This window comes from Nocardia sp. FBN12 (assembly GCF_050320175.1).
Taxonomy (GTDB): domain Bacteria; phylum Actinomycetota; class Actinomycetes; order Mycobacteriales; family Mycobacteriaceae; genus Nocardia.
This window is the reverse complement of sequence record NZ_CP190048.1, coordinates 3,464,769-3,695,454: the sequence shown is the minus strand read 5'-3', so window position 1 is coordinate 3,695,454 and position 230,686 is coordinate 3,464,769. Positions and strand designations below refer to the sequence as shown.

Below are 230,686 nucleotides of genomic sequence, written 5' to 3'. Positions count from 1 at the left end.
ACTGCATCTTCAACGCCACAGCGGTTTCATCGAACGCACGCTTTACCCAAGCGCCGCTGTCGTCCATGATTTCTTGCGCGGCCGCACCGAGGAACGCGTCCGTGGAGTAGTAGCGACAACGATTCTCGCCGATGTGCTCGATGATCTGATCACGTCGGGCAGCGTGCGGCGAGACCTCCGTGGGTCGCAGTTCCCACGACAGCAGACGCTCCGGCACGACGGCGCAGACGAACTCGGTGTACGCGAAGGTCTCCGTAGCACCTGAGTAGTCCGCCAGCGTCATCTCGACGGGCGCTCCGATTTCCAGTGTTGACCTCGCCGAAATGCAAAAGGGGTTCCAGTTCGGGTAATTGTCGAGGTCCGTGAGAACCTGCCACACAACACTCGCAGGTGCCTCGATCTCGACTGCTATGGATCGAACGAGTGTGGCCGGGTCATAACTCGGTATTTGCAATTCGGACATTCAACCTCCATGAGATGCGGGACGGAACCCGGGTAGGGTGCAGGAATCAAGCGAAAACGGCTCGGCCCCCGGACAACACAGCGCCGCCGCCTGTGGTGACGTCGAAGCGGCAATTCGATGCCTGGCCCCATGCTCGAATATGCGCTGAGTCGCCCGGGAACACAGGAGCAGCGAATCGGCCGAACAGCGACGTCACATCGGCCGGATGGGCGCCGAGCATGTCCGCGAGAGGCAACGTCGCGGCGGCCAGTGTGCACAGCCCGTGCAGGATGGGGCGGGGTTGCCCGATCCGTTCCGCGGCAGCGGGATCGATGTGGATATGGTGCCGGTCACCGGTGAGCCGATAGAGTGCAGCTTGATCGCCACCAGTGGTGAGTGTTCCGACCATGGCGGGTTCCTGTTCCGTCGCCGACGGTGCCGATGGTCCGCGGTCGCCGCCGAAGCCGCCGGCACCGGGTGCGAACAACGACCAGGTCGCCACGAAATAGTCGCTCTCGACGACGACTTCGAACACCGCCGCACGCCCCTTGTCCCAGACCTCGCCGACGCGCGCCGACATCGCGATCTCGCCGGACCGAGGCAACGCAGACACAGCATCGAGGCTCTGAGATCCGTGGAGGGTAGTCTGTGTGTCGAAGGCACCGAGTGCGCCCAAGGCATCCGGTGCCCACTGGGCCAACGTCAGCGCGAAGGTCGGCAACACACGGAGTCGATCCTCGAACACCAGGTCGAGGTCGGCGGCTCGAGCACCGACCGCAAGTGCGTACAAGATGGCGTCACGCTCGTCGTAACCGATCACACGGGTACCCAAGTTCCGGCCACGCCACTGGTCGGGAGACAGCGCCGTTACGATCATCGATGAAAGTCCTTCTCGCTCCGCGTCGTTGGACGACGCCATCGGAATTGCAGTGGAGGATTCGTAGGTGGATTCCCTATCGGCCGTGCGTTGGAACCGGCCGCGGGTCACACGCTCGCCGGGTCGAACCTCGGGTAGTCGAGGTAGCCTTCTGCGCCACCGCCGTAGTACGAGTCCCGGTCGGGTGTTGTCAGCGGCCACCCGTTCTGCAGGCGCTCGACAAGGTCGGGGTTGGCGATGAACGGCTGTCCGAATGCGGCGAGGTCGATCACGTTCCTCGCCATCAGATCCTCAGCCAGCTCTCGGGTCATGCCTCCTGCGAGGATGATCGCTCCCCGGTACGCGGCTCGGAACGCGGTGAGAAAATCGACATCGATGACGCGATCTCCTGCGGGAAGCTGATCGGCGAGATGCACGTAGGCAAGGTCTCGGCGAGACAGCTCGGAGGCCAGATACAGGTAGGTAGAGGCGGTTTCAGCGTAGGCGGGCATGTCGAACAGCTCGCTGAAGGGCGAAAGCCGAATCCCGACACGGGTGGAACCGATCGCCTCACTCACCCGATCGACCGTCTCGAGGAGGAAGCGGGCACGATGTCGTATCGACCCTCCATAGTGATCAGTTCTCGTGTTGGTCGAGGGGTTGAGAAACTGTTCGAACAGGTAGCCGTTTGCGCCGTGCAACTCGACGCCGTCGAAGCCGGCGTCGCTGGCATTGGTTGCACCGCAGACGAAGTCGCGAATCACCCGACCGACTTCCTGCGTGGACAACGGCCGGGGCGTGCTCACGTCGACCAAGCCGGCAGTGCCGTCGTCGGCGAAGGCGAAAGTCTTGCCCCCGTGGGCCGGTGCCGCGCCGGCACCGACGGGCCGCTGCCGTCCAGGCTGGAGCGACGTGTGCGACAGTCGGCCGACGTGCCAGAGCTGGGCAAAAATGCGGCCGTCCTCATCGTGGACGGCATCGGTTACTCTTCGCCATCCGGCAACCTGCTTGCTGGACCAGATACCGGGAACGTACGCATACCCTTGACCTTCCGGGGAGATCGGCGTTCCTTCGGTGACGATCAGTCCCGCGGTCGCGCGCTGACGGTAATACTGCGCCGTCACTGCGCCGGCGATGGTGTCGACGCTGCGGGCCCGGGTCATGGGGGCCATCACAACGCGGTTTCTGAGAACGATGCCGCCAAGTCGGCAATTGTCGAACAACCGAGTCATTCGATGTCACTTTCCGAAGGTGGTGTCACAGTCGAGTCGGGTTCTCAGAACTCGATTTCGATCGGTCCGGTATCAGGACGCGACTGGCACCCGAGTACGAGTCCGTCGGCGATATCGGCGGGATCCAAGATGTCCGAATTCTCCATCGCGACCGTGCCGGATATGACAGTGCATGCGCAGGACCCGCACTCGCCCGATCTGCAGGAGAACGGAACATCGACCCCGCGATCCAGCAGCGTATCGACGAGATTCCGGCCCGTCGGCCAGCCGAATTGGTGAGATTCGCCAGCCAAGTGAACGATCGTATCCACCACTGAGACCGAATGACCGCCCGAGATCGGCCCGGGCGCTGCGAAGGGGTCGCCCGAAATCGACACGAAGAGTTCCTGATGATGTCGTTCCTGCGCCACGCCCGACGTGCGAAGACCCGCACCCACCGTATTCATGAATGGTGCAGGGCCACATACGAAGACTTCGCATGATGAATCCTCCGCCACCAACTCGGCGATCGTGTCCTGCGTAGGAAAGCCATGGAGATCGTCGAGCCAGTAGTGCACTGCCAGTCGGTCTCCGAACTTGACGGCATAATCATCGAGCTCCTGGCGAAAGATTACCGAGTCGCTGTCGCGATTTGCGTAGAACAGCACCACCGAACAGTCAGATCGGAAGAGGGCGGTCTTCAGGATCGAGATGATCGGAGTGATGCCACTACCTGCCGCGAACAGGCATAGTTTCTCCTCGTAGCCCTCGGGAGTGAACCGGCCCGACGGGGGCAGGACAGTGATCGAGCTCCCGGGTGTCACGTTGTCACACAACCAGTTCGATCCGTATCCACCCGCTGTGCGCTTGACGGTTACCTTCAGATCGTCATCGACGTCGGGGGCGCTCGACAACGAATACGATCGAGCGATGTGTCCAGTGCGGTCACTCGGTATACGGACGGTCAGGAACTGCCCGGGCAGGTAGGTGAAGAGTTCACGAAATCTCTCCGGCTTCCGCAGCACGATCGACTTCGAATCCGAGGTTTCCTCGATAACATCGACAACGGTCAGTTCGTGCCCGATGATTCGCGATGTAATCACTGTCAGTCGCCTACCTGTGGCAGAGACACCCGCTGCTTCTTCTCGAATTCCGCGTACTCCTGATCGATGGCCTGGGTGCACCAGTTGGAGTACCGCTCGAATCCGCCGACATACATCAGCAGCGCTCGCGGCTTGCCGGGTATGTTCGCGCCTGTGTACCAGGAGTCGGTCTTCGCGTGCATTGTGCGTGCGGCGACAGCGTCCATTTCGGTGGCCCACTGATCTTCCTGCGCGGAGGTGGCATTGAAGCGGGAGATCTGATGATCCTCGAGGTAATCGATGGTCCGCAGGACCCAGTCGACCTGCCACTCGCCCGTGGTGATCATCTGTGCGAGGACCGACGGGCTACCGGGACCGTGCACCATGAACAGATTCGGGAAGTCGGCGGTCATCAGACCGAAGACAGTCTTCGGACCGTCGGCCCACCTGTCGGCGAGTCGTACTCCGTCGAGCCCGGTCGCGTTCAGCTTCAGCATCGAACCGGTCATCGCGTCGAAGCCGGTGGCAAAGATGATCACATCGAGCTCGTATTCGGAACCGGTTGTGCGAAGCCCTGATTCGGTAATCTCCTCGATAGGATTCGACCGAAGGTCGACCAGTTGCACGTTGGCCCGATTGAATGTCGTGTAGTAACCGGAATCCACGCAGATCCGCTTGCCGCCGATCGGATAGGTCTTCGGGCACAGAAGTTCGGCGGTCTCCGCGTCATCGACGACAGCCCGGATCTTGTTCCGCACGAACTCCGCGAGAATCGCATTCGCCTCCGGATCGGAGGAGGTGTCGGTGAACGTACGGATGAACTCGAGTCCGTTCCGGGCGTTCCACGCGCGCTCCATCACTTCTTCGCGCTCTTCTTCGGTGTAGCTGAAGATGGAGCGCTGCTCGGCGACATTGCTCATCAGAACGGCGCCGTGGGTGTTCAGCATTTCCTGGCGCCGCTGGGGGTAGTTGGTCTTCCAGTCGCGCTCGTACTCCGGATCCAGTTCCCGGTTGAACGAGGGGAGGCTGAAGTTCGGCGTCCGCTGGAAGACCGTGAGATGGTCGGCGGCCGCGGCCACCTCCGGGGTGAGCTGGATACCGGTGGAACCGGTGCCTATCAGGCCCACCCGCTTACCGGCCAACTCGACGCCGGCCTTGGGCCACCGCGAGGTGTGGTACGCCTCGCCGTGGAAGTTGTCCAGTCCGGGCCAGGCCGGGACGTTGGAGACGTCCAGGCTGCCGGTGGCCGCGATCACGTACTTGGCGACGAAGCGCTCGCCCGATGCGGTGCCGACGTGCCATTCGTCCGCGGCATCGTCGAATGTCAGCTCATCGACACGAGTTTCGAACCGGATGGCCTCGCGCAGGTCGAAGCGGTCGGCGACGTGGTTGGCGTAGGCCTCCAGGTCCGGCTGCGGGGAGAAGTGCTCCGACCACGACCACTCCTGCTGGAGGATCTCGTCGAAGGAGTACGAATACTGCATGCTCTCGATGTCGACGCGGGCGCCGGGGTAGCGGTTCCAGAACCAGGTGCCGCCGACGCCGTCGCCGGCCTCCAGGCAGACGACCCGTCGGCCCTGTTGGCGGAGACGGTGCAGCGCATACATTCCGCTGAATCCCGCGCCGATGACGACGACATCGAAGTGCTGGGCGGTGGGGTCGGCTGCCGGGGTAGAGGCGGACATGTTCCTCCAAAGATCGGATCTGCGTCAACCGCGTCTGGTGCGGTCGGCTGACGGGGGTCGGGTCGGGGAAGTGTGACCGCTACTCGAGCAGGGAGCCGCCGTCAGCGATGACATCGGTGCCGTTGACGAACGACGCGTCGTCCGAGGCGAGAAAGACCACGACGTTCGCGGTCTCGTCCGGGTCGGCCTGACGTTTCAGGCCGGTCGGGGCATCGGCGGCGGTCGTCGGCGACATGCCGGTCCGGATGTTGCCGGGGAGAACGGCATTCACCCGGATGTTGGACGGCGCGAGCTCGATCGCGGCGGTCCTCGTCAGTCCGCGCAGGGCCCACTTGGACATGCTGTACGCACCATGCGCCGGGTACGACGTGGTTCCGGCAAGCGACGAGACGTTCACGATCGCCCCGCCGCACCGGGCGCGCATGGCAGGAATGACGGCCTGGATGCCGAGAAACGGTCCGCGCAGGTTGACGTCGAGGACCTTGTCGAGATCGGCGACGGTCTCGTCCTCCAGCAGCTGCCTGCGATAGATCGCCGCATTGTTGACGAGGACGTCGAGCCCGCCGAACGTCGACGTCGCCACAGCAACGGCCTGCGCCCAGTCGGCTGGGGTCGTCACATCGAGGCGGGAGTAGACGACGGACGCACCGAGGTCGTCGGCGACGGCCTTTCCCTGATCGTCGAGGACGTCGCCGATCACGACCGAGCAGCCCTCGCGTGCCAGCGTCCGAACGATCTGCTCACCCTGCCCACGTGCGCCCCCGGTGACGATCGCGACCTTTCCTTCAAAGCGATTCGGCATGATTCTCCGATGTCAGTGTTGTGCTCGTGGCCGAGCTGTTCAGCGCTCGCCGGATGGCGGCTGTGTATTCGGCGTTGATCCGCCGGGAGATCGCCGCCTGGGGGAACACTCCCGACGATCCATGGAAGGTCCCGGGGAAGAGTTGCAGTTCGGTGGGCACACCGGCGCGCGTCAGTCGTTGTGCGTAGTCGATCCCCTCGTCGCGGAGGGGGTCGAACGAGGACACCGCGATGTAGGTCGGCGGCAACCCCGCGAGATCGCGTGCGCGCGCGGGGGCGGCATAGTGCGACGTCCGATGTCGGTCGGCGTCGACCCCGAGGTAGTGGCACCAACTGTCGATCGAATTCTGGCGGTTCCACAGCGGGGAGTCGGTGTACTCGGTCGCCGAGGCGGTGAGCAGGCGGTCGTCGAGAACGGGCGAGTCCAGCGCCTGGAAACACAGGGCGGGACCGCCGATTTCGCGTGCCGCGAGCGCGACCGCCGCAGCGAGTCCGGCACCGGCGCTGATCCCGGCGACGACGATTCTGGCCGGGTCGATCCCGAGGTCGTTGTCGCCGGCGAGCCAGGTCAGAGCAGCGAAGCAGTCGTTGAACGCTGTCGGGAACGGGTACTCGGGAGCGAGGCGATAGTTGACCGACACCACCACCGCGCCGAGGTCTGCAGCGAGCGCGGAGGGAACCCGGACATCGGTGCCTGCGTCGCCGAAGACGAACCCTCCGCCGTGGAAGTAGGCGATACCGGGGAGGGGCTGCTCGATCCGGCGTTCCGGCCGGAACACCACGACCTCGATGTCCGATCCGTCGGCTGCCGGTGCCGTCCGGCGTTCCACCGAGATATCCGCGGGCACGGCCGCCATCGGATCTTCCGCGCTCATCGAGCGAACGAGCGCGCGAGCCGCTTCGGCGTCGGAGACGTCGAGGCGCGGGAGGAATCCCAACATCGGCAGGTACTCGGGATCGACGGGGTACGACATCGATTCCTCCTTGTGCGATAGGCGTGAATGCCACCTGGTCGACCCTGACCGATCCGGCGTGGCGTGACCGCGGTCACTGTGACTGAGTCAACTGTAGCCATTGGCTACTTTTTCGTCAACCGCGAGAGGTGGGTCGACTCTCCGACCGGATCCGTGTTGGCGGACTCGATATCGCCTGTCATGAGTGTTGCCTCGGGCGCAGCGTTGCTGTTGCTGTTCGGCATGGTGGCGATCACCACGATGCCCAATAGGGCTGCGACGCCGACGACGCCGGAGGTGGCGTAGGAGTTCCCTGTCGTCTCCGTGAGTTTTCCCGCGAGGTAGGGCCCGGCCCCGCCGCCGATCGCCGAACCGAGACCGAATCCGATCGCCGCGCCGGTGTAGCGAACGGCGGCCGGGAAGGCCGAGGTGAGTGTCGCGTAGACAGGGACAGCGGAGGCGCCGGCCATGCCGACAAGGAGCATCTGGCCCAGCCCGGTGACGATCAGATTCCCGCCGGTCGCCTTCATGAGGTACATGATCGGAAACATCGCCACCAAGATGATGCCCAGCCCCAGGATCATGGTGTTCCGACGGCCGCTCCGGTCGATCATGAATCCGGCCGCGAATCCGATGGCGATGGCGAAGGTCGATGCAGCGGTGGCCAGCCAGGCGGTGGCGCCCGGGGTCATACCGACCTCCTGCTGGAGGAACAGCGGCATGTACGTCGGAACCACGTAACCGATCGCGAGAACCGATGTGCTGAGTGCGATCACGCGCAGCAATGTCACGGGGTACCGCGTGATGACCGAACGCAGCGGGGAGGACTGGACTTCGTGTTTGCCGGCGAGTTCCTTGAAATCGGGTGATTCCTCCAGTCGCGTACGCAGATACAGCACGTACAGCATCAGCGGTAGCGACATGAGGAGGGGAATGCGCCAACCCCAGTCGGCCATCGTCTCCTCCGACGACAGGGAGGTCGTGACGGCGACGACCAGTGGAGCGAGTGTGCCACCGAATGCGAACCCCACCGGGGTCATCGCGCTCAGGATGCCGTAGTTCCTGACAGATGCGTGCTCGGTGACGAACGTGGCCGAACCCATCTGCTCCCCGCCTGCGAAGAATCCCTGCAACAGGCGTGTGAGAACAAGAAGCGCAGGGGCCAGGATTCCGGCGACCGAGTGCGTCGGTAGCAGCCCCATCAGGATGGTGGCGCCACCCATGCCGGAGATGGTGAGGATCAGTGCGAATCGACGACCGTGACGGTCACCGATTCGCCCGAAGACGATGCCTCCTACCGGGCGGGCAAGGAATCCGGTGCCGAGGACCGCGAGCGAGCTCAGAATTCCAGCCGCCGGGTTGTCGCTGGGAAAGAACTCGGGGGACAGATAGGCGATGAGAAAAGTGAAAACCATAAAGTCATAGGCTTCGACGGCAGTTCCGAAGAAGCCGGTCATCGACGCCCTGCGCACCAGGTTCGGTGAAGGTGCGATCTCGGGTGAGCTCATATTTATCCTGTTCGATGTGATGACCGAGGGAATGCAGTGCTGAGGTCGAGTACTGGGTTCCGTTCATGAATCGATCCGACCCGCACGTAGCGGCAATGGCTTTCACGGACGCGACCGACAGGCGGTAGGCGTCAACACGGAGGCGCAGAAGTCGAGCGAAGGGACCCGCAGTCGGGTTGACGGATCACTCATCGGCTCGCAGTGACTGTTGTCACAGTAGCCAATGGCTACGCGTGCGTCAATAGGCGCGGCCGGTTCGCCTCGCGACCACGGGCGGAACGGGTGCGAACCGCAGCAGTCTCGGCCTCTCACTGTCGATTTCGGCTCCGGTGATCGTGATAGTGTTCGCGCGATATGGCAGCCCCTCGTGACCTCACCGAACGCCCTGACGACGTCTGGACCACGCCACAGGCGGCCGAGTTTCTCGGCATCAGCCGTCAGGCGATCAACAAGCGCGTCCAGAATCGGAAGATGCTCGGTTATCCGGGCGGCGGATCGACGTTGTTTCCGGTATGGCAGTTCGATGTGGAGAATCGCGGAATCCGTCCGGAGGTCCCCGAGTTTCTCGCGATGTTCGACGCGGATGTCGCACCGCACGCCATCGCCCGGTGGTCGATCACGAGAATCGACGAGTTCGCTCGCACGCCTGCTGAACTGTTGCTGTGTCCGGATACCACGGGGGATGCGCTTCGGTTGGCCGGTGACTACGTGGCCGACCCGGTCGAAGAGCACTCCGTACCGGATGCCGAGTCGAGTGTGCAGCGCGCGGACAAGGAGGTCGTCGAGTGGACACCGACTCGTGCGGGCTCGACCGGCGCGCAACAGGCCATTCTTCTCGCTGCCGCGGATCTCTTCTCGCGCAAAGGTCCGGCGAAGGTGACGTTACGGGAGATCGCCGCCGCGGCGGACGTGTCTTACGGCCTGATCTATCGGTTCTATCGAACGAAAGAGAACCTGTTGGTGGCGGTGATGGAGTTGCTCGTCACCTACGGCGGCGAGCGTCTGTCCGGTGAGGAAGACGCCTACGCCGCGATCGAGAACTCGTTCGGCGCCGATGTCGACGCGGGGCAGTTCGGCCGGATGCTGACGTGGTCGGTCTTTGAGGGAACTCGACCGGATCGCCTGCTCGGCGGAGTCCGTTCACGCGGCTATCGTTCGCAAATCGATGCATTGTGGGAGAACCCGGTCGAGCCGCAAGTGCGGGCAGAGTTCGATTCGAATGTGCTGGCGTCGCTGGTCGCCCTCGTCGGCTCGGTGTGGGATCTCTACGAGCCGTATCTCACCGAGCTCGCCGACAATCCAGATCGCAGTCGAGAAGACGTCCGGCAGGAAGTCACCGACATGCTCAAAGTCCTCGTTTACGCGACCCGGCCGAACAGGTAGGCGGCTCGGCACACCGGAGAAGCCGAAACACGCGGAAGGCCCGGGAGGGCTCTTATCCGCGTGTTGACCGGCGAACCGGGGCGTCGACGTCAGGAAGGCATCAGCAAGACTCCGCGGTCGAGCTTTCCGTTCTTCGCGTCGTCGATGAGGGACTCGAAGTCCTCCAGCTCATAGGTCTTGGTGACGAGTTCGTCGAGCAGGAGTCGGCCGGACCGGTACAGGTCGAGGTACTTGGGGATATCCGCGCCCGGTCGCGACGAACCGTAGCGGCAGCCCAGCACCGAGCGATCCATGTAGAAGGTGGTGGCCGGGACCGACAGCTTGGCCTCCGGTCCGGCGACACCGAGCATGATCAACTGCCCGCCCCAGTCGAGCATTTCCATCGCCTGGCTGGTGATCGCCTGGCCGCCGACGCAGTCGAAGACGTGATCGGCGCCGCCGTCGGTGAGTTCACGGACGGCGATGACGGTGTCGCCCGCGGTCGCATCGATGAAGTCGGTCGCGCCGAAGAGGCGCGTCTTCGACTCCTTGTCGGGGTTCGTGTCGATGGCGACGATCGTCGCCGCACCCGCGACTCGAGCGGCCTGAATGACGTTGAGTCCGATGCCGCCGGCGCCGATGACGACGACCGAGTCGCCAGGATCGACGCGGGCCCGGTTCAGCACTGCCCCGGCGCCGGTCAGCACCGCGCAGCCGATCAGGCACGCGGTCGACAGCGGAATATCCTTCGGGATCGACACCGCCTGCCCGGCCTGGACGACGATCCGTTCGCTGAAGGTCGAGAGCGCCGCGAAGTTGTGGATCGGGGTGCCGTCGAGGTCGAACGGGGTTGCCGTCTTCCCGAACGACGCACGGCACATCGTGGGATGTCCGGAGGTGCATGCGGCGCACTGGCCGCACGTCGCCAGTGTTGACAGCACCACGTGGTCGCCGACCGCGGGCATGGTGACGCCCGGCCCGACGGCCTCGACGATGCCCGCACCCTCGTGGCCGAGGATTACCGGGGACGGGAACGGGATCTTTCCGTTGACCACGCTCAGGTCGCTCTGGCACAGGCCGCTCGCGACGATACGGACCTGGACTTCGCCAGGGCCGGGGTCGCGGACGGAGACGCCGTCAACCAGCCTGTTGGCGGTGCCGTCGAAGACAATTGCTTTCACCCTTTGACCTCGCTGTTCTCAGAGAATCCGCCTCGCACAATGCGCGAAAGCGCAGCAAGTTGCGGTGGTAAATGAAGGGGGTTGATGAGGAAAAATCAGGCCGGCACTGTGGCCACCGTCTCAACGCTGGTGATGGTAGGGCCGGGGAGTGCCACCGTCAAGCTCCCCGGAGGTCGGCCGGCGTTCCACGCCGTGCAGGTTGCCGTAACGGCGCGGCCGTTCCGAAAAGTGGCTTCGACTCCGTCGAAATCCTTGTGACCTGTGGCGATGGTCGAACGCTCGCCCCGTTTGTTGACGCCTACGTAGCCACTGGCTACAGTGATGGCAGTCACGGTGTGCTGCCGCGCTGATCGGTGGACGTGGTCGAGGATCGCTTCGCCGAACTCGGGTGGAGCGTCGTGTCGGCGCACACCTGCCGGTTGCGATCCGTGAAAGCCCTTGTCGTAGAGCAGCTTCTGCGCAGTTTCCGAAAGTGCTGCTGTTGCAACAGTTCAGGAGGATGAAGTGTCACCAATGGCATTATCGATGAGGCCGACGGGGTGGTTCCAGCTCGGTTGGTCTGCCGACCTCGAAGCCGGCGACGTCAAACCGCTGCGCTACTTCGGTCATGACCTGGTCGCCTACCGCACCCAGAGCGGCCGCTTGGTGGTTCTGAACGCGTACTGCGAGCACCTCGGCGCCCACCTGGGGCACGGCGGCACCGTGTGCGGCGACGACATCCAGTGCCCGTTCCACGGCTGGCAGTGGAGTCCGGAAGGCCGCAATACCTGCATTCCGTACCAGAAGGCCACCAATCGGGTACGCAAGATCGGTACCTGGACCACCGCCGAGCGTGACGGAATCATGTACATCTGGCACGACGTCGAAGGCGGCGAGCCGCAGTACGACGTTCCCAGTATCTTCGAGCTCTTCCCCGACTCGGGCCCGGCGAGCGGTTACCACAACCTCGGTGAGGCCGGGCGCTTCGAGACCGCCGAGCTGGCGATCCACCCGCAGTACGCAGCCGAGAACGGCGTCGACTTCGCGCACTTCAAGTACGTGCACCGCGCCGACGAAATTCCGACCGTCGTCGCCCGGGAGTTCGGCGAGTACGACTTCCGGACGCAGCTGTCGCTGAACTTCAAGCGGCGCGGCGCCGACGGCGAGCTCGAGACCGTCGAAGGACGCACCTTCGCCTCGCTCCTCGGCCTCGGTCTGGGCTTCTCGTACGCCGACGGTGTCGGCGGCATCTGCTCGCTCACCGCGGTGACGCCCGTCGACGACGAGCACTCGATCCTGCGGTTCTCCGCGTGGGCCAGCAAGGAAGACGGGGAGGACGACTCGCGCGTGGCCAAGCGGCAGCGCAGTGCAATCGGACAAGTCAGGGCCGACATCGAGATCTGGGAGCATCAGCGCTACACCGAGCCGCCGGGCCTGGCGACCGCCGAAGCCGCAGGCTTCCGCGAAATCCGCAAGTGGGCTCGTCGCTTCTACCCCGAGGGTCACCTCGGCCACGGTGCCGCCGAGCAGACCGCAGGCACCGATGAACTACAGGCGGAATTCGCGTAATGAGACTGGCACTGACACCAGAGCACGAGGCGTGGCGCGCTGAGATCCGGGAGTTTCTCGACGCCGAGCTGCCCGAGGAGAACGCCTTCAATCCCGAGTTCGACGACGCCCCCGACCAGTGGACGATCGCCGTCGAGTTCAGCAAGAAGGTCGCAGCCAAGGGCTGGATCGGCCTCACCTGGCCGAAGGAGTACGGCGGCAAGGGACTGACGCCGATCCACAACCAGATCTTCCTCGAGGAGCTGTACGCCGCCGACGCACCGATGATCAACTCGGTCGGCATCTTCCTCGCTGCGGGCACCATCCTGGTCGGCGGCACCGAAGAGCAGAAGCAGCGTCTGCTGCCCGAGATCTCCAACATGGAGGTGCTGTGGGCCGAGGGCCTCACCGAGCCGAGTGCCGGTTCGGACCTCGGCTCCCTGCGGACCAAGGCGGTCCGCGAGGGCGATGAGTGGGTCATCACCGGCGAGAAGGCGTTCACCTCGTGGGGCCCGATGTCCGATGTCCTGTACGTCGCCGCGCGCACGGCAGCCGACGACACCGCTCGCGACGCCATCAGCATCTTCGTCGTCGATCTGAAGAACCCCGGCGTCACCCTGCACCCGATGCGCAATTACGGCGGCGGCGTCCAGTCGACCACCTTCCTCGACCATGTCCGCGTCCCGACGAAGAACCTCATCGGCGAAGAGGGCAAGGGCTGGTCGTACATCATGAAGGCCTTCTACGCATCGGGCACCGTCGAGCCGATCTACGCGATGCAGGAGTCGCGGTTGCGCGATCTGATCGCGCACTGCAAGGCGATCCCGGGCAAGCTCGACGACCCGCATGTGCAGGCCGACCTGGCCGTGCTCGCCGAGATCATCCAGACGCAGCGGCTACTGGCGTACGAGATCATCGGCGACAACGCGAACGGCAGGCGGACCCCGTGGGGCGGCGGCGTCCAGCAGGTCGCCGCCAAGGAGTACGAGCCGCTGTTCGCGCAGATCTACGACCGCGTCCTCGGTCCGACCAGCCAGTTGCGGTCGGAGTCGTCATTCGCGCCCCTCAACGGAAAGCCCGAGGCCTGGTATCGGCAGTCGTTCGCCAACCACGCCGGAGGAACGTCCCAACTCAAGCGGATGGTACTCGCGACGCGAGGCCTCGGCCTGCCGCGATAGGAGCAGATGATGGATTTGGCATGGGGAGAGGACTTCACCGTCCTCTCAGATGTGAGCAAGTCGGTCTTCGTGCGCTACTCGCCGCTCGAAGACCGGTCGAACAATGTTCCGTTCGCGGATCAGATTGCGCAGTTCGCCGAGCTCGGCTGGCTGCAACTCGGTGACCCAACCGGCGTCGACGCCGACAGTCCGTTGCTCGGGACGATCGCCGGCGTTTTCGTCGAGATGGGCCGTGCGCTGGCGGGCACACCGCTGCTCGACCTGATGACGGCGCGTGATGCCGCGCTGCTGAGCGGCACCGAGAAGGCCGCCGCGATCGCCGAGCGCATCGGTTGCGGCGAAGCCGTGGTGATCCCGGCCTTCCCGGCTGCCGATTGGGGATCGGTGGTGTCGTACGAGAACGGCGTCCTGCGCGGAACCGCACTCGCCGTCGGATACGCCGATCGCGCCGACAGCTTCCTCGTTCACGCAACCGGCAGTGAAAGCGTTGTGGCAGTGGTCGATTCGGCGGCCGCGAGAATCGAAGCGATGCCGAACATGGGGGAGTACCCGATGTTCGCGGTGACCTTCGACGACATACCCGTGGTCGACGACGCCGTGCTGGCACGCGGTGCCGACGCCGATCGCGCCGCCCTGGTCGCCGAGCAGCGGGCTGACGTCCTGCGCGCGGCGCAGGTCTACGGCGCCGGCCTGCGGCTGCTCGACATCACGGTCCTGTACGCGCAGCAGCGCCACCAGTTCGACGGGGCGATCGGCCGCTTCCAGGCGGTGCAGTACCTGTGCACCGACATCGCGATCGCCGCGCATCTGACCTCGGCGCACGCCCGGTCCGCGGCCGGCGCGATCGACGCCGGAATCGACCCGCAACCGTACCTCGGCCTGATGCGCAGGCAGGCGGCCAAAGCAGCACTGCAGATCGTCCACTCGGCACACGAGGTCCATGCCGGCATCGGGTACATGGTCGAGTCGAACGTGCACCTGTTCACCGACGCCGCGAAGCGCTGGCAATACGACTTCGGCTCGGCGGCGCGCAACGACGCCGAGATCGTGTCGGCCCTCGACCGGATCTACACGGGAGCATGACGATGAGCTACATCGACTACGAGGTGGACGGCGCCGTCGCCGTGATCATCCTCAACCGTCCGGACAAGCGCAACGCTCAGGACGAGTCCCTGCTGCGCGACCTCGACGCCCGCTGGCAGCAGGCCGCCGCCGACGACGCAGTCAAGGTGATCGTCGTGCGCGCCAACGGCGACCACTTCTCGTCGGGCCACGACCTCGAGACTCCAGCTCCGGGCTACTTCAGAGAGGGGAGGACAACCCTGGAGAGCGCCTACGGGTGGGAGAACGAGTACTACCTCGGCTTCTCCCGCAAGTGGCGCGACGTACCGAAGCCATCGATCGCGGCGGTCCAGGGCGCCTGCGTGGCCGGTGCGCTCAACGTGATCTGGCCCTGTGACCTGATCATCGCGGCCGACAACGCCTACTTCAGCGACCCGGTCGTGAAGTTCGGTGTCGGCGGCGTCGAGTACCACGCGCATACGTGGGAGCTCGGTGCCCGACGGGCCAAGGAGATGCTGTTCACGGCCCGAAAGTTCACCGCGGCAGAGGCATTCGACGCCGGCATGGTGAACCGGGTGGTCCCGCTCGGCGAGCTCGAAGCGCGGACGATGGAACTGGCGCACGAGATCTCGGAGATGGACGCGTGGGGACTGGCCACGGCCAAGCGCGCCGTCAACCAGACCCTCGACGTCATGGGCCAGCATGCTGCGATGCAGTCGGCATTCGACATCCACTGGCACGGACACGCGAACGCGCTGCTTCGCACCGGTTACCCACTCTTGACACCAGGCCCGCTTCCGTCGGAGGCAAGTAGGAAGGCGGAGAACTCGTGAACTCGGATATCGCGCCGAACGACGCGAGGTCCCTGTGGGATCTGCTGGCGTTGCGCGCCAACGCCACCGGCGACGCCGTCGCCGTCATCGACGAGTTCGACCGGCGTCTGACCTTCACTGAGGTCGTCTCCGCTGCTGAACGTGCCGCGGCAGGGCTGCTGACTCGCGGCATCGAGCCCGGTTCCACGGTGAGCTGGCAGCTGCCCACCCGAATCGAAACCATCGTGCTCAGCCTGGCGCTGTCGCGTCTCGGCGTGACCCAGAATCCCATCATTCCGCTCTACCGGGCACGCGAGGTCAAGGCCATGACCGAGCAGTGCGCATCGGAATGGCTGATCACCCTGCCCGAGTTCCGCGGGTTCGACCATGAGGCGATGGCCGATGATCTGCGTGCGGCGAGCGGTGAACGCCTCGAACTGCTGATCGTCTCCGATGAGCTGCCCGACGGTGACCCGGCCACGCTTCCCGCCGCGCCGCTCGGCCTCGACGAGGTGCGCTGGATCTACACCACCTCCGGCACAACCTCGGCACCCAAGGGCGTCTGCCACACCGACGGCACGCTCATCGCCGGCGGCATCGCGCTCGCGGATGCGATCGGCGCCACCGCCGACGACGTCGGAACCATCCTGTCCCCGTACGCCCACATCGCCGGCCCCGACCTGCTGATCGCATCGCTCACCAGCGGCATGTCGCTGGTGGTCATGGAGATCTACGAGCCGGTCGCCGCCGTGGAGCTGATGCGCCGGACGGGGGTGACCATCACCGGCGGATCTACCCCGCATTACGCCCTTCTGCTCGGGGAACAGCGGAAGAATCCGAGCACCCCCGTGGTTCCGACTCTGCGCATGGTGACCGGCGGCGGAGCGCCGATGCCGGAGAAGCTGTTCCGGGACGTGCGCGCCGAGGTCGGCATTCCGATTCTGCACGCCTACGGCATGACCGAGTGCCCGATGATCACCTCGGCGCGGATGAGCGACAGTGTCGAACAGCTGGCCACTACCTCGGGACGTCCCGTCCTGGGATGCGAGGTGCAGATCCGCTCCGAGGAAGACGATGTGCTGTCGTCCGGCGAGGTCGGCCGAGTATGGCTGCGCGGCCCGATGCTGTTCAAGCACTACCGCGCCGACGGCGAGATCGTGCGCCCCTTCGACGCCGACGGCTGGATGTTCACCGGTGACACCGGAAAGCTCGAGGCGGATGGGCACCTGGTCCTGGTCGGCCGGGAGAAGGACCTGATCATCCGCAAGGGCGAGTCGATCAGTCCAGTCGAGATCGAAGAGGTGCTGGCGAAGCACTCCGCGGTCGCCGACGTCGCCGTCATCGGTTTGCCCGACGACCGGTCGGGCGAGCGCATCTGTGCAGTGCTTCAGCTGCGCGACGGCGCGGCCGACGTCGACGTCGACGAGATCCGGGCCTATTGCCGCAATGCCGGTATCTCGCCGGCGAAGTTTCCCGAAGAAGTCGTGATCGTCTCGGAGATGCCGAAGACGCCGACGATGAAGATCCGCAAGCAGAACCTTCGGCAGTCCGTCATCGACCAGCGGGTTGGGTCCGGTGCTGCCGCTGAGTGACACGTGCCCGAATTCCGCCGTTAGATTCGAGAATTGGAAGTTTCGATGCCAGGACGTAGCTACATAGAGCGCGCCGTCGAGTGCGCCGATACGAACGCGTTGCGGATGGCGCTGTATCAGGCGACCCGTGACGCGGACATCGCCGCGATCACCCCCCAACGCGTCTTCGGCCCGGTCGCGGACACCGTCGAGTTCTCTGCCGACGATATCGCGCTCATCCGGGCGAAAGCCGTCGAATACTTGCTCACCGAACCCGACGAGGCCGAGCTGCCGATCCCGTCACGTGACGAGATCGTCGAACTGCTCCAGATGGCCGAAGCCCGCAAGTTGGGGCCCGACGACCTGATCATGCGCCACCACATCCCGGCCTTCGCCGACATGCCCTTCCAGGCGCACTGGACCGGCGAGAAGGCGATCCCGGAGGGTTACCACGTCGCGATCGTCGGTGCGGGATTCGCCGGCGTCGCCATGGGTGTGCAGCTGGCTCAGCTCGGCATCCCGTTCACGGTGTACGAGCGTCGTGCCGAGGTCGGCGGGGTGTGGAGTATCAACACCTACCCCGACGTCCGCGTCGACACGCTGAGCTTTACCTACGAGTACGCGTTCGAGAAGAAGTATCCGTGGACCGAATACTTCGCCCGTCAGTCGGATGTCCGTGCCTACATCGATCACGTGGCACACAAGTACGGCGTCTACGAGAACATTCAGTTCGGCTCCGATGTCCAGGCGGCCCGCTTCGACGAAACGACACACCGCTGGACTCTGACCGTGTGCGGCGAGGACTCCGTCGCCGACGTCGAGGCGAATGTGGTGGTCGCCGCCAGCGGTGTGTTCGCGACTCCGCGGGACCTGCCGGTGGAGGGCGTCTCCGGATTCACCGGACAGACCGTGCACACCACCGAGTGGAGCGACGACGTCGAGTACGCGGGAAAGAAGGTCGCCATTATCGGCAACGGATCGACCGGAGTCCAGCTCCTGTCGAAGGTGGCCGAAAAGGCGGAGTCGGTGGTGGTGTATCAGCGCACGCCGCAGTGGATCTCGCCGCGCGCCAACTACGGTATGCCGATCGCCGACGAGCTCCAGTGGCTGATTCAGGAGATGCCCTTCTACTGGAACTGGAACAAGTACGTCGCCGGACTGAGCACGATCGATCTGCGGAACGCGCTCATGCCGGATGCGGAGTGGATCGCGAAGGGCGGCGACGTCAGCGAGCGCAACGACATGCTGCGCGAGATCTTGGTCGGCTACATCTCCAGCCAGGTCGACGGTCGACACGACCTCATCGAACAGCTCGTCCCGGACTACCCGCCGATGACTCGGCGTCCGGTGGTCGACAACAACTGGTATGCCTCGTTGACCAGGAACAACGTCGAGCTCGTCACGACTCCGATCGACCGGATGACCGACACCGCGATCGTCACTGCCGACGGCGAAGCCCGCGACGCGGACCTGGTCATCGCCGCGGTCGGCTTCCAGACGGAGAAGTACATCTGGCCGACGCAGTACTTCGGCATCGGCGGTGTGACTCTGGAGGATGTCTGGACCGTCCAGGGCGCGCAGGCGCATCTAGGCATGACCGTTCCGGGATTCCCGAACATGTTCATGCTCTACGGCCCCAACTCGCAGCCGGTGGCAAGCGGATCGGGACTGCCCACGTGGTTCGAGATCTGGACCCGCTACATCGCCGAAGGCATCGCCGGCATGCTCGAAAACGGTCGTTCGTCGATGGTCATTCGCCAGGACGCGTTCGACGACTACAACGACCAGCTGCACGAGGAAGCCAAGAAGCTCATCTACCTGTCGCCGAGCACCGCGACAGGGAAGAACTACTATGTCAACGAGTTCGGTCGGCTGCAGATGAACGCACCGTGGAGCGGCGAGAAGTTCTACGAATTGTGCGCGAGCCCCGATGAGTCGCACTTCGAGTTCACACACGCACACTAATACGTCCTCTCCGATGAGCGGAGCGAGCCGAAACGGTCAGTGCCGGTGCTGGATCTGAGATCAGCATCAACGGTCCAGCGTTCGGCTCGCTCCGCTCACGCGGTGACAGGGGTGCAGACCCGCCCTCCGATTCGATAGACGAAGGACGACCGACGTGAAGTTCACGCTGGAGTATCCAGGCGATGTCGCCCAAGCGGATGCCCGATTCCTGGAGGGCGTCGTACTCGCCCGCATCAGTCGCGAGGCGCAGGATCATGGCTTCGAAACGCTGTGTCTGGCCGACCATCCGGCACCGTCCGCCAAGTGGTTCGCTGCCGGCGGGCACGATAGCCTCGAACCGGCGGTCGCGCTGGCGTACGCGGCGGCGGCCACCACGTCGCTGACCCTGATGACCAACCTGTACGTGCTGCCGTTCCGCAACCCATATCTCGCCGCCAAAGCGTTGACCACGCTGGACATCCTCTCGGACGGCCGTCTCGTCGTGGGTGTCGGGGCGGGATACCTGCGGTCGGAGTTCGCCGCGCTGGGCGTGAACTTCGACGACCGCGCCAAGCTGCTCGACGAGGGCATCGACGCCTTGCGCCGCATCTGGCTCTCGCCCACGGCACCGGTAGTGGGGGAGGGGTTCGGCGGAACCGGTGAGATGCGGCTGCACGCTCCCGTGCAGAAGCCTCATCCGCCGCTGTGGATCGGCGGCAACAGCCGTGCGGCGATCCGGCGGGTGGTGGTCTCAGGTCAGGGCTGGTGTCCGGTCATCGGACCCGCGCAGATGGCATCGTCCATTCGGACGACGTCGATCGAGGATCTCGACGATCTGCGTCGCGCGGTGGGGCGTCTGCGGACCGAACTGCTTCGCGTCGAACGCGACCCGGCGCAGATCTCGATTCAGGTGGCGGCGCCGCCGGTCGATATTGCAGATCCCCGCTCAGTGCGACGGTTCGCCGAGCACGCCGATGAGCTCAGCGAGATCGGCGTTACACATCTGTGTGTGCACGCCGACGCCCGGTCGGTAGACGCGGTGTCGGACTACCTCTGCGGCTTCGGGGAACTGATCATCGGAACCTGGCCGAGCTGACGCCCGAGACGATTGCGCCGACCGGTCGGCGGCTTCGACGAGACGATCGTCTTCCACTACGTCGGCGGCATGACCGTGCGCGTCATCGCATTACACCTCGAAAGACCCTGGCACCGAGCGTTCGCACGAGCCGATCTGAATGATCACCGCCGTTCCGCCCCGCCGGGCCCAGGGTGCCTCGCGCCTCCGACCGATCGGTCGATCAGATGTGGCAGCTGGCCGAATGGCCCACCAGCACAACCGAACCCACCGACCACTGGCTGGTCCACACTGCCCGCCGACACCACGATCGATGATCTCGTCTGCCTCGCGAAACGTCGCTGGCGGACCCAGAACGCCGGTGGGCAGGGCCGACCGTCGACGGCATCGTCCGCGACATCCAACGCGCACTCGCCATCTGGATCGGCACCTGCCCACTGTGCCATCACAGCTATCCGACCGAACAAAGTCCGGCTAGAGGGCCTTGAGCTCCGCGGTGACCTCGGAGACCATCTTCTTGGCGTCACCGAACAACATCGAGGTGGTGTCCGCGAAGAACAGGGGGTTGTCGATGCCGGCGTAGCCCGAGGACATCGACCGTTTGAGGACGATGACGGAGCGGGCCTCGTCGACGTTGAGGATCGGCATGCCGTGGATCGGGCTGCTGGGATCGTTGCGCGCGGCGGGGTTGGTCACGTCGTTGGCGCCGATGACGATGGCGACGTCGGTGCGGGAGAACTCACCGTTGATGTCATCCATCTCCTTCATGGCGTCGTACTCGACATCCGCCTCGGCGAGCAGCACATTCATGTGCCCGGGCATCCGGCCGGCCACCGGGTGGATCGCGTACTTGACCTCGACGCCCCTCGCCTCGAGCAGCGATGCCATCTCCTTGACCGCGTGCTGCGCCTGAGCGACGGCGAGACCGTAGCCGGGGACAACGATGACCTGGTTGGCGTACGCCATCTGGATCGCCGTGTCCGAGGCGGAGGCCGCCTTGACTGTGCCGCCCGCGTCTCCGCCGGGACCGCCGTCACCGGAGTCACCGGCACCGAAGGAGCCGAAGGAGCCGAAGACGATCGCGGGGATGGACCGGTTCATGGCTTTGGCCATCAGATTGGTCAGGATGGTGCCCGACGCGCCGACGATCATGCCCGCGACGATCATCGCCTGGTTGTTCAGCGCCAGGCCCGCGGCCGCGGCGGACAGACCGGTGAGCGCGTTGAGCAGCGAGATGACGACGGGCATGTCGGCGCCACCGATCGGTAGCACGACGAACAGACCCATCAGCCCCGCCACGACGAGCAGCCCGATGATCCACAGCGACGAGGTCGGGTCGTTGGCGGGATCCGCCTTGACACCGATGTACACCGCGATGACGATCGCGAGGACCGCCAGGGCGATGTTCGCGAGCTGGAACGCCTTGGCACCGGAGACGAACTTGCGCTCGAGGTTCTTGTTCAGCAGCTCCTGGAGCTTCGAGAACGCGACCAGCGATCCCCAGAACGAGACCGAGCCGACGATCGCGGCGAACAGCGAGCCGACGACGACGGGCGCGGTCGGCACGTCGGCAAGGGTCGTGAAACCGTCGGAGTCGAGGAACTCGGCCCACGCGATGAGCGCGACGGTGCCGCCGCCCACGCCGTTGAACAGCGCGACGAGCTGCGGCATCGCCGTCATCTTCGTCTTCAGCGCAGGCGGGACGCCGAGGACCACACCGACCAGCAGACCGCCTGCGATGAGGGCCCAGTTGTCGGTGTCGCGGATGTCGATCAGGACGGCGACGATCGCGATCAGCATGCCGACAGCGGCGATGTAGTTGCCACGGACCGCGGTCCTCGGGCCGGTCAGGCCGGACAGGCCGTAGATGAACATCGCGAATGCGACGATGTACAGGATCGAGACGAGATAGCCCATCAGGCGTCAGCCCCCTTCTTCTCGGCCGCCTTCTGAGCGCCCTTCTTGGATTTGAACATCGACAGCATGCGGTCGGTGACGACGAAGCCGCCGACGACGTTCAGGGTGCCGAACACCAGCGCGACGAACAGGATGATCTCGACGCTCCACGGCGCGTCGCCGGGCAGGTGGCCGAGCACCACCAGCGCGCCGAGCACGACGATGCCGTGGATGGCGTTGGTGCCCGACATCAGCGGCGTGTGCAGGGTGTTGGGCACCTTGGAGATGACGGCGAAGCCCACGAATCCGGCCAGGACCAGGATCGCGATGTTGGCCAACAGTTCGGTGTACATCAGGCAACCTCGGCAGTAGTCGGATCGGAGGCGTTGAGCTGCGAGAACTCGGGAATCTCGGTTCCGTGCGACATCACACCACCACCGGCTGTCGGGTGACGCACGCGGCGGCGAGCACCTCATCGTCGAAGTCCGGTGCGAGCGCGCCGCTTTCGTCGAGCATCAACTCGATGAGGGCGTACAGGTTCTTGGAGTACAGCTCGCTCGAGTGCTCCGGCATGGTGGCCGGGAGGTTCAGCGGGGAGCAGATCGTCACGCCGTGCGCGACGACGGTCTGACCCGGTTCGGTGAGCTCGCAGTTGCCGCCGGTCTCACCGGCCATGTCGACGATCACGCTGCCGGGCTTCATGCCCTCGACCGCGGCGGCGGTGACCAGGCGCGGTGCGGGGCGACCCGGCACGAGCGCGGTGGTGATCACGACGTCGAAGCCCTTGATGGCGTCTTCGAGGGCCTTCTGCTGCTGGGCTTTCTCCTCGTCGGTGAGTTCGCGGGCGTACCCACCCTCACCGGCGGCGTCGATACCCAGGTCGAGCCACTGCGCACCGACCGAGCGCACCTGATCGGCGACCTCGGGACGCACGTCGTAACCGGTGGTCCGCCCACCGAGGCGCTTGGCCGTGGCGAGGGCCTGCAGACCGGCGACACCGACACCGAGCACCAGCACGGTGGCCGGCTTCACGGTGCCCGCGGCGGTGGTGAGCATCGGGAAGAACCGGGTCGACTCCGACGCGGCGAGCAGCACGGCCTTATAACCGGCCACGTTCGCCTGCGAGGACAGCGCGTCCATCACCTGCGCGCGCGAGATACGCGGAATCGCCTCGACGGCGAAAGCCTGCACACCGGCCGACTTCAGCGCGCCGATCTGATTCTCGGCATTGCGCGGCGCCAGGAAACCGATCATGGTCTGCCCGGAGGACAGCTTGGCCACCTCGGCATCGCTGGGCGGGGCGACCTTGACGACAACGTCGGCGGACCACGCGTCACCGATCGCCGCGCCGGCTTCCTTGTACGACTCGTCCGGGATGCGGGAACCGAGCCCGGCACCAGTCTCGACGATCACGTCGACGCCCTTGCCGATCAACGACGCGACCATCTTGGGAACCAGCGCGACCCGTCGTTCAGCGTCGTTCGTCTCCCGAACGACGCCGACACGACAGGTCGACTGATGTGGACTAGTGCTCAACCTGTTCTGCCTTTCTACATGGAGTGCCTGGTGCTGGGCAGAAACCTCCGCCTCCGCACCAGGCCTATTCGAAAACTTTGTCGGCTTCGATCGACCGGACGAACCGGACACACGACTCGATGGAAGCGATGGAGACGGCGTGATCGGGGTAGATCAGCGGCCACGTGTGCCCTTGATCCGCAATCACTTCCAGCGTGCAGGTGACATTCGCGGTCGCGAGCGCCCGAGTCAGGTCGAGAGCGTCGCCGACCAGTGCCTCGGTGCCGCCGACCTGGATCAAGGTGGGCGGGAAGCCGGTGTGGTCGGCGAGCAACGGTGAGACCAACGGGTCGTCCGCGGTGGCGCCCTGCAAATAGTCGTCCCGCGCCGACTCCGCGGTCGCCAGCGGGAAGAAGGCATCGGTCGCGGTCTCATAGAACGGCGACGAGCAGTGCAGGTCGAGCCACGGCGACAACAGCATCAGCCCGTCAGGAGTGCGAACGTCGCTGGTGTCCACAGCGACGACAACCGCGGCGGCGAGACCGGCGCCCGCTGAATCGCCGGCGATGACGATCGGCCCGTCCGTCGCGGTCGCGAGATCCTCGTAGACCGCGAGGGCATCGCGCAGTCCGGCGGGGAACGGGTTCTCCGGCGCGAGCCGATACCGCGGTACGATGACCGCCGCCTCGGCGCCCGCCGCCAGCCCCGCGGCATATGCGTGGTAAGCCTCCGGATTACCCATCCGGTATCCGCCCCCGTGCAGGTAGAGGACGGTGGCCCGGTCTCCAACGCGGACGGTCCGGCACGGTACGCCGGCGAAGTCCGCATCGCCCGCCGTGACTCCCAGTGCGGGGTTGATCTCGGTCGCGGCGAACTTCGCACGGCGTTCGAGTAGCTCTGGGCTGGCCGGTGCACCGGCCCGCTCGGCGGGCAGCGACTCGTGCAGTCTCGTCGGCATGTCTTCTCCCGAATGTGTTCTACAAGAATGTGTTCTACGAGACGATGTTCACGAGTGCGCGGTCTCGACGAGCATGTCCGGATGGCGGAGTGCAACTGTCCGGCGGATGCCTTCGCGCCAACCCACCGTGCACGGTCCGGTGATGGATGCGCGCCGACTCGTGTCCGCGATCGACCCGCGCAGCGTCCCCTCGATCGGGGCCACGTCGACGGTCGCGTCGACGCCCATCAGCTCGCCGGCGTATGCCGCCCACTCCTGGACGCTGACCGCTTCGTCACCACCCCAGTTGACGATGGTCGCCGGTGTGGACGCTGCGTCGAGCAACGCGCCGACCTGCACGGTGATGTCGTCTTCATAGATCGGGCTGTACATGCACGGGTCCCAGCGGGTGGTGATCGGCCGACCTTCGGCGAGGGCGTCGATGTGCATGGCGGGCAGTCCGCCGCCCGGCCCGTACGAGGCGTTCATCCGCGCGATCGTGACCGGGACGCCGAAGGCGCGCGCGGCGAGCCGTGCGGTGGCCTCCTGGCTGATCTTCGACATCGAGTAGGTCGGTGTGTGGGTGCTGTTGCACTCCCCGAGCGGCGACTCCTCGGTGAACACGTACCTCGGATCGTCCTGCGGCCGATAGACCGAGTGGGTCGACATCACGAGTGCGCCCTTCGCCGACCGGCAGTGCTGGAGGAGCAGTCCGGTGCCCTCCGCATTGGCGCGGATCGCAGCGTCGTAGTCCCATCCCGGTGCCAGACTCGCCGCCAGATGCACGACGTACGTGAAGTCGCTCGGGACACCCGCGAAGTCGCCGTCACCGAGGTCGCAGGCGACCGGGGTGATCCCCGCGTCGCACACCCGCTGCCGGTCGTCGGCTCGACTGAATCGTGCCAGCCCCCACACCTCGTTCTCGGCCGCGAGCATGCGCGCGATAGGGAAGGCGATCTGGCCGGCGACGCCGGTGACCAGGATCTTCTCGCCGTTCAGCATCGCGCAGTCACCACAACTCGTCGGTGTACTTGTCAGTTCCGACCACGGTCGGGATGAACGGCGACGCGAAGGTCACGGTGCCGGCGCCCGACGCCGCGATGTCGGCCGCGTAGTCGATGATCTGCTGCCAGCAGTCGACCGGGCTCTCCTCGAGGAACAGCATCTGCAGGATGCGGTCCGAGGTTCCGCCGTCGTTGCCCATCTTCATCGGGACACTGTGGTCGGAGGGCCAGGGCTTCATCCGCCAGCTGCTGATCAGGTCAACGGCGCCCTTGCCGACCAGCTTCTCGGCCGGGCCATTGTCGATGGCCTCGAGGGCGGCTGCGCGATCGACGCCCTCGGCCGGCTCGATCATCACGGTGACCAGGCCGCCGTAGTGATGGTCGTGCGCCAGCTCCAGCGGCACGCCGTGATCTTGGGCGGAGACCGTCGAGTCGGGCAGGTACTGCGCTGTGTGCACGTGCTCCCGCTCGGCGAAGCCGCGGCCGGCCGCGTACAGCTCGCCGACCTGCTTCTGGGCCCACGCGTCGGCGATCTCCGCGTCGGGCTCGTGCACCCAGTAAGTCGCCAGGTACGAGCCGTTCTCGGTCTTGGTCGCGACCGGCCCGGTCTCCGGGAAGCGCAGGTCCTTGAGCGCCTTCGTGGCGACCCAGCGACTGCCGGTGAACCAGCCCGGGCCGACCATGCAGCCGGAGTACCGGTGGTCGCGCTCGTACCAGCGGTTGTAGTCCACCTCGTGACCGCGCGCCGGATCCACGAGGGTGAACAGCGAATACCCGAGCTTGACGGGAGTCAATGCCATTTCTATCTCCTTGGTCAATCTGTGCAGGCCGACGGACGACCACGAATGAGGCCGTCCGCCGGTCCATGGAAATCTGCTCGACCACTCAGCGAGTGACCGCGATGCCGTGGAACTGGTCGTCCTCACGCCACTTGTGGAGCAGATCGAAGTACTCGTACCCGGGTCCGTACAGACCACCAACGAGGTTGCTGCGCTTGTCGTCGATGCGGCCCTCGTTGTTGTACTGCCCCGGGGTACAGGTCATGTTCCAGTCGCGGCGCAGCTCGGCCATCGTGTCGATGGTCTCGTTCCAGCCGGCCTCGGCCTCGGGGGTCGGCTCGATTGCGCGCATGCCCTCACTGATGGCCTTGTTGATCATGTAGCTCATGTGGACGGACTGGTGATCGATCAGGTTGGCGATATTCGAGACCTGGGTCGACTGGATGAAGCCCAAGAAGAACAGGTTCGGGAATTCCTCGCTGAGGAAGCCGTGGTAGGTGCTGACACCGTCGGCGAACTTCTTCGACAGCCGATTCCCGTCGCGGCCGAGAACGTCGTAGCCCGCTTTGTCGGTCCAGGTACGTCCCTGCTGGAACCCGGTCGCGTAGACGATGAGGTCGACCTCGTACTCGTGGTCGCCGACGATGATGCTGGTCTCGGTGATCCGGTCGATCGGGGTCTCGGAAGTGTCGACGATGTCGACCGAATCCTTGTTGAACACCGGCAGGAAATCGTCGCTGAAGCCCGGCCGCTTGCACATGGTGCGGTAGTACGTCTTGAGCTTCGCGGCCTTGGCCGAGTCGTTCACGATGGAGTCGACGCGATCGCGCAGCATCTCGTTCCACTCGTAGTCCGAACGCTCCATCGCGTTCATGTACTGCTCGGGCGTCGGCTCCGCGCCGCCGGCCTCGTAGATCGCGTTCATCTGGAACTTCGCGAACTTGATCCAGCCGTCGTCGACCTCGCAGTCGATCGTGGCGCGGTCCATCGCGCACTTGTCGAAGGTCGCGCGGCGCGTGGCGTGCCAGCCCTCGGGCAGATTCTTGAACCAGTCGACGTCGGTCGGCGCGTTCTCGCGCGGGGCGATCTGCGACGGCGTGCGCTGGAAAACGACGACCGACTCAGCGTATTCGGCGAGCTGCGGGATGGCTTGCACGCCGGTGGCACCGGTACCGATCACCGCGACGCGCTTGTCGTGCAGCTTGTCCAGACCACCCGTGATGTCGCCACCGGTGTAGTCGTAATCCCAGCGGCTGGTGTGGAAGCTGGCGCCGGCGAACTTCTCGATTCCCGGAATTCCGGGCAGCTGCGGGCGGCTGAACTGACCGCTCTGCGTCGACACGAAACGGGCGCGGAAGGTGTCGCCTGCGTCGGTGCTGACGGTCCAGCGAGCTGCGTCATCGTCCCACTCCATACCGGTGACACGCGTCTGGAACAGGGCTCTGTCGTAGAGGTCGAACTGCTTGGCGAGCGATTTGCAGTACTCGAAGATCTCGCTGCCGCGCACGTAGCGTTCGGTCGGCATGTAGCCGGTCGCCTCCAGGTAGGGGAGGTAGACATACGCCTCGACGTCGCACCGTACGCCCGGGTATCGGTTCCAGTACCAGGTGCCGCCGAAGTCGGAGGCGACGTCGAGGATCCTGTAGTCCGAGACTCCGAGCTTGTCGAGCTCGATGCCCGCGCTCATCCCCATGAAGCCCGCGCCGATGATCAGCACGTCGACGTCTTCCTGAACGGGGGGCAGGGTGCGCGGGCCGTCAGCGTGCGGATCGATATCGAACGCGGCGAACTTGCCGTCGAAATCGATCGCCTGGAAGGTGTCGGCGCCGGTGTTCGGCAGACGCTTGTCGCGTTCGGCCGCGTACTTCTCCCGGAACCATTCCAGGTCTTCCACCTTGCGCTGCGGTACCCAGAGGTGCGGATCGCGTGCAGTCTTTTCTGGGGCGGTCATAACTGTCCTTTTGCTTGTTGCTCGATCACCACGGGGTGCCGGCAGGGATGTGCATGAGCTCGATGCGGTTGCCGTCGGGGTCGGCCACGAACACGAACTGCGGTGCGGTCGGGTCGTCGGCACCTGCGCGGGTGTCGGGCACCAGCACTCCGCCGTACTCGCACAGCGCATTCGCCGCGCCGTCGATGTCTTCGGCGAAGAACGACAGGTGGGTCATTCCCAGATGGTTGCGCCGGGTGGGCGGGGTACCGATCACGCCGGGCTGACGGTAGGTGAGCAACTCGACGCGCAGACCGTCCTTCTCCAGGAAGGTCGAGGTGAGGCTGCACGGCGCATCGACTTCGGGAATTTGCTCGTCGATGTCGTATTCCATGATTTTGACGAAACCCAGTCCGTCACAGTAGAAGCGAATGCTTTTCGCGAGATCGGAGACGCACAGCCCGACGTGGGAGGTGCGGTACTCGTGCGCGGCCGCTTCGGCGTTCTCGTTCATCCGGAGTCCTTGTCGTGTGAAATGGGTACGGTCAACCGATGGCGACGGGAGTGACAGGGCTCGCTGTGGCGCCGGTGATCTTCAGTGCGCCGATGGTGAGCAGGAATTCGTAGCACTTGTCGGCCGCCAGCTCTGCCAGGTTCATGTTCTCGACAAGGTGGATGCCGTTCTCGACGAGCAGGATGATGTGTCCGCCGAGATACACGTTCTGGTCGAACGGGATCGGCTCGATGGCCGTGTTGTCCGAGCCGACCAACGCCACGTCTTTTGCGGCGAGGAAGGCGGCCGCTTCGAGGCCGATGCCCGGCTGCGGCATCATCGCGCCCTGGTCGGCGAGGTAGTCCTCGAGCCACCCCGTGCGGATCACCACCAGGTCACCTGTCTGCAGTTCGACGCCCTGATCGTCCAGCGCGTTCTGCAGATCGGCCGCGGTGATGACGTAGCCCGGGGCAAGGAGGGCGACTCCCTTCGACGCGGCGACGTCGATGAGGACGCCGCGCCCGACGACGCCGCCGACCTTGTCGATGCTGCACTTGGCCGCGCCCGAGTATGGCGTGACCTGATCGGCCGGGTACCCGTTGTAGATCTTGTTGTCGGCGTACACGTGGCACAGCGCGTCCATATGCGTCGAGGTGTGCGACGGCATGATGAGCTGATCCTCGTTGGCGCCGACACCGGGAGCGCCGCCGTTGGCGCGGGCCATCGCCTCGTCCTCCTGATTGATCATGGTCAGCCGCTGCGGAGTACCGCGATAGTCGAGGTTCGGCACGCCCGACCGCTGGATCGGAATGCTGAGGCTGTAGGTCTTGCCGGTCTTCGGCAGGCGCAGGGCTGCGAGCACTCGCTCCGGCGTGAGGAGATTGAGCGCCCCCAACTCATCCGACTCGCCCCAGCGGCCCCAGTTCGACTTACGTGTGCTCAACAGTGACTCCTAAAAACGTGATGTCCTCGCCAGCGAGGTTCGGGGTGGCTGCCGGACGGCTCTGAAGGTGCCGATGACCGAGTGCGAACGAAATCGCAAGTGATGCCACGACCCATTCGATTTGTGACTGGACTCACTGTAGCCATTGGCTACGGGTGCGTCAACAATCAGAGAGACTCAGCTGAACTGCCCGGAAGCGAGCCGGCCGTGCACTCCTGCGCATTGGTCGAAATATGGACCGATGCGGTAAGGTGATGGGCGTCACTGTAGGCGACTGTGGAAGGAATGGTCAATGGTTGATTCCCGGGAGGCGGTGGGATCGGTGGAGCGCGAGGTAGCTTCGCCCCCGACTGCGCGCGTGGTTCAGGTCCTCGATTTTCTGGTGCGCCACCAGGGGGAACGCTTCGGTCTCTCGGAGTTGGCGCGGCGTTGCCGGATCACGAAGCCGACCTGCCTGGGCATCGTCACGGAGTTGACCGCAAGCGGGTATCTCATCCGCGACTCCCGGACGAAGTCCTACGGGCTCGGCCCCGCGCTGGTGGCCGCGGGCCGGGCGGCTCAACGCGACTTCGCGCTCGGCTCGCTGGTCCGCGACCGCCTCGACGGGCTCAGTGAGCAGTTCGGCGCCATCTGCACCGCGGCGGCCGTGGTCCGCGACGAGGTCATGGTGCTCGAGATGGTCACGCCGCCCGGCGTTTCCCCGCCGGCCTCCGTGGGTCAGGTGTATCCGTTCGCGCCGCCGGTCGGGCTGATGTTCGTGCTCTGGGAGCCGGACGAGGAGCTGAACAGTTGGCTGCGCCGCGAGCCGGTGCTGTCGGCGGGATTGGATGTCGAGCACGTCCACCGAATGGCCGCGGAGTGCCGGGAGTCCGGCTACCTGATCGAGAGCCTCACGCCGACGGTGCGGCGGTTGCACCGGCTCATGGCCGGGGTTGCCGCGCACGACATGTCGCCGGAGCTGCGGGAGCTGGTCTCCGAGCTGGTGTCGGGCGTCGGCGAGCCGATGTTCGTTCGGGGGGCGCTCGGTGATTCCGCGGAGACGCACGAGGTCAGCCTCCTTGCCGCCCCGGTATTCGACTCGGACGGCCGGCAGTCGATGGTGCTGTCCGTCTATGTCGGCGGCGCGATCTCGAACCTCGAGATCGCGAAGCGCGCATCCGCATTGAAGGCGGTGGCGGCTGCGGTGACCGCCGACGTCGGGGGGCGTAATCCCTTCGCTCGGCAGGAAACCGGCCGTTGACCGCTGAGTGAACGGATTGTAACCTCAGAAGAATCCCATATTTAGACCGTAACGGTCGATATTTCGACCACTTGTGGTCGGCAGATCTTGAGAAGGGAAGCACGTGGCTGGAACCATGCAGGCATACCGAATCCTCGAGTGGGGCCGACCTCCCGAGGTCGTCGACGTCCCCATCCCCGAGCCGGGGCCGGGTGAGGTCGTGGTGCGGGTTGCGGGGTGCGGGTTGTGCCATTCGGATCTGGGCATGATGCAGATGCCCAGGGAGGTGTGCGAGTCGCTGGGCTGGCAGGTGCCGTTCACGCTCGGCCACGAAACTGCGGGGTGGGTAGCGGCGCTGGGCGCCGGTGTGACCAGCTGTGCCGAGGGCGACCCGGTCGCGGTGGTCTCCCCGTCATCGTGTGGCGAGTGCTCGTATTGCATTCGGGGACAGGACAATTGCTGCCCGAAAGGATTGGCCGGTCGCGGATACGGACGTGACGGCGGGTTGGCCGAGTTCGTCCGGGTGTCCAGTCCGCGGGGTCTTATCAGGCTGTCCGGCCTCGATCCGCGAACGGCGGGAACGCTCACCGATGCCGGAGCGACCGCGTTCCACGGTGTTCGCCGAGTGGTGCCGCGCATCACCCCCGGTGGCGTCGTGGTGGTGATCGGGGCAGGCGGGCTCGGCTCGTTCGCGCTCCAATATCTGAGACACCTCACCACCGCGCAGGTCGTGGTCATCGACACCGACGCCACTCGACGAGCGGTCGCGATGGAACTCGGCGCGCACAACGCGATCGCGCAGATCGGGGCGAGCACTGCCGAGACGATCAGGGCGATGAGCGCTGGAGGGCTGGGAGCGGACGCAGTCCTCGACTTCGTCGGCACCGATTCCACCATCGCGGCGGGGATCGCCGCCACCCGCGCCGGTGGCGCGTTCGCACTGATCGGTGCGGCAGGCGGAAAGCTCGACGCGGCGTGGTTCGATGCACTGCCCAAGGACGGCGAGATCTTCACGTTCCAGGGATCGACCATTTCGGACGCGCACGACGTGATCCGGCTGGCCGAGGCCGGCGCGATTCGCAACGACGTGGAGACGTACACCTTCGACCAGGTCGGACAGGCATATCGCGATCTCGAAGCCGGCGGCCTGCGCGGGCGTGCCGTGGTCGTTCTCGACGACCGATAAGCCGAACCTGCTTCATTTCCGCAGCAGACACTGGATACCTCGTAAGGAGAAAAACATGGACGACTTCACGGACCGGGTGGCACTCGTCACCGGTGCGGCCCGGGGACAGGGGCGCTCGCACGCCGTCGCACTGGCCGAGCGCGGCGCCGACCTGGTGATCTGCGACCGCTGCGAGGACAGCGCGGCGGTCGCCTACCCGCTCGGCACCGAAGCCGAACTCGCCGAGACCGCGAAACTGGTCGAGGCGACCGGGCGCCGTTGCCTCGCAGTCCGCGCCGACACCGCTGATCGTGCCGCCATGGACGCGCTGGTCGCCCGCGCCGAATCGGAGTTCGGCAGGATCGACATCGCCGTCGCCAACGCCGGCGTCGCGGCAGGCGCCCCCATCCACGAAGTGCCCGGCGGCCAGTGGGACGAGGTCATCGGGACCAATCTGACCGGTGTCTTCAACACGATCGCCGCGGTCGCGGCGGGAATGGCCGAACGCGGGTACGGCCGGATCGTGACGATCAGCTCCATGCTCGGGCGCGGTGCGGCCCCCGGCCAAGCCGCCTACTGCGCTTCGAAATGGGGCGTCATCGGGATGACGAAGAGCGTGGCGCTCGAGCTGGCAGGTCGGGGTGTCACCGCGAATGTCGTTGCTCCGGGCAATATTTCGACTCCGATGGTGCATAACGACGCCCTCTATCGGATGGTGCGTCCTGATCTCGATGCGCCGACGCGCGAAGACGTCGAACCGGTCCTCATGAGCCTCCACGCCCAGCCGGTGCCGTTCCTCGAACCTGTGGAGGTGACCCGCGCCGTCCTGTTCCTGGCGGCCGAGGCGAGCGCTCATATCACCGGAACCGTGATGCCGGTCGACGCCGGTGCCGCCGCCCGGGTCACCGCTTGAGGTATTCGACCCGCTTCGCCGGTGGGTAATCACCTGGTAGGCGTTGTTGTCGAATCCGCGGCGTGGCGACGACACGGCTCGAGATTTCACTTGATTCGGACTTGACAGGCGCTCTGGAAACGCCACCGCCGCTATTTCACCGACGGCACCTGGGATCGGTGCTGGTCGCATTGACCGCGTTGACGGAAGCGACCGGCAACTCGATTCGGTGGTCTCGTTCGATTCGACGACCGTGCGGGTTCATCAATATGGCGCCAATATCCGCCGCAGTGGCGGCGCGGTTTCCGGCCCGGATGGTGAGTTATGTGCCGGCAGATCACGGGATCGGCAGGGTTTGCTGCTGATGGGCCGGTGCGCCCGGGCCGGGCATCGAACCAGACAAGCTCGTCCGGGATGGCGATTATGTGGGCGATGTTCGCGAGTGCATCGTCGTCGACCTGGGCGCGGTGGTTTTCCAATCGACACAGCCGCGCTTGCGAAATGCCCAACCACCGCGCCAACTCGGTCTGGGGCAACGGCCGGTGCACGTGCGCGGAGTGGTGCCGGTAGGCGGCCAGTACCGACCCGATGCTCCTGCTGCCCAACGCATCTCGAAGCTCGCCAGCCCCCTACTGCGCTTCGTCGACCCGCGTGGCGTACTCGGCGCGTGCACACTCGGCACACAGCGACCGCGGACTGACTGCGGCCGCCGGTCGCTGGCACCGAGGGCAAAACTGCATCGTGGTCGATGACCCCATGGGTTCACCCTAACTCCGAGTTTCAGTGGAGGCGTGAATCAAAGCTATTCACCTACGCCCTTCAATCATCGAAAACTACCGCCCACCATAGGAATCAGCATCCGCTCGTCTGGTCGGTCATCGAGGGCGACTGCCAGGAGGGGACTCGATGAAAGGCGATATCAAATTGTCCATTACTGGAACTGATGGCCGTGCAATACCGTTTCGGTGTTCGGGCTTGATCGCGATTCTGCACGTATTGCGGCTTGCAGGTCGGCGAGGCGCCGCAGGTCGAGCTACTCATGCGGGTCAGCGAAGGTCTCGAGCGGTAGAGAGCAACCGAGGTGTTGCAGCCTACGTATCGGAAATCGCGAGTAGCTCCTCGCCGATTGCCACCGCAGCCGATTCGATTCCTGGATGCGGTCGGCATCGCGGGGTCAGCGCCAGCTCATTGACTATGCTTTGAGCGGCCCGGATCCGGATCCGGGCTCTGCTCGGATCCCAAGTCGGGTGCACTTGGCGGGCGAGGTGTACCCATTCCGCGAGGTAGGAGTGCTGGGCGGTCCGTCCTCGTTCCCGGTCCGGTGCCGCCAAGTGCACCGATTCGCAGATGATCAACTGGACCAGGTCGGGATTCTCGAAAACGAACGCGCCGTAGCCTCGTAGCAGTCGGCGCAGGCCGTCGGGCGGATCGATCGCCTGCTCGAACGCACGATTCAAGCAAATCCTCAACCGCTCGTCGCCCCGGAAGATCGCCGCCATCAGGATGTCGGTCTTGGCTGGGAAGTGGTTGTAGATACTCGTACCGGAAATTCCGGCGGCCATCCCGATATCGTCCATCCTCACGCCCGCGAAACCGTTGTGAGCGAACAGTTTTGTCGCCTCGATGAGAATGGTCTCGCGTCGGGAACTGCACCTTCGAATCCCTGCGGATCTGCTGTGATCCGCAGTTGGAGCGGACGGTGTGATCGGAGCGTCGATGGTGGCCGAGACCAGCTCCCCGAGCTCAGTCCGCAACCCGGCTCCGCGCAGGGAAAGCCCGTGGAACGAGACGCTGATGACGACCGCGAGCGCACTCCGCGCCAGCAGGTCGGACTCGGCAGCTCCGAGCTCGGGCCGACGGGCGCGGACGAGTGCGGTGAGCCGGGTGACAATACTGCCGGTGATGGCCCGTAGCTCGGTGCGATTGTCCGTTGACAGATGGCGTAATTCCCGGCGCCACAGCACCCCGATACCGCGGTGTTCGATCGCTACTGAAGCCAGTCGTGCGCCGACGTCACCGGCTGATGCTGCTGCCAGTGCGGCGTCGACGGTGTGGAGGGCATCGCCGACTACCGTTGCGAGCAGGTCCTGTTTGCCACGAAAGTGCCGATACAGAGCGGACGGGCCGATGTCGACCGCCTTGGCTACCTCACTCATCCCCGCGGCGGCATATCCCTTGCGGTAGAACAGCTCCGCCGCGGCCCGCACGATCAGCGCACGTCGATTCGCCGGCCGGGCCCCGCGTACGGGACCGGCGGGTGTGCGCGCTTGCCATCCGCCTGTCACGTTTGTCTGTATCTCCTAGTCGAATCCGCCGCCAGTACGCCTGGCACGCCCCACCGAGGATCTGTCTCTCGATGGGGCGGCCGACTTACAACGAACGTGCGATGAGTTCTTTCATCACTTCGTTCGCGCCTGCGTAGATGCGCTGAACTCGCGCATCCGCGTACATGCGGGCAATCGGATACTCGAGCATGTACCCGTAGCCGCCGAACAGCTGCACACAGCGGTCGACGACCTGGCCCTGGATGTCGGTGGAGTACGCCTTGGCCATCGACGCGGTCGCACCGTCGAGGGCGCCGCGCAGGTGCTGTTCGATGCAGTTGTCGACGAATACCCGGCAGACCCGCGCGAGGGTGGCGCACTGGGCGAGTTCGAAGCGGGTGTTCTGCATATCGAACAAGGTCGCGCCGAAGGCCTTGCGCTCCTTGGTGTATTGCACCGTCCAGGCCACGGCCGCTTCGGTTGCCGCTGCCGCGCAGACGGCGATGACGAGTCGTTCGTGGGCGAGCTGCTTCATCAGATAGCCGAAGCCCGCGTTCTCCTCGCCCAACCGGTTGCCGACCGGTACCCGAACATCGGTGAAGGACAGTTCGGCGGTGTCCTGGCCCTTCATGCCGACCTTGTCCAGCAGCCTGCCGACCTGGTAGCCGTCGGCATCGGCGGTCTCCACCACGATGAGCGAGATGCCCTTGGCCCCGGCCGCAGCGTCGGTCTTTGCCACCACAATCACCAGGTCGGCGTGCTTGCCATTGGAGATGAACGTCTTCGAACCATTGATGACATAGCTGTCGCGATGGCGAACAGCCATGGTGCGCAATGCCTTCAGGTCCGATCCCGCACCGGGCTCGGTCATGGCGATGGCCCCGACGATCGCGCCGCTGGCCATGCCGGGCAGCCAGCGCCGCTTCTGCTCCTCGTTGCCGTAGGCGAGGATGTAGTGCGCGACCAACCCGCTGTGCACCATATTGCCGAAGCTGGTGTCGCCCAGTCGATATTGCGCATCGAACACCGCGAAATCGTGAGCGAGGGTGCCGCCTCCGCCACCGTATTCCTCAGGTATCGAGGCGCACAGCAGCCCGAGCTCGCCTGCCTGGTTCCAGAATTGGCGATCGACATGCTTCTGCGCCGCGAAGCGCTCCTCGTGCGGCAGCAATTCGGCCTCGAAGAACTTCGTAGCCATATCGTGCAGGGCGAGGACTTCGTCGTCGGCCCAGGGGGATCGGTACACAGGAGTGGTCACGTCGGTCCTTACATGTTGAAGCCACCGCCACAGACCAGGGTCTGGGCGCTGACGTAGTCGGACTCCGGGGTGCAGAACAGATAGACCGATCCGGCGGCCTCCTGCGGGGTTCCCGCGCGGCCCAACGGGATCGAGCGCTCGAGCGCGGCGAACAGGTCGGGGTTCACGCCTACCTTGAGCGTCTTGCCCTGCACGTCGATGGTGCTGTCACCGTCGGCCGCCGCCTCGGTGAGGCGGGTCTTGATGAAGCCGAACGCCACGGTGTTGACGGTGACGTTGTAGCGACCCCATTCTTTGGCCAGGGTCTTGGTCAGGCCGGTGATGCCTGCCTTGGCCGAGGAGTAATTGGACTGTCCCGCATTGCCTCCGGTGCCCGCGACGGAGGAGATGTTGACGACCTTGCGGCACGGGATCGGCTCGCCCGCTTCTTTGGCCTTCTTCACCTGTGCGGCGATCACCGGCTGGGCGGCGCGCAGAATCCGGAACGGTGCCTTGAGGTGTACGTCGATGATGGCGTCCCACTGCTCGTCGGTCATCTTCTGGATCACCGAATCCCAGGTGTAGCCGGCGTTGTTGATGATGATGTCGAGCCCGCCGAAGGAGTCGACCGCGGTTTGCACGAAACGCTCGGCGAAGCCTTCCTCGGTGACGCTGCCCGCGCATTCGACGGCCTTGCCACCCGCGGCCTCGATCGCGGCGACGGTTTCCTTGGCGGGCTCGGCATCGAGGTCGTTGACCACGACCGACGCGCCTTCGGCGGCGAGCTTGAGCGCGATCTCACGGCCGATGCCGCGACCCGAGCCGGAGACAATGGCTACCTTGCCATCGAGAGTTCCCATGGTGGGCGATACCTTTCAGAGTGCGACGACAGCGTCGCCGGTGAGTGTGACGGTGCCGTCGGCCACAGCGACGACGAGTTCGAGTGTGGCGAGGCGTTCCCCGCCCACCTCCTCGATGGATACGACCTTGCCGGTGGCGATCGGCTGACCGAGCACCGGTGTGATGGCGGCGAATCGCACCCGGTAAGACCGAAGCTGTTGCTGTGGTACCCAATTGGTGATCAGTCGGCCGAGGTAGGCCATCGACAGCATGCCGTGCGCGAACACGTCATCGAGCCCGGCGGAGCGGGCCACGTCGATGTCGACATGAATCGGGTTGTGATCACCCGACGCACCGGCGAACAGTGCCAGCGTGGTTCGCGAGATGGGTTGAATCTGCACGGACGGCAGCTCGGTTCCCACCTGGATGGATGGAGTCGTGGTCATTTTCCTGCCTCCGTACTCTCCGTCGCCGAGCGAGACTCGATCGGATTGCGCACGACGAGTACAGTTTTCAGCTCGGCGATGAGCTCACCGTCTCCCCGTGTGATGGTCGAGGTCTTCTCGATGAAATCGAGCGCACCGCCCTTCTTGCTGTACACCTCGCCGATCCGCGGCGTAGCGGTCAGTACGTCACCGGCCACCGCCGTCGTGTGATAGGTGAACGACTGTTCACCGTGCAGTGCCCGACGCAGGTCGATCCCGAGGGTCGCCAGCCATTCGAACGGGTCAGGCTGCTCGAGCTCGATGCCGAACAGGAATGTCGGAGGGACCGGAAGATTCGCGTAACCCGCCGCGTGTGCGGCGTCGAGATCGGTGAAGACGGGATCGGTTTCCCCGATCGCCTTGGCGAAGAAGCGCAGCCGCCCCGCATCCACGCGCAACGTCGTCGGGGGCAGTTCCATCCCGATTGCCGAGGAGTCCACGGCCATGTTCAGCTCACTTTCTCGTACAGGGTGACGACGGCCGCGCCGCCGAGCCCGATATTGTGCTGCAGCGCGAGGTTCACGCCTTCCACCTGGCGGGCCTGTGCCTGCCCACGCAGCTGCCACACCAGTTCCGCGCATTGGGCCAGTCCGGTCGCGCCGAGCGGGTGTCCCTTGGACAACAGTCCGCCGGACGGGTTGGTGACCACCCGGCCGCCGTAGGTGTTGTCGCCGTCATTGATGAACTGCTCTGCGGTCCCCTCAGGGGTCAGACCGATGGCCTCGTAGGTGAGTAGTTCGTTGGCGGTGAAACAGTCGTGCAGCTCGACGACCCGAATGTCGGTGGGAGAGACGCCCGATGCCTCGTACACCTGCTGTGCGGCAGCCTTGGACATGTCGTAACCGACGATCTTCGCCATGTCCTTCTCGGTAAAAGTGGAGGCGAAATCGCTGGTCATCGCCTGCGCCTTGATCACGACGGACGCGTCGATGCCGTTGGCCTTCGCGAACTTCTCGCTGACGAGCACCGCCGCGGCCGCGCCGCAGGTGGGCGGGCAACACTGCAATCGCGTCAAGCTGCCGTAGATGTGCGGGGAGGCGAGTACTTCCTCCACGGTTACCGGGTCTTTGAACACCGCGTACGGGTTGTTGGCGGCGTGCTTGCGCGATTTCACCGAGATCTTGGCGAAGGTCTCCGGCGAGGTGCCGTACTTCTCCGCGTACTGCCGCCCGGCACCGCCGAACATCTGTGCGGCGAACGGAGCGTCGGTACGCTCCTGGATCTGGTCCATCACGGCGTTGAACCGATCGAACGGAGTAGGCCGATCGGTGTAGCCCATCGCCAGTGCGCCGCGCTGCATCTGCTCGAAGCCGACCGCGAGGACCACGTCCATGGCGCCGGATTCGATCGCCTGACGGGCCAGAAACAGCGCCGACGATCCGGTCGAGCAGTTGTTGTTGACATTGATGACCGGAATTCCGGTCTGGCCGAGGCCGTAGACCACGGCTTGGCCACAGGTCGAGTCGCCGTAGACATAGCCGGCGTAGGCCTGCTGGATCTTCTCGTACCCGATGCCCGCGTCTGCGAGCGCCGCGCGCGCCGCGGTTGTGCCCATCACGTCATAGGTTTCGGTCCGGCTCGGCGTCGTGAAGGGAATCATCCCGACACCGGCGACCACCACGCGTTGACTCACATCGACTCCTCAGTCTAGATAACTATCTCGAATTCACTTAGTGAATACGATCGCTGGCGCCGACGCAAGTGAGGTCACTCGTACTGCACCGTATACCCTCGAAGATCGGATTGGGCTGCCTCTTGTGCGACGGTTTGTGACTGCTGTTACACTACTGACAATTCACATAAAGCAGCCCTGGAGGATTCATGGTGACCATCGGTGCCACGTTGCGCTCGACGGCGAGGCGCGTCCCGGACCGGGAGGCGCTCGTATTCGGCGGCAGCCGCTACACCTACGCCGAACTGGATGCGGAAGTCGACCGCGTAGCCGGTGCTCTTGCCGTGCAGGGGATCGCCAAGGGTGATCGGCTGGCTCTGATGGCCACCAACTCCGACCGATTCGTGATCGTCTTCTACGCCGCGCACCGTCTGGGTGCGATCTTCGTCCCTGTCAATCCAGCGTCCGCCGCCCCCGAGCTCGACTACCTGGTTCGTGACTGCGGTGCGTCCGCCCTGGTCTTCGATGCGGCCGTCGCGCCGGTGGTGCGAACAGCGGTGGGCAACGGCCTGCCCGAGTCGCTGCGTGCCCTCGCGATGTCAGAGGTCGAAGATTTCCCGGACCTGTTCGCGCTCGCGGACACCGCCGAATGTCGTGTGGCCGACATTGCCGTCCACGACTCCGACGACGCGCAGATCCTCTACACCTCCGGCACCACTGGTTCGCCCAAGGGAGCGTTGTTCGACCACTATCGTGCGATGTGGGTCGCCGCGGCGACGACAGGAACGTGCGGTATGCGCGACGGCGACCGCTTCCTGCATGTGGCCCCGCTCTACCATGCCGCCGAACTGTGCATCATGCTGATCCCGGGCACCCTCATCGGCGCTACCCACGTCGTGCAGAGCGGATTCGACCCCGCCGGCGTGCTGGAAGCCCTGGAGCGCGAACGCATCACGATGTTCTTCGGGGTGCCGACGATGTATCAGTTCCTGCTGCGGGTTCCCGGCGCCGCCGAGCGCGACTTGTCGGCCTGGCGTACCGCGATGTTCGGTGCGGCGCCCATGCCCGCAACCGTGGTTCAGCAGTTGGTCGCCCTGTGGCCAGGGGTGAACTTCATGCAGCTGTGCGGTCAGACGGAGGGCGGCCCCGGCGGCATCTTCTCCCATCGCGAGCAGGTCCTCGAACGCCCCGACGCCAGTGGCCGCCAGGCGCTAATGCTGTCGGAATGCCGAATCGTCGACGTGAACGGCACCGAAGTGGCTCCGGGTGAGGTCGGTGAACTCGTCCTGCGCGGCGAGACCGTCATGAAGGGCTACTGGAACAAGCCCGAGGCCACCGCCACCACCATCGTGGACGGCTGGCTGCACACCGGCGACCTGGCCAGGCTCGATCCCGATGGCTACATGACGCTGGTCGACCGGCTCAAGGACCTGATCATCACCGGCGGCCGCAATGTGTACTCGATCGAGGTGGAGAACGCTATCGCCGCCCACCCCGGCATTCTCGATGCCGCCGTGATCGCCCGCCCGCATGCCGAATACGGCGAGAGCATCGTCGCCGTCGCGGTAGTGCGGGAAGCCGTCGAACTGACGTTGGATGGGCTGCGGGAATTCTGCCGCGAACGAATCTCGTCCTACAAACTTCCCCACGAGCTGATCGTCATCACCGAGATGCCGCGTAACCCCTCCGGGAAGATCCTGAAAAAGGTGCTCCGCGAACGTCTGACGACCACAACATGAACGCCACGCCGACAATGCTCCGTCGCGAGGCCCGCAGGCGACACGTCATCCTCACCGCGAGCGAAGTCTTCGGGAATCGCGGCTATCACGGCACCAGCATGGACGAGGTCTCGCTGCGGGCCGGGTTCACCAAACCCGTGCTGTACGAACAATTTTCGGGAAAACTTGAGCTGTACTTGGCGGTCTTGCAATCGCATATCGACGCGCTGGTACGCAGCGTGCGGCACGCGTTGGCCTCGGGCGACAATCACCAGCGGGTACACGCCGCGGTGCAGTCCCTCTTCGACTTCGCCGACGATTACCCGGCTGGCCTTCGGCTGATTTTCGAATCGGGTGTCAGCACCGAACCATCTGTCGAATGGCGGATCAGAAACGCGATCGACGAGTGCGTGGAATGCATTTCGGATGTCGTCGTCGATGATTCCGGGCTCGATCCGCACCGAGCGCGCCTACTGGCTGTCGGGCTGGTCGGTGCCAGTCAGATGGCCGCGCGCCAATGGCTGGACTCAGGTCGGCCGATCACGAAGACAGCGGCGGTCGAGATCACGGTCGGGTTGTGCTGGGACGGACTGTCGAGGGTGCCGCTGCAACCGGATGCCTGACGTACCGCGGCACCGGCGGCGCTCAGTTCGAGTCGCCGATCGCCAGGAGTCGCGCGCCGATGGTGAGCAGTGCCGTGTCGACACCGGGGCGTGCGCGCAATGGTGGCATGAGCGCGATGTCGTTCATCATCGTCTGTGCCGCTTGAACCCGGATGCGGGCGCTGACCGCATCCCAGTCCGGATGCACCGTGGTGACCAGATGCACCCATTCCGCGACGTATTCGTGCTGGGCCGCCCGCGCTCGATGTCGGTCCGCATCCGGAAGATACATGGACTCCGAGACGAGCAATTGGACCAGACCGGCGTTCTCGAAGACGAACTCCTGGTAGCTGCCGAGCAACCTGTGCAGACACTCACGCGGATCGGTGGACCGAGCGAATGCCCGATTCATGTCGATCCGTAGCCATGCGTCGCCACGGAACATCGCCGCCGACAGCACGTCCGACTTCACCGAGAAGTGGTTGTAGACACTCGGGCCCGCGATGCCGACGCCGCTGCCGATCTCTTCCATACTCACGTTCGCGAACCCGTTCCTGGCGAACAGGCGCGTCGCTTCGGTCAGGATGGCTTCGCGCCGGGAGCGGGGGACCATCGAACCGCGGTCCGCGGTCGCTTCCGGGTTTCGTTCGGTCAGCGCGATCGGTGACTCGACCACCGTCGTGATGAGTTCCGCGAGCAAGGTGGCGAACTCGGGCTCGGGCAGCGACAGGCTGTGGAACGAAACACTGCTTGTCGCCGCGAGCGTGCACCAGGCCAGCAGGTCGGCTTCCGCCGTACCGAGATCGGGCCTGCGCTCGCTGATCAATTCGGCGGTGCGCGAACCGATTCCGTTGATCGACGCGTTGATCAGGCGGCGATGGTCGACGGACAGGTGCCGGGATTCCCTGCGCACCAGCACACCGATGTCGCGATCCGCGAGGGCCGCCGCCGCGAGCCGTGTCGCGAGATCATCGGCGGTGGCCGCGGCCAGGGCTTCGTTCAACGTGTTCAGCGCGTCGCTGACGACAGCGGCCAGCAGATCCTGCTTGCCTTGGAAGTGCCGGTACAACGCGGACGGGCCGATCGCTACCGCGTCCGCCACTTCACCGACGCCGACATTGGCGTAGCCATTCCGGCAGAACAGTGTCGCTGCCGCACGCAAGATCAGTTGACGCCGGTTCGCCGGACGCTTACCGCGCGGGGGATGGCCGTGTGTGCGCAGGTCGGTCCCGTTGCCCATCTTCGCCTCCGATCTTGTTCAGGTGGCGAGCATCGATCGCCGACGCGCCACGGTCTTCATGCCGCACCGAATTCCTACGCTACCGGCCGCATTCGTCATGGTGGCGCCGAGATGCCCTGCTGCGAAGTGCTTGCTTCCGGCAACACTTTCGCGCTGATGACTCGTCACTATGTAATATTCACTTAAATCTTCACGATGGTGTGCTCGTCTGTCAATCTAGTCCTGAAATAGCAGATCAGAGGCGCATTTTGGTGGCTCAAATATCGCTCTTGCCAAACCATGTGTGATTGCTGTTACACTACGCCGACTTCACGTAGAACCTGGGAGGAACCATGGCGACGATCGTCGCAACGCCGCAGACCGCGCCTGCAGACCGGGTGGGCTCCGAGGCCGATGCCGGTCATCGGCCGCCGATCACGAGGGCGTGACACAGGTGCGATCAACGAAGGATCCGGGTGCCCCGACCTCGACCGCGTTGGAGTGGAGCCGGGACTATTTCCGTGACCATCCGGTCAAGTCGATCGAGACCTTCGGCAGGCAGGTCACACTGGGCCGCCAGGCGATATCGCAACTCGTCGTCGACCTGTTCCGGGGCAAGTTTCATTTCGGCGAGTTCGTCCGCCAGTGCGCCTTCATGACCAATGCCTCGGCCGCCCCGACCCTGTTGATCGCGATACCGATCGGAGTGATCCTTTCCATTCAGGTCGGTTCACTGGTCGTCCAGGTGGGCGCCACGTCGTTCATGGGCGCGGCGAGCGGTCTCGGGATCATCAAACAGGGTGCGCCGCTGGTGACTTCGCTCATGATCGCGGGCGCGGTGGGTTCGGCTATCTGCGCGGATCTGGGGTCGCGGACGGTCCGCGAGGAGATCGACGCCATGCGCGTGATGGGCGTCGACCCGCTGACGAGACTGGTCGCCCCGCGCCTGCTCGCGGCAATGCTGGTGAGTGTGCTGCTGTGTGGATTCGTCGTCTTCATCGGCTTCATCACCGGCTACATGTTCAATGTGTACGTCCAGGGCGGCACGGCAGGCTCGTTCGTGAGCACTTTCGCCGCCTTCGCCGCGCCCTCCGATCTTGTCGCGGCGGTGCTGAAGTCGCTCATCTTCGGGCTGCTGACCGCGATCATCGCCTGCGACACGGGCCTGAATACCCGCGGTGGTCCCGGCGGGGTGGCGAATGCGGTGAACTCGGCGGTGGTCAACTCCGCGCTATTGCTGTTCGCCACCAATGTGATTCTCACGCAGGTGTTCAACGCGCTGTTCCCGCACCAGGTGGTGTGAGATGTCCGCGACCTATGTGCCACCCCTGCTGCGACCCCTTCGCGCCCTGCGCCGCGCCGCTGGGCAGCCGGCGAACGCGGTGCGCAAAGCCGGCCATCAAGCCTTCTTCTTCGTGCGTTGCCTCGCCGATATCCCGCTGGCGTTCAAGCACTATCGCAAAGACGTGTGGCGCCTGCTCTCCGATGTGACGTGGGGCAATGGCTCACTCGTTGTCGGCGGTGGGGTGATGGGCGTGATCATCGCGATGAACATCTTCGTCGGCGTCACCATCGGTCTCGAGGCGTTTTCGCAGCTGGATCTGCTCGGCATGGGCCCGGTGACGGGTGCGATCACGGCGTTCGCGGTCACCAGGGAGATCGGCCCGATGATCGCGGTCGTCGCGTTCGTGGTGCAGGGTGGCTGCCGGATCACCGCGCAGTTGGGCACCATGCGGATCTCCGAGGAGATCGACGCCCTGGACTCGCTGGCCATCCGGCCGCTGCCCTACCTGGTGAGCACCAGGATTCTGGCGGCGTGGATCGCCATCGTCCCGATGTACCTGGTCGGCCTGAGCGCCGCGTACATCTCGGCCCGGATCACCGTGGTGATGATGGGCGGCACCTCCAGCGGCACCTACTTCCACTACTTCCACCAGTTCTTCGTCAGTACCGACCTGCTGTTCTCGATCCTCAAGGCGATCGTGTTCGTGACGCTGACCGTGTTCATCCAGTCCTACTACGGATTCTTCGCGCAGGGCGGTCCGGAGGGCGTCGGCATCGCGGCGGGCTCGGCGATCAAGGTCTGCTTCGTCGTCGTGGTGATCGCTGATCTGCTTCTGACACTGGGTATCTGGGGCATTGATCCGGGAATTCGGTTCTCGGGATAGGTGGGAAAATGATCAACGATCCCAGTGGGCGTGGACCGAGCGGCCGGCAATTGCTGGTCGCCGGGGTCGCGCTCGGCACGGTGGTGGCCACTGTCGCCACGCTGCTACTGCTTCGCTATGGGGGCAAGTTCACCGATACCGTGCCTGTCGTCGCGGAGCTCACCTCCACCGGCGACGGACTGCCCGCCGGTTCGGACGTGAAGTTCCGCGGGCTCACCGTGGGTAGGGTGCGCGGTTCCGAGGTCGCGGCGGCCGGAGATGTCCAGCGGGTGCGGATCGAACTGGAACCGGGTTTCGCCACGGGCGTTCCGTCGACCGTGACCGCCCGTGTGGTGCCCGCCAACATCTTCGCCGTCACCTCCATCGAGCTGCTCGACAACGGTCCGGGGACAGGATTGACCTCGGGCGCGGTGGTTCTGCAGGACCGGACGGAGGAAACCGTCGCGCTGCAAACGGCTTTGACGACTTTCCGGAACGTTTTGACCAAACTGGAGCCGGACAAGCTCGGGCGAATCCTGGCCACGCTCTCGGAAGCGCTCAACGGCAGCGCCCGCATGCCGGGCTCGACCTTGGAGCGGCTGGATCGCTGGCTCACCGGTGTCAACCAGGTCGGGATCGCCTCGGACCTGGAGAACTTCACCACCGCCGCCGCCGGCCTCAACCAGTCGGCGCCGGCACTGCTCGACGTGCTGAGTCAGTCGGTGACCACGGCCCGGACGGTCGCCGAACGGCGAGATCGTCTGACGGCGCTGCTCACCGGTGCGGGCGACACCGTCGATGTGGTGAACGGACTCTTCGCCCGCAATCCCGATACCGGCAAGGAACTCGTCGGTGGGCTCGCTGAGACCTTCGGGGCATTGGCGGCCGATCCGGAGGCGTTGCCGCAGGCGATGGTCAACTTCACCAACACATTGCGGGCATTCTCCACCACCTACCGCGGCGGTCCGGACGGGAAACTCATGTGGCAGTGGAAGATCGACGTATCGCTGACACCGTTCCGGCCCAACACCCGGGCCGACTGCCCGCGCTACGGCGAGCTGGCCGGACCGAGCTGCGGCACTGCTCCCGAGGTCGCCGACCCGGGGGAGCTCCCTGCGGCACTACGCCCAGCCGAATCCCCCGTCGCACCAGCGGATCCCGCACCAGGTCCGCTGCCGAGTCTGCCAGGCATTCCCGGTCTGCCCACACTGCCGGGCCTGCCTGTTCTACCCGGGCTACCCGGAGCAAGCGGTCCCGTTCGCCCGGCAGCGTTGCGGGGGCCGGCGGCGGTCACCGCTCTGCTCGGCCGGACCCCGAACGCGACACAGCTGATATTGCTCGGCGCTGCGCTGACCGGCGGATCGCTGACTCAGGACACCTCGGAAGGAGGTCGCCACCAATGAGCTACCGAAAACCACTGATCGGATTCAGCCTGTTCGCCATCGTGTCCGTGCTGGTCACCTGGGTGGTCTGGTCGACGCTCCAACGCGCCATCCCCGGCGAGACCAACCACTACTCGGCGACATTCTCCGACGCCTACGGACTGCATCCCGGCGACGATGTACGGATGGCGGGTGTCCGGGTCGGCCGGGTCCAGTCCGTCGCGCTCGACGAGGATCACCATGCCCGCGTGACGTTCCAGGTCGAGCGGAATCAGGCGTTGTTCACCAATACCCGGGCCATGATTCGCTACCAGAATCTGATCGGGCAACGCTACGTGGCGCTCGCACCGGGCAAAGGTGAGGGCACCACGCTGGCAGCCGACGGAGCCATCCCGCTGCGCGCCGCGGACGGGACCTTCCAGACGGAGCCATCCTTCGATGTGACGGCCCTGCTCGGAGGGTTCGAGCCGCTGTTCAGCGCACTGAAGCCGGAACAGATCAACTCGCTGTCGAACACCCTGATCCTCGCGCTGCAGGGTGACAACGTGTCGCTGAGCGCCTTCATCACCCAGGCCGCGGCGGTCGCCGCCGAATTCGAGCAGCGCGACCAGATCCTCGGCGACGTGATCGACAACCTGACCGGCGTTGTCACCGGATTGGCCGCGCGCGGTGGCGAATTGGACACTCTCGTCAACCGGACCGCCGACCTCGTCGCCGGACTGTACGAACAAGGCCAGACCCTGCTGCACTCGACCGAGCAGGTCGCCGGCGCCACCGGGTCGGTAGCGAACATGATGGGGCAGGTGCAGTCCCAGCTGCGCCTGGCGCAGAACTCGACGACCGCGGCCTTCGACCTACTGGTCGGCAACGGCGCGAAACTCGACCAGGCGGCGATCGACCTGCCGAAGATCCTGCTCGGCGTGGCACACCTCACCGAGAACGGGGCCTACGCGAACGCTTATGCCTGCGAACTCGACATCGCGCTCTACGGCGTGCTGCTCCCACCAGGCGTCCTCCCCGAGATCATGAACGCGTTGATCGGCAACCATCACTCGGAGGTGTGCCGATGATCGCGGCGACTCGTATTCGGTTCGCGGGGGTGATGGCGAGACTGCGTACCCGGCTCGGAGATGACACTCCCCGCCGCCGCGACATCCGCTCCGGTCTCATCGGTGCGGTTGTCATCGCGGCACTGCTGGTCGGGTCGAGTGTCTACAACTCGCTCGGTATCGGGGACAAGACCGTGGTCGCCGAGTTCGTCCAAGCGGCCGGGTTGACGTCCGGCGACAAGGTGCGGGTGGCTGGTATCCAGGTCGGCCGGGTGGTGACGGCTGAGGTCGAGGCCGGCCACGTGGCGGTGAGGATGCATATCGACGGCGACCTGGCGATCGGGCGGGATGCCCGGGCCGAGATCAAGACCTCGACGATCCTCGGCGGCACCTATGTAGCGCTGGACACCGGACACGGCGATGAGTTGCGTAGCAGCCGAATAACGCTGTCGCACACCACCGTTCCCTTCAATCTCGCCAAGATCGTGCAGGACCCCGACTATGCGTCGCAGTTCGAACGAATCGAACGCATCGATACCACCAAAGTCTCTGAGGCGATCGACGTGCTCGGCGACCAGCTCGGTGATTCACCCCAGCTCGCCGCCACTGCACTCGACAGCGTCGGCGCACTGGCGAAAACAATCGACGCCCGGCGCGGACAGGTCGACGCCCTGGTGAAGAGCCTGGACCAGGTCGCCGGAATCCTCGATGGCAACCGCAACAACATCCTGCTGATCATGGTGCAGGCCGGTGCCATCGGCGACCGCGTCAACGAGCGAAAGCAGATGGTGCAGAGCTTGCTCGACAATATGGCGGCACTCTCGCGCCAGTTCCAGCAGATCGGCGCGGAGAACGACGAACAACTGGGCCCGATGATCGAGCAGCTGGCAGTCATGGGCGCGGGGCTGGAGAAGAATCGTCAGCAGCTCGACCAGCTGCTCCAGGTAATGCCGATCGCCGTGCGACAGATGAACAACGCCTTCGGAAACGGCAACTACGGCGATGTCTGGGCACCGTGGGGACCCATTACCGACCAGATGCTCTGCGGAGTTCCCGGAGTACCGATCATCGAGGGGTGCCGGTGATGACACTGCGCCGAATTATGACATCCGTGGCAGCCATGTGCACCGCGGCGCTGGCGATCAGTGGCTGCGAACTGCGCGGTCCGTTCGTCGACAAGATCCAGGTGACGGCCGATTTCGCGAATATCGCCGGGGTATACGAGGGCAACGACGTCTCGCTGCTCGGAGTGAAGATCGGCCAGATCGACAAGATCGCCCCACACGGTGCCTACGTCACCGTGTGGATGACGATCAGCGCCGACACCCCCGTGCCCGCCGATGCCATCGCGGCGACGCTGTCGCCCTCGCTGGTGACCAACCGGCACATCGAGCTGGCACCCGCCTACTCGGGCACCGGGCCGAAACTGGCTGACGGCGACCACATCCCGTGCGGCAGCCCGTGCGGGATGGACGGTCCGGCACGCACCAGGACCCCCGTCGATCTGGACCGGGTACTCGCTACCGTCGACAGTATCGCCACCTCGCTGAAGGGCACCGAGGGCGGCGAAGGCCCGCTCTCGGGCGAGGACCTCGCGCAGGTGTTGCGCGGTAACGGCGACAAGATCCGGGAGACCATCACCGCGCTGTCGAACTCTGTGCAGCTCGGACTTGACAATGGTGATGCCATCTCCCGAATCATCGTGCGGCTCAACGACATCACTCAGATGATCGCGGGCAATGACCAGGCGGTGCGGGAATTCAGCGGTCAGACGACCCAGCTGAGCGAGCTGCTCGCCGATCAGTCACCCGGCCTGCAAGCTGTCCTCGCCCAGCTCAACGACTTCCTCGCCAACACCAGCGCGGTGCTGGACCAACGTGGCACCCAGCTGGGCGATGCCTTGACCGGGCTGACCGGCACCACCGGTCAGCTACAACGCAACGCGCGCAATCTGATCGAGATCGTCGACGTCACGCCGCTGCTGTTCCGCAACGTCGACAACGCCGTGATGCGTGATGAGGGACAGATTCGCCTGCATTTCCTGGTGGACAAGTCGTTGCTCGACGGTGAGGCACTGAGCCTGTTCTGTTCCCGCATCCAGATGCGCTCTGACGGCTGCCGTACCGGCAAAATCGAGGATTTCGGTCCCGACTTCGGCCTCACCGCCGCCCTGCTCGGATTGAGTGGTACCTGATGAGATCCACCGCTACCCGCCTGGCCACGACACTGCTACTGGCCACCGCCCTTGGCACCGCGACAGGCTGCGGCGTCACCGTCGGGGATCTGCCACTGCCTCGTCCGAGCATCGGTGCGGACAGCTACCGGGTCCACGCGATCTTCACCAACGCGCTGAATCTGCCCGCGTCCGCGCATGTGAAGATCGGTGGATCCGATGTCGGTGAGGTGACCGAGATCTCGACCCGGAACTACCTCGCCGATGTCGAGATGAGCATTCGCGGTGATGTGCGCCTGCCGGCGAACGCGACGGCCGAACTGCGCCAGGCCACCCCACTCGGCGATGTGTACGTAGCGATCTCGCTGCCCCCGCGTACCGCCGATCAGCAACTACTCCGCCCCGGAGACACCATCACCCAGCAGAACACGTCCGCGGGCGCGTCGGTGGAGGATCTGCTGTTGTCGGTCGCCACCCTGGTCAATGGCGGCGCGCTGAACCGGGTCGCGAACATCGCCACCGAGCTGGACTCCATGGTCGCTGGTCGCGGGCCGATGCTGGCCCACCTGATCACCGAAATGACATCGGCGACAACGGCATTGAATGACCGGTCCGATCAATTCGACGGCATGCTCGTCCAGGTGGACGGCCTGCTCACGCAATTCGACCAGCGCCGGGCCGAACTGAGCGCCGTCGCCGACACCGTCCCGGGAATGATCGGCGCGATCGCTGACGACAACCGCAAGATCGGTGACCTGCTCGGCAAGATCGCGGTCACCAGCGCGGCGCTGCACGACTTCGCCGACACCTCGACCACCGATCTGGCCGCGTTGCTCGACAGCACCGAGAAACTGACCTCCAGCCTGGCCCGGATGGGCGACAACTTCGCCGGAACCCTCGACGCGCTCCATGAGGTCACGCCGAAGCTGCTGAGCACTCTGCGCGGCAATGCGATGGCCTTCTACGGGACGGCGAACTATCTCGGCCTCGGCGCGCTCTACGACCCGGGCAGCAAGCTACCCGACGCCACCGACGTCGACGCCTTCGGAGGCAGCCTGCTCGATGTGTTGCGACGGGTCTACGCCAGAGTGCACGGAGGACAGCGATGACGTTCGTTTCGCGACTACTGCGTCGCAAGGTATTGCTCACCAACCTCGGGCTGGTGTTCGCGCTGATCCTCGGCGGCACCTACCTTTTCGTGGGACTGGCCGATATCAATCCGCTGCGCGCCGCCTACACGGTCAGGGTCGAGCTGGTTCGTTCCGGCGGTCTGATGAACAACAGCGATGTCACCTTCCGTGGCTATCGGGTCGGCCGGATCACCGCGATTCGGTTGACCGGCACGGGGATCGAGGCGCTCGCGCGCATCGATTCCTCGGCTCGGATCCCGTCGGGTGGAATCGTTGCCGTGCAGTCTCTTTCGGCAGTGGGGGAGCAGTACCTCGACTTCCGGCCGACTTCCGGCGACGGTCCCTACTTGGCGGACGGATCGGTGATCAAGTCGAAAGATGTCACGACCCCGGTGCCGCTGGCCGACGTGCTGGAAAACGCGAACGCGTTGATCGCGCAACTCGATCCGGTCGGCGATCCCGCGCGGTTCCAGACGATCATCACCGAACTGGACAAGGCACTCGGCGGTGGCCCGGACCAATTGCGCAACCTCGTTTCCGGAATCAGCGCCATTACTGTGGGGATGGACAACCTCCTGCCGCAGACCGTCGCGCTGCTGACGAACCTGCGGACAATCGCGGCCACCACCGCGCTCGTTCAACCGGATCTGACCACGCTCACCCGCAATTCGAGCACGCTGTTCGGGCAACTGACCGCCGCCGACGCCGAATTGCGCCGGATGCTCGATCTGGCGCCGGGTCAGCTCGCGACCGTCGGCGGCGTACTGGCCGAAACCTCCGACCCTGTCACGAATCTCGCGACGAACTTCCTGGCCATCGCCCGCTCGGCGCGCTTGCGCACACCGGCCATGCGCGAACTCTTCCCGGCATTGCGCGATGGTGCGGGCGCGCTCGGTGTCCCCATCCACGACGGTGCCTTCAACACACTCGTCGACATCTGGCCGCGCCCGACCTGCGAATACGAGACCGTGCCGGTCTCGCCGACCCAACTCAACGGACCCACTGTGCGGCGCTGGAACTTCTGCGTCACCAACAATCCCGCACTTCAGATCCGTGGGTCGGCCAACGCACCCCGACCCGATCAGCCGGACAACGGCGCCGCCCGGCCGCCGGGGGTGAACCCGGACGAGCAGTCGATCCCGATCGACACCGAGATCCCGCGGCGCTGACCCGAGCGCCCTGAACCCACAGTGAGAAGCATTCAGATGACACCCACCGAACGCGAAAAGCCCTCAGCCTCCGACGACGTCGAAGCATCGGAAACCCTGGCGCCGAAAGTTGATGCCTCCGCCGATCCGAAGGAAGAGTCGACGGCGCCCACCGGTCCGGCCGTAGGAACTCGATGGTCGCGCCCGGTTCGCGCGGCCGCTATGGCGGCGGCCGTCTTGGTCCCCATCGCCGCCGCCGCCTTCTTCTACATGCGATACACCGCCGATCACTCGACACTCGAAGTGCAGAACTCGGCGCGGGCCGCGGCGTGCGAATACGCGAAGACGATGACGAATTACAACGCCCAGAATATCGACGAGTACATCGGGAATGTACTGGACGGTGCCACCGGCGAATTCAAGACCGAGTTCTCCAAGACCAGCAGTGAACTCAAAGACGTGATCACGAGCGCCCAGATCAAGTCCGAGGCCCGCGACACCAGCTGCGGTGTGGCCAATGCCGACGACGAGCACGCCGAGGTGGTCGTCGCCATGAGCGTCTCCATCAGCAGTCTCGGCACCCAGGGCAGGCAGGTGCCCAGCCAGATCTCCCTGGTGGCCACGATGGACCGAATCGACGGTCACTGGCTGGTCAGCAAGCTCGATGCGCCGGCACTGGAACCCGCCTCGCCTGCCCAGGCCCCGGCAGCCGAACAACCCGTGCCACGATAGCCGGCCGGCGCACAGCCGGAGCGAACAGCGAAAACGCACTGGGACCCGGAATCGATTCCGGGTCCCAGTGCGTTTCGAGGCTGCGCTCAGTTGTGTCGGGCCCGCTGTTCGTATGCCGCACGCTTGTCGGCGTCGACGTCGTCGAGGAAGACGGACTCCCCGCCGAATGCCCTCGTCATCGCTTCCGCGAGGCCGCGCGGAATGAACTTCTGCGTCGCCGCCAGTGCCCCGGCCAGTCTGGTTACCCGGACGCGTGCGGTGGGCTTGCCGATCAGCCGGATGATGCCCGCGGCGATATCTTCGGGCTGGGCGCTCTTGATGCCACGGATACCGTGGGTGCCCGCGGTCAGTTCGGTGTTCACGAACGACGGCATCATCAGCGAGAAATCGACTCCCGTGCCACGGTGTTCGACCCGAGCCGAGTCGGTGAAGCCGACGACGGCGTACTTGCTGGCGCAATAACTGGCCAGTCCAGGTGTATAGATCTCGCCGGCCAACGAGGCGACGTTGATGACGTGGCCGCTGCCCCGGGGCACCATGCGCTGGGCCGCCAACTTGGATCCGATGATCACACCGAATGTATTGATATCGATAATGCGCCGGGTGACGTGCTCGGGTTCGTCGATGAGCCGGCCAACCGGCATGATTCCCGCGTTGTTGACCAGAACGTCGATCGGGCCCAGCGTCTGTTCCACAGTGTTCAGGAAAGCCTCGAACGACGCCGTGTCGGTGACATCGAGTTTGCTGTAGGCAGTCAGCCCGAGGACAGCAGCCGATTCTTTGAGCGTTGTTTCGTCGATGTCTCCGATGGCGACCTTGGCACCGTGCTCGGTGAGCGCTTTCGCAGTCGCGAATCCGATGCCACGGGCACCACCGGTAATCGCCACAACCTTATCCCGCACAGACTTCGGTGTCATTGTGGGTTCTCCGCCCTTTCGGCTGGCCATAATTGCCTTGACGGTACGGGCCGGCACGGACCGATGACAGGGCCGGACCGCGCACAATGTGTGACCGAACCGCGCACTACGCGGTCGGGGGACTCCCGGTCTGATACGAGCCCGGCGCGATACCGGTCCACCGGCGGAAGGCGCGGCGAAACGCACTCGGCTCGGAGTAGCCGAGCCGCTCGGAGAGTTCCTCGATGGTCTCCTCGCCGCGGACGAGGCTGTCGATGGCGCGGTCACGCAGGATGTCCTCCTGGATCACGCGGAACGAGGTGCCCTCTTCCCGGAGTAGTCGCCGGACATGCTGAGCACTCACCGACAAGCGTTTGGCGACGTCCTCGGTGTCCGGCCAGTCGGCGGAGTCCGTGCGCTCCAGTATGTTTCGTACTCGGTCCGCGGTGGTCACGTCATAACGAGTGCGGAAGAGCAGGTCAGCTGGTGCCGTACGCAGGAACGCGCTGAGTTCCGGTTCGGTGCGCACGACCGGAACCGCCAGAAACATCGAATCGAAGCTGAAGGCCGCGCACTCGGCATCGAAAGTCGGCACCGCACCGTAGATCAGTCGGTACTCGGCCGCGTACGGCGGTGCGGGAAACGGCAGGTCCACCGAAGTCAGCCGGATTTGTTTGCGGATCAGCCACGATGCGAGGCGATGGATGACCGCGACGCCCACATCGACGACCAGCGGGTCGAGCGCAACGTCGGAACCGCTGTTGATCACCACCTGAGCACGGCGGCCCGACACGATCAACTCCGACCGCATCCCGGTGGTGAGTGTCGCGAATTCGGTGAACCGCGTCAGCGCGGTGTGTAGATCGGGCGCATGGATGAGGCCGAGGGTGATCATCTGGAAAACGCCACGGGGAACAGGGCGCGGTCCGAGTCCGGCGAGTTCGTCGTCGGTCTGCTTCCACAACGCCGTCACGACCTGAATCGCCTGCGCACGAGTTACCCGGACCCGATCGTGTCCGAGCATTTCGGTAGTGATGCGTGCGCTGCTCAAAGCGCCGCGGATATCGATGCCGCGAGCCGCCGCGGTGGACATCGCCGCTCGGACGAACTGAATCGCCACCGTGCGACCCGCCGTCACCGATTCATTTCCGCCCTGTGCTGCCACACAGGAAATCTAGCAGCGCGAGCGGAATGCGCGTTTCGGTCACGAACTACGCGAGGTCGAGTCATTTCGAACGGCCCGTGCCGTCCGTAGCGTCGAGTTACGAGCGATGCGGCCGTGTTCGCGGCCACGCTGAGTCGAGGAGGATGGTGAATGTCCGAGCACGTGTTCAACGTCGACGGCATCGGTACGTGGAGTTCCGAAATCGAATTCCCGGTCGAGAAGCAACGCGCTATCGCGTATGCCGAGGCGACCAATGACCCGATCGCGCAGCACCTCGACGGTACCTACGCGCCCCCGGTGTTCGCCGTCGTGCCCGCATTGTCGGACCTGGCCGACACCACGATGGGTGTCGTTCCCGACGAACTGATGATGCGAATTCTGCACGGCGAGCAGGACTTCCGATTCCACCGCCCGATCGTGCCCGGTGAGACGCTGACGGTCCGGTCGAAGGTCGTCGGCATCCACGGCAAGTCCACCGGCGTGGTGGTGACGACCATCGGCGAGACCAGGGACGCCGCGGGTGCGCTCGTCAACGAGCAGTACTTCTCCGGCTTCTTCAAGGGCGGCGTCTGGCCCCATGAGGCCGGAACACCCGCGCCGGCACACTCTTTCGACGAGTCGCTGCGTGAGCGTGCAGCCGACTTCGTTGTCGAGCAGCAGTTCGACAAGGACCAGACCTTCCGCTACGCCGAACCTGCCGGTGACCCGATGCCGATCCACCTGGACGACGACTTCGCCAAGCAGATGGGCCTGCCGGGAATCATCATCCACGGGCTGTGCACGATGGCGTTCACTTCGCATGCGGTGCTGTCTCAGGTCGCCATCGATGATCCGGCGCGCCTGCGGCGCCTGGCGGTCCGTTTCAGCAAGCCCGCGCGGCCCGAGCAGCTGATGACCACGTCGATCTGGCGTACCGGCGAGACCGAGGGACGCCAGGTCTACGCGTTCGAGAGTGCCAGCGGCGACGGCGACGCTCTCATCAAGGACGGCATCGCGGAGATCGCGTAGCCCGTCCCAGCACACTCACGTCAAGGAGTCAGATCAATGAGCAATCGTGTATTCGTCGTCGGTGTCGGCATGACGAAGTTCGAAAAGCCCGGCCGTCGTGAAGGCTGGGACTACCCGGCCATGGCCAAGGAGTCCGGTACCAAAGCTCTGCAGGACGCCGGTATCGCCTACGACAAGGTGCAGCAGGCCTACGCCGGTTACTGTTACGGCGAATCCACCTCGGGTCACCGCGCCGTCTACGAGCTCGGCCTGACGGGCATCCCCGTCTTCAACGTGAACAGCAACTGCTCGACCGGTTCGAGCGCGCTGTTCCTCGCTGCCCAGGCGATTCGTGGCGGCCTGGCCGACTGCACCCTGGCCATCGGTTTCGAGAAGATGCAGCCCGGCTCGCTCGGTTCCACCTACGAGGACCGCGAACAGCCGATGCAGCGGCATCTGCTGGCCATGGCGGAGCTGCGTGAGATCTCGTTCCCGCCCGCGCCCTGGATGTTCGGCGCGGCCGGTCTCGAGCACAACGAGAAGTACGGCTCCACCCCGGAGCATATGGTGCAGATCGCGGTCAAGAACCACCTGCACTCGGTGAACAACCCGTATGCCCAGTTCCAGGACAGCTACACCGCCGACGAGATCAAGTCCGCCAAGATGATCTACGCCGCGGGCCAGGTGACTCGTCCCATGTGCTCGCCGACCTCGGACGGTTCCGCCGCCGCGATCGTGGTCAGCGAACGCTTCGTCGAGGAGAACGACCTCGCGGGTCAGGCCATCGAAATCGTCGGCCAGTCATTGGTGACCGATGTTCCGGGCACCTTCGACAGCGGCAGCCTGATCACCCTGGTCGGTGGCGATATGAGCCGCCGCGCCGCTCTCGAGGTGTACGAGCAGGCGCAGATCGGTCCCGATGACATCGACGTGATCGAGCTGCACGACTGCTTCGCCGCCAACGAGTTGCTCACCTACGAGGCACTCGGACTGGCCGCCGAAGGCGAAGCGCACAAGCTTGTCGACGCCGGCGACACCACCTACGGCGGTCGCTGGGTCGTCAACCCGACCGGCGGTTTGATCTCCAAGGGTCATCCGCTCGGCGCGACCGGCCTGGCCCAGTGCGCCGAATTGAACTGGCAGCTACGCGGTATGGCGGACAAGCGCCAGGTCTCCGGCGCGAAGATCGCGCTCGCGCACAATATCGGGCTCGGCGGATCGGCTGTGGTGACCGCCTACCGCCCGGCCGCGCGCTGACCCACCACGACATATACCGGCAAGACCACTCTCCAGCAACGCTATTCGAGTAAAGGAAAAGACACATGGCACAGGCATCGGCGTCGAAGGAAATCGCGGTTTCGCAGGACAAGGTGTGGGCGATCATCGCCGACCCCAGCCGCAACGCGGAATGGAACACCATGCACGACAAGTGGAAGTCCCAGCCGCCGACCTCGGTCGCGCAGGGCGACAAGATGAGTGAAGTCCTCTCGATCATGGGAATGCCGAACACCATCGAGTGGGATGTCACCAACTACGACGCGCCCAACACCTTCACGATCTCCGGCGTCGGCATGGCCAACGCCAAGGTCAGTTTCACGATGTCCGTCGAGGCAGCGGGGGCCGGGTCGGTCGCCAAGATCGAGGCCGAGTTCATCAGCCAGATGATGGTCGGCGCGATCGGCAAGGCCATCGAGCGCACCGCGTTCAAGGAACTGGAGGCTTCGCTCGAGAAGCTGTCCGATCTGCTCGCCTGACCATTACCTCACTCACGCAAGGGAATTCACATGGGTTCAACGGAGAATCGCGTCGCCATCGTCACCGGTGCAGGTCGTGGCATCGGGCGTGAACACGCACTGCTGCTGGCCGCGCAGGGCGTGAGCGTCGTCGTCAACGACCTCGGCGGCAGCAACGACGGCAGCGGCACCGACGCCGGTCCGGCGCAGCAGGTGGTCGAGGAGATTATCGCCGCCGGCGGCAAGGCCGTGGCCAACACCGACAGTGTCGCTGACTGGGATGGTGCGCAGAGTCTCGTCGACCAGGCCATCTCGGAGTTCGGCGGCCTCGACATCGTCGTGAACAACGCGGGCATCCTGCGCGACGCGTTCATCGCCGGCATCGAGAAGTCGCAGTGGGACTCTGTGCTCGGAGTGCATCTCCACGGCCACTTCAACCTGATGCGTCATGCCGCGGTGTACTGGAAAGCGCAGTCCAAGGCGGGAACCCCGCGCAACGCCTCGGTGATCAACACCGCCTCCGCGTCGGGCACCTTCTCGGTACTTCCCGGCCAGGTCAACTACGCCGCCGCCAAGGCCGCTATCGCGGCGATGACGCTCGTTGCCGCCGAGGAACTGTCCCGATATGGGGTGCGCGTCAACGCGATCGCCCCGGTGGCCCGCACTCGGCTCACCCTCGCCACCCCGGGGATGAGCGCGATCTTCGCGGCCGAGGTGCCCGAAGGCGAGTTCGATGCCTTCAGCCCGGCGAACATCGCTCCTATCGTCGCCTACTTGGCCAGTGAGAAGTGCCCGCTGAACGGCAAGGTGCTCGCCGTGCAGGGCGGCGCGGTCTCGCTGCTGGAAGGCTGGACCTTCCAGGAGACCGTCGAGGTCGACGGACCGTGGGTGCTCGACGAACTTCCCGCGCAGTTCGATCGCTGGTCGTAATGAGCACGTCGTTCAGTGTGGAGCGACGCGCCAGTTACGCCGGGTACGAGACGCGTGAACTGGTAGTGGCCGGCAACGGCCCCACCATTCTGTTGGTGCACGGTTTCGCGCACGCCTCGGAGGCCTGGCGTCACACCATGGATCACCTGCGCGCGGCCGGGCGGGCGGCGGTCGCCGTCGACCTGCCCGGCTTCGGTCGCGCCGATCCGTTGCGGCCGGGAGCGTTGGTGCCGCAGCTGGATATGTTCCTCACCGAGGCAATTCGGCAGCATGCGGGGCCCGAAGGCGTTGTGCTGATGGGCAACTCGCTCGGCGCTGCCCTGGCCTTACGGGCGAGCCGAAGCAGCGACCTTCCGGTTGCGGGGGTCGTCGCACTCGATACCGCGGGGATCGCCTGGAAGCCACTCGTCTCGATCGGGCTCGGCCCTATCATCGCGGTCAATCATCTTTCTGCCGCCCTCGGCTTTTCCGCCAGACTTCATCGAGCCCTTGTCGCCAGGATCGGCCCGCGCTTGCTGTACGGCCGCAAGTCGGCGGTCGACCCCGAGACGGTGGCAGAACTTGTCGCGGTCGCCACCGACCCCGCCGAAACCCATCGGCTGTTGAGCTTGGGCGCCCGGCTCAAGGCCGAGCTCGACGAGAACGATGACCATGGCGGCGTGCGGGTGCCGATGGTCGTCGTGCAGGGTGCTCGCGACCTTCTGGTTCCGGTCTCCGCCGGCCGGATCCTGCAGGCGGCCAACGCCGGTAGTCGTCTGGTCGTGTTGCCGCACGCGGGACATTGTCCCCAGCTCGATGCCACCGCCGTAATCGCCCAGCTCGCACGCGAATTGGCGGGCATCTCTACCGAAACAAGGGATATCTCGTGACTACGCACCGATCCAGTTGGATGAACAAAGACCTCGATCAGGTCGCCGAACTGGCCCGCAATTTCTTCACCAAATACTGTGCCCCGCACGAAGAACGGTGGGGCAAGCAGCAACATGTCGACCGCGAGGTCTGGCACCGAGCCGGTGAACTCGGTCTGTTGTGCGCCAGCATCCCCGAGGAATACGGCGGCGGCGGTGGCGATTTCGCCCATGAGGCGATCATCGCGATCGAACAGGTTCGGGCGCTCGCGCCGAGTTTCGGTGGGGTGCTGCACAGCGGCATCATCGCGCACTACATCAATGCCTACGGCACCGAGGAACAAAAGCTCGCGTGGTTGCCGAAGATGGCCAGCGGCGAGCTGGTGGCGGCTATCGCCATGACCGAGCCGGGTACCGGTTCGGACCTGCAGAACATCAAGACCCGTGCGGTCAAAGACGGCGACGACTACGTCATCAACGGCGCCAAGACCTTCATCTCGAACGGATTCCTGTGCGACCTCGTCATCGTGGTTGCCAAAACCGCCGATGACGGTGGAATCGGCGATGTCTCGCTGATCGGCGTGGAAACCGCTGACCTGCCGGGGTTCTCGCGCGGCCGGAACCTGGAGAAGGTCGGCCAGCACGGCCAGGACACCTGCGAACTGAACTTCGTGGACGTCCGCGTGCCCCAAAGCAATGTCGTCGGCGGTGTCGAGGGGCAAGGCTTCATCCAGCTCATGCAGCAACTGCCTCAGGAGCGGCTCATTCTGGCCGTCTCGGCGGCGGCGACCGTCGAGAAGGCGGTACAGGTCACCGTCGAGTACGCCAAGGAGCGCACGGCATTCAACAAGCCGATCTTCAGCTTCCAGAACACCAAATTCGTGCTCGCCGAATGCGACACGCTCGCCTCGGTGTGCTGGACGTATCTGGACGACTGTATCGAGAAGCATCTGCGCAGTGAGCTCGACATCACCACCGCGGCCAAGGCGAAGTGGTGGCTCACCGAGCAGCAGTGCATTGTCGTCGACCGCTGCGTTCAGGTCTTCGGCGGCTACGGCTACATGGTCGAGTATCCGATCGCCCGCATGTACGCCGACTCGCGTATCCAGAAGATCTACGGCGGCACCAGCGAGATCATGAAGGAACTCATCGCGCGAAGCCTGTAGTGCCACAACCCGTTTCGATAGAGAGTGAACAGACGATGGGTCCATTGACCGGAGTCAAGGTAGTCGAAATAGCAAGTCTCGCACCGGCCCCGTTCGGCTGCATGATTCTGGCCGATATGGGCGCGGAGGTGCTGCGGGTGGACCGGGCGAGCGGTCAGGCCGGCGTCGTCGCGCCTGCCGGTCCGCTCGATCGTGGTCGCCGCAGTATCGCGGTGAACCTCAAGGATCCCGCCGGCGTCGCGGTCGTCCATGAGCTCATCGCCAACGCGGATGTGTTCGTCGAAGGGTTCCGTCCCGGCGTCGCCGAGCGACTCGGGATCGGGCCGGACAAGCTGCTCGAACTCAACCCGAAACTGGTGTACGGCCGGATGACGGGGTGGGGTCAGGACGGACCGCTCGCGCCCCGCGCAGGCCACGACATCAACTACATCGCCGTTGCCGGTGCGCTCGAGCCGATCGGTCGCGCCGGAGAACGTCCGCACGCACCGCTGAACCTGCTCGGTGACTTCGCCGGCGGCGGCCTGTTCCTCGCACTGGGTGTGCTCGCGGCCCTCTACGAACGAGAGCGGTCGGGCAAGGGCCAGGTCATCGACGCGGCGATGGTCGATGGTGCGAACACCCTGATGTCGTTCCTGCACGGCATGCGCGCGGGCGGCATGTGGCCGAACCCGCGCGGCGAGAACATGCTCGACGGCGCGGCCCCCTTCTACGACACCTACGAAACCGCCGACGGCAAGTTCATGGCTGTCGGCTGTGTCGAGCCGCAGTTCTACGCCGAGCTCCTGGACAAGCTCGAGATCGACGCCTCGGGTCTGCCGTTCCAGATCGATCCGGCCGGGTTCGATCAGCTGAAAAAGCTCATCGGCGATGCCTTCCGGACCAAGACTCGCGCGCACTGGGCTGATCTTTTCGCCGACTCCGATGCCTGTGTGTCCCCGGTTCTTTCACCGTGGGAAGCCCACGAGCACCCACACAACCGGGCCCGTGACGCCTTCGTCGAGGTCGGCGGCGTCGTCCAGCCGGCCCCCGCCCCGCGATTCAGCCGTACCGCGAGCGCGCACCCGGTGCCGATGGATGCCGACGGGCGCGACCTGCTCAACACCCTCGCGGCCTGGGGGATCACCGCAACCGACGCTGCCGGGCTGGTCCAGTCCGGGACCGTCGTCTGAGCCGGTCGAGGCAAACGCCATGCCGCTGTACGAGTTCGAGGGCAAGGGCTGCCTCCAGTGGGACGGCGGCGCCGCGGTGAAAGGACCAATGAAATGCTCGACGTAATTCCTGAGTCTCTGGATCGGCTGCGCGCCGTCGCCGATCTCGCGCGTGGCGTCAATGTCTTGCGCAAGCGCGGGTTGATGAATCCCTTGCGTCCGGACCAGCTGGTGCGGTTGTCGCGGCGTGCGGACCGGTTCGGGCCGTTCGCGGCCACCGTCATGCACGGCGCGGATCTGCATGCGGGAGCGCCCGCGATCGTCGACGAGCGTGGCACTCTCAGCTTCGGTGACATCGACCGGCAATCGAACGCACTGGCCCGTGGACTGGCGACCACCGGAATCGCACCCGGTGACGTCGTCGCGGTGCTGAGCCGTGACCACCGGGGAATGGTGCTCGCCATGCTGGCCCTCGGCAAGCTCGGCGCGCGGATGGTGTTGATGAACACCGGATTCGCGAAACCACAGTTCGCCGATGTCGCTGCCCGCGAACGCGTCAGCGCCGTGTTGCACGACAGTGAATTCACCGGTGTGCTCGACGCTGTTCCCGGCGACATCCCCCGCGTGCTCACGTGGGTCGATGACGCCGACGACGTCGCGCCGAATGCGGTGACCATCGACGACCTGCTGGCCGGACGGGCGAGCGATCCCGTGCCGGCCCCGGCCAAGCCCGGCGGAATGGTGATCCTGACCAGCGGAACCACCGGGACGCCGAAGGGCGCACCCCGAGATACCGCCTCCCCGTTGGTATCCGCGCAATTCCTGGACCGGGTGCCGCTACCACGTGACAACACCATCGTGATGGCCGCTCCCATTTTCCATGGCACCGGCTTGTCGCAGTTCCTGTTGGGTCTGGGGCTCGGTAACAAGATCGTCTTCCAGCAGCGCAAGTTCAACGCTGAGCAGACGTTGCGCAATGTCGCCGAACATCGGGCGGCGACGCTGGTCGTCGTTCCGACCATGCTGCAGCGGATCCTCGACGTCGGCCCCGAGATTCTCGCCGCATACGACACCTCGAGTCTGCGAGTGATCTTCTGTGCGGGCTCATCGGTGTCGCCCGACCTCAGCAGACGCGCGGCGGAAATCTTCGGCGAGGTCCTGTACAACCTGTACGGATCCACCGAAGTCGCGGTGGCGGCCGTCGCGACACCGGCCGACATGCGCACGGCGCCGGGCACTGTCGGCAAGCCCCCTGTCGGCTGCCGGGTCGCGGTCTACGACGCCGACCGCAACCTGATCACCGAACCGGGAGTGGTCGGCACCATCTTCGTCTCCAGCGGCCTGAGCTTCGCGGGGTACACCGACGGCGCCAACAAGGAGATCGTCGACGGCAAACTCTCCAGTGGCGACGTCGGCCACTTCGACAGCAACGGACTGCTTTTCGTCGATGGCCGCGACGACGACATGATCGTCTCCGGCGGCGAGAACGTCTTCCCGCTCGAAGTGGAAAACCTGCTCGTCCAGCGCCCGGACGTGCACGACGCGGCGGTGGTCGGCGTCGAGGACCAGGATTTCGGAAAACGGTTGCGCGCCTTCATTGTTCCCGGACCGGATTCGCGCCGTGATCCCCAAGAGATCAGAGACTTCGTCAAGGCGAACCTCGCTCGGCACAAAGTGCCACGCGATGTCGTCTTCATGGATGAGCTGCCCCGTAACGCCACCGGCAAGCTGCTGCGCAACAAACTCACCGCGATCCAATTCTGAGGAGTCACAGATGACATCCGTGGACCCCACGGTGAATCGCGCCGACATCGAGGTGCGTAATCCTGCCGACGGGCGCGTCGTCGGTACGGTGCCCAACGACTCACCCGACATCGTCGCCGCCAAGGTGCGAGCGCTGCGAGCAGCCCAACCCGAATGGGAAGCTCTCGGCCCGAAAGGCCGAAAGGTCTGGATGCTGCGGTATCAGGATTGGCTGATCGACAACGCCGGCCGGATCGCCGATGTGGTCCAAGCGGAGACCTCGAAGCCCAGGATGGATGCGTCGATCGAGGGCCCCGCCGCCGCTGACATCTTCGGCTTCTATGCCCGCCGGGCCGAGCGGTTTATGGCCGATCGGCACCCGACCCCGCACAGCCCGGCGGTCTTCCCGAAACGGCTGGCCGTGGTGTATCGGCCGTATCCGGTGGTCGGGGTCATCACGCCGTGGAACTTCCCTTTCGGCATGCCTGCTCTCGATATTCCGCCCGCCCTCGCGGCGGGTGCCGCGGTACTGCTCAAACCGTCGGAAGTGACGCCGCTGTCCGGAGTACTTCTGGTGCAGGGCTGGAAAGAGATCGGCGCGCCACCGGTCCTGGAGGTGACGACCGGTGCCGGGGGCACCGGGGCGGCCGTAGTCGACAGCGTCGATTACGTCCAGTTCACCGGCTCCACGCACACGGGCCGGATCATCGCCCAGCGAGCGGGTGAGCTGCTGAAACCGTGCAGTCTGGAGCTCGGGGGCAAGGATGCCGCGATCGTACTGGCCGATGCCGACCTCGACCGGGCGGCCCACGGCATCGCTTGGGGTGGCATGTTCAATTCCGGCCAGGTGTGCATTTCGGTGGAGCGCGTCTACGTCGAGGCGCCGGTGTACGACGATTTCCTCGCCAAGCTGACCAGGAATGTCGAGGAACTTCGTCAGGGCCAGGACGGTGACAGCTTCCGGTTCGACGTCGGTGCGCTGGCGACTCCCGCCCAGCTCGCTGTCGTGAAGCGCCACGTCGACGAGGCTGTCGCCGCAGGCGCCACGGTAGTCACCGGAGGCCGTCCGACCGGGGTCGGGAACTTCTTCGCGCCTACCGTTCTCGTCGATGTCGACCATTCGATGTCGTGTATCCGGGAAGAGACCTTCGGACCTACCCTTCCGGTCATCAAGGTCGCTGACGAGGCAGAGGCGATCCGTCTGGCCAACGATTCCGAGTTCGGACTCTCAGCCACCGTGTGGTCGGGCAACAAGACTCGCGCCGCCCGCGTCGCGCGCCAGCTCGAGGTGGGCGCGGTCAACATCAACGACGCATTCTCCAATTTGTTCAACTTCACGCTGCCCATGGGCGGCTGGAAAACATCCGGAATCGGCACACGATTCGGCGGTGCGGCCGCCGTGCACAAGTACTGCAGATCGCAAGCGATCACGACACCTCGGATACCCACGACACAGAAGGAACTGCTGTGGTACCCGTACTCGCGGCGAAAGGCACTGTTCACGCTCGGAATCCTGCGCTCGGTCACCAGCCGAGGTCTCCGGAAGTTCGGCGTCAGCCCGCGGGGACGGCAATGACACGCGTTGTCGCGGTCTGTCCTGCGTTTCGCCGTCGTCGCCGCTGTGGGGCAGCTTTGTCATGACGACTATCGCCGCAGGCGGGCTCATCGACTGGGAGATGAGCGCGCATTCGAGGTTTCTCTTCGACCTCGTGAGCTTTTCGGTTTTCAGTGCGATCGCCGGCTGGCTCACCAACTGGACCGGTGTTCTGATGCTGTTCTGGCCGGTCCACTTCCGCGGAATCCGAATACCCGGCCTCGACGTCCTGTATCCGTACTTCCCGCGCCGGGTGCAGGTGCTGCCGGTCTTCTCCGGCGACGGAAGGCGATTCGGATTCCAGGGCTTCACCCCGGCCCGAGCGGAGAAGATGGCCAGTATCTGTGTCGACAAGGCACTCATGCGGATCGGCAGCCCGCGTGACTTCATCGACGAACTCGACCTGGACGGCATCGCCGACTACATCGCCGAGCTCGTACGCGCACAGGTTGGGCCACTTGTCGACGACGTGGTGGCGCGGGAGAACGAGGTCTTGTGGCGCACAGTGCCGAGGCCGGTGAAGCAGATTGTCTACCAGCAGGTGGACCGAGAGCTCCCGGCCTTGTGTCGCCGAGCCTTCGATACCTTGGGCGGCAGCGTCGACCAACTGATCGACGTCAAGAGCTTCGTGATCCGCTACCTGCAGGAAAATCCGTACATACTCAAGGATCTCACCACGACTGTCGCGGCCCCGGAGTTGCGGTTCATGGTCCGGATCGGTTTGCTCGGCGCGCCCTTCGGTCTGCTATTAGCTCTGTACCTGCAAGTGCACCACAGCATTCCGGTGCTCGGCGGGATTCCCGGCTGGCTGGTCATCGTGGTCGCCGCGGCGATGATCGGCGTCGCCGTCAATGTCATCGCGGTCAAGATGGTGTTCGAACCCGGTGATCCGCAGCCGCGGTACAAGTACCTGTGGCGGCAGGCGCTGCTGGCCAAACGGCAGCCGCAGGCGGCAAAGGATCTCGCCCAGGTCTTGGCCTACCAGGTGCTGACGCTGCCGAATCTGTCGAAGGAGCTGCTCGACGGTCCCAATGGGGACAAGACCCGCCGACTCATCGAGCACGTCATCTCCGCCGAGATCCACCACCAGCTCGGCCCCACCCGATCGATGGTGCGCATGGCGTTCGGCGAAAGCCGTTTCGACAGTCTCGAGGTCGGCGCGGTCGACGCCGCGGTGGGCTTGGCGCCGAGCCTGGTCGAGGACAGGGAGTTCGCGCAGGAACAAGCGACGAAGATCAACGAATTCGCCGCTCGCAAATTGCAGTTGCTGACCCCGGGCGAATTCATGGAAATGTTCTACGCCTCGGTCGAGCAGGACGCCTGGCTGTTGTATCTGCACGGCGCGCTGCTCGGCTTGGTGGTAGGCGCGACCCATGTGGCGTTGTTCGGCGGGTGAGCCAGCTCCTGACCGTCGAAACACTGTGAAGCTCAACACAATCAGCGATGTCACAACATATGACCGCTGTGCATACCGCCGATCGGCGCTCGTGCCGTCGCATTCCCGTTGGAGGACCAGAATTGAAGACCTATCCAGTACGCACTCATCGTTCCGCCGAGCACTTCCCCAAGGGGGAGCACCTAGCCTGGCGGATAGCTGAGGTCGCCACCGATCCGGTCGGCGTGCCCGCGGAAACAGCCGAGATGATCATCAATCGGATCATCGACAATGCCGCCGTCGCGGCCGCCTCGCTGACCCGGCGCCCGGTGTCCAACGCCCGAGCTCAGGCCCAGGCGCACCCGTACGGTCCCGGATCGACGGTATTCGGCATCGATAGGACGTTTTCGCCGGAGTGGGCGGCATGGGCGAACGGCGTAGCTGTGCGTGAACTCGACTTCCACGACACGTTCCTCGCGGCGGAGTACTCCCATCCCGGCGACAACATTCCGCCGATCCTGGCCGTCGCGCAGCATGCGGGCCGCAGCGGCGCGGATCTGATCCGGGGCCTGGCCACCGGATACGAGATCCAGATCGACCTGGTGCGTTCGATCTGCCTGCACGAACACAAGATCGACCACGTCGCCCACCTCGGGCCCTCGGCCGCGGCAGGCATCGGCACCCTGCTGGGACTGGACACCGACACCGTCTTCCAGGCCATCGGTCAGGCGTTGCACACCACCACCGCGACCCGCCAGTCACGCAAGGGCGAGATCTCCAGCTGGAAGGCCTACGCTCCCGCGTTCGCCGGGAAGATGGCCGTCGAGGCCGTCGATCGCGCGATGCGCGGTGAGGGCGCGCCGTCGCCGATCTGGGAGGGCGAGGACGGAGTCATCGCGTGGCTGCTCGGCGGGCCGGAAGCCGAGTACAACGTTGCGTTGCCGGGACCCGGAGAAGCCAAGCGCGCGATCCTCGACTCGTATACCAAGGAACACTCGGCCGAGTATCAGAGCCAGGCGCCGATCGATCTGGCTCGCCGGATGCGTGAGCGGGTCGGCGACCTCGAGCAGATCGAATCCATTGTGCTGCATACCAGTCACCACACGCACGTCGTCATCGGTACCGGCTCGGGCGACCCGCAGAAATTCGACCCCACCGCCTCCCGTGAGACGTTGGACCATTCGGTGATGTACATCTTCGCCGTCGCCCTGCAGGACGGAACCTGGCATCACGAGCGGTCCTACGCGCCCGAGCGGGCGCAGCGCCCGGAAACCGTCGCGCTGTGGAACAAGATCTCCACCGCCGAGGACCCGGAGTGGACACGCCGCTATCACTCACCCGACCCCACCGAGAAGGCGTTCGGCGCCCGCGCCGAGATCAGGTTGCGCAACGGCGACGTGATCGTCGACGAGCTGGCGGTGGCCGACGCGCACCCGCTCGGCGCCCGGCCCTTCGCCCGCGATCAGTACATCGAGAAGTTCTGCACCCTCGCCGAGGGCGTCATCGACCCGGCCGAACAGGACCGATTCCTCGACGCCGTCCAGCGCACCGCCGACCTGAAGTCCGGTGAACTCGGCCAGCTCACGTTCACCGTTCCCGAGGACGTGCTCGCCCGCGCGCCCAAACTCGCGAAGGGACTGTTCTGATGACCGGACTCATCGCCGCCGCCACCGCCGCGACCGACAAACGCATCGCGTTCCGCTCGGGCCTGGTCTCCGGAACCATCCAACGGCTGCCCGGCGCCTTCAATCCCCTGGTGGCCAAGCTGATCCAGGAGATCGGCTTCGAAGGCGTCTACGTCTCCGGCGCCGTCGTCTCCGCGGACCTCGCACTGCCCGACATCGGTCTGACCACCCTGACCGAAGTTGCCGGTCGCGGGCAGCAGATCGCCCGGGTCACCGACCTGCCGACCCTGATAGATGCCGACACCGGGTTCGGTGAGCCGATGAGCGCCGCCCGCACGATCACCGTCCTCGAGGACGCGGGCATCGCGGGCTGTCACCTCGAAGACCAGGTCAACCCGAAGCGGTGTGGGCACCTCGACGGCAAAGCCGTCGTGCCGACCGACGAGATGGTCCGGCGGCTGCGGGCAGCGGTGTCAGCGCGCCGGGACCCGAACTTCGTCATCTGTGCCCGCACCGATGCCGCGGGCATCGACGGCATCGACGCCGCGATCGACCGGGCCAAGGCCTACGCCGACGCGGGGGCCGATCTGATCTTCACCGAGGCGCTCGCGGACGAGTCCGAATTCGAGAAGTTCCGCGCTGCCGTGGATATCCCGCTGCTGGCGAACATGACCGAGTTCGGCAAGTCCGAGCTGCTCTCCGCGGCGCAGCTACAAGATCTCGGTTACAACGCGGTCATCTACCCGGTCACCACGCTGCGGCTGGCCATGTTCGCCGCCGAACACGGACTTCGCGAAATAGCCGCAACGGGAACGCAATCCGGACTGCTCGACCAGATGCAACACCGCAGCCGCCTATACGAACTGCTCGAGTACCAGCGCTACAACGAATTCGATTCCGGCATCTTCAATTTCACCGTCGAGGGAGGTCGGCGATGACCGGCACCATATCGCCCACAATCTGCAAAGGTTTGGCCGGTGTCGTTGTCGACACGACGGCGATCTCCAAGGTGGTGCCCGAGACAAACTCGCTGACCTACCGAGGCTATCCGGTGCAGGACTTGGCCGCGCACTGCAGCTTCGAGCAGGTCGCCTACCTGTTGTGGCACGGTGAGCTGCCGACGGATTCTCAGCTCTCGCTGTTCCTCGAGCGTGAGCGCGCGTTCCGGCGCGCCGATCGGTCAATGCTCTCGCTGCTGTCCAAGATGCCCGAGAACTGCCATCCGATGGATGTCGTGCGTACCGCGATCAGCTATCTGGGAGCTGAAGATCCCACCGAGGATGACAATTCGGCCCAGGAGAACCTGGAGAAGGCGCTGCGGATGACCGCGGTGCTCCCCACGATCGTCGCGGCCGACTTCCGGCGGCGCCGTGCGCTCGACCCGATTGCGCCACGTACCGACCTGGGGTTCGCGGAGAACTTCCTGAACATGTGTTTCGGTGCGGTGCCGGATCCGGCGATCGTCAAGGCGTTCGAGGTTTCGCTGATCCTGTACGCCGAGCACAGTTTCAACGCCTCCACGTTCGCCGCGCGCGTGGTGACCTCCACACAGTCCGACATCTACAGTGCGGTCACCGCGGCGATCGGCGCGCTCAAGGGGTCACTGCACGGTGGTGCCAACGAGGCCGTCATGCACGACATGCTCGCGATCGACGATCCCGCCCGTGCCGAGGACTGGCTGGTGGCCAAGCTCGCCGCCAAGGACAAGGTGATGGGGTTCGGCCACCGTGTCTACAAGAACGGTGATTCGCGTGTGCCGACCATGAAGTCGGCGTTTCACGATGTCGCAGAACACACGGGCGGAGAAAAGTGGGTGCGCATGTACGACGCACTCGAGAAGACGATGGTGAACGCGACCGGCATCAAGCCGAACCTCGACTTCCCGACCGGCCCCGCCTACTACCTGATGGGTTTCGACGTCGAGATGTTCACCCCGATCTTCGTGATGAGCCGCATTACCGGCTGGTCGGCCCATATCATCGAGCAGGGCGCGTCCAACGCGCTCATCCGCCCGTTGAGCGAATACTCCGGGGTACCGCAACGCGCGGTACTTCCGAAACTGACGTAAGGACGTCAGCGGACCCGAATGGCAGTGCGCATCACAACGTGAACGGCGATTTCGAGCTCGAATCGCAGGCCGGCAGTTCGCTGAGCCGGTCGTGCGCGGGTGAAGATACGAATCACCGGAGCCGAAGTGCAATTCGATGCTGTGGTCGCTGGGAATTTGTTCCAGAGGATGGCCGACCCCCGCTGGAGGAGTGGGAGATAATGTCGGTGTGAGTACCGAGAGCATGCCGACCGACGCTCGCCCGAAGCGCCGCAACGGGCCCCGCCTTCCGCCGGATGAGCGTAGAACGCAGCTGCTCGACGCCGCGCTTCGTGTCGTCGGTGAGGCCGGGCTCGCGAATTTGACGATGCAGGCAGTTGCCAAGGAAGCCGGCGTAGCCAAGCCGGTGCTGTATGCGATGTATCCCACCGCGCCGGAGTTGATGGCGCACCTGCTGCACCGGGAACACTCACGTGGCATGGGGCAGGTTTCCGCGGCTATGCCACGTGACCTGCAAGAATCCGATCCTGATCAGGAATACGTCGCGGCGGTGATGGCTTTTCTCGAATCCGTCGCCGCGGCGCCGACGCGCTGGCGCCTGATCCTGCTGCACAGTGACGGTGCGCCGACCGACTATCGCGAGCTGCTCGGCGCCGCGCGCGACAAGCTCCTCGATCAGTGCGTCGAGCTGTTGACCGCGGGTTTCGCGGTGCGCGGTGGCCCGCGAGAGGTCGATGTGGAACTGATCGCCCATGTCATGCTCGGTTTCACCGAAGTGCTGGGGCGGATGGTGTTGTCGGATCCGCAACGCTTTCCGCCCGAAAGGTTGCGCGCCACCGTCCGGTCGATGATCCGAACGTTGCCCACCGAGTCCGGCGCCGCACCTGCGAACGGTGTCGACAGCGGCGACCGTTCCGGCTGAGATCGCCGCGAGCAGAATCCGCTCACCGTGACGCGGTGAGCGGATTCGTGCCGATGGACTACCGCAATTGGATATCGGCGATGATCAGCACGGGCCAGGCGATCACCTCGCCGATCGAGGAGAACAGTCGATCGAGCCCGGCCACGTCACCCAGATGGCTGTCGTGGGTGATCAACCAGATCACACCGATCGCGAAATAGGGGACGCCGCCCGCGATTGCCAGGTACATCATCTGGCGGATACTGATCCGGCGTTCCAGTAGCTTTGTCAACACTGTCGCTCTCTGTTTCTTTTCAGGCGATGTCGCCGAGGATCGGCTGCGATTCGATGATTCCCTCATCGGAGGGAGCGATGCCGTCCATCAATACGCGCTGACGTTGTTTCTCACGTAATGCGTGGTGGGCTTGCGCCGGGATGTCGTACCCGTATTTCTTCTGAGCCTGCCGAGGTGTCGTCGTCACCGGATCGGTCGGCGTTATTCCGAGCAGCATCGGTGCCGCCACCGGCACTGTTGTCGGGGAGATCAACTGCAGCAGGAGCAATTGCAGCCGAGTGTTCAAGCTGACCACTGTCATCGCCGCGCTCAGCCAGGGCAGGACAAGGAGGTCGAGAACCCGTCCGGTCGGCAGTCCGGCCATCTCCCGCATCCATCGCGGCATCGTGGCCAGTGTTCCACGTCGCAGAAATGCCGCGACGATGGTGAACAGTGGTCGCAGCAAACGCGGCATCGGCGGCAGCATCACCTCGGCGTCGAGGAGATGATTCATCGCCTTCTTCGCGATATCGGAGCCGATGAGTTGGGGCCGCATCCGTTCGAAGTACTGCGCGACACCTTCGCGAGTGCGGGGAACGTCCGCCGGATCGCAGGTTTGGAGTTCGGCGGCCCTGGCGCATTCGTGCCAATAGCGCGATTCGTCGTCTGCGCTGAGCCGCCCCGGTCCGTACTTCTCGTAGGCGATCAGCAGGGAGTGCCACGCGGTGAGGTGAATCCACAACTGCGACTGCGGATCATTCGCGTCGTAGTACTTCCCGGTGACCGGATCGATTCCCACGGCCTTGGAATGGATCTTGACCAAGACGTCGGCCGCGCTGGTCGTGGATCGACTGTCGGCGAACATCACCATGGCGAAATAGCGCAACGTGCGGTCGTAGCGGGTGCGCGGGCGGCTGTAGATCGCGCTGGTCGTGTCCACCGCGGCGATGAGCGCGGGGTCGAGTTCCTCGATGACGACCGCTCGCTGGAAGCCGATGGTCAATCCGGTCGGGTAACTCCAGACCCGCCACGCGACCGAATCGGGTCCGAAGAATCCGTAATCCTCGGCCGGCGCCACCTCCGGTAGCGACAACCATTCGCGTATTGCTGCCATGTGGTTCTCCCCAAATTTCTTGCTGTCGGTCGCGGACTGGCCGAACCAATTACTACTCGAGTGTAGTTATCAAGTAGGATACTAACAGCGCACACCACGGAATCGCTATGGTCCGCGGCATTTTCGATCAGCGGGAAAGCGTCGGGGTGCTTACTTCGCTGACCAGCCAGCGGTCGAGGTCCTTACGGAGCGACATGCTCACCGAGAGCTGTCCGGGAGCGGGCGCGCCTTTGGTGCCGAGGCTGGTGATGGTCTGATTGATGACCGCCACCGCTGTCGCGGACGTCTCGTCGGCGGACTCGATCGCGCAGGTGACCTTGCCGACCGTCGAGACCACCTGCCCCTGGGTGAGTACGTCACGCAGATCTTTACTGGTGGCGTCGAATTCGGTCTTCCAGCTGCCGGTGGCGCCCGCCAGCACCGCGGCGAAATACGTGTCGAGGTCTTTGGCGTCGTAGCGAGCCAGCGTCGGCGCGTAGGTGCAGGCCGCCTGGAGCGCGGAGTCGCGTGCCTGTTCGCGGGCGCGGATCCGATGGTTGTCCACGGCGAGGAAGGCGGCGATGGCGACGGCGGCGGTCGTGACCACCGCCGCTCCCGGAATCATGATGCGGCGCAGGGTAATTCGCCGAGGTTCCGCAGTCGTTTCGGAATCGTCGATCGGTGGCTGGAGTTCGGCGGTCATGGGTAAGTCCTCGGTGGGTAGGAGTCAGTTGGCGGGCAGGGGGACGGTGAGTTCGTCGCCGGTGACGCCGGGCGGTGGGCCCGATCCGTTGTCGGGTCCGGCGGGGCGCGGCGCGTTGGCCGATCCGCGGACCTGCAGCTCGGGATGGCTGGTGACGCAGTAGTTGTAGAGCCGCCCGCGGCCGTCGGAGACCTCGGCGGGGGAGACCGGGATGGTTTCGTACTCGCAGGTGGGGCGCGGCCAGATGTCTGCCATGGTGTGGAAGGCGTTGTCGTGGGCGGGAACTCCGAGGGCGACCACACCGGCACGCAGGGCGGGAAACAGAGCCGACATCGCGGGGGTTCGCAAGCGGGCCGCCCGGGTGATGGCGACAAAATTGGTCACCAGGCTGGTCAGCGGATCGCTGGTCTCGGTGAGCACGCCGCCGAGGGTGGTGAGCCTGCCTGGACCCTCGTCGAGGAGTTCGCGCACTTCGTTGTCGGCGGCGTTCATCTGGTCGAACAGCGCGCCCGACCCGCGGACCAGGGTGGCGAGGTCGGGCTGGGCGTGGGCGGTGGTGTCGGCGATGACCCGTAGATTGCTGATCAACTGGGTGGTCTGCGGGAGCAGTCCGGTGAGGCCGGTCATCGCCTGGCTGAGACCGCTGATCACATTGCGCAGCACATCGGGCCCACCACGCAGCGCGCGATCGAGTTCGTCGACGATCACGGTGAGCCGGTCCGGGTTCATCCCGGCGATGAGGGCTCCGGTGTTGTCCAGGAACGAGTCGATCGTGACCGGGGTGCTCACCTGATCGGCGGTCACCGTCGCACCGTCGGCGAGGTATGGGCCCTCGCCGCTGGTCGGCCGGAAGTCGAGATACTGTTCGCCTGCCGCCGACAGCCGCCCGATCGCGACCGGTGTGCCGACGGGAATGGTGGTGGCGCTGTCGATCTCGGCCTCGGCGAGGATCCCCGCATCGTCGAGTGCGATGGCGCGGACCGCGCCGACCCGCACCCCGCGCACGGTGACGTTGCTGTGCGGGAGCAGGCCGCCGGAGCTGTCGAGCTGGACCCGCACCGTATAGGTCGTGTGCAGTGGCCGCACGCCGACGACGTCGATGGCGATGTAGCCGGATCCGAGGACGAGCATCCCGACCATGCCGAGCATCGCCCCGGCGGTCTGGTGGCGCTCGGCCCAGCGGGCCAGCCGGACGACGAGGGTCGCGGCGCGCGCGATCATCGATGACCTCCCTGCAGCCGGCCGAGCACCCGGGCCAGCACCTGGGCGAGGCTGCCGATGAACGCGGTGACGTCGGTGCCGTCGGGCAACCTGCTGCCCTCGGTATCGGTGAGCGCGCCGATGTCGAGGTATGAGATCCGCGCCGCGACAGCCAGACTCGACCCTTGCATCGACGTGCGCGCCACCGGGGCCAGTGTGTTGAGCCGGTCCAGTGTGGTGCCCAAGTTGTCCCCCATCTGGGTGAATCCGTTCATCAACCGCTGCACGCTGTCGAACAGGCTGAGGAATTCAGGGCCGGTGGTCGAGGTGAAATCGCCGAGCGCGGCGGTCACCGTGGAGACCTTCGTCGTGAGATCGGAGATGGCGCGGTTGTTCTCGGCGATCACGGCGATCAGCGTGGGGAAGGTATCGGCCGCCTGGCCGAGTTCGGCTTTGCGGGCGCGCAGGGTGGCGGTGAGCCCGTCGAGTCCGTGCAGGACCGAATCGATCTGCCCGGTGCGCTGATTCAACGCGCTCAGCGTCGCGGTGAGTTCGGTGAGCAGGTGCGACAGTTGGGGGCCGCGCCCGCCGATAATGGCGTTCAGTTCCGAGGTGATGCGGGCGACCTGGTTCATCGCACCGCCGTCGAGCAGCATCGACATCGCCATCATCAACTCCTCGACCGAGGCGCCGGCCGAGGTGTGTTCGCGGTCGATGACATCGCCGTCGGCGAGCAACGGGGTGCCGGGGCGGTGTTGCGGCAGCACGATGGCGATGTGGATGTCGCCCAAAGGGGTCGGCTGTCGCAGTTCGGTCCGGGTGCCCTGCGGAAGCGCGATGTCGCGGCGCACCTCGAGCTCGACGTCGGCGAGGAAGTTCGTCGTATCGATCTTGGTGACGACTCCGACATCGGTGCCACCGATCTTCACCCTGGCCCGTTCCGGCAGGTTGAGTGCGTTGTCGAACACCGCGTGCAAGCGGTAGGAGGGCCCTTCGACACCGGGGCGCGGCAGCGGGACGTTGTCGACGGTGACCGTGCACGAGCTGACGCTGATCGCGGCCAGCGCGGTGACGGTGAGGCGGGTGACTCTGCTCATTCGGACAGTCCCAGCAGTGCGGCGGTCAGACCGAAGTCCGGACCGAAATCCATGAGCTTTCCCGTCCGGCAGCCGTCGGCACGCAACGCGAGCCGCGTGCACAGCAGCGACAGGGTTTCGTTGTCCAGCAACGATTTATCGGTGAGCAGATGCAGCCGCATCGCCCGCTGGTCGGTGCTGACCGTGCGGGCGAAGTTGTCGGCCATCAGCGGCGTCACATCGACGATCTCGGTGAGGCCGCGTGCGTTGTCACGCATCTGGCCGGTAATCGTGACCAGGCGGTTCACCGCGTCGGTGAGCGGTGCGCGGTTCTCGGCCAGCACCGTCGAGGTATTGGCGATGAAGTCGTTCACCTGGGTGAGCACCGCGGCCAGGCCCGGCGCCTGTTCGGCCAGCAGCGCGACCAGTTCGGTCAGCCGACCGCTGAAGTCCCGGACGGTCTGGTCGTTTCCGGCGATCATCGTGGTGAGCTCGTTGAGTTCGACGATGGTGCGCGAGATCTGGTCCTTGTTGGCCAGCGACACCTCGAATGTCGTGGAGAGGGCGTCGAGGGTCTCGCGGATGCGATCACCGTTGCCGTCGAGCATCGGGAACAGCACCCGGCTGGCCATCGGCCCGGTCGCGTTGTCGCCCTTCAGCGCTTCGCCGAGTTGTTCGAAGTTGCGCAGGATGCGGTCGAGTTCGACCGGAGTCCTGGTGCGCGCCAGCGGGATATGGGCACCGTCGGCGAGAGTGGGCCCCTCGCCGGTATAGGCGGGCGTCAATTCGACGTGCCGGTTGGTGATGAGCTGGGGGGAGACCAGGGCGGCCATGGCGTCAGCGGGCAGCTCGACGCCTGGCTCGATCGTCATCCGCACCTCGACGAAGGCACCCTTGGGTTCGATCGCGTCGACCCGCCCGATCGGGACACCGAGGACCGAAACGTCGTTGCCGACGAACAGGCCGGCGGCGCCTTCGAAGTCGGCGGTGAGGTGGACGGCCTCGGGGCGCAGCGACACCGGGATCGAGGAACAGCCCGTGCCGATGCCGGTGATGATCGCCAGTGCGAGGCATTGGAGCACTCTGCGCATCACTTGCACCCTTCTACCGCGTCGGCCAGGCACAGCCAGTTGTCCGGGAACAGCCACGGCATGTAGATGTCGCCGTAGGGGCCCTGCGCGAACGCGTTGTTGAATTGGCGGACCGCCACCGGCATCACCTGATACAGCGCGTCTAGGTGCTCGCGGTTCTTTTCCAGACCTTGCGACATCGTGTTCAGGTTGTGGATGAGCGGGCCGAGCCTGCCGCCGTCGTCGACGCCCATGTCCTGCAGGATCTTCGAGGCCGCCGCGATGTTGTCGAGCAGTTCTCTGATCAGATCACGGCGCGCGACGACGGCCTCGCCGATTGCCTGGCCGTTGGTCAGCAGCACCAGCACGCTGTTCTGGTTGTCGGCGATCAGTCCGGAGACCTGATCCATGCTGCCGAGCAGCTGGTCCACCTCGTCGCGCCGGGAGGCGATCACCTTGGCCAGTGCGCCGACGCTGTCGAGCGCCTGAGCGGTGAGCTGCGGTGAATCGCCCAGCTGCGTGCTCACCGCGTCCAGGCCGGCGCGCAGCGCGTTCGGGTCCAGTCGTTCGAGGTGCTCGAAGGAGTTGCGATACTTCGGATCGTTCACGACTTTGGCCAGGTTGTAGGGAACGGTGGTGGCCGACAACGGGATACGGGAGCCGGGTAGTTGCCCCTCGGTGCCCGGATCGAGTTCCACGTGCATCTTGCCGAGAATGGTCGACATCTTGATCGCCGCTTTCGCGTCGTGACCCACGCCGAGATCGGGCCGCACACTCATCGAGACCAGGACCCGATCGCGTTCGAGCCGCACGGCGGTGACCGTGCCGACTTCGATGCCGGCCACGTCGACGCTGTTGCCGGTCCGTAGGCCCGCGGCCTGCGCGAATTCCGCGTGGACGGTGTCCTCGCCCAGGTGCGCGCGCGAGAGAATCCCGGATCCGAGGACGAGCACGATCACCGTGACCCCCGCCGCGATGCCGAGGGCGAAGTTCCGGTTGCCGAACGCATCGCGCAGGGTCGTGCGGACAAGGAAGAACAGATACTTGATCATCGGCAAACCTCCGAGTGCTCGTTGCCGCCGACCTGGGAGAACATTCCGCGGGGAAACAGCACGCCCCACAGCGAAACGTCCAGGCTGCAGACATAGGTATTGACGTAGGTGCCGTTGCCGCTGATCCGGGCGAGTCCGGCAAGGATCAGCGGTAGTTCGATCGCCGATCGGTCGAGGCGCGCGCCATTGGACAGCAGCAGGTCCACACCCTCGCTCGCCTGTTGCTGCGCCTGCGCCATCCCCGGTGCGACCCTGGTGATGAGGTCGGTCAGTTTCGTTGTCGACTCGGCGATCCCGGTGACCGAGCCTTTGAGTACCTCGCCCTGTTCGTACAGCCCGCTCACCAGGGCACGGGACTGGGTGATCAGGGTCTCCAGCTCGCCGCTGCGGTTGGCCAGGCTGGTGATGACATCGCTGAGATTGGTGATCACCGCGCCGAGGATCTCGTCGCGTTCGGAGAAGGTCGTAGCCAGTGCGGCGGCCTGAGTGATCAAGGCCGACAACGACACTCCGTCACCTTGCAGCGCCTGGACCAGGGTTTCCGACAGCGAGTTCACGTCGTCGGGTTGCAGCAGGCTGAACAGTGGTTCGAAGCCCGACAGCATGGCGGAGACATCGAACGAGGATTCCGTGCGCTCCAGGGGAATCGTGCCGCCTGCGGGTAGTGGCTCACCCGCCGATTCCCCCACGGCCAGCGCGACATAGCGCTGGCCGATGAGATTCTGATAGCGGATCAGCGCTTTCGTGGTGGTACTCAGGTGCTGGCGCGACTGCACCGACAGCGTCACCTGGGCACGGCGCCGGTCGACCAGGTCGATCGCGTCGACCCGGCCGACGCGCACGCCGGCGATCCGCACGTCGTCGCCGGTGCGCAGGCCGAGCACGTCGGTGAAGACGGCGCTGTAGCGATGGGTGTCACCCGGCACCGAACGTCGCAAGGTCGACCAGATCGTGTAGGTCGCGATCATCGACAGGGCGACGAAGACGGCGAGCCCGAAATAGATGGTGCGGGTGCGCATCTCAGTGACCTCCGGAGGACGGTGGTGCGAGCGTCACGGTCGCACCGGTGAGGACGGAGCCGAGCAGCAGCTGTTGCGTGGTGTTCGGTCGCTCGCCCAGGAACGCGGCCACCGCGGCGGGGCCGGTCAGCGCCACCGGTCCGGCGCGGTGGCCGGGCTGTCGCGGGGTGGAACTCGCCGGGGCGGTGATGCCGGGGATCACGAGGCCGGGTAGGGAGAGTCCGGGGATATTCGGCAGGGCCGGGAAATTCGGCAGCGTGGGCAGGGCGGGCATGGTGGGAATCGGCGCGGGGCCGGCCGAGGCCAGCCAGCCGGGGATCAACTGCGTCGGATAAGACTGTGGCGCTGGGGAATCCGGGATGCTGCCGGTATCGCAGCGCGGTCCGGCCTGGCTGCCGTAGCGCGGGCAGTCGGCGGCGGTGTACTGGCGAAACGGTGTGAACGAGACCGTGACGTCCCACTGCATCTGCTTACTCGGCCCCCAATTGAATACGGTGGCAAGGCGACTCAGGGAATCGCCGAGTGCGATGACGGTCTCGGTCAACGCGGACGGATCCGCCGCGAGCGCACCGAATGTCTCGTCCAGTCCGACGACGAGCTCCTTGCCCGCGTCCGGGTTCCGGGCGAACAGCGCCTGGGTCGCGTCGGTGGCCGTGCCCGCCGAGGTGAGCAGTGCGATCACCTGGTTGCGGCGGACGGTGATCGTGTGTGCCGTCTGCACCGATTTGCCGAGCGCGTCAGCGAGTTCGGGTGCCGACTGGTTCACCGCCGCGGTGGCCGCCCCGAGATCTCCGAGCAGCTCGCCGATGCCGGGCATGGCGCGGACCTCGGTGATCCACTGGTCGAGCCGTTCGATCGTGGAGCCGGGCAGCCGGGCGTCACCGTCGAGTGCCTCGGCCAGGGTGGCCAGCACCCGGGCGAGTTTGGCGGGCTGGATGCGGTTCAGGACGTCGCGCAAGGTGGTCAGCGTGGTCTGCAGGGCCACCGTGGCGCGGCTGGTGTCCTGCTCGACGACGGCACCCGCGCGCAGCGGCGTCGCGGCCGGGCCGTTGTCGACGAGTTCGACCGAGGTGACTCCGAAGATGTTGGCCGGCACGACACGAGCCGTCACCGAGGCCGGGATGGCCGCGGCGGCAGCAGGCTCCAGGTCGAGGTCTACCCGCTGGCTCAGGCCCTTCTCGGCGATTTCCACCGCCGACACCGTGCCGACCAGCAGCCCGCGGAAGCGCACGTCGGCGCGCGCGGGCAGCCCGTCGCCGGTGCTGGTCATCCGTGCCGTCACCGCGACGGTTTCCTCGAAATGGCCCGCGTAGCGCAGCCCGAGCAACGCGACGACACCGGTCAGGCTCAGAGCCATCGCGGCACCCGCCAGGCTGAGCCGCCCGCGCGACCACCCGCGTCCGCTGGGATCCGGATACATAGCAGTCCCCCTATCCGGAGATCCGGATACCGGAGTCGACGCCCCAGATCGCGAGTGTGAGAAGCAGATTGAGGAAAACGACCACGATGATCGTCATCTTGATCGCGCGCCCGGCCGCGACCCCGACGCCTTCCGGCCCACCCGCGGCGATATAGCCGAAGTGGCATTGGATGAAGGTGGCGACAAGCACGAACGCGACCGCCTTGAGGACCGAGTAGACGATGTCGCCCGGGTCGAGGAACTGGTGGAAGTAGTGGTCATAGGTGCCGATCCCGTTGCCACCCAGGAAGAACGCGGTGACCTTGGTGGCGAGGTAGGCGGTGGCCATACCGACGCTGTAGAGCGGCAGGATCGCGACCGCGGCGGCCAGCATGCGGGTGGTGATCAGGTAGGGCAGCGGGCGGATCGCCATCGACTCGAGCGCGTCGATCTCCTCGGCGATCCGCATCGAGCCGATCTGGGCGGTGAACCGGCAACCCGCCTGCGCGGCGAAGGCGATGGTGGCCAGCAGCGGAGCCAGCTCTCTGGTGGTGGCGAAACCGGAGATCGCGCCGGTGAGCGGGCTCATCGTCAGCAGATCCAAGGCGGTATGCGATTCCATTCCCACAGTGATGCCGCCGAAGCCACACAGAATCAGGATCACGCCGACCGTGCCGCCACCGACCACCAGCGCGCCGTTGCCCCAGGTGACGTCGATGATCAGCCGCACGACCTCTTTGCGGTAGTGCCGAAGGACGAACGGAATCGCCAGCAATGCCTCCACGAAGACGACGCCCTGGTGTCCCAACCTGGCGTTCGCCTCGGTGAGCGGGGTCGTCGCGGCCTTGGCGGCCCGGAGTGGACGCAGCAGGGGCGGTAGGTAGCTCGCCATCTCAGAGCACCTTGGACGGGAACAGGGTGTTGTAGATCTGGGTGAGCGCGATATTGGCCGCGAACAACACGATCGCCGAACTGACCACCGCGGAGTTCACCGCGTTCGCGACACCGCCCGGGCCGCCCTTCGTGTTCAGGCCGCAATCACAGGCGATGATCGCGGTGAGCGCGCCGAACATGGCCGCCTTCACCAGCGCGACCAGTAGGTCGCTCGCGACGGCGAACGAGGCGAATGTGCTGATGTAGGAACCGGGTGTGCCGTCCTGAATGAAGATGTTGAACAGGTAGCCGGTGGCGAACCCGACGAACACCACGAACCCGCACAGCAGAATGCTCACCAGCACCGCGGCGAGCAGTCGCGGCGCGACCAGCCGCGCGATCGGATCGACGCCCATCACCCGCATGGCATCGATCTCCTCGCGGATGGTGCGGGAACCGAGATCGGCGCAGATCGACGAGCCGACCGCGCCTGCGATCATCAGGCAGGTGACCAGCGGCGCGCCTTGACGGATGATGCCGAGGCCGTTGACCGCCCCGATGAAGGTCGTCGCGCCGACCTGGCTGACCAGCGAACCGATCTGGATCGACACGATAGCCGCGATCGGGATGGCGACCAGCAGGGTAGGGGTGGCTGAGACACCTGCCATGAACGAGCTCTGACGGAGGAATTCGGCCAGCGGAAAGCGTCGATGCACCACGGCTCGGACCAGCTCGGCGGTGGCCTGCCATGCCATGGTGACCTGACGGCCGGCGGTCTCCACCGACTGTCGTGGATGGTCGCGCCACCAGTCGAGGCAGAATCGCACCACAAGGTCGAAATCGGTTGGTGAGCTTGCCTTATCGCCTATCGTTGCCATGTTGACCGCCCCGTGTTCAATGCGGTCGCCGAGCTGTACGACCGAATCTGACCACTGATCTACACGGATGTTTACAACATTTCTACGCACCCGTAGTCAGCTGTCTGGGACTGTAGCAAGTGGAGGTGGCGGCCGTCCTCGATTTGGGCATGGCGGATGGCGATGATCGTCCTCGGCCAGGCGTGGCCGGGCGTCAGGGGATGTCAGGGGATAGGGACGTCGAGTTCGATGGGAAGGAGCGGGGCCATGTCTGACCACGGTGTGCCGAAGGTGTCCTTGCCGCCGTACCAGACCAGCAGACCGGCGTCGGTGATGGACACGATGTCGACGATCTCGGGTTTGCGGCTCACCGCGACCGGGTCGCTCGGACGGAAGTAGCGGGTGGTCGCGGCGAACCGGTCATTCGCCAAGCAGGTCACCGCCGGTTCCGGCGATGACCTGCTATTTTCGGCTCAGGCGACAGGCGGGTGTTTACGGGCGCCCATCGACTCGGCCGCGAACAGCAGCACCACCGCGGCGATGACCGCGAGGACGAAGCCCCAGAAGTTGAGTTCGGTGATGGAGCCGACGCCGATGAGGCTGGCGATCACCCCGGCGATGAGCGCCGCGGCCATCCCGAGCACCAGGGTCATGCCCATGCTCATGTTCTCCTTGCCCGGCTTGAGCATCCTGGCCAGCACGCCGACCACCGCACCGATGATCAAGAATCCACAGATCTGAACAATCGCGTTCCACATCGTCGAACCTCCACGTTGTGCCGATGGCCGGGGAGTGCCGGTTATGTTCGATCATTTCTCCGATTCGCCCGCAGAGCCAGAGCCGTGTCCTCGGCGTTGCCGAAGCGTGTCCGCGCCGACGCCGGATCCGACCTGGTTCGATGACCGCGTCGTCGCCGCGGGTGAGCCGGGCTCAGTACTGAGGATCTGCCCGGCACTCGCTCGCGGACCGTGCGGTCGGCGCAGTACCGTCGCCCTGATCGAAACGCCACTGTGCGATCGGGCCCGCTGGCCGCCAGCGCAGACCGTGGCCGTCCGGCACGGCTTCGTAGACCGCTTCGCGACCGCTGACGAGCTGGTCGCCTACGCAGTAGTCGGTGTAGCTGGTGCCCGGCTGGACGGCTCCCGCGCTGAAACGGCCGGTGGGATCGCCTGCGGCGCCGGGATTGGCGACTGTGCTCGCGCGCTGCGTCGACGACCCGCGATCCCAGCGCGCGTCCCCGGTCCGCGATCGGCCGCAGGTGAAGGTCCAGCCGCCTGCGATGACGGTGACTCCCTGCGAAGACGGGCTGTCCGCCCACAAGCAGCTGCCTGCGGTGTTCGCGGACGCGGTTCCCGTCGAGAGCCCGAGCAGGCTCGCTGCCGTGACGGCCGATGCGAGCACGGCGATACCGCGCCGCCGTCGAACGCTGCCTGAAATATCCTGATTGCCAACGCTTTCCATCCTGCAATGGTCCCGTCGGAGGGGGCCGGGCACATCAGGTCTCGACCCGGAGCTTCAGCTCAGGGATATCCCTCGGGTTGCCTGTCGGCGGTACGCGGCGGTGCGGCTCACAGGAGGCGACGCACGGCCTCGACGATCGCGCGTCGGCGTTCGTCGGCGCTCTCGGCCGCTACGGCGGGCAGGTTCGTGACGTTGCCGGGGCTCCACGCCAGCGCAATGCTCAAGACGATGGTCAGCAGTGCGGTGGGGGAGAAGTCGGAGCCGATGCGGTCCTTGCGCTGTGTCGCGGCGAGTGCGTCCAGTTTGGCGTCCCGCGCGGGCGTGCCGGCCAGGTCTCGGTCGCCGCGTTCCAGGCGGTGCCAGGTGGCCAGCCGGATGACATCGGGGTGTCGGCGGCAGTAGTCGAACAGCCGTCCGGCGTACTCGGGGAGGTCCTCGGGGGTGAAGGGGACCGAATTCAGGCCGTGGGTGACGTGGGCGTCGAAGACCGCGTCGAAGAGTTGGTCCTTGCTGCAGAAGTAGACGTAGATGAGGTTCTTGTTGGCCGCCGCCGTCTTGGCGATCCGGTCCACCCGGGCTCCGGCGATGCCGTACGTGGCGAACTCGTCGGTGGCGGCCTGGAGAATGCGGGCCTTGGTGGCGTCGGCTCGGGACATGGGGGTCATCGTAGGACGGCCAAGACCGCGTCCGATGCGACGAGCAGCACCGTGCACCACAGGGTGATCCCGATCATCAGCCAGCAGATCAGCGGCCAGCGGGGGATGCCGAGTGCCGCACCGAGTAGGGCCGAGCCCCAGGTGCCGAAAAGCGCGGGTCCGACGATGCCGAAGCCCGCGACGCCATAGCGGTCGAGGACTCGCGGGGCCCGCAGGCCCGTCGCGCCGGAGAGCCGGGCGTGCACGGGGGGCGTCTGCCCGACGGTCGCGTCGCAGGGGGCCGCACCGTTGGCGGTATTCACCGAAACAGCCTGTGCGGCAACCGACTTGCGGCGTCCGCGCCACGACTGCCAGCGCGCCCTGGCGCGTTCCATGGCGAACACCGCGAAGACCACACAGCAGGCCGCGCCGAGCAACACCGCGATCAACGCGACCGGGCCGGGCAGTGACAGGGAGAGGCCGACCGGGATCGCGGGGGTGCCCACCGCGAAGCCCGCGAGCAGAGTCCCGACGAATCGCCCCATGCGGATTCCTTTCGAACGCGTCGTGCGCTTCCTCGGACACAATAGTTAACTAACTAGTTAGTATGGTGCCATGAAACACCCCGACACGGTGCTCGGCGAGCTCGCCGCCGGCAAGTACCTGCTACTCACCACGTTCCGCCGAGACGGCAGGGCGGTCCCCACGCCGGTCTGGGTGATGCGCGACGGCCGAACGCTGGCCGTGTGGAGCGCGGCGGACGCGGGGAAGGTGAAGCGGATCCGCAATGGGGGCCGCGTGACGGTCGCGCCCTGCGACTGGCGTGGCAAGCCGTTCGGTCCCGCGGTTCCCGGCATCGCCGAGGTGCTCGCGCCGGACGCGAGCGCGCACTTCACCGGGCTGATGAAGCGCAAGTACGGGCTGGTCGCCCGGATAGGACTGCTGGGCAGCAGGCTGCGCGGAGGCTCCGAGCGCATGGTGGGCATCCGGATCCGCCTGGATATCTAGCGGGTCGGCAGTCCGAGCACGCTGGGTGTGCCGAATGATCGCCACGACAAGTGTTGTGGAGCAGATCTGGTCCGCTGCGCGGCAGTCCGTTCGGTCAGCGGGTGCGGGATACGATGATCGGACTCGACGTCAGCGAGAAAGCCGGACAGATGACGACTGATTCTGGTAGCCGGGGGCGGCGAACTGCCGTCGCATTGCTGGTGTGCGTCATGGGGATCTTCACATTCGCCGCCGTTATCGCAGGATTTCTGCGGGCGCAGGTCCTCGATACCGACCACTATGTCGACACCGTGGCCCCGCTCGCCGCCGACCCTGCGATTCAGACGGCTGTCGTGGACGCGCTCACCCGGTCTGTCATGTCCCGGGTCGACGTCGAGCGGTTGGCATCCGATCTGCTCGACACGGTCGGCGACGCCGAGAACCGCGGTCCGCGCGTGACCGCCGCGCTGCGGAGCGTGCCCGCGCTGCTGGCGGCGCAGTCCGAAGGGCTGGTCCGGAACGCGGTGAGCGCCCTTGTGCACAGCGATGCCTTCCCCGAACTGTGGAACGCGGCGAACCGGCAGGCGCATCGCGGGCTGGTCGCGGCGGTCACCGGAATCGACGAGGGCGCCTTGCGGGTGCAGGCCGGCGTGGTGTCGATCTCGCTCACTCCGATGGTGGCCGAGCTCGTCGACGAACTGGACAGCCGCGGTTTCGTCCTCGCTGACCGCGCCATCGACCTACCGACCGAATTCGTGCTCGCCGAATCGGACGACCTGGCACAGGCGCAGCGGGCGGTGCGGCTGCTGGACCGGGCGGCGATCGTGCTGGCGGCCGTCGCGGTGGGTTGTGCGCTGAGCGCGGTTCTGGTGGCGGGCAACGGTTTCCGTCGGCGCGCGATCCTCGCCGTCGCGGCGGGTGTGCTGGTGTCGATGGTCGTGCTCGCGGTGGCGTTGCTGATCGCGCGTCGCGTGTATCTCGAACATGTTCCGGCGCAGTCGATCTCACCGGAGGTCGCCCGGATCGTCTTCGACACCCTGGTGGGTCCGTTGCGGATGAGTATGCGGGTGCTCGCGGTGTCGGCCGCCGCGGTGGGGCTGGGTGCCTTCCTCGCCGGCCCGTCGGCGCCGGCGTCCTGGGTACGCGCGACCGCCGGTCGGGTAGGGGATCGGCTCCGGCGCGGCGAGGGCGGTCCGGTATCGGGGTTCGTCGCGGCGAATCTGGGGTGGGTGCGTGGGGCCGTGCTGCTCGTCGCCGCCGCGGTACTGCTGTTCTGGGACTATCCGACCGTACGGGTGGCGGTGCTGATCGCGGTGGTCACCGGCGTCGTCTTGCTCGCGCTGGAGCTTGTCGCCCGGCCGCGACGGGCTGGCGAGGACGTCACCGGGCCGGGGTAGCGGCGGTGTGTCGTCGGGCTGAAATGCTGTGGCGGACATAGGAAGGGCATCGAAGAAAACTGCCGGACAGATAATTGGACAAGTGTCTGTACAACCGTCGATCCTGTGCGTAACGTACCTGCTACCAAGAGTGCGTTGCACAGATCGGAGCAGATCTCGATGTCATTTCCCCGCGCCGAACTCGACGAGATGATCGAACGCTGGTTGCAGGCGAACGTCGACTGCGAACGCGCAGGCGACTGGCGCCCGCTGGCCGAGTTCTACACCGAGGACGCCACCTACGGCTGGAACTACGGCCCGAAACACGACTTCATGGCGGTCGGGCGCACCGAGATCCGGGACTGGGCCATCGGTTCGGAGATGGACGGTCTGGACGGCTGGACCTACCCGTATCAGTCCTGGGTGGTCGACGAGCAGACCGGCGGCATGCTCGGATTGTGGAAACAGGTCTGCGATGTCACACGGACCGACGGAACGAACTACGCGCTCACCGGTATCCAGGGCAGTTGGTTCAAATACGGCGGCGACTTCCAGTGGAAGTGGCAGCGCGACTTCTTCGACTACGGCAACCTGACCGCGCTGTTCACCGAGATGATCACCAACGGCGACATGACCGCGGGCATCAGCAAGCGCATCGACCGCGTAGTGAACGCCAAGGGAAATCTGCCCGGCTGGTACAAGATGGGCGCCACCCCGGTTCCGCTGTGGTGATGTTACTACTCGGCGGCCTGCCCCGGCTCCGGTAACTCGGCGTAGAACTCGCGCAGCGCGGCGGTGACGCCGACGAGGACACGGTGGGCGGCGGTCAGATCGGCGTCGGGCAGGCAGGCCAGCGCGGCGCGGGTGCGTGTGCTGAGTGGGCCGAAGAAGCCGGATGCGACGGACATGCCCTGGTCGGTATAGCTCAGGTGGACCCGTCGCCGGTCGGTCGGATCGGCGACGCGTTCGAGGTGTCCGGCTTCGATCATGCGCTCGACCAGGTAGGTGACGGCGGGTGCGGAGACGCCCATCGATCTGCTCAACTGGCCCGCGCTGAGCGGTGCGCCCTCTGCGTCGGCGGTCGCGATATGCATCAGGGCGCGGAAATCATTGGGGCGCAGGTCGTTCGAGCGAGCGAAGACGTGGCCGATCTGTTCGGAGATCGCGGTCAGGGCACGGAGGTCCCTGGCTATGTCGGTCTCCAACCCTGTCCGGTCGGTGGCCGGGTCGGTGTCGTCACCCATGCGCGGCCTCCTCTCTGTCCGACAGGGAGCTTAGCTGTCGGACGCGCCGCGATTGCCAACTATTTAAGTTTCTGAAATAGTTTTGGCGTGATGCGAATGAGCGACGGGAACGGCTGGGACCGGTTCGCTGGGCTGGTGACGGGTCGGCGATCGTGGGCGGTGCTGCTGGTGGTCGTCGCGGCCGCCATGGCCGTGATGGCGCTGGCGGGGAGCAACGACAGCGCGGGCCAGGCCCCGGTGTCGTTGCCGCGATCGGCGGAATCGGCCGAGGCCGCCGAGGCCGCCGCACGGTTTCCCGATGCCGGAACGGCGGCCGCGATCATGGTGGCGACGCGCGCCGACGGCGGCGTACTGACCCCGGGCGATCTCGCGGCAACGGATGCGGCGCTCACCCGCGCGGGGGATCACACCCCGGTGATCATCGCTCCCGACGGGCGCGCCGCGCTCGCCCAGATCCCGGTGTCCGCCCAGCTCAACGGCTTCGCGCTCACCGACCGGATCGGCGAACTGCGGGTCGCCGTCACCACCGACCTGCCCGATACGGTGCGCGTGCAGATCACCGGCGGACCGGCTTTCGGCGCCGACATCGCCGATTCCTTCTCCGGCGCGAACGCGCTCCTGCTGATCGTCACCGCGATCGTGGTGATGGTCTTGCTCATCCTCACCTATCGCTCGCCGGTGTTGTGGCTGGTGCCGTTGACGGTGGTCGGCCTCGCCGATCGCGTCGCCACCAGCGTCGGCACGCTGCTGGCCGAGCTCACCGGGCTGGCTTTCGACGGTTCGACCTCGGGTATCACCAGCGTGCTCGTCTTCGGAGCGGGGACGAACTACGCGCTGCTGCTGGTGTCGCGGTACCGCGACGAACTGCATCGCCACACCGACCATCGAGTGGCGTTGCGCGCCGCGGTGCGCCATGCCGCGCCCGCCATCGTCGCCAGCAATGTCACCGTCGTCCTCGCCCTGCTGACGCTGTTGCTCGCCCTGCTACCCAATACCCGCAGCCTCGGCGCGTTCGCCGCGGCCGGGCTCGTGGTGGCGCTGGTCTTCGTCCTCGCCGCGTTGCCGCCCGCGCTGGCACTGTGCGGGCGGCGGATCTTCTGGCCGTTCGTGCCGCGCCCGGACGGTCGCGACGCGGCCGAGCAGGGCGCGTGGGCGGTGGTCGCGAGGCGCGTGGTGCGACGTCCGGCCGTGGTCGCCGGGGCGGCTTCGGCGGTTCTGATCGTCTTCGCCACCGGGCTCGCGACCACCGACATCGGCCTCTCGCAGACCGAACAGTTCCGTGTCGAGGCCGAATCGGTCGACGGGCTGGAGGCCATGGCCGAACACTTCCCGTCCGGCTCGTCGGATCCAGCCGTGGTGATCGCGCGGAGTACGACCACCGCCCAGATCCAGACGGCACTCGACGGCGTGCAGGGTGTCTCGCGCGCCACGGCCACCGGCACCGCCGAGAACGGTTCGACACGCTGGTCCGTCGTGCTCGACGCCGCACCGGGCTCAGCGGAGGCGTTCACCACCATCGCGGCGATCAGGACGGCGGTCGGCGCGGTCCCCGGCGCCGAGGCGCTCGTCGGTGGGTCGGACGCCGAAGCGCTCGACATCCGCGACGCCGCCCGCCGCGACCAGGCGCTGGTCATTCCGCTGATCCTCGCGGTCGTGCTGCTGGTGTTGCTGGCGCTACTGCGCGCGGTGCCCGCCGCCGTGCTGCTCGTCGGCGTCACGGTTCTCAGTGCGCTCGCCGCGCTCGGTGCGGGCAGCTGGATCAGCGGCACGGTCTTCGGCTTCCCCGCGCTGGACACGAACGTGCCGCTGTTCGGCTTCCTGTTCCTGGTAGCGCTCGGCGTGGATTACACGATCTTCCTGGTCACCAGGGCGCGCGAGGAAGCGGGTGCGCACGGCACCACGCAGGGGATGGTGCGCGCCGTCGCCTCGACCGGTGCCGTGATCACCAGCGCCGGTGTCGTCCTCGCCGCGGTGTTCTGTGTGCTCGGTGTGCTGCCGTTGATCACCCTGACCCAGCTGGGCATCGTGGTCGGGATCGGCATCCTGCTCGACACGTTCGTGGTTCGCACGCTGGTCGTCCCCGCGTTGTTCGCGCTCCTGGGCGACAGGGTGTGGTGGCCGGCAACGCCCACGAAAGACCAAGCAGCGCAGTCTCCTACGGACGAGTCGGCGACGGTGGGCTGATCGTCGGGCACGAGCGAGCGAGAATCGGCGTGTGCGCGACAATGGCCGCATGCTCATCCGAATCGTGGGGACGCAGCTGCCCGGGTCGTCCTGCCGGCCGGCGGGGAACGAGGCCACGTACTCGAACATCCACGTCGGCGTGCAGCGGAAGAACCGGCCACAGGAACTGCTCGACCCGCAACGCGGTGACGCGGACACTGTCGCGTGGACGGTGGAGTGCACTGTGGTCGACGCCGATATTCGCGGGGCCTACATCCAGGGTCGACCAGGGGAGCGGTTCGTCTACCTCAGTTGGGTCACCGTCGATGACGGCGGCACGCTCACCATGTTCCGCCGGGCCAAACTGATGCTCGCCGACGTCCCCGCTGAGACCCTCGCCGCCGCGACGGAATCGGGAGTACTGGAGGCGCGTCTCGGCCTCACCGACGCGACCGGAAACCCGCTGTGCGCCAGGGTGAAACCCGCCATGATCAGCTGGACTGCCGCGACCTGAGTGCGGTGTCCACCGGCCCGCGGCGGGTGTCGGTCCCCGGTGGCAGGATGCAGGGGTGGGTGATTACTTCGAACGGATTGTCGATCTCGACGTAGCTGCGGCGGACGCGGAGGTGGTGGCGGAGCGGATGGTCGACTGGATGGTGTCGAGGGGGTGGCTGCTCCGGGAGAAATCGGGTTACGCGATGTACAGCCTCCACGCCGACGAAGGGTACGTCGCGGGGCGTGCCTGGGCCGAGATCGCCGACAATTCGGACGCCGATTGGATTCCCGCACCGGTAGCGGTCATCGTCGGCCGCCACGCTCACTACGGCGGTCAGGGCGAGATCGAACCGGCCGACGCGACCTGCCCGAGCTGCCAGGCGAAGACGGTGATCATCGACTACCCACAGGCCTGGGAAGCGGATCCCGCGGTATGGCAACCCTTTTCGGCCGCGATCGAGGCCTGGGAGCAGACAGGCGCCGGCGCGGTGTCGTGCCCCGCGTGCCAGACGACCAGCCCGATCATCGACTGGCAGTGGCCGTGGGGTTTCGCCCTCGGCACCCTCGCCTTCGACTTCTGGGGCTGGCCATCCCTGACCGAGGAGTTCATCGCCGAGTTCACTACCCGGCTGGGCCACCGAGTCGACCATCACACAGGAAAGTTCTGATCGCTCGCCGATACACACAGTGCGCATGATCTCACCGGTGGGGAGTGGCCCTCGGTGAAAATTCCGCCCTCACTAGCATCGATACAACGCAAACATCGTTGAAAACTAGAGGACGTGTGTTGACTACCGAACAACTTGATCGCTGGAACGCCCAGGAAGCCGCGGCGGAGGCGATGATTCCGATCATCGGAACGCTGTATCGCAGCAAGGGTGTGACGATTCTGCTGCACAGCCGGTCGCTGGTGAACAAGTCGGTGATCAGCATTCTGCGGACGCATCGGTTCGCGCGCCAGATCGGCGGCGAAGAGCTGTCGGTGGACGAGACTCTGCCGTTTCTGCAGGTCATCAGCCAGTTGGATCTGGGGCCGTGCAAGATCGATCTGGGTCAGCTCGTGATGGCATTTCACGCGGATGAGCGTGGGCTGTCGGTCGAGGAGTACACCACCGCGGTGCTGGCCGAGGTGAGCGACGGCAACAAGGCCGTGTCGCAGGGGCCGCGTGATGTGGTGCTCTACGGGTTCGGGCGGATCGGGCGGCTGGTCACCCGGCTGCTGATCGAGAAGGCCGGGTCGGGCAACGGGCTGAGCCTGCGCGCGGTGGTGGTGCGCAAGGGTGGCGACGACGACCTTGCCAAGCGCGCGTCGCTGCTGCGCCGTGACTCGGTGCACGGGCACTTCAACGGCACGATCAAGGTCGATACCGACAACGACACGATCACCGCGAACGGCAACGTCATCAAGTTCATCTACAGCGATGACCCGACGACGATCGACTACACCGCCTACGGCATCGACAACGCGATCCTGATCGACAACACCGGTCGCTGGCGTGACCGCGAGGGCCTGGCGCAGCACCTGCGCCCCGGCATCGCGAAGGTGGTGCTCACCGCGCCGGGCAAGGGTGACGTGCCCAACATCGTGCACGGGGTCAACCACCGCGACCTCGACCTGTCGCAGGAGATCTTCTCCTGCGCCTCCTGCACGACCAACGCGATCGTGCCGCCGCTCAAGGCCATGGACGACGAGTTCGGCATCGTGCGCGGTCACGTGGAGACGGTGCACTCGTTCACCAACGACCAGAACCTCCTCGACAACTACCACAAGGCCGATCGTCGCGGCCGGTCCGCGCCGTTCAACCTGGTGCTCACCGAGACCGGCGCCGCCTCCGCGGTGGCCAAGGCGATGCCGGACTTCAAGGCCAAGATCACCGGCAACTCGATCCGCGTGCCCACCCCGGACGTCTCCGTCGCGATCCTGAACTTGCAGCTGAAGCAGGACACGACCAAGGAAGACGTGCTCGCGTACCTGCGTCAGGTATCGCTCGCGGGCCCGTTGAGCCGTAACCTCGACTACACCGCCGCCACCGACGCGGTCTCGAGCGACTTCATCGGCTCGCGCGCGGCCTCGATCATCGACGCCAACGCCACCATCGTCGAGGGCGACACCGCGATTCTCTACGTCTGGTACGACAACGAGTTCGGCTACTCGTGCCAGGTGGTGCGGACCGTGCAGTACATCTCGGGCATCGAATACCCGACCTATCCCCAGCTGGGCGACCGGTCCGACGCGCGCGAGCTGACCGACGCGCGATAGCGAGTTATCGCTGAGGCGGGTCCGGGTCGCTGACCTGGGCCCGCCTTGTTCGTCGACCCGGTCGCGGGCCGGGCGATCGAACGTCACCGCTTGTCGGGGTGCGCGATGTTGTGCATACTGGCCACATGACATCCAGTCGAAAGGGCGTCCTGCGCCCGGGCCGTTGAGCCCCACGCCGGTCATCGAACCGGCTTCTCTCCCGCTCGATCGCGGGGAATTCACGAAAATTCCGCAGAGCACTCGTTCGTCATATGACGATGCGCGCCAAGCCCTTTGGTTACGGGTGCGCGAGCTCGCTGTGCCGCCCGGGATGATCGAAGTAGCTACCGCACGGCGTCTCGTCGGTGACTGGTCCGGTGCGTGCGCCGCGGCTCACGTCGACGTCGATGTGGACTTGCGGGCATTGGCGCGGACGCACGGGCGGGGACTCGCCGCCCACGTGCGGGCCGACCTGCGACACCTGGCGCCGGATCTGCTGCGCTGGCATCTCCCCAGAATCGCGCCGGACGGATTGTTGCGGCCCGGGTTGACGATGGTGCTGGCTCGCTACGACGCCGATGACATCGGCGACCTCGATATCGGAATGTCCACGCCCAGTGCCGGTTCCGTGTACCTGGTGGTCCGCACGCCACCGGCTTGGGCGGCGGCCGGCCAGCGGATCGGCCTCACGCTGTGGGACATGGCGAGCCCCGCGACCAGTGCGCGCATGCACCCCCACCCTCGGCCCAACAGTCGCTACCGTCTCGACCTGCACCGGCACCTGTGGGATTCGCGCAGAGCGCAGGAGTTGCGAACCCGTTCTGGAGCAGCGCAATTCGCCGCCACGGCGATTGCGTCAGGCATCGAACCCGCCTCCGGGGAACCCGTGTCGCTGCCACCGGGTGACGATCCCGGCTCCGGTCTGCCCGCAACGATTCCGCCGGGATGTGCCGTCGATCGCTGGGCGGACGAAGCGGGAATTCTGCTGCGGGCGCAGGGGCGCCGGTCCGGGCTCGTCCTGGTGCGGTGTGGTGCGCGGAAACGGGTTGTGCTGGATGTGCGCGCGGATGATCCACCCGCGGTGCGGATTTCGAGGGAACATCCGCGTGGCGGCATCTCGGCCCTTCCGGTCCTGCCCGACGCGGCGACCTGGGTTCTCCCCGACCTGGAATTGCTGCGCGCGGACGCGATCACCGCCGATCGCCTGCATCCGCTGGTCGCTTCCGCGCTCGGCCGCGACGGAGCGCCGATCGAGAGATCCGCGATCGCCGCCGGTTATCGGCTCGTGGAATGCCGGGGCGAACGCCACCGGATCGGCCTGGTGAACGGGGTGCTCGCCGCCCTGGACCACGACCCTGCCGAAATCCGGCGCGAAGAACTCCTGGCAGCCCTGACCGGCACGCCGATGCCCTGCCTGCAAGCCATCGACCGATCACTGCGCCAGCCGGATTGGCTGGTCGGCGTCTGCGACCGTCTGGACCACGGCGATATCGACGGCGCGCTCACCATCGTCGAAACAAAGCTCGGCGCCGACGCGGTGCTGCGCGACGGACCCCTGCGTGACGCGCTCGAAGCCGCTGTACGACAACGGATTACCTACGGCCTCTTCCGGGCGGGCCTGCCCGCGCCGGGTCGCGGCCATACCCCTCCTGACCGGTACGACCGTAAAGGCCGTCGCGCCCGTCCGAGACACGCGGTCTTGCGCTGAGTTGCCGTCCGGGCCATCGGGATCACGCGGTGTCGCACTGACAGGCGAAGTCGTGCCGACCTGCGATGACCAGCTGATCCGCCTCGACGGGCTGACTCGCGCGTTCGGCTCGTGCGGCTTTCGCAGTGCCGACCATGCTGGCGTCGCTGCTGAATTCCGAGCAGGTCATCCGGTGCCTTCGTCGGCCGAGGCCGAGCTTCGCTCCACCTGCCATCATCCATCGAATTCTTCTGAACCCAAAGGTGATTCACACATGACTGTTCACACCCTCTGCCCGCCGCTCCCGATTCGCGCCGCCCACTCCCAGCTCGATATCGCGGGCGAACTCCTCGCCATGCTGGGTGAAGTGACGACAGAGCCGCGTCGCAACACCCAACTGGAAGCTCTCACCTTGGCAGTGGCCGCCGACCTACCGGTCCTGCTGTGGGGCGAGCCGGGCATCGGCAAGACCGCGGCCCTCACCCAGCTCGCGGAGTCCCTTGACCTGCCGCTGACCACGGTCATCGCGAGTGTGCACGAGCCGTCGGACTTTTCGGGCCTGCCGATCATCGGCGACGACCCCGCCAACCAGGGTGTGCCGATGGCGCCGCCGGACTGGGCGGTGCGACTCGTGCGGGCCGGGCGCGGCTTGCTGTTCCTCGACGAGCTGTCCACCGCACCGCCCGCCGTGCAGGCCGCACTGTTGCGCGTCGTTCTCGAAAGGCGGGTCGGCGCACTGGAACTGCCGCCGGGTGTGCGCATCGTCGCGGCCGCCAACCCGCGCTCCTCGGCCGCTGACGGCTGGGAGCTGAGCCCACCGCTGGCGAACCGCTTCGTGCACCTGCAGTGGACCCATGAGCACGACGTCGTCGTCCGGGGCCTCGGCGGAACCTGGCCGCGCGCGACCTTGCCGCAGCTGGCCTCCGAAAGCTTTTCGGAGGCAGTCGCTTTCGCTCGGCGGGCGGTCTGCACGCTGCTCGCGGCGCGACCGAAACTCGTGCATCAGATTCCCACCACCGAAACCCGGCGGGGCGGGCCGTGGCCGTCGCCGCGCAGCTGGGAGATGACCCTGCGCCTGATCTCCTTCGCCACCGCGGCCGACGCGAGTCGCGATGTGCTGTCGCAGTTGATCCGCGGCACGGTCGGCGACGGCGCCGGGTTCGAACTGCTGACCAGCATCGATCGGATGGACCTGCCCGACCCGGAAGCGCTGCTGGCCGATCCGGCCGCCGCCGAACTGCCGACGCGGGGCGACCTGCGCCAGGCGGCCCTCGACGGTGTGGTGGCCGCGGTCCGCAAACGACCGGAGAAGGCACGGTGGGACGCGGCCTGGTCGCTGCTGGTCAAAGCCCTGGAAACCGGGGCACCCGACCTGGTGGTCGTTCCCGCGACCACCCTGGCCACGCTGCGCCGCGACAACTGGGAGGTGCCCGCGTCGATCGAACAACTCGCCGCGGTGGTGTCGGTATCCCAGAGCGCTGATCGCGCCGCGGCCCGCGTTGCGGTCAAGGCGGGCCGATGACGGCGGATACCACCGGGCTGGATTTCGACAAGCTGTATGCCGCACGGCTGCAAGCGGTCTCGGCCCGTCCTTATCTGGCGACTGCCCTGTACGCGCTGCACATCGTCGAGTCGCGAGGGGTGCCGACGATGGGGGTGGACAAACACTGGCGGTGCTACGTGTCGCCCCGGTTCGTCGACAGCACGCCGGTGGAAGATCTGGCTTCGATTCTGGTGCACGAGGTTTCGCACCTGCTGCGAGACCATCACGCGCGCAGCGACCGCTACGCCCACGCCCACGAGCTGACCGGCCCGGGGGAGCGCCTGCGCATGAATATCGCCGCGGATGCCGAGATCAACGACGACGCGTTCGGCGACGGATTGGTCTGGCCCGAGGGCGCGGTCCTGCCCAGCACCTTGGGGCTGGATCCAGGTCAACTCATGGAGGACTACCTGGGTCAGTTCCGCCTCGGGCATCTGACGGAAGGCATGGCGTGGCTCGACTGCGGTAGCGGCGCGGACGGATCGGACCGTGAGTGGGAACTGGGACCCGACGGCGCCGACGGTCTCAGCGAACAGCAGCGCGAAGGCGTCCGATTCCTCGTGGCGCAGGGCATCGTCGGCCGTCCAGGAGACGCGCCCCAGGGGTGGCGACGCTGGGCGAACGAGGCCCTGCACCCCTCACAACCGTGGCGGGATCTGCTCGGAGCCGCCCTCCGCGCGGCCGCCTCGGCCCCCGGCGTCGGCGAGGATTACACCTACCGCCGCCCCGCCCGGCGCTCGACCGCACTCCCCGGCATCGTGCTGCCGAGCCTGCGCCGCACCCCACCCAAGGTCAGCGTGGTGATCGACACCTCGGGATCGGTCAGCGACGACGAACTGGGCAGCGCCCTACTCGAAGTGGCCGCCATCATCCGCGCCGTCGGCGGCCGCCGCGACCTGGTCACCGTGTTTTCCTGCGACGCGGCGGCCAGAATCGCCCACCCACTGTGCCAGGCCGAGGGCATGACGCTGATCGGCGGTGGCGGCACCGACCTGCGCACCGGTTTCACCCTTGCCCTGCGCACCCGCCCGGACGTCCTCGTCGCCCTGACCGACGGCCAAACTCCCTGGCCCACACACCAACCGGCCTGTCGAACCGTGGTCGGCCTGTTCCGCCGCCCGCGCGCATGGCAGGAGGGCGATCCGGACTACGTTCCGGACCGACCACCTGCGTGGGCACGGGTGGTCGACATCGGGTGAGGCCGAGATGACGGTGTTATAGGACGGACCGTCAGGCGTGCACCCAGGGGTTGAGGACAGGCACGCCCATCGGCTCGAAGTCCGCGAGATTGCGAGTCACTACAATCATGCCGTGCTCACTCGCGGTTGCCGCGATCATCGCATCGCGCTCGGGGCGTGGGTCCGGAACGTGCAACCGTGCGGCGCGTCGGCCGACGGCGAGGTCAAATGCCAGAATCCGGTTCGCGAAGACATCCAACAGATCGTCTTCGAGCCACGTGCGCAATCGATTGCCCTGCGCGGCGTCGCGTCGTTCAATTCGGCCGATACCGATTTCGACCTCCATGATCGTAATGACGCTCAGGAACAAGTCGGACGGTCGTCGTTGCGCCACCCATGAGCGCACCTGCGGGTTCGCCGACTGCCGCGACTTGCGCAACTCACTGATGACGTTGGTGTCGAGGAGGAAAGTCACAGGTCTGCGACCCGCAGATTCACCTGCAGCGGTGCCGGTTCGAACTCGATTTCGTCGTCCATGCTCAGGCGGGAGACGAGGTCCTGACTGTCGGCCTTCAGTCGCCGGTACTCGTCGATAGACAAGAGCACAAAAGCGTCCTCACCGCGATCTGTGATCACGACCGGCTCCACGGTCGCAGCCCGTTTCGCAGCGCTGACGTCCTGGTTGAACTCCCGAGCGCTCATCGAAGTCATCGCAATCTCCCATTGTAGGTACGTACCTACAATACCGTACGGCGTGCCCATGTCGCCAGCATGAACGAGCCGGACAGGAAGAGCCCGGCGAGCGGAATCAACGGCAGATAGGAGACCCATACGATCGGTTCCGGTTGCGCCAGCGCGATCACGGTGGCGACAACGGTGACGACGAACACCACCGCCGACCAACGGTGTATCAGGCCGACGAGTCCGGTACTGCCACGGGAAACCAGCACTGCTCGCGAGCCGCGCAAGAGCACCACGAACATCGACGCACCGGACAGGAAGAGCGCCGCGAGCGGAATCAGGGGCAGGTAGACCACCCACTCCGGTCCGCTGAGCGACAACCCGATCACCGTGATGACCACTGCCGCCAAGAAGCCGACGGCAAGCCAGCGGTGAGCTCGTCGAACCCAGGTGATGTTCATCGAAAACCCTTTCCTCGGTCGGTAGAAAACAATGCTGACACGGCGCCGACCTCGACACTTCTCGATTCCTGATCGTTTCGCACGCCGACGACCGATAGTCGATCGAGCCGTTTTCAATCCGGCAATTCGTTGAAAGTATCAATCCCCGCGGGCCGCCGAACCCCTGCGAGACTCGTCGTGTGATCAGCGCGATTGTGCGAATTCGGTCCATCACCTACGAATCAGAGGGCGTGCTGTCCTTTGTGCTCACCGACCCCGGCGGCGCGCCACTGCCGCCGTGGGAACCGGGTGCGCACGTGGATGTCGTGCTGCCCGACGGCGTCGTTCGCCAGTACTCGCTGTGTGGCGACCCCGCGAATCGGGACAGTTATCGCATCGCGGTGCTGCTCGAGGAGCAGGGCCGGGGCGGGTCGGCGTGGATGCACGAGAAAGTGCGGCCGGGCACGCTGCTGGAGATCCGGGAACCACGCAACAATTTCCCGCTCACGCAGGCGGCGAGCTACCTCCTGATCGCCGGCGGCATCGGGATCACCCCGCTGCTGCCGATGATCGGCGCACTCGAACAACACGGCGCCGACTGGCAACTGCATTACGGCGGCCGCACCGGCGCGCGGATGGCGTTCGCCGACGAGCTGTCCGCCTATGGCGCGCGGGTTCGTCGCTACGCGCAGGACGAAGTCGGGCTGATGCCACTGGCCGAGATTCTCGCGCCGGTGACCTCGGGCACCCTCGTGTACTGCTGTGGTCCCGAGCCGCTGCTGGCCGCGGTCGAGCAGCACTGTGCGGCGGATGCCCTGCGGGTCGAGCGTTTTCATCCGAAAGAGCTCGCGGCGACCGGACCCGACCGGCCGACCACTGTCGTGCTCAACCGTTCCGGCCGGAACATCGAAGTACCGGCGGGATCGTCGGTCCTGGACGCACTCGAACGGGCAGGCGCCGATGTGCTGTGGTCGTGCCGCGAAGGAACGTGCGCGACCTGCGAGACCACCGTGCTCGAAGGCGAAGTCGAGCACCGTGATTCGGTGCTCACCCCGGCTGAGCAGGAGTCGGGCAAAACCATGATGATCTGCGTTTCCCGAGCGCGCACGGACCGTCTCGTGCTCGATGCCTGAAAGGTCGAAGACTGTGCACGATGTCATTGTTGTCGGCGCCCGCTGTGCCGGTGCCACGGTCGCGATGCTGCTCGCGCGGCGTGGTTACCGGGTGCTCTGCGTCGACCAGGCGCTGTTTCCCAAGGATGCCGTGTCGACCCACATGCTGCGGCAGAGTGGACTAGCGCGACTGCGGGATTGGGGACTGCTCGATCGGCTGGAAGCCACCGGCTGCACGCCCATCCACTCGATCACCATGTCGTACGCCGACGCCCACTTCGAGGGTTTCTCCGACCCGATCGACGGCATCGCCGAGACCTACGCGCCGCGGCGCATCGTGCTCGACAAGCTGTTGCAGGATGCCGCCCGCGAGGCCGGGGTCGATCTGCGCGAAGGCGTCACCGTGACAGATCTGGTGCGCGACGGTGAGATCGTCACCGGCATCGTCGGCCGCGACCGCGACGGCGAACCGGTCACCGAACACGCCCGCCTCGTCATCGGCGCCGACGGATACGCGTCCACTATCGCCCAGCTCACCGGTGCCCAGAAGTACGACGTGATCCCGGGGGAGACCTTCACCGCCTACTCGTACTGGTCCGGCCTGAACATGCAGAGCCAGTTGCGGATCGGCGACAAGCAGGCGGTCGGCGGCTGGCCGACCAACGACGGCAAGACGCTGATCTGGTGTGTGCAATACGTCGACCGGTTCGCGCCGTTCCGCACCGATGTCGAGCGCAACTTCTCGTTGGCGTTCAAGGAAACCGCGCCCGACCTCGCCGAACTGCTCGACACCGGCGAACGCGACGAACGGTTCTACATCGCCCGCTACCCGGAGAATTTCTACCGCGAATCCCACGGCCCCGGTTGGGCATTGGTCGGCGACGCCGGATATCACAAGGACCCCTTCACCGGTCTCGGGATCAGCGACGCGTTCACCTACGCCGACCTGCTCGCCGAGCGGGTGCACGAGGGGCTGTCGGCGGCGCGGCCGATCGACGAAGCGCTCGCCGACTATCAGGCGCAGCGGGATCGGTCGAGCAAGCCGATGTACCGATTCACCTGTGAATCCTCGCGACTTGTCCTGCCGGACAAACATGTCGAGGTGATGCGGGCACTGCCGAGCAGCCCGAAACACACCCAGCAGTGGTTCCGGATGATGGCAGGCGGGCTGAGCGGCCGGGAGTTCTTCGCCGAGGACAACCTCGCCCCGCTGCTGAACCCGCAGGGCTCATGATGATCGTGCGACCGTTCGACACCGCGGGGATCTTCCGCGACGAGCACGGTGTCGCCCACTACGCCGACCTGCCCGATTCTCTGGTGGACATGCTCCGCCACACGGTGCACACCTCGCCCGACCAGGAAGCCGTCGTCGAGATCGGTGGTGAGCGACTCTCCTACCGGCAACTGTGGGATCGCGCGGCACACACAGCGGGTGGATTGCGGGACAAGGGAATCCAGCCGGGTGACCGCGTCGCCAGCCTGCTCGACGCCGGAACCGATTGGGTGGTCGGCTTTCTCGGTATCGTGCTCGCCGGTGCGGTGGCGGTCCCGGTCAACACCCGGTTCGCCGCCCCGGAGATCGACTATGTCCTGACCGACTCCGATGCCGCCTACAGTCTGCGGCCGAACGAGTCGCTGCCGCAGGGCGATCCCTACGTCTACGACGGCGCGGGCCCCACCGACCTGGCCGCGATTTTCTACACCAGCGGCACCACCGGCCGCCCTAAGGGCGCGATGACCACACATCGCAACCTGCTCGCCACCGTGGAGAACGTCCGCCGGCTCGCCCGGATCGCCGTTGACGAAGGCCCGACCCTGCGCAATCTGGTCTCGGTGCCGCTGTTCCACGTCACCGCCTGCAACAGTCAGCTGATCCCCCAGCTCGCCATCGGCGGCACCACGATCATCCTGCCGCGGTTCAAGATCCAGGACTTCCTCCGCGCGATCGTCGACGAGCGAGTCACCTCGCTCACCAACCCTCCCGCCATCTACTACCTCGCCTTCCGGCAACCCGACTTCGCCGAGTTCGACCTGAGCGCGGTGAACCGGGTCGCCTACGGTGGCGCGCCGGTGGCGCCCGCGCTGGTCGCCGAGATCGCCGCGCATTTCCCGAACGCGCGCCTGGCCAACGGTTTCGGCCTCACCGAGACCGCGTCCATCTCGACCTACCTGCCCCACGAATGGGCCACCGACCACGCGGACTCGGTGGGGTTCGCCGCGCCGATCGTCGACCTGGCCATCGACGCGCCGGACCCCGTCAGCGGCGTCGGCGAACTACTCATCCGTGGCGCCAATGTCGTTGCCGGATACTGGAACAACCCCGAAGCCACCGCCGCGACCTTCGTCGATGGCTGGCTGCGCACCGGTGACCTCGCCCGGATCGACGAGCGGGGGCTGGTGTCGATCGCGGACCGAGCCAAGGACATGATCAACCGCGGTGGCGAGAACGTGTACTGCGTCGAGGTGGAGAACGCCCTCGCCGGCGCCCCCGGCATCGGTGAATCCGCGGTGGTCGGGGTCCCCGACGACATGATGGGCGAGAAGGTCGGCGCCGTGGTGGTGCCGGTGCCTGGCACCGAGTTCGACGAGGCCGCCGTGCTCGGCTACCTGCGTGAGCGGCTCGCCGATTTCAAAGTCCCCCAGTATTTCTCGGTGCGGACCGAACCGCTGCCGCGCAACCCGGGCGGCAAGATCGTGAAGACCGTGCTGCGGTCCGAGCCGTTCAAGCCCGCGGCACGAGGGTGATGCTGGTCCGCTTCTGCTCGGCGAAGGCGTAGATGTCGTCGCCGGGGTCGAGGTCCTCGGCACGGTAGCCGATCGTGCTGAGGATGGCGGAGCGATCGAGGTCGAAGATGTCGGTGTAGTACCGCGCGCGACTGACCCTGGTGTAGGCCGGATCGGCGCCGCGATCGGTGCCGGAGAGATTGACGTTCGCGGCGAACCAGCTTGCCCGCTCCGCCAAGAGGGTGCTGAGTACGCCAGTGGTCGCCGCGGGCACCCAGCTCCAGTCCCAGTTACCCGGCTCGGCCCACGGCCCACCGAACTCCCGCGAGAACGCGATCCCGGGCACCCCACGCGCGCCCGCCTCCTGGACCGCGCCGAAGGTACCGCTGACATTCAGTGTGGCCCCGATGTTCTCGCCCGCGTTCACCCCGCTCAGACACAAGTCGACCGGCGCGACGATCCCGGACGTCAGCGCGAACACCACACACGCCGCCGGCGTGGACCCCACGTGCAGCGTGGGAATACCGGCGGTCGGTGCGGCCCACTCCCAGTTCATCGCGACGCCACTGCGCCGGGACTGGCTCGCGCCCGACATCGGCCCGCTCGGTGCTACCACCGTCGCGTCGATGCCGAGCGCGCGCACGGCTTCCGCCAACGCCAGGAGACCCGGCGCGCGGTAGCCGTCATCGTTGGTGATCAGCAGGTGCATCGAAAGCCGTTACGCGGGCGCCGGTTTCGGGGTCGAAAAGGTGCAGTCGATCAGCCGGGACGGACACCCGGATCCGCGAGCCGATCGCGGGCGCCTGATCGTTCGCGGGCAGTGTCACTGCCCACCGACCCGATTCGCCGGTGCACTGCGCGATCTTGGTGTCACCGGTGAACTCGACCAGCTCCACCACGCCGTGCACGAGCAATCCCGCGTCGTCACGATCGCGCAGTGTGCCGTCGCCCGGCCGCCAGCCCAGCTTCAGTTCCGCCGGAACACCCGGAACCGACTGTGGCAGAAGCACATCCAACCCCGGGCCGGTTATCCCGTCCGAATTCATGGTCACCGTCGCCAGGTTCATCGGCGGGCTACCGAGGAACGTCGCGACGAACAGGTCGACCGGCCGCTGGTACACCTGCGCCGGACTGCCGACCTGCAACACCCGCGAATCATTCATCACCACCAGATGCGTGGCCATCGACAACGCCTCGAGCTGGTCGTGCGTGACGAGCACGACGGTATTGCCGAGCTCGCGATGCAACCGCACCAGCTCCACCCGCGCGAGCTGGCGCAACTGCGCGTCGAGCGCCGACAACGGCTCGTCGAGCAGCAGCACCTTCGGCTGCCGAACGATCGCCCTGGCCAGCCCGACCCGCTGCCGCTGACCACCCGACAACTGCGCGGGCCTGCGATGACGCAGCTCACTGAGCCCGAGGCTGTCACACGCACCCGCCACCCGCCGCTCGATCTCGGTGCGGTCCAGCCCCGAGTTGCGGTTGTGCTTGCCTTCCAGCCGCAGGCCGAAGGAGATATTGCGCTCGACGGTCATGTGCGGGTACAGCGCGAAGTCCTGGAACACCATCGAGACACCGCGTCGCCCCGGCGCCACGTCGGTGACGTCGGTGCCGTCGATGAGCACCCGTCCGGCGGTGGGCGGGATCAACCCCGACACCACGCCGAGCGCGGTCGATTTCCCGCAGCCCGACGGCCCGACCAGCACGGTCAGCGACTGTCCCGGCACGTGCAGGAGGTCGACGTCGAGAGCCGGACGGTCCTCACCGTATTGCTTGATGACCCCGTCGAGCACCACGCCGGCCGAAAGGTCGAGCTCGGTGGTCAGCACCGGGGGCTCGCTCACACTGAGACTTGTCATGTCGATCACCGAACCCCTGAATGAAGGAAGGCGTCCGCGATCCGTCGCGACGCCAGGACATAGATCACGACGACCGGCAGCGACGCCAGCATCGCCGCGGCGAGCATCGGGCCGTACTCCGCGCTCTCCGGACCGAGGAACAGGGCCAGACCCGGCTGGATGGTCGTGTCCTCCGGATCGGGCATCACCAGCAGCGGCCACAGGAATTCGTTCCACGTACTGATGAACAGCAGAATCGCCACCGCGCCCAAGGCTGGGCCCAGCACCCCGAGCACCACGTGGCGCAGGATCTCCCACGACGTGGCGCCTTCGAGCACCGCCGCACCGATCAGCGACTGCGGCACCGAGCGAATGTGGTCGCGCAGCAACAACACCGCGAGCGCGCTGACACCCAGCTGCGGGATGATCACGCCGATCGTGTGTCCCTGCCAACCCAGCTTCGCGGTCATCAGGAACTGCGGGATGATCAGTGCCTGCGGCGGGATCAGCAGCGAAATACCCACGGCCGCAAGGACGAAGCCACGACCTCGGGCCTTGTCGAAGCGCACGAGCGCGTAGGCGGCGGGCAGTGCGACCAGCATCGTCGCGATGGTGACGCCCGCGGCCATGATGAAAGTGTTGAGCAGCAGCCGCCCGATCGGGAACCGGCCCACCGCCATCTCGTAGTTCTCCAGGCTCGCCGGATACGGGATCGGGTTCAGATCGAAGATCGTCGACACCGGTTTGAACGAAGTGGTCAATGCCAAGACCACCGGGAACAACATCAGCACCACCGCCGTGATCAGTAGCAGGTGCCTGCCGATCGCGTCACCGCGTCGCACTGGATCTCCTCGAGAGCAGGGTGTAGAAGGTCAGGAGCAGGCCGAACACGACGGCGATGACGATGGCCGCCGCCGACGCGGTGCCCGCGTCGAAGAAGGTGAAACCGTAGGTGTAGAGCCGGTAGTAGACGTTGTCGGTGGCATTACTCGGCCCACCTCGGGTGAGCACCCCGATATTGGTGAACAGCCACGGCCACACCACCACCATCGACAGCAGCCCGAGCAGGATGATCGGGCGGCGCAGCTGCGGCAGAATGATCGACCGGGTGATCTCACCTTCGGTGGCGTCGTCCATGCGCGCGGCGTCGACGGTGCGCCGGTCCAGATTCGCCAGCGCCGCCCCGAAGAGCAAAGTGTTGAGCGCCACCACCTTCGGTGCCGTCACCATGACGATGGTCGGCAGCGCGGTGGCCGGGTCGCCGAGCCAGTTGACCGGCTCCACCCCGGCGAATCCGAGCGTCTGATTCACGATTCCGTACAGCGGATCCAGAATGAACTGCCACGACAGCGCATTGGCCACCGGTGCGAGCACCACCGGCAGGAACAGCAACATCCGGTAGAACTCGCTGGTCCGGCCCGGCCGCTTCCACAGGGCGATGGCCAGCGCGCACGGGACGACCGTCGCGAAGGGCAGCACCAACAGCGCGTACTTCAGCGTGTTCCAGGCCGCATTGCCGAATTCCGGTTCGGTGAGCAGGGTTTCGTAGTTCTCCAGGCCGATGAACTCGATGTCGGGGGAGACCAGGTTCCAATCGAGGAAGCTGAGCACCGCCGTGAACACGAGCGGGCCGTAGACCCACGCCACGATCGCGAGCATGGTCGGCGAGAAGTACAGCCAGGCCACCCCGGTCGCGGCGGGGCGTTCGACCGCACGGACCTCGCGGTCCTTGGTGAGCGTCATGAACGCGCCCGCGCATCGAGCATGCGCACGGTGGTGTCCAGCGCCTCGGCGTAGTGGCGGGCGTGCCGCATTTCGATGATGATCGCCGGGTCGCGGACGAAGGTCGTTTCCAGTACGTCGCCGAGCGGGATCGTGCCCCAGCCGGGCGGCAGATGCAGGTCACCTTCGCCGAGCAGTTCCAGTTCGTACGGGCTGGCGTCGGGCTGACGCGCCATCCGGCCGAAATTGTCGTGCAGGTGGATGTGGCCGACGATCGGGGCGACCTCGCGAATCGCGCCGAGGAAGTCGTAGTCCAGATAGCCGGCCGACAGATAGGCGTGGCCGACATCGAGGCACATCGACACCGCCGGATGATCGATCCGCTGCACCTGCTCGGCGACCAGATCCAGGCGCATCCCGTAGGAACGGCGGGCGAGCACCGCGGGCCCGGGCGCCCGATTCTCGACCGCGATCATCACCCCGCGCGCACCGGATTCGTCGGCGAGATCGCGCAGCATCGCGCGTTCGGTTGCCATGCCCGCGGTCAACTCGTCACCGTCGCTGTACAGGTTCGGCAGCACCCCGGCGTGGTAGACCAGCACCTCGGCGCCGATCGCGGCGGCTACTTCCAGATCCGCCAACAGCCCGAGTTGCTGGGCTGGAGCACTGCCGGTGTCGAGCAGATTGCCGGTGCGCCCGGACGAATGCCACGAGCTGTGCAGGGTCAGCCGCAGTGGGCACCCGGCCAGCGCGTCGCGCAGCGCCGCCAGCCGGGAGCGCTGCACCCGCCCGCCGATCACCACCCCGAGGCCGCACCCGCCGAGTTCGGCATAACCGAATCCGGCGGTCGCGGCCTCGTCGAGGAATTCGCGCATCTCCTCGAAATCGGAACGGAGGAGCTGCTTTCCCGACCACGGATTGACCGTCAGGCCGATCTTGTCCGGGACCGCGCCGCCGTGCGAACCATTGGGCGGCGTGTGGGCGAATACCTGGTGTGACAACGTTGTCTCTCTTCGAGGGGTGGTGGGTCAGCGGAGGGTGCGCGAACTCAGTTGAGTCCGCGGATCTTCGTGGCGGCGGCGCGCAGGGTCGCCGCCGGGTCGGCACCGCGCAGGACGATCGGCTCGACGGCCTCGTCCTGCAGGATCACGACGCCCTGGTTGGACTGCTTGCCCGGGAAGGCGGTGTAGGGCGCCAGGTCGGCCATCTGCTTCACGGCCGAGCCGAGCCGCGGATCGGCCGAGGACTCCGCCGCGGTGCGCAGCGGCAGGTAGCCCATCTGCGAGGCGATGAGCTTGAAGCTCTCGTCATTGGTCATGAACTGCACGAACTTCCACGCCGCCTTCGCCTTGGCGGCGTCCTTGGCAACGACCGTCAGGCCGGAGCCGGAGAAGGTGGGGCGGGCGGGCAGGTTGTCGAAGGCGGGCAGGGGCGCCACCTGCAGGGCGAACTTGCCCTTGGCCGCCGCGTCGAGGGTCAGCAGACCGCCGCCGGTGGTGACGAGCATGCCGAGCTTGCCGGAGTTGAAAGCGCTTTGCGCGGAGGCGAAGTCGACCGCGGGCTGTACACCGGACTTGGTCAGATCCTGAATCGTCGACAGCGCGGTGATCACCGGGGCCGAATCGACGGTGACCTCACCGCTGCTCGACACCAGCCCGCCACCGGCACTGTTGACCAGCGACTGGGTCAGGTAGTCGGACTTGCCCGGATCGGCCGCCGAGACGTACACGCCCTGGGCCTCGGTCTTGTCCTTGATCGCCTGTGCCGCCTGCTTGAGCTGGGCCATCGTCTTGGGCGGCTGGGCCGGGTCGAGGCCGGCGGCGGTGAACAGATCGGCGTTGTAGAAGACCACCGGGGTGGCCATCATGAACGGCATCGCGACCGGCTTCTTGGCACCGGCGACCGGAGTCGCCTTCAGCACCGACGGCACGAAGCCCGCCATGTGCTTGTTCCACTCGTCGGTCCCGGCCACTTCTTCGAGCGACCGCAGCGGCAAGGTCTGCGACGCTTGCGCGACCTTGCTCCACCCGATCTGCGCGACGTCGGGCGGGTTGCCCGCTACCACTTCGCTCTGCAGCTTGGTGAGCGCGTCCGCGGTCGGGACCGACTGCGGTTTGACCGTGATCTTCGGGTTGGCCGTCTGGAAGTCGTTGATCAACTTCTCGATGCCCTTGCCCAGCGGGTTGGTCTGTCCGTAGGTGTAGGACAGGAAGGTGATGGTCACCGGGTCGTCGGCCCCGGCTGGGGCCGAGCTGTTCTGGCCGCAGGCCGCGAGCAGCGTGGTGACCGCGACGAGCACGATCCCCCATCCGGCCTTACGGCCGTGGTGGTGCGAGTTCATAACAGGCTTTCTGTGGAGGGGGTGGTCGAATCGGGCGTCAGCGGAGTCGGACTCCGCCGTGCGTGACGGTCATGCTCTGGATGCCACGCAAGTTCACATTGGGCCGGTACCGCAGCGAACCCGGCACGAGCACCGGGTCGATCACGCGCGCGGCGAAGGCCGACAGCGCCGCCGCGCCCTCGGCCCGGCCCAGCGCCGCGGCCAGGCAGAAGTGCGCACCGGCGGAGAAGGCGAGGTGGTCGGCGGCACCGCGGGCGACATCGAAGCGATCGGCGTCGGGGTAGTGCTCGGGATCGCGGTTGGCCGCGGCGAGCAGCACCAGCATCGCGGTGCCGGGGCTGATCGCGGTGCCGCTCACCGCCATGTCGCGGGTGGCGATGCGCATCACGAACTGGATCGGCGCGTCGTAGCGGAGCACCTCGTCGGCGGCGCTGATCCCCAATTCCGGATCGGCGCGCAGGATTTCGCGCTGGTCCGGGTTCTGGAGCAGGGCGAGCACACCGTTGGCGATGAGGTTGGCGGTGGTCTCGTGGCCCGCGACCATCAGCAGCACACAGGTGGCGAGCAGTTCGCCCTCGCTGAGCACTTCGCCTTCCTCTTCGACCTCGATCAGCCGCGAGAGCAGGTCGTCGCCGAGGTTGCCGCGGCGGCGGACGATCAGGTTCTTCAGGTAGTTCATCAGCTCGTTGCGCGCGCCTTCGGCGTCGTCGAGGTCGTCGTTGTGGACGACGAGGTTGAAGTCGAGGACGCGGCCCAGCCTGCGGGCGGCCGGCTCGAAGTCGTCGAACTCCTCGACCGGGATGCCCAACAGCGCGCACATGATCCGCACCGGCAAGGGCAGCGCGAATTCGGAGATCACGTCGAATTCGGACTTACTCGCGATCTGCGCGACGAGATCGTCGACGATCGAGTGGATCTGTGGCTGCGAGGCCCGAATCACCCTGGGGGTGAAAGCCTTCGACACGAGCCGGCGAATGCGGGTGTGTGCGGGCGGATCGAGGAAGAGCAGGGATTCGGGGCGCTCCGGGTGATCCTTGCCGAGTCGGGAAAGGCTGGGGTCGTTGCGAACCGACGGGTCGCGCAGCACCTGCTGGCAATCGGCATAGTTGGCGATGATCACGAGGTCGCCGCCTTTGGTGACCAACGGCGACTTCGTGCGCAGGGCGCGGTGGACGGGATACGGATCGGGTCGGGTGTCGGGAGCGAACAGTTCGGCCAGCGTCGACTCGGCGTCGTGCTGACTGGCAACCGTGGTCGTCATTTTCTGGGCTCCTTCGAAATCGGCGTCGAATTTCTTTCGCCTGCACCGCATAAAAGTCTTCCACCCCGAAGTCGCGGGCGACAACGCGGAACGCATTATTGATCCATTGCGGTACGAAATGGATCGCACTGTCAAGGTGGGGATCATCGGGCTTTACCGGGTCAGCGATTCGAATGCCGAATCGACCGCGTTCACAGCGCTGGCCGCGACCGCGGTCACCGCGAGGCGGGCAGGACACGCCGTGCGGTCGGCAGGAATTAGGGCGCTGCTCATCTGTGCTTCACGGGCCCGTTCCCCGATGACGTGCGGTGCCGCTATACAAGGGGAATATCTCGGACGAGTCACGTACCTGATCACGCGAGGCGCGAACTATGGAGACACGGCATATCGAGGCATTTCTGGCCATCGCTGACGAACTGCACTTCGGGCGGGCAGCCGCCAGGCTGCACCTGACGCAGCCGTCACTGAGTCAGCAACTCAAGCGTCTGGAACGCCATCTCGGCGTCGAACTGGTGTCGCGGACCTCGCGGGTGGTGCAGCTGACCCCCGCGGGCGAGGCGTTCCGCACCGACGCCCGGCGGATTCTCGGGGAGGTGAACTCGGCGACGAGTACCGTCCGCGACATCGCGGCCGGACGGATGGGCAAGATCAACATCGGGTTCAACGGCCGGGCCGGGCAGCTCATCATGCCCAGGTCACTGGCCCAATTGCACGCGAACTACCCCAACATCACCACCAAGCTCAGCTCGGGTCGCTCCGGTCCGCAGCTCACCGCGCTCACGCGCGGCGAACTCGATGTCGGGCTGCTCTACGGTGGCACGTCCAATGGCGACTCGGTGCTGTCGCGGTGTCTGCTGCAGATGCGCATCGGCGCGCTGGTCGGGCCGGGGCACCGGTGGGCCGACCGGTCGTCGATCGCGATCCGCGAACTGGCCGAGACGCCGTGCGTGCTGTTCAACCGTGAGGTGAGCCCCGCGATGTACGACGCCATCATGACCGCGGGCGAGCGCGCGGGCGCCTTCCCGAAGGTCGCCGAGTACATGAACGATTCGGTGGCCACCGGGATCACCGTGGCGGCCCGCCGGTATCTGGGGTTCGCGTCGTTCATCAGCATGGACGAGCCGCGGCCGATGGGTCTGAGGGTGGTTCCGCTCGTGGATCCGGAACCGGTGGTGGAATTGCAGGTCGCCTGGCGGGTCGACAGTCCCAATGAAGTGGTGCAGGTATTCCTGGACAGTCTCGACGCGACGCGGAATTTTCTGCAGTCCACCGTCCGCGGCAAAGTATACGGAGAACCATTGGCGAGTTGATTTCCATTCGGTCGATTGAGATCGGCAATGGAAATCCGCATCGGCGGCCGGGGATGATGCAATTAATTCATGGCACCTGAACTGAAAACCTCAGCCACCCTCGGTTCGGTATTCGAGGCGATCGATCCGGATAATCCCGACTTCTTGCTCTTGCAGCGAATTGTCAGCAAGCTGGTTCCCTTCGGCACCCACGCGGGTACCGAAATCACCGAAATCGGTCCGCACCGCGCGATCGTGGAGATTCCCGACGAGCCCTACGTCCTCAACCATCTGCGGACCGTGCACGCAGGTGCGCAATTCCTGGCCGCCGATATCGCCGGCGCGTGCGCTTTCGTCGGCGCGCTGGCTTCGCGGTTGTCGGCGGTCGACACGTTGGTACTGCGGGACGCGCGGCTGTCGTTCCGCAAACCCGCCCTCGGCCGGATCCGGGCGATCGGGGTCATCGACCCGAGCGACGTCGCGACGGTGCTGGCGGCCGAAGCGGGGCAGCGGGTGGACGTGGACGCGCGGGCGCTGATGTACGACGCGGCCGGCGTGCTGGTCGGCAAGGTGGCGCTCGACTACGTCTGCACCATGGCGGCGTGATGAGCGAGCAACGCACCGAGATCGCCGGCCTCGAAACGACTACCGTCCCCACCACCGACGGCGCCGCACTCGCGGTTCGGCTGCTGCCGCAAGCGGATTCGAGCGCGCCGGTCGTGCTGATCCTGCCCGCGATGTCCATCAAGGCCAAGTACTACCTGCCGCTGGTCACGGCCTTGCACGCGGCCGGGCTCACGGCCGCCGTCCTCGATCTGCGCGCGCAGGGCGACAGCAAGCCCGCGCTGGGGGAGGGGCCCGGGTTCGGCTATCGCGAGCTGATCGAGGTCGACCTGCCCGCCGTGGCGGACGCGCTGCGCGAACGGTTCCCGCAGGCGCCGCTGCACCTGTTCGGGCACAGCCTCGGCGGACAGCTCGCGCTGCTGTTCGCGGCGGCCGAGCCGGAGCGGATCGCGAGCATCACGACGATCGGCACCGGTTCGGTGTACTGGTGGTCGTTCGAACTGCGCAGGCGCCTCGAGGTTTTGGCGCGCGGACTGTCGGTCGGTGCGGTTACCCGGCTGCGCGGACGGTGGACCGGCGGCGGCGGGATCGGGCCGATGACCGCGGGCGTCATGATCGACTGGGCGCGCCACCTGCGGACCGGCAACTACCGGCCCAGTGGCAGCACCCGCGACTATGACCGGCTGCTGCGCGAATTCACGCTGCCGGTGCTGCTCATCTCGCTCGACGGCGACCCGCTGGGGCCCGAATCCACGGTGCGTTTCCTGAGCAAGCGGATGGGCGCGGCGGATCAGCACCGCTGGCACATCGACCGGACCTCGGGCTTCACCCACATCGGCCATGCGTCGTGGGTGAAGGACAGCGAACTGGTCGCGCCCGCGGTCGCGGCGTGGGTTGTCGAAGGCCGACCGCCCCAATAGCGATGGCCGATCGACTCGGCAACCAAGACCCACTGCCTCGGTGACGACGGTCGGATGCCTCGGTGACGAAGGCCAGCTGCCTTGGTGGGGAAGGCCGACCGTTCGTGGCACCACTCGATAGCGACCTCTTCTCGGGCTCTCAGAAGGATTGGCACAGTGACGACTTCCCTTGCACCCTCGGCGCTCGCCAGGGACGACAACTCCATCTACCGCGCGCTGTCGGAATTGGACAAGCCGGTGTTCGTGGTTCGTGACGATCGCGGTGTCGCGGTGACCACCGATGCCGGTGCCGCCCGTGGCGCGCAAGTGCTGGCCGCCGCACCGGCGCTGCGGCCGGAAACGCTCGGTAACAACGAGTTCCGGCAGACGCACGGGGTGGACTTCGCCTATCACGCCGGTGCGATGGCCAACGGGATCGCCTCGGCCCCGATGGTGGTCGCCATGGCCCGCGCGGGGTTGCTCGCCTCGTTCGGCGCCGCCGGGGTGCTGCCCGCCCGGATCGACGAGGCACTGGCCACGATCGGGCGCGAGGCACCGGGAAAACCGTTCGCCTGCAACCTGATCCACAGTCCCAGCGAGAACGCGCTGGAGCGGGCGATCGTGGATGCCTGCCTGCGGCACGAGGTGCGCTGTGTCGAGGCGTCGGCGTTCCTCGACCTGACCCCACAGGTGGTGCGCTACCGGCTGGCCGGTCTGCACCGCGACCCGAACGGTCAGGTGATCGCCCGAAACCGCTTGATAGCCAAGGTGTCTCGCGCCGAGGTCGCTGAGCTGTTCCTTCGCCCGGCACCGGAGCACCTGGTGCGCGGACTGCTCGACGCGGGGGAGATCACGGCTGAGCAGGCCGAGCTGGCGGCGTCGGTCCCGATGGCCGACGACATCACCGGCGAGGCGGACTCCGGTGGCCACACCGATCGCCGTCCGCTGGTGGTTCTGCTGCCGTCGCTGCTGGCGGTGCGTGAACGGATCCAGCGTGAATACGGATACGCCCAGCGGGTCCGGGTCGGCGCGGCCGGTGGCATCGGTACCCCGGCGGCCGCCGCGGCGGCCTTCGCGATGGGTGCCTCCTACGTGGTCACCGGGTCGGTCAACCAGGCCACTGTCGAAGCGGCGCAGTCGGATACGGCGAAGCGACTGCTGGCCGCAGCGGGTGTGGCCGATACCACCATGGCGCCGTCGTCGGACATGTTCGAACTCGGCGTCGACGTGCAGGTGCTGCAACGCGGCACGATGTTCGCGAGCCGGGCCCGGCGCCTGTACGACACCTATCGACGCTACGACGGCATCGAGGCGATCCCCGTCGCCGAGCGCGCCGAAATCGAGCAGCGGATCCTGGCTCGCTCGTTCGACGAGGTGTGGGAGGACTGCCTCGGCTACTTCCGCGAGCGTGACCCCGAGCAGATCGCGCGTGCCGAGGGGAACCCGAAACGCCGGATGGCGCTGATCTTCCGGTGGTATCTGGGCCGTTCGTCGGGCTGGAGCACCGCGGCGACACCCGATCGCACGCTCGACTACCAGATCTGGTGCGGGCCCGCGATGGGCGCGTTCAACGACTGGGTCGCGGGCACCTACCTAGCCGCACCGGCGCACCGCCACGTCGCCGAGGTCGGGCTGCAGATCATGCGCGGCGCGGCCTTCACCACCCGCGTGAGTCAGTTGCGCGCGGCGGGTGTGCGGCTACCTGGCCGCTGCGCCACGTACGTTCCGGCCCCGCTCGCCACTGTCGAGTCGCGATGAGTAGCGCGGTGCACGGGCACGCCGCTGGGCAGGGAGACGTCACCATGCAGGCAGACAGCGTGGTAAGAGGAGACACCGCCGGGCAAGAGGGCAGCGTGGTGCGAGGAGACACGGCCGGGCGAGGAGGCGGCGTGGTGGAAGACAGTGCCGTGCAGGGGCACCGTGTTGCGCAGGAATACAGCGTCGCGCCACTGGTCACTATGGCGGCCGACGACAACTTGGCCAACGTGGTGTTCCGCAAGGCCGTTGCCGATCCGGCGGCCGTCGTGTTCAGTCGCAATACGGACGAGGGCTGGGTCGATGTCGGCTTCGCCGAGTTCGCGCGAGTTGTTCTCGGGCTCGCGAAAGGCCTGTCGGCCAACGGGATCGGCGTCGGCGATCGGGTGCTGATCCTCGGCGGTACGAGTTTCGAGTGGTCGGCGGCGGACTTCGCGGTGCTGAGTGTCGGTGCGGTGGTCGTGCCGGTGTACCTGACGTCCTCGGCCGAGCAGATCCAGCACATCGTGGCCGATGCCCGGCCCAGCGCGTGTTTCGTGGAGACAGCCGAACAGTCCGAGATGATCGGCGCGGCCGCGGGGGAGGCGTTGCGCGGGCGAGCCTGGCTGCTCGGCTCGTCGTTGCCCGCGCTGACCGAGCAGGGCGCAGCGGTCGCCGACGCCGAGGCCACCGAACGCAGGCTGGCGGTGCGCGCCGACGATGTCGCGACGATCGTCTACACCAGCGGCACGACCGGAGTGCCCAAGGGGTGCCTGCTGACCCACCGCAACATCTTCGCCGCCGCTGCCAACGTCGTCGAGCTCCTCGACACCGTATTCCGGCGCACCCCAGCAGATCCCGCGTCGACGCTACTGTTCCTTCCGCTCGCCCACGTGTACGGGCGGGTCGTGCAGTTCGGTTGCGTACTGGCCGGGGTCCGCACCGGTCTGGTCGCCACCCCCGCGCAGCTGCCCGCCGAACTGCCGAACTTCCGGCCGACGTTCCTGATCGGCGTCCCGTACGTCCTGGAGAAGATCCGCAAAGCGGCACGTCAAGCACTCGGCAGCGCCGCCTACGACACGGCAGAGGCGGCGGCGATCGCGATCGGCCACGCACGCCGACGCGGTCAGCCGCCCCCGGCGAGCGCGGTGATCGACACCGATATCGGCAAGCAATGGCGCGGCATGCTCGGCGGACGGCTCGAGCACATGGTCGCGGGCGGCGCCTCGCTGGAACCGTCGACAGCGGACTTCTTCACCGGGATCGGCGTGGAGATCATCGGCGCGTACGGTCTCACCGAGGCATCGTCGACAGTGAGTATGAGTGCGCCACACGCCAATCGGGCCGGCGCGGTCGGCCGACCGGTGCCGGGCACGACCGTCGCGATCGCCGACGACGGCGAGATCCTGGTCCGCGGCCCACAGGTCTTCCCCGGGTACTGGCCGGACGGCGGCCACTCGGCCGAAACCTGGCTGGCCACAGGGGATCTCGGCCGTCTCGACGAGGATGGGTTCCTGTTCATCACCGGTCGGCGCAAGGAGATCATCGTCACCAGCGGCGGCAAGAACGTGGCACCCGCGCCCCTCGAAGATCGAGTTCGCCTGCACGCCTTGGTCAGCAACTGCATGCTCGTCGGTGAAGGGCGACCGTATGTGACCGCGCTGATCACCGTCGATCCGATGGTGCTGGCCCGGTGGGCCGCCCAGCACGACGTCGACCTGGCCGCCGGCATCCCGACCGACGACCCCCGATTGCTCGCGGAGATCGCCGCCGGTGTCGAGGCGGCGAACCAGCTCGTCTCGCGGGCGGAGTCGATTCGCCGGTTCGCCGTTCTCGCGGAGGACTTCTCGATGGAGAAGGGGCAGCTGACGGCGTCGTTGCGACTGCGTCGCGCGGCGATCGAAGCCGACTACGACGCCGTCATCGCCGAGCTCTACCCCGGCTGACCCGCGGCCAGCCAGCAGAAGTACTCGAGGTCCACCTTCGCGAGCAAGGCGCCACTGTCGTCGTGCAGCAAGGCCTTTCCGGTGATGTCGAACTGTTCCTCGGTCCTGCGCCCGACCACGTCGGCCAGGATCGGGGAGCTCACCGTGCCACTGGCGCGGATCCGCCCACGAGCAGGCCGGAAGAAGGTGGTCTTGGTGCCGCGCAGCACGAAGGTCCGCACATGCAGAATGCGCGGTGCGATGATGCCGGAAAACGCGCCCGCACAGGCGACTTCGGCCGCGAGGAACAACGCCCCCGCGTGCACGGTTCCCAGGTGATTGCTCATCTGCGGTGACTCGGGGATCTCGGCCACCGCCGAACCGGGGCCGAGTTCGGTCATGCGCACCCCTACCAGATTCACGAACGGCACGAGCGTGTCGACGGTCTTGCGGATCTGTTCGTAGTCCGGCGTCGCGGCACCGGTCATATTCGTCAGCCGAGCCTGCGCTGCGGCGATTCCGGGGGCTGGTTCATTTCCAGTTGGCATGCCCCAATTAGCGCATATTCAACCGTTTTTCGTGATGAACGGAAGTTGAATTCAACTATTCCGTCGAGCTGCCGGATCGCTAATACTGAGATCCATTGTTAGGGAACACCTATTCATGTAATCCGATTGGAAATCGGTATGCGGATCATGCGGTTCTCCTCCGTAAACTCGCAACCGGGGCCATAAGCGTTTCATTTACTGAGGAGTCACCCTGATGTATGACGCGATTGTTGTCGGCGCGCGGTGCGCGGGTTCACCGGTCGGCATGTTGCTGGCGAGGCAGGGACATCGAGTCCTGGTGGTGGACCGGGCCACCTTCCCCAGTGACACCGTCTCGACGCACTACATTCAGCAGCGCGGCGTGGCCCGGCTGGCCCAGTGGGGTCTGCTCGACAAGCTGATCGCCACCGGTGTGCCGGCGATCAAGCGGATGACGGTGTCCTACCTCGACATCGTCATCGCGGGGTTCGCCGATCCCATCCAGGGCATCGATGCCACCTACGCGCCGCGGCGCACCGAACTCGACACGATCCTGGTCGAGGGGGCGAAGGAGGCAGGCGCCGAAGTTCGCACCGGCTACACCGTCAGCGAACTGATCATCGAAGACGGCGTGGTCGTCGGCATTCGCGGTTCGGTAGCAGGCGGCGAGATCGCCGAGGAGCGGGCCCGCATCGTGATCGGCGCGGACGGCACCAACTCGTTCGTCGCCAACGCTGTCGGCGCCGAGACCTACACGAAGGTCGCGGCCGAGTGCTTCATCTACTACAGCTACTTCAGCGGCCTGTCGCAGACCGAGTTCCACAGCCGCATCGGCGACAAGCAGCAGATCGGCATCTGGCCGACACACAACGACCAGACGCTCGTCGCGGTCATGCGCAAGATCGACAAGTACTCCGACTTCCGGGCCGATGTCGAGACCAACTTCGTGCAGGTCGCCCGCGATATCCTGCCCGAGTTCGCCGAGGAACTGGTGACCAAGGGCAAGCGCGAGGACCGCTTCTACCCGATGCGGTATCCGGACAACTACCGCCGCCAGTCGCACGGCGCGGGCTGGGCGCTGGTCGGCGACGCGGGCTACCACAAGGACCCGTTCACCGGACTCGGGATCTCCGACGCGTTCGACTACGCGGCACTGCTCGCCGAACGGGTGCACGAGGGTCTGACCGAACAGCGGCCGATGGCCGAGGCGCTCGCCGATTACCAGCGCGAACGTGACGAGAAATCGCAGTCGAGTTTCGAATTCACCTGCACGATTTCCACGCTCGAGCTGACTCCGCAATTGCTGGCTGTTTTCCGAGCGCTGGAAAAGAACGAGGAATATGCCACGGACTTCTTCGCGATGGTCGGCGGCGGAATGACCGGCGAGGAATTCTTCGCACCCGAACGCATCGCGAAACTACTCGGTGCCAACGTATGAGCTGATGGTGCTCGGCGACAGTTTCGCGGAGGGGCGCGGCGGTGCGGTCACCGCCGACGGCTCCTTCGCGGGATTTGTCGCGCACGTCGAGCACCTGCTCGGAATTCACGGCGCGACACTGAACCTCGGTTCCTACGGGGCCACCACCCAGGATGTCCTCGACCGGCAGCTGCCGGTGGCCCTCGCCGCCGATGCTCCGCTGATCGGCGTGATCGTCGGCGGAAACGACCTGGTCACCGACTACGACCCGGATCGCTTCCGCCGCAACCTGCGTCACATCTATGCCGGGTTGGCGCGCCGGGATCGGCTGGTGTTCACCACGAACTGGCCGGATATCCCGGACCGCCTGCCCGGTCTGCCCGAATCCGTGCGCACGGTGTTGCGGTCGCGATTCGCGCAAGCCAACGACTATCTCGACGACCTCGTCCACGAGTTCGACCTCGTGCGACTCGATTTGGTGAACGCACCCATCACCGCGGACCCGGTCATGTGGTCCCCGGACGGCATGCATCCGAGTCCGGCGGGCCATCAGCTCATCGGTACGGCGATGGCCGACCTCATCGACGAGGTCCGGACTGTGCGAGTTACGCAACTCTGAGCAGAAGACAAGGGATAGCAACCATGAACGACCACCTTCGGCACTCCGAAGACCCGGCCATGACGCGGCGCCTGGCCGACAACCCGATCGCGATCGTCGGACTGAGCGGACTGTTCCCGATGGCCGCCAATTTCCGTGACTTCTGGCAGAACGTCGTCGACGCCGCGGACTGCATGTCCGACGTCCCGGCCACGCACTGGAACCTCGACGACTACTACGACGCCGACCCGACGGCACCCGACAAGACCTATTGCCGCCGTGGCGGTTTCGTGCCCGAGATGCCGTTCAGCGTCACCGAGTTCGGGCTGCCGCCCAATCAGCTCGAGGTCACCACGGTCGTGCAGTTGCTGAGCCTGCTCGTGGCCCGTGACGTGCTCGCCGACGCGGGCGCGGTCGGGTCGGACTGGTACCGGCCCGAGCGCACCGGGGTGGTGCTCGGCGTCGCCGGACCGACGACGTTGTCGCACCCGCTGGCCGCGCGCTTGTCGACGCCGGTGCTCAAAGAGGTCATCCGCAGTTGCGGGCTGACGCAGGCCGACGCCGAACAGATCGCGCAGAAGTACGCGGACGCCTTCCCGTCCTGGGAGGAGAACTCGTTTCCGGGCCTGCTGGGCAATGTGATCGCGGGCCGGGTCGCCAACCGCCTCGACCTCGGTGGCATGAACTGCACCGTCGACGCGGCGTGCGCGAGTTCACTGTCGGCGGTCCACGTCGCGATCAGCGAACTGGTGTCCGGGCGTGCCGACATGATGATCACCGGTGGCTGTGACACCGAGAACTCGATCTTCGGGTACCTGTGCTTCAGCAAGGTGGGGGCGCTGTCGCGTTCGGGCGTGATCAAGCCGCTCGACGACAGTGCCGACGGCACGCTGGTCGGCGAGGGCATCGGCATGATCGCCCTCAAGCGCCTCGCCGACGCCGAACGCGACGGTGACCGGGTGTACGCGGTGATCAAGGGCATCGGGTCCTCGAGCGACGGGCGCTTCAAGAGCATCTACGCCCCGCGCGCCGAGGGCCAGCAGGCCGCCCTGCGCCGCGCCTACGAAGACGCGGATTGCTCACCGGCCACGATCGGGCTGTTCGAGGCGCACGCCACCGGCACCCGCGTCGGCGATCAGACCGAGCTCGCCGCGTTGAACGCGGTACTGCGTGCGGCCACCGACGAGACCGGATACGCCGCGATCGGCAGCGTGAAATCCCAGATCGGGCACACCAAGGGTGCCGCCGGTGCGGCCAGTTTGATCAAGCTGGCGCTGGCGTTGCATCACAAGGTGCTGCCGCCGTCGATCAATGTCACCGCGCCGAACAAGGCGCTCGACGATTCCTCGCCGCTCTACATCAACACCAGGACGCGGCCGTGGATCCGCGATCCGCACCGCCCGCAACGTCGTGCGGCCGCGTCGGCGATGGGCTTCGGCGGCACCAACTTTCACGCGGTGCTCGAGGAGGCCGCCGGTGATCGCGCGGCGACGATGCATCGCACCGCGCGGGTCTGGTTGTGGCACGCCGAGTCCACCGCCGAACTGGCGAGCCTGCTGAGTTCGGGCGCCGAGCCGAACGGTGACGCCGGGATTCCGGACGAACACGCCCGCGTCGGATTCGTGGCGCGCGACGAGGACGAAGCGTCGGCGCTGCGCGCGCTGGCGGTGACCGAACTCGCCGGTGACGCCGACGAGTGGAACCATCCGCGCGGCATCGTCTTCCGTCGCCGGGCGCTGCCCGATCTGAAGATCGGCGCGCTGTTCGCCGGCCAGGGCAGCCAGTACGTGGACATGGGTCTGGCCGCGGTACTGAACAATCCCACCGTCGCCACCGCCTTCGACGAGGCCAACGCGGTGTTCGCCGACGCGGCCCGGCCGCCCGCCGCGGTGGTGTTCCCCGCGCCGGTCTTCGACCCCGAGCAGCGCAATGCCCAGGAGGCGACGCTGCGGCGCACCGAGTTCGCGCAGCCCGCGATCGCGGCGCTGTCGGTGGGGCAGTACCGGTTCCTGTCCGAGCGCGGCCTGACCTGCGCCGGATTCATGGGCCACAGCTTCGGTGAGCTGACCGCGCTGTGGGCGGTGGATTCGCTCGACACCGCCGACTACTTCACTCTCGCCAGGGCGCGCGGCGCGGCGATGGCGATCGACACCGACGCCGACGCGGGCACGATGGCCGCGGTGCAGGCCGACCGCGAACAGGTCAGCGCGATCCTCGCCGACCATCCCGATGTGAGTGTGTGCAACCACAACGCACCCGACCAGGTGGTGGTCGGTGGTGGTACCGCGGCCGTCGCGGAATTCGTCGCGGCGGGCCGGGCGCGCGGGCTGACCGTGCGTGAGTTGCCGGTGGCGGGCGCGTTCCACACCCGCTACGTCGCCCACGCGGTCGAGCCGTTCAAGGCCGCCGTGAAGAACGTCGGCATTCGTGCTCCGAAGGCCAAGATCTACGCGAATTCCCGTGACGCCGAATATGGTTCGCGGGTCGCGAGCAACCGCAAGGTGCTCACCGACCAGCTGCTCGAAACCGTCGAGTTCGTCGCGGGGCTGCAGGCCATGCAGGCCGACGGCTGCAATGTATTCGTCGAGTTCGGGCCCAAGGCCACGCTCACCTCGCTCGTACGCCGGACTCTCGGCGCCGACGTCATCGCCCTCTCGACCGACCAGGGCCCGACCGGCGACAGCGATGTGGCACTCAAGAAGGCGGCGCTGCAACTAGCGGTGCTCGGTGCGCCGATCGTCGACATCCACCGCCACGACGCCGCGCCGTTCGCGGTGCCGGAGGCGCCCGGCATGGTGGTCCGGCTCAACGGCCGCGACTTCGTCCCGGAATCCCGTAAGGAGCTCTACCGCAAGGGAATCGAGGAGCAGGTCGTGTTGGAAGCTGTCACGCAGGCTCGGGGAGCCGCCGAAGCGGAGGCTGCCGCCCAGGCCCAGATCGCTACTGAAGCACAGGCCGCGGCCCAGGCAGCGGAAACGCGGGCCGCTGCGCAGTCGCGAGCCGCCGCCGAGAATCAGGCGGCCGCCGAGGTCCAGGCACAGACTGCCGTGCGGTCGACAGCGACTCAGACTTCGGCGGTCGTGCGAGTACCCGAAACAGTCATGGCCGCACAGGGTTCCGCGGCTGGCCGTGATGTTCCGATGACGAACTCCTCCGATTCGGCCTATCCGGGCGCCGGGCGGGACACCGTGACTCAGCAGCACCTCGACATCCACAGCCGATACGCCGAGGGGCAACTCGAGGTCGCCGAAGGACTGGTCTCGGTCTTGCGCGACGCGCAGCGGACAGGCGGTGCCGACGACCGCCTCCACTCGACCGTGCACGCCATCAAGGAGCAAAGCCTGGCGATCGGCCGAACCCATGTTCGGGTCAATGAGATCCTCGCTTCGCTGTCCGGCCTGGAACACGCATCACCGACGCCAGTCGATGCCACTGGCCGAACCGGTACCAACGGATTCCACGCCGAACCTTCCGTCGGCAACGGAAACGGCACCCACAATTCGCAGCCGTCGGCCCCGGCCGCGCTGCTCGACCGTCAGACCGGCGACCGGGCGGCCCCGCCGGAGCGCTCCCCGCAATCACCTGCCCCGCATTCTGATTCGGCCGCACCGAGGTTCACAGCGGGCTCGACGGACGCCGCCGACCCGACGGCCGAGCACTCGCCGCGCACCGGCGACGCGGTGTCAGGGCACCGATCGCTCGACACCGAAGCCGTGACCCGTCACCCAGAGGTCGCCGCTGCCGAGACAACCGACCCGGCGCTCGACGCCGACGCGGTGTGGTCGGTGCTGTCGCAGGTGGTTTCGGAGAAGACCGGCTACCCGCCGGAGATGCTGGCACTGTCGCTGGATCTGGAAGCCGATCTCGGTGTGGATTCGATCAAGCGGGTGCAGATCATGGGTGCGGTCGGTGAGCGCATCGATGGTGTGCCCGCTGTGGGTCCCGAGCAGGTCGCGGAGTTGCGGACCCTGAACGACATCGTGGATTTCGTCGCCGCATCGGTGGTTTCGGCGCCGGCAACCGCGCCTACGTCTCCGGCACTCGATGCCGACGCGGTGTGGTCGGTGCTGTCGCAGGTGGTTTCGGAGAAGACCGGTTATCCGCCGGAGATGCTGGCACTGTCGCTGGATCTCGAGGCCGATCTCGGTGTCGACTCGATCAAGCGCGTGCAGATCATGGGTGCGGTCGGTGAGCGCATCGACGGGGTACCGGCCGTCGGTCCCGAGCAGGTCGCCGAACTCCGGACCCTGAGTGACATCGTGGATTTCGTCGCCGCATCGGTGGTCTCGGTGCCGGGCGTCGCGCCCGCGACCGGATCGGTGGTCGATGCCGACGCGGTGTGGTCGGTGTTGGTGCAGGTGGTTTCGGAGAAGACCGGTTATCCGCCGGAGATGCTGGCGATGTCGCTGGATCTGGAAGCCGATCTCGGTGTGGATTCGATCAAGCGGGTGCAGATCATGGGTGCGGTCGGTGAGCGCGTCGACGGTGTGCCTGCCGTCGGTCCCGAGCAGGTCGCGGAGTTGCGGACGCTGAGTGACATCGTCGATTTCGTCGCGGGCTCTGCCGCGACCGGCGCAGCTTCGCCAGGTGCGGCAGCCGCCGACTCGTCGGCAGCTGCTGGCACCTCGGTAACCACTGGTCCCGTTGCCGCCACACATGGCACCGATACGTCGTCGAGTACCGCGTACCCCGGGGCGCAGCAGCGCGACACTCGCGGCGGGATCGACGACGATCCGGTCCTGCTGCGGATCGTGCCTGTCGCACTTCCCGACATCGACCGGCTCGACCAGCCCTACGCCACGGACCGGACCGCGCTGATCGTCGACCACGGTGACAACACCGCCGCGACGCTCGCGACCGGCCTCGAGCAACAGGGATGGACCGTTCACACGGCCTCGGTCACCGCCCGCGACGATGCGGGAGTCCGCGAGTGGGACGGTGTCACCGTGCAGGCGGCGATCGAGTCCGCGCTGAAAGATGTCGCGCGGCTGGATCTGTGCCTGTCCGTCCTGCCCACCGACAGCCAGTGGCTGGCGGGTGGTCATCGGCTCGCCGACACGATCCACACTGCCACGCTGGTCCACGATCGCCTGGTGGCGACCGCCGAAGCGGGTACGCGGGCGGCGTTCGTCACGCTCACCCGCATCGACGGTGTGCTCGGCCACCGAGGCGAGCGAGCCGCTGCCGCCGCCGTTGTCGGCGGGGTCAGCGGTCTGGTCAAGACCCTCGCGCAGGAAGCGCCCGGACTGTTCTGCCGGGCACTCGATCTCTCGCCGCAGCTGACCGACGAGGCGGTGATCGTCTCCTTCCTCGCCGAACTCGACGACGCCGCCATCGACGCTCGCGAAGTCGGGATCGACGCCGGCCACGCCCGCTGGACCCTGCGCCCACAGTCGGTCGAGAGTTCCACCGAGACCACCGAACTGGCCCTCACCACCGACGATGTTCTCGTCGTCACCGGTGGTGCGCGGGGTGTGACCGCGCGGTGTGTGCGTGAACTGGCCGCTCGCCGACCCTGCGAGTTCGTCCTGCTCGGACGCACCGGACTCGACGACGAGCCGGAATGGGCGCTGGGCGTCGCCGACGATGCTCTCAAGGCCGCAGCCATCGCCGCCGTGCGCGCCGCGGGTGAGCAGCCGACACCGAAACAGGTCGACCGGCTCACCCGAAACCTGCTGGCACAGCGCGAGATCCGCGCGACCGTCGACGCGGTAGCCGAGACCGGCGCACGGGTGCGCTACCTCGCGGTCGACATCACCGACGCCGAAGCCACACAGCGGGCACTCGCGCCGGACGCGGGCCGGGTCACCGGCATCGTGCACGGCGCGGGCGCGCTCGCCGATTCCCTGCTGGCAGCCAAGTCCGCCGACGACATCCGCGTCGTTCTCGCGACCAAGCTGGACGGGCTGTACAACGTGGTCAGCGCCCTGCGCGACGCCACGCTCGGACATCTCATCCTGTTCGGGTCGGTGGCCGGGGTTTACGGCAATCCGGGTCAGGCCGACTACGCCGTCGCCAACGAAGCGCTCAACCGCGCGGCGGTGAGCTGGCGCCGCCAAGGTCTCGCCGGGCACGTCACCACCGTGAACTGGGGTGCTTGGGACGGCGGCATGGTGACTCCGCAACTGCGCGAAGTCTTCCTCGCGCGCGGTGTCGCCTTGCTCGGGATGGACGCGGGTGCCCGGATGTTCGCCGAACAGTTCGCCCCCGGTCGCGCCGACGACGTGTCGGTGCTGGTCGGCCCCGCTGCCCCGCTCGCAACGGCCGTAACCATCGCTGCCACACAACCTTTCACCGCCTACCGCGATCTCGCATCGCTGGCCGCGGATCCGGTGATCGGCGACCATCGAGTCGGCAAGTTCCCGGTGTTCCCCGCGGCCGCCGGGCTCGGCTGGGCGATCAACGTGCTCGAGCGCGCCAACCCCGGCCTGCGAGTCGTGGAATGCACTGGGTTCGAGGTGCTCCGGGGCATCGTGTACGACGGGAAAGAAGAGCGCTCCTACCGGCTCGACGTCCAGGCCGGTACGGTCGCCGGCGACCGACTGAGTGTCACGGTCTGGATTCGCAGTGACGAACCCGGCAAGACTCTCGCTCCGTCGCACTTCACCGGCACCTTCCTCCTCGCCGCCGAAATACCATCTGCACCAGCTATTTCCGGCTGGCCGGGTTACGCGATCGGTGAAGGGCCGGAGAACGGCCTTGACGTCTACCGTGCCGCGGATCTGTTCCACGGGCCGCTGCTCCAAGGCGTCCGCCGCATCCTGGAACGAGCGGACCGGCGCCTCGTCGTCGAAGGCAGGCTCCCCGACACCGGCATCGGCACCGGCAATTTCGCAGGGGCACTGCACAGTCCGGTGCTGGCCGATGTCGCGATTCAGTCCGGGGCGCTGCTAGGCGTGTGGTTCATGAACTCGGCCTGCCTGCCGCTGTCCATCGGCCGCATCGAGTATTTCGCGCCGCTGCCCGACGACGGTCCGTTCGTGGTGGTGGTCGACGACCTGCAGGCCAACACGAACAGCACAGAGGTCACCGTGACGGTCACCGCCTGCCACCCGAACGGCACAGTCCTGCAGCGCTATTCCGCCCTCGCGGTCATCGCCACCCCGGAGATGACCGAGAAGTTCGCCGAGGCCGTGCGCTTGCGCGAGCAGCGCTCGTGAGCATCGCCGATGTCAGGAACGGAGATCCGATGACCATCACACCACTGGACACCCTCGACTTCGACGGTGAACCCTTCGACGTCCTCGCCTGGTCCCTGGCACTGGAACCGGCCACCACCCCGCACGCAGCGCCGGGATCCGTAGTGCACCCGGCCGCCCCGTCGCTGTCGGCGGTCTATCCACCCACCTCGCAGCGGGCGGTGCTCCAACAGCCCGCTGCACAGGGCCCACCGGCCGCCGCGGCGGCACCGTCAGCCACTGCCGCGGCTCAGCCGGTGCTGCGGCCCGATGTACAGGGGCCGACCGCAGGCGCGGCGCACCACGTCACGGCGGCGGTGTCTCCTGTCGACCCCATTTCCGCTCTCCTGCACGAGGTTCGGTCCGAGCTGGTCGCCGCTCACCTCTCGGCGATGGACGTTCAGACCGCATTACAGCGACAGGCGCTCGACACCCTCGGCCGCCGCGAGCAGGGCCCCCTGCCCATCCCGGCGCCCGAACCCGAGCCGACAGCATGGGCGGAGCAGTCGTTCGCGGTCATGGTGGATTACGCACCCACGACCGGGCTCACCGTCTCCGCTGCCCCCGGCCACCCGGTGGTATCGGAACTCCCACCACCCGCAACCACCATGAACGCCTTCAAGTTCCTCGCCCGCACCCCGATCACCGCAGTGGACGGCCGAGCCCTCACGGCACTGGCCTGCGGCGACGTGGCGGCGGTCTTCGGCCCGGCCTACGACCAGGAAGGCGTCAACCCCGACATCCGGCTCACCGAAGGCACCCACGGAAACCTCACCGAGGTTCTCGATATCGCCGGCCGCGAGGGCCCTTGGGCCAGAGGGCAACTCCGGGCGACCTGCCGACTCGACGGCGGCGATCTTCTCACCGCGGCGACCGAGGTCGCCTGGCAGGCAGCGCAGATCCTCGCGCTGCGCGCGGGCATGCACCTGTGCCTGGCAGGTGCCCGATTCCAGGCAGGCGAGCCCCTGGAGGTGACCGTGCTCGCACCGCTGACAGGTCCCGCCGAGCTGATCGCCGACGTGGTCCAGATGGACCTGCTCCCACGCCCCTGGCTTCGCGTCAACGCCGAGATCCGGTGTTCGGGAACAGTCGTGGCACGCGTCCACGGTCTCGCCGTGGAGATCAGAGAGGAACCAGGCCTGCCGATCGGCCCGGAGCAGGGCGGTGCGATACCCCGATTCTTCGGCCGCCGCAACGTCTTCGGGCAACGAGCCCTGCTCGGCGAGTTCCACATGACCCACAGCGCCCGCGGCGATCTCGGCATCGCGCTCGGCCCCGAGTTCTCGGCCTACGCGGGCCGCCGGGCCACGCGCATGCCCAACCACGGACTCCAGCTCTGTGACCGGGTCATGGACGTCGACGGGCGACGCGGCCAGCTCGACTCGGCCCGCTCGCACACCGAATACGACTCACCCGCCGACTCCTGGTACTACGCCGAGTCGGCCAACGCCTCCATGCCCAATGTCGTGTACATGGAGACCTCCCTGCAGTCCGCGCTGCTGCTCGGCTACTTCCTCGGCGCCACCCTCACCTCCCCGCAGGAGGACTTCAGCCTCCGCAATCTGGACGGCTCCGCGACCGTGCTGCGCGAAGTCGACCTGCGGGACAAGACAATTCAGCAGACGAGCACCCTGATCGACACCACCGTGCTGGTCGGTGTGGTGCTGCAGACCTTCTCCTACGAACTCTCGGTGGACGGCGAACCGTTCTACGCGGGGGAGTCGCTGTTCGGGTTCTTCAACGCCCCGGCCCTGGCCAACCAGAACGGCCTCGACAACGGCGAATTCGTGCCCACGTGGCTCGACAGTCAGGAGCGACGGCCCGCTGTCCGGGTGATCGATGTGGCCGCCGGACGGGATCGCGGCGCCGTCGGGTCGGCGTCCGGACATCTGGCAATGCTCGAAAGCATCGAAACCGTCGACAACGCAGGCACATTCGGGCTCGGCTACCTGCGTGCCACCCGGCCCGTCACCGCCGGTGACTGGTTCTTCGACTATCACTTCTACCTCGACCCCGTGATGCCAGGATCGCTCGGTGTCGAAGCGGTGATCCAGGCGATGCAGGAGTGGGCGATCGACACCGGCCTCGCGGCCGAACTGGCAGCGCCGGAATTCGTGCTTCCGGTCGGGGTCGCGCTGTCGTGGCGGTATCGCGGGCAGATCCTCGCGAGCGACGAACTGATGACCCTCGAGGTGCACATCAAGAGCGTCGAACGCCGCCCGGGCCGGATTCGGGTGATCGCCGACGCGAGCGTCTGGAAACCGCGCATGCGGATCTACGAACTCACCGATGTCGCTGTGGAGCTGCGCGATGCCGACGCCCAGCCCTGGTGAGAACCAAGGGCATCCGGCCACCGATGCGCCACCGTCGTCGATCAGGTGGCTGCCGGTCCTGGTGCTGGCACTCGGCGCGTTCTGCGCGGGGACCGACAACTACCTCGTCGCCGGGGTACTGGCACCGATGGCCGCCGACCTGCGGGTCTCGGTCGCCGCTGCCGGGTTGTTCGTCACCGGCTACTCGCTGGCCTACGCCCTCGCCGCGCCCGTCGTGGTCACGGTGCTGCGGGTGCGCTCGCCGCGGCAACTGCTGCTGGCCGCGATCGCGCTGTTCGTCGCCGTCAATCTGCTTGCCGCGGTGGCCTGGTCGCCGTGGGTGATGGCCGTGGCTCGCGTCGCGGCCGGGTGCGTCGCGGGGATCTATGTCCCCCTGGCGGGTGCGGCGGCGGCCGGAATGGCCTCGGCGGACCGGCGCGGACGAGCGCTGGCGGTCATTCTGGGCGGTATCTCGATCGCCACCGTGGCGGGGGTACCGCTCGGGGTGTGGGTCGCCGGGTTGTCGTCGTGGCGGATGGCGTTCGTCGTCGTCGCCGCGGTGGCGCTGATCACGACTGTTGGCGTCGCACTGACTGTTCCGGCCGGCGACAGCACGCCCGTGGTGTCGCTGCGGCAGCGACTCGCACCCCTGCGTCACCCACCGGTGTGGCTGGGGCTCGCGGTGACGATCTCGGGTATGACCGCCGGATTGATGGTCTTCACCTATGTCGGTCCAATCTACGCCGAGGTCCCCGCGGTCGGCTCGGCCTATGTCGGCGCGCTGATCATGGCGCACGGCGTCGGCGCGATCTTCGGGTTGTGGGGTGGCAGCGTGCTGGTCGACCGATTCGGCGCGCGGCCGGTCCTGCTCGGCGCGTTGACGATCTTCACCGCGAACCTGGCCTGGCAGCCGATCGCCGCGCACACCCTGGCAACCACTGTCCTTTTCGTCACGGTGTGGGGCGTGGTGGGCTGGGCCTTCCTGCCTGCCCAGCAGCACAGCATGATCGCCGACGCGATTCCGGAGCAGGCACCGATGCTGCTGTCGCTCAACGGTTCCGCGATGTACCTCGGGGCGGCGTTCGGCTCGGCGATCGGCGGAGCCGTCATCGCGGTCTTCGGTGCCGATCGGATCTGGCTGTTCGCCACCGGCTTCGGCGCGATCAGTGTGGCGCTGTCGCTGGTCCGTCATAAACAATTCCGATCCGTCGATCGGCAATTGTCACACGCCGTCGCCGACCGCTGAACACACGGTTACGGTAAATAATGTTCAGCCCGGTTTCTATACCGCTGAGGTGAATTGAACAATGAACCCCGATCCGCGCAGGAAAACGATCAGCAGTCCGTACATTCACCGACTGCAACGACGCCATTTCCTGCTGTTCGATATTCTCCCGATCATCGGCACGGTCGTCGCCTTCGCCTTCCTGGCGGTCCGGCCTTTCGGTTGGCTGGAATTCGCCCTGCTGTTCACGATGTGGCTGCTCACCGGACTCGGCGTCACGGTCGGCTATCACCGGTTGTTCACCCACCGCACGTTCAAAGCGGCGCCGTGGGTGGCGTGGGTACTCGCGATCCTCGGTTCGATGGCGGGCCAGGGGCCGGTCATCTCCTGGGTCGCCCTGCACCGGCGCCACCACGAATACAGTGATCGCGAAGGTGACCCGCACTCACCCAACCTCGCCGGTGGCGGTCTGCGTGGTGCCCTGATCGGCCTGGCCCACTCGCACTTCCTGTGGATGCGCCGCCATGAATACCCGAACGTGGTGCACTACGCGCCCGACCTGATCAAAGACCGCGGTCTGGTCCGTATCGCCCGCCTCTACTACTACTGGGTTGCCCTCGGGCTGTTGCTCCCGACCGTTGTCGGGGGCCTGGTCTCGATGAGCTGGACCGGCGCGGTCGCCGGCCTGCTGTGGGGCGGGCTGGTGCGCATCTTCGTCCTCGAACACATTGTCTGGGCGATCAATTCCTTCCTGCACATGTTCGGTACCCGCAACTACGAATCCCGCGAGAACAGTCACAACGGTGGGGTATTCGCCCTGGCGACGCTGGGGGAGTCGTGGCACAACAATCACCACGCCTTTCCCGAATCGCCCTCTTTCGGATTGGACTGGTATCGACTCGACCCCGGTTTCTGGCTCATCCGAACACTGGCATTCTGCGGTCTCGCCTGGGACCTGAAAATGCCGTCAGCCGAACGCATGGCAGCCAAGCGAATCTAAGGAATTCTCACCGTGGATACGAGTAAAGAAGCCATTGTCACCTGGTGTCAGGAATACCTCGCGGGTCTGCTCGAGGTACCGGCCGCCACCATCGACCCGGCCACCGATTTCGACCGCCTCGGCATCGACTCGGCCCTTGCCGTCGCGCTGCTGATCGAGGTCGAGGACCGCTACGGAGTCGATCTGGCACCCGAGGACCTGTTCGACAACCCGAACCTCGACGCTGTCGCCGCCTACCTGCACGAGCAGAGCCGGCGGAGTGTGGGGTAGCGATGCCGGTGCATACCGAGCGGTCCACCGCGGCCGCCGCAGCGATCCGTCACCACTACGACGCGGGCAACGACTTCTATCGCCTCTGGCTCGACGAGTCGTTGACCTACTCCTGCGCACTGCGCGAAAATCCGGACGACACACTGGAACTCGCGCAGGACCGCAAACTGCGCTGCCATCTGGACGCGATCGACGCCGAGCACGCCACCGCCGTCCTCGACATCGGCTGCGGATGGGGCGCGATCCTCGCGCGGTTGGCCGGAGCCGGCGTGGCCAGGTCCGTGGGGCTGACGCTCAGCCCCGAGCAGGCCGAGTTCGTCCGGTCGCGCGCGCATCCCGGCGTCGAAGTGCGAACCGAGAACTGGCTGCACTACGAGCCGGACACCCGATTCGACGGCATCATCTCGATCGGTGCCTTCGAGCACTTCGCGACCCCGGACGATTCACCGGACGAGAAGATCCGGGTGTACCGGGAGTTCTTCACGCGGTGCCGCGACTGGCTGACGCCCGAGGGCACACTGTCGCTGCAGACCATCGCCTACGCGAACATGTCCCGCGACCGAGCCAGCGCCTTCATGCAACAGGAGATCTTCCCCGACGCCGACCTGCCGACCCTGGCCGAGATCACCGCCGCGGCCGAAGGACTGTTCGAGGTGCGCTCGATCAGCAACGGGCGCCTCGATTACGCCTGGACGTGCGAACAGTGGGCACGCAGGCTGCGGGCGCACCGCGCCGAAGCCACCGCGATCGTCGGCGATGATGTGGTGGCCCGCTACGAGCGCTACCTGAAACTGTCGGCGCTCGGTTTCCGGATGGGCAAGATCGGCCTGCTGCGACTCGTGCTGGTGCCGTATCGCACCGGATTCTTCGCCGGCCATGGTGGGCGGTCGGCATGAGCGCGCCCGAATCCGCCGCGCCGACCAGGGCGCGGGTCCGGTTCAACCCGTTCGGTGCCGAATTCCGGCACGACCCGTATCCGCTGTACCAGCAGTTGCGCGAGGCCGAACCGGTGCACCGGACGCTCGGCATGTGGGTGCTCACCCGGCATGCCGAGGTCCGCGGGGTACTGCACGATCGCTCGTTCAGCGCCGGTCTGATCCCCACTCTGGTGAGCAGGCAGGCCGAGCGGCTCGGGCACTGCAGCGTCGCGCAGATCGAGCGGCTCGGGCGAAAGTCATTGGTGTTCACCGACAACCCCGATCACGCGCGGCTGCGCGGATTGGTGAACCGGGTGTTCACCGCCAGGTCCGTGGAGTCGCTGCGCCCGCTGGTGGCCAGGATCGCCGGCGACCTGATGGAGCGGGCCTGGCGCGACGGTGGCCTGGATGTCATCGCCGACCTGGCCGGGCCGCTGCCGGTGGCCGTGCTGTGCGAGTGGATGGATCTACCCGCGGAGTTGCACGCGCGGGTCGGGCCGTGGACCCACGACATCCGATTCCTGCTCGAACCCGGGATGATGAAAGCCGGGGACTTCGAACAGGTCTGCGCTGTGGTCGAGGAGTTCGCCGCCGCCGTCGACGCCGTATTGCCCGAGCGTCGAGCTCGGCCCGGCACCGATCTGATCAGCCAGTTGCTGGCCGCCCGAACCGGGGGCGGCGATGTGCTGACCGACGAGGAAGTGGTCTTCGTCTGCATCATGTGTTTCGTCGCGGGCAACGAGACCACCACATCGCTGATCGGCAACGGCACTCTCGCGCTGCTGCGGCACCCCGAGCAGGCCGCCCTGCTCCGGCGCGGACCGGAATCGGTCGAGGCGGCGGTCACCGAGGCCCTGCGCTACGATCCGCCGCTGCAGCTGACCAAGCGTCTGGCCACCCGCGATGTCGAGCTCGGCGGTGCCAGGATCTCGGCGGGCGAGCAGATCCTGGTGTGCCTGGGCGCGGCCAACCGCGACCCCGCCGTCTTCGCCAGGCCCGACGAGTTCGACCTCACCCGCACCGGTGGCGGACATCTCGGCTTCGGCCACGGTATGCACGGGTGTCTCGGCGGACTGCTCGCCGAACTGCAGGCGCAGGTCGCCTTCGAGTACCTGTTCGTCCGTTCGGAAGCGCTGGCAGCGCGATCGGACGAATTCCAGTGGCAGGACCACAGTTTCATCGTGCGCGGCCTGAAAGGCCTTCCCGCCGATGTGCGGCGGGCCCGATGACGGGCACCGGACTGGCCAAATCGTGGTTGCGCGGCGCCGCCGGCTCCGCGGCGGTGCGGCTGGTGTGTATCCCGCACGCTGGCGCCGGGGCCTCGTCGTTCAACCGCTGGCCGGACCTGTTCGGACCTGAGATCGGCGTCGTCCGGGTCCAGCTCCCCGGCCGTGAGGACGTCGCACAGCATCCGCCGCTGCACCGGGTCGGCGAGGCAGTCGACGAATTGGCTTGTCAGATCACCCGATCGGGAGCTTCGCCGGTCGCACTCTACGGCCACAGTATGGGCGCGCTGATCGCCTATGAACTCGCTCGCGCGCTGACAGTCGCCGGCCGGCCACCGGTTCACCTGTTCGTATCCGGTCGCCGGGCACCACACCTGGCGGCGAGTCGCGCGGTCCTGCATCGCTTGCCCGACAACGACTTCGCCGCCGCGATGGCCGCGATGGGGGCCTGGGGCGCGGCGGGCCGAAGCGCGAGTTTCCTGCGGTACGCGCTGCCGCTGACCCGGGCGGACCTGGAGCTGTCGGAGGAGTACACCCATCGGCCGCGGCCCCGGCTCACCTGCCCGATCACGACGTTCTACGGCGCCGAGGACCCGATCGCCGATCCGGACGAGGTGTGGGCATGGGGCGCACTGACCGACGGCTTGTTCGCCACGCACGAGTTCGCCGGCGATCACCTGTTCCACCATCGACATCGTGCGGCCGTCGCGGCGATCATGACCGCCGCCCTGACCTGAGGACCGACGTGCAGCTATTCCCCGACATCCTCGCGCGTCGCGCGGCCGACGACCCGGATCGCATCGCCTACATCTTCCTCGACGACAACGGCGCCGAGCACACCACCACGACCTATCGTGAACTCCACGAACAGGCGACGGCGGTGGCGGGACTGCTGCGCGCACGGTGCGAGCCGGGCGAGCGTGCCCTGCTGGTCTTCCCGCAGTGCGTCGAATTCATCACCGCCTACTTCGGCTGCCTCTACGCGAATATCATCGCCGTGCCGGTGAATCCGCCCCGCCGTGGCAAAGTCCAGGACGCGACCCGCGCGATCGTCGCCGACTGCGCGCCTACTGCCGTGCTGACGATCGGCGGGCTGCTCGAGCCGCTGCGATCGGTGCTCGAGCCGCTCTGTACCGCGCGGCAGTGGCTGGCTGTCGACGAGTTGGCCACGGCGGACGCCTCGTTCACCCCGTCGGTCGCCGATCCGGATTCCGTGGCATTCCTGCAGTACACCTCCGGGTCGACCGCCGCGCCCAAGGGTGTCATGGTGACGCATCGAAACCTCGTAGCCAACGAGGAGATGATCCGGCACAGCTTCGGGCACGACCGGGAGTCCACCGTCGTCGGCTGGGCGCCCTTCTTCCACGATCAGGGCCTGATCGGCAATGTGCTGCAACCGGTGTACGTCGGCGCGACCTGTATCCAGATGTCGCCGAGCACCTTCATCCGGCGGCCACTGCGCTGGCTCGAGGCCATCTCGCGCTATCGCGCGCACACCAGCGGCGGCCCGAACTTCGCCTTCGACGCCTGTGTCGCGCGCGCCGCCGCGGCGGGCGAACTGCCCGATCTCGACCTGAGTTCGTGGAAGGTCGCCTTCAACGGCGCCGAGCCGATCCGGGCCGAGACCCTGGACAGGTTCGCGAAAACCTTCGCACCACTGGGCTTCAGCGACCGATCGGTGTTCCCGTGCTATGGGCTCGCGGAGGCCACGCTGCTGGTGTCGGCGAGCGGGAAGGGACGTGGTCCGCGGTTGCTGGACGCCGACATCGATGCGCTCGCCGATCGACGCTACGTCGCGGCCGCGGTGGATCGGGGCCGCACGCTCGTCGGCTCGGGTTCAGTGCTGCCGGGCGAGGACCTGCGCATCGTCGACCCGGACACCGGGAACCTCTGCCCGCCGGATCGGGCCGGCGAGATCTGGGTAGCGGGTGACCATGTCGCCCAGGGCTATTGGGGCCTGCCCGCGGCGACCGCCGAGACCTTCCACGCCGCCGACCCCGCGCGCACCTACCTGCGCACGGGCGACCTCGGCGTGGTCGTCGACGGTGAGCTGTACGTGGTGGGCCGGCTCAAAGACATGATCATCATCCGGGGCCGCAACTATTACCCCCACGACATCGAGCACACCGTGCAGCAGGCGCACCCGGCGCTGCGGCCCGGCAGTGGCGCGGCGTTCGCGGTGCCGGGTCGCGACGGCGAGAAGCTCGTCGTCGTCCAGGAGATCAAGCGCGACGCCGACGCCGACGCCGACGACATCACCGGCGCCATCCGCGCGGCGGTGCTGGGGGAGCACGAACTCGCCGTCGCGGACGTGGTGCTGGCCGCGCCGGACACGGTGCGCAAGACGAGCAGCGGAAAGATCATGCGAGCAGCGGCAAGAAAGCGATACCTGGAATGAGCACCGAGACCTTCGTCTTCGACCCCACCACACCGGGTTTCGCCGACGACCCCTATCCGCACTACGCCCAGCTCCGCGCCGCGGGACCCGCGCAGCGACATCCGCTCGGATTCTGGATCATCTCCCGCCACGCCGACGTGGCCGCCCTGCAGCGCTCACCGCACTCGGTCGACGAGCAGCACCTGCGGCATCTGCCGGCCTGGAAGAGCGGCAGCACCGAGGTCCGCAAGGAGAGCCGCGTCATGGGCGGGCTGTCGATGCTGGATCAGGACCCGCCCGACCACACCCGGCTGCGCAGGCTTGTCTCGAAGGCCTTCACACCCCGCTCCATCGAATCGCTGCAGCCGCGGGTCGAGGAACTGGTCGAGGAAGCACTGATCCGCATCGCCGCGGCAGGCACCGCGGATGTCATCGCCGAACTCGCCTTTCCGCTGCCCTTCACCATCATCTCGGAAATGCTCGGCATCCCGGTCGGCGAGCACACCCGGCTGCGCGAGCTCACCGAGATCGTCGTGCTGGTGTTCGAGCCCTTCGCGAGCCCGCAGACCCAGGCCGGGATCAGAGCCGCCAACCAGGAACTGTTCGGGATGGTCCGCGAACTGATCCGCTGGAAACGCGCCACCCCCGGCGACGATCTGCTCACCGCGCTGATCAGCGCCGAGGACAACGGCGACATGCTCAGCGAGGACGAACTGATCTCGCAGGTGATGTTCCTCTACATCGCAGGCCACGAGACCACCGTGACCCATCTCGGCAGCGGAATACTGTCGCTGCTGCGGCATCCGGACCAGGCACGCAGGCTGCGGACCGAGCCCGATCTGGCGGCCGGTGCCGTCGACGAGCTGATGCGCTTCGACACCCCGGTGCACCTGATGCGGCGAATCACCCTCGCGCCCTTGCACATCGGCGAGCACGAGATCCCGGCGGGTAGCTGGGTGATCGGCGCCCTCGCCGCGGCCAACCGAGACCCGGAATTCTGGGGCGCCGACGCCGACGAACTGCGCCTGGACCGGCCGAACGCGCACCAGAACGTCTCACTCGGCGCAGGCATCCACCACTGTCTCGGTGCGGCCCTGGTCCGGATGGAGGCCCGGATCGTGTTCCCGCGCTTCGTCACCCGCTTTCCCGAGGCCGCGGTCGTCGATCTGACCTGGAACGGCCGGATCAATCTGCGCGGCCTCGCGACACTGACGATCGCGGTGTAGCGGTCAGCGGGGCTGCTCGGCGGGTACCGAGAACCGCATGCCGGGCCGGCTCAGGTGCACTGGCCCGTCGAACTCGGCGGACACATCAGCGCGGCGAGCCTGCTGCCACGCGTCCTGCGCTGAGCCGAAGTGCGTCAGGACCACCGAGCGCGCACCCGCGGCCGCGGCGGCGCGCCCGACTTCGGTGGCCGAAAGATGGCCGTGTGGTGTGCGATCCGGCTCGACGAGGGTGGACTCGGCGAGAAAGATGTCGACATCGGCGGCGAGGGCGACCAGATTGTCGTTCCAGCCGGTATCGCCGGTGAACGCGACACTGCCGGTGGGGCTTTCGATACGGACGCCGCAGTCGGGCTCGCTGTGCACCATGGGAACCAGTTCGATGCTGCAGTCGGCGAGCGCGTGGGCCGCGCCGCGCTCGTACTCGATGACCTCGTAGGCCAGGTCGAACGCCCGGTTCAGATCGGGGTAGGTCCGCACCGGGAACAGCGCCGCGAGCTGGTCCAGCTTCGTACGAGCACCTTTCGGCACGAACAGCTTGATCCGGCGATCCGGCGCGTCGGCCGCTCGGCGCATCGCCTGCTTGCCGATCGGCAACACGTCGTAGCAGTGATCCAGGTGCAGGTGGCTGATGACCACCGCGTCGAGCAAGCTCGCGTGCAGGTACTTGCCGAGCATCACCGCGACCCCGGGGCCACAGTCGAGCAGGACTTTCGACTGGCCGGTTTCGACCAGATAGCCCGAACTGGCGGCGCCGTCGGCGGGCATACCGGCTCGATTTCCGACGATGGTCAGGTGCATTCGGCGTACCTTTCGACACGGACGTTTCCGTGCCCGACGGTATCGAGGAGAACGAGCCCGGCCGACTCGCATCGAATATTCCGATCCGTCCATCGCATTTGCTGATCGAATCGACTGCATCAGCGCTCTGACCTGGGTAGTTACCCCCGATCGCATTCGGTGTGAGCCGCATTCCGGAATGTCTGGTGTCCGGCACCGAATACCGTTGATCAACGTGTGCGAGTAGGTGCTGGGAAAATGAGAACGGGGATTGTGATGACAAACGGTGCGACGTCTTCGATGGACCGCGAATTGCCGCTGCGCGGTGCGGTGAACGCGCGGGATCTGGGCGGGTTGCAGACGACGGACGGGCGGTCGGTGCGCCGCCTGCGGGTGTTGCGATCGGACCTGCTCACCGGGCTGGACGCCGCGGATGTGTCGTTCCTGCTGAGCGAATGTGGTCTGCGCACCATCGTCGACCTGCGCGCGCCCGGTGAGATCGGCACGGACGGAACGGGTTCGGTGATCGATGCCGTGGCGACCTATCGGAACCTGCACGTGTACGGCGCGGATCGGGTGCGGCTCGACCTCACCGAGGTCTCGCCCGACGGAAGCATGTTCGACCGGTACTGCGAATACCTCGAGCACAGCAGCGAGAACATCGCCGCGGTGCTGAGCCTGCTCGCGACCCCGGGCCAGTTGCCCGCGCTGATCCACTGCGCCGCGGGCAAGGATCGCACGGGGGTGGTGATCGCCCTGCTGCTCGCCGTCGCCGGGGTGCGCGCCGATGACATCATCGCCGACTACGCCGCGACCACCCCGAACATCGCGGCGCTGCGGGCCCGGAGCGCACAGGCGGATGGCGCGGTCGATCGGCTCCCCGCCTGGGTTTACGCCGCCGACGCGACCACCATGCGCCAGTTCCTGGCGCACCTGGATGCCGAGCACGGCGGCCCTGCCGAGTGGGCGACCCGTGCCGGTCTCGACCAGGCGACGCAGCGGCGGTTGGCCGACAACTTGCTCTGTGACTGAGGTCACAAAACGACGGCGATTCCGTCCCATTCTTCCCGGAACATTTTCTAATGCTTGGGAAGTTCTTTACTATTAACGCGACTCTGTGTCTGGGGTCCGAGCTCTTCGAGCAGTGCCGCAGATCCGCCGTTCGCTCGCAGCTCAGCATCAATTGCCAGTGCATGTTCGACCGATGAACCGGGAGCTCACCCGCCCCGGCGAAGGAGAATGATGACCGACAATGATCCGGGCACCACTACTACCTCCACGACACGCACGCTGTCGTGCGTGTCACTGAAATCGGTTCTCCAGCAAGACCTTCCAGCATCACTCGTAGTCTTCCTCGTCGCCCTGCCGCTGTCGCTCGGGGTGGCCCTGGCCTCCGGCGCGCCGGTCGTCGCCGGGCTTATCGCCGCCGCCGTGGGCGGGGTGGTCGCCGGGTTACTCGGCGGCTCGAAGGTTCAGGTCAGTGGGCCGACCGCGAGTCTCGCAGTCGTCGTGGCGGGGGCGGTCCAGCAATTCGGTTGGGCCGCTATGTGTTTCATCACCGTCGGCGCGGGTGTCATCCAGATCCTGTTCGGGCTCAGTCGCATCGCGCGCGCCGCGCTCGGCATCGCGCCGGTCGTGGTGCACGCGATGCTCGCCGGCATCGGGGTGGTGATCGCGCTGCAACAGGTGCACGTCCTCCTCGGCGGAACGACGGTCAGTTCGTCGTGGGCCAGCATCGTCGCGCTGCCGCGTCAGGTGATGTCGGTGCAGAAGGGTGATCTGTTCGTCGGGCTGCTCGTGATCGCCGTACTGATCGGCTGGCAGTACCTGCCGCGCCGGGTACGGGTGGTGCCCGGTCCGCTGGTCGCGGTGGCGCTGGCGACGGTGGTCTCGCTGGTGCTGCCGGTGACGGTGGAACGAGTTCGCCTGGACGGCTCGCTGCTCGACGGCATCGGATTGCCCGCGTTGCCGCACGGTGGGTGGCTGCCGCTCGCGCTCACCATGCTCACCATCGCCCTCATCGCCAGCGTGGAGACGCTGCTCTCGGCTGTGGCGGTCGACAAATTGCGCCCCGACCAGCGCACCGACTTCGACCGGGAACTGCTCGGTCAGGGTGCGGCGAACATGGTCTCGGGCGTGCTGGGCGGCCTGCCGATCGCGGCGGTCATCGTGCGCAGCATCACCAACGCCAACGCGGGCGCGCGCAGCAGGGCGGCCACTGTGCTGCACGGTGGCTGGATCCTGGTGTTCGCGATCGCGCTGGTCGGCCTGGTCCGCCAGATTCCGACAGCGGCGCTGGCCGCGCTGCTGGTGCTGATCGGGGTGCAGCTGGTGAAGCTGGCGCACATCAAACGTGCTCGCCGCACCGGCGACATCTATGTGTACCTGGTCACCGTGATCGCCGTCGTCGCGCTGAACCTGTTGCAGGGCATGGTGATCGGACTCCTCGCCTCGTTCGCGCTGCTGCTGTGGCGGGTCGTGAAGTTCACCATCACCGCCGCACCGCGCGCCGACGGGACCTGGCTGGTACGCATCGGGGGCACCTGCACCTTCCTGGCCGCGCCCCGGCTCACGACCGAACTGGCGAAGGTACCGGCGGGGGTGGACGTGACCGTCGAACTGAGCGTGGACTTCCTCGACCACGCAGCGTGCGAGTTGCTCTCGGACTGGGCCGATGCCCGTGAATCCGGCGACGGCACAGTCGACTTCGTCGAACTCGGCGCCGCGCGGATGGCCCGCACCAACGACGGACCGCCCGCGCACGGTCACGCGCGCAAAGCGAACGACGAGGCGATCCGGCCGTGGCGTCGCAGCGGCGGGGTCGACCCGATCGCCGCGGGCATCGCGGCCTACCACAGCCAGCACGCGCACCTGATGCGTCCACACCTGGACGGGTTGCGGCACCGGCCCGATGCCGACACCTTCTTCCTGGCCTGCGCCGACGCCCGCATCGTGCCCAACGTCATCACCAACAGTGGCCCGGGCGACCTGTTCACGGTGCGCAATGTCGGCAACCTGGTGCCGGTCGGCGGCTCCGACGTTTCGGTGGAAGCGGCGCTGATCTACGCGCTAGACAAGCTCGACGTGCGCTCGGTGGTGGTGTGCGGGCACAGCGGCTGTGGCGCGATGGAAGCGCTGTACCGGCAGGTGCAGGCCGGGCCGGGACTCGACGACTGGCTGGCCAACGCCCAGCCCACGCTGACGGCGTTCCACGCCGGTCACCCCGTCGCCGAGGCCGCCAGGCTGGCGGGCTTCGGTCCGATCGACCAACTCGGCATGGTGAACGTGGCACGGCAGGTGCAGACCCTGATCGACTATCCGGCGGTGCGCAGCGGCATCCAGGAGCGCGGGGTCGCGGTGTCGGGTCTGTTCTTCGACCTGGCGACCGCGCGGGTCATCGAGATCACCGCCGACGGGATCGCCGAGTTCGACGAGGCTCGTCGCGCGGCAGCCGAACCGGTGTAAAGGGGGATAGTTGTGGCTCACACCACAGACTGCCTGCCGTTATGGCGAGACCCACTGTTTCTGCGGCACACTGGCTTTGCCAATTCTTTACCAATAGGTTGGATCCATCTTCGACCCGGTTCGACGTTGCACCGGGGTCCCCTTTGCGTCACCACCGCCTTGCGATGATCGGCCTCGGCCCAGCGCCGGGAGCCGGCGAAGGAGAATCATGTCTGTCGAAAACGATCTTGCTCCGCCCCGCGCGGACGGCCCGTTGAACGAGTCGTCCCGCCCCGCATGGCAGCAGACGCTGCTGCGTCACGATCTTCCCGCCTCCATCGTGGTTTTCCTGGTGGCACTGCCGCTTTCGCTCGGCATCGCGGTCGCCTCCGGCGCACCGATCGCCGCCGGTCTCGTCGCCGCCGTGATCGGTGGTGTGGTCGTGGGCTTGCTCGGCGGCTCGGTCCCACAGGTCAGCGGTCCCGCCGCGGGCCTGACCGTGGTCGTCGCCGAGTCCATCGCCCAATTCGGTTGGCGCATAACCTGTTTCATCGTGGTCGCCGCCGGCGTGCTGCAGATCCTGTTCGGGCTCAGCCGGATCGCGCGGGCCGCGCTCGCCGTCGCGCCCGTGGTGGTCCACGCCATGCTGGCCGGTATCGGCATCACCATCGCCCTGCAGCAGATCCACGTGCTGCTCGGCGGTTCCTCGCACAGCACCGCGCTGCGCAATCTGATCGAACTCCCCGGTCAGCTGCTGTCGCTGCACGGCGACGACGCGCTCGTCGGCGCCGTGGTGATCGCGGTGATGCTCGGCTGGAAGTACGTACCACCGAAGCTGCGCGCGGTGCCCGGCCCACTGGTCGCGGTGCTCGTCGGCACCGTGCTCTCGCTCGGCCTGTCCGACGTCGAGCGCATCGCGTTGAGCGGGTCGATCTTCGACGCGCTCGGCCTGCCGGAACTGCCTTCGGGCAACTGGTCCGCCATCGCCATGATGGTGCTGACCATCGCCTTGATCGCCAGCGTGGAGAGCCTGCTCTCGGCCGTCGCCGTCGACAAGATGCACACCGGTCCGCGCACGAACTTCGATCGGGAACTCATCGGTCAGGGCACAGCGAACGTCGTGTCAGGTCTGGTCGGTGGCTTGCCGATCACCGGTGTGATCGTGCGCAGCGCCACCAATGTGCAGGCGGGCGCGCGCACGAGGGCTTCGACCGTTCTGCACGGTCTCTGGATTCTGTTGTTCTCGGTGGCGCTGGTCGGCCTGGTGGAACAGATCCCCAAGGCCGCGCTGGCGGGCCTGCTCATCGTCATCGGCATGCAGCTGCTGAAACTGGCGCACATCCGGTTGGCCCGGCGCACCGGTGACCTGCTGGTCTATGTGGTGACTGTGCTCGGCGTGGTGTTCACCAACCTGCTGGAAGGCGTTGTTATCGGCTTGGGCCTGGCGTTCGGCCTGCTGCTGTGGCGAGTCGTGCGGGTGCACGTCCACGCGAAGCCGCTGGCCGGCGGGGACTGGCAGGTCCACATCGACGGTTCGTGCACCTTCCTCGCGTTGCCGAAGCTGTCGGCCGAGCTGGCGAAGGTGCCCGCAGGCGTCGATGTGACGGTGGAGATGACCGTCGACTTCCTCGACCATGCCGCGTTCGAGGCGATCGAGGATTGGCAGCGCCAGCACGAAAGCACCGGTGGCCGCGTCGATTTCGTCGAGATCGGGCACGCTAAGATGGCCGATACCCCGGCCGCGCCACCGACGCGCGCGCTGGGCCGGGTCGCCATCGACGACATGCTCCGGCCGTGGCGGCACCAGAAATCCGGCGGCGACGCCATGACCGCGGGTATCGCGGCCTTCCATCGCGGCCACGCGCATGTGGTGCGTCCGCACCTGGACGGCATGCACCAGGACCCGGATTCGTTCTTCCTCACCTGTTCGGATTCGCGAATCGTGCCCAATGTGATCACCAACAGCGGCCCGGGTGACCTGTTCACCGTTCGCAATGTCGGCAATCTGGTGCCGGTCAGTGGCGACGATTCGGTCGAAGCGGCACTGAGTTTCGCCTTGGACTCGCTCGCGGTCCGTTCGGTGGTGGTGTGTGGGCATTCCTCCTGCGGAGCGATGAAGGCCGTCCACTCCGCGGCCGACACCGGCGGTGGGCTGGGTTCCTGGTTGCGTCACGCCGAGCCGGCGCTGCAGCGGTTCCGCGCGGGTCATCCGGTAGCCGTCGCCGCCAGGGCAGCCGGGTACAGCGAGGTGGATCAGCTGAGCATGGTCAATGTCGCCGTGCAGCTCGAGACGCTGGGCCGCAATCCCGCGGTGCGCCGCGCTGTCGCCGAACGTGGCCTGACGGTGTCGGGGCTGTTCTTCGACATCGCGGGTGCGCGGGTGCTCGAGGTGACCGTCGACGGGGTCGGTGCGATCGACGATCACGCCGCGCTCGCCGTCACCGTGTGACGTGATCCTGCGCCCAGCTGGGTGGGGACCGGACGCGCACGACGCGACCGGGCGGCGGTCGGACTCGTAGGCTGGAAATCATGACCAGCGATTCGACCGCCGCCGCGCGCGTCACCGACGGCACCGACTCCGCGGACAAGGAGTCCGTCGCCGGGCGGTGGGATGGGTTCAAGGAGCGCGGGCGCGCCTTCCGGGAACACGTGGCGCAGCGCCCTACCCTCAACCTCGGCTACCGCATCGTCGTCGGCGTGGTCGGTGGTTTGGTACTGATCGTCGGGATCATCACGATCCCGTACCCCGGACCCGGCTGGGCGCTGGTGTTCGCGGGATTCGGCATCCTTGCCACCGAGTTCGTCTGGGCCCATCACACATTGAACTGGGTGCGCGGCAAGTACCGGATCGTCATGGACTGGTACACCTCGCGCGGCTGGTTCATCAAGGTGCTCGGCGCGGTGGCCACCTTCGCCCTCGTCCTGGTGACGTTGTGGCTGCTCGGTACCTTTTCGATGGTCGCAGGGTGGATCGGAGTCGATTGGCCATGGTTACGCAGTCCCCTGATGTCGTGAGCACCGCTCCCGGTCATCTGCTCACCGATCCGGTCTGGGTCGCCGCCAAGATCGACGCGATGAGCCATACCTGGGGCACCGATGTTCCCCGGGTCGCGGGCACCCTGTGGTGGTGCATGGTCGCCTCGACGCTGGTCGAGCAGATCGCCGTCGCCTACGCGGCGGGCACACCGGCTCCGGTCGCCGCACTGGGCGAATTCGATTGCGTGGTCCGCCCCGACGGCGGCGTCGAACGCGCGCGGTTCCATCGGGTACCGGTCGACGCCGCCGGTCGCTCCGTGCGCTCGGATGTGGGTGGCGAGATCGGCGCCGCCGCTGCCGAGGAGGTCGCGACCGCACTGCGCGACACCTTGACCGCGGTGATTTCCCAGGTCGCGACCGTTTCCGGGGCCGGAGTTCCGTCGCTGTGGGCGGTCGTGGCCGATGCCATCGGCAACCGCGCGCTCGACGCGGGCACCAAGGAAGCCGCGACCCGCCTCGCGGCCGACGTGGGCGCCCGCTTGCCGACGCCGCGATTCGTCACCGTAGGCGGACGCACCTTCGTCCGGCGCGCGTCGTGCTGCCTGGTCTACGAGGTGCCCGGCCGAGAGATGTGCACGAGTTGCCCGAAACGTTCGCCCGCCGACCGAGCCGAGCAGCTGGCCGCGGCCGCGCGCGCCCGGCCCTGAATCGGCGAACGGGTCGCGCGGATCCGCGGGGACCGGCACCGTGCCCGGCGCGGACGGCGTCCTCGTCGCTGTCATCGACCAACACGCGGCCTAGGTCCATCGACACGGCCTGTCGGCGCTCCCGATAGCATGGGCGGGCGCAGGAAGGACCCTGCGAGAACTGCCGGATCGACCCGGCACCGAAGTCAAGGAGAGCATCCCCGTGACCACCTCTGCACCCATCAGTCCAGTCGCCCTCGTTCGAGTGCCGGCCGGGACTACGGCGGGCGCGGCGGTACGGGAAGCGGGTTTGCCTACCAAGGGCCCCGACACCGTCGTGGTCGTACGCGATGTCGACGGCGCGCTCAAGGATCTGTCCTGGATCCCGGAAGAAGACGCCGACGTCGAGCCGGTTCCCGCCAACAGCGAGGACGGGCGCAGCGTGATCCGGCACTCGGCCGCGCACGTGCTCGCCCAGGCGGTGCAGCAGGAGTTCCCGGACGCGAAGCTCGGCATCGGCCCGCCGATCAAGGACGGCTTCTACTACGACTTCCAGGTCGACAAGCCCTTCACCCCCGAGGATCTGGCCAAGCTGGAATCGCGGATGAAGAAGATCATCAAAGGCGCGCAACGCTTTTCGCGTCGTGTCGTCGAAGTCGACGACGCCCGCGTCGAATTGGCGAACGAGCCGTTCAAACTGGAGCTGATCAGCGACAAGTCCGGCATCGACGACCCCGAGATCATGGAGGTCGGCGGCAACGAGCTGACCATCTACGACAACCTCGACCCGCGCACCGGCGAAAAGCTGTGGGGCGACCTGTGCCGCGGCCCGCACATCCCCACCACCAAGTTCATCCCCGCCTTCAAGCTCACCCGCTCCTCGGCCGCCTACTGGCGTGGCGACCAGGACCGCGAGGACCTGCAGCGCGTGTACGGCACCGCGTGGGAATCCACCGAGGCGATGGACGCCTACCTGGAACTGCTGGCCGAGGCCGAGCGCCGCGATCACCGCAAGCTCGGCCTCGAACTCGACCTGTTCTCCTTCCCCGACGCGCTCGGTTCGGGCCTGCCGGTGTTCCACCCCAAGGGCGGCATCATCCGCAAGGAGATGGAGGAGTACTCGCGTCAGCGCCACGTCGACGCGGGCTACGAATTCGTCAACACCCCGCACCTCACCAAGGGGCACCTGTACGAGATCTCGGGCCATCTCGACTGGTACAAGGACGGCATGTTCCCGGCCATGCACCTCGACGCCGAACTCAACGAGGACGGCACCGTCCGCAAGCCCGGCCAGGACTACTACGTCAAGCCGATGAACTGCCCGATGCACAACCTGATCTTCGGCGCGCGCGGCCGCTCCTACCGTGAACTGCCGCTGCGGATGTTCGAATTCGGCTCGGTGTACCGCTACGAGAAGTCCGGCGTGATCCACGGCCTGACCCGCGTGCGCGGCATGACCCAGGACGACGCGCACATCTACTGCACCAAAGAGCAGATGCACGCCGAGCTCACCAGCACCCTGCAGTTCGTCCTCGGCCTGCTGAAGGACTACGGCCTCGACGACTTCTACCTCGAGCTGTCCACCAAGGACCCGAAGAAGTACGTGGGCTCGGACGAGCTGTGGGCCGAGGCCACCGAAACCCTCGAAAAGGTCGCCGAGGCTTCGGGTCTGGACCTGGTGCCCGACCCGGGCGGCGCCGCGTTCTACGGTCCGAAGATCTCCGTGCAGGTCAAGGACGCGCTGGGCCGCACCTGGCAGATGTCGACCGTGCAGCTCGACTTCAACCTGCCCGATCGTTTCGACCTCGAGTACACCGCCTCCGACGGCACCAAGCAGCGTCCGGTGATGATCCACCGCGCCCTGTTCGGCTCGATCGAACGCTTCTTCGGCGTGCTCACCGAGCACTACGCCGGCGCGTTCCCCGCCTGGCTCTCGCCGGTGCAGGTCGTCGGCATCCCGGTGGCGGAAAACTTTGTCCCGCACCTGGATTCGGTGATCGAGCAGCTGCGCGACGCCGGCGTGCGGGCCCAGGTGGACCGCAGCGACGACCGGATGCAGAAGAAGATCTTCAACCAGACCGCGCAGAAGGTGCCGTTCATGTTGCTCGCGGGTGCGCGTGACGTGGAAGCGAACGCGGTGAGCTTCCGGTTCCGCGACGGCACCCAGGTCAACGGGGTGCCGGTCGCTGACGCGGTCGCCACGATCAAGTCCTGGGTCGCCCACCGCGAGAACGCCTCACCGACCGCCGAGGGGTTCGAGGTCGTCTCCGCGGCGGGTCAGGCATGAGCGGTCAGCGCCCGGAGGCGCTAGCCTGCGTCACCACGCAGGACGCCCGGGCAGGCCGAGAGGATGCAGCATCATGAGCGAGAACCTCGCCCCCGACGCCGGTGAGATCGTCGACGCCGGGGCAGGCCAGCCTGATCGCCTGCAGCGGTTGTGGACGCCGTACCGGATGTCCTACATCACCGGAGAGGTCAAGCCCAAGGACGCGACCGGGCATCCGTTCACCGATATCCCCAAGATGTCGGACGAGGACGGTCTGATAATCGCCCGCGGCGAGAATGTTTACGCCGTGCTCAACTTGTACCCGTACAACCCAGGGCACATGATGGTGGTGCCTTACCGCCGGGTAGCCGACCTGGAGGACCTCACGCCCGCCGAGAGCGCGGAACTGATGGCCTTCACGCAGCGGGCCATTCGCGTGATGAAGCAGGTCTCGCGGCCTGCCGGATTCAACGTGGGTCTCAATCTCGGTGGGGTGGCCGGTGGTTCGCTCGCCGACCACCTGCACCAGCACATCGTGCCGCGCTGGGGCGGGGATGCGAACTTCATCACCGTGGTCGGCGGGGTGAAGGTGATGCCTCAGTTGTTGCGCGAAACGCGGCAGCTGCTGGCGGAGGCGTGGGAGGAATAAAGAACGTGCTCAGCTTCTTCGGCCGCCAGACGTTTGCGAAAGCGACTGCGCCGCTGGGCAAAGCGCTCGTCGGGACGGGGCTCACCCCGGACGCGATGACACTGATCGGCACCGCGGCGACGATCGCCGCCGCGGTGACCCTGTTCCCCTCCGGACATCTGTTCTGGGGAACGATGGTCATCTGGCTGTTCGTCATGTTCGACATGCTCGACGGGGCGATGGCGCGCGCCCGCGGCGGCGGCACGAAGTACGGCGCCGTCCTCGACGCCACCTGTGACCGGGTGGCCGACGGCGCGATCTTCGGCGGGCTCGCCTGGTGGGCGGTCTATCACGAGCACAGCAAGCAACTGTTCGCGCTGACCTTGATCGTGCTGGTCACCTCGCAGGTGATCTCCTACGCCAAGGCGCGCGCCGAGGCGAGCGGTCTGTCCGCCGACGGCGGGCTCATCGAACGCCCGGACCGCCTGGTCATCGTGCTGGTCGGCACCGGGCTCACCGGCATCGGCGGGCACTGGGGGATCGACTGGCTCACCTGGGCCGTGTACGTGGCGATGTGGGTGCTGGCGGTGCTGAGCATCGTGACGGTGTTCCAGCGAGTGCTGGCGGTGCGCAACTCGCCGGGTGCCCGGGTGGTTATCGCGCCGGCGCCGCGGCCGGACGCGACAGGGGGATCGGCGTCGTGAGCCTCAAAGATCGATTGAGCGACTGGGGGTACGCCGCGGGTTGGAGCCTTGTGCGTTCGGCACCGGAAGGGTTGGTGCGCAGGGTCTTCGATCTCGGCGCCGACCGTGCGGTGAAGGGCGGCGGCCCGGAACAGTTGCGCCGCAATCTCGCACGTGTCCTCGGCGTGCCGCCCGAGCAGGTGCCCGATGACCTGATGCGGGCGAGCATGCGTTCCTACGCTCGCTATTGGCGTGAGGCGTTCCGGCTGCCGTCGATGGACCACACCACCGTCGACTACTACGTCGGCGGTTTGGAACATCTCGACGCGGCACTCGAACAGGGCCGAGGCGTCCTGTTGGTGCTCCCGCATTCGGGCAACTGGGACATGGCCGGTGTGTGGTTGGTGCAGCACTACGACACCTTCACCACCGTGGCCGAGCGGCTGAAGCCCGAATCGTTGTTCGAGCGGTTCGTCGCTTACCGCGAGAGCCTCGGTTTCGAGGTTTTCCCGCTCACCGGTGGCGAGCAGCCGCCGTTCGTCGCGCTCGCGCAACGGCTGCGGCAGAACCGGATCGTGTGCCTGATGGGGGAACGCGATCTCACCGGCAAGGGCGTGCCCGTCGACTTCTTCGGCGAGCGCACCTGGATGCCCGCCGGTGCCGCCAAACTGGCCATCGAGACCGGTGCCGCGCTCATGCCGGTGCACGGCTGGTTCACCGTCGGCGACGACGGCACCGAGGGCTGGGGACTGAAAGTCGAACCGGCACTGGATGTTTCCGGCGGGGTCGCGGCCGCGACGCAGGCCCTCGCAGACCAGTTCGCCGCCGATATCGCCGAGCATCCGGCCGACTGGCACATGCTGCAACCGCTCTGGGAAGGCGATCTGTCGCCCGAACGACTGTCGCGGATCACCGCGCAGCAGGCGGGGGGACAGCCGTGAGGATCGGCATGATCTGCCCGTATTCGTTCGATGTTCCCGGCGGCGTGCAGGCTCATGTCGTCGAACTCGCCAGAGTGTTCATCGAACGCGGGCACAAGGTGAGCGTGCTCGCCCCCGCCTCCGACGACACACCGCTGCCCGAGTTCGTCGTCTCGGCCGGTCGCGCGGTCGCGATTCCCTACAACGGGTCGGTCGCGCGGTTGTCGTTCGGTCCGATGGCCTACACCAGGATCCGGCGCTGGATCGACAGCAACGACTTCGACGTGCTGCACATCCACGAACCCAACGCCCCGAGCCTGTCGATGCTTGCCCTCAAGATCGCCGAGGGTCCGATCGTGGCGACCTTCCACACCTCGACCACGAAGTCGTTGGTGCTCAGCACTTTTCAGGGTGTGCTCCGTCCGTATCACGAGAAGATCAGCGGACGGATCGCCGTGTCAGAGCTGGCCAGGCGCTGGCAGGTCGAGGCGCTCGGCTCCGACGCGGTGGAGATTCCCAACGGGGTCGACGTGTCGGCGTTCGCGCGCGGTGCGCCACTGGACGGGTATCCGCGCGCGGGTCGCGCGGTGCTGTTCCTCGGTCGCTACGACGAACCGCGCAAGGGCATGGACGTATTGCTCGGTGCGCTGCCCGCCCTCATCGAGCACCACCCCGACGTGGAGATCCTCATCGTCGGGCGCGGTGACGAGGAGCGGCTGCGTCGTGAAGCCGGCGAGCACGCAGGCCATCTGCGGTTCCTCGGACAGGTCTCCGACGAGGAGAAAGCCGCCGCCCTGCGCAGCGCCGACGTGTACGTCGCGCCGAATCTGGGTGGGGAGAGCTTCGGCATCATCCTGATCGAGGCGATGGCGGCGGGCACGCCGGTGGTCGCGAGCGAGCTCGACGCCTTCCGGCGCGTGTTGCGCGACGGGACGGCGGGCATGCTCACGCCGATCGGTGACTCCGAGGCGCTGGCCACCGCGATCGACACGTTGCTGACCGACGACGAGACCCGCGAGCGTCTCGTGCGCACCGCGACCCAGGTGGTCGCCGGCTACGACTGGCCCGTCGTGGCCGAACAGATCCTGCGGGTGTACGAGACCGTCACCGTCGGCGACAATCGGGTGCGGGCCGCCGGATGATCACCTTCTCCGCGACCACCGTTCTCGTTCTCGGGCTGATCGCCCTGCTCGTTCTCGCGCTCGGCGTGTGGGCCTACTCCACCGCGAACCGCCTCGACCGGCTGCACGTGCGCTCCGACCAGTCCTGGCAGGCACTCGATGCCGCGCTCGCTCGTCGTGCCGTGGTGGCGCGCGCGGTGGCCATGTCGGAGGCCGGTCCGGTGAGTGCCGATCCGCGCCGCGCCGAACGGGCCACCCAGCTCGCCGCGCTGGCCGATCGCGCCGAACGTGCCGACCGCGGTGACCGGGAAACGATCGAGAACCAGCTCTCCGCCGCGCTGTCGCTCGTCGACATCGACCACCTGCGACCCCAGCTGGTGGCCGAACTCGCCGACGCCGAGGCGCGCGTGCTGATCGCGCGCCGCTTCCACAACGACGCCGTGCGCGACACCCTCGCCCTGCGCACCCGCAGGCCCGTGCGCATTCTGCATCTGGGCGGCACCGCACCGCTGCCGCACTACTTCGAGATCACCGAACGCGCGACGCCCGCCGCGGCCACCGGCCTCGTCGTCCACACCACCCGCACGTCCGCGCGGGTCGTCCTGCTCGACGAGCAGAACCGCGTGCTGCTGCTGCGCGGCCACGACCCGATGATTCCCGAGGTCGCCTTCTGGTTCACCGTCGGCGGCGGTGTCGAACCGGGGGAGAACCTGCGCGACGCCGCGGTCCGTGAGGTCTACGAGGAAACCGGCCAGCGCGTCGACCCCGCCGCGCTGCGCGGTCCGCTGTGGCGACGCGTGGCGGTGTTCCCGTTCAACGGCGAACTCATCCGCTCCGAAGAACTGTTCTTCACCCTGCGCTCGCCGGGTTTCGAATGGCGCCCCGCCGACCTCACCGCCCTCGAACGCCGCACGATCACCGACCACCGCTGGTGCTCGGCCGACGACATCCGCAGCCTCGACGCCGCGGGCGAGGCCGTCTACCCGTATCACCTCGACGAACTGCTCGCCGAAGCTGTGACCGCGGCCGTGGACGACACCAAGCACGTGGTCCGCTCGATTCGCTGAAAGGCCGCGACGGCACGGGCTCGCGGTGCGTTCGGGCCGCTGGGCGGTCGAAACGACGCAGGGCTCGTGGTGCGTTCGGATGCTGAAACCCGGCCGGGACGGCACTGAACTCGTAGACCGTTCGGCATGATGAGAGACGGCTGGGACAACACGGGGCCTGTGGTCCGCTGAGGTCATCGGTGCGGCGGTTACGGTCGGTCGATCTGGTGCGCGACGACGATCGGAGGCGAAGCATGGCAGCTCGGGAAAGATCTGTCGGAATCGCTGAGGTCATCGGGTTTCGGTTGCTTTCACACAATCTGCTCACCCGGCGACCGCTCGACGATCTGCTCGAGGTGGCCGGCGCGTGCGCGGTGCAGAACAGTCCACCAGGTTCGGCGCTGCTCGCACTGGCGGCCCGGGTCGACGGCGTGACCGGTGCGCGCGTCGATGACCTTGTCGCGCAGGACAAGTCGTTGTTACAGACCTGGTGCATGCGTGGTTCGCCGTACTTCTTCCCGACCGCCGACGCGCCGGTGTTCACCTCGGGTGTCCTGCCGACGACCGAGGCGGCGCGGCTGCGCCTGATCAGCGGTGTCGGTCCGGCGCTCGACACGCTCGGGATGGGCCTCGACGACGTGGTGGACCGCACCGTCGCGCAGATCGGCCCGGTGCTCTCGCAGCGCGCGGTGGCGATCGGCGAACTCGGCGCGGAGCTCGCCACACGCATCGCGGACACACTCACCGCGACCCAGCGCGCAGCCTGGGATGCCCCGGGTCCGTATGGCGCGAACCAGCCGCTTGGCGAGGCCGTCGTGCACTTCTGCCTGCGGATCCTGACGCTACGCGGCATCGTCTGCATCGCGCCGCGCACCGACAACACAGCACCGTTCGTCCTGCTCGAGGAATGGCTCGGCGAGCCGTTGCCCGAGACCGACCCCGCAGCGGATCGCGCCGCACTGCTGCGCCGCTATCTGCGGTGCTACGGACCGTCGTCCCGTGGTGAATTCGCAGCCTGGCTCGGTGTGCGAGCCGGTGACGTGGATCCGTGGTGGGACACGGTGGCGAACGAACTCGCTCCGGTCGAATACGACGGTCGGCGCCGGTGGATCCGCACCGAGGACCTGGATGAACTCCGGTCAGCGCACGAAGCACACGGTGTACGGCTGCTGCCACCCGGCGATCCCTACACGCAGACACGGGATCGCGACACCATCGTCGAATCGAAATATCAACGCGCGGTATGGAAGACGGTCGGCGCACCGGGCGTGGTGCTGTCCGACGGCGCCGTCGCCGGAATCTGGCGGCCACGCAAGAGCGGGCACACACTGACACTGACCGTTACGCCGTTCCAATCGATGAGCTCGCGGGTTCGCGCACAGGTGCGTGCGGAAGCGGCACCCGTGGCGGCGTTGCGCGGCGCGTCCGAAGTCCACGTTCAGTTCGACCGTCCCGCAAGCTGACCGACTGCCCTTCCCGCCTCGACGGTCGACGTCGGAAAATCAGTTGACGTTCCCGGTGTCGGCTCACCTAAGGTGAGCGGGTGAATTCTCCGGAGGCGTCCAGAAGGTAGCCGTCCGGCCTGCGGGTCGGGCGGCGTTGTGGGTCAATCCTCCATCGGTCCGCGGACCGGTGCGAGGTGTCGTTCGCAACGCCGGATGATCGTCGATTCCTCGCGGCCGGGCCATGATTCGCCCGATGCCGCATCGTCTCGGACACCGCGCGCGACGCGCGGTGTCCCGGTATCCGGAGAGTTGACTATGCCCATCGGGGTTTTCGTGCTGGCTGCCGCGGTTTTCGCGCAGGGCACATCGGAATTCATGATGTCGGGGTTGCTGGCGCGGACCGCCGCCGACTTCGCCGTTTCGCTCGGCACAGTGGGGTTGCTGACCTCGGTGTACGCGGTCGGCATGGTGCTGGGGGCGCCGACGATGGCGGCCACCGCGGGCCGGTGGCCGCTACGGCGTTCGGCGACAACGTTTCTCGCGCTCTTCTGCGTCGCCCATATCGTGGGTGCTGTCACCACCGATTTCGCGGTGCTGGTGGCTACCCGTGCGGTCGCCGCGGTCGCCAATGCCGGATTTCTGGCGATCGTACTGGCCGCGCTGCCGCGGCTGGTCGGGCCCGCGCTGCTCGGGCGGGCGACCTCGATCATCGTGTCCGGGGTGACCGTGGCCTGCATCGCGGGCGTACCCGCGGGGACGCTGCTCGGGCAGCTGTGGGGCTGGCGATCAGCCTTCGCGGCCGTCGCAGTGGTGAGCGCGGCGGTTCTGATCCCGGTGGCGTCGATGGTGCCGCGTGACGGCGCGGGGGCGGACGCATCGGATCGGTCGATGTGGTCGGAGTGGGCGGTGCTCGGTGTGCGCGAGGTGCGGTCGGCGGTGGTCGTGGGGGTATTGGTCAACGCCGCGACGTTCGCCGCGTTCACCTACCTCGGCACCATCGCCGCTGGAATCGCGGGAACAACCAGGGGCTGGGTCCCGCTGGTGCTGGCGTTGTTCGGTCTCGGTTCCTTCGTCGGGGTGACGCTCACCGGGCGGTACAGCGACCGCCGCGGCCGCTCCATCATCACCGTGGGCACGGTCGGGCTGGTCGGCGTGTGGGCGTTGGCGGCGGTGACCGCGCACACGATCGCCGGGGTCGCGGTCATGACTTTGCTCACCGGGGCGGCCGCGTTCGGCGTCGGATCCGCGTTGATCGCGACGATCGTGCGGACCGCCGCGCCCACCGCGCCGCGCCTCGCGGGCGCGATGGCCACCACCGCGCTCAACATCGGCGCGGTGCTCGGTCCGATGGTCGCCGGCGTGGCCGTCGATCGCACGCAGACCCCGGTCGCGGCGTTGTGGTGCGCTGCGGGCACCGCGGCTGTGGCGGCGGTGATCGTGCAGTTCGACCGCGCCCGGCGCGGCCCGGCGGCGGACCCGGTCGGGGTCGGCGCGCGGTGATCAGGAGGCCATTGGAGAAGGCCAGCCGTGGACTGGTTCCGCATCTGCGCTGGTCGCGACAAGGCCAGTGGTGCCCAACTGGCTATGAAGGCCGAATTCGGGCAGCTCTAGAATCGACGGTGAACCCCGATCCGAGCGACTTGATTGGCGCCCATGACACAGGAGACATTCGTGACTACGCCTGAGACCACCAACACCGTCGGCACCGCCCGCGTGAAGCGCGGCATGGCCGAGATGCTCAAGGGTGGCGTGATCATGGATGTGGTCAACGCCGAGCAGGCCAAGATCGCCGAAGACGCGGGCGCCGTGGCCGTGATGGCGCTCGAGCGGGTGCCCGCCGACATCCGCGCCCAGGGTGGCGTGTCCCGGATGAGCGACCCGGACATGATCGACGGCATCATCGCCGCCGTCTCCATCCCGGTCATGGCCAAGGCCCGCATCGGTCACTTCGTCGAGGCGCAGATCCTGCAGAGCCTCGGTGTCGACTACATCGACGAGTCCGAGGTCCTCACCCCCGCCGACTACGCCAACCACATCGACAAGTGGAACTTCACCGTCCCCTTCGTCTGTGGCGCCACCAACCTCGGCGAGGCCCTGCGCCGCATCACCGAGGGCGCGGCCATGATCCGCTCCAAGGGCGAGGCCGGCACCGGCGACGTCTCCAACGCCACCACCCACATGCGCACCATTCGCGGCGAGATCCGCCGCCTGACCTCGCTGTCCGAGGACGAGCTCTTCGTGGCCGCCAAGGAACTGCAGGCCCCGTACGAGCTGGTCCGTGAGGTCGCCCAGACCGGCAAGCTCCCGGTCGTCATGTTCACCGCGGGCGGTATCGCCACCCCCGCCGACGCCGCCATGATGATGCAGCTCGGCGCCGAAGGCGTCTTCGTCGGCTCCGGCATCTTCAAGTCCGGCAACCCCGAACAGCGCGCCGCCGCCATCGTCAAGGCCACCACCTTCTACGACGACCCGGACGTCCTGGCCAAGGTCTCGCGCGGCCTGGGCGAGGCCATGGTCGGCATCAACGTCGAAGACATCCCCCAGCCCCACCGCCTCGCCGAGCGCGGCTGGTGATTGTGGGCCCGAAGTTGTTCGGGCACTGAGAGATTCGCCTCGGCGGGCGTCGTGATCACGACGCCCGCCGAGGCATTTTCGGGTGGGTCGACCGCCCAGACGTCGGCTACGCCGCATCTGTTTGTCGGCAGGCTCGCGGCTGAGCGCTGTGCTCGAGTGCGGTCAGGTCGCTGCTACGGCTGGCCCGCTGCGCCTTCGGTGTCGGTGGTGAGGGCGTCGGCGAAGTTCTCGGCGTAGCCGAGGATGAGGTGGCGGTGGGTGGGGAGTTGGACGGCCAGTTCGTGCCAGGCGATGGCGGTGGGGGAGCCGTAGAGGTGGGTGAGGTCGGTGATCAGGGCCGCTGCTTGTTCGGGGGTCGGGGAAGTGGGGCGGGCGAAGGCGAGGAGGGAGGCGCCGATGGCGATGTGGCGGTAGCCGTGGGTGGCCATGCGGCGGACTACGGTGTGGTTGTCGTAGGTGGACCAGTCGTCGGCGAAGTAGCCGTTGGGGATGCCGGCGATGGCGAGGTCGTCGCGGTCGACCGGGACGCGCTGGATCAGGACGACGTCGTCGACCACGCGGTCGGGGGAGCGATTGGCGGTGACGAGGGCGGTGAGCTCGTCCTCGGAGGCATTGCGGGTGTCGCGCAACGCTTCCCAGGGGACGCGGGCGGACGGATTGTCGAGCAGGGCGGCGATCCGGGAGACCGTGGCGTTCTCGGCGTGGTGGGTGGCAGCGGGGTCGTCCGCGTCGTCGGGGTGTTCGCTGTCGCCTTCGACGAGCCCGAGCGTGGCGTGCATGCTCGTGTACGCGCACTGGCCGAGGTCGTCGAGCGTGCACAGGATCCTGGCATCGGGATGATCCATGCGGACGAGCTCTAAGGCGTCGAGCAGTTGGGCGAAGGTGGTGACGTCGTCGAGGCGGGCAACGGTGTTGGAGTCCAGCCGGTTACGTCGAACGGGTGGTTCGCCCGGCTCGAAAGTCGTCATCTGCACTCCGACATCCTGGCACGGCCTACGGCGCGTCGGAGTGATCCCGCCGCCGGTGGGCGGTGTGGAGTCGATGTGGGCCGCGGTTGGCCCAGAAATTGCTGCCAACTGGGCATACCGTACAGTCGGTCCGTGACCGCGCTCGACTTCTCCTTGCTCGTCGTCGCGGGATTCTTCACCGGCCTGATCGGTTTCGTCACGGGGATGGCCTCGATCGTCTCCTATCCTGCGCTGCTGGCCGCCGGTCTGCCGCCCGTCGCGGCCAATGTCACCAATACCGTCGCGATGGTCGCTGTCGGCGTCGGCGCGACCGCGAATTCCGGGCGCGAACTCATCGGCCGCGGACCCACGCTGGTGCGCTGGGCGGTGCTGGCGGCGGTGGGCGGTCTCCTCGGTGCGCTCGCGTTGCTGGTCGCCCCGGCCGGGGCATTCGAGGTGGTCGTGCCGTTTCTGGTGGCCATGGCGTCGATCGCGCTGCTCGTGCAACCGCTGGTGCGCCGCCATATCGGCGAGCTGAGCGCGCCCTGGATCGTGCCGGTCGGCATCCTGCTCACCTCCGTGTACGGCGGCTATTTCGGCGCGGGCGCGGGCGTGATCTATCTGTCGATGATGCTGCTGTGCACCTCCGAATCCCTCTGGAGCGCATCGATTCTCAAGAGCTTCCTGCTCGGCATCGCGAACCTGGTCGCGGCGGTCGGCTTCGCGGCCTTCGGGCCCGTGCACTGGGGCGCGGCACTGGCCCTCGGCGCGGGGGCGCTGGCGGGTGGCTGGTGCGGTCCGCCGGTGGTGAAGGTGATCCCGCCGAGCGTGTTGCGCGTGGCGGTCGGGATCTGCGGCCTCGGCCTCGCCGTGTACTTGGCCGTTCCGGCGTAGCTCCGGATTCGCTCCGGCCAGCGCCTCTGCGCAACCCCGCATGCGCGCGCCGTCAGGGCCCTGGATTCGCCTGCCGGGGTGCCGCGCGGTCCGTAGTCTGGAGACGGTGCACCACTCAGATAGTGAAATCGCAATCCACGCAACAGAAGTCGCTTCGCAGGTGATTCGGACGGCCTTCCACGCCCCGCTCACGCACTACGCCAAACTGGGCGACGATTTCGCCACCCAGGCCGATATCGCCGCCGAGAAAGCCATCCTCGATGTCCTCGCGACCGCCTTCCCGGGCGACCGGTTCGTCGCCGAGGAGTCGGGAGTCACCGGATCAGCCCGCAGCGACCGCACGTGGTTCATCGATCCACTCTGTGGCACAAGGAATTTCGCGGTCGATACCGCGTTCGTGGCGGTGAATGTCGCCCTGCGTGACACCGGCACCGTGCAGGCGGCGGCAACCGCCGACCCCTTCGCCGACGAGGTCTTCTGGACAGCGGGGCAGGGTTCGTTCCTCCGCGCCGACGGCCGCGACGAGCCACTACACCCGCACGCCGGAAGCCACCTCGTCGACGTCGACCTCGACCACCCGTTCCCCTGGTCGACCCCCGCGCGACTCTTCGACGCCGACGGCTTCGCGGGCGAATTCCACCCGCGCGTGTTATCGACCTCCTTGGCCCTGGCCTGGGTCGCGGCAGGCCGCCGCGCCGCCTACATCACCGGCGGTGACCTGCGTGACAGCGTGCACTTCACCAGCGCGATCGCGATATGCCAGGCAGCGGGCTGTGTGGTCACCGGTCTCGGCGGGCAACCACTGCACACCGCCCCGCACGGACTGATCGCCGCAGCGGACGCGCCGACTCATGCCCGCCTGGTCGACGCGGTGGCCGGTCTGCGCCCCGGGTAACACTGGGGAACAACACAATCCGACGCGTCTCACAGACCCACGTTGTCTGTGTCTTAGGGTTTCCTCAAATTCACTGGGTAGCGTCCGGGCCGTGGCATCGAGGCCTGCGCTGTGTTGCGCCGGCCTCCGCCGTCGCCCCGTGGGCGAGAGACCGACCCGACGTAAGGACGAGTGGATGAAGTTTCGTAGGACCGGACGAGTCGCGATCGCAGGACTGGCTGTGGTCGCCGCCCTCGGGCTGAGCGCGTGCAGTGACGACAAGGGTGACACCACGTCCAAGACCGCTACCAGCGCCAAGACTTCGGCGAGCGGCGCGCCCACCGCGGAACTGCCTGCCGTGCCTACCGTCGAGCAGCTCAACGCGCAGCTCGGCACCGCGCTGGATCCGGCGGTCCCCAACGATCAGAAGCTGGACTTCGTGCAGGGCATCGAGGCCGATCCCGAGCTGCCGAACCGACTGGCCCAGGCGGTTGTGGACAACAACGTCCAGGTGCAGGTCACCGAGGTGACCTCGTTCGGTGACAGTGTCAACGCCAAGGCCAACTTCACGGTCAACGGCCAGACCAACCTCGTCGACGTGCCGTTCGTGGCCGAAGAGGGCAAGTGGAAGGTCCAGAAGTCGTGGGCCTGCGGCATGCTGACCAACCTCGGTCAGACCTCGGTCGCCTGCGCCTGATCTCTGCACGCTCGAGCCCCGTCCGGAATCTCGGACGGGGCTTTCGCGGATCTGGAGCACCTCGGCCGCAACGGTGTCCGTGCTGTCAGCTACGCAGCGCCGCCCGATCGGGATGATCCCAGCGGACCGTCCAGGTCGCGTCTTCGGGATTCTCGGCTGTGTGATCGCGCACAGCGGGCAAGGTCCACCGCTGATCGACCGGCGTAAGCCGCAGCGCCGCTTGCTCGCTCAGCTCCAAGCGCAGCGTCAGATCGAAGTCGAGACCGCGCCCCAGCAGCATCGGCCCCGCGAGCACCAGCACCAGATCGGCCTGCGCGGGGCGAATCCTCGCCCGCGCCGACCGATCCCGCTGCTCATCCCACAGCGCGGGCAACCACCGCCCGTCCTCGCGCATCGCGTCGAGGATCTCGCGGCGAATCGCCGCGTAATCGAACCACGCTGTGCGATAAGACCATTCGTCATCACGCCCGTATTCCATCCGCAACGACGCGGGCCGCACGAAGTCGTGCACCGACACCGCCGCCGCCGATCTACCTCGATCGGCGAGCGTCGCCACGATCCGCCTGCCCAGTTCGACGGGCACGGCGGCATCGGCACCGTCGACCGCGAGCACCCGTCGCCCCGGCAGCTCGACGAGCCGGTCGGCGACGAGCCGGGCCAGGGCCGTGGGCGAGGTGGGCGTGAATGTCGGCACGCCACCATCACAGCAAACTCCGCGCCGTCGCGGGAGAGCCGGACATACCGCCCGGTCGGCGAGGCGATAATCTCGAGCGCATGGCGACAATCGAAGAGGCGCTCGCAATCGAGCGCCTGGAGCGCGACATCTTCCGCGGCGCGTCCACGGAGTCTCAGCTACCGCGCACCTTCGGCGGTCAGGTGGCAGGCCAGGCGCTGGTCTCGGCGGTCCGTACCGTCGATCCCAGCTTCCAGGTGCATTCCCTGCACGGCTACTTCCTGCGGCCGGGCAATCCGGAGGAACCCACCGTCTACCTGGTGGAACGCATCCGTGACGGCCGCTCGTTCTGCACCAGGCGGGTCACCGGCGTGCAGGACGGGCAGGCGATATTCACGATGTCGGCCTCGTTCCATCACGGTGACGAAGGGCCCGAACATCAGGACGTGATGCCCTCGGTCGATGGTCCCGACGACCTGCCCGACGCGAGCGTGACCATGACCCCCGAGCGGTTGTGGGCGATGCGCGAATGGGAGCACTGGGACATCCGCACCGTCCCGCAGGAGCAGGTCGTGTCGCGTGACGGTGCGGTCTCCCCGCAGCAGGTGTGGTTCCGGTACCGGCATCCGCTGCCCGACGACCCGATGTTCCACGTCTGCACGCTGGCCTATATGAGCGATATGACGCTGCTCGGCTCGTCGAAGGTGATCCACCCCGACGAACCGACCCAGAACGCGTCCCTCGACCACGCCATGTGGTTCCTGCGCCCGTTCCGCGCCGACGAATGGCTGCTCTACGACCAGTCCTCGCCCTCGGCCGGCTTCGGCCGGGCGCTGACCGGCGGCAAGATCTGGGACCGCGCGGGCAACCTGGTCGCCGCCGTCGTCCAGGAAGGCCTGATCCGGACACCGCGCCACAAGTAGTACGCCGGTGGTGGTCCGGTGCGGTGGCCGCCGCACCGGACCATGATCACCGAACCTGCACGCGCAGATGGCAGACCACGGTGTCGCTCATCCGGCGCAGCACCCGTTCGAGCTCGTCGCTGCGGTGGCTCGGCAGCACCCGATCCCACCCGCTCGGCGGGTCGATCTCGGCGATCACCACCACCTTGCGCCGACCGCCGAAATTGTCGCGGACATAGCGGGCGACCGGCCCGGCGACGGTGGCGTCGCTGTCCTCGAGCAGGACCAGGCGCACCTCGGGATGCCACACCTCCCACGCTTTCGTGAACGCCGTCGTCGACTCGCCCGGCAGGCAGACGTGCACCGCGGTGACGTCATCGCCGATCGACATGGCGGCCGAGAGCGCTTCGCGACTGAGTTCGCAGACTTCGGCGATCGGCACGATGATCGCGGTGCCGGTCGGGCGCGGCTGCGCGGGCACCGCACCGGTACCGCGGGAACCACCGATCCTGGTGTAGGCGTGGCGAATCCGTTCCATGCCGAGCATCAGCAGCGGCAGCACGACCACGATCAGCCAGGCGCCCTCGGTGAACTTCATCGCGGTGGTGACTACGGCCGCGACAAAGGTCAGTAGCGCGCCGAACCCGTTGAGCGTGATCCGCCAGCGCCAGCCCTCGGCGCGGGTCAGCCACCAGTGCCGCACCATGCCGGTCTGGGCGATGGTGAACCCGACGAACACGCCGATCGCGAACAGCGGGACGAGCGCGTTCATGCTGCCCGCCGCGGCCACCACCAGTACCGCGGCACTGATTCCGAGTGTCAGCACGCCGTAGCGGTACACGCGGCGCGGGGTCGCGACGGAGAAGCGGTGTGGCAGGCAGTTGTCGTCGGCCAGCAGCCGGGTCAGCGTCGGCAGGCCACCGTAGGAGGTGTTCGCCGCGAGGGCGAGCAGGATGACGGTGGCGAACTGCACCACGTAGTACCCGACCCCGTGGCCGAGCGCCGCCTCGGTGAGCTGGGAGAGCACGGTGGTGCCCTCGATCGGCTGGAGCGAGAACTTCTCGATCAGCACGGCCAGCCCGATCAGCATCGTGCCGAGCAGCAGCCCCAACGCGACCTCGGCGCGCTGGGCGCGGCGCACCCGCGGCTGTTCGAAACTGGGCACCGCGTTCGCGATCGCCTCGACGCCGGTCAACGCCGCGCAGCCGCTGGAGAAGGCCTTGAGCAGCAGCAGGACGCCGACCGTGTGGATATCGCTGACCGCCGCGGACCCCGCCGTCACGGCCGCCGGTTCCGTTCGCAGCAGGCCGCCGATGATCACCACGAAGATGCTGCCGACGAACACCGCCGTTGGCAGCATGAAAGCCTTCGCGCTCTCGGTGATCCCGAGCAGGTTGAGCGCGGTGATGCCGGCCAGCACCGCCAGGCAGATCCCCACCGTGTACCCGTGCAGCGCGGGGAACGCCGAGGTCAGCGCGGCGACACCGGCCGCGATCGAAACGGCGACATTGAGCACGTAGTCGACGATGAGCGAGGCCGCGGCGAGCAGGCTGGTCCGGTCGCCGAGGTGCTTCTTGGCGACCGCGTAGGCACCGCCGCCGTTGGGGAACGCCACGATCACCTGGCGATAGGACGCGATGAGAACGGCGAGCAGGGCCGCGATGGCGAGGGTCACCGGCAGGGTCATGCCGAGTCCGAGCCCGCCCGCGGTGGCCAGGACCAGCACGATGGCTTCCGGTCCGTAGGACACCGAGGCCATCGCGTCGAGGGACAGTCCGGCCAGGCCGGTGGGAACGGTCAGTCCGCGGCGCTCCGGGACGATCTGCGCAGGTCCAGGAGACTTGCGTGGCAGCAGTGCAATCACATATCGCAGTGTCGACCCGTTTCGCGCGGATGCACCCGCCGTTGACGCAACCTTGACACCGCGGCGTGAGCGGGCACACATCGCCGGTGCTCGTAAGCTCGATGCCTGTGAACGCTTCCTCGACTGCCTCCCGGCCGACCATCGGTGTCCTCGCGCTCCAGGGTGATGTGCGCGAACACGTTGCCGCGCTGGCGCACTGCGGTGCCGATCCGGTGCTGGTGCGGCGGGAATCGGAGCTGGCCGCCGTCGACGGGCTCGTGCTGCCCGGCGGTGAGTCGACCGCGATCTCCAAGCTGTTGCAGGCCTTCGACCTGCTGGAACCGTTGCGGGCGCGGCTGCGCGACGGGCTGCCCGCGTTCGGTTCCTGCGCGGGCATGATCCTGCTCGCCTCGGAGGTGCTCGACACCAGGGCCGACGCCCAGCACCTGTCCGGGATCGATATGACGGTGCGGCGCAACGCGTTCGGGCGTCAGGTCGACTCCTTCGAGACGGATCTGGACTTCACCGGCCTCGACACGCCCGTGCGCGCGGTGTTCATTCGCGCGCCGTGGGTGGAGCGAGTCGGTGACGGTGTCGAGGTGCTGGCGCGGGTGCCGCACGGGCCCGCGCAGGGGCGCATCGTGGCAGCCAGGCAGGGCAATGTGGTGGCGACCTCGTTCCACCCCGAGGTGACCGGTGATCTTCGCGTGCACGAACTGTTCGCCGACCTGGTTCGTTCAGCGCGGTAAAGCCCGCGTCGCCGGGCGTGGCGGACGGTGAGTAGGCTGGATCGAGCTTGTCCGCCCGGGCAGACGCGCAACCGACTTGAAGGAAGTAGGGCATGAGCGGCCACTCCAAATGGGCCACCACCAAGCACAAGAAGGCGGGAATCGACGCCAAGCGCGGCAAACTCTTCGCCAAGCTGATCAAGAACATCGAGGTGGCGGCCCGCACTGGTGGTAGTGACCCTGCGGGCAATCCGACGCTGTTCGACGCCATCCAGAAGGCGAAGAAGACTTCGGTCCCCAACGACAACATCGAGCGCGCCCGCAAGCGCGGCGGTGGTGAAGAGGCCGGCGGCGCCGACTGGCAGACGATCATGTACGAGGGCTACGGGCCCAACGGTGTCGCCGTGCTGATCGAGTGCCTCACCGACAACCGCAACCGCGCCGCGGGCGAGGTCCGGCTGGCGATGACCCGCAACGGCGGCAACATGGCCGACCCGGGTTCGGTGTCGTACCTGTTCGCCCGCAAGGGCGTGGTGACGCTCGAGAAGAACGGCCTGTCCGAGGACGACGTCCTCGAGACGGTCCTCGACGCGGGCGCCGAAGACGTCAACGACCACGGCGACGTCTTCGAGATCATCTCCGAGCCCGGCGATCTGATCGCGGTGCGCTCGGCCCTGCAGGCCGCGAACATCGACTACGACTCCGCCGAGTCCGGGTTCCAGGCGTCGGTGTCGGTCGCGGTCGACGCCGAGGGCGCGCGCAAGGTGTTCAAACTGGTCGACGCGCTCGAAGACAGCGACGATGTGCAGAACGTGTACACCAATGTCGACATCTCCGACGAGGTCGCCGCGGAACTCGACGACGAGTAGTCGGATTTCCGTGGAACCGCCCCGGCCGTGAATTCGGCCGGGGCGGTTCACGTTTCGGCTAGGAAGCCCGCTGCTGGTAGTAGCCCGACATCGACGGGTAGTAGTCGGCGAAATCCGGTCGTTCGGTGTGCGTGCACGCGGCGACGAACATATCCGCGTAGTACTCCCAGCCCGGACCGATCTGTGGGATCTCCGCCAGCTGATATTCCGAGGTCAGATGGTGGACCAGGCGCAGCTCGGTGGCCGCGCCGGTATCGAGCAGGGTCACTTCGAGGCGCCACAGGCCGATCTGATCGGTCGAGGAGATGCCGAGGTGGATCGGTGGGGTGCAGTCGTCGATGCGCATGGCCGTCCACGGCTCACCCTCCTCGAACCGCATCTGCACCTGGATGGTGTTGCCGGTGCCCGCGTCGCCCTCCCAGGTGCCGTACCACCCCGAGGTCAGATGCGGATCGGTCAACCGCGCCCACACCTCCTCGATCGGCAACCCCAACGACCTGGTGATCACCAGATCCCGCCCCTCGGGCGTCGCCACGATGTCACCGGTGGGTTTGGCCATGTGTGGTTCTCCTCGCCTCGGACGGACCGACCACCTCGACGGTACCCGCGGGCGAAGTCAACGCCCGGCACAATGACGACATGACGCGAATCGAGATGGCCCGGGGTGACATCACCGAACAGCAGGTGGACGCGGTGGTCAACGCCGCGAACTCCTCGCTGCTCGGCGGCGGCGGTGTCGACGGGGCGATCCACCGCAAAGGCGGCCCGCAGATCCTGTCCGAATGCCGCGACCTGCGCGCCTCGCACTACGGCAAAGGTTTGCGAACGGGGCAGGCGGTGGCGACCACAGCCGGTCGATTGCCCGCGCGCTGGGTGATCCACACGGTCGGGCCCGTGTGGTCGGCCACCGAGGACCGATCCGAACTGCTCGCCTCCTGCTATCGCGAATCCCTGCGCGTGGCAGACGAATTGGGGGCGGCAACGGTCGCGTTCCCGGCGATCTCCACCGGCATCTTCGGCTGGCCGATGGACGACGGCGCGCGGATCGCGGTCGAGACCGTACGCGCGGCCGAAACGAACGTGACCCTGGTGCGGTTCGTCCTGTTCGACGATCGCGCGCTCGAGGTGTTCACCGCTGCCCTCGAATAGCGCCCGTTCAGCGACTGTGTGTGGCAAGTGTCAGCGAGTGCGAGCCGCAGCCGGCCGCGATGATCAGTCGGGCCACGAATGTGCCGGACCCCGGTGACACACTCGCGGCCATGGGGAACCCATAGTGCCGTTTCGGGTGCGGATCCCGATCTGTGCATCCGGTATCGATCCGCAACTGCACGCCATAGGCTCGACGAACCAGCAGTTCGCGGACCAGGCTCGTTTCGGCGGCCGGAGGATCGGGTTGGCTCGCGGCAATCGAATGTCCGCTTTTTGGGGGGAACCTTTGTCGCAATCGTGGGACGGTAAGTTCGACGTCGTTCCCGCCGAAGTCTCCGGCGCTGGTCGATACGTCCAGCTTACGGCGCAGGAACTCGTGAACGGACTCCGCGCGATAGACGCTGATGTCAACAGGTTGCTCGAGAATTGGACCGGCAACTCGGCGACGGCATATCGCGTCGGCTGGGACGAAACGCGCAGGGGCGCGCAAACTGTTCTGGAAGCATTGGCCACGATGGCCGAATTGTTGGTGTGGTCGCCGACACACACGTCGAGCTGGACACGCGACCCGCCTCGGACACCAGCTCGGTGGATCTGCCGTAACGCATTGGGGGAAGTACTTCATGACCGACTCGTACCGCGTTGACCTGGACGATCTCGACGACATTTCCACACAGCTCAGCGGCTTCGTCGGGTTCTTACCGAGAGTATTGCCGGTATCCAGCAACGCACGACCAATCTTCAGTCCAAGTGGACCGGCCCGTCTGCGGTAGCCGCCAACGATGCGTTCACGAAATGGGTGAGCGGCGCTCAGGATGTCACCGAAGGCATCGAGACCATGCGTACGTCAGCGCTGGCGGCACGGGACCGATACAACGCCGCCGTCGCGACGAACTTGCAAATGCTTGGCCGCTCGGCGGGTCACCAGTCGTGACAGTTCTGGATGTGTCCGCGCAGACCTATTACGACGCGGCCGACATCTGCGCGAAGGCGTCCTTCGGCCACTTCGAGGCGTTTAAAACCGCTATGAGATCTTTCGGCGACACCACCAATATGGCGGGAAGCGTCGGCGACGGCAAGAACTGGGCAGAATCCTACGACCATCAGTGCAAAGACATCTACACCATGTCGATCGACATCGTGCTCGCACTCGACGGGTACGCCCAGGTCCTTAGACAGGCTGGGTACAACCATGCCCTCGCCGACCATGACCCGAAGAGCGGCGAGCCGGAACCGGCCGCTCCCAACCTTAATCCTTCGTTTACTCTCACCCCACAGGAACTCACATCCCTCCTGGTACCTCCCTCAGCGGGAGGGCCAGGTCGCGGGCTTGTGGACGACGGGTTCGAACTGGCCGTGAAGGTCGGAATACCGATACCCGACGGCGACACGCCAAACTGTCGCGCGCAGGCGACGTTTGGCACAACCTGGTCAACAACGCCTTCGTCACAGCGGCACCGGTTGAAATCGAACGTGCTGCCGCTCTGTTCGAGCAGGTAACCTCTCCCGATGCAAGCTTCATCGATGAAGACCTGCGCCAACTCAAATCAGCCGCAAGCGATCTCGGCGGCGCGTACGGTGAACTCGCGCAAGCCTGCCGCGACCAGAAAACAGCTCACGATGACCTCCGAGAAGACCTCAGGCAACTGTGCGAACAACTCGCCACAGAGATCGCCGTCGAAGTCGCGGTCAACCTAGCCCTGTCCGTTGTAGCTTCCGCTGTCAGCTTCGGAGTAGGTGGCGCCGCGGTGGCTGCCAAGACCGCTGTCGCCGTCGCCAAGATCATCGACAAATTCGTGGACCTGATCAGGATAGCTGTCAAAGCGGCAAAGGTCCGGGCAGCGGTTATCATTGAGCGCGTTGGTGTACAAACAAGAGAAACAATCCAGCGCATCAAAGATCTAACAACACAACTCGTGAAAAAATTCGAAGACCGGAGAACAGGAAAAAAGACTACTGATCCGAATGTTCGAGATGACCCGTTCTGGAACGACATCAAGGCAACGCAGGATAACTATCCTGGAAGTGAACTGCCTCGTTCCTATGAAATGCAGGTCGGTGAAAACCGGATGTGGGTTCATGGTAATGCGACCGAGCATATGGTGGAGTATTTGCAACACATGGCGGGGCGTGGCGCTACCAAGGAGCAACTGGATCTGGCAACGCAGGCGCAGATGAAAAGTCTGCAGGCTGCGGCCGCCGAGGCCAGCCGGGATGGCGTCCCCTACAATGAGCTCGTACGTGTTGGTGGTTGAAAATTGAAATTTGCTCCGCCGCGCGAGGCTGGTCAGCTCCCCGTTGTCATCCGTGCGCTCCCGCTCGGTTGATTGGAGATCAATGGTAAAAGTGGTTGGACACACGGGCTGTTCTGATACCTCGGTCGAGGTCGATCCTTGGGTTCCGATGAAAGTCTCGTGGTCGCCTCGGCCCTCAACTGATTTACTCTACCTTCGAGTTTCAGGGCATGAAGGTGGAGAGGTCGAGCTAAAATTGGATTTAGAGACGGGTATGTTGATGGCGGCGATTGTTCTGGTCGCGCCGCCTGTATCGAATGTGTCCGTCGAGAGTTCGTCGGGGTATCACAGGATCGCCGAAGGTGCAGCTCCTGTGCTCGATCGGAGTATCTGGGGCCCGACCGATGGCGACGCAGGGCGATTGCGGCATGGATCCATAGTTCAATTGCATGACGAACTGGGGCTTCTTGTCGACGGACCAGAAATCAGACTTCGGTTCACCAGTAGCCGGGCATCGTCGATTATCGAATGTGGGCATGTCTGGGTTGGGGTCTCTGACAGCGGTGAGCTGTCAGAGATTGGTGCAGTTTCGAGTTGAGCGAAGCTGCGGACCGGGGCTTTCGTCCGGAGGCTGTTTGATGGGAGGTGGCGAGGACTGCTCGGCCTTGATTTTCGTTGGCAGGTTGGTCTTCGTTTTCCATAGTTCGAGGGGCAGGTTTCGGCTGGTCATTCCCGGCTCGTCGCGATAGAACGTGCCGGTTAGGTAGTGCTTCCACTCGAGTGAAGGCGGCGGCGAACTTGTTGTATAGGTGCGATGAACCGGGAAATATGCTGTGCCCGAGTCTGTTCGGCGTCGTTAGTGAGTGAAGATTTCGCGGCCTGCGCGCAGGTGTTGTTCCATCGCGGCGGCGGGCCGTCGACCGCGAGGAGGATCTGGGTGTGGCCGTGTACGGAGGCGCGCCGGCCAAGGGGCGTGCGGTGGAGACGGGGCCCGGGTGTGTCGGGTCCATTCCGTGGTTATCGTGCAGAGGGTGACCAGCGGCGGGTTCTGGGGTGGAAGGCGCCAGTAGGTGTGAAATTCGATGCCGATGGCCATCGATTTCTTCTGGCTGAGGGCTTCGTCGGAGCGGTCGATGATCTCGTGCAGGGGCAGCAGATTCGATTCGACAGCACGCAGGGCGGCGAGGTTGCCGCGCAGTCGCGACGCCGCGGGGAGGTCGGTGAAGGTAGTACCGCGGCCATGTCTGTGGTCGACCAGTCTTCTTCTTGGTCAATCCGCACATCGTCCTGTTCGACCCGGCCACTGTTCATCGACTACCTGGTCGCACATGGTGACGTGAAAGCGGGTATGCGGATGCCTCCTCCAAAGGCACGCCCAGCCAGTTCGTCGCCGAGCCTGGCCGAGTGATGCAGCGGGGCTACGCCTCCAACGAGCCCCTACCGCCGGGAATGTTACGTGAACTGGCTCATGCCGGTTAAATCGCAGCTCATGCACGAATCCGGCGACGAGATCTGCCCGCACGCCTGGTCCGTGCGCACCGGTGAACCCGACAAGCTCAGCCCGCGTCTGGTCGAGCTTGTCACCCGGGCTCAGCGTAACGGGGTGTCGAGGTTCCTGACGGGCTCGCCGCCGACGCGATCGTCACCAACAGGTTCATCGACCAGGCGATCGGGTTGGAGAGCGCGCCGTAGTCGCCGGTTCCTCGGTTTCGGCCGACGGAATGTGTCGGACCCCGGTGGCACACTCGCGGGCATGGCGGAAACCAGTGTGCCGTTTCGGGTTCGGATTCCAATTCGGGTGTCCGATCTCGACCCGCAATTGCACGTCACCGGTGCGGCGTATCAGCAGTTCGCTGATCACGCGCGGTTTGCGTGTGTGACCGAGGCGGGGGTCTCGGTGCCGGACTTGCTGGCGGCGGGGGTGGGGCCGGTCAATCTCGAACTGAACGTTCGCTATCTGCGCGAGTTACGCGCGAACGAGACGGTCGAGGTCGACTGCCGCTGGGAGTGGGGGCAGGGCAAGACCTATCGGGTGGAGCACACACTCACCAGGGACGACGGGGAGGTCGCCGCGACGGTGTCCTATGTGAGCGGCCTGCTCGACCTACGAGCGCGCAAGTTGATTCCGGATCCGGCGCGAGTCTGGGCCGAGCACGCACGCGATCCCGTGTTGCTCGGGTTGCCACCACGACCGGCGTGACGCTCGTGTCGTTGGTCGGCCGCGACCGGGAGATGCTCTAGACTTTCGAACAACTGTTCGTGTCTTCGAAGGGGTGGCCGGTGCGGGTGATGGGCGTCGATCCCGGGCTCACCCGGTGCGGGCTCAGCATGGTCGACAGTGGGCCGGGGCGGAAGGTGGTCGCCCTCGATGTGGGGGTGGTGCGGACACCGCCGGAGGCCGAGTTGGCGTTGCGGTTGATGGCTGTGGCGGATGCCGCCGAGGAGTGGATGGACACCCATCGGCCCGAGGCTGTCGCGATCGAGCGAGTGTTCGCGCAGCACAACGTGCGGACGGCGATGGGAACCGCGCAGGCCGGTGGGGTGATCGCGCTGGCCGCGGCACGGCGCGGGATCCGGGTGGCCTTTCATACGCCCAGCGAGGTGAAAGCGGCCGTCACCGGCAACGGTACGGCGGACAAAGCGCAGGTCACCGCGATGGTGACGCGGATTCTCGGTTTGCAGGTCGCGCCGAAACCCGCGGATGCCGCCGACGCGCTCGCCCTGGCGATCTGTCATTGTTGGCGGGCGCCGCTGATGGACCGGATGGCGGCCGCGCAGGCACAGGCGGACGAGGTCCGCCGCCGCTACGAACAACGGCTCGCCGAACAACGGAAGGTGGTGCGCGGGTGATCGCGTCGGTACGCGGTGAGGTACTCGAGATCGCGCTCGATCATGTGGTAATCGAGGCCGCGGGTGTCGGCTACCGCCTCAATGCCACTCCGGCGACCCTCGCCGGGCTCACCCGCGGCGAGCAGACCCGCCTGTACACCGCGATGATCGTGCGCGAGGACTCGATGACGCTGTTCGGGTTCGCCGACACCGAAGCCCGCGAACTGTTCGCGCTGTTGCAGACCGTGTCCGGCGTCGGCCCACGGCTGGCCATGGCGGTGCTGGCCGTGCTCGAACCCGAAGCGCTGCGAAAAGCGCTGGCCGAGAGCAACGTCGCCGCCCTGACCCGCGTGCCCGGCATCGGCAAACGCGGTGCCGAGCGGATGGTCGTCGAACTGCGCGACAAGGTGAACCAGGTGGCTGTTCCCACCGGTCCGCCCGGCGCGCAAACACCGAGTACGCCTGTGCGTGAACAGGTTTGCGAGGCGCTCATCGGCCTCGGGTTCCCCGCGAAGCAGGCCGAACAGGCCGTCGATGCCGTCCTTGGCGACCAGCCGGCCGCCACCACCTCGGTCGCCTTGCGTGCCGCGCTCGGCCTGCTCGGCAAGAACAGGTAGACCGTGGACTCCGCCTCCGACTTCGACAGCTTCGACGAGACCGACGAATCCGACCTCACCGCCCGGTATCTCAGCACCGACGGCGAAGCGGAGACGGGCCTTCGCCCGACCTCACTCGACGAATTCATCGGCCAGCCCCGCGTGCGCGAACAGCTCGCACTTGTCCTGCGCGGCGCCCGCCAACGTGGTGCCACCCCCGACCACGTCCTGTTGTCGGGCCCGCCGGGACTCGGCAAGACCAGCATGGCGATGATCATCGCGGGCGAACTCGGCACCGCCCTGCGCATCACCTCGGGACCGGCACTGGAACGCGCGGGCGACCTCGCCGCCATGCTGTCCAACCTGGTCGAAGGCGATGTCCTGTTCATCGACGAGATCCACCGGATGGCCCGCCCGGCCGAGGAAATGCTCTACCTGGCGATGGAGGACTTCCGGGTCGACGTGGTGGTCGGCAAGGGTCCAGGCGCGACCTCGATCCCGCTCGACATCGCCCCGTTCACCCTGGTCGGCGCCACCACCCGGTCGGGTGCGCTCACCGGCCCGCTGCGCGATCGCTTCGGCTTCACCGGGCACATGGACTTCTACGACCCCGCCGAACTACTGCAGATCCTCACCCGCTCGGCCCGCATCCTCGGCGTGCAGATCGACCACGACGCCGCCGCCGAAGTCGCCGGACGTTCTCGCGGCACCCCGCGCATCGCCAACCGGCTGCTGCGCCGGGTACGCGACTACGCCGAGGTCAGGGCGGACGGCATCATCACCCACCCCATCGCGATGGCGGCGCTCGAGGTCTACGACGTCGACGCACTCGGCCTCGACCGCCTCGACCGTGCCGTTCTCGGTGCGCTCGTGCGGGGATTCGGTGGGGGACCGGTGGGCGTATCGACCCTGGCCGTCGCCGTCGGCGAGGAATCGGCGACCGTGGAAGAGGTCTGTGAGCCGTTCCTCGTCCGCGCGGGACTCGTCGCCCGCACACCCCGCGGCCGGGTCGCGACCGCGGGCGCCTGGGAACACCTCGGCCTGGTGCCACCGCCCGATCTGGTCATCGGCGCCATCGAAGTGCGTGGCCGCGAACCACAGCCGAGCGCCGACCGCTACGAGTGAGCGCGCGCCGCTCCGGGCGGGCGCGGCACCGCAACGTCGTCTACTGTCGATTCGGTGGCAGTCCTAGAGGTGGTGCAACGACTCCCCGAGCCGTTGCGTTCCCTGCTCCTGAAGCACCGGGAACTCCTGAAATTCGCCGTGGTCGGCGCGATCACCTGGTTCATCGACACCGGCGTGGTGTACGCGGTGAAACTGACCGTGCTCGGCGACAAGCCGCTCACCGCGCGGCTGCTGGGTGCGCTGATCGCGACCATCGCGTCCTACATCCTCAACCGCGAGTGGTCGTTCCGCGCACGCGGCGGCAGGCAGCGCAGTCACGAGGCCGCGCTGTTCTTCACGGTGAGCGCGCTGGGCATCGCGGTTACCATGATCCCGCAGGCCCTGTCGCTCTACGTGCTGAATCTGCGTGTGCCGCACGTGGATCCGACGGTGCAGATGGTCGCCAACTTCATCTCGGGCCAGATCCTCGGCGTCCTGCTGGCCATGGCGTTCCGCTTCTGGGCCTTCCGCCGCTACGTCTTCCCCGACGACCTGCGCGAAGCCGAACTCCACAGCATCCAGGGATAGGGAGACGGGTGCCACTACCGCGGCGTAGCCGCCCATCGCGGCCGAGAACCCGCGGCACCAGCCGCCAATATCACAGCCGGCGCTCGGGGTGTTCCATGGCGGTGATCACGAGGTCGATGAAGGCGTCTACTTCTTCTCGGGAGTAGCCGCGGGTGCCGAGGCGGGTGTCGGTGAAGCGGACACTGCGCACATCGGAGGTAGTGAGGCTGCCCGGCCCGTTGTGGGCCAGGGTGGCCGCGACCAGGTCGAGGAAGGCGTCGACCTCTTCCTCGTGGTAGCCGCGCCGACCGACAGCGGACTGGGTGAAGCGCATGCGGTGCACGTCGTCGGGGGTGAGCAGCTCGGCGACATCGTCGCCCGCGCGCGCCGCCGGAACGGGAGCGCCGCCCTTCTGGCGATGTTCGAGCTCGGTCCGCACCCGGTCGAGGAAGTCGTCGACCTGGTCGGCCTGGTACCCGCGACCGCCGAAACGCGGTGCGCCGAAGTGCACGTGGCGGATGTCGTCGGCGGTGAGTCCACCCTGCCCGTCGAGGGTGGCCGACACCTTTTCCAGGAAGGCGTCGACCTCGTCCGCGTGATAACCGCGATGCCCCAGGGTCGGCATGGCGAAGTGGGTGCGGCTCACATCGTCGGGCGTCACAGCGGTCATTGTCTCAGGATTGCCCTTCTATCCCACGGCTTTTCGTTATCGGGCAGCGGCGCGCACGCCATCGATGAACAGCCGCCGCACGGCGTGACTGTACACCGCCATCGACGCGGGATCAGGTGTTCGCATACCCGCGACCAGCCCCGCGACGATCATGCCGAGTGCCGCCTTCGCGGTGTTGGCGGTATCGATGTCGGCGCGCAGATAGCCGACACGCACACCGTGATCGAGGTAGCGCGTCATGAGGATCTCGGTGGCGTCGACGAGGCCGTACACCCGCTCGGTGAGTTCGTCGTCGATGCCGGTGGCGTGGAACAGCAACAGATGGGCTGTGCGCGGATCGTCGAGCAGGACGCGGTTGAGTGAATCGCTGATCCGGTCGATCAGTGCGGCGTATTCCTCGATGGTGGCGGCGCTTTCGGGCACCATGTCGTTGTCGAGCGCGCCGAAGATGCGCCCGCTCACCTCGTCGATGACATGGTCGATGATGTCGCGCTTGTTGGCGAAATAGCGGTAGAAGGTGCCGTGCCCGATGCCGAGGCGCGTGGCGATATCGGCGATTCCGGTGGCGTGATAGCCCTTCTCGGCGAAGCAGTCGAACGCGGTATCGATGATCTCCCTGCGCAATTCGGCTTTGCGCTGGTCGATTCGCGAGAGTGGCTTCGTCACATTGACGATGTTACAGTCGATGTAATCAGAATGACATGTCATTCTCACGATGGAGGTTCGGCGTGGTTCCTCAGCTCGACGCGATTGTGGTCGGAGCGGGTTTCGGTGGCATCGGTGCCGGTATCGAACTCGACCGGCTCGGGTTGCGCGATTTCGTCATCCTCGAGCGGGAGGACGATCTCGGCGGCACCTGGCATGTGAACAGGTATCCGGGTCTGGCGGTCGACATCGCCTCGGTGACCTACTCCTATTCCTTCGAGCCGAACCCGTCGTGGTCCAGGCTGTTCGCGCCGGGCGCCGAGCTGAAGGAATACGCCGAGCGCGTGGCGGACAAATACGACCTGCGCAGGCGGATGCGGTTCGGGACCGTCGTCGACGGCGCTCGCTGGGATGCGGAGAACCAGCAGTGGGTGGTCTCGATCGCCGGTGGTGAGACGCTGACCGCGCGCTATCTGCTCGCGGCGACCGGGTTCCTGTCCCAGCCCTACACCCCGCCGTTCCCCGGCATCGAGTCTTTCGCGGGCAAGATCATCCACACCACCGACTGGGACGCCGACTACGACCTGACCGGCCGCAAGGCCGCCGTTATCGGCACCGGTGCCACGGCGGTGCAGCTGGTGCCCGAGGTCGCGAAGCAGGTCGACGAACTGACCGTGTTCCAGCGGACCCCGATCTGGGTGGTACCCAAGGTCGACACGCCGATTCCGGGGGTGGTGCAGGAACTGTTCGACAGAGTTCCGCTCACGCAGAAGGCCGCTCGGCTGGTCAACACCGGCATGCTCGAAGCGCTGATGGTCGTCGGCGTGCTGCACTACCGGCAGGCCAAACCGCTGAATCAGGCGGCCGCGCTGCTGGCGAAGGCGCATCTGTTCGCGCAGGTGCGCGACGCCGAGACCAGGGCGAAGCTCACCCCGCACTACGACTTCGGCTGCAAGCGCCCGACGTTCTCCAACACCTACTTCAAGACGTTCAACCAACCGCACGTGCGGCTGGAAACGAACTCGATCGACCATGTGGAATCCGACGGCATCGTTACCGCCGACGGCCACAAGACCGAGATCGATACTCTGCTGCTGGCCACCGGCTTCAACCTGTGGGACGTGAACTTCCCGGCAATCGAGATCGTCGGCCGCGACGGCGTGAATCTCGGAAAGTTCTGGCGCGACAACCGTTTTCAGGCCTACGAGGGCATCACCGTGCCCAAGTTCCCCAACTTCCTCAGCCTCAACAGCCCCTACTCCTACAGCGGGCTGTCGTACTTCACCACCATCGAAGCGCAGATGAAGCACATGGGCCGGTTGTTCACCGAGATGTTCCGCCGCGGCGAGCAGACCTTCGAGGTGACCGAAGCGGCCAACGCCGAGTTCCTCGACCGGATGACCGACAAGCTGGGTTCCTCGGTCTTCTACGGCGGCGACTGCGCCACCGCGCGCAGTTACTACTTCAACCAGCACGGTGAAGCGGCGTTGCTGCGCCCGACCAGCACCGCCGCCGCGCACCGCGAGGCTGTCACCTTCCCGCTCGACGATTACACCTACGGTCGTGCCGTCTGAGTCCCCATTTCACGTGCGCGTCGGTGTCCGGTGTGTCGCCGCGGCGGGGAACTGGCAGACTGTCAGGCGTACTTGCACGTCCACCACTGACTAGGGACTGACTTCGACGATGGACTTCCTGTTTCCGCTGCTGATCCTGGCCCTGCTCGTGCCGATGTTCTTCGGTATCCGCAAACAGAAGCGGGAGGCCGAGAAGGTCTCGACGATGCAGGAGGCCTTGAAGGTCGGTGACGCTGTCGTCACCACCTCGGGTCTGTACGGCACCGTCGTCGACCTCGACGAGAACACTGTCGACCTGGAGATCGCCGAAGATGTGGTCACCACCTGGCTGCGCCAGGCGATCCGCGAGGTGCGCGCCGACGAGCAGACGGTCGAACAGACCCCCGAGGTCACCGACGCCACCGACGCCCCCGTCGAGGAAGTCGTGGAGCAGACCGAGACCCGGCTGACCAAGGACTGACCAGTCCCTTTTCCCGCCCGGGCGCACTGGCGTTCCGGGCCGGGCACCGTTGTGCCCACCGATCCAGCCTCGACTTCCGCCTAGGAGATGACCTGCTGTGCCACCTTCCCAAGGATCGGCGCATCCGTTCCGGCTGCTCGGCGTCTACGCCGCGCTGCTGGCCGTGATCTACGCGCTGGTGTTCTTCACCGGTGACCATTCCCCGTCGGCCAAGCTCGGCATCGACCTGCAGGGCGGTACCCGCGTCACCTTGACCGCGCGTACCCCCGACGGCAACAAGCCGAGCCAGGAGAGCCTGAAGAAGGCGCAGGAGATCATCGACAGCCGTGTCAACGGTCTCGGTGTTCTCGGCTCCGAGGTGGTCATCGACGGTGACAACCTGGTCATCACGGTGCCCGGCGAGGACAGCCAGCAGGCACGCGCGCTGGCCACCACCGCCAAGCTCTACATCCGTCCGGTGCTCTTCGCGACCCAGCCGCAGGCAGGCGGCGCGGCTCCGCCCGCGACCGGCACCGCGCCGCCGGGCGGCACCGCGCCCACGGGGGCCACCGACACCCCGGCGCCGGTGCCCGGCGAAGCGACCCCGCCCGCCGAGGGCGTGACCCCGCCCGCCGAGGGGGCGACGACCCCGGCGCCGCAGTCGCGCGTGTTCCCCGCGCAGGCACCGCCGACCCCGACGCCGACTCCGGCGCCCGGTGGTCTCACCTACCAGCAGCAGCAGGCCAAGGAGATCGCCGACGCCAAGGCATTGCGGCAGAGCACCGATCAGCAGGTGCAGCAGGTCGCCATGGCGGCGATGGACTGCACCAAGCCAGATCCGCTGGCCGGTAACGACGACCCGACCCTGCCGCTGGTCACCTGCTCGCAGGACGGCACCGAGGTGTTCCTGCTCGGCCCGAGCCGCATCGATGGCCAGGAGATCGCCGACGCGACCTCCGGCCTGAACTCGCAGCAGGCCCGGCACGAGGTGAATCTCGAGTTCAAATCCGGCGGCGCCGACGCCTGGTCGAAGCTGACCGGTGAGTACGTCAACAAGCGGGTCGCGTTCGTGCTCGACTCGAAGGTCGTCAGCGCGCCGCAGGTGCAGCAGGGTCCGCAGCTGGGTGGTCGCACCTCGATCTCGGGCAGCTTCACCGCCGACAGCGCGTCCGAGCTGGCCAACACCCTGAAGTACGGCTCGCTGCCGCTGTCGTTCCAGACTTCGGAAGCGGAGACGGTCTCGGCGACGCTGGGTCTTTCCTCGCTGAAGGCGGGTCTGCTCGCCGGCGCGATCGGCCTGATCGCGGTGCTGCTGTACTGCCTGCTGGTGTACCGGATGCTGGGCCTGCTGGCCGGATTCTCGCTGATCGCGGCCGGTGTCGCCGTGTACGGCATCATCGTGCTGCTCGGGCGGTGGATCGGCTTCACCCTCGACCTCGCCGGTATCGCCGGTCTGATCATCGGTATCGGTCTGACGGCCGACTCGTTCGTGGTGTTCTTCGAACGCATCAAGGACGAGATGCGGGAAGGCCGCAGCTTCCGCTCGGCGGTGCCGCGCGGTTGGCAGCGCGCCCAGCGCACCAACCTGTCCGGTAAGACGGTCAGCTTGATCGCCTCGGTCGTGCTGTACCTGCTCGCCGCCGGTCAGGTGAAGGGCTTCGCCTTCACCCTCGGTGTCACCACTGTCCTCGACGTGATCGTGCTGTACCTGGTCACCGCACCGCTGCTGATGCTCGCCGCGCGCTCGCCGTTCTGGGCGAAGCCGTCGGTGAACGGACTCGGCTCGGTTCAGCAGATCGCCAGGGAACGCGGCCAGGCCAGGTCGAAGGAGATGTCACGATGAGTAACGACAACCCCACCGAGGAATCGGTGAACCTGGACAAGTACGAGTCCGTACAGGGCCCGAAGCACGGGTTCTTCGAACGTCTCTACACCGGCACCGGCGGCTTCCCGATCGTCAGCAGGCGCAAGTTCTTCTACACCCTGTCTGCGGTGCTGCTGCTGGTCTCGCTGCTCAGTATCGCGGTGCGCGGTTTCACCCTCGGTATCGACTTCGAGGGTGGCTCGCGCATCCAGATCCCCGCGGCCGAGGGCGTCAGCACCCAGCAGGTGGAAGACGTCTACGCCCAAGCGCTCGGCCACGGGCCGGTCGCGGTGCAGAAGGTCGGGTCGGGTGCCTCGGCCACCATCCAGGTGCGTTCGGAAACCCTGAATCTGGAACAGATCGAACAGGTCCAGACCGCGCTCTACGATGAATTCCAGCCCAAGGACTCGTCCGGGCAGGTGACCCGCAACGCCATCAGCATCGCCGAGATCAGCGAGACCTGGGGTGGCGAGATCACCCAGAAGGCGTTGATCGCGCTGGCGGTGTTCGTGTTGTTGACGATGGTGTACATCGCCATCCGATTCGAACGGGACATGTCCATCGCGGCGATCGTGTCGCTGTTCTTCAACCTGTTCGTGACGGCGGGTATCTACTCGCTGGTCGGGTTCGAGGTGACACCGGCCGCGGTGATCGGTCTGCTCACGATTCTGGGTTACGTGCTCTACGACAACGTGGTGGTCTTCGACAAGGTCGAGGAGAACACCCGCGGCGTGCTGCACCTGAACAAACGCACTTACGCCGAACAGGCCAACCTGGCCGCCAACCAGACGCTCATGCGCTCGATCAGCACCACCGTCATCGGCATCCTGCCGATCATCGGCATGCTGGTGATCGCGGTGTGGCTGCTCGGGGTCGGCACGCTCAAGGACCTCGCGCTGGTGCAGCTGGTCGGCATGATCGTCGGTGCCTACTCCTCGATCTTCCTCGCCGTTCCGGTGCTGGTCTCGATCAAGGAACGCTGGGGTCCGGTGGCCGCGCACACCAAGAAGGTCCTGGACAAGCGTGCGGGAGTCGGTGTGGGCGCTCGGGTTCCGGTGGGCGCGACGGCTGCCCGTGGTCCGCGACCGACCGACAGCGGTGCGCCGCGGCCCGGTTCGCGGCCGAGCGGGAAGCGTCAGAAGAGAAGGCACTGACGACCGACTAGCAGGGGGTCCCATCATGCGACGCAGCACGATTCGACTGATCACCGTGCTCGCCACGGCGGCGGTGACCACCTCCGTGGTGGCCGGGTGCTCCACCAAGAACCAGGTGCCTTCCATCGGTTACGCGGTCGACGCCGCGGTGGCCAGCTACAACGGCGCGAGCACGCTCGGCGCCAGTAGCGGTGCGGCCGCGGTGTTCGGCCGGGTACTGACCGGGTTCTTCTACACCGGACCCGACGGTCAGCAGGTGGCCGACACCGACGTCGGCACGGCCAAGGAGGTGCCGGGCGAGACCCAGACGGTGCAGTACCGGCTCAACCCGGACGGGGTGTACTCCGACGGGGTGAAGACCTCCTGCGACGATCTGGTGCTGGCGTGGTCGGCGCGCTCGGGCAAGTACACCCGGCCCGGCGACCGCGGGCCGGTCTCGATGTTCGACGCCGCGAGCACTGTGGGCTACGACGAGATCGAGCGGATCGACTGTCAGCCGGGCTCCAAGGACGCCACTGTGGTCTTCCGGCCGGGCAAGCACTACCTGCCGTGGCGGACGCTGTTCACCGCGGCCGAGATGATGCCCGCGCATGTGGTGGCGCAGGCGGTCGGTGTGCCGAACGTGGTGAACGCCTTGCAAACCGGCGACGGACAGGTGATCGGCCGGATCGCCGACTTCTGGAACACCGGCTGGACGGTGAAGTCCGGGGCGCTCGACCTGACGAAGTTCCCGTCATCGGGGCCGTATCGGATCGAATCCTTCAGCGCGAAGGACGGTTTGGTGCTGGTCGCCAACGAGAAGTGGTGGGGTGACGCGCCCGAGACGAAGCGGATCGTGGTGTGGCCGAAGGGCACCGACTTCGCCGCCAAGGCCGCGGAGAACGCGCTCGGGGTCGTCGATCTCGGGGCCGGGTCGGTCGCGGATCTGAAGCTCGACGGTTTCGACGAGCAGACGGTGCCGAGCCGCAGCGCCGAACAGCTCGTGCTCGCCACCGGTGGAGTGTTCTCGCGGGTGGAGGTGCGCCGGGCGTTCGCGCAGTGTGTGCCGCGCCAGGCGCTGTTCGACAGCCTGGGGAAGGCGGGCGAGCCCGCGAAGCACGGGCTCGGTGCGGGTGTGCTGAATGCCCATGTGGTGCAGCAGGATTCGCTGTACTACCCGGCGGTGACCGGCGGAGCCGAGCGGTATCCCGGCGCCGATATTCCGGCGGCCACCGCGACCCTGGCGTCCTCGGGCACGGCGCAGCCGACAGTGCGGATCGGGTACCAGGGGCCGGATGCGCGCCGGGCGCAGACCGTGGCGATGATCGCCGAATCCTGCCGTGGAGCGGGCATTACGGTGGTCGACGCGGGTGCGCCCGACTTCACGCCGGTGAAGCTCGGGGAGGGTGCGGTCGACGCGATACTCGGCGGAACCGGCGCGGTGCCGGGGCCGGCGGGGTCGAGCGCGGGTGTTGTCGCGTTCGCCGCGTTGCGGGCCGGTAGCGGACTCGATTTCGGTGGCTTTGCTAACGGTCGCTACGATGCGATCACCGATCAGCTTGCGGGCGAGACGAACTCGACCGCGACGCTGAACCTGCTCACCGAGGCCGAGAACCTGCTGTGGGCGCAGCTGCCGAGCATTCCGTTGTTCGCGACGCCGCGCATCATCGCCTTCGGCAACGGCATGCAGAACGGGATCGCCGGGCCGACCCAGGCCGGGACCGGGTGGAACATGGATCGCTGGGTGTTGCAGCGATGAGTGCACGTGATGAAAGAGGGTTGATGAGTAAGCACGCGGTGGTCGAGTCCGACGATCAGGCCAGTGAGCGCACCGCCGAGGCGGCGGACGCGGTCACCCGGCTGACCCGTTGGCACGACGACTTCCCCACGCCGGGTGTGCGTTTCGCCGATCTCACCCCGGTCTTCGCCGACGCCGCCGGGTTCCGCGCGGTGATCGACTGCTTCGCCGCGCTCGCGCCCGAGGCTGATCTCGTGGCCGGTGTCGACGCCCGCGGCTTCCTGCTCGGAGCCGGTGTCGCGGCGGCCCTCGGCACCGGCGTGCTCGCCATCCGCAAGGGTGGCAAGCTCCCGCCGCCGGTCGTCTCGCGCGAGTACAAGCTCGAATACGGTTCCGCCGCACTGGAAATCCCCGCCAACGGTGTGGAGCTCGAAGGCAAGCGCATCCTGCTGCTCGACGACGTCCTCGCCACCGGTGGCACCCTCGCCGCCGCCGCCGCGCTGTTCAAAGAGGTCGGCGCCGAGGTGGTCGCCGCCGCCGTGGTGCTGGAACTCGAGTTCCTGAAGGGCCGCGAGCACCAGGGTGACTACCCGGTGACCTCGATCGTCAAGCTCTGACTCAGCGCGCTGCCCGCAACATCTGCCACAGTGTCGGTCCGCCCGGGATCTGCAGTTCGCCGGTCACGACGAAGCCGAACCGCTCGTAGTACGGGACGTTGACCGGGTTGCTGGATTCCAGGTAGGCGGCTGCGTGATCGGCGTCGACGCGGTCGAGTCTGCTGTGGAGCAGGGCGTGCCCGTAGCCCTTGCCCCGGACATCGGGAGCCGAGCCGCGCATCGCCAGGTACCAGTGTGGTTCGGCCGGATGGTTCTTCTTGAGCAGGTCGCCGACCTGTTTGCCGGCCAGGGTGCGGCGGCCGAGCGCGCGCCAGATCCCCGGCAGTGTGCGCAGTTCGGTCAGCGGCGACGGGTCCGGATGGTTCGGCGGGGTCCACAGGGCGGCACCGCCGACACTGTCGTCCGGGCGCAGTGCGAGGTCGGCGGCGCCGGCCGGGAAGAAGATATGGCGCGCCACCGTGGCGAAGAACCGGGGCAGGCCGGCGGCTCGGCGGTCCGGGTCCGGCAGGATCCAGCTCATCACCGGGTCGTGCTGGAACGCCGCGGCCAGCGTCTGGGCTGCCCCGTCGACGTCGCGCCCGGCGGCCTTGCGCACCACGATCGTCGCCATCGCACTCCTTCGGTCCGGTTCGCCCGCGAGATGGCGACTCGCGTCCAGGCTAGCGTTTTCATGACGGGGGTCACAGGAGGACAAAAAGGGGTGGCGCGTCGGGGCGGCTCGGTGTTATCAATGAAGGGTCTTGTTCCCGGCGATCGGAGTCACGCGTTGATTTCTTGAGGTAGCGCTCTCGGACGGTCCGCATTCTGCGCACCGTGTTTCCGTCGCACCTCAAGGGGATCCGCATGACCTCTCTTTCTTTTTCCGATCTCACTTTTCACTGGCCGGATGGCACCGCTGTTTTCGACGGGCTCGATGCTGTCGTCGGTCCCGGTCAGATCGGTCTCGTCGGCAGCAACGGCGCCGGGAAATCGACGCTGTTGCGGCTGGTCGCCGGTGAACTGAAGCCGGTGCGTGGGTCGATCTCCGTGCCGGGCAGTCTCGGTTATCTCCGGCAGGACCTAGGCATGCAGACCGGACAGCGAGTCGACGCGGTGCTCGGTATCGCCGAGGTACGCAACGCGCTGCACCGCATCGAAAGTGGCACCGGCGAGCCCGCTGACTTCGACACCGTCGGCATGTCCTGGCAGGTCGAGGACGAGGCTGTCGCACTGCTCGGCAAGCTCGGGCTCGACTATGTCGCCGGTTCGGTCGAGGACCTGGACCGCACCCTGGACACCCTCTCCGGTGGCGAAACCGTGCTGCTCGGCCTGGTCGCCGAGCTCCTGCGCGAACCCGACGTGCTGTTGCTCGACGAACCGACCAACAACCTCGACGCGGTCGCTCGCGGGCGGCTCTACGAGGTGATCCGGCAGTTCGCCGGCACCGTGATCGTGGTCAGCCACGATCGCGAACTGCTCGACCGGATGGACGGCATCGCCGAACTGCGCGCGGGTGAAATCCGTTCCTTCGGTGGTGGTTTCAGCGACTACGAGCGGATCATCGAGGCGGAGCAGGAGGCGGCGCGCGCGGCCGTGCGTGATGCGCGCAGCGATGTGCGCAAGCAGGCGCGCGAACTCGTCGACGCGCGAACGAAACTGGACCGGCGGGCGCGCTTCGCGCAGAAGATGCAGGACAACAAACGGGTGCCGAAAATCGTTGCGGGACTGCGTAAGAACGCCGCCGAGGTGTCGGCGGGCAAACTGCGCAACTCCCACATCGACAAACTCGACTCCGCCCGCGAAACTCTCGACCACGCCGAGGAATCGGTGCGCGCGGACCGGGAGATCCGGGTCGAGCTCCCCGGCACGCGGCTGTATCCGGGCCAGGATGTGCTCGATCTGCAGCAGGTCGAGCTGGCCAACGGGCCGGTGGTCGACCTGCGCGTGAGCGGACCCGAACGGATCGCGTTGACCGGCCGCAACGGGGCGGGCAAAACCACCCTGCTGCGCCGGATCGTCGCCGAGGAGCCCAAGGTGTCGTGGCGGTTGCTCCCGCAGCGACTCGATGTCTTCGACGAAACGCGGACGGTGTTCGAGAACGTCGCCGCTGCCGCGCCACACGCGACACCCGAACAGATCCGTGGCCAGCTGGCCCGCTTCCTGTTCCGTGGCACCGACGCCGACATCACCGCCGCCGCCCTCTCCGGCGGAGAACGATTGCGCGCCGCCCTGGCCACGCTATTGCTCGCCGAACCGGCTCCCCGGCTACTGATGCTCGACGAACCCACCAACAACCTCGACCTCCCCAGCCTGGCCCACCTCACCCAGGCGCTGGCGAGTTTCGAGGGTGCGCTGATCGTGGTGAGCCACGACGAGCGCTTCCTCGACGACATCGGCGTCACCCGCAGGCTGGAGCTGACCCCCGACGGCTTGGTCGAAGACGGCCTGGCGCCTACCGCCCAGCACGTGCGGCCCGGAGCACCGCGCCCGGATGCCGGAGCAGATTCGGGCCCAGCCACACCGCCACCGCGGTGAGCGCGAGCCAGGGCCGCAGATGGGGGCGCAACCGCCGGATGCGACCGTCGGGATCGAGGTCGAGCACCATCGCCTCGGTCATCCGAAAAGGGCCGAATCTGGCTTCGCCCAACAGGACTCGGGTGTCGCCGGTGCCGAGGGTGTCGGTCCACCGCAGATCGCTGACTGCTCGATAGACGAGGGTGAGCAGCGGGGCGAGGTCGGTTCGGCCACGGAAGACGAGCCGACCCGACACCGGTGAGAGGAGTTCGGCATCGTCGGTCAAGGTGCCGAGCAAAGTATTCCTCGGCATCACCCGCTTCGAGGATCTGCGTCGCGACCTCGGTATCGCGTCCAACGTGCTGACCGACCGGCTGCGCACGCTGCGCGACCACGAGATCGTGGAAAGCTGCGTGTACCAGGAGAATCCGACCCGCACCGAGTATGTACTCACTGATCGTGGTCGCGATCTCTATCCGATCCTGACCATGCTGCTGGCCTGGGGTGATCGCTGGCTGGCCGGTGATGAAGGGGTGCCGCTGTTGGTGGTCCACCGCGACTGTGGTCGGGTGACCGAGGGTGTGGTCGTCTGCAAGGAGTGTGCCACCCCGCTTGCCTCGGACAACGTCACGTGGCATCCGGGTCCCGGCGGTAGGCCTGGTCCCGGCGTCGGCCTCGTCGCTACGCGCTTGACGCCACTGTCGGACGGCCGTTGCCCCTGACGGGTGCGCCCAGGGTGAATCTGCCCGGGCGCCTTGACGATCGTTGTTTTGGTTGGATAGACTAAAACAACGATAACGCGAGAGGGAGTGGTTCGGATGGGGTACGGGAGCTGGGACGACACCGCCTACCGGGCGGGGAAGACCTTTCGGGCGCGGCAGGGGGTGGACGATTTCGGGTACACGGCCGAGATGCGGGCCAAGCCGTATGACACGTGGTGCGCGCATCCGTTGCTGGATCCGTTCGGGGTCGGTAAGCGGGAGTGCCGGGATTCGGCCGAGCACGGGAATTCGCTGCCGGTGGCCGTGCTGTTCGATGTGACCGGGTCGATGGGGCGGGTGCCGCGGATCATGCAGGACAAGCTCGGGAAACTGCACGGGCTGTTGAAGAACAAGGGATATGCCCAGGATCCGCAGATCCTGTTCGGCGCGATCGGTGATGCCGATACCGATCGGGTGCCGCTGCAGGTCGGGCAGTTCGAATCCGACAATCGGATGGACGAACAGCTGCGGGCGATTCTGCTCGAAGGTGGCGGCGGTGGTCAGAAGTCCGAAAGTTACGAACTGGCTGCCGATTTCATGGCCGAGCATGTGGCGACGGATGCCTGGGACAAGCGCGGAAAGAAAGGGTATCTGTTCCTGATCGGCGACGAGTTGAACAAACCTCGCCTGGCCGCGCGGCACATCAGGGCGGTGGTCGGTGATCATGTGCGGCGCGATGTGTCGGTCGAGTCGATCTATCGCGAACTCGAGCGGCGGTGGCACGTGTACTACATTCTGCCGAATCAGTCCTCCTACTACCGGGATCCGGAAATCGCCGAGCACTGGCGGGAACTGCTGGGGCAGAACTTCCTGAAACTCGACGACCCAGGCGCGGTCTGCGAACTCATCGCGCTGACCATCGGATTGGGGGAGGACCGCGTGGATCTCGATACCGGGCTGGCCGATTTGCGCGATGTCGGGTCGGGTGACGAGGCGGACGCGGTCGGGCGGGCGCTCGGTTCGAAGCCAGGGCGGACCATGCGCGCCTTGCCGCCCGGTCGTTGAGATCGAAAGAGCAAGGAGCACTGCGATGTTCGGTGCGGATCACCTCATCGTTGTCGATCTGGGATTCGGTGACGCGGGCAAAGGCGCGACGGTCGACTGGTTGTGTTCGGCCGAGGCCGATCTCGGGGTGGCGGCCGTCGTGCGGTTCAACGGCGGTGCGCAGGCGGCGCACAATGTCGTGGCCGACGGTCGCCACCACACCTTCGCGCAGTTCGGATCGGGGACCTTCTCCGGGGTCTCGACCCTGCTGTCGCGGCACATGCTGGTCGAGCCGATCGCGCTCGCCGCCGAATCCGAACAGCTGGCCGGGCTCGGCGTTCGGGACCCGCTCGGACTGCTCGCCGTCGACGGGCGCGCCCTGCTGACCACCCCGATCCACATCGCCGCGAACCGTGCCCGCGAGGACGCGAGGGGTTCTTCGCGGCACGGTTCCTGCGGACGTGGCATCGGCGAAACAGCGTGGTACGCACTCGAACACGACGCACCGACGGTGGCTGACTGCCGCGCGCCCGCCGTGTTACGTGCCAAGCTGGATCGGCTTGCCGCGCACTACGACAGTCTCGTCGGGCCCAGCGCGCACGGCTACGAATCGATCGACACACTGGTGGCGATGTACGGCGATTTCGCGCGCGCCGTGCGTGTCACCGGCGCGGACGAACTCGCGAGGTCGGCACGCGCGGGGCGATTGGTGTTCGAAGGTGCGCAGGGCGTGCTGCTCGACGAGTGGCGTGGCCTGCACCCGCACACCACCTGGTCGACAGTCGAGCCGCGCAACGCACGCGCCATGATCCGCGAAATCGGGGGAACCGCAGCCGTTCTGGGCGTCACCCGCACCTATTCGACCCGGCACGGCGCCGGTCCGCTACCGACCGAGGCGCCGCTCCGAATTCCCGAGCCGCACAACGGAACCGGGCAGTATCAGGGCGCGTTCCGGCAAGGGCACATGGATCCGATCCTGTTGCGCTACGCCATCGACGTATGTGGCGGGATCGACGGGTTGGTCGTGAACCACCTCGACGTGCCCGCAACGCTGTGTGCCGCACAGGCATACGACACGCCCGCGGGAAGGCTGACCGAGCTCGTTCCCGGCCGGTGGCGTGATCTCGAGCACCAGCAGCGACTGACCGAGCGACTCGCCGACGCGACACCGGTTCTCGTGCCGATAGACGACGACCCGGCGACGTGGCTGGCCGAGCGGTTGCTGGTGCCGGTGGTGCTGACCGGCCACGGTCCGGATCGGCGCGACCGCAGACCCTGGCCGAATCGCGATGCGTCCACTGGGCGTCCCGAACGGACGCGAAGGCCCGGTGAACTCGTCGAGGAGGGAACAATCGGGGCGTCCGTATCGTGAACCACGGTACCGGTCAGTGACCGACGCACTGCGCTCGAGACAGTGCACGGCGCTCGAGGCAGGATGGGACGACGTGGAGCAATCCGTTGTGTCGATCGATGTGGTGACATTGCGGTGCTGGGATGCCGACAACGGCGTTCGCATCGGCATCGCACCCCGCGAATTCGAGCCGTTCACCGGCGAACTCGCGCTACCCGGTGTGCTGCTGGGCCGCGGCGAACGTCTCGTCGACGCCGCCAGACGGGCCGTCCACACCAAACTCGGGATACCGGCCGAGGTGATCGGCGCTGTCGGTCAGCTCGTCACCTTCGATGAACCGCATCGCGACCCGCGCGGCCCGACCCTGGCCATCGCGATGTGGGCCGTGGTCGCCGAACACGAGGGGCCCGCCGAGTGGGTGGGCTTCGACGAGGTCCCGCCGCTGGCGTTCGACCACAATCGGATCGTCGAGACCAGCCGTGGTTTGCTGGCCGGGCTGCTCTGGAAGGACGCGACGCTCACCCGAGCACTGGCGGGCGACGAGTTCCCGGCCACCCGCGCGGTCGACCTCAGTACGTCCCTCAACGGCGCCCGCCCGGACCCGGCCAACCTCAACCGCACGCTCGCCGCGATTCCCGGCCTCGGCCGGACCGGTGAACGTCGCCGGGTGAAGGCCACCGGACGGCCGGCCGTGGTGTGGGCGTTCGGCATCGACGAGGACTGAGCAGCGCACGGAGTTCCGACTCTGCTCGATGCCGCCATCGGTGAGATCGCCGGTAGGCAGCAGCATTTCGACGCGCGCGCCGAGGCGGCGAAAGGTGGATCGGAGTTCGCGGCTCGACCTGTGGTTCGCGGGTTGTTCAGCGAGGCGTCCGTTGCGTGCGGAGCCGATGAAACGTCGATGAACACCGTCGCGCCGGTCTCGCCGCAACGGCATGAATCCCTCATCGTGAGGGGTATGCGCGAGATGTCGGCTCCGGCGAAAGTGCTTGTCGCGCTGGTCACCGCGTTGGTGACGATTCCGCTGGTGGGGTCGGCCGCCGGGTCGGTGGCGGCGTTCGACGATGTAGGGGCGACGGTTGACGCGGCGGGGGAGTTCGGGACGCCGCGGCGTGGGGTCGGCGCGGTGGTGAACAAAGCCGTCGTCATCGGGATCGACGGGTTGATGTTCGACAAGGCCGACACAGTGCAGGCCCCGCGCTTGCGGCACCTCGCCGCGCAGGGGCTGCTGTCGCAAGGCAACATCGCCGGGCACATCACCATTTCCGGGCCGTCGTGGGCGAGCGCGCTGACCGGGGTGTGGGACACCGAGCACGGGATCACCGACAACGAATTCGACGCGAGCCCGTTCCTGGCGCACCCGAGCGTGTTCACCCGGATCGAACGGGCCGACCCCGCCCGGCACACGGTCTCCATCGGCACCTGGCACCAGATCGCGACGATCGCCGCCACCGGCGACCGTCGCGCCGACCTCGCCCTCACCACCGCACCGGTCGCCGACGACCCCGACGAGTCGGCCACCGATGCCGCCACCACCACCGAAGTGGTGTCCTCGATCGAGCGTTCCGGACCCGATCTGCTGTTCACCCACCTCGACCAGATCGACCTGGCAGGCCACCAGCACGGCGGTGCCTCCCGTGCCTACCTGGCCGCGATTCGCCGGGTGGACGCGTTGGTAGGCCAGATCGTCGCCGCGGTCGACCGCCGCGCGGAAGCCAACCCCCGCGAACAGTGGACCATCCTGGTCACCACCGACCACGGCCACCTCCCGACCGGCGGCCACGGCGGCCAGACCGCCGCCGAAACCGCCAACTTCGTCATCGCCCGCGGCCCCGATTTCACCCCGGGAACGGTGACCAGCGCCCACACCCTCGTGGACATCACCCCCACCGTTCTCGACCTCCTCGCCGCCCCGCCCGGCCGCCTCGACGGCCACAGCCTCCGCGCCCGACCAACCCACGCCGACGACCGCTGACCGGTTCGTCGCCCCCACGCACTCGTTCTCATCAGAGATCCCGCGACACGCGCCGGAACAGAACCGCCGATCACGCCAGGACCTGGGTAACTCGTCGGGGACGTCCAAAACCCGTTGAACACCTATCCGCGGGCCCGCGAACTCACTACGCTGCCCGGGAACGACCGGCAGAAACCGCGGAGAGGCGGATTAGCCGCAGGCCTGTGACCCCGGTGACTCGAACACCAGGTCGGTACGAGGACTAAAGTGAGGACCTGGGCGGTTGCCGCACTCGGCCGACAAGGTCCGAATGCAGCGTGAGAGGTGGTGGCATGACTCGACAACTGGGCGAGGCGAAGGTTGGGCAGGAATCCACCGGCGCCACGCCGAGCCAGGGTGCCTCGGCGACGCCCCCCGAAACCGCCAAGCAGTCTCCCACCGCCTCGGTGCCCAGCTCGGCGTCGCGGCGGGTGCGTGCGCGGCTCGCTCGGCGGATGACCGGGCAGCGCGGGATCGCGGCGGTCAAGCCGGTGCTCGAACCCCTCGCCACCGTCCACCGCGAGCTGTACCCGAAGGCCAACCTCGGCCTGCTCCAGCGCGCCTTCGATGTCGCCGACGAGCGCCACGCCAAGCAGTTCCGCAAGTCGGGTGACCCGTACATCACGCACCCCCTCGCGGTCGCCAACATCCTCGCCGAACTCGGTATGGACACAACGACCCTGGTCGCGGCGTTGCTGCACGACACCGTCGAGGACACCGGCTACTCGCTGGAGCAGCTCAAGGAAGAGTTCGGCCAGGAAGTCGCCCACCTCGTCGACGGCGTCACCAAGCTCGACAAGGTCAACCTGGGCGCGGCCGCCGAGGCCGAGACCATCCGCAAGATGATCATTGCCATGGCGCGCGACCCGCGTGTGCTGGTGATCAAGGTCGCCGACCGGTTGCACAACATGCGCACCATGCGTTTCCTGCCGCCGGAGAAACAAGCCAAGAAGGCCAAGGAGACCCTCGAGGTGATCGCGCCGCTGGCGCATCGCCTCGGCATGGCCACCGTCAAATGGGAGCTGGAGGACCTCGCCTTCGCGATCCTGCACCCCAAGAAATACGACGAGATCGTGCGCCTGGTCGCCGACCGGGCGCCCTCGCGTGACACCTACCTGGCGAAGGTGCGCGCGGAGATCACCAACACCCTGGCCGCGTCGCGGATCAACGCGATCGTCGAAGGCAGGCCCAAGCACTACTGGTCGATCTACCAGAAGATGATCGTCAAGGGCAAAGACTTCGACGACATCCATGACCTGGTCGGCATGCGCATCCTGTGCGAGGAAGTGCGTGACTGCTACGCCGCGGTCGGCGTCGTGCACTCGCTGTGGCAGCCGATGGCGGGCCGGTTCAAGGACTACATCGCCCAGCCGCGCTACGGCGTCTACCAATCACTGCACACCACGGTGGTCGGCCCCGACGGCAAGCCCCTCGAGGTGCAGATCCGCACCCAGGACATGCACCGGACGGCCGAGTTCGGCATCGCCGCGCACTGGCGGTACAAGGAGACCAAGGGCAAGCACTCCGGTGACGCCGCCGAAGTCGACGACATGGCATGGATGCGTCAGCTGCTCGACTGGCAGCGAGAGGCCGCCGATCCCGCCGAGTTCCTGGAATCCCTGCGCTTCGACCTGAAGTCGCCGGAGATCTTCGTGTTCACGCCCAAGGGCGATGTGATCACGCTGCCGCAGAAGTCCACCCCGGTCGACTTCGCGTACGCCGTGCACACCGAGGTCGGGCACAAGTGCATCGGCGCGCGGGTGAACGGGCGCCTCGTCGCGCTGGAACGGCAGCTGGAGAACGGCGAAGTCATCGAGGTGTTCACCTCCAAGGCGCAGAACGCGGGACCAAGCCGCGACTGGCAGAAGTTCGTGGTCTCCCCGCGCGCGAAAGCCAAGATTCGCCAGTGGTTTGCCAAGGAACGGCGCGAGGAAGCCCTCGAGAGCGGCAAGGAGCAGATCTCCAAGGAAGTCCGTCGCGTCGGGCTGCCGTTGCAGCGGTTGATGAGCGTCGAGGCGATGACCGCGGTCGCGCACGAGCTGCACTACAGCGACATCTCCACCCTCTACACCGCCGTCGGCGAGCACCAGGTGTCGGCGCATCACGTGGTGCAGCGGCTCATGGCCCAGCTCGGCGGCATCGGCGATGTCGAGAACGAGCTGGCCGAGCGGTCGACACCGTCGACCACGCCAGCCCGTCAACGGGTCACCGGTGATGCAGGCGTGCTCATCCCCGGTGCGCCGGGGACAGTCGCGAAGCTGGCCAAATGCTGCACACCGGTACCGGGCGACGAGATCATGGGCTTCGTGACCCGTGGTGGCGCGGTGAGCGTGCACCGCACCGACTGCACCAACGCCGATTCGCTGCAGGAGCAATCGGAGCGGATCATCGAGGTCGAATGGGCGCCGTCGCCCTCGTCGGTGTTCCTGGTCGCGATCCAGATCGAAGCACTCGACCGCACCCGATTGCTCTCCGATGTGACCAAGGTGCTGGCCGACGAGAAGGTCAATATCCTGTCCGCTTCGGTGGCCACCCACGGCGACCGCGTCGCGATCAGCAAGTTCACCTTCGAAATGGGCGACCCCAAGCATCTCGGTCACCTGCTCAATGTGGTGCGCAACGTCGAAGGTGTCTACGACGTGTACCGGGTGACCTCCGCCGCCTGATCTCGGTCAACGGCCCGGGCCTCCTCGCGAGGAGGCCCGGGCCGTTGACCGTGCAGGTGATCGCCGAGAGTTTGCTGGCTGCATGGGGTTTGCTGGGGGCAGTGAAAGGGCCGATTAGGGCAGCGGTTGGGTTACCCGGAATCTGTTACGGTTTAGTGCGTTTCAACGCTCCACTGGTCAGCGGAAACGGACTGTGATGCGGATCGATTTTGCTCGGTGCACGACACGACTGACGGGGACGCTCATCGCGTTCACCGTTGCTTCGCTGTCGGTTACGGCGGGGGTGGCCGGCGCGGAAGACGGTACACCCACCACGCCGTCGACGCAGGTAGCTATCGCGGCGTGTCCGGCGTTGTACGCCTTGGGGATTCAGGGGACGGGCGAGTCGTCACCCGACGCGGCGCCCAGCACCGACACCGGGATGCTGTCGACGGTGTTCCGCCCGATGCTGGCCGGTGCCGCCGACGCGGGACTCGTCGATCGCGCGTACGTGCCCTACGAGGCGGGTTTCGGCGGTGCGGTGCAGGGCGGCGCGGTGCCGTACACGGAATCGGTGGCGGGCGGTTTGGAGCGGCTTCGCTCGATGGCGACCCAGGTCGCTCAGCGATGCCCGGATACCCGAATCGCGGTCGTCGGGTATTCCCAAGGCGCCCACGTTGCCTCGCTGTTCGCCCAGGAGGTCGGCGCGGGCGCTGGCGTGTTGTCCGCGGACAAGGTCGCCGCGGTCGCGTTGTTCGCCGACCCGACCCGCGGCGAGAAGGCACCGCTGTTCCCCGGCGCGCCCGACCGGAGCGCACCACTCGCGGCTCCGGGCACCTCCGGCGCGGCACTGGCCGCCATCGGCGAGGTGCGCCAGGGCGTCGCCTCCGGCGGTGGCCTCGGACCGCAAAGCGACCAGACCGGCGACTTCGGCAAACTCACCGGTCGCGTCGCAAGCTTTTGTGCCACAGGCGATCTCGCGTGTGATGCTCCGCAAGGCGCGCCGATCGTGCGGGCGGTCACCAACCTCATGAGCCAGTCGAAACTCTCTGGTGGCGACCCGATCGGTTCGCTCACCTCGATCGCGCAGGCGCTGGCGTTCACCTCCATCAAAACCGCCACCGCGGTGGCCGAGGAGGACATCTCCGGCAGCACCCTCGCCGATGTGTCGCTCTCTCCGCAGAAGTCGATCTCGCAGCGACTGTCCGACGCCTCCGACCCGAGCAGCGAGCTCGACGTGAACGCCGCGTACCGAGCGCTGCTGAAGGTCGGCATGATCGGCCTGAACGCTGTCGCGACCGTGGTGAAGACGATGATCAATCCTGCCGCTATCAGCGAATTGGCCACGGCCACACTGTCGAATCCACTGGCCGGGCTGACGCTGCTCGGCACGAAACTGGCAGGCGCGGTCCCGCAACTCGTGCCGCCGACCACCGGGGTGCGACTGGTCAACGAGGCGTTCACCGCGGTCCAGCAGAACGTCACCGACAATGCCGAACTCCTCGATGTCACCACCTGGGTGCGTTACTGGCACACGATGCAGCGCCATGACGCCTACTCGCGCATGGGCGTCGGCGCCGGCGGTGCGACCCCGACGCAGTACGTCGGCGCGTGGTTCGCCGCGCTCGCCCGCGATGTGGCCGGTGTTTCGGAGAAGGGAACCGTACCGGTCGGCGGGTCCGACTCGCGTGGAATGGGAATATTCCAGAGCCCGACCGGCGCGTCTACGACAACCAAACCCTCCGGTGGGGGACAATTTCCGTTCGGGACAGGAGCCGATGGCGCCTCATCCGGCGGCGCGACGACTCCGCCTGCCGCGACACCCGTAACCACCGCACCCACCACCCGTCCGTTCTCTGTGAACTGATCACCGAGAGGTCTTCGATGCGAACTGTGCCCGGCGCCGTGGAAAGGGGGGAATGTTGAAGTCGTACAACGAATTGTCGCGCTGGTACTCGGCGCTGGAGCCCGAGACCGATGCCGGTGCCCCCGCGCGCCCGGACACCACCGACCCGGTGGCAGGCGACGACGACAGCATCGACCGATATCCGGACAGCCCCGACCCTGCGCCGATGCCGGATTCCGGCACGGTGGGGGAGCGTCTGCCGGAGCAGTTCGGTCTCGCCCTCGACGATCAGCCGACCGGCACCGGCGCCGCGCACGACAGGGGCCGAGAAGAGCAGCCGAAAGTTGTCGGCGACCAACACGGCTGGAACGTCGAGACGGCTTCGACAGTCGGCAGCAAGGACGGCTGGGACGCCGGGTCCCCGGCATCCGGATCCGCCGACTTCGGCGCCTCCGAGTACGAGAAGCGGCCGTACCCGGACGAGCCTGCTCCGACGCCCCTCGCGCAACTGGCCGGACGGCGTAGCGACTTCACCGGCGGCTGGTCAGATTGGGTCGCCGAGCCCGCGCCAGGGCCCGACGACGACTACGACGCCGAACTCGTCCAGTTCCCCTGGCGGGACGCCGACGCCGACGAATACGACGACGCCCGCGTGCTCGAACCTTCGGGCGCCCTGCGCGCGAACCGGAAACGCCAGCGCGCCTGGGTGGTCCTCGCGATCTCGGTTCTCGTGCTCGTCATCGCGGCGACCGGCGTGTTCTTCCTGCTGTTCGGCCGCGCCGACGGCAACACCGCCCGCGACACCGCCCCGCCGCTGCACTTCACCGCGGGCAACCTGACCGCCGACACCGCGGGCTCGTGCCCGACCGAACGCACCGAGATCGTGTTGCGCAGCGCCGAAGCGGGCGGCACCGACTCGGGTCCGGACGCCGTTCTTGCCTTCCAGTACGCCTACTACGTGACCAGATCGGGGGCGCAGGCCAGAGCGGTGGTCACTCCCGACGCCGACGTCTCGCCTGCCGCCGTGATCCAGCGCGGCATCGACACCATCCCGGTGGGGACCACCCACTGCGTGCGGATCACCACTGTCGCGGCGGACCGGTTCACGGTGGAGGTCACCGAGTTCCGGCCCGCGGGCGCACCGGCCACCTACACCAAGCAATCGGTGCGGACCGCGCTGGTCGGCGATCGCACGCTCATCACGGGCATCGCGGCAGGGTAAGGAGAGGCGATGACAGACGACTGGAGCCGATGGCTCGACGAGGCCCCCGAGGGGGGCCCGTCCGATGACCTTGCGCGTGATCCGGCTCCGGTGGTGCGGTTGCGGCGGCGCAACGGAGAACGACGTGACGGCACCCGCAGGCCGATCCTGGTGGTCGGCGGCTGCGGCGGTGCGGGCACCACGACGACCGCGCTCGGCCTGGCCGCCGAACTGGTCACCGCGGGTGCGACGACCGTGGCGGTCGACGCGACCGCCGCGGGCAGCGACATCGCCCTGCGCGGCGCCGACAAGCACCTGCACCCGGTGAACCTGCAGTCGTGGGTGTACGGCCGCGGCGACGACGAACCGGCACCACTGGAAGACTGCCTTTCCCGTTCGACCTCCGGTTTCGGACTGCTCTGGCGCGACGCCACCCCGCTGCGCCGCCGCGCGACATTCCTCACTGTCGCGCGTGCGCTCGACACCGGTGGGTACACGGCGGTGTACGACGGCGGCAACCCGATTGCCGGACGGCAACTGCGGCCACTGCTCGACGACGCCGATATTGCCCTTGTGCTCGCCATTCCGGCCCGCGTCGACGCCGCCAACCGGCTGCGGGTCACCCTGGAATGGCTCGACGACCACTACGGCGACGACGGCGCGGGCGTGGTCGCCGATACCACCATTGTTGTCTCGCACCAGTATTCGCACGACGACTCGCGCGTTGCGGAGCATTTGCGCGAACACCTGTCCGGCTGGGTGCGTGAGGTCGTCGAGATCCCCTACGACCCGCATCTCGCGCGCGGGGAACTCGTTCGCCATGCCGAACTGGCCGAGACGACACGTTCGGCGTATGCGAGCTTGCTCGCGGGGGTGGCATCATGACGGCAGCCATGAATCTTCGTCGTCGTCGTGAACCGGACGCCCCCGCCGGTGTAGTCGCGCCGCCAGAATCGCTGCGCGCCAAGATCTGGGAGCGCCCGGTGCCGGGGGTGGGCCGGGCGCCGCTGGTGTGGTTGCTCGGCGTGCACGGTGGCGCGGGCGCGACCACGCTGTCGCACGTGCTCGCCCCCGCCGCCGACGCGCGCGGGCGCTGGCCCGGTGTGTTCGATCGCGAATCCCCCTATGTCGTCCTGGTCGCCAGGGAAACGATCTCCGGACTCACCCGCGCGCACGATCTGCTGCGCCAGCACCACGCGGGGCTCGCGGGTCCGGCGCTGGTGCTCGGCCTGATCACCGTGGCCGCGCGCCCCGGCCGGATGGCACCGGAGATCCGGCGGTACCGGGAGGTGGTCGGCTCGCTGGCCGGGCACGTCTGGCAGGTGCCGTGGTTCGAGGAATGGACTCTGGTGGAGTCCGATGTGCTTCCGGTGTGGTCGCCGGGCGACGAGGTGGCGGTCAAGAAGCGCCGCCCCGACCCGCTCGACGAAGTGCCGGTCGAAATCGGTGACCTCGGTACCGAGGTGGTCGCCGCGATTCGCACGAGTCTCGGCGCACCCGCGTCGGGCGAGGGTCGATCATGAACGCCGGGCGGTTCGCCGGTCGGTGGTGTACAAACGTGTGTCGTCGTCGAAGTGTTTGTGGCACAACACCTTTACTGTGGGAGAAAGGCACCCGATGAGCATGCTCCTCCTCGCCGTGCAGGACACGTACGGCACCGTGCTGGCCCAGGTCGGTAACCCGACCCCGGAGGCTCCTCCCGGCTCGGAGAAGATCCTGCAGCTGGTGCGTTACCTGACCTGGTTCGTGCTGCTGTCGGGCATCTGCGGCATCACCTACGCGGGCGGCAAGTTCGCGTGGGAGCGCTGGACCGGTGGTGGTCTCGAGTCGCCGAAGATGGTGGCCGGCGCGATGATCGGTGGCGTCGTGGCGACCAGCGCAGGCACGATCATGAGTGCGGTCATCGGTTAGTGATCACCATGCTCGCCTACAAACAGATCCCGGCCGATGTCTTGGCGCCGCTGATGCAGTTGCTCAACTGGCTGCTCTGGTTCGTCCTGCTGTCGTGCCTGGCCTGGATGATCCTGTCGGCGGGTCGATTGTGGATCGCGTTCCGCAGCGACCTGGCGGTCAACGACGCCTCGCACGGCGTCCTGATGAGTTTGATCGGTGCCTCGGTCGCCAGTACCGCGTCCGCGATCGCGCTGGCTTTCCTGCCGGCATGAATTCCACAGTGAAACGACCGGTTGCGGTCGGTATCGCGTTGCTCGCCGCAGCCGTCGGCTGCGGTGGCGGCGATACCGGCCCCGAGCTGGCAGCCGCCCCGACCGGGGTGGGCTGGCAGGACTATCAGGGCATCTCCCTGCCGCACACCGATCAGGGCCCGAAAACGGTGAGCCAGGGCGCCGCGACGGGTTTCGAGCATTCCCCGCGCGGGGCCGGGCTGGCGGCACTGACCCACACCATCCGGTTGTCGGTGGCACCGGACAATCAGTGGGCCCAGGTGGTGAACGCCGAACTCGTCCCGGGACCGGCGCGCGACGAGTGGGCGATCAACCGAGTACAGCTCTCGATCACCGGACCCGCCACGGCGGAGTACGCGCCGAAATTGTTGGGTTACAAAATTACCGAATATCGTGACGAGGCAACGACAGTCGACGTCTACACCGAATACTCCGACCGGTCACGGGCGGTGAACCACACCACGGTGAGCTGGTACGGCGGAGACTGGCGACTGCAGTTACCCGATCCGAGCTCGCTCGACCGGCCGGTCGACCCGATCGGCGAACTACCGCAAGACATCGTGACATTGGAGGCACCACAGTGAGCGAGAAGGAGCCGGGCACGCGCGACCGCGCGTCCTTCGGCATGATCGCCTCCGGTGCCCTGCTCGCGCTGATCATGGTCGTCGGCGCCGTCGTGTACTTCACTCGCGACGGCGACAGCCCGGTCGACAACGCGCCACCGCCCGCCCAGGCCGCGGGTGGAACGGGTTTCGCCGAACCCGATGTCGACCTGCTCGGCAGGCGGGTGGACATCCCGAACAACCCGGCGGGTCAGCCGCTGGCCCAGGAACCGGGTACGCAACGTACCGCCGCGGACCCGGATTGGCTGACCGGCGCGCCGGAGGGCACCACGAAACCGCATGGCTGGCAGCGTGTCTACGGCGCGTCGGTGCCGTTCTCCACCTCCGACGGGCCGTCGCGGATCGAAGACGGACTCGCCGTCGGCTACGCGCGCACCCCGCAGGGCGCCGCGCTGGCCGCCGCGCAGATCACCTACCGGCTCAACGCCCGCCCGGGCGACCGCGACCTGTACGTGACGCAATTGCGGGTCAGCACAGCCCAATTGGCCGCCTACGACTCCGCCCTGTCGGGTGACAGGCTGCCTGCGCAGCAGCCGAAGAAGGTGACCCAGTACTTCGTGGCCTCCGACGCGTTCAAGATCGACGACTTCGCCGACGACCTGGCGATCGTGCGGCTGGCATCGCGCGGCCCGGTGATCGACGGCAAGCAGCTCTATGCCGCCATCCGGTTGATCGTGGTATGGGACGCCGGTGACTGGCGGCTCAAACCGTCGACGACAGCAAATACCCAGACCGAGTACGTGGAATCGCTGGCGGGGTGGACGACATGGTGATCGAGGTACAGCACAGCCCGGATCGATTCCGCGCGGACCATCGAGGGGTGCCAACAATGCTGAGGCGGATCGTCACCATCTTCGCGGTGATCTTCACCGTCATGCTCGCGACGCCGACGGTCGCGATGGGTCAGACCTACGGTTTCGACGAGGCGTGCAACGAACTGCACGACACCCTCGACAGCGTCGCCATCCCGGGCGTCTCGCTCGGTGACGCGGCCTCGGCGGTCTGTAAGGCAGGCAATGCCGGCTCCCATCCCGACCAGGCGGCCACCGCCATCAAGGACAAGGCGTGGGATTCCACCTTCGGCAAGGTGGTCGACTCGCTGATGAAGGGCCTCGGTGAGGCGCTGATCCTGGCGTTGACCTTCTGGATGAAGGTGCCCAACGAGGCGGTGAGCGACTCGGGCGCACTGTTCACCAAGATCAACGACTACACCTATCAGATCCAGATATTGCTGTTGATCGCCTCGGTGATCATCACCGGCGGCAGATTGGCCGAAGCCAGACGTGGGGCGGCCGTGAGCGAGGCCGCCGAATCGTTCCGCCTGTTCGCCAGAGTGGTGTTCAGTTCGTGGATGCTCGGCGCGGTGATCGTGGCAGGCACACGGGCCTCGGACAAGTTCTCCGAGTGGATCATCACCGACGCCACCGGCGGCAATGCCAAGAACATGGCCGAGTTGATGGTGAAAACGTCGAAATTGCAGGCCTTTTCGCCGGGCCTCGTGCTGATCATCGCCATCGTCGGCCTGCTCGGCGCGCTCGCCCAGATCGTGCTGGCCATCGTCCGGCAGGGTCTGCTTGTGGTCGCCGCGGGTGTGTTGCCGCTGGCTGCCGCCGCGTCGGCGACCGGGACCGGTAAGCAGTCGTATCAGAAACTGGTCGGCTGGATCATCGCGTTCATGCTGTTCAAACCGGTGGCCGCGATCGTGTACATGATCGCGTTCACCACGGCGGGACACGTCGACGAGACCACCGAGTCCGGCGGGTTGCCCAGCGGTGAGGACGCGCAGCGGATGTTGGTCGCGCTGGTGCTGCTGTGCAGCGTGGCGTTCGTGCTGCCGGCGCTGATGCGCTTGGTCGCCCCCGCGGTCGCCACCGTCGGCACCGGCGGTTCGGGTCTGATGGTGGCCGGTGGTGCGGCGGTCGGCGCGATGGCGCTGGGTGCGATCGGTACCAAGGCCGTGGCCTCCCGGCCCGCGGCGGCGCCCGGTACGGCGGGCTACTTCGGTAGTGGCGGTGCGGGTCAGCGGCCACCCGGGCCCGGCGGCAACGGCGGTGGCGGTGGCGGCGCGGCGCGACCGACACCACCACCACGTGGGGGTGGTTCCGCGCCACCGGCGACCACCAGTTCGGGCTCGGTGCCCGCGGGGGCACGCAATGTGGCGGCCGCGCGGACCGCGGCCAACACCACCGCGCGCGCGGACCAATCGATGGGCGACGTCGCCGGTGACCGCTGGGCGAATCGTTCACCCGACCTCGGCAGGAGCACGATTCCGCGATGACCACCTCGGCGACCGACACCTACGAGCGCCGCTCGTACGGGCTGTGGCAGAAACCGCGCAGCGCGGGCCTTTTCGGCCTGCGCTGGGAAGAGACCGTGATCGGTTTCGTCGTGGTGATCACGGCACTGATCTGCGCGATGGTCGGTGGATTCAAATGGGGCTTCATCGTCGGCGGGCTCGGCGCGCTGGTGATGGTGCCCCTGGTGTGGCGGACGGGGGGCCGCTCGGGCTATGAGACGGGACTGATGATGTTCAACTGGAGGCGCTCGCGCAACAACGGCGAGCACGTGTATCGCGGTGGCCGGTTCTCCCGGATCCCCGGCGGTGTCACGAAACTGCCGGGGCTGCTCGCGCCGTCGAAGCTCTACGAAGGCATCGACGCCGGTGGCTATCACTTCGGGATGATCCATCTACCCGCGTTCGCGCAGTACACCGTGGTGTTGCGGGCCTGGCCGCAGGGGCACGAGGCGGTGGACCAGCCGGTGATCGATCGCTGGGTCGCGGCCTGGGGCACCTTTCTCGCCTCGGTCGGGCAGACCAGCGACATCGTCGCGGTGGTGCCGGTGATCGACACGGTGCCCGAGACCGGAAACCGTTTGCTCAACGAGGTTTCCACGATCACCCGCCCCGAAGCTCCCGAGCTGGCCCAGCAGGTGATGTACGAGCTGGCCACCGAATTGCCGCAGGAGCGTGTGCAATTGCTGCCACGGGTGGCGATCACGTTCAAGGCTACGACCGCCGAGCGCCGCAAGAACCCGGCCGAGGAAGCGGTGGAGATCGGGCGCAGGCTGCCCGGTATCTGCGCCGCGCTGGCCGAGGCGGGCGTGCGGGCGCAGCCGATGTCGGCGGAGGAGGTCATCTCCTTCATCCGCCGCAGCTACGACCCGGCCTCGCAGGCCGACCTCGAGGTGGCCGCGGCCGACCCCGGCGGGCACGGTCTCGGGTGGGACGACGCGGGTCCGGTGTCCTACGACGAGAAATGGGATCACCTGATCCACGACGGTGGCCGCTCGGTGACCTGGGAGATGGACGCGGCGCCCGAGGGCGCGGTGGACGAGCGGGTCCTGCAGCGACTGCTCGCGCCCAATCCCGAAGTGCCACGCAAACGCATCGCGATCGTCTACCGGCCGCACTCGGCCGCCGATGCCGCCGAGATCGTCGACGACGACTTCAAGAACGCGCTCGTCGCGCAGCAGAGCGAACGCGGCGTGGTGTCGGCGGCGGCGACGCTGCGGGTCGGCGCCACCCAGCAGGCGCGTGAGGAACAGGCACGCGGACACGGTGTCACCCGGTTCGGCGCGCTGGTCACCATCACCGAACCGCTACGCGGTGACCTGCCCCGGATCGAGGCCATCACCCGTGACCTCTCCACGCAGGCCCGGCTCAAGATCCGGCGCTGCTACCGGTACCAGTCCGCGGCGTTCGCGGCCTCGCTCGGTTGCGGCGTGATCCTGCCCGAACACGCGACCATTCCGAAGGCATTGGCGGGGTGAGGCGATTATGGGACGCGACTACGAACCCCCGGTGCGCGATCGCGACGACGTCGCGTTGCGCCCGGTCCACCGGCCGCCGCGCATCCGCGGCGAACGCGAGCCACGGCCCGCGGGGAGCGCGCCGCGCGTGAGCGACGACGTGCTCGGTCTCGACGAGCGCACCGAACGCGACGAGCGGGACTCGGCGCGGGGATCACGCACGACCGAAGAGCGCCCGCCGGGCGAGCGCAGGTCGCGTGAGGAACCGCGTGGCGACCGCGGCCGACCGGCGCGACCGCGTGAGGAACCGCGCAGGCCGCGGGCGGACGAGGACGGTCGCGTTCGTCCCCGTGGTGACGAGATGCGCGGTCGCGGTGACGGAGGGCGGGCCGCGGGCCGCGAAGGTGCGGGGGAGCGGCGCACTCGGCGCCCGCGTCCCGATGCCGAGCGGGCCGCCAGGGCGCGGGCCGAACGGGGGCTGCGCGAGGAAGACCACGGCCCACGCCGGGAACACGAACGCCCCCAGGGTGATCCGCGCGGGCGGCCGAAGCAGGCCGAACCGAAGCTGACGAAGAAGAAGGCGCGCCCGGCGAAGGCGGTGCGCGCGGTGCGCGCCGACGATGCCGCCGATCGGGCGATGGGCTCGGGACGGTCCGCGAAATCGGCCAAGCCGGACCGGCGTCCGCAAGGTCCCTCGCTGCTCGACGACACCACTCGCGCCCGCTACGAGATGATCGCCCGCGAGCAGTCCGGCCTGCGCGCGGCCTGGGCGACCTTCCGCATCCACACCGACGACCTGCGCCGCAACAACGCCCAGGCCCGCACCGACGCCGTCGTCAAGGACGGATTCGACCGCACCACCGCCGAATTGACCGATCGTGGTTACTCGGGCGCGGGCGGCGGCAAGATGAACGTGGTCGGCCGCCCGGTCGAGTACCGGGCCACCACCGCCCAGGTCGCCGGCCTGTGGCCGTGGTCGGTCGGTGCCGGTGCGCCGCTGATCGGCACCCCGCTCGGCTCGCACCTGCACACCGGCGCGCCGGTCTGCTTCGATCCGATGAACTGGTTCATGCGTGGCAGTTTCATCACCGCGCCCAGCCTGTTCGTGTTGGGTCTCAACGGTTTCGGCAAGTCCTCACTGGTGCGCCGGATCGTGCTCGGCGGCATCGCCCAGGGCATCACCCCGCTGATCCTGGCCGACGTGAAACCCGACTACCGCAAGATGGTCGAACTCGTCGGTGGTCAGGTGATCGACCTCGGCTACGGGCACGGCAAGCTGAACCCCCTCGCCGCGGGCGTGCTCGGTTCGGTCGTGCCGCGCCTGGAAGACAAACCCGCCCTGCAACGTCAGGTGCTGCAGGACCTGCGGGCCAGGCAGGTGACGTTGATCGCGGGCCTGGTGGAACTGGTCCGCGGCGCACGCGTGGCCGACTTCGAGGAAACGCTGATCGCCACCGCGCTGCGCATCCTCTACCAGCCCGGCGGCTTCACCCCCGACAAGCCGCCCATCATGGAGAACCTCCTGGAGGTGATCGTCCGCGGCGGCGCCGAACTGATGCTCGACGCGGGCGCCGACAATCCCGACGAATTCCAGAACGCGATCAAGGGCCTGCGCCGATCGCTGCGCGCGCTCACCCAGGGCCCGTTCGGCGCGATCTTCAACGGCCAGACCAGTGTTCCCATCGACACCAGCGCCGTCGCGGTGTGCATCGATGTCTCGCACATCCCCAGCGGCGACAAAAAGCTCAAAGCCGCGGTCATGCTGGCCTGCTGGGCCGACGGGTTCGCCTCCGTCGAAGCCGCGCACGTGCTGGCCGACGCCGATCTCGGCCCACAGCGCTACTTCCAGGTGGTGATGGACGAGCTGTGGCAGGTGCTCGGGCTCGGTGACTTCATGGTCGATCGCGTCGACGAACTGACCCGTCTGCAGCGTGGTCTCGCCACCGCGCTGATCATGATCAGCCACACCATCAAGGACCTGCAGGCGCTGGGGTCGGACGCCGCGATCGCCAAGGCCATCGGCTTCCTGGAACGCGCGCGCGCCAAGATCTTCGGTGCGCTACCCGCCGAGGAGATCAGCAGGCTCGACTCCACGGTGCCGTTCACCTCCGCCGAACAGGAGATGGTGACCAGTTGGTCGGCGCCACAGGCACTCACCGGTGAGGCGCTCAAGCCCGGTCAGCAGCGGCCGTCGCCACCCGGTACCGGCAAGTTCCTGTTGAAGGTCGGCGAGGATCGCCGGCCCGGTATTCCTTTTCACATGGAGTTCACGGTGTCGGAGCGAGAAAGCGGAATCCACGACACGAACCAGCGCTTCAGCGAGTTCGGCGACAACCCACGTGGCACGCCGGACTATTCGAACGGGAGTGAGTAGGGAAATGATGCCGCACCGGTCCTATCGCCGGGTCTCGCCGGAGGTCCGCAATGCCGCCGTCGCCCAGGTGGTGGCGCTGACCGACAAGTTGCGCAGCGAATCGGAGGCCTGCCGAATGGTCGCCGAACAGATCGGCGTGCACGCCAATTCGGTGCGCAACTGGGTGCGCGCGACCCAGGATCCGAGCCTGGACCGGATGGACGCCACCGCGCTACGTCGCAAAGTGGCGCTGCTGCAACAACAGCTGGCCGCCGCCGCGGAGATGAACCGCACGCTCGCCGACACGCTCAACGAGTCCCGGCGCCGCACATGACCGCCGCCGCGGCGGACGTTGCGCGAGTCGGCGCCCGGCGCGGAACGCGGGGAGGCGGCCGGTGAACGTCCGCACGATCATGATGACGGCGCTCGGCTCGATCATCGGATTGGTGGCACTGGTACTGGTGATCGTGCTGCCGTCCTCGGACGAGACCTGCGAAACCGGCGACGTGCTGGACGGGTCGGCGGTGCCGACGCTGCCCGAACTCGGTGGTGATAATCGCGCCGGCGCGACCAGCGCTGCCGCGCCGACCTCGAATCCGGCGGTCAGCGGTACGCCGTCGCTGGCCGCGGGTGTCGGGCCGTTACGCCGCACGCTGCCGCTGGAGACCGGAACCTTCACCATCTCCGATGTGTACGGGTCACGCGGTGGCGACCACAAGGGCATCGACATGGCCGCCGCCGACGGGACCACGATCTACTCGGTGTCCGACGGTCGAGTCGTCGCCGCCGGTGCCGCTTCGGGTTTCGGCAACTGGATCGTCGTCGATTCCGTCGACACCAACGGCCGCGCCTACTCCGCGGTCTACGGCCACATGTGGGACGCGGGCGTCAAGGTGCGGACCGGCCAGACGGTGACCGCGGGCCAGCCGATCGGGATGGTCGGTTCCGCGGGCGAATCCAGTGGCCCGCACCTGCATTTCGAGATCGTCCCCGGCGGCCGGTTCACCGGCGGTCGTCAGATCGACCCGATGCCGTGGCTCGACGGCGCACCCACCCCGGATGTCGGTGGCGCGCGAGCATTTTCGAGCGACCCGAACTGTGTGCGCGGATTCGGCAGCGCCGGTGGGGCGTTGGCCGACGGGAAGGTGCCCGCCGAACTCGAGATCTGGTATCGCCGCGCGGGCACGGTGTGCCCGGAGATCTCGTCGTCGCTGCTGGCCGCGCAGGCCAAGCAGGAGTCGGGATTCCGGCGCGGACTCACCTCGCCCGCGGGTGCCCAGGGCCTGGCCCAGTTCCTGCCCGGCACCGCGGCGAGTATCAATCCCGACGACGGTCAGCCCTACATCATCGATGCCGACGGCAACGGTTCCGCCAGCGTGTGGGACGACGGCGACGCGATCATCGGCCAGGCTCGTTACATGTGCTCGATCGCCCACAAGATCGCGGGTTGGATGGCGGCGGGGCGCGTCTCGGGCGACCTGACCGCACTCACCCTGGCCGGTTACAACGCCGGCGAGGGCGCGGTGCTGACATCAGGGGGCATGCCGAATCAGTATGCGGCGCACTTCTCCGAGACCCGGCCCTACGTCACCAACATCTTGTCGATGGAACCGCAGTACCGGGCGCCCGGCGCGCAGGGACGGTTCACGCCGGGGGAGGGCAGCGACGGGGAACAGATCGTCGAGGCCGCGCACGACTGGCTCGGCACCCCGTACGTGTGGGGTGGTGGTGGCGTGCAGGGTCCGAGCAGTGGGGGCTTCGACGGGCCGGGACTGACCGCGGCGGCGGTGTTCGCCGCGTCCTCGGGCGCGGTCACGCTGCCGCGCACCGCCGAACAGCAGTGGGAGGCAGGGCGGGAGGTCTCGATCGCGAAGGCGGCGGCCGGTGATCTGGTGTTCAGCGGATTCGGGCGGCGAGGGCCGACACAGGTCGGGATCTATTCGGGTAACGGTCAGGTGATCCAGTCGGTGCCGCCGACGAGCGAGCGCGGTGGTGGCGGTGTCGCCGAGGTGGCGGTGCCCGGCGACGCACGGGCGAGGAGGGTGTTGTGAGCGCGCGACCAGCGATAACCTGGTGGGAGAGAACACGAATCCGCACAACCCCGGCGGTGATGCTCGTGGCAGTCCTGGTCTCGGTTTCCGCCTGCGGTGGCGACGCCGAACCGACACGCCCCGAGGCCACCTCCACGACGCGCCTGCTCGAAGCCGCCGCCGACCCGACCACGCCTGACGGTGTCGCGGTGGTTGCGCTGCGCGAGGTCTACACCTGGAAACCCGCGACCGAACAACCGGGATCCTCGCTGCAGCGCGCGCGAGAATGGCTGGGGCCCAGCATGATACGTATGCTGGACAGTTCGATCGGCGCCACCGACACCCCGAAACCTTCGCTGCAATGGGCCGACTGGGCGAAGGCGAAGGCGCACGTCGACGCGTTCACCTTCGCGTCCGGTGAGCCCGCGCCCCCGAGCGCGGATCCCACTGTCGCGCAGTACAAGATCGGCATCGAACAAACGGTCGTCTACCCGAACGGACGCACCGAAGCCCTACCGCCGAGCACGGTCATCGCGACCGTGGTGCAGACGCCACAAGGCTGGCGCCTCGACGCGTTCCGCTGACCACCCACCACGTCCACACAAAGGAGGCACCCGTGGCGAAGAAGAAGGTGACGGATCCGGCCGCGGTCGGACCCGATACGACACTGATCATGATCGTGTTCGGCTTCGCGGCGCTGTTCACCCTCGCCGGCGCCCTGCACCTGGGCAACGCGTTATCGGTGGTGCCGCAGAACATTCCGGCCAACCCGATCGCGGTGGTCGCCGACCTGGCGCGCGGGAAGTTGCAGTGGCCGCGCGCGTCGACGGTGATCGTGCTGCTGGTGATCGCGGCGGCGGTCGCCTTTGTGGTGATCCGGAAGAAGCTGAAGAAGCGCGCGGGTGCTGGGCGATTGGCGGTGGACGACAAGGCCGATTACATGGGCAGTGGTAGCGCGATCGCGTCGATCACCGAGTCCGGGGTCAGGGAGAAGGCGAAGGATCTCGGCGTCCGGCTCGGCTCCGATGACGCGCCCGGTGTGCCGATCGGGATCGCCGTCGCCGACGGCACGCCACTCTACGGCTCCTATGAAGACCTGCACCTCGACATCTGGGGACCGAGGCAGGGCAAGTCCACCTCGCGCGTGATCCCGGCGATCCTGTCGGCGATCGGGCCGGTCTTGGCGACATCCAATAAACGCGACGTGGTCGACGCGACCCGCAATGTCCGAGAAGCCAAGGGCAGCGCCACATTTGTCTTCGACCCGCAAGGTGTCGCCGGCGAACGGCCGACCTGGTTCTGGGATCCGCTGGCGTGGGTCGATCACCGCCGGGAAGGCTGCGAGATGCGGGCGGTGCGGTTGGCAGGCCACTTCGCCGACGCCGAGATCGGCGCCGGCGCCGACGACGGTGACAGCTTTTTCGGGCCGGAGGCGGAGGATCTGCTCGCGGCGCTCTTTCTCGCAGCCGCGATCGCGGGCAAGCCGATCACGCAAGTGTGGGAGTGGGTAACCACGCCGCAGAACAACGAGGCGATTCAGATCCTGCGCGATGTGGGCCACCATTACCTCGCGTCCGGTTTGGCCATGCAGTACAACGCCGAACAGCGCACCAAGGGTGGCACCTTCGCCTACGCCAAGAAGATGATTCGCTGCTTGCAGTTGTCGAACATCCATCCCTGGATCACCCCCGGCAGCGACTCTCGTCGGCAGTTCGACGAGCTCGAGTTCATCGAACGCAACGGCACCCTGTACTCCCTGTCGCTCGAAGGGCGCGGATCAGCGGCCCCGCTGGTCAGCGCGCTCACCGAAGCCGTCATCGATGTGGCGATGCGCAAAGCGTCGCAGTCCTCCGGTGGGCGGCTACCGATCCCGCTGCTCGCGGTGCTCGACGAGGCCGCCAACGTGGTGCGCTGGAAGGATCTCCCCAAGCAGTACAGCCACTTCGGCTCGCGCGGCATCGTGGTGATGACGGTGCTGCAGTCGTGGGCACAGGGGGCGCGCTGCTGGGGTGAGGATGGAATGAGCGCCCTGTGGTCGGCGGCCAACATCAAGGTCCTCGGCAGCGGTGTCGATGACATGGCGTTCCTGCGCGACCGCTCCGAGGCGATCGGCGAGTACGACTCGATCTCGTCGTCGATGTCGCAGTCGGGCAACAGCAAGAGCTACTCGCGCTCGCTCAGCTCATCGGTGACCTTCACCCCACAGGGTCTGGCGACCTTGCCACGCGGTCGCGCGGTGGTGTTCACCTCCGGTCAGCCTGCCGTGCTCGTGCGGACGGTGCCCTGGTGGGAGTCCGAATATGCGGCCGCGGTCAAGGAGTCGATCGAGTACAACGATCCGACACGCAAGACGCGCATCGACGATCTGTTCGGGACGCCGACGTTAGCGAAATCCATTCCGCCGGACGAGATCGGTGAAGTCGAGGAGGTCAAGCCACTGTGAGCGATGATATTTCGGGTACGGACAAGCAAGCGGTCTATACCGGCGTGACCGAGTTCGTCGGCGAGTACTTGAGCCAGCTCTATCAGCGTCAGGTCACCGATATCAGCGACACCGTGTGGTGTCCTGAATGGTGGCGCCATCCCGAGGCCGCCGTGCGCCTCGATGCGCTGTGGCAGGCATGGGAGTACTACCGGATGAAGGGTGGTCCCGGTATCAGCGTGTGGTTCCTCGAACATGCCGACCCGCACATGACCAAACTGTTCGACCCGCGTGGGCCGTTCAAGTACTGCAGTGTGCGCAACGGACACAAGGAAATGCTCTCCTCGTTGCCGTTGAAGAAGCCGGACCAGGGACAGTGGACCGAACCGGAAAACGGTCTCTGGGACAAAGGCACTACGCCGGGCGGCTAGCGACGTACCAGGGCTCGGCGGTACCTGCGTAGTGCCGCCGAGCTCAGCTTCGCCGTTCGATCCCGCGTTCGATCCCCAGTTCGATCCCGAGCTCCGGGCCACGCGCCCGTACCTGCGGAGTCCGCGCGGCGGCATCACGCAAGCGGATCGCGTCATCGGGCGAGATGCCGTGGCCCATCTCGACCAGCATCCGTACCTGGCTCAATTCCGGGGCGACGCCTGCGCGCTGTAGATGTGCCGCGATCGCCGCGCGCCGCTCGGTGGAGTCATAGTTCGCCGGCTGTCCGGCGCCACTCGCGGCGAACGGAGACCCCGCGTCCTTGTTCAGGCTGATGCCGCGCGTCTCGACCCCGCGTGTCTCGATGCCGCGTGATTCGATCGTCCGCGACCCCATCGACATCATCTGGACGAGTTCGATATTGCGCGGATCCTTGGCTTTCAGATCGCGCGCCTCGCGGACCTGCAGCTCGCGCGCTTCCTTCATCTTGGCCTCGATCGCCTTCGCGCGGGACTCGGCCTCTTTCTGACCGTGTTCACGCGACTTGAGGGCGACCAGGGTGGCCATCTGCAGCATAGTGCGCATCATGGACGCCGTTTCGCTGCCGATGTCGTCGAGTTCCGCCATGACTGCTCCCGATGCTGCTGTGGAAGTGGACATCTGAGCCTACCGCGCGAAGGATACGGTGCGATGTCAGGCAGGGCGGGCAGGTGGGGAGAAAATCCCCGGTGAGCGGGTTGCCGGCCGGATCAATCGTAGGGTTGCCTAGCCTCTGATGATCTTCTTCGCACGTCGGAGCCCGAAAACCGGAAACGGACCGGACACACCAGGGTGTCCGGTCCGTGATCGTCGCTGTGAAAAGGCGGTGTCAGCCCACCTTGACAGAGTTGAACGAGATCGGGATGGCCGGGCCGCCGTCTTCCTGACCGCCCTTCACGCCACCGCCCGCGACCTTGTCCAGCGTGGCCAGACCGGCCTCGTCGATCGTGCCGAAGATGGTGTAGTTCGGCGGCAGCTGCGTGTCACCGAAGACCAGGAAGAACTGGCTGCCGTTGGTGCCCTTGCCGTCCGGTGAGGTGCCCGCGTTGGCCATGGCGACCAAGCCGCGCTTGTAGTTCACCGGCTGCGACTCCAGTGCCGGGTCGCCGGGCGCGAACAGGTCGGTCGGGTATTCGTTGTCGAAGCTGTAGCCGGGGCCGCCCTTGCCGGTGGCCGTCGGGTCACCGCACTGCAGGATGCCGAAGCCCGGCGTCGCCACGATGCGGTGGCAGCTGGTCTTGTCGAAGTAGCCCTGCTGGGCCAGGCTCACCATCGAGTTGACCGTGCACGGTGCCTGAGCGCTGTTGAGCGACAACCCGATCGGGCCCTGCGTCGAATCGATCGCCACCTTGACCTCGGGGCCATCGGTCGCCACCGACGTCGTGGCCGGCGCTGTGACCGGCTTGGCGGGCGGCTCCTGGCCCACCGGGTAGCTGCAGTCGACGGTCGCGGGCTTGGCCGCGGGCGGCGGCGGACCGGGGATGTCGAGGGGGGTGTTGACGAACTGGGTCGTCGGCACCGCCGAGGACGACTCGGCGTTCGCTGCCTCGCTGTCGTCGCCCTTGGTGAGGAAATACACGCCCGCCGCGGCGGCCGCGACGACTATCACACCCAGTACCGAGCCCGCGATCGTCAAGCGCTTGCGCTTCTTCTCCTGCTCGGCCCGTCGTGCCAGCTGGCGCTCCAGCTTGCGCTTGGCCGCCGCCCGTCGCTGTTCGTTACTCGGCACTACCGCGTTCCTCCCGTGTCGTCAGGTTCGTCTAGAGGGTAACCGGTTGGACGCGGACCCCGCCCGTGGGGAAAACTGGACCATCGTGACCAAGACCAGCAGCTTCACGGCCCCGAAGGGGGTCCCCGACTACCTGCCGCCCAGCTCGGCCGAGTTCGTCGCCGTGCGCGACGGCTTGATCCACGCCGCCCGACTCGCTGGGTACGGGCATGTCGAGCTGCCGGTATTCGAACAGACCGCCTTGTTCGCCCGGGGTGTCGGCGAGTCGACCGACGTGGTCAGCAAGGAGATGTGGACCTTCGCCGACCGCAACGGCGAGAGTTTCACGCTGCGCCCCGAAGGCACTGCCGGGGTGATGCGCGCGGTGATCCAGCACGGTCTGGACAAGAGTGGTCAGCTGCCGGTGAAGCTCTGCTACGCCGGACCGTTCTTCCGGTACGAGCGCCCGCAGGCCGGTCGGTACCGGCAGCTGCAGCAGGTCGGCATCGAGGCGATCGGCATCGACGATCCGGCCCTTGACGCCGAGGTCATCGCGATCGCCGACGCCGGATTCCGTTCGCTGGGCCTGGACGGTTTCCGCCTCGAGATCACCTCGCTCGGTGACGAGACGTGCCGTCCGCAGTACCGCGAGCTACTCCAGGAGTTCCTGCGTGGACTGCCGCTGGACGAGGAGACGCAGCGTCGCGCCGAGATCAACCCGCTGCGCGTGCTCGACGACAAGCGGCCGGAAGTGCGTGAGCTGACCGCGAACGCGCCGCTGATGATCGACCACCTCTCGGAGTCGGCGAAGGCCCACTTCGATCAGGTGCTCGCCCACCTCGACGCGCTCGGCGTGCCGTATGTGGTGAACCCGCGGATGGTGCGCGGGCTGGACTACTACACCAAGACCACGTTCGAATTCGTGCACGACCAGCTCGGCGCGCAGTCGGGCATCGGCGGCGGCGGGCGCTACGACGGGCTGATGGCCGAACTCGGCGGACAGCCGCTGTCGGGCATCGGCTTCGGGATCGGTGTCGACCGGACCGTGCTGGCGCTGGCGGCCGAGGGCAAGTCGGCGGCTGATCCGGCGCGCTGCCAGGTGTACGGCGTGGCGCTCGGTGACGAGGCCAAGGCGAAACTGGTCGCGCTGGCCGGTGAACTGCGCGCCGCCGACATCAGTGTCGACCTGGCCTACGGTGGCCGCGGAATGAAGGGCGCGATGAAGGGCGCCGACCGGTCGGGGGCGAAATACACGCTCGTGCTCGGCGATCGCGATCTCGCCGAGAACACGATCGGCGTCAAGGAGATGGCGACCGGCGAGCAGCGGTCCGTTCCGCTCGACGGCGTCGTCGGGGTGCTGCGTGCGGAGCTCGGGCGCTGAGTGCATGATCGGGTGCTGACTCGGGGCTCGGCAGTAGGTCGCTGAGCCCCGCCCGGCGTCTTGGCGGGCAGTTGCCCCGGGCGCCGTGCTGGGCAGCCGACGTCGGTGGGGCGCGGTAATCTGACCGCGCCTCGTGCCGGGCGGGCCGGTGGGGGTGGAGAGGTAATCGTGGACGGGCAGTCCGGGCAGTCGGCGGCGACGGAACCGGTCGGTATCGACCTGGTGGCGCCCGAGGTGTTCGCGCCGATGTTGCGCAGGCTCGCACTGGCCGCGCTCGGCGTCGGCATCGGGGCGGCACTGCTGTCGGCGGTATGGCTGAGCTGGCCGTACGCGATCCTGATCGGCCTTGTCGTCGCGATCCCGACCATCGGCTACGTGTTCGCCTTCCGGCGCCGTCGAATGTGGTTGAGCGGCACCGTGATCCGCGCGCACCGGCTGTTCGGCGAGCGCACCGTCGACCTCGCCGACGCCACCGGCGTACAACTGCTGGTGTACCCGGGCAGGCTCAGTCGCATCGTGCTGAGAGCAACGGTCGGCCCCGACACTCAACTCGTCCCACTGGCGATGTACACCGACATGGGCAGCGGCCGCGAACTACACCTGCTCGGCCTGCGCAAACTCGCCGACGCGCTGGCCGCCAGCCAGCTCGTCGCCGCGATCGCGATCTCGGAAGTGCTCGTCCAGCAACTGCGCGCGGAGGCCCGCGACGCAGGCCTCGACGAACGCCCGCTGTACCGCGCGGTGCAGTCGGTACGCAGTAAGGACAGTGTCTCGCCGGTGGTGCTGACCGATTCCGAGGTCGCCGCGCTGAGCTGAGCGTCGCCCGGCGAGTCGTGCATCGCGGGGGTCTGGGTGGTAGTCGTTTACCTGACGGAATCACTCGTGAGCGGGTCCAGGCCATCTATGGGCAGGTCACTGCCTCTCGGCGGGTGGTCAGCCGAAGAGGGCGAGTTGAGTGTCCTGTGGTGTTGCCGGGGGAGCGGGTGGGCTTGTGTGGCCTTGGGTTCGGCGGAGGCCGTGGTGGTCGAGCAGGGGATTCACCCGGTCGCGCAGCCAGTCGCGGTAGAGGGGGGTGACGTTGCTGCCGCGGGCGTAGAGCTGGCGGTACCGGCGCATGAGGGCGGGGTGTTCGGTGCCGAGCCAGGTGAGGAACCAGTCGCGGGTGGGACCGCGCAGGTGCATCGGGAAGGCCATGGCGCTGGCTGCGCCCGCGTCGGCGATCGCGGCGAACAGTGCCTCGAGGTGGGCACGACTGTCGGTGAGGCAGGGGATGATCGGGGCGGCCATGACGTGCACGGTGAAGCCGGCGTCGGCCAGGGCGCGAACCAGCTCGAGGCGGGCGCGGGGTTCGGGAGTGCCCGGCTCGAGACTGTGGTGCAGGTCGGGGTCGAGGATGGCGATCGACACCGCGACGCTCACCTCCACTCGCCGGGCCGCCTCGACGAGGAGCGGGAGATCGCGGCGCAGCAGCGGGCCCTTGGTGAGTATGGAGAAGGGGGTGCCCGAATCCGCCAGCGCGCCGATGATGCCGGGCATCAAGCGGTATCGGCCCTCGGCACGCTGATACGGGTCGGTGTTGGTGCCCAGCGCCACCGCCTCGCGCCGCCACGAACGACGCATGAGTTCGCGGCGTAGCACCGCGGCGATATTGGTTTTCACCACGATCTCGGAATCGAAATCCTCGCCCGCGTCGAGGCCGAGATATTCGTGGCTGCCACGCGCGAAGCAGTAGCGACAAGCGTGTGAGCAGCCGCGCATCGGGTTGATCGTCCAGCGGAAGGGGAGCGCGGAGCTCTCGGGCATCTTGTTCAGCGCGCTCTTGCACAGCACCTCGTGGAAGGTGATGCCGTCGAACTCGGGGGTGCGGACGGAGCGAACCAGCCCGGCCCTGGTCAGGCCGGGCAGCGCGCCGTCATCGGCGTCCAGGGTCTGGGCTTGCCACCGCACCCCACGAGTCGAACATTTGTTCGAACCGGTGTCAAGCCTGACGCGACGCCCGCAGGAAGTCGACGAGGTCGTTGACGGTGTCCACGGTGGGCCGAGGGTGGTAGCCGAGTTCGCGTTCGGCCTTGCCGTGATCGACCACCGGTGCCGAGATCAGGGCGCCCAGTGCGGCTTTGGACAGAATGTCGGAGCCGAATCGCCTGCTGATCGGCTCGAGCACCGGCAGTAGCGCGCCGAGCGCCTTCGCCGGGATGGCGAAGCGAGGACCTTTGGCGCCGGTGCGAGCGGCGGCCATCCGGCAGAAGTCGATCATGGTGGTCATCTCGCCGCCGAGCAGATAGTTCTCGCCGGTGCGGCCCTTCTCGCCGGCCAGGATCAGGCCGAGGGCCACATCGCGCACATCGACCAGGTCGAAGCCGCCGCCGATCATCACCGGAATGCGGCCGCGCATCGCCTGGGCGGCGGTGGTGTTCAGGCGGGACAGCCGGTCGAGGTGATCGACCGGGCCGTAGACGCCGGTCGGATTCACGATCACCGCGTCGAGGCCGCGCTCGATCACCGGGCGCAAGGCTAGTTCGCCCGACCATTTCGACCGGTCGTACACCGGCAGGCTGGGATCGTCGGAGCGGCCGGAGGTCTCGTCGATGTGCCCGCCGGCGCGATACTGGTCGAAGGCGTGGATGGAACTGGTGTGCACGAACCGGCGCACACCCGATTCCAGCGCCGCCTCCGCGGTGACGCGGACACCTTCGGTGTTCACCCGCCACGCCAGATCGTTGTGTTCGGCGAGGGTGATCAACGCGACGAGGTGGTAGACCACTTCGGTGCCCGCCAGCGCCGCGCGCATCGACGCCGGGTCGAGCACATTGCCGTCGACCCAGGTCACCGCCGGGTCGGTGGTGGTCGGGGCCGCGCGGTCGATGGCCACGACCTCGTGGCCGCGCTCGACGAGCAGGGGGATCAAGTTGGTACCGAGGTAGCCGGCTGCGCCGGTCACTGCGACCTTCATGCGCACGACGATATAGAACATGTTCTAGTTTTGAAAGCGGATCCCGCAGATCGAAGGTGGCACGACTCGAAAACTGTCGGGGTGTTCGGCTATATTTGGCGCCAATCGCAGTTGGGTGGTCGCGTCGGGAGTTTCGCGTCCAGCGTTCACTTCTGCAGGGCAGAATTTTCACGACGAGTTGGGGGGATTTCGCATGAACAACCTTTCGGTGCAACCCGCAGACGTCGCCGCGTTCGCGGCGACCAATGGCGGGGTCGCGGCGCAGGTCGCCGCCGCGGGCAATATCGACCTGGTTGCCAGCGTGTCGGCGGCGACGCCGGTGTTCGGCCTCATCGGCGCCGACTACCTCGCGATGTTCGCGGCCGCGCAAGCGTTGCAGGCCAAGGACATCAACGACCTGTCGGCCAAGTTCAGCTCGCTCTCGGACGCGGCCTTCAAGTCGTCGGTGACCTTCGAGACGACCGATATCGACAATGCCGCCCAGCTCGCGCGTCAGGCAGCCGGGCTCGGAGGCGGGGCATGAAGCCGCTGAGCTCCGACGCGGGCGTCATCGCCCCCGAGGCCGCCCTTGCCACCGCCGACGCCGCGACCGCCTCGGCGATGGGCGCGGTCCCGCTCGACTACTCGCAAGCCATCCAGGATGTGCCGCTGGTGCAGCTGCCCGAGGATGCGGCCGAGACCGAGGAAGCGGTCTTCACGCTCGCGCAGAAGGTCACCGACGAAGCCCAGAACGGCAGTATGTCGCCGGCCGGCCTCGGTGGGCTCGGTGGCCTCGGCGGCGGAATGCAGCCGCAGGACATCCTGTCCGGCGTCTCGGACGACGCCTCGTCCGCGCTGAGTGGCCTGCAGGGCACGGTGGCTCAGGTCGCGGCACCCGCGGCGGCCGCCGCGTCGACAGCGTTCGATCAGGCCAAGGCCGCGCTCACCGGCACGTCGGGTGCCGGTGCTTCGGGCACCTCCGGCGCGGGGACGTCCGCCGCCGCGACCACGCTCACCGAGGATCCGGTCGCCGCGCTGATGAGCGGACTGTCGCTGCCGGCGTTGCCCGGAATCGACACCCTGTTCCAGCCGTTCCTCGACCTGCTCAGCAGCTTCGGGACCGGCGTTTTCAGCTCGCTCGACCCGACCGCGATCCTGAGTCAGTCCTCGGCGGTCATCGAACAGGCGATGAGTCTGGCGCAAGGTGGCGTGAAAACCGTCCAGCAGTTGTGGGAAGGCGAGGCCGCCGACGCGGCGACCACCGCCAGCCAGCAGGCGCAGACCCAGGGCCAGGACACCAGCCAGCGCGGCATCGACATCTCCGCGCTCACCCAGCAGGCGGCGGCGGTGGTCCAGACCGGCAACGCGCAGCTCACCACCATCGCCACCACCTTCGCGGCCCAGGCCACCGCGCTCGCACCGACGATCATGCTGCCGCCCACCCAGGCGACCCTGATCGGCCTGGCCACCACCCATCTCGGTGAAGCGGTGTCGGTCGTCAATGTCACCCGTGGTCAGTTGATGGGATACACCGGCGAACTCAGCGGCGTCGTCGGGCAGCTCGCCAGCCAGAGTGGTCTGCCCTCGCCCGATGAAGTCCTCGCCGCGGCCTCGGAGAACATCGGCGAACCGTTGCTGTCCCAGGCGGAGGAAGCCCTCACCGGCACCGGCGATTCCGCGACGTCCGCGGCCAGCGCCACGGCGGGCACCGCCACACCCGGCGCGACGACCCCGGCGGGCACCGGTGGTTCCGGTGGCAGTGGTGGCGGTTCCGGCGCAGCCCTCGGCGCGCTCGGCACCGCGCGCGGTGGTGGCAGTGGTTCCGGCGCGGGTGCGGGCACCGGTGGCACCCCGACCTCGGGCACCCCGAAGAGCTCTGCGGCCGTGCCGGGTTCGGCGGTTCCCGCGGGTCGCGCGATGACCGCAGGCTCGATGGGCTCCACCACCGCCGCGAGCACGGGCGGTACCTCCGGCATGATGGGCGGCGGCGCGGGCGCGGGCGCGGGCCGCGGCAACAACGAGGAAGAACACGGTCGTACCGTGCAGCCCTACCAGAGCCGCACCGGCAACGACGATCTCACCGGTCCGCTGGGCGAATCCACGCCCGACGTCATCGGTGCGGTCCACGAGGACGAACGCGAAGCGGACGCGACCGCGGATCGGTTCTGACCGACGAGGGCTCGCCGGTGGAAACCGGCGAGCCCTGGTGGTTCCGCGTCGAACGATCAGCTCTTGAAGGCGTCGACCAGCTTCTTGTAGAGGTCGGTGAAGCGCTTGCGGGCGGCCTGCTGCTCCGGGTTGAGGCCATCGGATGCCTCGGGGGAGTAGATGACCAGGTGGGCTTCGTCGGCCGGGTCATCGGGCATCAGGTCGATGATCTGGGTGCCACGGTTCTCGCCTGCCGGGATCCCGAAATCGGTGTCCTTCAGCGCGTTGATCTCGTCGCGCGCGGCCGAGATCACGTCGGTGGCAACCTTTCCGGTCACCTTCTTGGGCGCGGTCTCGGGCTTGCGGTCCTTGCTCACCGCGTCGGGCATGTGCACGGCCTTGCCGTCGGCGAAGACCTGCAACACCGGGCGCAGGTCGGTGCGCTGTGACCAGCCGTCGGGGATCGTGGTCAGACTCACCAACGGTAGCGGCGCCGGATCGGCATGGGCGACGGCGCTCGCGCCGGTGAGTGCGAGAGCGCAGACGAGCAGTCCGGTCATGGTCGGGCGCATGGGTTCCCCTCGATCGAAAGACAGTGCGCGGGTTTCGCGTTCGGGGAGTCAGCGTAGCCCGGGCGGGTTGTCGAGGTCACGCGCGGAATAGGTGTCGCAGGACTGCACCGACCCGGTCCGGTAGCCGACGAGGAACCATTTCTGCCGTTGGTCCGAGGACCCGTGGGTCCACGACTCGGGGTTGACACCGCGGCCCGCGCTGCGCTGGATCCGGTCGTCGCCGACGGCATTGGCGGCCGACAAAGCGTCCCGAATGTCGGTATCCGACAGGGGATTCAGGAAGGGCTGCCCGCCGCCCGGTGACGGCTGCTTGTCGGCGAAGTGGGCCCAGATGCCGGCGTAACAGTCGGCCTGCAGCTCGGTGCGCACAGCGCCGGAGGTCGCACCCTGCGGGTCGCGCTGGGCCTTGCCGATATCGCCGAGCTGGTTCTGGATGTGGTGGCCGACCTCGTGCGCGACCACGTACTCCTGCGCCAGCGGTCCCGCGCTCGCGCCGAAGCGATCGGTCAGTTCCTGGAAGAACGCCGTATCGAAGTAGGCGGTCTGGTCGGCGGGGCAGTAGAACGGGCCGACATCGCTGGTGGCGTTGCCGCACCCGGTGCTCACGCCGCCGGTGAACAGCACCAGCTTCGGCTCCACGTACCGCGTGCCGGTCTGCTTCGGCAACTGCACCGACCACACCGCGTCCAGGCTCTGCGCGGTCGCCACGACCCGGCAGTCGACGTATTTGTTCGCGTCGGCGCCGGTCTTGCAGTGTGACGGCGTGCCCGCGGTCCCCGGCTGCGCCTGCTGCTCGCCCTGCGCGCCGGTGAAGTTGCCGAGCACCGACCCCGGATCGCCGCCGAGGAGCAACGTGATCACCAGCAGGATCAGACCGCCCGCGCCGCCGCCGAGGGCGACCTTGCCGCCCATACCGGGCCCGCCGCCGGAGGAAGCCCGGCCGGGATCGATCTGCATACCTTCGTTGAAGGTCATCGCGGTACTCGCCTTCGCTCGTTGTCCGGCTGCCCCACAGCGCGATTCACCGTCGGCGGGAGCGGCGACGGTGGGCAGGTGTCACAAGCTTGACACGGTGGGGAAGATATCGGTTTTCATCCGGGCACCGTGTCTCACTACGATGGCAGTGCACCCGGGGATCCGCACCGGTGCGACGAGTCCACGAAAGTCTGTCGAAAGGAATACCGTGCTGCGCACCCACTTGGCTGGTTCGCTGCGAGGCGAGCACGCCGGTCAGACCGTCACCCTCACCGGCTGGGTGGCGAGGCGTCGTGACCACGGTGGTGTGACCTTCATCGATCTGCGCGACGCCTCGGGCGTCTCGCAGGTGGTTTTCCGCGAGGGCGAGGCGGCCGAACAGGCCCACAAGCTCCGCGCGGAATTCTGTGTGCAGGTCACCGGTGTGGTGGAACGGCGTCCCGACGGCAACGAGAACCCGGAGCTGCCGACCGGGCAGATCGAGGTCGACGCCAAGGAACTGGTCGTGCTCAACGAGAGCGCACCACTGCCGTTCCAGCTCGACGAGACCCCCGGCGACGAGACCCGCCTCAAGTACCGCTACCTCGACCTGCGCCGCGAGGGCCCCGGCCACGCCATCCGCCTGCGCTCCAAGGTCAACGCCGCCGCCCGCGATGTGCTGGCGAGCCACGACTTCGTCGAGGTGGAGACCCCCACGCTCACCCGCTCGACCCCCGAGGGCGCCCGCGACTTCCTGGTTCCCGCGCGTCTGCAGCCGGGTAGCTTCTACGCCCTGCCGCAGAGCCCGCAGCTGTTCAAGCAGCTGCTCATGGTCGGTGGCATCGAGCGCTACTACCAGATCGCGCGCTGCTACCGCGACGAGGACTTCCGCGCCGACCGTCAGCCCGAATTCACTCAGCTCGACATCGAGATGAGCTTTGTCCGCCAGGACGACGTGATCCTGCTGGCCGAGGACATTCTGACCTCGCTGTGGAAGCTGGTCGGCCACGACATCGTCACCCCGATCCCGCACATGACCTACGCGGAGGCGATGCGGCGCTACGGCTCCGACAAGCCCGACCTGCGCTTCGGCGTCGAGATCACCGAGCTCACCGACTACTTCAAGGACACCACGTTCCGCGTGTTCCAGTCGGAGTACGTCGGCGCGGTCGTGATGCCCGGCGGCGCGAGCCAGCCGCGACGTCAGCTCGATGCCTGGCAGGACTGGGCCAAGCAGCGCGGCGCCAAGGGCCTGGCCTACATCCTGATCAACGAAGACGGCACCCTGGGCGGCCCGGTCGCCAAGAACCTGACCGACGCCGAGCGCGACGGCCTGGCCAAGCAGGTCGGCGCCGAGCCGGGCGACTGCGTGTTCTTCGCCGCCGGTGCCGTGAAGTCGAGCCGGGCCCTGCTCGGTGCCGCGCGCGGCGAGATCGCCCGCAAGTGCGACCTCATCGACCCGAACGCCTGGGCCTTCGTCTGGATCGTCGACGCTCCGATGTTCGAGCCCACCGCCGACGCCACCGCCAGCGGCGACGTGGCGCTCGGCTACTCGGCCTGGACCGCGGTGCACCACGCGTTCACCTCGCCCAAGCCGGAGTCGATCGACACCTTCGACACCGACCCCGGTTCGGCGCTGGCCTATGCCTACGACATCGTCTGCAACGGCAACGAGATCGGTGGCGGTTCCATCCGTATCCACCGCCGCGACGTCCAGGAACGCGTGTTCAAGGTGATGGGCATCGACCACGACGAGGCCCAGGACAAGTTCGGCTTCCTGCTCGACGCCTTCGCCTACGGCGCCCCGCCGCACGGCGGCATCGCCTTCGGCTGGGACCGCATCACCGCGCTGCTGGCCGGTGAGGACTCGATCCGCGAGGTGATCGCGTTCCCGAAGACTGGTGGCGGCGTCGATCCGCTCACCGACGCGCCCGCGCAGATCACCGCGCAGCAGCGCAAGGAGGCGGGCATCGACGCCAAGCCCGAGGTCAAGGCCGCCGCCGACGCGCCGAAAGTTGTTGCGCCCGAGAAATAGCGGCCGTCGAGGGTAGCCCGGTACCTTCTGGTCAGTTGCCGTATCGCCACGGCGATACCGACCAGGAGGACTCCGGTGCTACATCTGCGAGTGATCAGCCCGCCCGATCAGACCGATGGATTGGTGCGGATCCTCGAAGCCGACGCCGGCGTCACCCACCTCACGGTGATGCGCGGGGTCGCGCTCGAGCCCGCGGGCGATCTCGTCCAGGCGGATGTGGCGCGCGAGGCGGGCAACAAGGTACTCGCCGACGTGAAGTCGCTCGGCATCGTCGAGCACGGCGGGATCACTCTCGGCCCGGTCACCGCGGTGCTCTCCGACGCCGCCGACCGCGCCGTCCGAGCCGCGCCCGGTGATCCGAGCGACGCGGTGATCTGGGAACAGCTGCTCAAGGAAACCCACGAGGAATCCTCACTCAACGCCACCTTCGTGGCGTTCCTGACCATCGCGTGCCTGCTCGCCGCGATCGGGGTGGCCACCGACTCGCCGGTCACGATCGTCGGCGCGATGGTGGTCGGCCCGGAGTTCGGTCCCCTGGCAGCGCTGTCGGTGGCGCTGGTGCGCCGCAACTGGCGGCTGGCCCGGCGCTCGGTGATCGCCTTGGCGGTGGCATTTCCGATCGCCATGGTGGTCACGCTCGGCGCGACGATCGTGTGGGAGCAACTCGGCTGGATCACCACCGAGGGCGTGATCGACGCCCACAGCGTTGACTTCATCTACGAGGTCGGTCCGTTCTCGCTGGTTGTGGCGCTGCTCGCCGGCGCGGCGGGCATGTTGTCGCTGGTCACCGCCAAGTCGGCCGCTCTGATCGGTGTCTTCATCTCGGTGACGACCGTGCCCGCGGCCGGGTACGCGGTGGTGGCGGCGACGCTCGGACAGTGGCATCGCGCGTTCGAGTCGGCCGGTCAGCTGGCGGTGAACCTGGTCGGCATCGTGATCGCCGGGGTGCTGGTGCTCGAGCTGCGGCCGAAGGCGGGCGACGACAGGGGCCCGATCGGCAGGTTCAAACGAGCCATCGGCATGCGGACCACCCTCGAACGCTGACCTCAGACGCGGGCGACGGGTCCCGCGGTCAGCATCCGGTAGGAGTACGTCACCGCGATGACACACACCGGCCCGGCGACGAACAGGCCGAGCCCGCACAGCGCCGCGCCGACCACGGTGACCAGCGTGATGGTCAGCGCAAGCAGCACCGCCGCCCACAGATTCGCCAGTACCAACTGCGCACTCGCCTTGATCGCTTCCACCGGACCGTAGTCCTGATCGATCACGAAGTGCATCGAGAACATGCACAGGAACCCGGCGATAATGCCCGGCAGCAGGCACAGCGTCGACGCGAGCAGGGTGATGGCGAAGGCGAGCAGCGAAGTGAGCAGGACATTGCCCGCGTTCACGAATCGGAAGTACGACCCGAAAGCCGGTGGGTACCCGTCGGTTTCGTAGAGCGCGCCGCGCACCATCGCCGCCTGCAACAGCCACAGCGCGACGATCACCATCAAGAACAGGAACAGCACGCTGAACGGTGACGTCGGTTCGACGATCTGGACCACGGCGACGAAGCCGAGATAGATCAACACACCCACCGCGGTGACGCCGAGCCACGGACCCGGATTCGCCCGGAATCGCTCCCAGCCGTAGCTCAGCGAACGGCCGATATCGAGGGCTTGTGCTCCCGAATGGTAGTAACCGGGCGTCTGCCCGCCACCGCCCGGCGACACGCCGGTCGCGGGGGCGGCGGCGTAGGCCGGATTCTCCGGTTTCGCCTGGGGGACCGCGTAACCGGGCCCCGTGCCCGCGGGCCCGTAGTGCGGTGTGGGGCCACCTTGGCCGGCAATCGGCGGTGGCGGCTCGACCGGCTCCTGTCCGTACTGGGCGGCACCGGGTCCTTCGAATTGCGGATAGCCTGCGCCACCGGCCATTCCGTGCCTGCTCTGGCCCGAGGCCGGAGTGGGCGGTTGACCGGTTCCCTCATGTCTGCCGGGGGGTCCGGCGAACTGTCCGCCACCGCCCGGAACCGGCGACCCGCCCGGTGAATCGCTCGATGCGGCGTACGGAGTGTCGGTCACTGTGATAGACCTTTCGACTCAACCGGTTTGCGGTGTGGCGCACAGCAGTTCACGATGAGAAAACCCGAAGAGCGGCTGATGTGTCAAGCGAACAGGCACACACGCGCAACCTCAGCGCCAACACGCCGAACGACGCGGAAAGGTTGTCCAACCGCTCGCTAGAAGTGACCAGGTACGAGTAGCTTGAGAGGCGATGACCGCACTATTGGCCGAACGCGCCGCCGACGTCGTGTCCGCAGCACAACAGTTGCTCACAAAGCGAATGGGTGCTCCGGTAAAGCTGAGTGATCCGATGGAGCTCAGCGGCAGTGGTAGGACGACAGTCCTACGCGTGCGTGTTGCGGAGAACGCATTTTCGTTGCCGCGCACGCTGATCGTCAAGCAGGTGCGCGGTTCCAGTCCTGACCGCCGCATCGGTGGAATGGCGCCCGGCGTCGCCAGCATCGACGCCGCCTTCCTGCGCGAGGCGGTGTCCTACCAGTTCACCACCGCGTTGAGCCGCGAACAGCGTCCCGGCGCGTTCCTGATCGCGCACAGCGTCCCCGACCGGCTGCTCGTGCTCTCCGACCTCGGCGACAACGCCTTGCTCACCTCGGTGCTGCAAGCCCGCGTCGAGCCCGGCACCCGCAACTCGCTGATGGCCTTCGCGCAGGCGCTGGGCCGGATGCACGCCGCGACCGTCGGTCGCGAACCCGACTTCGTCGCCCTGATGCGCCGGGTCGACTCGGTCCATCGCGTCGACGGGATCGCCCAGCAGGCGCAGGCCGCTATCGCCGATGTCCCCGGATTGCTGCTCGCGGAGTTCGGCATCGAGGTGCCGGGCGAGATCGCCGAACGCATCGTGCACGGCAACCGCCTGTTCACCGGTGGTCGCTACCGCGCGTTCAGCCCGTCGGACCTGTGCCCCGACAACGTGATCATGAACGAGGAAGGCGCGCGGTTCCTCGACTACGAGTGGGGCGGTTTCCGCGACGCCACCCTCGACATCGCCTACGCGCTGGTCTCGTTCCCCGGTTGCCTGTGCGATTTCGAGCTCTCGCGCAGCCGTGCCAAGGAAATGGTCGAGGCCTGGCGTTCGGCCGTGGTCGGCGTCTGGCCGTCGCTGGCCGACGACACGGTGCTGGCCGAGCGGATCCTCGAGGCCCGGCTGATCTGGGTCTGGCTGTCCACCTACTGGTTCCTGCCGGCCGACCACACCCGCATCGCCACGGCCCGCGAACACGGGCTGTCGGTGCCGCGCTCGGAAGCGCTGATCAACCGCTGGTCGGCGCTGGCCGAGGACGCCAGGATGACCGGCGACGACGCGGTCGGCGACTTCGCCGAACAGGTCTCGGCAATGCTCGAAGAGCGCTGGTCGGAGTAACGGCCGCCCCACTTTCGGGCGCGACGCGGGTACCGTCGGCAGGGTTCTTCTTCAGGAGTTGGGAGCTGCCGTGCCGAAACCGGTTACCGTCACAGTCGTCCGCAAGCAGTGGTTGACCCCGCATCTTGTGCGGGTGGTCGGCACCGTCTCGGACGGATTCAACCCGAACGAGTTCACCGACGCCTATGTGAAGTTGATCTTTCCGGCGCCCGGTGTCGAATACCAGGAGCCGTTCGATCTCGACACGGTGCGCGCGACGCTCGGCCCGGAGAGCCAGCCGGTACTGCGCACCTACACCGTGCGGTCCTTCGATCCCGAGCGGCGCGAGATCAGTATCGACTTCGTGGTGCACGGTGACGAGGGCATCGCCGGTCCATGGGCGCGCTCGGTGGAGCCAGGGACCCGATTCTGGTTGAACGGCCCGGGCGGTGCGTTCGCGCCCGACCCGGCGGCTGACTGGTACCTGCTCGCCGGTGACGAATCGGCGCTGCCCGCCATCGCGGCCGCGCTGGCGGCACTCCCGGCCGACGCTCCCGCGCTCGTGTTCGTCGAGGTGGGCGGCACCGAGGACGAGATCGCCCTCGACTCGCCTGCCGACCTGCGCCTGCACTGGGTGCATCGCGGCGTGTCCTCGGACCGGATCACCGACGACCTCGCCGGGGCGCACTCGCCACTGGTGGCCGCGGTGCGTTCGGCCGAGTGGCTGCCGGGACAGGTCCAGGCGTTCGTGCACGGCGAGGCCGAGTCCGTGATGCGTCAGCTGCGCCCCTACCTGCGCAAGGAACGCGGTGTCGCGCCGAAATGGCTCTCGATCTCGGGGTACTGGCGGCGCGGCCGCACCGAGGAGGGCTTCCGCGAATGGAAGCGGGAGCTGGCTGCCGAAGGTGCGTGATCAGCCGGTCAGCGTGCGCAGTTTGCGCTGCAGATGGGCACGTTCGACCGCGTTGTCGGTGAGCAGCAGCGCCGACTCGTAGGCGGCGATCGCTTCGCCGGTGCGTCCGAGCTCGGTGAGGAAAGCGGCGCGAGCGGCGTCGAGATAGCCGTAGGTCGCCAGCGCGGGTTCGGCGCCGAGCGGATCGAGCAGCGCCAGTGCCCGCGCCGGATCGCCGGCGAGGCCGACCGCGATGGCGTGATTGAGCCAGGCGACCGGCGACGGCGAATTCCGCAGCAACAGCCGGTACAGGCCGATGATTTCGCGCCAGTCGGTGTCGGCCCACGTGGGTGCCTCGTCGTGGACCGCGGCGATCGCCGCCTGCAAGGTATAGCGGTCGGTATGTGGCAGAGCGTGTTTCACCAGTGCGATGCCCTCGGCGATGGCCGCGTGGTCCCACCGGCCGCGGTTCTGGTGTTCGAGCGTGCAGAGGTTGCCGTCGTCGTCGACGCGCGCGGCCCTGCGGGCGTCGGTGAGCACGATCAGTGCCAGCAGCCCGGTCACCGACGGGTCGTCGGGGACCAGCGCGTGCATCATCCTGGCCAGCTGGAGCGCACGGTCGACCAGATCGGCGCGGACCAGTACCTCACCCGCGGGCGCAGTGTGGCCGGTGGTGAACAGCAAGTGGATCACCGCGCAGATGGAATCGAGCCGCTGCGGCAACTCGCGTACCGAGGGCACCCGATACGGGATAGCCGCCACCGCGATCTTCTTCTTGGCGCGGGTGATGCGCGCGGCCATCGTCGACTCGCTCACCAGGAACGCCCGCGCCACCTCCGCGGTGGTGACACCGCAGACCAGCCGCAGTGTCAGCGCGACCTGCGCCTGCGGTGCGAGCGCGGGGTGGCAGCAGGTGCTGATCAGGCGCAGCCGGTCGTCGGGGATCGCCGGGTCGTCCAGGTCGGCCAGCGCCAGCTCGGCGGTGTCGGCCACCGGTTCGTCGACGACGAGCCGGGGCAGGGTGCGGCGGAAGGCGCTGTCGCGGCGCAGCAGATCGAGGCCGCGTCGCCGCGCCACCGTCGTCAGCCAGGCGCCGGGTCTGGCCGGGACTCCGTCGTTCGCCCACGCGGTCAGCGCCGTCGTGTATGCCTCCTGCACGCATTCCTCGGCGAGGTCGAAATCGCGGACCAGCCGCACCGTCGCGGCGAGCACGAAGGCCCACTCACGACGGTGCGCCTGCTCGACGGCCGCGGCCGCCGCCGTGGTCACCGCTGCGGGAAGACCTGGATCGGGCGCACTTCGACGCCACCGGTGGGCGCGGGCACCTGCGCCGCGAGCGCGATCGCGGCATCCAGGTCCGGCGCCTCGAGCAGGTAGTAGCCGCCGAGCGCTTCCTTCGCCTCGGCGAACGGGCCGTCGGTGATGACGACCTCGCCGTCGGCATCGCGGCGGATCGTGGTGGCGGTCGCGGTGGGCTGCAGGGCTTGCCCGCCGAGATTGGTGTCACCGGCGATCTGCTGGAACGTCCGATGCGCGGCGAGCATGGCCTCGGATTCGGCGGGGGAGTAGGCGGCGTAGGTGGCTTCGTCGCCGTAGATCAGGACCAGGTACTGGCTCATGACGGTCTCCTTCGGGTCTGGGGCTACCCGCTCGTCGGGTGGCCGTACTCACCCGACGAGCGACCGAGGGCGCAATCGACAACCCTGTCCGAAGAATTCTGCGCCGATGTGCGCGACCTCGCGGCGAACCGCGGTCAGAGCACCGGTGCGGGCCTAGGTTCCAGGCGTCCGCCCGCGGGTACAGCGAACGACATCCCGTGCCGCACGCCGGAACCCGGATCGGTGACGTCGAGCACGTAGAACCAGTCCATCTGGGTCTGGCCTGCGGTCACCTCGAGGACACCGAAACCGTGCGAGTCGAGTTCGACGTAGCGCAGGTGGTGGTTGGCCGCCTGGATCGCGGCTTCCGCGGGGATCGACGCGGTGCGCGCGGGCATTTTCAGCAGGTCGCCGACACTCGACGAGGTGACCGACGGGATGACGAACTCCGCGCCTGCCGTCGGCCCGCCGGGGTAGTTCGCCGGGTCCACCGGCAGATCCGCGGCCCAGGAGGTGTGGATGTCGCCGGTCAGGAACACGACATCGCTCACCCGGTTGTCGGTGATGGCGGCGAACAGGGTGCGCCGGTCGGCGGTGTAGCCGTCCCACTGATCGCCGTTGACGGTGATGCCGCCCTGGGGCAGGCCGAGGGCGGTCGTGATCGCCTCGGTCGTGGCGGGTTCCAGCGGCGGGAACATCAGCGGCGCGACCATCACCGAGTTGCCGATCAGCTTCCAGCGGGTGGGCGAGGAGGTGAGACCGGCGGTGAGCCAGTCCATCTGAGCACGGCCGGTGATCGTGCGGGCCGGATCATCGGCGTGGCGCCAGCCCGCGACCGGCCCGGCCTCCTCGTCGCGATAGCTGCGCAGATCCAGCATCGACAGTTCGGCGAGCGTGCCGAAACGCAGCCGCCGGTAGATCTGCACCTGGCCGTCGGCGCGGGTCGCGCGCACCGGCATCCACTCCAGGTAGGCGCGGGTCGAGGCGGCCTTGCGGTCGGCCCATGGCCCTTCGGTGGCCGGGTCGTGGTTCTCCGCGCCGTCGCGCCAGGAGTTGTCGGCCGACTCGTGGTCGTCCCAGGTGCAGATGAACGGCACGCTCGCGTGCAGGGCCATCAGATCGGGATCGGTCTTGTACTGGCCGTGGCGGGTGCGGTAGTCGGTGAGGGTGACGATCTCGTTCGCCGGATCGTGTGCGCGGACCGCGCCGCTGCGGCCGGTGTACTTCCCGCGCCCGTATTCGTAGAGGTAGTCGCCGAGGTGCACGATCGCGTCGAGGTCGGTGCGCGCGGCCAGATGGCGGTAGGAGCCGAACCAGCCCGCTTCCCAGTTGGCGCAGGAGACCAGGCCGAGGCGCAGCCGGTCGATGTCGCTGTCCGGTGCGGGGGCGGTCCTGGTGCGGCCGAGAGGGGAGGTCTCGCCCTGCGCGGTGAACCGGTAGAAGTAGTCCTGGCCGGGCGTGAGGCCGGTCGCGTCGACCTTGACGGTGTGGTCGGTCTCGGCCGAAGCCGTGACGGTGCCCGACGCCGCGAGCGCGCCGAAACCGGCGTCGGTGGCGATTTCCCAGCGGACCGCTGTCGCCGGGCCGAGGCCGGAACCCGGGGTGGCGTCCTCGGCGACCGTCACCCTGGTCCAGAGGATGACGGCGGTCGGCAGTGGGTCGCCCGAGGCGACGCCGTGCTGGAACACCCCGACGGCCCCGACCGCCCGTGCCGTGGTCGCGACGGTGGTCAACGCCGCCACGGCGATGACGCTGCTGCCCTTGAACAAGGCCCGCCGCGCGAAGGCAGACTCGACAACGGCGGGGACTTCGGCGATTTCGGCCACGATCAGCGATCTCATCGCACGGATCACTCGAGCGCAAGTCTTCGCGGAAAGTGTTGGTCAATTGTCCACTTTGTCGGCAACTGTGCGTCGGTTCCGCCGCGCGCGAGCGGGCTGGTCCTCGCAGAACATGTCCGAGGGCGTCGGTACCCTGCAGAACGTGAGCGACAGCCTTTTCGACGTGCCCGGCGAACACGCGTCCGCCGAACCCGGCGACGAGGTGTTCCGTCGCGACTCGGGTGCGCCGCTCGCGGTGCGCATGCGCCCCGCGAACCTCGACGAGGTGATCGGTCAGCAGCATCTACTCGGCCCCGGGTCCCCGCTGCGCCGGCTCGTCGAAGGCTCCGGTGCGGCATCGGTGCTGCTCTACGGACCGCCCGGCACCGGCAAGACCACCCTCGCCTCGCTGCTGTCACAGGCCACCGGCCGGCGGTTCGAAGCGCTGTCGGCACTCTCGGCCGGCGTCAAAGAGGTGCGCGCGGTCATCGACCTGGCCCGGCGCCGGCTCACCGCGGGCGAACAGACCGTGCTGTTCATCGACGAGATCCATCGCTTCTCCAAGACCCAGCAGGACGCGCTGCTGGCTGCCGTCGAGAACCGGGTCGTGCTGCTGGTCGGCGCGACCACCGAGAATCCGTCGTTCTCGGTGGTCTCCCCGCTGCTGTCGCGCTCGCTGGTCCTGCAATTGCAACCGCTCACCCCGGACGACATCCGCGCGGTTCTGGCCCGCGCGATCAGCGACCCGCGCGGACTGGCCGACGCCTACACCGTCAGCGACGCGGCGATCGAACACATCGTCCGGATCGCCGGCGGCGACGCCCGTCGTGCGCTCACTGCCCTGGAGGCCTCGGCTGAATGCGCGACCGGGGGCGCCGTCGAGCTGGAAACGGTCGAGGCCACCGTCGACAAGGCCGCCGTTCGCTACGACCGCGCGGGCGACCAGCACTACGACGTGATCAGCGCCTTCATCAAGTCCATTCGTGGTTCCGATGTCGACGCGGCCGTGCACTACCTGGCGCGCATGCTCGCCGCGGGCGAAGACCCCCGATTCATCGCCCGCCGCTTGATGATCCACGCGAGCGAGGACATCGGCATGGCCGACCCGATGGCCCTGCAGACGGCGACCGCCGCCGCGCAGGTCGTCCAACTGGTCGGCCTGCCCGAGTGCAAACTCGCCCTGGCGCAGGCCACCATCCACCTCGCCACCGCCCCCAAGTCCGGCGCGGTGACCACCGCCATCGGCACCGCCATGGCCGACATCTCCGGTGGTAAGGCCGGTGCCGTCCCGCCCTACCTGCGCGACGGCCACTACGCGGGTGCCGCGCTGCTCGGCAACGCCCAGGGCTACAAATTCCCGCACAAGTACCGCGAGGGCGTCGTCACCCAGCAGTACCCGCCCGACGAACTGGTCGGGACCGACTACTACCTGCCCACCGATCACGGCAACGAACGCACCATCGCCCCGCGCCTGGAGAAGTTGCGCCGCATCATCCGCGGAAAGTAGCCGGTCAGCGGCGTGGCGCGAACCACCCCGGTCGATGGAAAACCTCGCGCCCCGGCCCGGTAGGCTGGGTATTTGTGCAGACCCACGAGATTCGACGACGGTTCCTGGACCATTTCGTCCGTGCCGGACACACCGAGGTCCCCAGTGCTTCGCTGATCCTGGCCGACCCCAACCTGTTGTTCGTCAACGCAGGCATGGTCCAGTTCGTACCGTATTTCCTGGGTCAGCAGACCCCGCCGTGGGCTACCGCTACCAGCGTGCAGAAGTGCGTGCGCACCCTCGACATCGAGAACGTCGGCATCACCACCCGCCACAACACGTTCTTCCAGATGGCGGGCAATTTCAGCTTCGGCGACTACTTCAAGCGTGAGGCCATCACGCTGGCCTGGACGCTGCTCACCGACAGCGTCGAAGCCGGCGGCTACGGCTTCGATCCCGAGCGCCTGTGGGTCACCGTCTACCTCGACGACGACGAGGCCGAGCGGATGTGGCTCGAGATGGGCGTGCCCGCCGACCGCATCCAGCGCCGCGGCATGGCCGACAACTACTGGTCGATGGGCATTCCCGGCCCGTGTGGCCCGTGCTCGGAGATCTACTACGACCGCGGCCCCGAATACGGCGTCGAGGGTGGTCCGGAGGCCGACGAGGACCGCTACATCGAGATCTGGAATCTCGTGTTCATGCAGAACGAGCGCGGTGCCGGTATCTCCAAGGACAACTTTGAGATCCTGGGCCCGCTGCCCAAGCAGAACATCGACACCGGCATGGGCGTCGAGCGCGTGGCGTTCCTGCTCCAGGACGTGGACAACGTCTACGAGACCGACCTGATGCGTCCGATCATCGACAAGGCCGAGGAACTCACCGGCCGCTCCTACGGCGTCGAGCACACCGATGACGTGCGCTTCCGCGTGATCGCCGACCACGCCCGCACCGCCGCGATGCTCATCGCCGACGGCGTGAACCCCGGCAACGACGGCCGCGGCTACGTGCTGCGCCGCCTGCTGCGCCGCATCGTGCGGTCGGCGCGCCTGCTCGGTGCCGAGAAGCCGGTGATGGCGGAGCTGATCAAGGTCGTCACCGACCTGATGGCACCGTCCTACCCCGAACTGGCCACCGATTTCTCCCGCATCGAGACCGTGTCGGTCGGCGAGGAGATGGCGTTCCTCAAGACCCTCAACACCGGCGAGACCCTCTTCGACAACGCCGCCACCGCGGTGAAGTCCAAGGGCGGCAAGCAGATCACGGGTTCCGACGCGTTCGCCCTGCACGACACGTACGGCTTCCCGATCGACCTCACCCTCGAAATGGCCGCTGAGGCGGGCCTTTCCGTCGACGAGGACGGTTTCCGGACGCTGATGGCCGAGCAGCGCAAGCGCGCCAAGGACGATGCCCAGTCCCGCAAGCACGCCCACGCCGACCTCACCGTCTACAAGGAACTGGTCGACCGCGGCGCCACCGAGTTCACCGGCTTCGACGAGCTGACCTCCGAGGCGAACGTGCTGGCCCTGATCGCCGACGGCGTCCGCGTCCCGGTGGCCACCGCAGGCCAGGACATCGAGGTCATCCTCGATCGCAGCCCGCTCTACGCCGAGTCCGGTGGTCAGATCGCCGACCGTGGCTCCATCACGGCGAGTGGCCTGAAACTGCAGGTCAACGACGTGCAGAAGATCGCAAAGAAGGTCTGGGTACACAAGGCCACCGTCGAGCAGGGCCAGATCACCGAGGGCGATGTCGTGCTCGCGCAAGCCGATCCCGCCTGGCGTCGCGGTGCCACCCAGGGGCACTCCGGCACGCACATGGTGCACGCCGCGCTACGCCAGATCCTCGGCCCCAACGCCGTGCAGGCCGGTTCGCTGAACAAGCCCGGCTACCTGCGGTTCGACTTCAACTGGCAGGGCGCGCTCTCCGAGCAGCAGAAGGCCGATATCGAGGTCGTCTCCAATGACGCTGTCGGCGCGGACTTCCCGGTGAACACCTTCGTCACGGATCTGCCCAAGGCCAAGGAAATGGGCGCGATGGCGCTGTTCGGCGAGAACTACGGCGACGAGGTGCGCGTCGTGGAGATCGGCGGCCCGTTCTCGATGGAGCTGTGCGGTGGCACCCATGTGGAGCACTCCTCGCAGATCGGCCCGATCACCCTGCTGGGTGAGTCCTCGGTCGGTTCCGGTGTGCGTCGCGTCGAGGCCTTCGTCGGCCTGGACTCCTACAAGTACCTGGCCAAGGAGCGTGCGCTGCTGGCCGGTGTCGCGTCGTCGCTGAAGGTGCCCTCGGACGAGGTGCCCGCGCGGGTGGAGCAGCTCGTGGAGCGGCTCAAGGTGGCCGAGAAGGAACTCGAGCGCACCAAGATCGCCGCGGTGCTGTCCTCGGCGGGCACGTTCGCCGAGCAGGCCGAGCGGGTCGGTGCGGTGCGTCTGGTGGCCGCCGCGGCGCCCGAGGGCGTGTCGGCCGGTGACCTGCGGACGCTGGCCACCGATATCCGTGGCCGTCTCGGTAGTGAGGCCGCGGTCGTCGTGCTGCTCGGCAGTGTCGAGGGCAAGGCGCCGTTCGTGGTGACCGTGAACAAGGCCGCCCAGGATCTCGGCGTCAAGTCCGGTGATCTGGTCGCGGCCTTCGGGCCGAGTATCGCCGGTCGCGGTGGCGGCAAGCCGGAGATGGCGCAGGGCGCGGGTTCGGATCCGTCGGGTATCCCGGCCGGTTTGACCGCGGTCCGTGCCCGGGTGGCCGAACTCGCCGGCTGATGACGACCCCCGGATCGCCGGACTCCGAATCCGACGCCGACCGACCGCACCCGGACACCGACCCCGGGCGGGGCCGCCGGATCGCGGTCGACGTCGGTAGCGTGCGCATCGGCGTCGCCTCGAGCGACCCCGACGGCATCCTCGCCACCCCGGTCGAGACCGTCGCGCGCGCCAAATCCGGTGGGCGCGCGGGCCCACCCGCCGACATCGCAAGAATTGCCGACATTGTGCGGGAGTACGAAGCGGTCGAGGTGATCATCGGCCTGCCACGCACCCTGCGCGGCGAAAACGGCACCGCCGCCGCGATTGCCCGCAAGTTTGCCAAGCAGTTGCGCCGGGTGATCGACCCGATTCCGATACGCCTTTCCGACGAACGTTTGACTACGGTGTCT

212 protein-coding genes (2 of these 212 only partly in view) are annotated in these 230,686 nt (G+C 67.0%); 137 read left to right on the top strand and 75 right to left on the bottom strand.

What is annotated here, in order from left to right:
• The 8 genes from ACQHI0_RS17750 to ACQHI0_RS17715 form a co-directional block, all read right to left on the bottom strand.
• On the bottom strand, positions 1-463 hold the 5' portion of the coding sequence (locus ACQHI0_RS17750) for an SRPBCC domain-containing protein (RefSeq protein ID WP_427902999.1). 68 nt of this gene lie to the left of the window's left edge; 463 of the gene's 531 nt are visible here — the first part of the coding sequence; the start codon lies at positions 461-463; the stop codon falls past the left edge of the window.
• A gap of 46 nt (positions 464-509) precedes the next feature.
• Positions 510-1,319 carry a MaoC/PaaZ C-terminal domain-containing protein gene (locus ACQHI0_RS17745; RefSeq protein ID WP_427902998.1) on the bottom strand — a complete coding sequence of 270 codons (810 nt, stop codon included), beginning with the start codon at positions 1,317-1,319 and terminating at the stop codon, positions 510-512.
• A 107-nt stretch (positions 1,320-1,426) separates the two neighbouring features.
• On the bottom strand, positions 1,427-2,530 hold the full coding sequence (locus tag ACQHI0_RS17740; RefSeq protein ID WP_427909038.1) for an alkene reductase: 1,104 nt from the start codon (positions 2,528-2,530) through the stop codon (positions 1,427-1,429).
• Positions 2,531-2,574: 44 nt separating this feature from the next.
• Entirely contained in the window at positions 2,575-3,612 is a 1,038-nt protein-coding gene (locus tag ACQHI0_RS17735) for a 2Fe-2S iron-sulfur cluster-binding protein (RefSeq protein ID WP_427909037.1), read from the bottom strand.
• 2 nt (positions 3,613-3,614) lie between these two features.
• The gene (locus ACQHI0_RS17730) at positions 3,615-5,276 is read right to left on the bottom strand and encodes a flavin-containing monooxygenase (protein ID WP_427909036.1); all 1,662 of its coding nucleotides are present in this window, start codon (positions 5,274-5,276) and stop codon (positions 3,615-3,617) included.
• A 79-nt stretch (positions 5,277-5,355) separates the two neighbouring features.
• Positions 5,356-6,078: an SDR family NAD(P)-dependent oxidoreductase gene (locus tag ACQHI0_RS17725; protein ID WP_427909035.1), complete on the bottom strand. Its 723-nt coding sequence runs from the start codon at positions 6,076-6,078 to the stop codon at positions 5,356-5,358.
• Entirely contained in the window at positions 6,062-7,051 is a 990-nt protein-coding gene (locus ACQHI0_RS17720) for an alpha/beta hydrolase (protein ID WP_427909034.1), read from the bottom strand. The genes ACQHI0_RS17725 and ACQHI0_RS17720 overlap by 17 nt, the downstream gene beginning before the upstream one ends.
• A 104-nt stretch (positions 7,052-7,155) precedes the next feature.
• Positions 7,156-8,538: an MFS transporter gene (locus ACQHI0_RS17715; protein ID WP_427909033.1), complete on the bottom strand. Its 1,383-nt coding sequence runs from the start codon at positions 8,536-8,538 to the stop codon at positions 7,156-7,158.
• 354 nt (positions 8,539-8,892) lie between these two features.
• Between ACQHI0_RS17715 and ACQHI0_RS17710 the strand changes: the two genes are divergently transcribed.
• Positions 8,893-9,921: a TetR/AcrR family transcriptional regulator gene (locus ACQHI0_RS17710; RefSeq protein ID WP_427909032.1), complete on the top strand. Its 1,029-nt coding sequence runs from the start codon at positions 8,893-8,895 to the stop codon at positions 9,919-9,921.
• An 89-nt stretch (positions 9,922-10,010) separates the two neighbouring features.
• Here ACQHI0_RS17710 and ACQHI0_RS17705 read toward each other — a convergent pair whose 3' ends face one another.
• Complete coding sequence (locus ACQHI0_RS17705) at positions 10,011-11,081, bottom strand: Zn-dependent alcohol dehydrogenase (RefSeq protein ID WP_427909031.1); 1,071 nt, start codon at positions 11,079-11,081, stop codon at positions 10,011-10,013.
• 513 nt (positions 11,082-11,594) lie between these two features.
• Here ACQHI0_RS17705 and ACQHI0_RS17700 point away from each other — a divergent pair.
• The 7 genes from ACQHI0_RS17700 to ACQHI0_RS17670 all read left to right on the top strand — a co-directional run bounded on the left by ACQHI0_RS17700 (position 11,595) and on the right by ACQHI0_RS17670 (position 20,271).
• A complete protein-coding gene (locus ACQHI0_RS17700; protein WP_427909030.1) occupies positions 11,595-12,629 on the top strand; it encodes a Rieske 2Fe-2S domain-containing protein in 1,035 nt (344 codons plus the stop codon).
• Positions 12,629-13,786, top strand: a complete 1,158-nt coding sequence (locus ACQHI0_RS17695) for an acyl-CoA dehydrogenase family protein (RefSeq protein ID WP_427909029.1) — start codon at positions 12,629-12,631, stop codon at positions 13,784-13,786. The genes ACQHI0_RS17700 and ACQHI0_RS17695 overlap by 1 nt, the downstream gene beginning before the upstream one ends.
• 9 nt (positions 13,787-13,795) lie before the next feature.
• Positions 13,796-14,869, top strand: coding sequence for an acyl-CoA dehydrogenase family protein (locus ACQHI0_RS17690; RefSeq protein ID WP_427909028.1), 1,074 nt, complete (start codon positions 13,796-13,798; stop codon positions 14,867-14,869).
• A 2-nt stretch (positions 14,870-14,871) separates the two neighbouring features.
• A complete protein-coding gene (locus tag ACQHI0_RS17685) occupies positions 14,872-15,681 on the top strand; it encodes an enoyl-CoA hydratase (protein ID WP_427909027.1) in 810 nt (269 codons plus the stop codon).
• A complete protein-coding gene (locus ACQHI0_RS17680) occupies positions 15,678-17,252 on the top strand; it encodes a class I adenylate-forming enzyme family protein (protein ID WP_427909026.1) in 1,575 nt (524 codons plus the stop codon). Before ACQHI0_RS17685 ends, ACQHI0_RS17680 begins: the two co-directional genes overlap by 4 nt.
• A 45-nt stretch (positions 17,253-17,297) precedes the next feature.
• Positions 17,298-19,196, top strand: coding sequence for an NAD(P)/FAD-dependent oxidoreductase (locus ACQHI0_RS17675; RefSeq protein WP_427909025.1), 1,899 nt, complete (start codon positions 17,298-17,300; stop codon positions 19,194-19,196).
• 154 nt (positions 19,197-19,350) lie between these two features.
• On the top strand, positions 19,351-20,271 hold the full coding sequence (locus ACQHI0_RS17670; RefSeq protein WP_427909024.1) for a TIGR03619 family F420-dependent LLM class oxidoreductase: 921 nt from the start codon (positions 19,351-19,353) through the stop codon (positions 20,269-20,271).
• A gap of 453 nt (positions 20,272-20,724) precedes the next feature.
• Here the strand turns inward: ACQHI0_RS17670 and ACQHI0_RS17665 are convergent, their stop codons facing one another.
• The 9 genes from ACQHI0_RS17665 to ACQHI0_RS17625 form a co-directional block, all read right to left on the bottom strand.
• Positions 20,725-22,167: an NAD(P)(+) transhydrogenase (Re/Si-specific) subunit beta gene (locus ACQHI0_RS17665; RefSeq protein WP_427909023.1), complete on the bottom strand. Its 1,443-nt coding sequence runs from the start codon at positions 22,165-22,167 to the stop codon at positions 20,725-20,727.
• The gene (locus tag ACQHI0_RS17660) at positions 22,167-22,499 is read right to left on the bottom strand and encodes an NAD(P) transhydrogenase subunit alpha (protein WP_427909022.1); all 333 of its coding nucleotides are present in this window, start codon (positions 22,497-22,499) and stop codon (positions 22,167-22,169) included. Before ACQHI0_RS17660 ends, ACQHI0_RS17665 begins: the two co-directional genes overlap by 1 nt.
• 73 nt (positions 22,500-22,572) lie before the next feature.
• Entirely contained in the window at positions 22,573-23,682 is a 1,110-nt protein-coding gene (locus ACQHI0_RS17655) for a Re/Si-specific NAD(P)(+) transhydrogenase subunit alpha (protein ID WP_427909021.1), read from the bottom strand.
• A 64-nt stretch (positions 23,683-23,746) separates the two neighbouring features.
• On the bottom strand, positions 23,747-24,619 hold the full coding sequence (locus tag ACQHI0_RS17650; protein WP_427909020.1) for an alpha/beta hydrolase fold domain-containing protein: 873 nt from the start codon (positions 24,617-24,619) through the stop codon (positions 23,747-23,749).
• Between the two features lie 48 nt (positions 24,620-24,667).
• Positions 24,668-25,600, bottom strand: coding sequence for an NAD-dependent epimerase/dehydratase family protein (locus ACQHI0_RS17645; protein ID WP_427909019.1), 933 nt, complete (start codon positions 25,598-25,600; stop codon positions 24,668-24,670).
• 7 nt (positions 25,601-25,607) lie between these two features.
• The gene (locus tag ACQHI0_RS17640) at positions 25,608-26,402 is read right to left on the bottom strand and encodes a hypothetical protein (protein ID WP_427909018.1); all 795 of its coding nucleotides are present in this window, start codon (positions 26,400-26,402) and stop codon (positions 25,608-25,610) included.
• Between the two features lie 85 nt (positions 26,403-26,487).
• The gene (locus tag ACQHI0_RS17635; RefSeq protein ID WP_427909017.1) at positions 26,488-28,332 is read right to left on the bottom strand and encodes a flavin-containing monooxygenase; all 1,845 of its coding nucleotides are present in this window, start codon (positions 28,330-28,332) and stop codon (positions 26,488-26,490) included.
• Between the two features lie 25 nt (positions 28,333-28,357).
• Positions 28,358-28,825, bottom strand: a complete 468-nt coding sequence (locus ACQHI0_RS17630; protein ID WP_427909016.1) for a VOC family protein — start codon at positions 28,823-28,825, stop codon at positions 28,358-28,360.
• A 31-nt stretch (positions 28,826-28,856) separates the two neighbouring features.
• Complete coding sequence (locus tag ACQHI0_RS17625) at positions 28,857-29,747, bottom strand: cyclase family protein (RefSeq protein WP_427909015.1); 891 nt, start codon at positions 29,745-29,747, stop codon at positions 28,857-28,859.
• 292 nt (positions 29,748-30,039) lie between these two features.
• On the opposite strand from ACQHI0_RS17625, the gene ACQHI0_RS17620 reads away from it, so the two are divergent.
• The 3 genes from ACQHI0_RS17620 to ACQHI0_RS17610 all read left to right on the top strand — a co-directional run bounded on the left by ACQHI0_RS17620 (position 30,040) and on the right by ACQHI0_RS17610 (position 33,044).
• Positions 30,040-30,987 carry a helix-turn-helix domain-containing protein gene (locus ACQHI0_RS17620; protein ID WP_427909014.1) on the top strand — a complete coding sequence of 316 codons (948 nt, stop codon included), beginning with the start codon at positions 30,040-30,042 and terminating at the stop codon, positions 30,985-30,987.
• A gap of 103 nt (positions 30,988-31,090) precedes the next feature.
• Positions 31,091-32,152, top strand: coding sequence for an alcohol dehydrogenase catalytic domain-containing protein (locus tag ACQHI0_RS17615; protein ID WP_427909013.1), 1,062 nt, complete (start codon positions 31,091-31,093; stop codon positions 32,150-32,152).
• Positions 32,153-32,207: 55 nt separating this feature from the next.
• Positions 32,208-33,044: a mycofactocin-coupled SDR family oxidoreductase gene (locus ACQHI0_RS17610; RefSeq protein ID WP_427909012.1), complete on the top strand. Its 837-nt coding sequence runs from the start codon at positions 32,208-32,210 to the stop codon at positions 33,042-33,044.
• 1,070 nt (positions 33,045-34,114) lie between these two features.
• On the opposite strand, the gene ACQHI0_RS17605 is transcribed toward ACQHI0_RS17610, so the two are convergent.
• The 6 genes from ACQHI0_RS17605 to ACQHI0_RS17580 form a co-directional block, all read right to left on the bottom strand.
• Complete coding sequence (locus ACQHI0_RS17605; protein WP_427909011.1) at positions 34,115-35,308, bottom strand: TetR/AcrR family transcriptional regulator; 1,194 nt, start codon at positions 35,306-35,308, stop codon at positions 34,115-34,117.
• Between the two features lie 85 nt (positions 35,309-35,393).
• Positions 35,394-36,545, bottom strand: coding sequence for an acyl-CoA dehydrogenase family protein (locus tag ACQHI0_RS17600; protein WP_427909010.1), 1,152 nt, complete (start codon positions 36,543-36,545; stop codon positions 35,394-35,396).
• 8 nt (positions 36,546-36,553) lie between these two features.
• Positions 36,554-37,384, bottom strand: a complete 831-nt coding sequence (locus tag ACQHI0_RS17595; protein ID WP_427909009.1) for an SDR family NAD(P)-dependent oxidoreductase — start codon at positions 37,382-37,384, stop codon at positions 36,554-36,556.
• Between the two features lie 15 nt (positions 37,385-37,399).
• On the bottom strand, positions 37,400-37,810 hold the full coding sequence (locus tag ACQHI0_RS17590) for a MaoC/PaaZ C-terminal domain-containing protein (protein WP_427909008.1): 411 nt from the start codon (positions 37,808-37,810) through the stop codon (positions 37,400-37,402).
• Positions 37,807-38,295, bottom strand: a complete 489-nt coding sequence (locus tag ACQHI0_RS17585) for a MaoC family dehydratase N-terminal domain-containing protein (protein ID WP_427909007.1) — start codon at positions 38,293-38,295, stop codon at positions 37,807-37,809. The genes ACQHI0_RS17590 and ACQHI0_RS17585 overlap by 4 nt, the downstream gene beginning before the upstream one ends.
• 2 nt (positions 38,296-38,297) lie before the next feature.
• Complete coding sequence (locus ACQHI0_RS17580; protein WP_427909006.1) at positions 38,298-39,482, bottom strand: lipid-transfer protein; 1,185 nt, start codon at positions 39,480-39,482, stop codon at positions 38,298-38,300.
• A 188-nt stretch (positions 39,483-39,670) separates the two neighbouring features.
• On the opposite strand from ACQHI0_RS17580, the gene ACQHI0_RS17575 reads away from it, so the two are divergent.
• The gene (locus ACQHI0_RS17575; protein WP_427909005.1) at positions 39,671-41,200 is read left to right on the top strand and encodes a class I adenylate-forming enzyme family protein; all 1,530 of its coding nucleotides are present in this window, start codon (positions 39,671-39,673) and stop codon (positions 41,198-41,200) included.
• On the top strand, positions 41,197-41,802 hold the full coding sequence (locus ACQHI0_RS17570) for a TetR/AcrR family transcriptional regulator (RefSeq protein ID WP_427909004.1): 606 nt from the start codon (positions 41,197-41,199) through the stop codon (positions 41,800-41,802). The genes ACQHI0_RS17575 and ACQHI0_RS17570 overlap by 4 nt, the downstream gene beginning before the upstream one ends.
• A gap of 22 nt (positions 41,803-41,824) precedes the next feature.
• Here ACQHI0_RS17570 and ACQHI0_RS17565 read toward each other — a convergent pair whose 3' ends face one another.
• Positions 41,825-43,021, bottom strand: coding sequence for a TetR/AcrR family transcriptional regulator (locus tag ACQHI0_RS17565; RefSeq protein WP_427909003.1), 1,197 nt, complete (start codon positions 43,019-43,021; stop codon positions 41,825-41,827).
• Between the two features lie 433 nt (positions 43,022-43,454).
• On the opposite strand from ACQHI0_RS17565, the gene ACQHI0_RS17560 reads away from it, so the two are divergent.
• Genes ACQHI0_RS17560 through ACQHI0_RS17520 form a run of 9 tightly spaced genes read left to right on the top strand, consistent with a single transcriptional unit; the run spans position 43,455 to position 52,761 of the window.
• On the top strand, positions 43,455-44,303 hold the full coding sequence (locus tag ACQHI0_RS17560; RefSeq protein ID WP_427909002.1) for an MlaE family ABC transporter permease: 849 nt from the start codon (positions 43,455-43,457) through the stop codon (positions 44,301-44,303).
• Between the two features lies 1 nt (position 44,304).
• Positions 44,305-45,168: an ABC transporter permease gene (locus ACQHI0_RS17555; protein ID WP_427909001.1), complete on the top strand. Its 864-nt coding sequence runs from the start codon at positions 44,305-44,307 to the stop codon at positions 45,166-45,168.
• Positions 45,169-45,176: 8 nt separating this feature from the next.
• Entirely contained in the window at positions 45,177-46,550 is a 1,374-nt protein-coding gene (locus ACQHI0_RS17550) for an MCE family protein (RefSeq protein ID WP_427909000.1), read from the top strand.
• Complete coding sequence (locus ACQHI0_RS17545) at positions 46,547-47,599, top strand: MCE family protein (RefSeq protein ID WP_427908999.1); 1,053 nt, start codon at positions 46,547-46,549, stop codon at positions 47,597-47,599. The genes ACQHI0_RS17550 and ACQHI0_RS17545 overlap by 4 nt, the downstream gene beginning before the upstream one ends.
• Positions 47,596-48,663, top strand: a complete 1,068-nt coding sequence (locus ACQHI0_RS17540) for an MCE family protein (RefSeq protein WP_427908998.1) — start codon at positions 47,596-47,598, stop codon at positions 48,661-48,663. The genes ACQHI0_RS17545 and ACQHI0_RS17540 overlap by 4 nt, the downstream gene beginning before the upstream one ends.
• Before the next feature lie 17 nt (positions 48,664-48,680).
• Positions 48,681-49,772 (top strand): MCE family protein, encoded by a 1,092-nt coding sequence (locus ACQHI0_RS17535; RefSeq protein WP_427908997.1) that lies wholly within the window; start codon positions 48,681-48,683, stop codon positions 49,770-49,772.
• The gene (locus ACQHI0_RS17530; protein ID WP_427908996.1) at positions 49,772-50,860 is read left to right on the top strand and encodes an MCE family protein; all 1,089 of its coding nucleotides are present in this window, start codon (positions 49,772-49,774) and stop codon (positions 50,858-50,860) included. Before ACQHI0_RS17535 ends, ACQHI0_RS17530 begins: the two co-directional genes overlap by 1 nt.
• On the top strand, positions 50,857-52,050 hold the full coding sequence (locus ACQHI0_RS17525; RefSeq protein WP_427908995.1) for an MlaD family protein: 1,194 nt from the start codon (positions 50,857-50,859) through the stop codon (positions 52,048-52,050). Before ACQHI0_RS17530 ends, ACQHI0_RS17525 begins: the two co-directional genes overlap by 4 nt.
• 36 nt (positions 52,051-52,086) lie before the next feature.
• Positions 52,087-52,761, top strand: coding sequence for a hypothetical protein (locus tag ACQHI0_RS17520; protein WP_427908994.1), 675 nt, complete (start codon positions 52,087-52,089; stop codon positions 52,759-52,761).
• Positions 52,762-52,847: 86 nt separating this feature from the next.
• Here the strand turns inward: ACQHI0_RS17520 and ACQHI0_RS17515 are convergent, their stop codons facing one another.
• Both ACQHI0_RS17515 and ACQHI0_RS17510 read right to left on the bottom strand, forming a co-directional pair.
• Complete coding sequence (locus ACQHI0_RS17515; RefSeq protein ID WP_427908993.1) at positions 52,848-53,678, bottom strand: SDR family oxidoreductase; 831 nt, start codon at positions 53,676-53,678, stop codon at positions 52,848-52,850.
• 106 nt (positions 53,679-53,784) lie between these two features.
• Positions 53,785-54,822, bottom strand: coding sequence for an AraC family transcriptional regulator (locus ACQHI0_RS17510; protein WP_427908992.1), 1,038 nt, complete (start codon positions 54,820-54,822; stop codon positions 53,785-53,787).
• 150 nt (positions 54,823-54,972) lie between these two features.
• Between ACQHI0_RS17510 and ACQHI0_RS17505 the strand changes: the two genes are divergently transcribed.
• The 14 genes from ACQHI0_RS17505 (at position 54,973) to ACQHI0_RS17440 (ending at position 70,940) form a co-directional block, all read left to right on the top strand.
• Positions 54,973-55,830 (top strand): MaoC/PaaZ C-terminal domain-containing protein, encoded by an 858-nt coding sequence (locus ACQHI0_RS17505; RefSeq protein ID WP_427908991.1) that lies wholly within the window; start codon positions 54,973-54,975, stop codon positions 55,828-55,830.
• A gap of 36 nt (positions 55,831-55,866) precedes the next feature.
• Complete coding sequence (locus ACQHI0_RS17500) at positions 55,867-57,066, top strand: lipid-transfer protein (RefSeq protein WP_427908990.1); 1,200 nt, start codon at positions 55,867-55,869, stop codon at positions 57,064-57,066.
• Positions 57,067-57,131: 65 nt separating this feature from the next.
• Entirely contained in the window at positions 57,132-57,563 is a 432-nt protein-coding gene (locus ACQHI0_RS17495; RefSeq protein WP_427908989.1) for a type II toxin-antitoxin system Rv0910 family toxin, read from the top strand.
• Positions 57,564-57,593: 30 nt separating this feature from the next.
• A complete protein-coding gene (locus ACQHI0_RS17490; RefSeq protein WP_427908988.1) occupies positions 57,594-58,472 on the top strand; it encodes an SDR family oxidoreductase in 879 nt (292 codons plus the stop codon).
• A complete protein-coding gene (locus ACQHI0_RS17485; RefSeq protein ID WP_427908987.1) occupies positions 58,472-59,341 on the top strand; it encodes an alpha/beta fold hydrolase in 870 nt (289 codons plus the stop codon). Before ACQHI0_RS17490 ends, ACQHI0_RS17485 begins: the two co-directional genes overlap by 1 nt.
• A 20-nt stretch (positions 59,342-59,361) precedes the next feature.
• On the top strand, positions 59,362-60,486 hold the full coding sequence (locus tag ACQHI0_RS17480) for an acyl-CoA dehydrogenase family protein (RefSeq protein WP_427909195.1): 1,125 nt from the start codon (positions 59,362-59,364) through the stop codon (positions 60,484-60,486).
• A gap of 35 nt (positions 60,487-60,521) precedes the next feature.
• Positions 60,522-61,655, top strand: a complete 1,134-nt coding sequence (locus ACQHI0_RS17475) for a CaiB/BaiF CoA transferase family protein (protein WP_427908986.1) — start codon at positions 60,522-60,524, stop codon at positions 61,653-61,655.
• A gap of 93 nt (positions 61,656-61,748) precedes the next feature.
• Entirely contained in the window at positions 61,749-63,398 is a 1,650-nt protein-coding gene (locus tag ACQHI0_RS17470) for an acyl-CoA synthetase (RefSeq protein ID WP_427908985.1), read from the top strand.
• Between the two features lie 10 nt (positions 63,399-63,408).
• On the top strand, positions 63,409-64,953 hold the full coding sequence (locus tag ACQHI0_RS17465; RefSeq protein WP_427908984.1) for an aldehyde dehydrogenase family protein: 1,545 nt from the start codon (positions 63,409-63,411) through the stop codon (positions 64,951-64,953).
• A gap of 61 nt (positions 64,954-65,014) precedes the next feature.
• The gene (locus ACQHI0_RS17460) at positions 65,015-66,367 is read left to right on the top strand and encodes a hypothetical protein (RefSeq protein ID WP_427908983.1); all 1,353 of its coding nucleotides are present in this window, start codon (positions 65,015-65,017) and stop codon (positions 66,365-66,367) included.
• 122 nt (positions 66,368-66,489) lie between these two features.
• Entirely contained in the window at positions 66,490-67,992 is a 1,503-nt protein-coding gene (gene prpD, locus ACQHI0_RS17455) for a 2-methylcitrate dehydratase PrpD (RefSeq protein ID WP_427908982.1), read from the top strand.
• Positions 67,992-68,909 (top strand): methylisocitrate lyase, encoded by a 918-nt coding sequence (gene prpB / locus ACQHI0_RS17450; protein ID WP_427908981.1) that lies wholly within the window; start codon positions 67,992-67,994, stop codon positions 68,907-68,909. The genes prpD and prpB overlap by 1 nt, the downstream gene beginning before the upstream one ends.
• The gene (locus tag ACQHI0_RS17445) at positions 68,906-70,039 is read left to right on the top strand and encodes a bifunctional 2-methylcitrate synthase/citrate synthase (protein ID WP_427908980.1); all 1,134 of its coding nucleotides are present in this window, start codon (positions 68,906-68,908) and stop codon (positions 70,037-70,039) included. The genes prpB and ACQHI0_RS17445 overlap by 4 nt, the downstream gene beginning before the upstream one ends.
• Before the next feature lie 208 nt (positions 70,040-70,247).
• Entirely contained in the window at positions 70,248-70,940 is a 693-nt protein-coding gene (locus tag ACQHI0_RS17440; RefSeq protein ID WP_427908979.1) for a TetR/AcrR family transcriptional regulator, read from the top strand.
• Positions 70,941-70,998: 58 nt separating this feature from the next.
• On the opposite strand, the gene ACQHI0_RS17435 is transcribed toward ACQHI0_RS17440, so the two are convergent.
• The 16 genes from ACQHI0_RS17435 to ACQHI0_RS17360 form a co-directional block, all read right to left on the bottom strand.
• Positions 70,999-71,172, bottom strand: a complete 174-nt coding sequence (locus ACQHI0_RS17435) for a hypothetical protein (RefSeq protein WP_427908978.1) — start codon at positions 71,170-71,172, stop codon at positions 70,999-71,001.
• Between the two features lie 61 nt (positions 71,173-71,233).
• Positions 71,234-72,307: an oxygenase MpaB family protein gene (locus ACQHI0_RS17430; RefSeq protein ID WP_427908977.1), complete on the bottom strand. Its 1,074-nt coding sequence runs from the start codon at positions 72,305-72,307 to the stop codon at positions 71,234-71,236.
• A gap of 127 nt (positions 72,308-72,434) precedes the next feature.
• Entirely contained in the window at positions 72,435-72,989 is a 555-nt protein-coding gene (locus ACQHI0_RS17425; protein WP_427908976.1) for a hypothetical protein, read from the bottom strand.
• A gap of 24 nt (positions 72,990-73,013) precedes the next feature.
• Entirely contained in the window at positions 73,014-74,210 is a 1,197-nt protein-coding gene (locus ACQHI0_RS17420) for an MCE family protein (protein WP_427908975.1), read from the bottom strand.
• On the bottom strand, positions 74,207-75,286 hold the full coding sequence (locus tag ACQHI0_RS17415; RefSeq protein WP_427908974.1) for an MCE family protein: 1,080 nt from the start codon (positions 75,284-75,286) through the stop codon (positions 74,207-74,209). The genes ACQHI0_RS17420 and ACQHI0_RS17415 overlap by 4 nt, the downstream gene beginning before the upstream one ends.
• Complete coding sequence (locus tag ACQHI0_RS17410) at positions 75,283-76,356, bottom strand: MCE family protein (protein WP_427908973.1); 1,074 nt, start codon at positions 76,354-76,356, stop codon at positions 75,283-75,285. Before ACQHI0_RS17410 ends, ACQHI0_RS17415 begins: the two co-directional genes overlap by 4 nt.
• Positions 76,356-77,387: an MlaD family protein gene (locus tag ACQHI0_RS17405; RefSeq protein ID WP_427908972.1), complete on the bottom strand. Its 1,032-nt coding sequence runs from the start codon at positions 77,385-77,387 to the stop codon at positions 76,356-76,358. The genes ACQHI0_RS17410 and ACQHI0_RS17405 overlap by 1 nt, the downstream gene beginning before the upstream one ends.
• On the bottom strand, positions 77,384-78,406 hold the full coding sequence (locus ACQHI0_RS17400; RefSeq protein WP_427908971.1) for an MlaD family protein: 1,023 nt from the start codon (positions 78,404-78,406) through the stop codon (positions 77,384-77,386). The genes ACQHI0_RS17405 and ACQHI0_RS17400 overlap by 4 nt, the downstream gene beginning before the upstream one ends.
• A 1-nt stretch (position 78,407) precedes the next feature.
• On the bottom strand, positions 78,408-79,826 hold the full coding sequence (locus ACQHI0_RS17395; protein ID WP_427908970.1) for an MlaD family protein: 1,419 nt from the start codon (positions 79,824-79,826) through the stop codon (positions 78,408-78,410).
• 10 nt (positions 79,827-79,836) lie between these two features.
• The gene (locus ACQHI0_RS17390) at positions 79,837-80,697 is read right to left on the bottom strand and encodes an MlaE family ABC transporter permease (RefSeq protein WP_427908969.1); all 861 of its coding nucleotides are present in this window, start codon (positions 80,695-80,697) and stop codon (positions 79,837-79,839) included.
• 1 nt (position 80,698) lies between these two features.
• Positions 80,699-81,556 (bottom strand): MlaE family ABC transporter permease, encoded by an 858-nt coding sequence (locus ACQHI0_RS17385; protein ID WP_427908968.1) that lies wholly within the window; start codon positions 81,554-81,556, stop codon positions 80,699-80,701.
• A 203-nt stretch (positions 81,557-81,759) separates the two neighbouring features.
• A complete protein-coding gene (locus tag ACQHI0_RS17380) occupies positions 81,760-81,966 on the bottom strand; it encodes a hypothetical protein (protein WP_427908967.1) in 207 nt (68 codons plus the stop codon).
• A gap of 42 nt (positions 81,967-82,008) precedes the next feature.
• Positions 82,009-82,293 (bottom strand): GlsB/YeaQ/YmgE family stress response membrane protein, encoded by a 285-nt coding sequence (locus tag ACQHI0_RS17375; RefSeq protein ID WP_379217618.1) that lies wholly within the window; start codon positions 82,291-82,293, stop codon positions 82,009-82,011.
• 172 nt (positions 82,294-82,465) lie between these two features.
• On the bottom strand, positions 82,466-82,936 hold the full coding sequence (locus ACQHI0_RS17370) for a hypothetical protein (protein ID WP_427908966.1): 471 nt from the start codon (positions 82,934-82,936) through the stop codon (positions 82,466-82,468).
• 167 nt (positions 82,937-83,103) lie between these two features.
• A complete protein-coding gene (locus ACQHI0_RS17365; protein ID WP_427908965.1) occupies positions 83,104-83,652 on the bottom strand; it encodes a TetR family transcriptional regulator in 549 nt (182 codons plus the stop codon).
• A 5-nt stretch (positions 83,653-83,657) separates the two neighbouring features.
• Entirely contained in the window at positions 83,658-84,176 is a 519-nt protein-coding gene (locus tag ACQHI0_RS17360; protein ID WP_427908964.1) for a hypothetical protein, read from the bottom strand.
• 70 nt (positions 84,177-84,246) lie between these two features.
• On the opposite strand from ACQHI0_RS17360, the gene ACQHI0_RS17355 reads away from it, so the two are divergent.
• From ACQHI0_RS17355 to ACQHI0_RS17345, 3 genes are all read left to right on the top strand, one after another.
• Entirely contained in the window at positions 84,247-84,639 is a 393-nt protein-coding gene (locus tag ACQHI0_RS17355; RefSeq protein ID WP_427908963.1) for a PPOX class F420-dependent oxidoreductase, read from the top strand.
• Between the two features lie 209 nt (positions 84,640-84,848).
• A complete protein-coding gene (locus ACQHI0_RS17350; protein ID WP_427908962.1) occupies positions 84,849-86,015 on the top strand; it encodes a hypothetical protein in 1,167 nt (388 codons plus the stop codon).
• A gap of 159 nt (positions 86,016-86,174) precedes the next feature.
• Positions 86,175-86,726: a nuclear transport factor 2 family protein gene (locus ACQHI0_RS17345; protein ID WP_427908961.1), complete on the top strand. Its 552-nt coding sequence runs from the start codon at positions 86,175-86,177 to the stop codon at positions 86,724-86,726.
• 5 nt (positions 86,727-86,731) lie between these two features.
• On the opposite strand, the gene ACQHI0_RS17340 is transcribed toward ACQHI0_RS17345, so the two are convergent.
• On the bottom strand, positions 86,732-87,238 hold the full coding sequence (locus ACQHI0_RS17340) for a MarR family winged helix-turn-helix transcriptional regulator (RefSeq protein WP_427908960.1): 507 nt from the start codon (positions 87,236-87,238) through the stop codon (positions 86,732-86,734).
• A gap of 96 nt (positions 87,239-87,334) precedes the next feature.
• Between ACQHI0_RS17340 and ACQHI0_RS17335 the strand changes: the two genes are divergently transcribed.
• The 5 genes from ACQHI0_RS17335 (at position 87,335) to ACQHI0_RS17315 (ending at position 93,843) form a co-directional block, all read left to right on the top strand.
• A complete protein-coding gene (locus ACQHI0_RS17335; RefSeq protein ID WP_427908959.1) occupies positions 87,335-89,422 on the top strand; it encodes an MMPL family transporter in 2,088 nt (695 codons plus the stop codon).
• A gap of 49 nt (positions 89,423-89,471) precedes the next feature.
• Positions 89,472-89,915: a DUF5990 family protein gene (locus ACQHI0_RS17330; protein WP_427908958.1), complete on the top strand. Its 444-nt coding sequence runs from the start codon at positions 89,472-89,474 to the stop codon at positions 89,913-89,915.
• 55 nt (positions 89,916-89,970) lie between these two features.
• A complete protein-coding gene (locus tag ACQHI0_RS17325) occupies positions 89,971-90,564 on the top strand; it encodes a hypothetical protein (RefSeq protein ID WP_427908957.1) in 594 nt (197 codons plus the stop codon).
• Positions 90,565-90,737: 173 nt separating this feature from the next.
• On the top strand, positions 90,738-92,156 hold the full coding sequence (locus ACQHI0_RS17320; RefSeq protein ID WP_427909194.1) for a glyceraldehyde-3-phosphate dehydrogenase: 1,419 nt from the start codon (positions 90,738-90,740) through the stop codon (positions 92,154-92,156).
• Positions 92,157-92,466: 310 nt separating this feature from the next.
• Positions 92,467-93,843: a hypothetical protein gene (locus ACQHI0_RS17315; RefSeq protein ID WP_427908956.1), complete on the top strand. Its 1,377-nt coding sequence runs from the start codon at positions 92,467-92,469 to the stop codon at positions 93,841-93,843.
• Positions 93,844-93,865: 22 nt separating this feature from the next.
• Here the strand turns inward: ACQHI0_RS17315 and ACQHI0_RS17310 are convergent, their stop codons facing one another.
• Positions 93,866-94,060, bottom strand: coding sequence for a hypothetical protein (locus ACQHI0_RS17310; protein WP_427908955.1), 195 nt, complete (start codon positions 94,058-94,060; stop codon positions 93,866-93,868).
• Positions 94,061-94,096: 36 nt separating this feature from the next.
• On the opposite strand from ACQHI0_RS17310, the gene ACQHI0_RS17305 reads away from it, so the two are divergent.
• Together ACQHI0_RS17305 and ACQHI0_RS17300 are read left to right on the top strand one after the other, a co-directional pair.
• Positions 94,097-95,344 (top strand): AAA family ATPase, encoded by a 1,248-nt coding sequence (locus ACQHI0_RS17305; RefSeq protein WP_427908954.1) that lies wholly within the window; start codon positions 94,097-94,099, stop codon positions 95,342-95,344.
• Complete coding sequence (locus tag ACQHI0_RS17300; RefSeq protein WP_427908953.1) at positions 95,341-96,564, top strand: vWA domain-containing protein; 1,224 nt, start codon at positions 95,341-95,343, stop codon at positions 96,562-96,564. Before ACQHI0_RS17305 ends, ACQHI0_RS17300 begins: the two co-directional genes overlap by 4 nt.
• A 31-nt stretch (positions 96,565-96,595) precedes the next feature.
• Here ACQHI0_RS17300 and ACQHI0_RS17295 read toward each other — a convergent pair whose 3' ends face one another.
• Genes ACQHI0_RS17295 through ACQHI0_RS17285 form a run of 3 tightly spaced genes read right to left on the bottom strand, consistent with a single transcriptional unit; the run spans position 96,596 to position 97,685 of the window.
• Positions 96,596-97,018, bottom strand: a complete 423-nt coding sequence (locus tag ACQHI0_RS17295; RefSeq protein WP_427908952.1) for a type II toxin-antitoxin system VapC family toxin — start codon at positions 97,016-97,018, stop codon at positions 96,596-96,598.
• Positions 97,015-97,305, bottom strand: a complete 291-nt coding sequence (locus tag ACQHI0_RS17290; RefSeq protein WP_427908951.1) for a type II toxin-antitoxin system Phd/YefM family antitoxin — start codon at positions 97,303-97,305, stop codon at positions 97,015-97,017. The genes ACQHI0_RS17295 and ACQHI0_RS17290 overlap by 4 nt, the downstream gene beginning before the upstream one ends.
• Positions 97,281-97,685, bottom strand: coding sequence for a hypothetical protein (locus ACQHI0_RS17285; protein ID WP_427908950.1), 405 nt, complete (start codon positions 97,683-97,685; stop codon positions 97,281-97,283). The genes ACQHI0_RS17290 and ACQHI0_RS17285 overlap by 25 nt, the downstream gene beginning before the upstream one ends.
• A gap of 179 nt (positions 97,686-97,864) precedes the next feature.
• Here ACQHI0_RS17285 and ACQHI0_RS17280 point away from each other — a divergent pair, with 179 nt between their 5' ends.
• From ACQHI0_RS17280 to ACQHI0_RS17270, 3 genes are read left to right on the top strand one after another with little or no spacing between them, the layout of a single operon-like run.
• Positions 97,865-98,797 carry a PDR/VanB family oxidoreductase gene (locus ACQHI0_RS17280; RefSeq protein ID WP_427908949.1) on the top strand — a complete coding sequence of 311 codons (933 nt, stop codon included), beginning with the start codon at positions 97,865-97,867 and terminating at the stop codon, positions 98,795-98,797.
• 13 nt (positions 98,798-98,810) lie between these two features.
• On the top strand, positions 98,811-100,010 hold the full coding sequence (locus tag ACQHI0_RS17275) for an FAD-dependent oxidoreductase (protein ID WP_427908948.1): 1,200 nt from the start codon (positions 98,811-98,813) through the stop codon (positions 100,008-100,010).
• Positions 100,007-101,521 (top strand): class I adenylate-forming enzyme family protein, encoded by a 1,515-nt coding sequence (locus ACQHI0_RS17270; RefSeq protein WP_427908947.1) that lies wholly within the window; start codon positions 100,007-100,009, stop codon positions 101,519-101,521. Before ACQHI0_RS17275 ends, ACQHI0_RS17270 begins: the two co-directional genes overlap by 4 nt.
• On the opposite strand, the gene surE is transcribed toward ACQHI0_RS17270, so the two are convergent.
• Genes surE through ACQHI0_RS17235 form a run of 7 tightly spaced genes read right to left on the bottom strand, consistent with a single transcriptional unit; the run spans position 101,499 to position 108,662 of the window.
• Positions 101,499-102,209, bottom strand: a complete 711-nt coding sequence (surE, locus tag ACQHI0_RS17265) for a 5'/3'-nucleotidase SurE (RefSeq protein ID WP_427908946.1) — start codon at positions 102,207-102,209, stop codon at positions 101,499-101,501. The genes ACQHI0_RS17270 and surE overlap by 23 nt on opposite strands.
• Complete coding sequence (locus ACQHI0_RS17260; RefSeq protein ID WP_427908945.1) at positions 102,184-103,359, bottom strand: ABC transporter ATP-binding protein; 1,176 nt, start codon at positions 103,357-103,359, stop codon at positions 102,184-102,186. Before ACQHI0_RS17260 ends, surE begins: the two co-directional genes overlap by 26 nt.
• 5 nt (positions 103,360-103,364) lie before the next feature.
• Positions 103,365-104,180: a carbohydrate ABC transporter permease gene (locus tag ACQHI0_RS17255; protein WP_427908944.1), complete on the bottom strand. Its 816-nt coding sequence runs from the start codon at positions 104,178-104,180 to the stop codon at positions 103,365-103,367.
• Positions 104,167-105,081, bottom strand: coding sequence for a carbohydrate ABC transporter permease (locus ACQHI0_RS17250; RefSeq protein WP_427908943.1), 915 nt, complete (start codon positions 105,079-105,081; stop codon positions 104,167-104,169). Before ACQHI0_RS17250 ends, ACQHI0_RS17255 begins: the two co-directional genes overlap by 14 nt.
• Positions 105,078-106,061: a sugar phosphate isomerase/epimerase family protein gene (locus ACQHI0_RS17245; protein WP_427908942.1), complete on the bottom strand. Its 984-nt coding sequence runs from the start codon at positions 106,059-106,061 to the stop codon at positions 105,078-105,080. Before ACQHI0_RS17245 ends, ACQHI0_RS17250 begins: the two co-directional genes overlap by 4 nt.
• Positions 106,062-106,108: 47 nt before the next feature.
• A complete protein-coding gene (locus tag ACQHI0_RS17240) occupies positions 106,109-107,401 on the bottom strand; it encodes an ABC transporter substrate-binding protein (protein ID WP_427908941.1) in 1,293 nt (430 codons plus the stop codon).
• Positions 107,402-107,438: 37 nt separating this feature from the next.
• A complete protein-coding gene (locus ACQHI0_RS17235; protein ID WP_427908940.1) occupies positions 107,439-108,662 on the bottom strand; it encodes a cytochrome P450 in 1,224 nt (407 codons plus the stop codon).
• Between the two features lie 371 nt (positions 108,663-109,033).
• Between ACQHI0_RS17235 and ACQHI0_RS17230 the strand changes: the two genes are divergently transcribed.
• The 5 genes from ACQHI0_RS17230 (at position 109,034) to ACQHI0_RS17210 (ending at position 115,094) form a co-directional block, all read left to right on the top strand.
• Positions 109,034-109,972 carry a LysR family transcriptional regulator gene (locus ACQHI0_RS17230; RefSeq protein WP_427908939.1) on the top strand — a complete coding sequence of 313 codons (939 nt, stop codon included), beginning with the start codon at positions 109,034-109,036 and terminating at the stop codon, positions 109,970-109,972.
• Between the two features lie 69 nt (positions 109,973-110,041).
• Positions 110,042-110,557, top strand: a complete 516-nt coding sequence (locus ACQHI0_RS17225; RefSeq protein ID WP_427908938.1) for a DUF4442 domain-containing protein — start codon at positions 110,042-110,044, stop codon at positions 110,555-110,557.
• Positions 110,557-111,435 carry an alpha/beta hydrolase family protein gene (locus ACQHI0_RS17220; protein WP_427908937.1) on the top strand — a complete coding sequence of 293 codons (879 nt, stop codon included), beginning with the start codon at positions 110,557-110,559 and terminating at the stop codon, positions 111,433-111,435. The genes ACQHI0_RS17225 and ACQHI0_RS17220 overlap by 1 nt, the downstream gene beginning before the upstream one ends.
• Positions 111,436-111,591: 156 nt before the next feature.
• A complete protein-coding gene (locus ACQHI0_RS17215; protein ID WP_427908936.1) occupies positions 111,592-113,172 on the top strand; it encodes a PfaD family polyunsaturated fatty acid/polyketide biosynthesis protein in 1,581 nt (526 codons plus the stop codon).
• Positions 113,173-113,303: 131 nt separating this feature from the next.
• Positions 113,304-115,094 carry an AMP-dependent synthetase/ligase gene (locus tag ACQHI0_RS17210; RefSeq protein ID WP_427908935.1) on the top strand — a complete coding sequence of 597 codons (1,791 nt, stop codon included), beginning with the start codon at positions 113,304-113,306 and terminating at the stop codon, positions 115,092-115,094.
• Here ACQHI0_RS17210 and ACQHI0_RS17205 read toward each other — a convergent pair.
• Complete coding sequence (locus ACQHI0_RS17205; RefSeq protein WP_427908934.1) at positions 115,082-115,621, bottom strand: PaaI family thioesterase; 540 nt, start codon at positions 115,619-115,621, stop codon at positions 115,082-115,084. The two genes, ACQHI0_RS17210 and ACQHI0_RS17205, sit on opposite strands and share 13 nt — an antisense overlap.
• Before the next feature lie 214 nt (positions 115,622-115,835).
• On the opposite strand from ACQHI0_RS17205, the gene ACQHI0_RS17200 reads away from it, so the two are divergent.
• The 12 genes from ACQHI0_RS17200 to ACQHI0_RS17145 all read left to right on the top strand — a co-directional run bounded on the left by ACQHI0_RS17200 (position 115,836) and on the right by ACQHI0_RS17145 (position 135,346).
• Positions 115,836-117,038, top strand: coding sequence for an NAD(P)/FAD-dependent oxidoreductase (locus ACQHI0_RS17200; RefSeq protein ID WP_427908933.1), 1,203 nt, complete (start codon positions 115,836-115,838; stop codon positions 117,036-117,038).
• Complete coding sequence (locus ACQHI0_RS17195; RefSeq protein ID WP_427908932.1) at positions 117,025-117,636, top strand: GDSL-type esterase/lipase family protein; 612 nt, start codon at positions 117,025-117,027, stop codon at positions 117,634-117,636. Before ACQHI0_RS17200 ends, ACQHI0_RS17195 begins: the two co-directional genes overlap by 14 nt.
• Before the next feature lie 23 nt (positions 117,637-117,659).
• A complete protein-coding gene (locus tag ACQHI0_RS17190) occupies positions 117,660-124,775 on the top strand; it encodes an SDR family NAD(P)-dependent oxidoreductase (RefSeq protein WP_427908931.1) in 7,116 nt (2,371 codons plus the stop codon).
• 29 nt (positions 124,776-124,804) lie between these two features.
• Positions 124,805-127,126 carry a beta-ketoacyl synthase gene (locus ACQHI0_RS17185; RefSeq protein WP_427908930.1) on the top strand — a complete coding sequence of 774 codons (2,322 nt, stop codon included), beginning with the start codon at positions 124,805-124,807 and terminating at the stop codon, positions 127,124-127,126.
• On the top strand, positions 127,104-128,351 hold the full coding sequence (locus ACQHI0_RS17180; RefSeq protein ID WP_427908929.1) for an MFS transporter: 1,248 nt from the start codon (positions 127,104-127,106) through the stop codon (positions 128,349-128,351). Before ACQHI0_RS17185 ends, ACQHI0_RS17180 begins: the two co-directional genes overlap by 23 nt.
• A gap of 61 nt (positions 128,352-128,412) precedes the next feature.
• On the top strand, positions 128,413-129,330 hold the full coding sequence (locus ACQHI0_RS17175; RefSeq protein WP_427908928.1) for an acyl-CoA desaturase: 918 nt from the start codon (positions 128,413-128,415) through the stop codon (positions 129,328-129,330).
• A gap of 12 nt (positions 129,331-129,342) precedes the next feature.
• The gene (locus ACQHI0_RS17170; protein ID WP_358063050.1) at positions 129,343-129,600 is read left to right on the top strand and encodes an acyl carrier protein; all 258 of its coding nucleotides are present in this window, start codon (positions 129,343-129,345) and stop codon (positions 129,598-129,600) included.
• A gap of 2 nt (positions 129,601-129,602) precedes the next feature.
• Positions 129,603-130,496: a class I SAM-dependent methyltransferase gene (locus ACQHI0_RS17165; RefSeq protein ID WP_427908927.1), complete on the top strand. Its 894-nt coding sequence runs from the start codon at positions 129,603-129,605 to the stop codon at positions 130,494-130,496.
• On the top strand, positions 130,493-131,746 hold the full coding sequence (locus ACQHI0_RS17160) for a cytochrome P450 (protein ID WP_427908926.1): 1,254 nt from the start codon (positions 130,493-130,495) through the stop codon (positions 131,744-131,746). The genes ACQHI0_RS17165 and ACQHI0_RS17160 overlap by 4 nt, the downstream gene beginning before the upstream one ends.
• Complete coding sequence (locus ACQHI0_RS17155) at positions 131,743-132,480, top strand: thioesterase II family protein (protein ID WP_427908925.1); 738 nt, start codon at positions 131,743-131,745, stop codon at positions 132,478-132,480. The genes ACQHI0_RS17160 and ACQHI0_RS17155 overlap by 4 nt, the downstream gene beginning before the upstream one ends.
• A gap of 8 nt (positions 132,481-132,488) precedes the next feature.
• The gene (locus ACQHI0_RS17150) at positions 132,489-134,141 is read left to right on the top strand and encodes a fatty acyl-AMP ligase (protein ID WP_427908924.1); all 1,653 of its coding nucleotides are present in this window, start codon (positions 132,489-132,491) and stop codon (positions 134,139-134,141) included.
• Positions 134,138-135,346, top strand: coding sequence for a cytochrome P450 (locus tag ACQHI0_RS17145; protein ID WP_427908923.1), 1,209 nt, complete (start codon positions 134,138-134,140; stop codon positions 135,344-135,346). The genes ACQHI0_RS17150 and ACQHI0_RS17145 overlap by 4 nt, the downstream gene beginning before the upstream one ends.
• Positions 135,347-135,349: 3 nt before the next feature.
• On the opposite strand, the gene ACQHI0_RS17140 is transcribed toward ACQHI0_RS17145, so the two are convergent.
• Positions 135,350-136,144, bottom strand: coding sequence for an MBL fold metallo-hydrolase (locus ACQHI0_RS17140; RefSeq protein WP_427908922.1), 795 nt, complete (start codon positions 136,142-136,144; stop codon positions 135,350-135,352).
• 255 nt (positions 136,145-136,399) lie between these two features.
• Here ACQHI0_RS17140 and ACQHI0_RS17135 point away from each other — a divergent pair, with 255 nt between their 5' ends.
• The 14 genes from ACQHI0_RS17135 to pdxS all read left to right on the top strand — a co-directional run bounded on the left by ACQHI0_RS17135 (position 136,400) and on the right by pdxS (position 153,912).
• Positions 136,400-137,155: a tyrosine-protein phosphatase gene (locus tag ACQHI0_RS17135; RefSeq protein ID WP_427908921.1), complete on the top strand. Its 756-nt coding sequence runs from the start codon at positions 136,400-136,402 to the stop codon at positions 137,153-137,155.
• A 207-nt stretch (positions 137,156-137,362) separates the two neighbouring features.
• Positions 137,363-139,588 (top strand): SulP family inorganic anion transporter, encoded by a 2,226-nt coding sequence (locus ACQHI0_RS17130; RefSeq protein ID WP_427908920.1) that lies wholly within the window; start codon positions 137,363-137,365, stop codon positions 139,586-139,588.
• Positions 139,589-139,796: 208 nt separating this feature from the next.
• Positions 139,797-142,016 (top strand): SulP family inorganic anion transporter, encoded by a 2,220-nt coding sequence (locus ACQHI0_RS17125; RefSeq protein WP_427908919.1) that lies wholly within the window; start codon positions 139,797-139,799, stop codon positions 142,014-142,016.
• An 80-nt stretch (positions 142,017-142,096) separates the two neighbouring features.
• Positions 142,097-142,582, top strand: a complete 486-nt coding sequence (locus tag ACQHI0_RS17120) for a TIGR02611 family protein (protein ID WP_427908918.1) — start codon at positions 142,097-142,099, stop codon at positions 142,580-142,582.
• On the top strand, positions 142,579-143,250 hold the full coding sequence (locus ACQHI0_RS17115; RefSeq protein WP_427908917.1) for a (2Fe-2S)-binding protein: 672 nt from the start codon (positions 142,579-142,581) through the stop codon (positions 143,248-143,250). Before ACQHI0_RS17120 ends, ACQHI0_RS17115 begins: the two co-directional genes overlap by 4 nt.
• Before the next feature lie 202 nt (positions 143,251-143,452).
• A complete protein-coding gene (gene thrS, locus ACQHI0_RS17110; protein ID WP_427908916.1) occupies positions 143,453-145,516 on the top strand; it encodes a threonine--tRNA ligase in 2,064 nt (687 codons plus the stop codon).
• Positions 145,517-145,589: 73 nt separating this feature from the next.
• Complete coding sequence (locus ACQHI0_RS17105) at positions 145,590-146,144, top strand: HIT family protein (RefSeq protein ID WP_427908915.1); 555 nt, start codon at positions 145,590-145,592, stop codon at positions 146,142-146,144.
• Positions 146,145-146,149: 5 nt separating this feature from the next.
• On the top strand, positions 146,150-146,827 hold the full coding sequence (gene pgsA, locus ACQHI0_RS17100; protein ID WP_427908914.1) for a phosphatidylinositol phosphate synthase: 678 nt from the start codon (positions 146,150-146,152) through the stop codon (positions 146,825-146,827).
• Entirely contained in the window at positions 146,824-147,747 is a 924-nt protein-coding gene (locus ACQHI0_RS17095) for a phosphatidylinositol mannoside acyltransferase (protein ID WP_427908913.1), read from the top strand. The genes pgsA and ACQHI0_RS17095 overlap by 4 nt, the downstream gene beginning before the upstream one ends.
• Positions 147,744-148,868: a glycosyltransferase family 4 protein gene (locus ACQHI0_RS17090; protein ID WP_427908912.1), complete on the top strand. Its 1,125-nt coding sequence runs from the start codon at positions 147,744-147,746 to the stop codon at positions 148,866-148,868. Before ACQHI0_RS17095 ends, ACQHI0_RS17090 begins: the two co-directional genes overlap by 4 nt.
• Positions 148,868-149,914, top strand: a complete 1,047-nt coding sequence (locus ACQHI0_RS17085; RefSeq protein ID WP_427909193.1) for an NUDIX hydrolase — start codon at positions 148,868-148,870, stop codon at positions 149,912-149,914. Before ACQHI0_RS17090 ends, ACQHI0_RS17085 begins: the two co-directional genes overlap by 1 nt.
• A 233-nt stretch (positions 149,915-150,147) precedes the next feature.
• Positions 150,148-151,356 carry a winged helix DNA-binding domain-containing protein gene (locus tag ACQHI0_RS17080; protein WP_427908911.1) on the top strand — a complete coding sequence of 403 codons (1,209 nt, stop codon included), beginning with the start codon at positions 150,148-150,150 and terminating at the stop codon, positions 151,354-151,356.
• 297 nt (positions 151,357-151,653) lie between these two features.
• Positions 151,654-152,838, top strand: a complete 1,185-nt coding sequence (locus ACQHI0_RS17075) for a Cmx/CmrA family chloramphenicol efflux MFS transporter (protein WP_427908910.1) — start codon at positions 151,654-151,656, stop codon at positions 152,836-152,838.
• A 153-nt stretch (positions 152,839-152,991) separates the two neighbouring features.
• Positions 152,992-153,912, top strand: a complete 921-nt coding sequence (gene pdxS, locus ACQHI0_RS17070) for a pyridoxal 5'-phosphate synthase lyase subunit PdxS (protein WP_266290719.1) — start codon at positions 152,992-152,994, stop codon at positions 153,910-153,912.
• A gap of 173 nt (positions 153,913-154,085) precedes the next feature.
• On the opposite strand, the gene ACQHI0_RS17065 is transcribed toward pdxS, so the two are convergent.
• The gene (locus ACQHI0_RS17065) at positions 154,086-154,880 is read right to left on the bottom strand and encodes a hypothetical protein (protein WP_427908909.1); all 795 of its coding nucleotides are present in this window, start codon (positions 154,878-154,880) and stop codon (positions 154,086-154,088) included.
• Between the two features lie 132 nt (positions 154,881-155,012).
• Here ACQHI0_RS17065 and ACQHI0_RS17060 point away from each other — a divergent pair, with 132 nt between their 5' ends.
• The 3 genes from ACQHI0_RS17060 to ACQHI0_RS17050 all read left to right on the top strand — a co-directional run bounded on the left by ACQHI0_RS17060 (position 155,013) and on the right by ACQHI0_RS17050 (position 157,324).
• Positions 155,013-155,753, top strand: coding sequence for a TSUP family transporter (locus ACQHI0_RS17060; protein ID WP_427908908.1), 741 nt, complete (start codon positions 155,013-155,015; stop codon positions 155,751-155,753).
• A gap of 40 nt (positions 155,754-155,793) precedes the next feature.
• Positions 155,794-156,648: an inositol monophosphatase family protein gene (locus ACQHI0_RS17055; protein WP_427908907.1), complete on the top strand. Its 855-nt coding sequence runs from the start codon at positions 155,794-155,796 to the stop codon at positions 156,646-156,648.
• 175 nt (positions 156,649-156,823) lie between these two features.
• The gene (locus ACQHI0_RS17050; RefSeq protein WP_427908906.1) at positions 156,824-157,324 is read left to right on the top strand and encodes a hypothetical protein; all 501 of its coding nucleotides are present in this window, start codon (positions 156,824-156,826) and stop codon (positions 157,322-157,324) included.
• A gap of 85 nt (positions 157,325-157,409) precedes the next feature.
• Here ACQHI0_RS17050 and ACQHI0_RS17045 read toward each other — a convergent pair whose 3' ends face one another.
• Entirely contained in the window at positions 157,410-158,018 is a 609-nt protein-coding gene (locus ACQHI0_RS17045; protein WP_427908905.1) for a hypothetical protein, read from the bottom strand.
• 80 nt (positions 158,019-158,098) lie between these two features.
• On the opposite strand from ACQHI0_RS17045, the gene ACQHI0_RS17040 reads away from it, so the two are divergent.
• Positions 158,099-158,920: an acyl-CoA thioesterase gene (locus ACQHI0_RS17040; protein ID WP_427908904.1), complete on the top strand. Its 822-nt coding sequence runs from the start codon at positions 158,099-158,101 to the stop codon at positions 158,918-158,920.
• A 46-nt stretch (positions 158,921-158,966) separates the two neighbouring features.
• Here the strand turns inward: ACQHI0_RS17040 and ACQHI0_RS17035 are convergent, their stop codons facing one another.
• Positions 158,967-160,658, bottom strand: a complete 1,692-nt coding sequence (locus ACQHI0_RS17035) for an APC family permease (RefSeq protein ID WP_427909192.1) — start codon at positions 160,656-160,658, stop codon at positions 158,967-158,969.
• A gap of 212 nt (positions 160,659-160,870) precedes the next feature.
• Between ACQHI0_RS17035 and pdxT the strand changes: the two genes are divergently transcribed.
• Together pdxT and ACQHI0_RS17025 are read left to right on the top strand one after the other, a co-directional pair.
• Complete coding sequence (gene pdxT / locus ACQHI0_RS17030; RefSeq protein WP_427908903.1) at positions 160,871-161,491, top strand: pyridoxal 5'-phosphate synthase glutaminase subunit PdxT; 621 nt, start codon at positions 160,871-160,873, stop codon at positions 161,489-161,491.
• Between the two features lie 92 nt (positions 161,492-161,583).
• Positions 161,584-162,339 carry a YebC/PmpR family DNA-binding transcriptional regulator gene (locus tag ACQHI0_RS17025; protein WP_067452155.1) on the top strand — a complete coding sequence of 252 codons (756 nt, stop codon included), beginning with the start codon at positions 161,584-161,586 and terminating at the stop codon, positions 162,337-162,339.
• Between the two features lie 58 nt (positions 162,340-162,397).
• Here the strand turns inward: ACQHI0_RS17025 and ACQHI0_RS17020 are convergent, their stop codons facing one another.
• Positions 162,398-162,898 (bottom strand): SRPBCC domain-containing protein, encoded by a 501-nt coding sequence (locus ACQHI0_RS17020; RefSeq protein ID WP_427908902.1) that lies wholly within the window; start codon positions 162,896-162,898, stop codon positions 162,398-162,400.
• Between the two features lie 80 nt (positions 162,899-162,978).
• On the opposite strand from ACQHI0_RS17020, the gene ACQHI0_RS17015 reads away from it, so the two are divergent.
• The 11 genes from ACQHI0_RS17015 (at position 162,979) to ACQHI0_RS16965 (ending at position 170,839) form a co-directional block, all read left to right on the top strand.
• Entirely contained in the window at positions 162,979-163,488 is a 510-nt protein-coding gene (locus tag ACQHI0_RS17015; protein ID WP_427908901.1) for an O-acetyl-ADP-ribose deacetylase, read from the top strand.
• 262 nt (positions 163,489-163,750) lie between these two features.
• Positions 163,751-164,134, top strand: coding sequence for a WXG100 family type VII secretion target (locus ACQHI0_RS17010; RefSeq protein WP_427909191.1), 384 nt, complete (start codon positions 163,751-163,753; stop codon positions 164,132-164,134).
• Positions 164,135-164,197: 63 nt separating this feature from the next.
• Positions 164,198-164,422, top strand: coding sequence for a WXG100 family type VII secretion target (locus ACQHI0_RS17005; RefSeq protein ID WP_427909190.1), 225 nt, complete (start codon positions 164,198-164,200; stop codon positions 164,420-164,422).
• 11 nt (positions 164,423-164,433) lie between these two features.
• Complete coding sequence (locus ACQHI0_RS17000; RefSeq protein WP_427908900.1) at positions 164,434-164,988, top strand: hypothetical protein; 555 nt, start codon at positions 164,434-164,436, stop codon at positions 164,986-164,988.
• A 248-nt stretch (positions 164,989-165,236) separates the two neighbouring features.
• Entirely contained in the window at positions 165,237-165,743 is a 507-nt protein-coding gene (locus tag ACQHI0_RS16995) for a hypothetical protein (protein WP_427908899.1), read from the top strand.
• A gap of 1,051 nt (positions 165,744-166,794) precedes the next feature.
• Positions 166,795-167,130, top strand: a complete 336-nt coding sequence (locus tag ACQHI0_RS16990) for a hypothetical protein (protein ID WP_427908898.1) — start codon at positions 166,795-166,797, stop codon at positions 167,128-167,130.
• Between the two features lie 345 nt (positions 167,131-167,475).
• Positions 167,476-167,922: an acyl-CoA thioesterase gene (locus ACQHI0_RS16985; protein ID WP_427908897.1), complete on the top strand. Its 447-nt coding sequence runs from the start codon at positions 167,476-167,478 to the stop codon at positions 167,920-167,922.
• 80 nt (positions 167,923-168,002) lie between these two features.
• Positions 168,003-168,572: a crossover junction endodeoxyribonuclease RuvC gene (ruvC, locus tag ACQHI0_RS16980; protein ID WP_378902897.1), complete on the top strand. Its 570-nt coding sequence runs from the start codon at positions 168,003-168,005 to the stop codon at positions 168,570-168,572.
• Positions 168,569-169,168, top strand: a complete 600-nt coding sequence (gene ruvA, locus ACQHI0_RS16975; RefSeq protein ID WP_427908896.1) for a Holliday junction branch migration protein RuvA — start codon at positions 168,569-168,571, stop codon at positions 169,166-169,168. Before ruvC ends, ruvA begins: the two co-directional genes overlap by 4 nt.
• A gap of 3 nt (positions 169,169-169,171) precedes the next feature.
• Positions 169,172-170,272, top strand: a complete 1,101-nt coding sequence (gene ruvB / locus ACQHI0_RS16970) for a Holliday junction branch migration DNA helicase RuvB (RefSeq protein WP_427908895.1) — start codon at positions 169,172-169,174, stop codon at positions 170,270-170,272.
• Positions 170,273-170,326: 54 nt separating this feature from the next.
• Entirely contained in the window at positions 170,327-170,839 is a 513-nt protein-coding gene (locus tag ACQHI0_RS16965) for a GtrA family protein (RefSeq protein WP_266290661.1), read from the top strand.
• Positions 170,840-170,909: 70 nt separating this feature from the next.
• Here ACQHI0_RS16965 and ACQHI0_RS16960 read toward each other — a convergent pair whose 3' ends face one another.
• Both ACQHI0_RS16960 and ACQHI0_RS16955 read right to left on the bottom strand, forming a co-directional pair.
• Positions 170,910-171,488: a DivIVA domain-containing protein gene (locus ACQHI0_RS16960; RefSeq protein WP_427908894.1), complete on the bottom strand. Its 579-nt coding sequence runs from the start codon at positions 171,486-171,488 to the stop codon at positions 170,910-170,912.
• A gap of 36 nt (positions 171,489-171,524) precedes the next feature.
• Positions 171,525-172,154 (bottom strand): TetR/AcrR family transcriptional regulator, encoded by a 630-nt coding sequence (locus ACQHI0_RS16955; RefSeq protein ID WP_427908893.1) that lies wholly within the window; start codon positions 172,152-172,154, stop codon positions 171,525-171,527.
• 62 nt (positions 172,155-172,216) lie between these two features.
• Here ACQHI0_RS16955 and ACQHI0_RS16950 point away from each other — a divergent pair, with 62 nt between their 5' ends.
• The 6 genes from ACQHI0_RS16950 (at position 172,217) to ACQHI0_RS16925 (ending at position 179,498) form a co-directional block, all read left to right on the top strand.
• Entirely contained in the window at positions 172,217-173,707 is a 1,491-nt protein-coding gene (locus ACQHI0_RS16950; RefSeq protein WP_427908892.1) for a flavin-containing monooxygenase, read from the top strand.
• A gap of 109 nt (positions 173,708-173,816) precedes the next feature.
• Positions 173,817-174,167, top strand: coding sequence for a preprotein translocase subunit YajC (gene yajC, locus ACQHI0_RS16945; protein ID WP_427908891.1), 351 nt, complete (start codon positions 173,817-173,819; stop codon positions 174,165-174,167).
• Positions 174,168-174,264: 97 nt separating this feature from the next.
• Entirely contained in the window at positions 174,265-175,989 is a 1,725-nt protein-coding gene (gene secD, locus ACQHI0_RS16940; RefSeq protein WP_427908890.1) for a protein translocase subunit SecD, read from the top strand.
• Entirely contained in the window at positions 175,986-177,164 is a 1,179-nt protein-coding gene (gene secF / locus ACQHI0_RS16935; protein WP_427908889.1) for a protein translocase subunit SecF, read from the top strand. Before secD ends, secF begins: the two co-directional genes overlap by 4 nt.
• 25 nt (positions 177,165-177,189) lie before the next feature.
• Positions 177,190-178,902 carry an ABC transporter substrate-binding protein gene (locus tag ACQHI0_RS16930; protein WP_427908888.1) on the top strand — a complete coding sequence of 571 codons (1,713 nt, stop codon included), beginning with the start codon at positions 177,190-177,192 and terminating at the stop codon, positions 178,900-178,902.
• Between the two features lie 23 nt (positions 178,903-178,925).
• Complete coding sequence (locus ACQHI0_RS16925) at positions 178,926-179,498, top strand: adenine phosphoribosyltransferase (RefSeq protein ID WP_427908887.1); 573 nt, start codon at positions 178,926-178,928, stop codon at positions 179,496-179,498.
• 1 nt (position 179,499) lies between these two features.
• On the opposite strand, the gene ACQHI0_RS16920 is transcribed toward ACQHI0_RS16925, so the two are convergent.
• Entirely contained in the window at positions 179,500-180,108 is a 609-nt protein-coding gene (locus ACQHI0_RS16920; RefSeq protein ID WP_427908886.1) for a GNAT family N-acetyltransferase, read from the bottom strand.
• Between the two features lie 233 nt (positions 180,109-180,341).
• On the opposite strand from ACQHI0_RS16920, the gene ACQHI0_RS16915 reads away from it, so the two are divergent.
• Positions 180,342-182,012, top strand: a complete 1,671-nt coding sequence (locus ACQHI0_RS16915) for an ABC-F family ATP-binding cassette domain-containing protein (protein ID WP_427908885.1) — start codon at positions 180,342-180,344, stop codon at positions 182,010-182,012.
• On the opposite strand, the gene ACQHI0_RS16910 is transcribed toward ACQHI0_RS16915, so the two are convergent.
• Positions 181,930-182,277: a nuclear transport factor 2 family protein gene (locus ACQHI0_RS16910; protein ID WP_427908884.1), complete on the bottom strand. Its 348-nt coding sequence runs from the start codon at positions 182,275-182,277 to the stop codon at positions 181,930-181,932. The two genes, ACQHI0_RS16915 and ACQHI0_RS16910, sit on opposite strands and share 83 nt — an antisense overlap.
• A gap of 1 nt (position 182,278) precedes the next feature.
• On the opposite strand from ACQHI0_RS16910, the gene ACQHI0_RS16905 reads away from it, so the two are divergent.
• The 22 genes from ACQHI0_RS16905 (at position 182,279) to ACQHI0_RS16800 (ending at position 206,564) form a co-directional block, all read left to right on the top strand.
• Positions 182,279-182,713, top strand: a complete 435-nt coding sequence (locus ACQHI0_RS16905) for a winged helix-turn-helix transcriptional regulator (protein WP_427908883.1) — start codon at positions 182,279-182,281, stop codon at positions 182,711-182,713.
• A 96-nt stretch (positions 182,714-182,809) separates the two neighbouring features.
• Positions 182,810-183,757 (top strand): hypothetical protein, encoded by a 948-nt coding sequence (locus tag ACQHI0_RS16900; RefSeq protein WP_427908882.1) that lies wholly within the window; start codon positions 182,810-182,812, stop codon positions 183,755-183,757.
• Positions 183,758-183,782: 25 nt separating this feature from the next.
• Positions 183,783-185,108, top strand: coding sequence for an adenylosuccinate synthetase (locus ACQHI0_RS16895; RefSeq protein WP_427908881.1), 1,326 nt, complete (start codon positions 183,783-183,785; stop codon positions 185,106-185,108).
• Positions 185,109-185,181: 73 nt separating this feature from the next.
• Positions 185,182-185,811 carry an NUDIX domain-containing protein gene (locus tag ACQHI0_RS16890; RefSeq protein ID WP_427908880.1) on the top strand — a complete coding sequence of 210 codons (630 nt, stop codon included), beginning with the start codon at positions 185,182-185,184 and terminating at the stop codon, positions 185,809-185,811.
• A gap of 234 nt (positions 185,812-186,045) precedes the next feature.
• On the top strand, positions 186,046-187,062 hold the full coding sequence (locus tag ACQHI0_RS16885) for an alkaline phosphatase family protein (protein WP_427908879.1): 1,017 nt from the start codon (positions 186,046-186,048) through the stop codon (positions 187,060-187,062).
• A gap of 311 nt (positions 187,063-187,373) precedes the next feature.
• On the top strand, positions 187,374-189,746 hold the full coding sequence (locus ACQHI0_RS16880; protein ID WP_427908878.1) for a RelA/SpoT family protein: 2,373 nt from the start codon (positions 187,374-187,376) through the stop codon (positions 189,744-189,746).
• A 196-nt stretch (positions 189,747-189,942) separates the two neighbouring features.
• Positions 189,943-191,592: a cutinase family protein gene (locus ACQHI0_RS16875; protein WP_427908877.1), complete on the top strand. Its 1,650-nt coding sequence runs from the start codon at positions 189,943-189,945 to the stop codon at positions 191,590-191,592.
• Positions 191,593-191,644: 52 nt separating this feature from the next.
• Positions 191,645-192,793, top strand: a complete 1,149-nt coding sequence (locus ACQHI0_RS16870) for a hypothetical protein (RefSeq protein ID WP_427908876.1) — start codon at positions 191,645-191,647, stop codon at positions 192,791-192,793.
• 9 nt (positions 192,794-192,802) lie between these two features.
• Complete coding sequence (locus tag ACQHI0_RS16865; RefSeq protein ID WP_379293129.1) at positions 192,803-193,657, top strand: MinD/ParA family ATP-binding protein; 855 nt, start codon at positions 192,803-192,805, stop codon at positions 193,655-193,657.
• Positions 193,654-194,295, top strand: a complete 642-nt coding sequence (locus tag ACQHI0_RS16860) for a hypothetical protein (protein ID WP_427908875.1) — start codon at positions 193,654-193,656, stop codon at positions 194,293-194,295. Before ACQHI0_RS16865 ends, ACQHI0_RS16860 begins: the two co-directional genes overlap by 4 nt.
• A gap of 94 nt (positions 194,296-194,389) precedes the next feature.
• Positions 194,390-194,683: a hypothetical protein gene (locus tag ACQHI0_RS16855; protein ID WP_056815437.1), complete on the top strand. Its 294-nt coding sequence runs from the start codon at positions 194,390-194,392 to the stop codon at positions 194,681-194,683.
• A gap of 8 nt (positions 194,684-194,691) precedes the next feature.
• Complete coding sequence (locus ACQHI0_RS16850; protein WP_427908874.1) at positions 194,692-194,937, top strand: hypothetical protein; 246 nt, start codon at positions 194,692-194,694, stop codon at positions 194,935-194,937.
• Positions 194,934-195,539, top strand: coding sequence for a hypothetical protein (locus ACQHI0_RS16845; protein ID WP_427908873.1), 606 nt, complete (start codon positions 194,934-194,936; stop codon positions 195,537-195,539). Before ACQHI0_RS16850 ends, ACQHI0_RS16845 begins: the two co-directional genes overlap by 4 nt.
• On the top strand, positions 195,536-196,351 hold the full coding sequence (locus ACQHI0_RS16840; protein WP_427908872.1) for a hypothetical protein: 816 nt from the start codon (positions 195,536-195,538) through the stop codon (positions 196,349-196,351). Before ACQHI0_RS16845 ends, ACQHI0_RS16840 begins: the two co-directional genes overlap by 4 nt.
• A gap of 56 nt (positions 196,352-196,407) precedes the next feature.
• Positions 196,408-197,856, top strand: coding sequence for a hypothetical protein (locus ACQHI0_RS16835; protein ID WP_427909189.1), 1,449 nt, complete (start codon positions 196,408-196,410; stop codon positions 197,854-197,856).
• Positions 197,853-199,349: an SCO6880 family protein gene (locus ACQHI0_RS16830; protein WP_301901530.1), complete on the top strand. Its 1,497-nt coding sequence runs from the start codon at positions 197,853-197,855 to the stop codon at positions 199,347-199,349. Before ACQHI0_RS16835 ends, ACQHI0_RS16830 begins: the two co-directional genes overlap by 4 nt.
• Before the next feature lie 7 nt (positions 199,350-199,356).
• Positions 199,357-201,702, top strand: a complete 2,346-nt coding sequence (locus tag ACQHI0_RS16825; RefSeq protein WP_427908871.1) for a hypothetical protein — start codon at positions 199,357-199,359, stop codon at positions 201,700-201,702.
• Entirely contained in the window at positions 201,695-202,015 is a 321-nt protein-coding gene (locus tag ACQHI0_RS16820; protein WP_427908870.1) for a transposase, read from the top strand. The genes ACQHI0_RS16825 and ACQHI0_RS16820 overlap by 8 nt, the downstream gene beginning before the upstream one ends.
• A gap of 61 nt (positions 202,016-202,076) precedes the next feature.
• A complete protein-coding gene (locus ACQHI0_RS16815; RefSeq protein ID WP_427908869.1) occupies positions 202,077-203,732 on the top strand; it encodes a peptidoglycan DD-metalloendopeptidase family protein in 1,656 nt (551 codons plus the stop codon).
• Between the two features lie 59 nt (positions 203,733-203,791).
• Complete coding sequence (locus ACQHI0_RS16810) at positions 203,792-204,295, top strand: hypothetical protein (protein ID WP_427908868.1); 504 nt, start codon at positions 203,792-203,794, stop codon at positions 204,293-204,295.
• Positions 204,296-204,327: 32 nt separating this feature from the next.
• A complete protein-coding gene (locus ACQHI0_RS16805; RefSeq protein WP_427908867.1) occupies positions 204,328-206,154 on the top strand; it encodes a type IV secretory system conjugative DNA transfer family protein in 1,827 nt (608 codons plus the stop codon).
• On the top strand, positions 206,151-206,564 hold the full coding sequence (locus ACQHI0_RS16800; RefSeq protein ID WP_427908866.1) for a DUF4913 domain-containing protein: 414 nt from the start codon (positions 206,151-206,153) through the stop codon (positions 206,562-206,564). The genes ACQHI0_RS16805 and ACQHI0_RS16800 overlap by 4 nt, the downstream gene beginning before the upstream one ends.
• A 43-nt stretch (positions 206,565-206,607) precedes the next feature.
• Here ACQHI0_RS16800 and ACQHI0_RS16795 read toward each other — a convergent pair whose 3' ends face one another.
• Positions 206,608-207,222, bottom strand: a complete 615-nt coding sequence (locus ACQHI0_RS16795) for a hypothetical protein (RefSeq protein WP_427908865.1) — start codon at positions 207,220-207,222, stop codon at positions 206,608-206,610.
• Between the two features lie 208 nt (positions 207,223-207,430).
• Complete coding sequence (locus tag ACQHI0_RS16790) at positions 207,431-208,330, bottom strand: peptidylprolyl isomerase (RefSeq protein WP_427908864.1); 900 nt, start codon at positions 208,328-208,330, stop codon at positions 207,431-207,433.
• A gap of 85 nt (positions 208,331-208,415) precedes the next feature.
• On the opposite strand from ACQHI0_RS16790, the gene hisS reads away from it, so the two are divergent.
• Positions 208,416-209,690 carry a histidine--tRNA ligase gene (gene hisS, locus ACQHI0_RS16785; RefSeq protein ID WP_427908863.1) on the top strand — a complete coding sequence of 425 codons (1,275 nt, stop codon included), beginning with the start codon at positions 208,416-208,418 and terminating at the stop codon, positions 209,688-209,690.
• 168 nt (positions 209,691-209,858) lie between these two features.
• A complete protein-coding gene (locus ACQHI0_RS16780) occupies positions 209,859-210,506 on the top strand; it encodes a hypothetical protein (RefSeq protein ID WP_427908862.1) in 648 nt (215 codons plus the stop codon).
• A 117-nt stretch (positions 210,507-210,623) separates the two neighbouring features.
• On the opposite strand, the gene ACQHI0_RS16775 is transcribed toward ACQHI0_RS16780, so the two are convergent.
• Entirely contained in the window at positions 210,624-211,637 is a 1,014-nt protein-coding gene (locus ACQHI0_RS16775) for an Rv2578c family radical SAM protein (RefSeq protein WP_427908861.1), read from the bottom strand.
• Between the two features lie 31 nt (positions 211,638-211,668).
• Positions 211,669-212,643 carry an NAD-dependent epimerase/dehydratase family protein gene (locus ACQHI0_RS16770; RefSeq protein WP_427908860.1) on the bottom strand — a complete coding sequence of 325 codons (975 nt, stop codon included), beginning with the start codon at positions 212,641-212,643 and terminating at the stop codon, positions 211,669-211,671.
• A 193-nt stretch (positions 212,644-212,836) separates the two neighbouring features.
• Between ACQHI0_RS16770 and ACQHI0_RS16765 the strand changes: the two genes are divergently transcribed.
• Together ACQHI0_RS16765 and ACQHI0_RS16760 are read left to right on the top strand one after the other, a co-directional pair.
• Entirely contained in the window at positions 212,837-213,166 is a 330-nt protein-coding gene (locus ACQHI0_RS16765; protein WP_427908859.1) for a type VII secretion target, read from the top strand.
• A complete protein-coding gene (locus ACQHI0_RS16760) occupies positions 213,163-214,791 on the top strand; it encodes a hypothetical protein (RefSeq protein WP_427908858.1) in 1,629 nt (542 codons plus the stop codon). Before ACQHI0_RS16765 ends, ACQHI0_RS16760 begins: the two co-directional genes overlap by 4 nt.
• 56 nt (positions 214,792-214,847) lie before the next feature.
• Here the strand turns inward: ACQHI0_RS16760 and ACQHI0_RS16755 are convergent, their stop codons facing one another.
• Together ACQHI0_RS16755 and ypfJ are read right to left on the bottom strand one after the other, a co-directional pair.
• Positions 214,848-215,342 (bottom strand): hypothetical protein, encoded by a 495-nt coding sequence (locus tag ACQHI0_RS16755; protein WP_427908857.1) that lies wholly within the window; start codon positions 215,340-215,342, stop codon positions 214,848-214,850.
• Between the two features lie 48 nt (positions 215,343-215,390).
• Complete coding sequence (gene ypfJ, locus ACQHI0_RS16750; protein WP_427908856.1) at positions 215,391-216,317, bottom strand: KPN_02809 family neutral zinc metallopeptidase; 927 nt, start codon at positions 216,315-216,317, stop codon at positions 215,391-215,393.
• A gap of 208 nt (positions 216,318-216,525) precedes the next feature.
• Between ypfJ and aspS the strand changes: the two genes are divergently transcribed.
• Positions 216,526-218,331 (top strand): aspartate--tRNA ligase, encoded by a 1,806-nt coding sequence (gene aspS, locus ACQHI0_RS16745; RefSeq protein WP_427908855.1) that lies wholly within the window; start codon positions 216,526-216,528, stop codon positions 218,329-218,331.
• Between the two features lie 75 nt (positions 218,332-218,406).
• On the top strand, positions 218,407-219,375 hold the full coding sequence (locus ACQHI0_RS16740) for a DUF389 domain-containing protein (protein WP_427908854.1): 969 nt from the start codon (positions 218,407-218,409) through the stop codon (positions 219,373-219,375).
• 2 nt (positions 219,376-219,377) lie between these two features.
• Here ACQHI0_RS16740 and ACQHI0_RS16735 read toward each other — a convergent pair whose 3' ends face one another.
• The gene (locus ACQHI0_RS16735; protein WP_427908853.1) at positions 219,378-220,397 is read right to left on the bottom strand and encodes a hypothetical protein; all 1,020 of its coding nucleotides are present in this window, start codon (positions 220,395-220,397) and stop codon (positions 219,378-219,380) included.
• Positions 220,398-220,590: 193 nt separating this feature from the next.
• Between ACQHI0_RS16735 and ACQHI0_RS16730 the strand changes: the two genes are divergently transcribed.
• Both ACQHI0_RS16730 and ACQHI0_RS16725 read left to right on the top strand, forming a co-directional pair.
• Entirely contained in the window at positions 220,591-221,760 is a 1,170-nt protein-coding gene (locus tag ACQHI0_RS16730) for a phosphotransferase family protein (RefSeq protein WP_427908852.1), read from the top strand.
• A gap of 70 nt (positions 221,761-221,830) precedes the next feature.
• Positions 221,831-222,652: a siderophore-interacting protein gene (locus tag ACQHI0_RS16725; protein ID WP_427908851.1), complete on the top strand. Its 822-nt coding sequence runs from the start codon at positions 221,831-221,833 to the stop codon at positions 222,650-222,652.
• Here the strand turns inward: ACQHI0_RS16725 and ACQHI0_RS16720 are convergent, their stop codons facing one another.
• The 3 genes from ACQHI0_RS16720 to ACQHI0_RS16710 all read right to left on the bottom strand — a co-directional run bounded on the left by ACQHI0_RS16720 (position 222,653) and on the right by ACQHI0_RS16710 (position 226,070).
• The gene (locus ACQHI0_RS16720; protein ID WP_427908850.1) at positions 222,653-223,900 is read right to left on the bottom strand and encodes an RNA polymerase sigma factor; all 1,248 of its coding nucleotides are present in this window, start codon (positions 223,898-223,900) and stop codon (positions 222,653-222,655) included.
• Positions 223,897-224,250 carry a YciI family protein gene (locus ACQHI0_RS16715; RefSeq protein ID WP_427908849.1) on the bottom strand — a complete coding sequence of 118 codons (354 nt, stop codon included), beginning with the start codon at positions 224,248-224,250 and terminating at the stop codon, positions 223,897-223,899. The genes ACQHI0_RS16720 and ACQHI0_RS16715 overlap by 4 nt, the downstream gene beginning before the upstream one ends.
• A gap of 134 nt (positions 224,251-224,384) precedes the next feature.
• The gene (locus tag ACQHI0_RS16710; RefSeq protein WP_427908848.1) at positions 224,385-226,070 is read right to left on the bottom strand and encodes an alkaline phosphatase D family protein; all 1,686 of its coding nucleotides are present in this window, start codon (positions 226,068-226,070) and stop codon (positions 224,385-224,387) included.
• Positions 226,071-226,182: 112 nt separating this feature from the next.
• Here ACQHI0_RS16710 and ACQHI0_RS16705 point away from each other — a divergent pair, with 112 nt between their 5' ends.
• From ACQHI0_RS16705 to ruvX, 3 genes are all read left to right on the top strand, one after another.
• Positions 226,183-227,556 carry a replication-associated recombination protein A gene (locus tag ACQHI0_RS16705; protein WP_427909188.1) on the top strand — a complete coding sequence of 458 codons (1,374 nt, stop codon included), beginning with the start codon at positions 226,183-226,185 and terminating at the stop codon, positions 227,554-227,556.
• 74 nt (positions 227,557-227,630) lie between these two features.
• Positions 227,631-230,294: an alanine--tRNA ligase gene (gene alaS / locus ACQHI0_RS16700; protein ID WP_427908847.1), complete on the top strand. Its 2,664-nt coding sequence runs from the start codon at positions 227,631-227,633 to the stop codon at positions 230,292-230,294.
• On the top strand, positions 230,294-230,686 hold the 5' portion of the coding sequence (ruvX, locus tag ACQHI0_RS16695; RefSeq protein WP_427908846.1) for a Holliday junction resolvase RuvX. The gene runs 171 nt beyond the window's last position; the window shows 393 of its 564 coding nt (coding positions 1-393); its start codon is at positions 230,294-230,296; the stop codon falls past the right edge of the window. Before alaS ends, ruvX begins: the two co-directional genes overlap by 1 nt.

Coding starts and splice junctions, on each gene's coding strand:
- ACQHI0_RS17225 (WP_427908938.1), top strand. CDS start 110,042: ATGGCACCTGAACTGAAAACCTCAGCCACCCTCGGTTCGGTATTCGAG.
- ACQHI0_RS17125 (WP_427908919.1), top strand. CDS start 139,797: ATGTCTGTCGAAAACGATCTTGCTCCGCCCCGCGCGGACGGCCCGTTG.
- ACQHI0_RS17130 (WP_427908920.1), top strand. CDS start 137,363: ATGATGACCGACAATGATCCGGGCACCACTACTACCTCCACGACACGC.
- ACQHI0_RS17685 (WP_427909027.1), top strand. CDS start 14,872: ATGAGCTACATCGACTACGAGGTGGACGGCGCCGTCGCCGTGATCATC.
- ACQHI0_RS16960 (WP_427908894.1), bottom strand. CDS start 171,488: ATGACCGCTGTGACGCCCGACGATGTGAGCCGCACCCACTTCGCCATG.
- ACQHI0_RS17015 (WP_427908901.1), top strand. CDS start 162,979: ATGACGCGAATCGAGATGGCCCGGGGTGACATCACCGAACAGCAGGTG.
- ACQHI0_RS16920 (WP_427908886.1), bottom strand. CDS start 180,108: ATGGCGACGATCGTGGTGCGCAAGGCCGCCGGGCGCGACGTCGACGGG.
- ACQHI0_RS17505 (WP_427908991.1), top strand. CDS start 54,973: ATGTCCGAGCACGTGTTCAACGTCGACGGCATCGGTACGTGGAGTTCC.
- ACQHI0_RS16880 (WP_427908878.1), top strand. CDS start 187,374: ATGACTCGACAACTGGGCGAGGCGAAGGTTGGGCAGGAATCCACCGGC.
- ACQHI0_RS17415 (WP_427908974.1), bottom strand. CDS start 75,286: ATGAGCAGAGTCACCCGCCTCACCGTCACCGCGCTGGCCGCGATCAGC.
- ACQHI0_RS17200 (WP_427908933.1), top strand. CDS start 115,836: ATGTATGACGCGATTGTTGTCGGCGCGCGGTGCGCGGGTTCACCGGTC.
- ACQHI0_RS16765 (WP_427908859.1), top strand. CDS start 212,837: ATGAACAACCTTTCGGTGCAACCCGCAGACGTCGCCGCGTTCGCGGCG.
- ACQHI0_RS17335 (WP_427908959.1), top strand. CDS start 87,335: ATGAGCGACGGGAACGGCTGGGACCGGTTCGCTGGGCTGGTGACGGGT.
- ACQHI0_RS17140 (WP_427908922.1), bottom strand. CDS start 136,144: ATGCACCTGACCATCGTCGGAAATCGAGCCGGTATGCCCGCCGACGGC.
- ACQHI0_RS16885 (WP_427908879.1), top strand. CDS start 186,046: ATGCGCGAGATGTCGGCTCCGGCGAAAGTGCTTGTCGCGCTGGTCACC.
- ACQHI0_RS16825 (WP_427908871.1), top strand. CDS start 199,357: ATGGGACGCGACTACGAACCCCCGGTGCGCGATCGCGACGACGTCGCG.
- ACQHI0_RS17305 (WP_427908954.1), top strand. CDS start 94,097: ATGACTGTTCACACCCTCTGCCCGCCGCTCCCGATTCGCGCCGCCCAC.
- ACQHI0_RS17065 (WP_427908909.1), bottom strand. CDS start 154,880: ATGACGACTTTCGAGCCGGGCGAACCACCCGTTCGACGTAACCGGCTG.
- ACQHI0_RS17375 (WP_379217618.1), bottom strand. CDS start 82,293: ATGTGGAACGCGATTGTTCAGATCTGTGGATTCTTGATCATCGGTGCG.
- ACQHI0_RS17155 (WP_427908925.1), top strand. CDS start 131,743: ATGACGGGCACCGGACTGGCCAAATCGTGGTTGCGCGGCGCCGCCGGC.
- ACQHI0_RS17010 (WP_427909191.1), top strand. CDS start 163,751: ATGTCCGCTTTTTGGGGGGAACCTTTGTCGCAATCGTGGGACGGTAAG.
- ACQHI0_RS17535 (WP_427908997.1), top strand. CDS start 48,681: ATGACATCCGTGGCAGCCATGTGCACCGCGGCGCTGGCGATCAGTGGC.
- ACQHI0_RS17235 (WP_427908940.1), bottom strand. CDS start 108,662: ATGACGACCACGGTTGCCAGTCAGCACGACGCCGAGTCGACGCTGGCC.
- ACQHI0_RS16900 (WP_427908882.1), top strand. CDS start 182,810: ATGGGGTACGGGAGCTGGGACGACACCGCCTACCGGGCGGGGAAGACC.
- ACQHI0_RS16795 (WP_427908865.1), bottom strand. CDS start 207,222: ATGTCCACTTCCACAGCAGCATCGGGAGCAGTCATGGCGGAACTCGAC.
- ACQHI0_RS17530 (WP_427908996.1), top strand. CDS start 49,772: ATGAGATCCACCGCTACCCGCCTGGCCACGACACTGCTACTGGCCACC.
- ACQHI0_RS17540 (WP_427908998.1), top strand. CDS start 47,596: ATGATCGCGGCGACTCGTATTCGGTTCGCGGGGGTGATGGCGAGACTG.
- ACQHI0_RS17330 (WP_427908958.1), top strand. CDS start 89,472: ATGCTCATCCGAATCGTGGGGACGCAGCTGCCCGGGTCGTCCTGCCGG.
- ACQHI0_RS16715 (WP_427908849.1), bottom strand. CDS start 224,250: ATGAGCCAGTACCTGGTCCTGATCTACGGCGACGAAGCCACCTACGCC.
- ACQHI0_RS17120 (WP_427908918.1), top strand. CDS start 142,097: ATGACCAGCGATTCGACCGCCGCCGCGCGCGTCACCGACGGCACCGAC.
- ACQHI0_RS17240 (WP_427908941.1), bottom strand. CDS start 107,401: ATGAACTCGCACCACCACGGCCGTAAGGCCGGATGGGGGATCGTGCTC.
- ACQHI0_RS16870 (WP_427908876.1), top strand. CDS start 191,645: ATGTTGAAGTCGTACAACGAATTGTCGCGCTGGTACTCGGCGCTGGAG.
- ACQHI0_RS17635 (WP_427909017.1), bottom strand. CDS start 28,332: ATGACCGCCCCAGAAAAGACTGCACGCGATCCGCACCTCTGGGTACCG.
- ACQHI0_RS17270 (WP_427908947.1), top strand. CDS start 100,007: ATGATGATCGTGCGACCGTTCGACACCGCGGGGATCTTCCGCGACGAG.
- ACQHI0_RS17315 (WP_427908956.1), top strand. CDS start 92,467: ATGATCGAAGTAGCTACCGCACGGCGTCTCGTCGGTGACTGGTCCGGT.
- ACQHI0_RS17300 (WP_427908953.1), top strand. CDS start 95,341: ATGACGGCGGATACCACCGGGCTGGATTTCGACAAGCTGTATGCCGCA.
- ACQHI0_RS17740 (WP_427909038.1), bottom strand. CDS start 2,530: ATGACTCGGTTGTTCGACAATTGCCGACTTGGCGGCATCGTTCTCAGA.
- ACQHI0_RS17020 (WP_427908902.1), bottom strand. CDS start 162,898: ATGGCCAAACCCACCGGTGACATCGTGGCGACGCCCGAGGGGCGGGAT.
- ACQHI0_RS16755 (WP_427908857.1), bottom strand. CDS start 215,342: ATGCGCCCGACCATGACCGGACTGCTCGTCTGCGCTCTCGCACTCACC.
- ACQHI0_RS17650 (WP_427909020.1), bottom strand. CDS start 24,619: ATGCCGACGAGACTGCACGAGTCGCTGCCCGCCGAGCGGGCCGGTGCA.
- ACQHI0_RS16895 (WP_427908881.1), top strand. CDS start 183,783: ATGTTCGGTGCGGATCACCTCATCGTTGTCGATCTGGGATTCGGTGAC.
- ACQHI0_RS17040 (WP_427908904.1), top strand. CDS start 158,099: ATGGCGACAATCGAAGAGGCGCTCGCAATCGAGCGCCTGGAGCGCGAC.
- ACQHI0_RS17480 (WP_427909195.1), top strand. CDS start 59,362: ATGAACAAAGACCTCGATCAGGTCGCCGAACTGGCCCGCAATTTCTTC.
- ACQHI0_RS17135 (WP_427908921.1), top strand. CDS start 136,400: ATGACAAACGGTGCGACGTCTTCGATGGACCGCGAATTGCCGCTGCGC.
- ACQHI0_RS17745 (WP_427902998.1), bottom strand. CDS start 1,319: ATGATCGTAACGGCGCTGTCTCCCGACCAGTGGCGTGGCCGGAACTTG.
- ACQHI0_RS17565 (WP_427909003.1), bottom strand. CDS start 43,021: ATGGGCAACGGGACCGACCTGCGCACACACGGCCATCCCCCGCGCGGT.
- ACQHI0_RS17730 (WP_427909036.1), bottom strand. CDS start 5,276: ATGTCCGCCTCTACCCCGGCAGCCGACCCCACCGCCCAGCACTTCGAT.
- ACQHI0_RS17075 (WP_427908910.1), top strand. CDS start 151,654: ATGCCCATCGGGGTTTTCGTGCTGGCTGCCGCGGTTTTCGCGCAGGGC.
- ACQHI0_RS17590 (WP_427909008.1), bottom strand. CDS start 37,810: ATGACCACGACTCCATCCATCCAGGTGGGAACCGAGCTGCCGTCCGTG.
- ACQHI0_RS17620 (WP_427909014.1), top strand. CDS start 30,040: ATGGTTGATTCCCGGGAGGCGGTGGGATCGGTGGAGCGCGAGGTAGCT.
- pdxS (WP_266290719.1), top strand. CDS start 152,992: ATGACACAGGAGACATTCGTGACTACGCCTGAGACCACCAACACCGTC.
- ACQHI0_RS17035 (WP_427909192.1), bottom strand. CDS start 160,658: ATGGCCTCGGTGTCCTACGGACCGGAAGCCATCGTGCTGGTCCTGGCC.
- ACQHI0_RS16930 (WP_427908888.1), top strand. CDS start 177,190: ATGCGACGCAGCACGATTCGACTGATCACCGTGCTCGCCACGGCGGCG.
- ACQHI0_RS16710 (WP_427908848.1), bottom strand. CDS start 226,070: ATGAGATCGCTGATCGTGGCCGAAATCGCCGAAGTCCCCGCCGTTGTC.
- ACQHI0_RS17490 (WP_427908988.1), top strand. CDS start 57,594: ATGGGTTCAACGGAGAATCGCGTCGCCATCGTCACCGGTGCAGGTCGT.
- ACQHI0_RS17105 (WP_427908915.1), top strand. CDS start 145,590: ATGAGCGAGAACCTCGCCCCCGACGCCGGTGAGATCGTCGACGCCGGG.
- ACQHI0_RS17320 (WP_427909194.1), top strand. CDS start 90,738: ATGATTCCGATCATCGGAACGCTGTATCGCAGCAAGGGTGTGACGATT.
- ACQHI0_RS16850 (WP_427908874.1), top strand. CDS start 194,692: ATGCTCGCCTACAAACAGATCCCGGCCGATGTCTTGGCGCCGCTGATG.
- ACQHI0_RS17640 (WP_427909018.1), bottom strand. CDS start 26,402: ATGGCATTGACTCCCGTCAAGCTCGGGTATTCGCTGTTCACCCTCGTG.
- ACQHI0_RS17610 (WP_427909012.1), top strand. CDS start 32,208: ATGGACGACTTCACGGACCGGGTGGCACTCGTCACCGGTGCGGCCCGG.
- ACQHI0_RS17420 (WP_427908975.1), bottom strand. CDS start 74,210: ATGATCGCGCGCGCCGCGACCCTCGTCGTCCGGCTGGCCCGCTGGGCC.
- ACQHI0_RS17445 (WP_427908980.1), top strand. CDS start 68,906: ATGACCGGCACCATATCGCCCACAATCTGCAAAGGTTTGGCCGGTGTC.
- yajC (WP_427908891.1), top strand. CDS start 173,817: ATGGACTTCCTGTTTCCGCTGCTGATCCTGGCCCTGCTCGTGCCGATG.
- ACQHI0_RS17715 (WP_427909033.1), bottom strand. CDS start 8,538: ATGAGCTCACCCGAGATCGCACCTTCACCGAACCTGGTGCGCAGGGCG.
- ACQHI0_RS17350 (WP_427908962.1), top strand. CDS start 84,849: ATGGGGATCTTCACATTCGCCGCCGTTATCGCAGGATTTCTGCGGGCG.
- prpB (WP_427908981.1), top strand. CDS start 67,992: ATGACCGGACTCATCGCCGCCGCCACCGCCGCGACCGACAAACGCATC.
- ACQHI0_RS17430 (WP_427908977.1), bottom strand. CDS start 72,307: ATGGCAGCAATACGCGAATGGTTGTCGCTACCGGAGGTGGCGCCGGCC.
- ACQHI0_RS16860 (WP_427908875.1), top strand. CDS start 193,654: ATGACGGCAGCCATGAATCTTCGTCGTCGTCGTGAACCGGACGCCCCC.
- ACQHI0_RS16915 (WP_427908885.1), top strand. CDS start 180,342: ATGACCTCTCTTTCTTTTTCCGATCTCACTTTTCACTGGCCGGATGGC.
- ACQHI0_RS17405 (WP_427908972.1), bottom strand. CDS start 77,387: ATGATCAAGTATCTGTTCTTCCTTGTCCGCACGACCCTGCGCGATGCG.
- ACQHI0_RS17310 (WP_427908955.1), bottom strand. CDS start 94,060: ATGATGGCAGGTGGAGCGAAGCTCGGCCTCGGCCGACGAAGGCACCGG.
- ACQHI0_RS17465 (WP_427908984.1), top strand. CDS start 63,409: ATGACATCCGTGGACCCCACGGTGAATCGCGCCGACATCGAGGTGCGT.
- ACQHI0_RS17485 (WP_427908987.1), top strand. CDS start 58,472: ATGAGCACGTCGTTCAGTGTGGAGCGACGCGCCAGTTACGCCGGGTAC.
- ACQHI0_RS17260 (WP_427908945.1), bottom strand. CDS start 103,359: ATGACAAGTCTCAGTGTGAGCGAGCCCCCGGTGCTGACCACCGAGCTC.
- ACQHI0_RS16835 (WP_427909189.1), top strand. CDS start 196,408: ATGCTGAGGCGGATCGTCACCATCTTCGCGGTGATCTTCACCGTCATG.
- ACQHI0_RS17515 (WP_427908993.1), bottom strand. CDS start 53,678: ATGACACCGAAGTCTGTGCGGGATAAGGTTGTGGCGATTACCGGTGGT.
- ACQHI0_RS17365 (WP_427908965.1), bottom strand. CDS start 83,652: ATGTCCCGAGCCGACGCCACCAAGGCCCGCATTCTCCAGGCCGCCACC.
- ACQHI0_RS17285 (WP_427908950.1), bottom strand. CDS start 97,685: ATGAACATCACCTGGGTTCGACGAGCTCACCGCTGGCTTGCCGTCGGC.
- ACQHI0_RS17410 (WP_427908973.1), bottom strand. CDS start 76,356: ATGCGCAGAGTGCTCCAATGCCTCGCACTGGCGATCATCACCGGCATC.
- ACQHI0_RS17180 (WP_427908929.1), top strand. CDS start 127,104: ATGCCGACGCCCAGCCCTGGTGAGAACCAAGGGCATCCGGCCACCGAT.
- ACQHI0_RS16865 (WP_379293129.1), top strand. CDS start 192,803: ATGACAGACGACTGGAGCCGATGGCTCGACGAGGCCCCCGAGGGGGGC.
- ACQHI0_RS17050 (WP_427908906.1), top strand. CDS start 156,824: ATGAAGTTTCGTAGGACCGGACGAGTCGCGATCGCAGGACTGGCTGTG.
- ACQHI0_RS17390 (WP_427908969.1), bottom strand. CDS start 80,697: ATGGCGAGCTACCTACCGCCCCTGCTGCGTCCACTCCGGGCCGCCAAG.
- ACQHI0_RS17400 (WP_427908971.1), bottom strand. CDS start 78,406: ATGCGCACCCGCACCATCTATTTCGGGCTCGCCGTCTTCGTCGCCCTG.
- ACQHI0_RS17345 (WP_427908961.1), top strand. CDS start 86,175: ATGTCATTTCCCCGCGCCGAACTCGACGAGATGATCGAACGCTGGTTG.
- ACQHI0_RS17470 (WP_427908985.1), top strand. CDS start 61,749: ATGCTCGACGTAATTCCTGAGTCTCTGGATCGGCTGCGCGCCGTCGCC.
- surE (WP_427908946.1), bottom strand. CDS start 102,209: ATGCACCTGCTGATCACCAACGATGACGGCTACCGCGCGCCGGGTCTC.
- ACQHI0_RS16830 (WP_301901530.1), top strand. CDS start 197,853: ATGACCACCTCGGCGACCGACACCTACGAGCGCCGCTCGTACGGGCTG.
- ACQHI0_RS17585 (WP_427909007.1), bottom strand. CDS start 38,295: ATGGCCGTGGACTCCTCGGCAATCGGGATGGAACTGCCCCCGACGACG.
- ACQHI0_RS17525 (WP_427908995.1), top strand. CDS start 50,857: ATGACGTTCGTTTCGCGACTACTGCGTCGCAAGGTATTGCTCACCAAC.
- ACQHI0_RS17160 (WP_427908926.1), top strand. CDS start 130,493: ATGAGCGCGCCCGAATCCGCCGCGCCGACCAGGGCGCGGGTCCGGTTC.
- ACQHI0_RS17725 (WP_427909035.1), bottom strand. CDS start 6,078: ATGCCGAATCGCTTTGAAGGAAAGGTCGCGATCGTCACCGGGGGCGCA.
- ACQHI0_RS17575 (WP_427909005.1), top strand. CDS start 39,671: ATGGTGACCATCGGTGCCACGTTGCGCTCGACGGCGAGGCGCGTCCCG.
- ACQHI0_RS17385 (WP_427908968.1), bottom strand. CDS start 81,556: ATGGCAACGATAGGCGATAAGGCAAGCTCACCAACCGATTTCGACCTT.
- ACQHI0_RS17710 (WP_427909032.1), top strand. CDS start 8,893: ATGGCAGCCCCTCGTGACCTCACCGAACGCCCTGACGACGTCTGGACC.
- ACQHI0_RS17205 (WP_427908934.1), bottom strand. CDS start 115,621: ATGCCAACTGGAAATGAACCAGCCCCCGGAATCGCCGCAGCGCAGGCT.
- ACQHI0_RS16855 (WP_056815437.1), top strand. CDS start 194,390: ATGAGCATGCTCCTCCTCGCCGTGCAGGACACGTACGGCACCGTGCTG.
- ACQHI0_RS17665 (WP_427909023.1), bottom strand. CDS start 22,167: ATGGGCTATCTCGTCTCGATCCTGTACATCGTCGCATTCGCGATGTTC.
- ACQHI0_RS17355 (WP_427908963.1), top strand. CDS start 84,247: ATGAAACACCCCGACACGGTGCTCGGCGAGCTCGCCGCCGGCAAGTAC.
- ypfJ (WP_427908856.1), bottom strand. CDS start 216,317: ATGACCTTCAACGAAGGTATGCAGATCGATCCCGGCCGGGCTTCCTCC.
- ACQHI0_RS17190 (WP_427908931.1), top strand. CDS start 117,660: ATGAACGACCACCTTCGGCACTCCGAAGACCCGGCCATGACGCGGCGC.
- ACQHI0_RS16985 (WP_427908897.1), top strand. CDS start 167,476: ATGGCGGAAACCAGTGTGCCGTTTCGGGTTCGGATTCCAATTCGGGTG.
- ACQHI0_RS17250 (WP_427908943.1), bottom strand. CDS start 105,081: ATGACGCTCACCAAGGACCGCGAGGTCCGTGCGGTCGAACGCCCCGCC.
- ACQHI0_RS17630 (WP_427909016.1), bottom strand. CDS start 28,825: ATGAACGAGAACGCCGAAGCGGCCGCGCACGAGTACCGCACCTCCCAC.
- secF (WP_427908889.1), top strand. CDS start 175,986: ATGAGTAACGACAACCCCACCGAGGAATCGGTGAACCTGGACAAGTAC.
- ACQHI0_RS17290 (WP_427908951.1), bottom strand. CDS start 97,305: ATGGGCACGCCGTACGGTATTGTAGGTACGTACCTACAATGGGAGATT.
- ACQHI0_RS17690 (WP_427909028.1), top strand. CDS start 13,796: ATGGATTTGGCATGGGGAGAGGACTTCACCGTCCTCTCAGATGTGAGC.
- ACQHI0_RS16770 (WP_427908860.1), bottom strand. CDS start 212,643: ATGAAGGTCGCAGTGACCGGCGCAGCCGGCTACCTCGGTACCAACTTG.
- ACQHI0_RS16925 (WP_427908887.1), top strand. CDS start 178,926: ATGAGTAAGCACGCGGTGGTCGAGTCCGACGATCAGGCCAGTGAGCGC.
- ACQHI0_RS17700 (WP_427909030.1), top strand. CDS start 11,595: ATGGCATTATCGATGAGGCCGACGGGGTGGTTCCAGCTCGGTTGGTCT.
- ACQHI0_RS17500 (WP_427908990.1), top strand. CDS start 55,867: ATGAGCAATCGTGTATTCGTCGTCGGTGTCGGCATGACGAAGTTCGAA.
- ACQHI0_RS17675 (WP_427909025.1), top strand. CDS start 17,298: ATGCCAGGACGTAGCTACATAGAGCGCGCCGTCGAGTGCGCCGATACG.
- ACQHI0_RS16760 (WP_427908858.1), top strand. CDS start 213,163: ATGAAGCCGCTGAGCTCCGACGCGGGCGTCATCGCCCCCGAGGCCGCC.
- ACQHI0_RS17695 (WP_427909029.1), top strand. CDS start 12,629: ATGAGACTGGCACTGACACCAGAGCACGAGGCGTGGCGCGCTGAGATC.
- ACQHI0_RS17570 (WP_427909004.1), top strand. CDS start 41,197: ATGAACGCCACGCCGACAATGCTCCGTCGCGAGGCCCGCAGGCGACAC.
- ACQHI0_RS17185 (WP_427908930.1), top strand. CDS start 124,805: ATGACCATCACACCACTGGACACCCTCGACTTCGACGGTGAACCCTTC.
- ACQHI0_RS17395 (WP_427908970.1), bottom strand. CDS start 79,826: ATGTATCCGGATCCCAGCGGACGCGGGTGGTCGCGCGGGCGGCTCAGC.
- ACQHI0_RS17165 (WP_427908927.1), top strand. CDS start 129,603: ATGCCGGTGCATACCGAGCGGTCCACCGCGGCCGCCGCAGCGATCCGT.
- ACQHI0_RS17645 (WP_427909019.1), bottom strand. CDS start 25,600: ATGCTGAACGGCGAGAAGATCCTGGTCACCGGCGTCGCCGGCCAGATC.
- ACQHI0_RS16705 (WP_427909188.1), top strand. CDS start 226,183: ATGTCCGAGGGCGTCGGTACCCTGCAGAACGTGAGCGACAGCCTTTTC.
- ACQHI0_RS17555 (WP_427909001.1), top strand. CDS start 44,305: ATGTCCGCGACCTATGTGCCACCCCTGCTGCGACCCCTTCGCGCCCTG.
- ACQHI0_RS16730 (WP_427908852.1), top strand. CDS start 220,591: ATGACCGCACTATTGGCCGAACGCGCCGCCGACGTCGTGTCCGCAGCA.
- ACQHI0_RS17435 (WP_427908978.1), bottom strand. CDS start 71,172: ATGATGTACCTGGCAATCGCGGGCGGCGTCCCCTATTTCGCGATCGGT.
- ACQHI0_RS16875 (WP_427908877.1), top strand. CDS start 189,943: ATGCGGATCGATTTTGCTCGGTGCACGACACGACTGACGGGGACGCTC.
- ACQHI0_RS17360 (WP_427908964.1), bottom strand. CDS start 84,176: ATGGGGCGATTCGTCGGGACTCTGCTCGCGGGCTTCGCGGTGGGCACC.
- ACQHI0_RS17550 (WP_427909000.1), top strand. CDS start 45,177: ATGATCAACGATCCCAGTGGGCGTGGACCGAGCGGCCGGCAATTGCTG.
- ACQHI0_RS17055 (WP_427908907.1), top strand. CDS start 155,794: ATGCGCGCGCCGTCAGGGCCCTGGATTCGCCTGCCGGGGTGCCGCGCG.
- ACQHI0_RS17595 (WP_427909009.1), bottom strand. CDS start 37,384: ATGGGAACTCTCGATGGCAAGGTAGCCATTGTCTCCGGCTCGGGTCGC.
- ACQHI0_RS17520 (WP_427908994.1), top strand. CDS start 52,087: ATGACACCCACCGAACGCGAAAAGCCCTCAGCCTCCGACGACGTCGAA.
- ACQHI0_RS16810 (WP_427908868.1), top strand. CDS start 203,792: ATGCTCGTGGCAGTCCTGGTCTCGGTTTCCGCCTGCGGTGGCGACGCC.
- ACQHI0_RS17425 (WP_427908976.1), bottom strand. CDS start 72,989: ATGACCGCCGAACTCCAGCCACCGATCGACGATTCCGAAACGACTGCG.
- ACQHI0_RS17230 (WP_427908939.1), top strand. CDS start 109,034: ATGGAGACACGGCATATCGAGGCATTTCTGGCCATCGCTGACGAACTG.
- ACQHI0_RS17720 (WP_427909034.1), bottom strand. CDS start 7,051: ATGTCGTACCCCGTCGATCCCGAGTACCTGCCGATGTTGGGATTCCTC.
- ACQHI0_RS17545 (WP_427908999.1), top strand. CDS start 46,547: ATGAGCTACCGAAAACCACTGATCGGATTCAGCCTGTTCGCCATCGTG.
- ACQHI0_RS17080 (WP_427908911.1), top strand. CDS start 150,148: ATGGCAGCTCGGGAAAGATCTGTCGGAATCGCTGAGGTCATCGGGTTT.
- ACQHI0_RS17175 (WP_427908928.1), top strand. CDS start 128,413: ATGAACCCCGATCCGCGCAGGAAAACGATCAGCAGTCCGTACATTCAC.
- ACQHI0_RS17025 (WP_067452155.1), top strand. CDS start 161,584: ATGAGCGGCCACTCCAAATGGGCCACCACCAAGCACAAGAAGGCGGGA.
- ACQHI0_RS17340 (WP_427908960.1), bottom strand. CDS start 87,238: ATGGGTGACGACACCGACCCGGCCACCGACCGGACAGGGTTGGAGACC.
- ACQHI0_RS17475 (WP_427908986.1), top strand. CDS start 60,522: ATGGGTCCATTGACCGGAGTCAAGGTAGTCGAAATAGCAAGTCTCGCA.
- ACQHI0_RS17495 (WP_427908989.1), top strand. CDS start 57,132: ATGGCACAGGCATCGGCGTCGAAGGAAATCGCGGTTTCGCAGGACAAG.
- ACQHI0_RS17220 (WP_427908937.1), top strand. CDS start 110,557: ATGAGCGAGCAACGCACCGAGATCGCCGGCCTCGAAACGACTACCGTC.
- ACQHI0_RS17660 (WP_427909022.1), bottom strand. CDS start 22,499: ATGTACACCGAACTGTTGGCCAACATCGCGATCCTGGTCCTGGCCGGA.
- ACQHI0_RS17460 (WP_427908983.1), top strand. CDS start 65,015: ATGACGACTATCGCCGCAGGCGGGCTCATCGACTGGGAGATGAGCGCG.
- ACQHI0_RS16845 (WP_427908873.1), top strand. CDS start 194,934: ATGAATTCCACAGTGAAACGACCGGTTGCGGTCGGTATCGCGTTGCTC.
- ACQHI0_RS17145 (WP_427908923.1), top strand. CDS start 134,138: ATGAGCACCGAGACCTTCGTCTTCGACCCCACCACACCGGGTTTCGCC.